Consider the following 230,686-nt stretch of genomic DNA (forward strand, 5'->3'; position numbering starts at 1 on the left):
CCCAGGGTGCCAAGCTGACGCCGCTGCCGTTCATGATCAAGGCGTGCGCCTATGCGCTGCGCAAGTTCCCGCAGTTCAACGCAAGCCTGCATCCGGACGGCGACAAGCTGATCATCAAGCACTACGTGCATATCGGCGTGGCGGTCGATACGCCGGATGGCCTGATGGTGCCGGTGATCCGCGATGCCGACAAGAAATCCTTGATCGATCTGGCCAAGGAGTCGGTCGAGCTGGCCAAGAAGGCGCAGAACAAGAAGCTGTCCCGCGACGAGATGAGCGGTGCCAGCTTCACCATCTCGAGCCTCGGTTCCATCGGTGGTACGGCCTTCACGCCGATCGTCAATACTCCGGAAGTGGCCATTCTGGGTATTTCCAAGTCGTCGATGAAGCCGGTCTGGAATGGTAGCGAGTTCGCACCGCGGTTGATGTTGCCGCTGTCGCTCTCCTATGACCACCGGGCAGTCAACGGTGCCGATGCGGCGCGCTTCACCGCCTTCCTGGCGCAGGTGCTGACCGATATCCGTCGTATGCTGGTCTGATCCGACGGTCGATGCGATCGACGCCAACGGCCTCTACGGAGGCCGTTGGCGTTTTCGTCTCTACCACGCCAGCGTGGTAGAAACGAAAGGCCGGATCCCGCGGCGGCGTTAGCCCAAGCGAGTCTTGTGCGCTACCGGATCGGCAGGTATCGTCTTGAGCCATTGACGGTGTCTTCTGCATCCTGTTTTCCATGTCACCGACCATTCCAAGAACCGACATCATTCTTCAAGGAGCCGTATCGATGCGTTTGATCCTCTTGGGCGCCCCCGGCGCTGGCAAGGGTACCCAAGCCCAGTTCATCTGCGAGCATTTCCATATCCCGCAGATTTCCACCGGCGACATGCTGCGTGCCGCGGTAAAGGACGGTAGCGAGCTGGGAGTCAAGGTCAAGGAGACCATGAACAGTGGCGCTCTGGTATCGGACGATCTGATCATTGCGCTGGTCAAGGAGCGCATTGCGCAGCCCGACTGCGCCAACGGGTTCCTGTTCGACGGTTTTCCGCGCACGCTGCCGCAGGCGGATGCGATGAAGGAAGCCGGCATCAAGCTCGATCATGTGGTGGAAATAGCCGTCGACGACGAAGAGATCGTCAATCGACTTTCCGGACGTCGCGTGCATCCGGATTCCGGGCGCATCTATCACGTCGATTACAAGCCGCCCCAGGAAGAGGGCAAGGACGACGTCACCGGTGAGCCGCTGATTCATCGTGACGATGATAGCGAGAAGACCGTACGCCATCGTCTTTCTGTCTACCACGATCAGACCGAGCCGTTGGTCAGCTACTATCAGCAGTGGGCGGCGGAGGATGCCGACGCAGCGCCGGCGTACCACCGTATTGCCGGTATCGGCAGCGTCGACGAGATTCGCGAACAGGTTCTCGCCGCACTTGAGGCCTGAGCATCCGATTCCTTGCCAGTCCGACTCTTCGCTAGCCTAAAACGCCGCTAGCCCGAAACACCGATAGCCCGAAAAGTCGTCTCGAAATAGGCTCCGCCTCTTGGCGGAGCGTTCGTTTTGGCGTCACGATGGCGCTATACTCGCCCCCTTCTTTTTGCCGCCATTCCCCGGGACACCGATGCCGACGTTGCTGGCGCTGGACGCCTCCTCTACCGCCTGTTCCTGTGCGCTGATTCAGGATCAATCCATCGTTCAGCGCTTCGAGATCGCCCCGCGCGAACATACCCGCCTGCTGCTGCCGATGATCGACGAGGTTCTGGCCGAGGCCGGTGTATCACTGGAGCAGCTCGATGCGATTGCCTACGGGCAAGGTCCCGGATCGTTTACCGGCTTGCGAATCGCGGCCGGGGTCGCCCAGGGGCTGGCCTATGGCGCCGATCTGCCGTTGATGGGGATCTCGACGCTGGACGCTCTGGCGCTGGCTGCCCATCGCCAATGGCACGCGCGATATGTGATCGCGGCACTCGACGCGCGCATGGACGAGATCTATGTCGCCGCCTATCGCTGCCATGAGGGGATGCTGACTGCCCTCCTGGAGGAGCGGGTCATGCCGCCCTCGAAACTCTCGCTGCCGCAAGGCGATGACGAACTCGAGTGGCTGGGGATCGGCAGCGGCTGGCAACTTTTATCTGCCATGCCTGTCGATGTACAGGCTGCATTGGTGCAGACCCTCCCCGATGAACTCCCGGCGGCTGAGGATATTGCACGTCTGGCCGCTGCTTCGTGGCAGCGTGGCGCCCGCGGTGGCTCCCCCCATGAGGTCATCCCTGTCTATCTGCGTGACGAGGTGGCATGGCGTAAGACGTGAAAGGTCAAGGCTAACGATGGCGACCTCTTTGGAAACACTGCATAAATGTCTGCGCGGGCAAATCGCTTCGTTGTGCGGTGCGCGAAATCCTCACCTATACGCCATAGGCTCCGGTTCCTGTGCTCCGTACGCCTTGCGCTTTACTCCGCTCGTCAATTTATTCAGCGCTTCCCTTTGCATAAGGATAGTGAACGATAATGGATGCTTTTCAGCTGGCCGCGCTCGCCATCATCCAGGGCTTGACGGAATTTCTGCCCATCTCTTCTTCCGCGCATCTGATTCTACCTTCGCAGCTGTTTGGCTGGTCCGACCAGGGGCTGGCCTTCGATGTCGCCGTCCATATCGGCTCGCTGGGGGCCGTGCTGTTCGCGTTTCGCCACGAAGTCTGGCGCATCCTTCACGCCTGGTTTACCCAGTTCGGCGAGCGCGGGCCGACCCCGGAAAGCCGTCTGGGGTGGGCGATCATCATCGCCACCATCCCGGCGGTGATCCTCGGTCTGTTGATCGAAGGCTGGGTCGAGAGTGCGGGGCGCTCGGTGCTCGTCATTGCCACGACGACGATCCTGTTCGGGGTGCTTCTGGGCGTGGCCGACAAGCGCGGTAGTCGGGTCAAGCCGCTCGAAACCCTGAGCCTGAAGAGCGCGCTGCTGATCGGCCTGGCCCAAGCCATTGCCCTGATTCCGGGCACTTCGCGCTCGGGCATTACCATGACGGCGGCTTTGATGCTCGGCTTTACCCGGCAGGCCTCGGCGCGTTTCTCTTTCCTGCTGTCGATTCCGCTGATTCTGGCGGCAGGGTCGTTGAAAGGATTCGAGCTGGTTCAGTCGGGTACCGCAGCCCAGTGGCACGAGATTCTGCTGGGCGTGGCGCTGTCGTTCGTGGCGGCCTGGATCTGCATCAAGCTGTTTCTGGCAGCACTGGACAAGATCGGCATGATGCCGTTCGTGATCTATCGTCTGCTGCTGGGCGTGGCGCTGTTCGTATGGGCGACGTGAATTCCCACTCTCCGATGGCAGCCAGCGAGCCGCTGACCGTGGTCGGCGACTCCCTGATCGATCTCGCCGCGCGCTATGGATTGCCCTGGGCTTCGTCGGCGCCCGCTGGCGGGCTCGTCTTGCAATGTGGCGAGAACGGACTGGAAATCGGCGGTGACGTCAGACTCTACGGTCATCCGATACGCGCGGATTTCGTGACCGGAGCCGCGGCGCATCGCCGGCGTTACGGCGGCGGGCGCGGGCAGCTCGTCGCCAGAGCCTGCGGCTTCGGTAAGGGTGTGGTGCCGCAGATCGTCGATGCCACCGCAGGCCTGGGTCGGGACGCTTTCGTGCTGGCCTCTCTGGGGGCCGAGGTGTTGATGGTCGAACGCGTGGCGGCGGTCCACGCGTTGCTGCAGGCGGCTCTGCGGCAGGCGTCGAGCGACGACGAGGTGGCACAGATCGTCGAACGGCTTTCACTGAGACACGCCGACAGCGCCACGGCACTGGCGCAAGCGGTCGGCGACTGGCCGCACCAGCCCCAGGTCGTGCATCTCGATCCGATGTTTCCGCATCGGGAGAAGTCCGCCATGGTCAAGAAGGAGATGCGGCTTTTCCGCGAGCTCGCGGGCGATGATATCGATGCCCCGAGCCTGCTGTCGGCGGCGCTGGATGTCGCCACGCACCGCGTCGTGGTCAAGCGCCCACGCAAGGCGCCGCCTATCGAGGGCCCCGCGCCCAAGCACGTTCTGGAAGGCAAGACCAGCCGATACGATCTGTATGTGCATCGTTCGCTGAAGACTTGAGCGCTTTAAACGAGCGAACCGGGCATGAGCCCGGTTCGTCGGTTGGTCCTGGCTGAACTTACTGACGTTTCAACGTCATGTCGGCGCCGGACTGGATCGTCTGCATGTGAGTATCGAGGACTTCGAGATCGCCGTTGTCGAGGGGGCGTAGATAGTAGATCGTATTGCCGCCGGCGCCTTTGAGCTCGTAGATCGTCGGAATCTGCTGCGGTCCGGCATCCTTGAGCACCAGGAAATTGCCCTTGGTGGTCATCGGCTCATCGCTCCGTCCCTGGTAGAGGCTGTTGAGCGAATAGGCGCCACCGGTGTCATCCATGTTCATCATTTCCAGATCGACCTGGATGCCCGAGCAGTCCGCGCAGGGCAGGACGCCTTCGTATTCACCGGCCGCCTTCTCGTATGGGGACGGCGGCGCCCCGGCACAACCTGCGAGTGTCAGAGTCAAACCCAGCAGCCCTGCACCCATCAAACCTGAAGTACGCATTGCTTATTCCTTTTTTAGCAGAATGCGTTTCTCAGTATAGTTCGAAAATCCGGAGGCGGGAGATTCGCTGATGCGCTCGCTGCCGTTCGGTGGATGATGTTCTGCCGGCGACGTCCGCTCGCCAAGGATCTGTTGCCGCTGTTCCGTCACCAACGAGCTATCACCAACGAGCTATCACCAACGAGCTATCACCAAAGAGCTATCGCTGGCGCCTGAACAGAATCAGCCATAGGGCTCCCGCGATCAGCAGTCCGCCGACAGCGTGCGCCCAGGTGACCCGCTCGCCGAGGAACAGCGCGCCCCACAGCACGCCGAACAGGGGGACCAGCATGGTGACCGTCAGCGGTTTGATCGGACCGAGATCCTCGACCAAGCGGAAGTAGAAGAGGTAGGCCACCGAGGTGCAGGCAAGGCCCAGTGCAAGCATTGCCCACCAGACACCGAGGTCGTTCCATACCAGCGCGTTTGGCGCGAGTGCGACCTGTCCTAGCATGAAAGGCGCGAGTAACAAGGTTGCCCCCACCTGTGAGCCCATTGCGATCAGCCGCGAATCGAGCCCGCCGCGCTCGGCTATCCAGCGTCTGACGGCGAAGCCGCTCAATCCATAGCAGCCAGCGGCGACCAGGCAGGCGCCGGCACCGATCAGCAGACCCCGGCTTAACGCGACAGGGCCGGTCCCCACCAGCACGCTGACGCCCAGTACGCCCAGCGCCACGCCGATCAGGCGGTCCCGCGTAAGTCGTTCCTGGAAGAACGTGGCGCCGATCACCACGCCCATCAGTGGCGTCGAGGCGTTGAGCATGGCGGAGTAGCCGGCAGGCAGATACTGGGCCGCGATACAGAACATCGCGAACGGAATGCCGGAGTTGACCATGCCGATCGCCAGTGACGTCTTGAACTTGCCATCGAACTGCCAACGCACGCCCAGTACGGCGAGAATCGCCACCAGCCCCAACGCGCCGAACAGCACGCGGAAAAATGCGGTGGGAAACGCCCCCAGTGCCGGAGTGGCAATTCGCATGAACAGGAAGCTGGCTCCCCAAAGCGCGGATAGCAGAAGCAGACGGAGCAGCGACGGTAGCGGCATGGCATTTATCCTTGGTCATGATCGCCACGCAGCGTAAACCGGTTCGGCGGCGATGTCCGGCAGTTTTCGGCGTTCGAGCTCGACCGAGATACGCGAATTTTGTCGAGAACGCGCAAGCCAACTATGCTCAAGGGCCAGTGGAGTGATTCTGCTGTAAAGTCAGTCATCAAGGAGATCGACATGTACGAAGATCAAGTGAAAGGACGCACCGAGGAACTCAAGGGTCGCACTCAGGAAGCCGTTGGCGCTTTCACCGAAGACGACGATCTGCGCAGCGAAGGCAAAGCGCGTCAGACAGTAGGCAAGGTGCAGGCCAATTACGGCGAGAAGCTCGACGAAGTCCGTGAGGCAACGGTCAAGAATCCGATCAGCGCGCTGGCGATTGCAGGCGGTGTTGGCGTGTTTCTGGGTATTATTCTCGGCCGTCGTTGAAGTTCGTTCGAACTTCTCGGCCAAGAGCGTTTCTCGATCCCGGCTTCAGGCCGGGGTCGTCGTTTTGGCTCGTGGAGACGTCTTGGTCGGTAGCGTTGGAATGGCGCCTGTCAGGTGAGGCGATACCGCCGGATCCTACGGTTTTAGACAGGCCCACATCTTGTTGACCCCCCTTATCTACCTCGCCGCCGCGCTAGCAGAAATCGCCGGTTGCTTCGCATTCTGGGCGTGGTGGCGACTGGACAAGTCTGCACTGTGGCTGGGCCCGGGCGTCGTCAGCCTGATGCTGTTCGCCTGGCTTCTGACGCTGGTCGACAGCGATTACGCAGGGCGTGCCTACGCGGCCTACGGCGGCGTCTACATCGTCACGTCGGTGGTATGGCTATGGCTGGTCGAGCAGCGCCTGCCGGATCGGTGGGACGTGATTGGCGCGACGATCTGTCTGATCGGCGCCGGTGTCATTCTGTTCGGGCCTCGGGGTTGAAGGGCGGCGAGCGAGGGCAAGACACTGGAGGGCGATGTTTAGTCGGATGGTAACGAATCTATCCTAAAATCGGCCGGAATTTGACGCGAAAAAGTCTTGAGGCCAGTCTCAGACGAGGTCATTATCTGCGGCCTCTCGCCGGTTCCCGGGTCGGTGCGAGACCAAGACCGGGGTGGCATCGGGTCGGGACGCGCTGAATCTTCTGAGAAGTTAGTTGCACACTCATTCGACAAGCCCTTGACCACTGATTTGACTCGCCTTGGCCACTAGCGATAAGACCTTATCACTGTTGACTTTTCCCGATCTGGAAGCGAATTCATGAGCAAAGTCCTGATTGTTGGCGCCGGTGGCGTCGGTGGTGTCGTTACTCACAAGTGCGCCCAGCATCCCGAGGTATTCAGCGAGATCTGTCTCGCCAGCCGTAACGAAGCCAAATGCAAGGCGATCGCCGAGCAGTTGCCGCGTCCGATCCAGACCGCCCAGGTCGATGCCGACAGCGTCGAGGCGCTGGTCGCGCTGATCGAGTCGTTCAAACCGGATATCCTGATCCATGTGGCACTGCCATATCAGGATCTGACCATCATGGAAGCCTGCCTGCAGACCGGCGTGCCGTATCTCGACACCGCCAACTACGAGCACCCCGACGAAGCCAAGTTCGAGTACAAGGAACAGTGGGCGTTTCAAGATCGCTACGCAAAGGCCGGCGCGATGGCCACGCTGGGCTGTGGTTTCGATCCGGGCATGACCAATATCTACTGCGCCTATGGCCAGAAGAATCTGTTCGACGAGATTCACCGCATCGATATCCTCGATGCCAATGGCGGCGACCACGGCTATCCGTTTGCGACCAATTTCAATCCGGAAATCAACATTCGCGAGATCACTGCGAACGGTCGTTACTGGGAGAAGGGTGAGTGGGTCGAGACACCGCCCCTGGCCGAGAAGCGCAAGTTCGATTTCGACGGCATCGGCGAGAAAGATCTCTATCTGCTCTATCACGAAGAGCTGGAATCGCTGTCCCAGAACATCAAGGGGCTCGAGCGCATCCGTTTCTGGATGACCTTCTCCGAAAAGTACATCACCCACCTGAAGGTGCTCGAGAACGTGGGCATGACCCGCATCGATCCGATTCAGGTCAACGGCGTCGACATCTCGCCGCTACAGTTCCTCAAGCAGGTGCTGCCGGATCCGGCGTCACTCGGTCCGCGCACCAAGGGCAAGACCAACATCGGCGTCATCCTCGATGGCATCAAGGATGGCAAGCGTCGCAAGGTGTACATCTACAACATCTGCGATCATGAGAAGTGCTACGAGGAAGTCCAATCCCAGGCGATCTCCTACACCACTGGCGTGCCGGCGGTGACCGGGGCGATGCTGATGCTGGAAGGCATCTGGAAGGGCGAGGGCGTCTACAACGTCGAGCAGCTCGATCCTAACCCGTTCATGGAGCGCATCGGCGAGATGGGCCTGCCGTGGCAGATGGTCGAGCTCGACCCCGATCAAGACCCGCTGGCCTGAGCAGGAGATGACGACTATCGCCTCTCCCATTGCCGACTATCCCTTCGACGTTCGGGCCTGTCCGTCGCCGGCCTACGTGGTCGACGACGCGCTGCTCAGGCGCAATCTGGAACTGCTGGGCAAGGTGCAGGCCGACAGCGGCGCGAGAATTCTGCTGGCGCTGAAAGGGTTCGCCATGTGGAATACCTTCCCGCTGGTTAGCCAGTATCTGGTTGGAACCACCGCCAGCGGTCAGGATGAAGCGCGTCTGGGTGCCGAGACCTTCGGTGGCGAGGTGCACGTCTACTCGCCGGCGTTCACCGCGCCGGAGATGGACGTGGTGCTGCGCTATGCGGACCACCTGAGCTTCAATTCGCCGCGGCAGTGGCGGCACTTTCGCGACACCGTGAAAGCGTCGCCGCGTGAAGTCTCCTGCGGGCTACGCGTCAACCCCGAGCACTCCACCGGCGAAGTCCCACTCTATGACCCCTGCGCGCCGGGTTCGCGGCTTGGCACCCGGGCTGCGGATCTGGCGCCGGCGGATCTCGAGGGGCTGGAGGGGCTGCACTTTCACGCGCTCTGCGAGCAGAACAGCGACGCGCTGGAAGCGACTCTGGGTGCCTTCGAGCGGAAGTTCGGCCAGTATCTGGCCAGCCTGCGCTGGGTCAACTTCGGCGGCGGGCACCACATCACGCGGGCCGACTACGATGTCGAACGGCTGGTGCGAGTGATCCGTGACTTCCGGTCGCGCCACCCGCATCTCGAGGTCTATCTCGAACCCGGCGAGGCGATTGCGCTGAATACCGGTTATCTCGTCTGCAGCGTGCTGGATATCGTCGAAAACGATGGCCCGATCGCGATTCTGGACACGTCCGCCACGGCGCACATGCCCGATGTACTGGAGATGCCGTATCGTCCGGAGATTCTCGGCGGCGCCAGACCCGGCGAGAAGGCGTACACCTATCGACTGGGCGGCACGACGTGTCTGGCCGGTGACGTGATCGGCGATTACGCCTTCGATCGTCCGCTCGAGATCGGTGACCGTCTGGTGTTCACCGACATGGCGCACTACACCATGGTCAAGACCACCACCTTCAACGGCATCCGTCTGCCGTCGATCTGTCGGATCGACGAGACGAGCCGCGAAGTGCGCACGGTCAAGACCTTCGGCTACGAGGACTACGCTCAGCGCTTGAGTTGAGCCCGAGTTGGCAATAACCGAAACGATTACGCCCTGCCATACGGGGCGTTTTTCATGGCGAAGCCGGTTCGTGGCGCTCCAGCGAGGGGCTCCGAGACGTCTGATGCTGGGTGATGATATCCAGCAGCTCCTGGCCAAAAGCGGGGAGGACATGATCTTCGCGGATCAGCACGCTGCGTTCCCGATATGCCCAGGCGTCGCTCAAATGGCGCACGCTCAACCGCATGTGATTCTGATAGCGCAAGGCGCAGGACTCCGGCAGGATGCCCACGCCGACGCCGGCTTCGATCATCCGACACGCCGATTCGAAACCGAAAACCTGAATTCTGACCGGCAATGGCTTGCCGAACTCCAGCGCCTTGCGCTCCAGGTAGTGAAAGAGGGTGCTGCCTTCGTGAAGCGTCACGTGGGGATAATCCAGCGCATCTTCGTAGGTGATCTCTTCGCGTTCGGTCAGCGGATGATCGAGTGGCGTGGCCAGGACCAGCCTGTCCTGACTGAATGGCAGCGTTTTCAGTCGTGAAGGCACCTCGACGCCCACCATGATGCCGAGAATTCCCATATCGGCGGTGCCATCGAGAACGCCGCGAATGATATCGCTGGTCAGCCGCTCCTGAAGATCCACCGTGATGCCGGGCCGCGTCGCGAGGAAGTCGGCCAGTACCTCGGGCATGAACTCGATGACGGCGGTGGTGTTGGCGAATATCCGCAAATGGCCGATGGCGTCACTGGCGTAACCGGAGAATTCATTCTTGACCCGCTCGACCTGGCGCAGGATGAGGCGTGCGTGCTGCAGCAGGCGCTCGCCGGCCGGCGTCAGCTCGACGCCCTGACTGCTACGGTAGAACAGCCGACTTTCCAGTTGCGCTTCGAGAGACTTGATTCGGCCGCTGACCGCGGCGGTGGAAAGATGCGCGCGCTGAGCCCCGGCTGTCAGGCTGCTCTCTTCGGCGACATGGACAAAGATGCGCAAGTCCGCGAGATCGAAATGCATGAGACCGGACTCCTTCAGCGCTCGGCAGGCTGTGACGACGCCATGATTCTAGCATTACCGGGCGCCGATGCCCGGCGCGGGATGACCGCCAATGGAGTGCGCTGGGGCGTATTCGCCGCTAGCGCAGTTGGCTATCCTTGCTACCGCGACGGTTGTAGTTGGCGCGATGGGTTTGATGACGATCCGCTTCCGCCTGACACGCGATACACAGGCGCACGCCGGGAACGGCCTGTCGCCGCGCCTCGGGAATCGGCGCCTCGCACTCTTCACAGATCGTCAGGCTAGGGCCCTGATTCCGAAGCCGTTGGCGTGCTTCCTCGATACCGTCTTGGACCGTACTGTCGATCTGTTCCTGCACTGCGCCATCTTTTGCCCAACCGCTGGCCATGATCTTTCTCCTCGAGACTTTGCCTCTCGGCACTGTTTTAACATGGTGGCGATCCACCAGCCTTGCAAGGCGTGGGCTGGCTGCCGGGTACAGGGGTGGCCGCATCAATACACGTCGATGAACTCGTGAGGCGCCTGGGTTGCATGCCGATGCGGGGTCTCGTGTACGCAGATAACACGACAGTTGGCGACATGGGTCACCTTGTGCGACACGCTGCCGATCATCAGCCCTTTGAATTGCCCCATGCCACGACTGCCCATCACGATGGCATCGACGCCCAGCCGCTCGGCCTCGGAGACGATCATGCGTGCCGGCGAACCCTGCTTGACGAGCGTATCGAACTCCCCGTTATAACCGGGGAAGGAAGGTAGCGTATCAAGCGCGGCATCGAGAATGGCGTGACCCTCGTGATCGGCGGTATCCACCGAAGCCGCCTTGATCGCCGCTTCGACACTGAGCAATTCGCCTTTATGCAGTTGTGGGTAAGGGTCGCGAACGTTGAGCAGATACAGCTTGCCCTGAACCGGTGCTGCCAACTGACAGGCAACGTTGAGCGCGATATGGGAGTCCTCGGAACCATCGATCGGGATTAGCAGAGACTTGAACATAAACACCTCGCCACCGTGAAAGCATCGAACGGAAGCGCTCGGGTACCGCCTGGTTGCTGATTACCTGTCGCTGCGGCGAGCCGAGTCGCCTTGCGACTCTCAACATAGGTTACCCGCGAGGAATGTCATAGCGGATAAATGTCGCACAGTGTGACGCACCCCAGGCTGAGCGGGGATGCATGCCGACGTTAGCGGTCCGTGCCGGGATGGAGCAGCGTCATGACATCATCGAGCCAGGTACGGGGGCCAACGCTATCGATCACCCGGATGGACTCACCACTATTTTCCGCGGTGAGATGGGCATCGGTTGCGACCAGCACGGTGCCGGGTTCCAGCAGGGGCAGCACCTTCCGCTTGAAACCATCGGGTACGACCACCTGATTGACCAGGTTGGTCGAGACCAGTTGGCCGGCAGTGCTTTCGTAACCGGGTACGCCAATTGCGATCCAGGTCGGCATGGAAAGAGTACGCAGGGGCACTTCATCGCTCTCTCTAGCCGGCGGTGGATGGAAATGGCCTTCGACGATATAGGCGCGCGTACCCGTCACCCTGTCGGGGCTGCCGATCTCGACGCGTGAACGGCCAATTTCGACGCCATTGCGATAGACCACGATCAGGCGATCGCTACGGCTGAGAACCATCGAGACCGGGCCTTCGGAAGGAGGGTCCATGGCCCAGCGCCAGCTGCTGCCACTGGCCAACAGAGGAATCTCGACACCACTGCCAGTATGGGCATCGATGGGGCTCAATGGTCCCGGGTGAACCACGGAGATCGGCGCCTGGCCCGCCTCCGCCACGACCACCGTCATGCCCAGGTTGGATGCATCGAACAACAGACGAGCGAATTCGGTCGGCAAGTGGACGCAGCCGTGGGATTCCGGGTAACCGGGCAGCCCGCCGGCATGCAGCGCCACACCGTCCCAGGTCAGGCGTTGCTGATACGGCATCGGTGCATTGCCGTAGAGGTTGGAGTAGTGGTCCTTGTCCTTCTGGAGCACGGTAAAGACGCCGGTCGGCGTCTCGTAGCCCTCGCGACCGGTACTGATGCTCGTCACGCCAATGAGGATCCCGTTGCGATAGACGTAGGCGCGCTGCTCGGTGAGGCTGACGACGACGGCCATCGGGCCGGCGTGCCTGTCATCGCCACCCCAGATCCAGGCGCCGGGAGGAAGCTGGTCGATCGGCGTATCGACAGGGCTTGACTGTTTCTCGCCCCAGTAGGGCACGGCGAAGCTCGCTGGCGAAACCAGCAGGGTGACGATCAATAGCAGCAGTGTAATTCCCGTACGTGACATGCTGACTCCCTCGAACGACGCGCCGAAGAACGACGCATTCTCGATTCACGTCGTGCGCACTACCGGGATCGGTGACTGCTGTGGGTGGGGCGGCCGCCAATGATGGGATGACCGCCATGAACAGGGTACTCGCTATCGACGTCGTGCGCGCCCCCGCCTGCACTCGATAAAGGCGATGCTTGATCAGCGTGTGCCGAGGAAATACTCGCCGGTGTCCTGTTGCTCGACGCGGGCCTGAGCGCACTGCGCCAGCGCCGAATTCATCAGCCATTCCCGTTCGGGATAGTAGGAGAAGATGAACTGGCCTTCCTTGAGCACGTCGATGACATCCCCAGCGACGCCGGGACGCAGAGCGGGGCATCCCCAGCTACGTCCGAGTCGTCCCTGACGCTCGGCAATGCCAGGATCGACGTAATCGGCGCCGTGCATCACGATCGCGCGGCTCATGGCGGCATCGTTGAAGCCGGGCTCGAGCCCATCCATACGCAACGAGTAGCCGTTCTTGCCCTCGTAGGTCTGGCGCGTCACGAACAGACCCAGGCTCGAGGCGTGTGAGCCTTCCTGGTTGGAAAATCGATCGGGAACGTCACCCCCGGAACCTTGACCATGGGCCACGACTTCACGGTACAGCAGCTTGTTCCGGGGGAGATCGAAGACCCACAGGCGTGGTGTCAGCGAGGAGCGGCTGTAATCGATGATCGCCAGGCGCTGCGCAGCTTCGCCCACGCCGTGGCGCTGGGCGCACTGCATGGTGGCAAGACCCAGGGCGATGACGTCGGGATCGGCGTCCGGGGCGAGGTGCTCGAGGGATGTCACGGTGGGTTGATACACCACATCGGCACGAGCCAGAAGATCGTGAGAGTGCGGTGGTGTCGACGCGACCGCGGCAGAGATCGACATCGACAACACGATGGCAGCCGTTACGGCTCTCGAAGTCAGGGAGTCGATAAAAGGCGCTGAGAGTAAGGACGCATAGGTCTTGATCATCGAAGCAGGCTACCCGAGGTGACGGGAAAGGCGTCAGCATGCGGGACAAGGCGAGACCCGGCAAGCGCCTCGGCGCCGAGTCCGCCACTAAAGTCTAAATGTAATTATTTGACCTTGTTCGTAAATTGGCGCGGATAACCATACTGCGACCGCCGTTGGCCCGCCAACATCCCTATCAAGGTACCTGCCGGATGCTCACAAGGCATTCTCTTCGCTTCAGGGGCACTAAATGATTACATTCATTGGATCGATCCTGCTATTGATAGCGGGCTACTTCACGTACGGAAAGTTCGTGGAGCGAGTGTTCGTCACCGATCGCAAGCGGCGTACGCCCGCTTTCACCATGCGCGACAACATCGATTACGTGCCGATGAACACCACGCGTAACTCGCTGATCCAACTTCTCAATATTGCCGGCGTCGGACCCATCTTCGGGCCGATCCTGGGTGCGCTGTATGGTCCGGTGGCATTCGTCTGGATCGTGGTCGGCTGCATCTTTGCGGGCGCGGTACATGATTATCTCACCGGCATGATCTCGATCCGTAACCACGGTGCGCACCTGCCGCAGCTGGCGGGCAAGTTCCTGGGCAAGGCGATGAAGCACATCGTCAACGGCTTCGCCATCCTGCTGCTGCTGCTGGTCGGCACCGTTTTCGTCACCTCGCCGGCGGCGCTGCTGGCCAACATGACGCCGCTGTCGATCACGCTGATCACGATGGTAATCTTCGCCTACTATCTGCTGGCGACGCTGCTACCGATCGACAAGGTCATCGGCCGAATCTACCCCTATTTCGGTGCACTGCTGGTGTTCAGCGCGCTGGGTATCGGTCTCGGCATGATCTTCACCGGTGCCCCGATCCCGGAGCTCTCGTTCCAGAACATGCATCCGCAGGGCGCACCGATCTTCCCGCTACTGTTCCTGACTATCTCCTGTGGCGCGCTCTCCGGCTTTCACGCCACACAGACGCCGATCATTTCGCGCACCACCGAGAACGAAGGCAACGGCCGCAAGATTTTCTACGGCATGATGATCACCGAGGGCGTCATCGCGATGATCTGGGCCGCTGCGGCGATGAGTCTGTTCCATGGCGACCACACGCTGTCCGACGTTCTGGCTGCCGGCGGCCCGGCCGCGGTCGTCAGTGAAGTGTCGACCACCATGCTCGGCGCCATTGGCGGTACGCTGGCGATTCTCGGCGTGATCGTGTTGCCGATCACCTCCGGCGATACGGCTTTCCGCAGTGCGCGCATGATCATTGCCGACTATCTGAAGATCGATCAGCGGCCCATCGTCAAGCGTCTGCTCATCGCCGCGCCGCTGTTCGTGATCTCCTACGCGTTGACCCACATGGACTTCACGCTGCTGTGGCGCTACTTCTCCTGGGCCAACCAGACCACGGCGGTCATCGCTCTCTGGGTTGCGACGATGTATCTGGTGCTGGCGCGCAAGCCGCATCTGATCACTTCGATTCCGGCGGTATTCATGACCATGGCGACCTTTACCTATCTGGCCTACGCGCCGATCGGCTTCGGTCTGTCGCTGCAGATGAGCTACGTGGTGGCGGCAATCGGCACGCTGATCTGCATCGCGCTGTTCATGAAGCGCGTCCGCCGACTGAGCGGCGGCATCTTTGCCGTCGACGAGCCGGAAGTACCGGTCTTCAAGAATGGTAAGGCAACCGGATTACTGGCAACGAGCCTATTGTCGATATCGCGTTTCTGGTAACGCCTACCCGCCCAAGCAAACGGGCCCGTGCATTGGCACGGGCCCGTTTCTTTTTGGCTCCGTCGTTGCCGAAGCAGGACGGAAGAAGGGATACCGGCTCGGTAGCCCGAGCCGGTCGCCGATCAGGACGCCTGGTAGAGCTTGTTCAGCGCTGCATTCAGCGTTTTGCTGGGACGCATGGCGTCACTCACCCGCTCGCGATCGGGATGGAAATAGCCCTTGATGTCCACCGGCTTGCCTTGCGCGGCATTGAGCTCGTCGACAATGGCCTTCTCGTTGTCGCCGAGGGTCTTGGCGATCTCCTCGAACAGCGACTTGAGTTCGCCGTCTTCGGTCTGAGCGGCCAGCTCTTTCGCCCAGTAGAGGGCCAGGTAGAAGTGGCTACCGCGGTTGTCGAGCTCGCCCACCTTACGCTTGGGCGACTTGTCGGCGTCAAGGAATTCGCCGTTGGCGCGGTCCAGCGTGGACGCCAGGATCTTGGCGCGAGCGTTGTCGAAGGTACTGCCCAGATGCTCGAGAGAGGCGGCCAAGGCGAGAAATTCACCCAACGAATCCCAGCGCAGGTGGTTCTCTTCCAGCAGCTGCTGAACGTGCTTGGGTGCGCTGCCGCCGGCACCGGTCTCGAACAGGCCACCACCGTTCATCAGCGGCACGATCGAGAGCATCTTGGCGCTGGTGCCGAGCTCCATGATCGGAAACAGATCGGTCAGGTAGTCACGTAACACGTTGCCGGTGACCGAGATGGTGTCCTCGCCCTTGCGGATACGCTCGAGCGAGACTTTCATCGCTTCCACCGGCGCCAGGATGCGGATATCCAGGCCGTCGGTATCATGCTCCTTGAGATAGGTCTCGACCTTCTCGATCAGCTTGGCGTCGTGGGCACGGTTGGCGTCGAGCCAGAAGATCGCCGGGGCGCCGCTTTCACGGGCGCGAGTGACGGCCAGCTTGACCCAATCCTTGATCGGCGCGTCCTTGGTCTGGCACATGCGCCAGATATCACCGGCTTCGACGTCGTGGCTGAACAGCGTCTGACCATTCTCGTCGGTGACGATCACGGTGCCGTCCGCCGGGATATGGAAAGTCTTGTCGTGGGAACCATACTCTTCGGCTTTCTGCGCCATCAGACCGACGTTGGGCACGCTACCCATGGTGGTCGGATCAAAGGCGCCGTGCTTCTTGCAGTCCTCGATCACGGTCTGATAGATCGTCGCGTAGCAGCGATCGGGGATCACCGCCTTGGTGTCGTGCAGTGCGTCGTCGGTGCCCCACATCTTGCCGGAGTCACGGATCATCGCCGGCATCGAGGCGTCGATGATCACATCACTCGGCACGTGCAGGTTGGTGATGCCCTTGTGCGAGTCGACCATCGCCATCGGCGGACGCTCTTTGTAGAGCGCGTCGATATCGCTCTTGATCGCATCCTGCTGTTCGCTGGGCAGCGATTCGATCGAGCTGTAGAGATCGCCGATGCCGCTGTTGGCGTTGAAGCCCGCGAGCTTGAGCGCCTCGGCATGCTTCTCGAGCACCTCCTTGTAGAACTCCTCGACCACGATACCGAACATGATCGGGTCGGAGACCTTCATCATGGTCGCCTTCAAGTGCAGCGAGAACAGCACGTTGCGCTTCTTGGCATCCTTGATTTCGCTGTCGATGAAGTTGCGCAGGCGACGGCTGCTCATGCGCGAAGCGTCGACGACTTCGCCTTCCTTGACCGCGAGGCCGTCCTTCAGGGCGATGTGGGTGCCATCTTTCTGCTGCAGTTCGATCTTGAGCTTGCCGGCCTTGGCGATCACGGCGGACTGTTCGCTGCCGTAGAAGTCGCCTTCGCTCATGTGGGCGACGTGGGACTGCGAATCGCCGCTCCATTCGCCCATGCGATGCGGGTATTTGCGGACGTAGTTCTTGACCGATTTCGGCGCGCGACGGTCGGAGTTGCCTTCGCGCAACACCGGATTGACCGCGCTGCCCTTGGCCTTGTCGTAACTCGCCTTGATGGCTTTCTCTTCGTCGCTCGAAGGTTCGTCCGGGTAGTTCGGCAGGGGATAGCCCTGGCCCTGCAGCTCCTTGATCGTCGCCTTGAGCTGCGGACCGGAAGCGCTGATGTTGGGCAGCTTGATGATGTTGGCTTCCGGCGTCGTCGCCAGCTGGCCAAGTTCGGCCAGGTCATCGCTGACGCGTTGCTCGTCGTTCAGTCGGTCCGGAAACTGGGAAAGCACGCGGGCGGCCAGCGAAATATCGCGAGTCTCGACCGTGATACCGGCCGTACCGGTAAACGCCTCGATGATCGGCAGCAGAGAGTAGGTGGCCAGTGCAGGCGCTTCGTCAGTCAGGGTGTAGATGATCTTCGGGGTATTGGACATGTCTATTCGTTAACCTCTCTTTGGCAATGGCACGAGTGTCGAGCGCTGGCAGAGACTCGAATGCGCGTCGCGCCTGTGGTGCGATGAATACGCTGGCGATCGATACGTCGGACGGGCGTCGCCGGCTGACGTCGTCTTTCCATCACCGGTTCGCCCGCAGGACGCCATGCATCACGGCGCCGGCTCCCCCTTGACTGAAGCAACGGTGGGGTAACCGGCAGCGTGGTCTTGAAATCGGCCGCGGCGACTGTGCATCGAAGTTGTCGACAACCTGCGGTCGCGACAGAGTATACCAGCGCCACGTGACCAACGCATTCACGCGGCGCGCCGGTGAAAACGTCTCGGCTAGCCGAACGACACGATTTCCACCCAGTTGGTCTTGCTGCCGACCGGGGCGTCGCTGACGTGGGTCAGCTCACCGCTGGCAGGTTCGATGCGGTAGAGCGACAGGTGATCGCTCAGTTCGCCGGCGGCGACCAGATAGCGCCCGGCGGGATCGATCTCGAAACCGCGGGGTTGCTTCACGGTGGGCTGATTGGCGACGTACTGCAGCTTGCCACTCTCCGGATCGGCACGCAGCGTACTCAGCGTGCTGCTGGTGCGCTCGGAAAGGTAAAGATAATGGCCGTCCGGGGTGATGTGCAGATCGGCGGCCCAGATGCGGGGGGTGTCATCGCCGGCCGGGATCTCCTCGCGGGGCATGCCTGGCGCCAGTTCCAGCGTGTCCGGCAGGCCCTGACACACGCTGACCTGGGTCAATGTGCCGTCGTCGGCATTCAGTGCAAAGGTCGTTACCGTCGCGTCGAACTCGCCCAGCACATAGACGACGCGCCCGTCGGGTGAGAACACGAAGTGACGCGGGCCGGCCCCGGCGGCGGTCTCGGCGGCGGGCGGATCGTTGGGTGCGAGCGCGCCGTCGGCGAAGTAGAACTGGGCCAGACGGTCGTCACCCAGATTGGTCGCAAGGACGTGGCGGTTGTCCGGCGTCGTCAGGATCGCATGGGCGCGGCTGCCGGTTTCCAGGGTCTGGGTGGCGTCACCGGCCACCCCGTTGCCGTCGATGGGGCTGACGCTGACCAGGTTGCCGCCATAGGAGGCCGCGAGCAGATAACGTCCGGATCGATCGGTGGCGATATAGGCCATGCTGCCATAGAGTGCGCCGCTGCCCAGTGGCGTCAATTCACCGCTGTTCGAGTCGATGCGATAGCTCAGCACCCGTAGCGGATCACTGCGAATGGCGGCGTAAAGGAACTGCTTGTCCGGGCTGATGGCCAACGGCATGACGTTCTCTGCCGCCTCCGTGGTGGCTAGCGGGATCAGCTTTTCGCTCTGACGGTCCAGGCGATAGCTGCCAATGGTCCCATCTCCTGAGCTGGCGACGTAGACGACAGTATCGATGGAGGGCTCGGCTGGGTTCATGCGCTTTCCTTGGCGGTGGGAGGAACGGGTCGGGAATCCACCGCCGCGACCTTAGACATGGCGCGGCGGAGCATTCGGCGCGGTCGATGGATAAACCTCCTTTTTAGCATTGGCCGTCTGGTGGAGTCGATTGCCGATAGGTCGATAGCCCGCATCGGTCGCTCAGGGCAATAGCTCGTGGAGACGGATCGCTCGATGGCGGTTCCTGTCCATCGACAAGGCGTCAGCTCGCCGACTCCAACCGGCTTCTCAGCAGCCTGAGGATGGCGCGCTCGTCCGGGCCGGTCAGCTTGTCGTCCGCCTCCAGCTCGGTCTCGACCAGTTTGCGGAAGTGATCCAGTGTGCGGCCGTCCAGGTAGCTCTCCACGATTCGCGGGTCGATATAGCTCGCCTTGGCGATACTCGGCGTATTGCCCAGCGTCTTGGCGACGCGTTCGACCGCCTGGCGAACGTTGCTTTGGCTCATCTTGTCGTTTTCGCCCGGGCCGAGCTCTTCCAGCGCCAGTGCAGCAATCGACGTGCCGGCCCAGGTACGGAAATCCTTGGCACTGAAGCGTTCGCCCATCACTTCATGGATGTAGTCGTTGAGATCGTGACTGTCGACTCTCACCTTACGGCCGTCGTCGTCGAAATACTTGAAGATCTCGTAGCCGGGAATGTCGTCGAGCTCGCCCACGATCCTGGCCAGGCGCTGATCTTCGACCACGCGATGCTGATGCTGGCCACTCTTGCCCTGGTAGTCGAATATCAGCTCGTCGCCGTCGATGGTCAGGTGTTTCGAACGCATGGTGGTCAAGCCGTAGGACTCGTTCTCCTCCCGGTAGCGCTCGCTCCCCGGTCGAAAGTAGGCGCTGTCGATCAGCCGCACCATGCAGGCGAGCACCTTCTGCCGGGGCATTCCTTCGAGCGTGAGATGCTGGCCGGTGACGCGACGCATGGGCGTCAGCCGCAGGGCGAATTCGACGATGCGGTCGAATTTCAGCACCTCGCGCTTCTCGCGCCACTCGGCATTGTAGACGTACTGCTTGCGCCCGGCGCTGTCGCGGCCGGTAGCGTGGATGTGGTGATGCTTGTCGAGCACGATCTCGACCTCATCCCAGGCCGGCGGGATCGCCAGCGACTGGATCCAGCCGCGCCACGCCTTGTCGTTCAGCGTCTTGCCGCTGGGCGTGCGATAGGTGAAGCCCTTGCCACAGCGATGGCGGGTCACCCGCGTTGCGGGGGTCTTGGTCATGGCAAGCTCCTTTTGCCCAAACCGATGGTCGCTTGTTTTACCCCGAGATGGGGTCGATTCCGTCGCCGTCATTGGCAACCGGGTGTCTAGATCCAACCCGCTCGATCAAAGAATAGCCCAGCATCGGCAAAAGGCTCGTCGACAGCCCGTTTGGCGTAGACTGAGCGTGATTCAATCCAGGGATGGGAACCGTATGTTAATGGGGCGCTTTCAATGGGTGTGGCGTCAGCTACGCCGCTCTCTGTGGTACCGCGCGACGCTCTTTTCGTTGGGCGGCGTGGTCACGGCACTGATCGCCTGGCTGGTGACGCCCTGGCTGGACGTGCCATCGGTGGTCAGCATCGGGGCTCGCGCAGTAGACAGCATTCTCAATATCATCGCCTCGAGCATGCTGGCGGTGACCACATTCTCGCTCGGCGCGATGGTGACTGCCTACGGTTCGGCGACCAGTAACGTCAGTCCGCGAGCCAACCTTCTGCTGATCGAGGACCGCGTGACACAGAACACGCTGGCAACCTTCATCGGCGCGTTCCTGTTCAGTCTGGTCGGGATCATTGCGCTGGCTGCCGGCATCTACGACGAGGATGGCCGGACACTGCTGTTCGCGGCGACGCTCGTCGTCATCGTGATGACGGTCTACCAGTTGATCAAGTGGGCCGGATATCTGACTCGGCTGGGTCGGGTGCGAGACACCATAGACAAAGTGGAAACGGCGGCCAGGAAAGCGCTCGAAGGGCGCATGGATCAGCCCTATCTGGGTGGCCAGGCGATGCCTTCCACGGTGCCGGAAGGGCTCGAGCCGGTTCGCGCCGGCAAGGTGGGTTATCTTCAGCACATCGACATGCCGCTGCTGGATTCGCTGGCCGAGGATCTGGGCCATGCCATCTACGTGCAGGCATTGCCGGGGACGTTCCTCGACATGACCAGAGTGCTGGCGTCGACGCCCACGCTTGATGAAGCGCGTGCCGAGAAGATTGCCGAGGCCTTCACGATCAGCCCGTCGCGGCGTTTCGAGGAGGATCCGCGATTCGGCATCATCGTGCTGGCGGAGGTGGCGTCGAGAGCGTTGTCGCCGGGAATCAACGACCCCGGTACGGCAATCGACGTGATCGGCTGCGGCGTTCGGGTGCTGACGCCATGGGTACGTCATGCCGAGGGCGGTATCGACGAGTCGGACCAGCCGGTCCGGCATGTGTATGTCGAGGCGTTACAGACGAAAGACCTGTTCGAGGACTTCTTCACTCCCATCGCTCGCGACGGCGCCGCGACGGTAGAGGTCGGCATTCGCTTGCAGAAGGCATTGAGTGCGTTAGGCGCAATCGGAGACAACCGCGTCAAGCGCCTCGTCGACGAACATCGCGAACGGCTTATCAATCGCTTCGATATCGGACTGACGCTGGAAGAGGATCGTCAGCGTGTGAAAGCGGCGCGGCGGGCATGAACCGATTCCGAAGCGATGTCGGGAAGCCTTCGACTCGCGGCGCCGAACGAACAAGGCCGGCGATCAGCCGGCCTGTTGAAGAAGTGCGTTTCGCCCCGTCAAGACGCCTACTTCGGGCTTCGGCACGTGGTCACCTGATGATTCAGTTCAAGCCGAGCACCCCGCGCAGCGTCGACAGATCCTCGGCGAGAACGGTGACCGGGCCGGTCAGCGCGCGGCGATCGGCATCGCTGACCTCGTCGTAGGATTCGAAGCCGGCATCCGGGTCGTCGGCGTCCAGGCGATAGTCGGCCAGGGTGGCTTCCACGTCGTCGAAATTGTCCTGCACTCGAGCGACGAAGTCGGCGTCCTCCTTGGCGGCCAGCGGCTTGAACAGATCGAAAATTTCGCGGGCGCCGTCGACATTGCCCTGGAAGTCCCACAGGTCGGTGCGGCTGTAGCGGTCCTCTTCGCCGGAAACCTTGGTTGCCGCAACCTCTTCCATCAGCGCCGCGGCGCCGCCGACCACCGTCTCCGGCGGGAAGGTCAGACCCTGGACGCGGCTGTCGAGGTCGTCGACGTCGTCCATCAGCCCTTGGGCGTATGTCTTCATGCCTTCGGTGCTGGCATTGTGGAATAGTGCATACTCCAGACGATGGAAACCGGTGAAGTCGGGATCCTCGACGCCTTTTTCGTAATCGTCCTCGCGCGCGTCGATGCTGGCGTCGAGATCGGCGAAAAGCTCGGCGATGGGTTCGATGCGCTCGTAGTAGACCCGCGTCGGCGCGTAGAGCGTCTGGGCCTTGTCCACGTCACCGGCCTGGATGGCAGCGGTGAATTCCTCGGTATGCGTGACCAGTTGCTCCAGGTTGTCGAGCACATAGAGTTTGTAGTCGGCGACCGGGCCAACCAGCGCCTCCGGCGCGACATCGGCGTGAGCGGTGGTGGTCAGCGTCATGGTTGACGAGACAAGGCCGAGTGCACCGGCGGCGAGCCACGTCTTGGGTATGATCGAGGTCTTCATTGTGTGTCTCCATTGAATGATCCGGGTGCCAGTCGGCGGTCATGAATCATCGGCTCGTCGTCGCGAGCGCGGTTGTTTTTTCAGTCGACTCTCGTTGTCCGGCTCTGGTTGCCCGGCTCTGGTTGCCTGACTCTCGCAGCCTGAACCGAACCGGCTCATGCGGACGCGGCCAGCAGGCCACGACCCAGAAAATCGGTATCGTCTTGCGCACCGGGCAGAACGAAAAAGTAGCCGCCGCCCACCGGCTTGATGTACTCCTCCAGCGGTTCGCCGTCGAGACGCTGCTGAACGGTGATGAAACCGGCCTCCAGATCGGCCTGAAAGCAGAGGAACAGCAGCCCCATATCGAGTTGGCCATTGGTCTCGACGCCGTTGGAGTAGTTGAACGGCCGGCGCAGAATGCGATTTCCCTCCGTTTCCGGCGTGCGCGGATTGGCCAGGCGGATATGGGCATCGAGCGGCGTGATCTCGCCCTCGGGGTCCCGGGCGTAGTCGGGAACGTCCTGCTCCTTTCCCTCCGGGCCGTCGTCGGAAAGCGGCGCGCCGCTCATCTTGCGACGACCGAAGATCATCTCCTGCTCGTGCAGGGGGGTACGGTCCCAGCGTTCGACGAAGTTGCGAATGATGCGCGCCGCCAGATAGCTGCCGCCGCTTGCCCAGACCGGCTCGTCGTGGCGCTTGCCGACCCACACCAGTTCGTCCATTAGCGCTTCGTCGTCGCCCTCGGGATTGGCGGAACCATCGCGAAAGCCGAGGAAGTTGCGGGCGCTGCCATCGATATCGCCCGGCGCGGGCGGCAGCAGTGGCACGGTGCCTTCCTGCTTCCAGCGGACCATCAAAAGCCCCGGCGTGTTCTTGATGATGTCGCGCAGGGCGTGGTAGCCGGTATCCAGCGTGTTGGCGCAGATCTGCAGTGCCAGGTCGCCATGACAGCGCGCGGCCTCCAGCGCGTCGTTGGGAAAGCCCTGCATACGCTGCAAATGTCTGGGCCTCACGTCACCCAGCCCATAGCGGTCATCGAACAGCGAGTCGCCCACCGCCAGCGTGACGGTCAGCCCGTCGGGGGCGATTTCTGGCCCTAGAATGCCGGAATCCGGCGGCGGGAACAGCGGATCGCGCTCAGGGATCCTGCCGCCCTGGGTGAGAAAGGCGATGCGCTCGGTGAGGATCTTCAGCAATGTCTCCAGATCATCCCGATCCCGCGCCAGCACGTCGAAGGCGACCAGCATCCCGCTGGCCGGGCGGGGCGTGACGACTCCCTGCTGATGGAGGCCGTGGAACGGGTAGCGCAGCTGCGAATCCTGTTGCTGCGGTGCGCTGGTCACGTCCTGACCATGGCCGGTGGCGGCCAGCGCCCGGGCGGGACAGGCGCTGCCCAGCGCGAGACCGCCGAGTGCGACGCCAAGCCCGGACATCCCCGCACCTTTGAGAAACCGGCGGCGTTCGAGTTTCATCGAGACGTCGATTGCCTTCGATTCAGAAGCCTCGGCTCCGCGAGGCTCGTTCTCGCGAGGCTTGTTCTCACGAGGCTTGTTCTCACGAGAGGGGGGCTTGAGTGAAAAAGGGCAGCGTGATGAACGATCGGACTGACTCATAAGCGATAAACCGGGTCGTTAACCTTCCAGAGTGAGTACAGGGTTGATGCCGGTAAGTGACCTGGCCAGCGCCCGGGTTGCCTGCAGCAGGTCGGCATCGTCGGCGGCGCTTCGGGACGCGGACGAATCGGCATCCGCCTGAAGGTCGCGCTGCAGGGCGGCGAGATTGGCCTCGAGTGTATGGAGAGTTGCCGGAGACTGGCTTTCCAGTAGCGGCGACAGCAGCGAGACGATCTTGTCGGCGCCTTCTGTCAGGGCGACCAGATCGGCGAGATCGCGCTGCCCGATGGCGTCGTCGTCGCGATGATGATCGAGCCATGTCTCGAGAACACGTGAGCTGCCGTTGGCCAGCTGCGCGGGTGGAATCGAGGCGCTCTTGAGCCGGGCGGTCAGCGTATCCACGTCCGCCACCAGCTGTTCGGCCGCGCCGTTCAGACCGGCCGTGCTCTGCTGCTCGAACAGGCCGCCGGCGAGGCGCTGGAAACCGACGAAAGCGGGGTCGTTCTCGCGCTGTTCGAAATCGGCGGCATGGGCGTTGAGACGCTGGTCGAGATCACTGAACAGACCGATCGGCATGGCCAGATGCAGATCGACACGACGCGCGTCCCGATAGGCCTGCTGCGCCGTCTCGAGATCGCCGGCAGCGATGGCGTCACGGAGTTCCGCGGCGCTGCGGTGGAGCTTTCGCAGCTGCAGAGTGGTATAGACACGATACTCGGCCAGCGGCCCGACGAAGGCCGTGGTGGAGAGCGCGGGCGTCTCGGCATCGGATTCGCCGGCGACGACGTGCAGGGTGCCGTGGGGATTGCTCAGTAGACCGCAGGTCATCGCATAGTCGCCGGCTTTGAGCGTGGCGGTCAGCGGCTGGCGCAGGCCGGGGGCGATGTTCTCGCGCTCCGCGAGCACCATGACGCCGTCGACGATCTCCCACTCGATGGCTCGATCCGATCGATTGACCACGGTGAAGGTTCGTTGACCGGCGGGGACTTCCAGACGATTCGGTTCACAGCCACTGGCGGTGACGTCGACCCGATAACCATCGTCGTTCGGCGGTCTGACCGCCTCGAGCGACAGGATGAATACGCCCAGGGCAAACAGCATCAGCAAAAACGACATGACGAGCCCGAGGCGCATCGCGCGAGGTGACGGCGGGACGAGTTCAGCGTTGCGAGTCATGGGGTCACGCTCGCTCTGGCCGGGCGTGCGCTGCCGGCGTCACACGGGAGGACGGACGCGGCCGCAACAGCCATAGCGCAATGAGCAGATAGCCGACATAGGCCGTCACTTCACTGACCGTGGGGGCCGGCTGGTAGCCGAAGATTCCCGAGAACAGCGAGCCCAAAGGGGTGTCCAGCGGCAATAGGTCACTGAGGTCGAAGACCACCTGCTGGGCATGATTCCACAGCCCGGCTTCATGTAGCGCACGCACCGAACCGGCAAACAGGCCGGCGGCTACTAGCAGGATGAACAATCCGGTAGCCCGGAAGAAGTGGCCCAGCGGCAAGCGCAGGCTACCGCGATAGAGTGCCAGCCCCAGAACGACGGCCACGCCCAGCCCCAGTAGTGCCCCCAGTGGCGCATGGGCATCCCGGCTCTGCTGAAAGACTGCCAGCAGAAAGAAGATCGATTCCAGCCCTTCTCGGGCCACGGCGAGAAACACCATCGCGATCAGCGCGTAGGTGTGCCGCCGACCAGCGCGGAACGCCTGGTCGAGCGCCTGATTCAGCTCGTGGCGCATGCCGCGGGCGGCACGACGCATCCATAGCACCATCCAGGTCAACACGCCGACGGCGAGAAAGCCAACCACGGCCTCGAACAGCTCCTGTTGACGCTGCGGAAATTCCGCGCTGGCAAATTGCAGACCTGCGCCAAGCAACAGGGCGAGAGCGGCAGCGAGAAAAATGCCGATCCAGACGGCGGGCATCCACGCGCCACGCCCGGTCTGACGAAGATAACTGGCGATGATGCCGACGATGAGGGCCGCTTCCAGGCCTTCCCGCAGCATGATGAGAAACGGTACCAACATGGCAGAAATCCAGTGACGAGTCGCGATGACCGATGAAGAGTCGTAGAAAGGTTAAGGATTGGCGTGAATGATACTTGTTATCAACTGCAGCGGGTAATATTTTTCGCCCTTTCGATGCCAACGTGTAAAGCACGCCATTGAGGACGTCACTGGGAAGGGCGGCAGCGGGGCTAAACAGGCCGATCTGTTCTGAAAACGACACTGAGCTATCCAGAGACGGTGTCGCTGTCGCTGAGAGATAAAAACGCATGCGTCGTGTCGTCACAGGGATTACAGTCGAATCAGGTCGTCAAGGCACTGGAAAAGTCGCCTGACGGTCGCTGTCACGAGTCGTCCGACGCCGATGAAATCGCCATGGATCGAGACCGACAGACGCCAGGGAACCCCGATAACAATAATCGTCCTATATCCTTGGAGGAGACGTGAAATGGCAATCCACCCCGTGCGGGGCCCCGGCCGCGCCAATGCCGTCCCGGAGCCGCAGACACTCGGTTTTCTGCTGCTGGAAGACTTCACCCTGATCTCGCTGGCGTCGGCGATCGAGCCGCTGCGCATGGCCAATCAACTAGCCGGTCGCGAGCTGTACCGCTGGTACGTGATGACCATGGACGGTGCCCCCGTGCGGGCCAGCGACGGCATGCAGGTGACGCCGGACGCCAGCGCCTACTCGCCGCTACGACTCGATTGGCTGGTGGTCTGCGGTGGCGTAGCACCGCAGCGTTCCGTCACGCCGGCGTTGCTGACCTGGCTACAGAGCCGCCACCGCCAGTTGAGGCGAGTCGGTTCGGTCTGCACCGGCAGCTGGGCGCTGGCCCAGGCGGGGCTGCTGAACGGATACGACGCCAGCATTCACTGGGAGTGTCTGGCCGCGATTCAGGAAGCCTATCCACGCACGGCCTGGAGCACCCGGCTGTTCTCGATCGATCGCGACCGCTTTACCGCTTCCGGCGGCACCGCGCCGCTGGACATGATGCTCAACCTAATCGGCCGCGATCATGGCCGCGAGCTGTCGGCGGCCATTTCCGAAATGTTCATCTACGAACGGGTTCGCGGCGAAGAGGATCAGCAGCGAGTGCCGCTCAAGCACGTGCTGGGGACCACGCAGCCGAAGCTTCTCGAGATCGTGGCGTTGATGGAAGCCAATATCGAGGAGCCGATCGAGCTCGATGAACTGGCAAGCTACGTCGACGTCTCCCGGCGCCAGCTCGAGCGACTGTTCCAGCGTCATCTTCACTGTTCGCCGTCGCGTTACTATCTCAAGCTGCGCCTGACGCGGGCGCGGCAGCTGCTCAAGCAGACCCCGTTGCCAATCATCGAGATCGCCTCCGCCTGTGGCTTCGTCTCCACTCCCCACTTCTCGAAGTGCTACCGCGAGTTCTTCGGTACGCCGCCGCGGGAAGATCGCGGCGAGACGTTGAAGATTCAGCGTCTGGAGCCGGCATTCGTGCCGCTGGCGGGAAGCGACCCGTTGATGCAGTCCAGCAGCGCGACCGTCGCATTGAGTCACGCTCGCGGAGAACCGACCTACGCCAGTATCGCGCTGGGCTGAACTGAACGGAGAGTGACGGTTTTCATCCCTGGATCGGGCGGCCTCGCGCCGCCCGATGTCGTTTTGCCGCCTGCTGCTGCGCCGCTCGCCATCTTTTGGAATCTTGACGCCGACGGCTACAGGACGACTCTGGCCAGAATCACCACGGCCCCGAAAGTGGCGACACCGGCAACGACCGGCCAACCCAATGAGCGAGTACGACGCCAGACGACGAGCGTCACCCCCAGACCGATAATCGTCGCCAGCCAGCCGGCGATGTCGGGCGTGCGCGGCACCAGCGATACGCCCAGTACCGCGGCGATCATCATCGGCCCCAGAATCACCAGCCATTTGGGCAGGGCATCGACGGCCCCGTTCGGATCGCTGCGTTTCAGCCGCTTCTGCATCCATAGCAGCGGCAGCAGCCGCATCAGATACGTCCCCAGCGCGGCGATCACCATGCCTATCCACAGTTCGACACTCATGGGTGACCTCCTTTTCTCGGGGCGATCGTCTCCGGCAGGCGGACGAGATAAAAGCAGAGCGCCCCGCAGGCGGCGGCCAGCGGAATGCCGATATTGGTCAATCCGGTCAACGTGCAGAGCAGGGCGATCGCGATACTGACACCCAGCGCTGCAGCCCAGCGCCGCGACGTGAAGCGCGGCACGATCAGCACCACGAACAGCGCCGGTAGCGCGAAAGGCATGACCTCGCCCAGCAGCGGCCAGCGGCTCGTCAGCCACTCTCCCCCCACCGCGCCCAGCAACGAACCCGCGATCCAGCTGAACCAGGCCAGTAACGCCGCGCCCAGGAACCAACCGACACGCTGGTGCTCGGGCAGCTGCGGCAGCCGGCTATGGGCGAGAGCAAAGACCTGATCGGTGAGGCCGTGCATCAACCACGGCCACCAGCGGCTTTTCGGCAGCCACGACGCAATGTTGGGCGCGTAGACGACATGGCGCACGTTGATCAGCAGGGTCATCGCCACGGTCAGCCATAGCGGCGAGCCGCTGGCGATCATGCCGACGAATAAAAACTGCGAAGCGCCGGCATAGATCAGGGTCGAGATCGCCAGCGTTTCGATCGTGCTGAAGCCGGCCTGGGCGGAGATCAGACCGAACGAGATCGCCACCGGGATATAGCCGCCCAGCAGGGGAATCGCTTCACGCATTCCTGTCAGCCAACCGTGGGGCCGACGTGATATCCCGATGTCAGACATTCGATACCGCTTCCTTGGCTCGACGAGACCTTCATGAAGAGAGTGACCGGCGGCGGTGCTGCCATGTCGCGCAGACGATAGTCCTGAGCCGGATCGACTGTTCTATCCAACGCGGTCTCGCGCGTCAATCGCGTCTCGCGTGATCGCCACCGTTGGATCCCACCGTCGCAGGCAGACAAACGGGCGTGACGCTATCGGAACACTGGAATTCGCTTTCGGTCGCCGGGGCGCGCGGGCGCAGGGATATGCTGCCCCGAACGCTCGTCTTCGGGAATTCGACGATGTACCCCGACGCCGCAACGGCCCTGAAAGACGCACCAACCCAGGAGGACTTTCCCATGCCGACGTCATCTCTGCACGACGACGCCATCATCATCGACGGCCTGATCATCGCCAAGTGGGATCGCGCGCTGTTCGAGGATATGCGCAAGGGCGGCCTGACTGCCGCTAACTGCACGGTATCGGTGTGGGAGGACTTCGAGGCGACCGTCGATAATATCGTCGGCGTCAGCCAGCTGATGCGCGACAACGCTGAGCTGGTGCGGCCGGTGCTGACCACGCGCGACATCACCCGGGCCAAGGAAGAGGGCAAGACGGGAATCATCCTGGGTTTTCAGAACGCCTACGCCTTCGAAGACAACCTGGGCTACGTCGAGGTGTTCAAGAAGCTGGGCGTCGGGATTACCCAGATGTGCTACAACACCCAGAATCTGGTCGGCACCGGCTGCTACGAGCGCGACGGGGGCCTCTCCGGCTACGGGCGCGAGGTGATCGCCGAAATGAACCGCGTCGGCATGATGTGCGATCTCTCCCATGTCGGCTCCAAGACCTCGGAGGAGGTCATCCTCGAATCGCAAAAGCCGGTCTGCTACTCCCACTGCCTGCCCACCGGGCTCAAGGAACACCCTCGCAACAAGGCCGACGATGAGCTCAAGTTCATTGCCGATCACGGCGGCTTCGTCGGCGTCACCATGTTCACGCCGTTCCTGCGGGCCGGTGTCAACGCCACCATCGAGGATTACGTCGAAGCGATCGTCTACATCATGAATATCGTCGGCGAAGACGCCATCGGCATCGGCACCGACTTCACCCAAGGCCAGGACGAGGCCTTCTTCGAGTGGCTGACCCACGACAAGGGTTACGCCCGCCGCCTGACCCGCTTTGGCGAGATCATCAATCCCAAGGGAATCCGCACTATCGGCGAGTTCCCCAACCTGACTCAGGCGCTGCTGGATCACGGCCTTGCCGAACCGGTCGTCAGGAAAATCATGGGGGAGAACTGGGTGCGGACCTTGAAGGACGTCTGGGGCGAATAAAGCTCGAAGCTCAAAGAACAAATTCAGAGGTAACCGATATGACCCTGATGGCCCCCGAACTGCCGATCGACGTGGACAGCGACACCGGCGTCTGGACCACCGATGCGCTACCGATGCTCTACGTGCCGCGCCACTTTTTCATCAACAACCATACGGCCATCGAGCAAGCGCTGGGCGTCGAGGCCTACGCAAAGATTCTCTACGACGCCGGCTACAAGTCGGCCTGGTTCTGGTGCGAGAAGGAAGCCGAGCTGCACGGCATCGAAGGTGCGGCGGTATTCGAGCACTACATGAACCGGCTGTCACAGCGGGGGTGGGGGAAGTTCGTCACCGAGGCGATCGATCTCGACGCCGGCACGGCCAAGGTGCGCCTGGAACACTCCTGCTTCGTCTACCAGCTCGGCAAGACCGGCAAGCGCGAGGAGTACATGTTCACCGGCTGGTTTGCCGGCGCCATGGATCAGATTATCGAAGCGCGCGGCAGCGACGTGCGGACTCGCGCCGAGCAGACCCAGAGCGGCGCCGAAGATGGCTGTGACGTCGGCTACTTCGAGGTCCAGCCGCGCTGATCACGCCTTTTGGCATTTCGCAATTCTGTGTACCAGAACGCTCGAAGCGGCACATTTTTCACAACGATGCCGTCCGGGTCCGAGGAGATGACTGGCAATGGCCCACGAAGCCCTGTTCAAGCCGATCCAGATCGGCAAGCTGACGATCCGTAATCGGGTGGTCAGCACGGCGCATGCCGAGGTCTACGCCACCGATGGCGGCATGACCACGGATCGCTACGTGAAGTACTACGAAGAGAAGTCGAAGGGCGGCTGTGGGCTCTGCATCTGTGGGGGGTCGTCGCCGGTCTCCATCGACAGCCCCCAGCAGTGGTGGAGTTCGGTCAACGTTGCCACCGATCGCATCATTCCGCATTTCCAGAATCTTGCCGATGCCGTTCACAAGCATGGCGGCAAGATCATGATCCAGATCACCCACATGGGTCGCCGCTCGCGCTGGGACGGCCATCACTGGTCGACACTGATGTCGCCGTCCGGCATCCGCGAGCCGGTCCACCGCGCCACCTGCAAGACCATCGAGGAAGAGGAGATATGGCGCGTCATAGGCGACTTCGCCCAGGGCGCGCGGCGGGTGAAAGAGGGCGGCCTCGACGGCTGCGAGCTCTCCGCGGTCCATCAGCATCTGATCGACCAGTTCTGGAGCCCGCGCGTCAACAAGCGCACCGATCAGTGGGGCGGCAGCTTCGAGAATCGCATGCGCTTCGGCATGGAAGTGCTCAAGGCCGTTCGGGCCGAGGTCGGCGAGGACTTCTGCGTCGGCATGCGCATCTGCGGCGACGAGTTCCATCCCGATGGCCTGTCTCAGGACGACATGAAGCAGATCGCCGCCTACTACGATGCCACCAGCATGGTCGATTTCTTCGGCGTGGTCGGTTCCGGCTGCGATACCCACGATACGCTGGCCAACGTGATTCCCAACATGTCCTATCCGCCGGAGCCGTTTCTGCATCTGGCGGCGGGCATCAAGGAGGTGGTCTCGGTGCCGGTCATCCATGCCCAGAACATCAAGGACCCGACCCAGGCCGAACGTATTCTGGAAGGCGGCTACGTCGATCTGGTGGGGATGACTCGTGCGCATATCGCCGATCCCCACATCATCGCCAAGATCAAGGCGGGGCAGACCGATCAGATCCGCCAGTGCGTCGGTGCCAACTACTGCATCGACCGCCAGTACCAGGGCCTCGACGTGCTCTGCATCCAGAACGCGGCGACCTCGCGGGAGTACATGGGGCTGCCACACATCATCGAGAAGAGCAGCGGACCCAAGCGCCGCGTGGTGGTGGTCGGCGGTGGCCCCGGTGGAATGGAAGCCGCCCGCGTGGCGGCGGAGCGCGGCCACGACGTCACCCTGTTCGAAGCCCAGCCCCAGCTCGGCGGCCAGATCACGCTTGCGGCCAAGGCGCCGCAGCGCGACCAGATCGCCGGCATCACCCGCTGGTACGAGATGGAACTCGCGCGCCTTGGCGTGGAGATCAAACTCGAGAGTCGCGCCGACGACTCGACGATCCGCGATCTGCAGCCGGACGTCGTGGTGCTCGCCAACGGTGGCCATCCGTTCCTCGAACAGGTGCCGGAGTGGGGCGCTGAAGACGGCCTGGTGATCAGCAGCTGGGACATCCTTTCCGGCAAGGTCGAGCCGGGCAAGAACGTACTCATTTACGACACGATGTGCGAGTTCAGCGGCATGTCGACGGCAGATTACTGCGCCAGCAAGGGTGCAACGGTGGAGATCGTAACCGACGACACCAAGCCCGGCGTGGCGATCGGCGGTACCACCTTCCCGACCTACTACCGCAGCCTCTATCAGAAGGCGGTGGTGATGACCGGCGATCTGGCCCTGCACAAGGTCTATCGCGAGGGCGACAAGCGGGTAGCGCTGCTCGAGAACGAATATACCGGCGAGCAGGAAGAGCGGGTGGTCGATCAGGTGATCGTCGAGAACGGCGTGCGCCCGGACGAGTCACTTTACTATGCCCTCAAGGAGCGTTCGCGCAACCGCGGGCAGATCGATATTGAGGCGCTCTATGCGGTTCAGCCGCAGCCGACGCTTTCCGAGAGTGGCGAATTCGCGCTGTTCCGGTTGGGCGACTGCGTGGCGCCGAGGAATACGCATGCGGCGATTTACGATGCGCTTCGCCTCTGCATGCACTTCTGAGCCACGAGCCACGAGCCACGAGCCACGAGCCACGAGCCACGAGCCACGAGCCACGAGCCACGAGCACTGCTCTAGCGCCGACTGCGGTGATTAGTTGCTAAAAAACAGAGCAATGAGTTCGCAGAATCAGTGGGGATTGCGCGGCCCAGCCGCGTTCACAATCTGAGCTCGAAGCTCGAAGCTCGAAGCTCGAAGCTCGAAGCTCGAAGCTCGAAGCCTGCGGCCAAACCAAGGAGCGAACCATGCTCAATTCTTTACTGCCGCTGTTGATCTTCGCGGCGCTGGCGGTGGGCGTAATCGGCGCGCTGCGTCGCGCACGGCTATGGCGTCAGGGGCGGCAAACTCCGGTCGTGTGGGCCCACCTTTTTCTGATGCCGAAGCGCTATCTCAACGATCTGCATCATGTTGTCGCCCGCGACAAGGCGATGGCGCACACCCACGTGGCAACCGCCGGGGGCTTCGTCGCCGCCATGGCGCTGGCGCTGGTGGTCCACGGCTTCGGCTGGCGCAACCCGATTCTCGGTGGGCTACTGCTGGCGGCAAGTGCCGTGATGTTCCTCGGTGCGCTGGCGGTCAATCACCGCCGTCTCAATCCCCCGGCAAAACTATCCAGTGGGCCTTGGCAGCGGCTGTCGAAGAGCCTGTTGGCGTACTCGGTCGGGATGTTTTTGATCAGCTTGCCACTGGTTGGCATCGCACCAACGTTGTTCGGCGGCGGCGTATTGGCCCTGATACTGTCAATCGGGCTGATTGCGCTGGTCGGGTGGGGGCTGCTGGAGATGATCGTGGGTATGGGCTGGGGCGGGCCGATGAAACACGCTTTCGCCGGCTCGCTGCATCTGGCGTTTCACCGTCGCCCCGAACGTTTCGACGATCAGCATCGTGATCCGAATTCGAGCGAGCGTCATGACGCTCATCGAGGCAGCCGTTCCACCGCGCTGTTTCCGCTCGATCTGACCGCGAAGGTGCTGGGCGTGGAGAAGCCCGCTGATTTCCAATGGCAGCAACTGCTCGGGTTCGATGCCTGCGTACAGTGCGGCCGCTGTCAGTCGGTGTGCCCGGCCTACGCCGCCGGCCAGCCGCTCAACCCCAAAAAGCTGATCCAGGACATGGTCGTGGGCATGGCCGGCGGTTCGGACGCTCGTTACGCCGGTAGTGGTCATCCCGGATTGGACGTCGGTCGCCATCATGGTGCGTCGAATCAGGCCATCGTGCCGCGGCTGGTCGAGGCCGAGACGCTATGGGCCTGCACGACGTGCCGCGCCTGCGTCGAGGAGTGCCCGATGATGATCGAGCACGTCGACGCCATCGTCGACATGCGGCGTTTCCTGACGCTGGAACGCGGCGAGACGCCGGAGAAAGGTGCCGCGGCGATCGACAACCTGATCGCTACGGACAATCCCGGCGGGCTCGACAACGCGTCGCGGCTCGACTGGGCGGCGGATCTGGAGATCCCGCGTATTCAGGATCGGCCCGCAGGCGTCGACGTGCTGTTGTGGCTGGGTGATGGCGCCTTCGACATGCGCAACCAGCGCACCTTGCGCGCGCTGGTCAAGATCCTGCGGGCTGGCGGCGTCGATTTCGCCGTGCTCGGCGAGGAAGAGCGCGACAGCGGCGACGTGGCCCGACGGCTGGGGGATGAAGCGACCTTCCAGCGTCTGGCCGAGCGCAATATCGCCACGCTCTCTCGCTATCGCTTTCAGCGCATCGTCACCGCCGACCCGCACAGCTTCCACGTGCTGGGCCGCGAATACGGCGACTTTGGCGGGAATTATCACGTGCTCCACCACTCGACCTTTATCGCCGAGCTGTTCGACGCCGGGCGCCTGTCGGTCAAGGCCGCGCAGCCGGGGGTGACGCGCGAGACGATCACCTACCACGATCCCTGTTACCTGGGCCGTTACAACGGCGAGTTCGCCGCGCCGCGTCAGGTGCTCGCCGCGCTGGGATTCGAGATCATGGAGATGGCGCGCTCCGGCTACCGTTCACGCTGCTGTGGCGGCGGCGGCGGGGCGGCGCTCTCCGACGTGCCCGCCGATTTACCCGGTCGCGCGCGCATCCCCGACATGCGCATGGAGGACGTGCGCGAGACCGGCGCGACCACGGTCGCGGTAGCCTGTCCGCAATGCACCGCGATGCTCGAGGGCGTGGTCGAGCCGCGCCCGCGGATCAAGGATCTGGCCGAGCTGGTTGCCGACGCGCTGGTGGAGCCCGTTAGGGCGACGAACGCTACCAGCGCGCCAAGCCAAAGTCGCGAGGAGGAACCGGCATGAGCGTCAAACGCATCGACCCCCACGCCGAACGCGCTCGGCGCAACCGGCTGCATCCGCGTCATCTCGAATTTGCCCGCCCGGCGTGGCGCTGGGTCAGTCGTGAAGGCGTCGTCCGCATCGATCCGCATGCCCTCGGCGCGACCGGGCCCAACGGACTCAAGCGCATCGATCGCAGCGGCGCTGCGGTGGAGGCGAGCCCGGCGGCGGCTGCCTCGACGAGCGCGGAGCCGGCGCGGCGCCAGGTCGTCATCGATCAGCCGCTGGGCCATGTCGTGGTGGTCCCGGAGCTGCCGGAAGGGCGGCTCAACGATCACGACCGCGACCTGTTCGGCCTCGCCCGTCAGCTCGCCGACGGACGCGATCTGGCGGTGACCGCGGTGGTCTTCCGGGGCGGTGCCGCCGGATTCGAGGACGCCGGTGCGGACCGCGTTGTCGATCTCTCCGCCAAGGTCGGCGACGGCTACGACCCGGTGTCGCGCCTGGCCGCACTCGTCGATGTAGAAGCGGCGCTCTCGCCCCAACACTGGATCTTCGCCGATTCGTTGCCGGATGGCGGCGATCTCGGGCGGCGGCTGGCCGCGCGTCTCTCTCTTCAAAACGCGAGTCAGAGCGCGAGTCAGGACGCGAGCGGTAGCGTGGGCGATGCCCGTCCGGCGACGCGGGTCTGGCAGCTCAGTGATGGCCAGACGCTCTCCCGCGCGGGGGACCGCCAGGACATTTTGCGTGACGTGCCTCGGGTGATGCTGGCGCTGCCGGAGTGCGCCGAACCGGTCAGCGAAACATGCCACGAGGCGCGGGTCATCGAGCTGGCGACGATGGGTGGGGAGATCTCGTTGGCAGCAAACCAAGCGTCGGCGTCCGGGGTCATCGACCGCGGCCGCGTCGCCGTCGATCCCCAGGAGATCCCGCTGGCCCAGGCGCCGTTCATTCTCTCTGCCGGACGGGGCATTCGCGACTGGGAGGGCTATCATTACGCCGCCCGCGTGCTGGGAGCCAGCGAGGGCGCCTCGCGGGTTGCCGTGGATGACGGCAACATGCCACGCGCCCGGCAGGTCGGTGCGACGGGCACGTTCGTTTCCGCCAGTTGTTATATCGCCGTGGGGATCTCCGGCGCGGTTCAGCACTTGCAGGGCATCGCCAGGTGTCAGCGGGTCATCGCGATCAACAACGACCCGAGCTGCGACATGGTCAAGCGTGCCGACCTGGCGCTGATCGCCGACGGCGACGCGGTGCTGGCTGCGGTCTGCGAGCGTCTCGGCCAGCCGCGAGACCAGACCGGTTCGGACGGGTCTTGGAAGGACGAGGAGTCGCAACATGCCGCAGCCTGAACCCCAAGCCACAGCGAAAAGGCCTCATGGCGTGAAGACCGCGGCACTGGTATCGAGCGGCCGCCACCCGGTCTCCGGACGCGCCGGGCGCGCGCGGGAGGATGCCCGAGCCGTCGAGATGGGCCTGGCGCTGGTCGGCGCCGATCTTTCGCTGGTGCACGCAGGCGACCCGGATCAGGCTTCGCTGCGGGAGTCTCTCGAAGGATATCTGGGGATGTATCACGGCCTCGACGGCGAACGTCCTGGTGATGAACGCGACGGGCAGGTGTCGCTCCTGCCGCTGCGTGCCGGCGAGGATGCGGTAGCGCTGCTGGCGGCATGGCTCGAGCAGCGCGGTGTACGGCTAGCCCTCACCGGCCAGCGCGCCGAGTGCGGCGAGGGTTCGGGCATGGTGGGGTATCTGCTCGCCGAGCGGCTGGGCTGGTCGATCGCCACCGGGGTTGCCGCTATCGAACGCTGCGACGAGGAGAGCGTGACGGTGCTGCAGGCGCTGCCTCAGGGCCAGCGTCGGCGACTCGAAATCCGCCTGCCGTGTCTGATCGCGGTGGACGCTGTCGCCGAGGCGCCACGTCAGAGCGCCTTTGGCCCGGCGCGACGCGGACGCATCGAGACCGTCGACGATCTGCTGCCCGCGGACGAATCGCGCCTCGACACCGGCAGCGCCGACTGGCGCTGGCAGCCGGCGCGGGCACGGCCCAAGCGTCTCAAGGTGGTCAAGTCCACCAATGCGCGAGATCGTTTCAAGGCCGCCGCGGCCAAGTCCTCCGCGACCGGTGGTCAGGTGCTGACCGATCTCTCGCCGGAGGAGGCCGCCGAGAAGCTGATCGATTATCTGCGGGCGGAAAAGCTCCTCGCGCAGGACGATCAGTAATCCATCAGCTTCGGCAGCCGTTCCGATAACCGCTGGCCGCCGAGCACGATGCGCGCCGGATCGACGGGGTGAAACGCGCCGTCGCGGTAGATTCGGGCCTTTTCCCGGTCGAACGTCACGATCGGCGCCAGATCGGTGCGGCGCGATTCCGGCAGCATCATCAGGGTCAGATTATCCAGAATCAGATGGCTGCCGTCGTCTCGCCGATAACGCAGCACGGCATGGTAGGTCGGTGTCAGCTTGTCATCGGCGGCGAGAAAATCGAGCCGATCCGCCGGCGTGCCGGCATCGATCAGGATCTGGTATTTGGCGATGGCGAAATCCTCGCAGTCGCCATATTGATCTTTGGCTAACCGGTCGAAACCCTTCCAGGTATCGATCTTCTCGAACTGCTGGCGAGCGGCGTTATTGACCACGCGATTGACGTAAGCGAGCCTCGCCTCACCCCGATAAGCGCGTGCCTTGTCGACGAACTGCGTCCGGGTGAGCGTGACGGCCGAAGCCGTGGGGTCGTCCCAGTAGACGAAACTCGCCGAGTGCGCCGCCGCGGCATGCAGCCCGATCAGGCACAGTGCCAAGACGCGAACCAGTTCGCGAGGTACGCAACGTAATGAGTGCGACGAAGACATGGCGCTCCATGAGTGACTTCCATTATCTCGAAACCGACAGATCGACGATTCGCGTATCGACGTCGTCCCACCGTTTGAGATAAAGATTGGCGTTGCGAGGCTTATTTTAGCGGTGTGATGCGTGGTGAACGCCAACAACGTCGAACGGGAGGTGGAATATGATGATCGTCGATCTCATCGATGGCGAGGATTTTCGTCAACGACTGGTGTCTCTAGGCGTACGCATTCCGGAGGAGGCCTGCCCGGAGACCTGCGCGCGGTTGGCCGCGGGCTGCCATCGCGCCAGAGGGGTCGAGGGGCTGGAACCGGCCATTCGCGAGCTGATGCAGAAAACTGACGTGATGCTGCCATCCGTCCGGGAGGCGATAGAGCGCCATCTGCTGCCGGTCTTTAGCGCTGCCTGATCATCGGATCCTAAACTATCCGGCTAGGCTTTGTACGAAAAGTCGGCGAGCGATGACTAGACAAGGAAAAAATCAACGAAAAAGCGGAGTTTACGGGTTGTAAATGAGCATTTTGAGGCGATTTTTAACGCCGTATTGTCGAGCGCAGGCAGTTTTCGTACAAAGCCTAGAGGCGGCGCAATCCCCACATGAAATAGACGCCGCCGATCAGCGCGGCGATCAGGCCTGCCGGCAACTGATAGGGGAAGAACAGGTTCCTGCCCAGCCAGTCGGCGGTGACCATCACCAGCATGCCCAATAGCCCCGCGCCGATCAGCTGATGGCGCGCGCCGTGGAAGCCCATCAGCCGGGCCATGTGCGGGGCCATCAGGCCGATGAACGAGAGCGGGCCGATCACCAGCGTTGCGGCGACGGTCAGTAGTGCCACCAGCGCGAGCAGCAGCAGGCGGCTACGATCCACGTCTACCCCCAGCGCTTTGGCGGTGGGAGCACCCAGCGGCAGCAGCGTCAGCCAGCGCTGCAGCGGCAGCGTCAACAGGGTGAGCACCAGCGCGATCACCACGATCCAGGCGGTCGAGGTCAGGCTGGCGTAATAGGTCGAGCCGCCCAGCCACGAAAGCAGCTGCTGTGCGCGGGGATCTTCGCTGGCCAGGACGATGGCGCGCATCGCATCCAGCAGCGACGAGATGGCGATGCCGGTCAACAGCAGACGCTCTGGCGCGAAACCGCTGCGACGATTGCAGACGATCAACACTAGTAAGGCGACCACCGCGCCGCTGAATCCCATCACCGAGCCGCTGAGCGGGGCGATGCCCAGCGGCAGCAGCATCAGCGCGATCACCCCGATCGCCACGCCGGCGCTGATCCCCAGCACTTCCGGGCTGGCCATCGGGTTGCCGGTCATCCGCTGCAGCAGCGTGCCGGCCAGGGCCAGCATCAACCCGGCAGCCGCAGCGGTGGCCACTCTCGGCAGACGCCAATCGGCGATCAGTGTCAGATCGTCGAGCCCCGCCAGGCTGGGAACTTTCGCATGGGCGTCGAGCCTGAAGCCGACGACGAGTGCCAGCACACAGGCGACGATCGTCAATCCTGCCAGAATCCATAGCCGCCGCTGCGGGCGCGATTCGCGAGGCAGGGTCAACCCCGTGCTGGGTGTCGGTCGCGTGCCGCCGACTTTCAGCCGTGGCAGCAGCCACAGCAATAGCGGCGCCCCCAGCGCCGCCGTCATGGCGCCCGTCGGCAGCAGTGAAGCGGTGAATGGCGCCAGTTGCTGCACGGCCAGATCCGTCACCAGCAGCAGCAGAGCCCCCACGATCATCGACCAGACCAGGCGCTGGGGTAGCGTACGCGCGCCGGAAAGCCGCGCGATGGCAGGAGCGGCCAGACCAATGAAGCCGATCAGGCCGATAGCGCTGACCACGCAGGCGGTCATGAAAACGCCGAGCCCCAGACCGGCGAAACGTAGCTTGCGCAGCGAAATCCCCAGGCTCCTGGCACCGTCCTCCTCGAGATCGAGAAGTGACAGCGGGCGTAACAGCAGCAGCGCCAATACCACCACGATGGCCAGACGCAGGATCAGAAACCGGGTGTCATCCCAGTTGTCCTGGGAAAGCGCGCCGGAGCCCCAGATGAACAGTCCCGACAGGCTCTCCTGGTGGAACAGCAGTAGCGCACTGTTGATGGCACTGAAATAAAGACTGACCACCATCCCGGAGAGCACCACTACCATCGGCGCCAGACGTCGCTTCCAGGAGAGCGCGAAGACCAGCAGCGTCGCGACGATGCCACCCAGCAGCGCGATCCATTCCTTGCCGGCCAGCATCCAGCTGGGCGCCCACAGTGTGGCGATCACCAGCGCCAGCTGGGCACCGCTGGTCACGCCCAAGGTGGCCGGCGACGCCAGGGGGTTGCGCAGTACCTGCTGCATCAGACACCCGGCCAGCGCCAGTGCCGCCCCGCCCAACATCGCTACCAATAGCCTTGGAACGAAGGTGTAGTGCATCACGATCTGGCGAATCTGCCCGTCGTCTGGAGCGACGATGGCTTGCCACCAGTGCCCCGAGAGATCGGCGAACTGGGTCTCGAGAGTGATATAGCCGAGGATCAGCGCCAGCAGGGCCAAGCAGGCCGCGAACCAGACCGGCGTTCTCGCTCGCAGCATCATGGGCGGCCTTCCGTCGCCGCGGGGCTCGGAGTGCTGACCGCAACCAGCGAACGAGCCAACCGTTGCAACGAGATCAATCCGCCGTAGGGCCAGACGGGGTCGATGTAGCTCACGCGGCCCTCGCGCACGGCCGGCAGGTGCTGCCAGATCTGGTTGTTGTCGAGCTCGTGACCGACGCCGCGCGGGTAGGGTTTGATGATGACGATGCGCGCCTCGGGGTGCTCCGCGAGCCGATCGATCGGAATGCTGGCATAGCCCCAGGCGTTGGTCGGGCCGGTCCAGGCATTGGTCAGGGCCGTGCGCGAGAAAAGGGTTCCAATCATGTTGCCCTGGCCGAAGACGCGAACGTGCTGGGCATCGCTGAACTGGACGATATAGAGAGGCGTCGCTGCATCCTCCAGGTCATGCGCCGCCTGCTCCAGAACCTGGTTCGTCTCGGCGATCAGGGCTTCTGCCTGGGGTTGGCGACCGGTCAAGCTGGCGACCTCGCGGGTCATCGCCAGGGTCGCCTCGTAATAGGGCTGATCGGTATAGAAGTTGTCGATCACCTTGACCGGCATCAGCCGCTCGAGACGCGCGTTGTCGCGAGAAAACAGCGCGCTGGTCATCAGCAGGTCCGGCGGGTTCTGGGCCAGTAGCTCGAGATTGGGCTCGTTGCGCAGCCCCATGTCCAGCGTCGATTCGGGGATCGCAGGCGACTTGACCCATTCGTCGTAATTGGGAATGTCGGAGACGGCATACGGCTCGACGCCGAGCGCAACCAGCGTCTCTGCCACGGTCCAGTTGGAGGCGGCGATTCGTCCTGACGATGAGTCGTCTCCAGCTTGCGCACCCATCGACACGAAGGCCAATCCCGACATCAGAATCAGAATGAGCGTGGAGAGAACGGTGGAAGGGCGGGCACGCGACAAAGCGACGAATTCCTGATGACGGACGGTAAAGACTCGGGCGCCCTCCGATTCGAAACGCGGGCGGCGGAAGTCGCTGCGGGCGATGATGGTAGATCGAATGACAATCGTTATCAATCAGCGCTGGCGATCGCACGCTAATCGTTAATACACATAAGACTGATTGTCATTTAGAATTACCCTCAGAACAATATCCGGCAGCTCGCTGCCGACTCCTACAACGTCATACAACGGGCATTCGATCCGATGAAACCAGGGAACACTCTAGCCGCCATGAGCGGTGCGTTGCTGTCTGTCTATGCGGCGGCGGCCACGGCGCAGGATGCCAGCGTGACCAATGACACGGTAGTGGTCACGGGAACGGCACTCAAGGTCGATACGCCACTGCTGGAGACGCCGCGTGCCACTTCCGTCGTCAATGACACGGAGCTGGAAAAGCGGGCGGTCAATCGATACGACCATGTGTTGCGTTACCGCGCCGGTGCGCTATCGGCGCCGTATGGCAATGATGCCAAGGCGGACTGGTTTTTCTTTCGAGGGTTCTCGGGTGAGGATTCGACCTATCAGGATGGCTTGCGCCTGTTTCGCGAGGCGGGTTACCTGTGGTGGAAAACCGAGCCTTTCGGTCTAGAACGGGTCGATTTCCTGAAAGGGCCGGCGTCGATTCTCTACGGTGAGGCGCCTCCCGGTGGCATCATCAACGCCGTCAGCAAGCGCCCGACCGAAGACACTCAGGGGTTGTTCGAGATTCAGGCCGGCAACAAGGACCATCGCCAGGTCGGCATCGACACGTCTGGGCCTGTCACCGACAGCGGTGACGTGCGCTATCGTTTCGTCGGTCTATTCCGGGACCAGGATGGCGAGCTCGACGGCACCGATAACGAACGGGTCTACTTCGCGCCGAGCCTGGCGGTGGATCTTTCCGATCGAACGACGCTGACGCTGCTCGCCAGCTACCAACGCGATCACGGCACGCCCGCCAACGTGTTCTATCTCCCTTACGGTTCCGTCGACGATACGCCGTTCGGCAAGGTGGACCGTGATACCGACCTGGGCGACAACGACAACGACCGGCTCGAGCATGAGCAGATTGCCGTCGGTTATGAGCTCGAGCACACCATCGACGATACCTGGAAATTTCAGCAGAACGCACGGTTCGCGTCCCTGGATCTGTTTCTGCGTACGGCTTATCCCTCGTACATGCTCGATGATCGTAACGCTCAGCGGGGTCTGACCTACCGCGACGGCAGCTATGACGCTTTCACCGTCGATAACCGCATGATCGGCACCTGGTACACCGACAACACCGAGAACACGCTGTTGGTGGGGCTGGATTATCAGCACCTGGATGCCGACTATCTCAGTCGTGATAACTTTGCCTACGACCAGATCGATATCTTTGATCCACGGGATAGCGGCGCGGGTGTACCTGGCAATTCGGCCTACTACGATCAGGGCAAGGAGCAGATCGGCGTTTACGTCCAGGATCAGTTGCGCCTGTACGATCGCTGGATTCTGCTGGCGGGTGCGCGCCATGATAGCGTCGACGTCACCAACAAGCAGGATGGTGGCGAAGATCAGAGCTACGACGACACTCAAATGTCCTATACCGGCGGCGTCATGTACCTCGGTGATTACGGCCTCTCGCCGTACCTGAGCTACAGCGAATCGTTCACACCCAATATCGGCAACGATCTCGACGGAGATGCTTACCAGCCCAGCGAAGGCAAACAGTGGGAGCTAGGGCTGAAGTACGCGCCGAATTGGCTGGATGGATACGTGACGGCCGCTGTTTTCGACTTGAAAGAGAGCGACACGCTCTTTCCCAGCGGCGGTGCTTCCAGTAACCAAGGTGGAGAGCGCCATTCGCGCGGTTTCGAGCTGGAAGGCGTGGGTTACGTGACCGACAATCTCCAGGTCACCGCAGCGTACACCTACACCGATGTGACGGTGGATGTCAGCGATACCCAGAAGGAACTTCGGGCCGGGCTGATACCGCGTCATCAGGCGTCGCTATGGCTGGACTATGATTTCACGCGGGGTGCGCTGGATGGACTGGGCCTGGGTGCCGGGGCGCGTTACATCGGTACCAGTGTGGACTCGCCTCAGTACAGCGACACAAAAGTGGCGGCCTATACCGTTTATGACGCGATGGCGAGCTACGACATCGATTCGCACTGGACCGCGCAGGTCAACGTCACCAATCTGACGGATAAAGAGTACGTCAGCGGTTGTGACTACTGGTGCTATTACGGCGAGTCCCGTAGCGTCATCGGCAGTCTGAAATACCGCTGGTAAACAATTTCTGCACTGAACCTCTGCCATGAACAGGAGCCCGGCCAATGCCGGGCTTTTTGTTGGGCGACGCCTGGCTTGCGACATCTGGCGTCATGCGCATTTCAATAATGATTCTCGTTTCTATTCATATTGATCTCGGGACGCTATAGAATGGGCCCGCTTTTTTACTACGCCCGCCCCATATCGATAGGTCCAAGGCTAATGAACTCAGGTATCGCGTCTCCCGAGAACAGACGTCTCTTCGGCAGGTTGGCTTTTGTTGCGGTGACGATGGGCGCGCCGCCTTTCATCAATGCGAGCTGGGCGCAGAGCGCCTCCGGCGAGAGCCAGTCTCTCGAGACGGTCACGGTCACGAGCCAGGCGATTCTCACGCAAGGCGATACACCGCCGCCGGCTTATGCGGGCGGGCAGGTCGCTGCTGGCGGACGGATCGGCGTTCTGGGCGAGCAGGACACGATGGATGTGCCGTTCAACGTCATCAGCTATACCCGCGATCTGATCGAGAATCAGCAGGCCGATACGCTGGGGGACGTGCTGCAAAACGATGCCTCGGTGACGGTCGGCAGGGGCTTCGGCAACTACTCGGAATCGTTCAAGGTTCGTGGCTTCGATCTCTACGGTGACGATATTTCCTACGGCGGGCTCTACGGGGTACTGCCGCGCCAGTTGATCAACACCAGCATGATGGGGCGCGTCGAGCTGTTCAAAGGGTCGAGTGCCTTCGCCAACGGCGTGCCGGCGGGGGGAACCGGTGTCGGGGGCGCGGTCAACATCGAACCCAAGCGGGCGACCGACGAGCCGATCACGCGGGTCGGCACCGGGTATCGCTCGGACAGCTACGGCGAGACGCAGCTCGATGTCGGACGACGCTTCGGCGCCCAGAATGAGTACGGGGTGCGGGCCAGCGTCAATCGCGGTCGTGGGGACACGGCTATCGATGACGAGAGTCGCAAGAATACCTCGGCGGTCGTTGGGCTGGACTATCGCGGCGATCGCGCTCGGGCATCGCTGGATGTCGGTCACCAGAAATCGGTCATCGATGGCGGGCGGCTGAACGTGAACCTGACCAACTACACGGGTGATTCCGTGCCCTCGGTGCCCGATGCCGACAGCAATTACACGCCGAGCTGGAATCGCGCGAGCCTGGAAACCAATTTCGCCATGCTGCGCGGTGAGTATGACTTCAGCGACGCCTGGACCGGCTATGCGGCCATCGGCGGTAATCGCACGCATGAACGGAGTCTGGCCGGGTCACCGAGCGTCATTAACGACGACGGCGATGCCACGGTTTCACAGCTCGATACGGCTTATCAGTCGGAGACCTTCGCCAGTCAGGTCGGGCTGCGCGGGCAACTGGATACCGGCCCCGTTTCGCATCAGCTGAATCTGGGTTATTCCAGCGTCTACTTCCGGAAAGACGTGGCGTTCGATGGCATCTTCACCGGGGCGCCGACCAATATCTACGACCCGGCCGATGTTCCCGTGCGTGAGCCCAACTACCCCAGCGGCGATTTGAGCGACCCTACGACGACCGGGCGTACCTATAACAACGGCGTTTCTCTGTCGGACACGCTAGGTTTCTTCGATGATCGTGTGTTGCTGACGCTGGGCGGGCGATATCAGGAGATCGAGGTCAACAACTACGACGGCAACACGGGGGCCCGCGATAGCCGTTTTAGCGAGTCGCGCGTGACACCTGTCTACGGGATCGTCTACCAGCCGACCGCCGCCATTTCGCTTTACGCCAATCATACCGAGGCCCTTCAGCAGGGCGAGTCGGCGCCAGCGCAAATCGGGGGGGCGCTGGCCAGCAACGCGGGCGAAATTCTCGGCATCGTGCGCTCCAAGCAGGACGAGATCGGCGCCAAGTTCGATTACGGCAAGCTCGGCGGCGGCATCAGCCTGTTCCAGATCGAACAGCCGCAGGTCAGCATCCAGGACAATACCGCCGGCTACAACGGCGAGCAGCGCAACCGCGGCATCGAATTGAGTGGCTACGGCGTGCCGCTGGATGGCGTGCGCGTATTGGCGAGTGCGACCTTCATGGACCCGGAACTCCGCAATACCACCAATGGTGAAAACGATGGCAACGACGCGCCGGGCGTGCCGACCTATCGCTATGTGCTGGGCGGTGAGTGGGATATCCCGCACATGGACCGGCTGACGGCGACCGGCAGAATCATTCGGACCGGCTCGCAGTACGTCGATGACGCCAACAACCTTGAAGTCGATCCCTGGAATCGTCTCGATCTGGGTTTCCGCTACACCATGCCGCTCAACGAGGCCAGCCTGATCTGGCGCGCGGGTGTGGATAACGTTACCGACGAGGATTACTGGGAGTCTGCCGCAACGACGGGCAACCAGACACTGGTTCAAGGCGAGCCACGGACGCTCAAGCTGTCGGCGACTGTCGAGTTCTGAGACGCAGAAATATGGGCCGAAACAGGAAAAGGCGCTCCCGAAGCGGGGCGCCTTTTTCGTTATCGCTGATCGGATGGCTCGTCGGCCGGAGGACGATTACCGCATGAGTGTTACCGGGCGGCGACCTGCAGCGTTGCGGGCTGATCGACCCCGAGGTTGGCTCGCAGCGTCTCGCTGTACCAGTCGACGAAGTCGATCACGCCGAATTCGTAGGTCGTCGAGTAGGGGCCGGGCTGGTAGGCGAGCGAGTTGATGCCGAGCTGGTTCTCCTCGGCCAGACGACGGTCCTGGTCATTGGTGGCATCCCAGACCTGGCGCAACCGCGCGGGATCGTAGTCGACACCTTCGACGGCATCCTTGTGGACCAGCCATTTGGTGGTGACCAGCGTCTCCTGCGGGCCTAGCGGCAGCACGCGAAAGACCACGGCGTGGTCGCCCATGAAGTGGTTCCACGAATTGGGCAGATGCAGGATGCGCAGCGAGCCCATGTCGGCATTGGGCATGTGGCCCATCAGCTTGTTGCAGCCGGGCTTGCCGTCCATGGTCATGGAGACGATGCCGTCGATCAGCGGCGTGCGGGTGAGTCGGTTGCGCTTGCCGAAGCGGGCCAGCTGCCACGGCACTTCGCAGGCGGTCCAGTCGGCCTGCTTGCGCGCGACCAGATCGCGATATTCGCCGGTGGAGCGCGGATCGTCGGTATCGTCGAATTCGATCAGCGAGTTGAGCAGTTCGGGGTGGGCGCCGTTGCAGTGATAGCACTCGCGGTTGTTCTCGATCACCAGCTTCCAGTTGGCGCGCTCGACGATGTGCGACTCCACCGCGACCTTGACGTTGTCCATCTCGTAGGGCGAGAGATAGTGCTCGAGCGAGACCAGGAAGTCGTCGATCGGCTCCGGGTCGTCGCTCAGGTTGATGAACACGAAACCTCCGGCGCTCTTCACTGCCACCGGCTTGAGGCCGTAGGCGCTCATGTCGAACTCGGTGCCCATATCGCTGCCGGCAAACAGCAGTCGCCCGTCCAGCTCGTAGGTCCACTGGTGATAGGGGCAGACCAGCTTGGCGACCTTGCCCTTTTCCTTGAGACACAATCGCGAACCGCGATGACGGCAGACATTGTGGAACGCCTGAATGCGATTTTCGGCACCGCGGACGACGATGATCGAGTTGCTGCCGATTTCGACCTTGAAGAAGTTGCCCTTGGCAGGAATCTCGCAGCTCATGCCGGCGAACAGCCACTGCTTTTCGAACACGTGCTGCATGTCCAATGCGAACAGACGCGAATCATTGTAGAACGGCTGTGGCAGCGAGAAGTGGGGGTTTCGCTGGTCTAGCATGTCGGCCACGGCTTGACGGGTATCGGCGAGCGAATCCTCCAGGCTGTCGCGTGGAAGTGCAGACATGAACGCATCCTCATCGGGGTGTAGCGTCGCCTCCGCATGGCGGCGGGAGCGACCGGATCATTGACGTGTGACAGTGGCGGCGACTTCATCCTTCGAGCTGTCCTTCGAGAGAAGTGTCGCCCAGGCGTTGGCGAGGAAATTGTCCGCCTGCGACATTCGTCGCGTCGAGGGCGACCGACAGGTAAAAATCGCGGGCATCGCTCTGAAAATCGACGAAGGAACCGGCGAGTGAAGCGCGCGCCATCGGGAGATCGTCAGCGCAGCAGATAAGCGGGTGCGCGCCGACCGATTATCATCGCTATGGGTACGGTTGGCATGCCCGTGTCGTTGACGGGCAAGTCGATCAGCGCGGGCGTGTCCAGAATCCGCTCATGAGAGTCATTCACTGGAAACGGCGGCGCGGGGCGATATCAGTTCGCCGAAGCCATTTCCCTGATCGAGCGCGGTGGCGATGGAATTCTTCAATCCGGTCAATACGCAAACCTGGACCAACGGCCGGCATCAGGTGCGATGCGTCAAGGTCATTCAGGAAACCTGGAACGTGCGGACGTTCTGTTTCATGGCCGACCAGCCGGTGATGTTCTTCTTCAAGCCGGGGCAGTTCGTCACGCTGGAGCTGGAGATCGCCGGGCAGCCGGTGATGCGGTCCTATACGATCTCGAGCTCGCCGTCGATTCCCTACAGTTTCTCGATCACCGTCAAACGCCTGCCCGGCGGCCGGGTCTCCAACTGGCTCCACGACAACCTCAAGGTCGGTGAGCCGATGGTCGTGCATGGGCCGGTGGGCGATTTCAACGTCATCGATCATCCGGCGGAAAAGGTGCTGATGCTCTCGGGCGGCGTCGGTATCACGCCGCTGATGTCGATGACGCGCTGGTTCTTCGATACCAACGCGGCCGTTGACCTGGAGTTCATCCACTGCGCCCAGGCGCCCAACGACATCATCTATCACCGCGAGCTGGTGCACATGTTCTCGCGGCTGCCGGAGTTCCGGCTGCATATCGTCTGCGAGCGCAGTGACGAGCTCAGCCAGGCCTGGTCCGGGTTCCGCGGCTACCTGACACGTCAGATGCTGACGCTGATGGCAGCCGACTACCTGGATCGAGAAGTGTTCTGCTGCGGCCCCGCGCCCTTCATGAACGCGATCCGTCAGGTGCTGTTGGAAGACGGTTTCGACATGTCGCGCTATCACCAGGAGTCCTTCGGGGCGACGCCGTTGAGCGTTCAGGAGGATGTGCTGGAACTCGCCGAGCAGGCCGAAGCCGATGCCGAAGAGGTGGATACCGCCGACCTGGTACCGGTCGAGTTCACCGGGAGCGGCAAGAGTATCCGCGTCAGCGAGAATGACACCATTCATTCGGCCGCCGCCAAACTTGGCCTGCATATTCCCAAGGCCTGCGGGATGGGGATCTGCGGCACCTGCCGGGTGATGAAGCTGGAAGGCGAGGTCGAGATGGAGCACAACGGCGGCATCACCGAAGAGGACGAAGCCGAAGGTTTCATCCTGTCGTGCTGTTCGAAGCCGCGGGGTAAAGTCGTCATCGATTTCTGAGCTACGAGCTACGAGCTACGAGCTACGAGCTACGAGCTACGAGCAAAGAGCAAAGAGCAAAGAGCAAAGAGCAAAGAGCAAAGAGCAAAGAGCAAAGAGCAAAGAGCAAAGAGCAAAGAGCTGCAAGTGTTAGACCTTTGGACCTGGCGGCTGTCGTCGCAGCGTCATTCGGTGGCGTGACGAGACCGTTCCACCGTCGAGGTAACTCCTAGTCTGGTTTCGCGCCTTCATTCGATGTCGTCGCGAGAGCGGCACGACACAAGGCATTCCGAGATCAGCCCCAGGAGTTCACGCCATGTCTTCACCCGCCAACCGAGGCGTCGTTTTTCGCGGTGCCGGCAAGGTCGCCGTCGAAAGCATTCCCTTTCCCGAACTGGCGCTCGGCAGCCGCCAGTGCCATCACGGCGTCATCCTCAAGATTCTGACCACCAATATCTGCGGCAGCGATCAGCACATGGTGCGTGGCCGAACCACGGCACCGGAAGGGCTGGTGCTGGGCCACGAGATTACCGGCGAAGTAATCGAGTGCGGCCGTGATGTCGAATTCATCAAGCAGGGCGACATCGTTTCGGTGCCGTTCAACGTTGCCTGCGGGCGCTGCCGCAACTGCAAACGTGGCGACACCCACATCTGCCTGCACGTCAACGGTGATCGCGCCGGCGGCGCCTACGGCTATGTCGACATGGGCGGCTGGGTCGGGGGGCAGGCCGAATACGTGATGGTGCCCTATGCCGACTTCCAGCTGCTGGTCTTCCCCGACAAGGATCAGGCGATGGAGAAAATCCTTGATCTGACCATGCTCTCGGATATCTTCCCCACCGGCTTCCACGGCTGTGTGACTGCCGGTGTCCAGCCGGGTTCGACGGTCTATATCGCCGGCGCGGGCCCGGTGGGGCTGGCAGCAGCAGTTTCCGCCCAGCTGCTGGGCGCGGCCTGCGTGATCGTCGGCGACATGAACGACAAGCGCCTCGACCAGGCTCGCAGCTTCGGCTGCGAAGGCCTCGATCTCAAGCAGGACGCCAGCATGTCGGAGCTGATCGAGTCGGTGCTGGGCGTCCCGGAAGTCGATGCCGCGGTGGACGCGGTGGGCTTCGAGGCCAACTGCCATGGCCACAATCATGCCCACGAGCAACCGGCGACGGTGCTCAACGCCACCATGGAGATCACCCAGGCGGGAGGTCGCGTGGGGATTCCGGGGCTCTATGTCACCGAAGATCCCGGCGCCGAGAGCGAAGACGCCAAGCACGGCAATCTCTCGATGAAGTTCGGTCTCGGCTGGGCCAAGGCGATGTCGTTCCATACCGGCCAGACGCCCGCCATGCGTTATCAGCGACAGCTCATGCAGGCGATTCTCCACGACAAGGTACAGATCGGCCGCGCGGTGAACGTCCAGACCATTGCACTGGACGAGGCCCCACAGGGTTACGCTGCCTTCGATGGCGGTGCAGCACAGAAATTCGTGATCGATCCGCACGGTACGCTTCGCTAGCCACGAGCCACGAGCCACGAGCCACGAGCCACGAGCCACGAGCCACGAGCCACGAGCCACGAGCCACGAGCCACGAGCCACGAGCCACGAGCCACGAGCCACGAGCCACGAGCCACGAATAGCGCCAATTTTGGGGCGCTGAAAGAGCAGCCGGCACCGCTTTCGAGCAGAGCCGGCTCATTAGTATTTGGCGAGCCGGGGGCAGGGCGTCACAATCAGACACGATTTCATGAGAGTGACGAGAGCCGATGATGAGTGAACCGACCCCTGACCTACCGCGCTGCGCCTGGGCTCAGACCCACCCGCTGAATGCCGAGTACCACGACGAGGAGTGGGGCGTTCCGGAGTACGACAGCCGTGCGCTGTGGGAAAAGCTGATCCTGGATGGCTTTCAGGCGGGGCTTTCCTGGCTCACCATCCTCAAGAAACGCGACGCCTTTCGCGACGCCTTCGAGGAGTTCGATCCCGAGCGGATCGCGCAATACGACGAGCACGACGTCGAGCGGCTGATGGGCAACGCCGGCATCATCCGCTCGCGATCCAAGATCGAAGCGACCATCGGCAACGCCCAGGCATACCTCGCCATGCGTGATAACGGTGAAGATTTCTCCGGGTTCCTGTGGGGCATGGTCGGTGGGCGGCCGATCCAGGACTCTATCGGCAGCGACGGTTCGGTTCCCACCCAGACACCGCTCTCTGTAGATATCTCCAAGGCGCTCAAGAAACGCGGCTTCAAGTTCGTCGGTCCGGTCATCGTCTACGCCTGGATGCAGGCAGTGGGCATGGTCAACGACCACGCCGAGACGTGCCATCGCCGCAAGCTGGTGGCGGCGATGGGCTGATCATCGAGTCGCGAATTCGCTGACGCCGCTCGATCTGAGCGGCGTTTTTCGTTGTCACCATGAATCTCTGCGCTGATCGCTCCTGTCGCAAATCGCATCGTCATGTCGCGAACACGCTTGAGCGTGACGTCGCAGAACATCATGCCCCCCTAAGCGGACGATACCATCGCGGAAAATCATCGATCCGTCGGTCGATGCCGCCGTCCGCCGTGGCGTAGAGAGGGGCTCATGCAACGCTATTCCGGTTTCAGTCTGGTCAAACACGCGCTCAGCCATCACGAGAACTGGCAGCGTCATTGGCGTAACCCGGTCCCGAAGAAAGAGTACGACGTGATCATCGTCGGCGGTGGCGGGCATGGGCTGGCCACCGCCTATTACCTGGCCAAGCAGCACGGCATCACCAACGTGGCGGTGATTGAGAAAGGCTGGCTCGGCGGCGGCAACACGGCGCGCAACACCACGATCGTGCGCTCGAACTATCTGTGGGATGAATCCGCCGCACTCTACGAGCATTCGATGAAGTTGTGGGAGGGGCTTTCCCAGGATCTCAACTACAACGTGATGTTCTCCCAGCGCGGCGTGCTCAACCTCGGCCATACCCTGCAGGACATGCGCGACATTCAGCGCCGCGTCCACGCCAATCGTCTCAACGGCATCGATGGCGAGGCGGTCACGCCGGAGCAGATCAAGGAGATCGAGCCGGCGCTGGATACCTCCAAACGCGCGCGCTATCCGATTCTTGGCGCGTCCTGGCAGCCGCGCGGCGGGGTGGCGCGGCACGACGCGGTGGCCTGGGGGTTCGCCCGCGGCGCCGACGCGCGCGGGGTCGACTTGCTCCAGCAGACCGAGGTCACGGGCTTCAAGATCCTCGACGGCAAGGTCGTCGGCGTGCATACCAATCGGGGCGACATCGGCGCCAGAACGGTGGGCTGCGTTACCGCCGGCAACTCCGGCGTGCTGGCGAAGATGGCGGGTTTCCAGCTGCCGGTGGAATCACACCCGTTGCAGGCGCTGGTGTCCGAGCCGCTCAAGCCGATTCTCAATACCGTCACCATGTCGAATCACGTTCACGGCTATATCAGCCAGTCCGACAAGGGCGATCTGGTGATCGGCGCGGGAATCGACGGCTACCTCGGCTATGGTCAGCGCGGCAGCTTCTCGGTGGTCGAGCACACCCTGCAGGCGATCATCGAGATGTTCCCGATGTTCTCCCGGGTGCGCATGAATCGACAGTGGGGCGGCATCGTCGACACCACGCCGGACGCCTGCCCGATCATCTCCAAGACGCCGGTACAGGGGCTCTTTTTCAACTGCGGCTGGGGAACCGGTGGCTTCAAGGCGACGCCGGGTTCCGGCAACGTCTTCGCCTGGACGCTGGCGCACGGGCAGGCACATCCGATCGCCGCACCGTTCTCGATCGATCGGTTCCGAACCGGGGCGCTGATCGACGAACATGGTGCCGCAGGCGTAGCACACTGAGTTCTGCGGACTGCGCCACGCAATGGCGTCGTTGTCCGCTTCTTCGGAGTCCTCATGTACAAACTCGTACATTCCGGCTCCTCGATCAGCGAACGCCTCGCCCTTACGCGACTCGTTGGCGCAGAACACTCATAGAGACATTCTTCCGATGCTCGTCATGACGGTTGGAAATAGGAGATTGGCGATGTTTCATATCTACTGCCCTTACTGCGCCGAATATCGCGAGGAGGAGGAGTTTCATCCCAAAGGGCAGGCGCACATCGCGCGTCCGGCGGATCCGACCGCGACCTCCGATGATGTCTGGGGCGACTACCTTTTCTTCCGCGACAATCCTCGAGGGTTGCACCACGAGCTGTGGGTCCATGCGGTGGGCTGTCGCAAGTTCTTCAACATCACCCGCGATACCCGCAGCTACGCGATCCTGGAGACCTATCGTATGGGCGAGCGGCCGGCGGTGACCGTCGATTCCATGATACTGGCCGAGCGAGATGCCGAGCAGGCGACCACTTCGACCGCGACGATGCAGGGAGTGCCGTCATGAATTCTACCCAATCCTTCCGCCTGGCATTGGATAGTGGCGTCGGCAGCCAAATCGATCGCGACAAGCCACTATCGTTTACCTTCAACGGCAAGTCTTACCAGGGCTATGCCGGCGATACGTTGGCCTCGGCGCTGCTCGCCAACGGCGTCGACGTGATCAATCGCAGCTTCAAGTACTCGCGACCCCGAGGCGTCGTCGCCGCGGGGGCGGAAGAGCCCAATGCCATCGTCCAGCTGGGCGCGAGCGAGGCGGCCCAGGTACCCAACGTGCGGGCCACGCAGCAGTCGCTTTATGAGGGGCTGACCGCGCGCAGCACCAACGGCTGGCCGGATGCCCAGCGGGACATGATGGGATTGATCGGCAAGCTGGGCGGGCCGTTCATGCCGGTGGGGTTCTACTACAAGACCTTCAAGGCACCGGCGTCGATGTGGATGACCTACGAGAAGTATATCCGCAAGGCGGCCGGACTGGGCCGGGCACCGACCGAGAGCGACCCGGATATCTACGATCACATCAACCGGCACTGCGAGGTGCTGGTGATCGGGTCTGGCCCCGCCGGGCTGATGTCGGCGCTGGTTGCGGCCGGCAGTGGCGTCAGGGTGATTCTCTGCGACGAACAGCCGACCTTTGGTGGTTCGCTGCTGGATAGCGGCGAGACGATCGACGGTATGGCCGCCTCGGAGTGGGCCAGGAACGCCGTCGAGCGTCTGGCGGCGATGGATAACGTCACGCTGCTGCCACGCACCACGGCCAACGGTTATTTCGATCACAACTTCGTGACGCTGCACGAGCGACGCACCGAACATCTCGGTGACACGGCGCCCAGAGTCGACGGACGTCGCCAGCCGCGCTCGCGTCTGCACCGGGTGCGGGCGCGGCATGTCGTGTTGGCGAGTGGCGCCCACGAGCGGCCGCTGGTCTACGCCGGCAACGACATGCCGGGCAATCTGGTTGCCGGGGCGCTGTCGACCTATATCCGGCGTTATGCCGTGCGGCCCGGCCGGCGGCTGGTGCTCTCCACGACCAACGATCATGCCTATCGGGCCGCACTGGACTGGCACGAGGCGGGTGGCGAAGTGATCGCGATCGCCGACGCTCGTGCCAACCCGGATGGCGAGCTCGTCGAGCGGGCGAAGGCGGCCGGGATCCGGATCGTGACCGGCAGTGCGGTGATCGAGGCGACCGCTGATCGCAAAGGGCATCGCGTCAGCGGCGCCCGGATTGACGCTATCGACATCGAGGGATTCCGTGTCAACGGTGACGTGGAGACGCTGAACTGCGATACCGTCGCCACGTCCGGCGGCTACAGCCCGGTGGTGCATCTCGCCGCGCATACCGGCGTTCGGCCGGTCTGGCGTGACGATATCCTGGGCTTCGTATCGGGGCAGACGGCATCGAGGGTCGAGGGTTTCAGTGTGGTCGGCGCGGCCGCCGGTCTCTACGCGATCGGCGCGCTGCTCGACGATGTCGTGGCGCAGGTCGCTCGCGCGTTGGCGAGTGACGGCATCGACGCCGAGAGCGTAAAGGTGCCCGAGATCGAGACCCTCCGCGAGGGGGCGGCCGTCGCGCTGTATCAGGTTCCCCACGACAAGCCGACCATGCGCGCACCCAAGCAGTTCGTCGATCTGCAGAACGACGTCACCGCCGCGGCGATCGAGCTGGCGACGAAAGAGGGCTTCGAGTCGATCGAGCACGTCAAGCGTTACACGGCGATGGGCTTCGGCACCGATCAGGGCAAACTGGGCAACATCAACGGCATGGCGATCGCCGCGCGCTGTCTGGGGCAGACCATTCCCCAGACCGGGACTACCGTGTTTCGGCCCAACTACACGCCGGTCAATTTCGGCGCCATCGTCGGCCGCCACTGCCGGGAGCTGTTCGAGCCCGAGCGTTACACCGCCATGCACCAGTGGCATGTCGAATACGGGGCGGCGTTCGAGGACGTCGGGCAGTGGAAGCGACCCTGGTTCTATCCACAAAAACGCCGCGACAACGCCGATGGCGAGTTCGAATCGATGCACGAAGCCGTCATGAGGGAATGCCGGGCGGTGCGCGAGAAGGTCGGCGTACTCGACGCCTCGACGCTAGGCAAGATCGACATTCAGGGGCCGGACGCGCGGGAGTTCCTGGGCCGGATCTATACCAACGGCTGGGAAAAACTGGCGGTGGGCAAGGCGCGCTACGGCCTGATGTGCAAGGACGACGGCATGGTGATGGACGACGGCGTCACCACCTGTCTCGCCGACAACCACTTCCTGATGACCACCACCACCGGCGGAGCCGCGGCGATTCTCGAGTGGCTGGAGATCTGGCATCAGACCGAATGGCCGGAGCTGGAGGTCTACTTCACTTCCGTCACCGACCACTGGGCGACGCTGACACTGACGGGGCCCGAGGCAAGAAACCTGCTTTCCGAACTGACCGATATCGATCTCGATCGTGATAGTTTCAAGTTCATGGAGTGGCGGGAGGGCGTCGTGGCCGGGGTGCCGGCGCGAGTCTACCGGATTTCGTTCACCGGTGAGCTGTCGTTCGAGGTCAACGTGCAAGCCAACTACGCCATGCAGGTCTGGGAGGCACTGTTTGCCCATGGCGAGAAGTACGGGCTGACGCCCTATGGAACCGAGACCATGCACGTGCTGCGGGCGGAGAAGGGTTTCATCATCGTCGGCCAGGATACCGACGGTTCGATGACGCCGGAGGATCTCGGCATGCACTGGTGCGTCGGCTACAACAAGCCCTATCCGTGGATCGGCAAGCGCGCGCTGACCCGCTCCGATACCCGGCGCGAGGACCGCAAGCAACTCGTCGGTCTCAAACCGCTGGACGCGAAGGTGGTGCTGGAAGAGGGCGCCCAGATCGTGCTCGATCCCCAGCAGGCCATTCCGATGCGCATGGTCGGCCATGTGACCTCGAGCTACTACAGTCCGACGCTCGATCATGGTTTCGCCCTGGCGGTGGTCAAGGGCGGACACAAGCGCATGGGGGAGCGAGTCTATCTGCCGATGCCGAACGGCGAGACCCACGTGGCCGAAGTGGTCGGCTCGATCTTCTATGACCCGAAAGGGCAACGTCAGAACATTTGAGGGAAGCGTCAACATGGCTAGAGTCGCTCAGTTCGATCCGCATCCGGTTCAGGGTGCGGCGACCCAATCGCCGCTTCATCATCGCGCTCCCAGCAAGCCTTCCGGCGATAGCCGGGTCACGCTGGCCGAGCATGCCTTTCTCGATCACCTGGTGTTGCGTGGCGAGCCCCAGGTGCTGGCCGCGTCGGTCCAGTCCGTGCTCGACCTCGAGCTGCCGACTGACCCCCAGGCATTGGTGCAGGGCGATGCCGGTTCATTGCAATGGCTATCGCCGGACGAGTGGCTGCTGATCGTTGCCGCTGGCGAGGGCTTTGGTCTTCAGCGTGAACTGCGCGAGGCACTGGGCGACTCCCACTTCAGCATCGTCGATGTCAGCGGCGGTCAGACGCTACTCGAGCTCGGTGGCGAGCGCGCTGTCGACGTGCTGATGAAGTCCACCGTCTATGATGTCGATCCCCGGACTTTCCCGATAGGCAAGGGGGTCACCAGCGTCTTCGCCAAGGCGACGGCGGTGATCCGGCGTGTCGGCGAGGAGCGGTGGGAACTGGTCGTGCGGCGAAGCTTCGCCGACTACTGCCTGCGCTGGTTGCTGGATGCCGGCGAGGAGTATGGCATCGACTATCGTCCCGCCAAGGTGGCGGCCACGACACCGCGGGCTGCGGTAGCCGACACGGAGACGGTATCGTGAGCGGCGCCCGAGACGTATGGGTGCTGGCGGCTCAGTGCCCCAGTCGGCTGGGAACGGTGGATGTCGTCACCCGTTTTCTGAAAGAGCAGAGCTGCTATATCACCGAGCTGCATTCGTTCGACGACTATCAGGGTGGCCAGTTCTTCATCCGCGCGGCGTTCCGTCCGGAACTCGCCGAGTTTTCCGAATCCACTTTCCGGGATCGCTTCGCGGCCCGTGCCGCCGAGTTCGGCATGTCCTTCGAACTGATGACGCCGGATTATCGGCTGCCGGTGGTGATCATGGTCTCGAAGGCGGACCACTGCCTGAACGATCTATTGTATCGCTATCGCACCGGGCAACTCTCGATCGACGTGCGCGCGATCGTCTCCAACCATCCGGACCTGGAACCGTTGGCCAGCTGGCACGGGTTGCCATATCACTGCCTGCCGATCACGCCGGAGACGAAGCTGGAACAGGAGGCCGCCGTTCGGCGCGTGGTGCAGGAGAGCGGTGCGGAGCTGGTGATTCTGGCGCGCTATATGCAGGTGCTGTCGCCAGCGTTGTGCCATGAGTTCGCCGGGCGCGCGATCAATATCCACCATTCGCTGCTGCCGGGATTCAAGGGCGCCAAACCCTATCACCAGGCCTACGAGAAGGGCGTCAAGCTGGTCGGCGCGACCGCGCACTACATCAACGACGACCTCGACGAAGGACCGATCATCGCGCAGGGGGTCGAATCCGTGGATCACAGCCACTATCCCGAGGATCTGGTGGCCCGGGGGCGCGACATCGAGTGCCTGACGCTGGCCCGCGCCGTGCGTTTTCACCAGGAAAAGCGGGTGTTTCTACATGGCGGACGCACGGTGGTCCTGACGGGTTGACGCGAGGCCGTCGGTCGCTCGTGAAGTTTGCGTCCACGCCGGTTTCCCCGCTTGCTTACACCCTGACTTCAGGACACAATGCGGCCAGCACGGAAGGGGAGTATCCCACGGGCAGGATCGGTCAATATCCGCCCCGGCGATAGCGTCGTCAGCACGGGCCATATGCCCCGGCGTTATCGGTTGCCCTGACAGTCAGCAGATGACGGTCAGGGCGACGGGAGAGACTTTCGGTGACGTTCACCGTCTACCGGAGGTTCTCCTATGCACGTACCCGTCTGGGTCTGGCTGGCGACTGTCGCTGGCATCGCAGCACTCTTCATCTTCGACTTCTACGCCCATGTGCGTAAGCCTCACGATCCTACCTTCAAGGAAGCGGCCTGGTGGTCGGTCTTCTTCATTGCTCTGGCTGCCATCTTCGGTGGTGGTCTGTGGTGGGTCTGGGGCGCGCAACATGGCGCCGAGTACTTCGCGGGCTTCATCACCGAAAAGAGCCTGTCGGTCGATAACCTGTTCGTCTTCCTGATCATCATGTCCAAGTTCGCGGTGCCGCGTGCCTATCAACAGAAGGCGTTGCTGATCGGCATCGTGATCGCGTTGATCCTGCGCGGCATCTTCATCGCCGTCGGCGCGGCGGCCATCGCCCAGTTCAGCTGGGTGTTCTATCTGTTCGGGCTGTTCCTGCTCTACACCGCGTTCCAGCTGGTGCGCGAAGGTGCCGGCGGGCATGACGAAAACGAGGAGTACGAGCCCAACGCCATCGTGCGCTGGATCCAGAAGCGCCTGCCGGCGACCGACGAGTTCGACCGCGACCGCCTGCTGACGGTCAAGAACGGCAAGCGTCTGGTGACGCCGCTGTTCATGGTGGTGGTGGCGTTGGGGATGACCGACGTGCTGTTCGCGCTGGATTCGATCCCCGCGATCTACGGGCTGACCAAGGAGCCCTACATCGTCTTCACCACCAATGCCTTCGCCTTGTTGGGCTTGCTCCAGCTCTACTTCCTGCTGGGTGGCCTGCTGACCCGTCTGGTCTATCTCAGCCTAGGGCTGTCGTTCATCCTGGCCTTCATCGGCGTCAAGCTGATCATCGAGGCGATGCATACCAACAGCCTGCCGTTCATCAACGACGGCCAGCCGCTGCATCTGGTCCCGGAGATTCCGATCTGGCTGTCGATGACGATCATCCTCGGCACGCTGGTGATCACCACCGTGGCCAGCCTGATCAAGAGCCGGAACCTGAAGTCGTCGCCGTCACATCAGGAGTGACGGCACCGTAAATCTGGTGGAGCAGGCCGCGCATCGCCTGCATGGGAATCGCGGCTTCCGGCCCGGGCGGGAACATGCCGGGCCGGAAGCCGTGATCGATGAAGCCCTCGAGCAGCGCCGGGTCGTCGCTGATGACATGCATCGGCACGTCCCTGCCGGGCTTGCTGCCGATGATGGCCGGCGCGGCCTGGTGGTCGCCGAGGATCATCATCAGCGTGTGATCGCCGCGATCGCCTTTGTCGGAATCGTTTTTTCCCGGAGCCTTTTTTCCCAGAGCCTCTTTTCCCAGATAGCGCCGGGCGAAGCCGCTGGCCGCTTGCAGTGAATAGTCTATCGCCGGCGCGTAGTTCCGCCGCATCGCTTCGGTGTCGTGCCATAGCGACGCGTAATCCTCCCCGGCACCCTGCCAACGATCGAAGACCTGACCATCACCGATGGTCGACCAGTCGTCGATCATGCCGATGACCGGCGACCACGGGGCATGGCTCGATAGCGTGGCCAGTTCGGTGAAGGTCGGGCCAGGATGGCGCGACAGCACGTAGTCTTCCACCCGCTGCCAGGTGAACTGGTCCGGCATGCTGGCCCAGCCCATCGAAGGACCGTTATAGCCCATGCTGCCGGAGGTATGGATCTCGTCGTAGCCGTAAAGACTGCCTTCCGGCCACTCCCGCGTGATACCCGGCATGATGGCGGCGGTGTCGTGGCCGGTCGCCTTGAAATCGTCGATCAGGGTCGAGTGCGGGCTGTCGATCATCAGTTCGAAGCGCAGCTCAGACGTGACCGGCAGGCCGCTGGCGAAAGTGGCGTGGTTGAGCCAGGACTGGCCGCCCAGCGTGGCCGCGGTGACGCGTCCGGTGACGACCGATAGCCCGGCGGCGGCGAGCTGGTTCTCGATCGTCTCGAGGCGCGGCTGGATTTCGGCCTTGAACGGCTCGCGCTCGATGGCCGCGACGCCGTAGGACTCGATGAAGCCCAGAATCACATTGGTATGCGCCAACCCCGGCAGCGGCTGGCCGCCGGGAGTCGCGTAGGCGTGATCATCGGCGTAGAGCTGACGGCCGAACGTTGCCATGGCCTGGCGCGTTTCCTGCGCCCGCTGCCATTCGAACGTCACGAAATTGACCGCGGGGTGGCCGATCTTGGCTACCCATGACGAGGTTTCGTCGCGATGCATGTCGTCGAGTCGAGCCAGACCGACACCGCCGATCAGAACCAGCAGCAGCGCCAATCCACGCGACGTATTGCGAGCGTGAAAGCCTTGCAGCAGCCTGGCCAGGACCAGCCCCACGGCGAACAGGCCCAGGCCGATGGCCACCAGCCCGCCGATCGCCAGTGGCAGCCCGAGATTGGTCGCGATCAGCTCGATCAGAATCGGTACCAGCTTGATATCGGTGTAGAGGTTCAGCGACCGCCCCTGCATGGTCTGGGTCAAGGCGTCGCCCGCGGCACCGAGGACGACGGTGAGGACCAGGATGGCGACCAGGCCGGCTACCCAGCGGCGCCAGCGCGCGGGGGGCAGCAGGGCCATCAATCCGATAATCAGCGGCGCCTCGAGCGCGATCCAGTGTCTGGGTGGAAATCCGGCCCAGGGCAGTTCCGGCGTCAGCAGCAGAACATTGAGTAACACCAGCGCCAGCAGCAGGTAGCCGCGAGGCGTCCGAAGATGGGAGAACATCATGGCTCTTCCTTGAGTGCCTCCGGCGTTGCGGAGTCAGCACGCTGCTGACCTGGCGCCGTCGGACGAGTGAATGTCGGATCCGTTTATCAACCTACGCAGCGGGCAAGCTCGCGGATGGCACGTTAGACTGGGCGGCGATAATTTCCAATCCAGACCGGGCCGCCCGGGTGACGAGGACGATCTCACATGGCATCTGCGCAAGAATTGATCATTGAACCGACGAATGGGCGAAAGGCCGATGCCTGCGTCATTCTGCTCCATGGACTGGGCGCGGATGGCCACGACTTCGAGCCGCTGGTGCCGGCGCTCGGATTACCGGACTCGCTGGCGGTGAGGTTCGTGCTGCCCCATGCGCCGCAGCTGCCGGTCACCGTCAATGGTGGCATGACGATGTCGGCATGGTACGACATTCTGGAGATGAATCTCGGGCGCCGGGTCGATGTCGATCAGCTGCGCGCGTCTGGCGAACGCATCCACGCCCTGATCGACGACCAGATCGCCGCCGGCATCGACAGCCGTCGCATCGTGATTGCCGGTTTCTCCCAGGGTGGTGCGGTGGCCTACGAGGCGGCGCTCTCTTATCCACAGCGATTGGGCGGTCTGCTGGCGCTGTCGACTTATTTCGCCACCGCCGACAGCATCGACCTCGCCGAAGCCAACCGGCGTCTGCCGATCGAAGTGCATCATGGCTCCGCGGATCCGGTGGTGCCCGAGTCGCTGGGTCGTGAAGGCGCCGAGCGGGTCGAGTCGCTGGGTTATCCTGTCAATTATCGTACCTACGAGATGGGTCACAGCCTGTGCCCGGAACAGGCCCAGGATATCGCAGCCTGGCTGACCGCCACGCTCGAATGAGCCCAGCCCCTCGTGAGCCCAGTATCTCATGAGCCAAGTCCCTCGTGAGCCCAGTTCCTTGTAAGCGAAGTCCCTCGTGAACGAACTCCTTCATGAACGGAGCCCTTGATGAACAGCATGGATAGTCTTGAGCACGGAGACGACCGACGCCTGTCCAGTCCGGCGGCCCAGCGCAACCGCGAGCCGATTCTGGCGGTACTCCGATCGGTATTGCCAAAGACGGGGCGGGTGCTGGAAATCGCCAGCGGCAGCGGCGAACACGCGGTCTATTTTGCTCGCCAGCTTGCACCGCTTTGCTGGCAGCCGACGGATCCCAGCGAGACGGCGCTGGCGTCGATCGCCGCCTGGCGCGACCAGGAAGCGTTGGAGAACCTCGCGGCACCGGTTCGCCTGGACGTCACCGGGGAGTGGCCGACATTGCCGGATCTCGCGGCTATCGTGTGTATCAACATGCTGCATATTTCGCCCTGGGCAGCGAGCGAGGCGCTGTTCGCTGCGGCCGGTCGCCAGCTTCCCGTGGGCGGCGTACTCGTCGTCTACGGTCCTTTCCGTCGCCACGGCGGGCACACCGCGCCCAGCAACGCGACCTTCGACGAAGACCTACGCTTGCGGGATCCGCGGTGGGGAATTCGCGATCTCGAAGCTGCCCAGGCGTTGGCCAGCGACCAGGGATTGACCTGCGAGGCGGTCAACGAGCTCCCTGCGAACAATCTCTGCGTCGTCTGGCGACGCTGAGCACGCCGGCCGCATTGCGGCATCACCGAATGACGTCGTGGCCTATAACTCGACTACACTCAACCCAGAACGTCCAATGCACATTGATCGATGTTCAGCGATCAGTGTTCAGCGATTACCGTTTATCGGTCAGCAAGGAGTGATGACATCGTGTCAGATTTTTCCGAAGAATTTCGCATGCCCAAGGGTTGCCCCAACTGCGGCAATCATATGATGAAGGTTTCACAGGCCAAGTCGCCGGACGATCAGGTGTTTTGTACGTCCTGCAACGAGGAAGTCTGTGCATGGGAAGAGGCCGAGCGGATCATGGCAGAGACGCCCCGCAGCGAGTCCGAACAGCTGATCGAGGACGTCATGAACAACAAGAAGCCGTCCGAGGACGACGACCGATAGCGGCGATCGGAACCCGTCGACGAAAACGCCCAGGCCAAGGCCTGGGCGTTTTGCGGTCGGTAGTCGGTTGGCGAACGGAGCTACAGCAAACAGGGCTCCAGCAAAGGCTACAGCAAAGGCTACAGCAACTCTTCGGCGGCCAGCGCGAGTCTCGATCTCTCGACGCTTTTCAGGGTGATGTGGCCGGCATGCGGCCAGTCACGGAAACGTTCCACGACCGCTGCCATGCCGCAGCTGTTGGCCGTGAGATAAGGGGTGTCGATCTGCCCCACGTTGCCCAGACAGACGATCTTGGTGTTGCGTCCGGCGCGGGTGATCAACGATTTGAGCTGCTTGGGCGTGAAGTTCTGGGCCTCGTCGATGATCAGGAAAGTGTCGTTGAGCGTACGTCCGCGCATGAAGGTGGGGGAGCGGATCTGCACGCGTGAGCCGATCAGCTGCCGCGTTGCGCCATCGTTCCAGCTCGACGAGCCCTCGCGCTCGTCGCGTAGCAGATTGTCCATGTTGTCGTGGAAGGCGCCCATCCATGGCGACATCTTCTCTTCCTCGGTGCCCGGTAGAAAGCCGATGTCTTCGCCCATCGGGATCGGCGCCCGGGTAAAAACGATCCGCTCGAACTGCTTGCCGTCCAGCGTCTGCTGCAGGGCGGCTGCCAGGGTCATGAAGGTCTTGCCGGTACCGGCGCTGCCGGCGAGGGTGAGGAAGTCGATGGACGGGTCCATCAACAGATTGAGGGCAAAATTCTGACGGCTGTCGTGCGCATGCACGCCCCAGACACCCCCGTGATGACGATAGTTGGTCAGTAGTTGCAGGGTTGCCTTGCGCGGCCCGTGGCCACGCACGATCGCTTCGAACTCCGCGCCGTTGTCGCTATCGGAGACGAGCATTCCCACATGCCAGTCTTCGGGAATGCGACCTTCAAGGTGATAGAAAGTGTGGCCATCGGTGCGCTCGACCATGACCTCGACGTCCAGCGATTCCCACAGACTGCGGCCGTCACGGCCGGCATCGGCGTAGACCTTGGCGCCTTCGATCATGGCGTCGAGATCGTCGAACGCCTTGTCGTTGAGATAGTCTTCGACCGGCACGTTGAGCGCCGTGGCCTTGACCCGCAGGTTGATGTCCTTGGTTACCAGCGTGACCGAGGCATCGGGGCGTTCATCGCGTAACCGACAGGTTTCGGCAAGAATGCGGTTGTCCGGGGAGTTCTCCAACGTCTCCAGCGGCGCCAGATCCTGGTAGCAGAGGAAGCGCAGCCGGCCGGCCGGGCCACCGGTAATACGGGGGATGGGAATGCCTTGCTGGATTTCCTGCGGAGTCACGTGGGCGGTGAGGTCGGATAGGGTGCGGCTGATCTGTCTTGCCGTGCGCGCGATCTCGCGCATACCGTTTTTGTGCTTATCGAGCTCCTCGAGCACCGTCATGGGAATGACGACATCGTGCTCCTCGAAATGGTAAAGGGCTGCTGGGTCGTGAATCAGGACATTGGTGTCCAGTACGTAGAGCCTGTTAGCTTTCTTGTCGATTCGTACCATCGGCAAAAGCACTCCTGTGAGTTCAAGGCTTCTCGACCCTGACAGAGTGCGATGACAGATTAATATCATCCGGCTTGCTCCGTCAGTGCCACGCTCGTTCGAACGTAAAAACCGTGTCGGCCTTACCTCTCTGACGGATGAAGTCGATATCAGAATGGCGCGATGCGACGCAAAGCGCTACCCCCTTTTGCCCCTGAATATCGAAAATAATTGCGGGTCGACAGCGCCGGGTAGGCCGGTGAATTATACCGGTCCGGTTGGAATCGACTTGCGGCACCGCAATAATGGGTTTTCATCCCGAGGAGCCGACTCATGGATCGACACATTGCGCCGATCAACCGCTTCGATGCCGACGATGTCGAGCGAATCGAGGATCAGCCGCTGTATTCGGGTTTCTTCGGCCTGGAGAAGCGCCGCCTGCGTCACCGCCAGTTCAACGGCGAGTGGAGCGAGACGATCGATCGCGAGGTTCACGTTCGCCGCGATGCGGTGGGCGTACTACTCTACGATCCAGCCTGCGACAAGGTCGTGCTGGTCGAGCAGATTCGCGCCGGTGCCCTGGACGATGACGTCTCACCGTGGAAGCTGGAGCCGGTCGCCGGACTGGTGGAGCCCGGCGAGACCCTCGCGGAGGTTGCGCGCCGGGAAGCGCAGGAGGAGGCAGGCTGCGACATCGTCGAGCTGATCGAGCTCCATCGTTACTACCCAAGCCCGGGTGCCTGTACCGAACAGGTCACGCTGTTCTGTGGTCTGATCGACAGTGCCGGAGTGGGTGGGGTACACGGTGTAGAAGACGAACACGAGGATATTCTGGTTCACGTCATGTCGTTCCCCGAGGCCTGGGACCGACTGATGGCGGGACAATTGGACAATGCCATGGCGTTGATTGGCTTCCACTGGCTGGCGCGTGAGCGTGCCACGCTGAGAGCCAAGGTCTAGCGCGAGCGGTCGGCGTTGCTGCAAAACGCCGCCAATAGTCCGCTCGATATTTGGGCTACGCAAAGGCCGTCAGACGCCGGGAGAACTTGATGAGAAAGACTGCTTACGTGACCGACCTCAAGACACTCCAGGCGGAGTGCAGCAGCAATTATCTGCGGCTTCGTCGTCTGGTCATGAACATGGTGGCGGGGGAAGTCAGGGAGGTGCCGCTCGCCGGTGAACGTGCCCGCTTCGGCACGCTGTGGCTGGAGGTGCTCGAGCAGGCTCCTTACACGACCGTCGCCCGAGTGTCCCAGACCGGCGTGCTGGACGGCTTCGTCGATTCACCGCGGATGACGGTGCATCTTTATCACGACGCCAATATGGCGGAAGTCACCGATTTTCAGCGTCAGCGCCATTTCCAGGGGCGCTACCGTTATCCCAACCCACAGATGCATCAGCCGGACGAGAAGCTGCAGATCAATCGATTTCTGGGGGAATGGCTACAGCACGGTCTGGCCCATGGCCATGCTGCCGAAGTGCCGGAAACGCCCTGATGCGACTGGTTCAGATCAGCGATTGTCATCTGTTGGCCGATCCGAAGGGTGCTTCGCGCAAGGGGTTCCCGCTGCGTCAACTGCACGCCGTGGTCGAACGGGCGCGAGCGCTTCGTCCCGATGTGCTGCTGGTGACCGGAGACATCGCCCAGGATGAAACTTCCGTGGCCTATCGGCATGCCAACGAGGCCTTTGCGACGCTGGAATGCCCCTGGTTCTGGATTCCCGGCAATCATGACCAGCCGGAGCTGATGGCCGAGTGCCAGCCGTTCCACGAAGAGATCGATCTCGGTGAGTGGCGGGTGCTGTTGCTGGACTCCCGTATCAGCGGTCAACCCGGGGGCGAGCTGGGGCAGCGTCAGCTGCAGCGTCTGGCCAGCCAGCTGGAAGCGGACGATCGACCGGTGCTGGTGGCGCTGCATCATCCGCCGCTGGATGTCGGCTCGGTATGGATGGACGCCATCGGGCTGAAGGACCGGGATGCGCTGTGGCAGACGCTCTCGCCCTATCCGCAGGTCAAGGCGCTGATCTGTGGTCATATTCATCAGGCGTTCGCCGCCTGGCAGGGCATGGTGGCCGTCTATGGCTGCCCGGCGACCTCGGATCAGTTTCTGGCGAAAAGTCACGAGTTCGCGACCGATGAAGCGGCTCGCCCCGGCCTGCGCGTGATCGATCTACGCGGTGAAGCGTTATCGACCTGGGTCGAACGAGTCGACATCTGATTTTTTATAACTAAAAACGATTTTTGAATGATCTTTGATTCTTTGACGTTATTACCAATGTCTCGCTAGGGTGAGCGTCCTAGGTAAGCATTCCTTACGTTCATATTCTGTTTTTGCCGTCTGGTATCAGGTGGCGACAGTGAGACATCGACCATGACAGCTCCTATCGTCAGCGCTCAGCGCCAGACTCATCTCAAGCAGCTCGAAGCCGAGTCCATTCATATCATCCGTGAAGTCGCGGCCGAGTTCGGCAACCCGGTGATGCTCTATTCCATCGGCAAGGACTCCTCGGTGATGCTGCATCTGGCACGCAAGGCGTTCTATCCCGGGCCGCCGCCGTTCCCGCTGATGCACGTCAACACCACCTGGAAGTTCAAGGAGATGATCGAGTTTCGCGACCGAATGGCCGCGGACGTCGGCATGGAGTTGATCGAGCATATCAACGAGGAAGGGCGTGCCGCCGGTATCAATCCGTTCGATCACGGCAGCGCCAAGTACACCGATATCATGAAGACCCAGTCGCTCAAGCAGGCGCTGGACAAGTACGGTTTCGATGCTGCGTTCGGGGGCGCCCGCCGCGACGAAGAGGCCTCGCGCGCCAAGGAACGGGTCTACTCGTTCCGCGACAAGCACCACCGCTGGGATCCCAAGAACCAGCGTCCCGAGCTGTGGAATCTGTATAACGGCAAGGTCAACAAGGGCGAGTCGATCCGGGTGTTTCCGCTCTCAAACTGGACCGAGCTGGATATCTGGCAGTACATCTATCTCGAATCGATTCCCATCGTGCCGCTGTATTTCTCCGCGCCCCGCCCGGTGGTCGAGCGTGACGGCATGCAGATCATGGTCGACGACGAGCGTCTGCCGCTGGAACCCGGCGAGGTGCCCGAGGAAAAGTGGGTGCGTTTCCGTACGCTCGGCTGCTACCCGTTGACCGGCGCCGTGGAATCGCGAGCCGCGACACTGCCCGAGATCATTCAGGAAATGCTGCTTACCCGCACTTCCGAGCGCTCGGGCCGGGCCATCGACCGCGATCAGGTGGGTTCGATGGAAAAGAAAAAACGCGAGGGGTACTTCTAAATGTCTCACCAATCTACTCTGATCGCCGACGACATCGGACAGTATCTCAAAGAGCACGAGCAGAAAGATCTGCTGCGCTTCATTACCTGCGGTAGCGTCGACGACGGCAAGTCGACCCTGATCGGGCGACTGCTGCACGACTCCAAGATGATCTACGAAGATCAGCTCGCCGCGATCACCGCGGCGTCGAAGACCAGCGGCACCACCGGCGACAAGGTCGACCTGGCGCTGCTGGTCGATGGTCTGCAGTCGGAGCGTGAGCAGGGCATCACCATCGATGTCGCTTACCGCTTCTTCTCTACCGACAAGCGCAAGTTCATCATCGCCGATACGCCGGGGCACGAGCAGTACACCCGCAACATGGCCACCGGCGCCTCCACCGCGAGTCTGGCGGTGATCCTGATCGACGCCCGTTACGGGGTGCAGGTGCAGACCCGTCGTCACAGCTTCATCGCCGATCTGCTGGGAATCCAGCATCTGGTGATCGCGGTCAACAAGATGGACCTGGTCGATTACTCCCAGGCGCGCTTCGACGAGATCGTCGCCGACTATCGCGAATTCGCCGAAAAGCTCGACGCCAGCGATATTCGCTTCGTGCCGCTGTCGGCGCTGGACGGCGACAACGTCGTCAATCGCAGCGAGCACATGCCCTGGTACCGCGTCGGCGGCGCGCCCGGCCCGGCGATGCTCGAACTGCTCGAGAGCGTCGAGGTCATTCACGACAGCAACCTCTCCGATCTGCGCCTGCCGGTACAGTACGTCAACCGACCCAATCTCGATTTTCGCGGCTACTGTGGAACGCTCGAGGCGGGCATCCTGCGCCCAGGGCAGGCGGTCAAGGCGCTGCCGTCGGGCAAGCTTTCCACCATTGATCGCATCGTTACCTTCGACGGTGATCTGGAAGAGGCCTATCCCGGTCAGGCAATTACCGTCACCCTGACGGACGAGATCGACATTTCCCGCGGCGACTGGCTGGTGGCGGCCGATGCCGAGGTCGCCCAGTCCAGCGCTCTGGCTGCCGATATCGTGTGGATGCATGATGCCGCTCTGGAGCCAGGCCGGCTCTACGATTTCAAGATCGGTACCCAGGAGATCGCCGGCAGGATCGCGGCGATCGACTATCAGATCGACGTCAATACACTCGAGCATCATGATGCCGCGAGCTTGCCGCTCAATGCGATTGGCCGTTGCCGCGTCGAACTGACCGCCAGCGTGCCGCTGGACGATTACCGCAAGAGCCCCGGCACCGGGAGTTTCGTGGTCATCGACCGGCTGAGCAACATCACGGTGGGTGCCGGTCTGATTCGAGGCGCTGTCGACAGCGCGACGCAGGCATCGCCGGCCGGCGACGTCGACTGGCAGGCGTTCGAAATCGAATTCAATGCGCTGATCCGCAAACACTTCCCGCATTGGGAAGCCAAGGATATGGGTGAGCTGTTGAAAGGCGTTTCACGCGCGGCTCGCTAAGCGGCAAGCGGCGAGCGAAAGAATACGCAGGCAAAGACGCGCCGGGTTCTTGGCGATTGCGACGGCAAGCCGGCGCCGCGGTAACGTTTGGCCCGGGCGCCGCCAGGTGTATCATGTCGCTCCGGCCCGACGCTTGCGTCCGCGATTGAAAGGAAACTTCCATGCAACACGTCAACTGGCAGCTCGACGGTATCGTCTCCCAGCTGCGTGCCACCCGTGAACAGTGGCGCGCTCAGAACGGCCGGGAAAAAGAGAAGGGCTGTCGCGAGTTGCCGTCGCGGCATCGCATCAGGGAAACGCTGGAGTCGCTGAGCGGCGCCATCTTCCCGATGCGTCTGGGGCCATCCGATCTGCGCAAGGAGAGCGAGGACTTCTACGTCGGCCACACGCTGGACCGTGCGCTCAATGCGCTGCACGAGGAAGTGCTGCTCGAGCTGCGCTACATGGCCCGGCTCAACGGCGACAAGGCTTCCGAGCATCAGGCGGTGGCGACGCAGATCATTCAGGGTTTCGCGGATAGCCTGCCCAGTCTGCGTCGGCGCCTCGACGACGATGTGATGGCCGCGTTCTATGGCGATCCGGCGGCACGTAGCGTCGACGAGGTGCTGCTCTGCTACCCCGGCGTCCACGCCGTGATCTACCATCGTATTGCCCACTATTTTTATCAGGCGGGCGCCGGGCTGGTGGCGCGGATCATCGCCGAGCTGGCCCACTCCGATACCGGCATCGACATTCATCCCGGTGCCCGGATCGGCGAAGGCTTCTTCATCGATCACGGCACCGGGGTGGTGATCGGCGAGACAGCGATCATCGGCAACCGCGTGCGGCTCTATCAGGCCGTCACGCTCGGCGCCAAGCGCTTCCCGGCGGACGAGAAAGGCCATCTCGAGAAAGGCCTGCCGCGTCACCCCATCGTCGAGGACGACGTGGTGATCTACGCGGGTGCGACCATCCTGGGGCGTATCACGGTGGGTCAGGGGTCGATCATCGGCGGCAATGTCTGGCTGACCTGCAGCGTACCCGCCGAGAGCAACATCACTCAGGCCAATATCCAGAGCGGACCGTGCCCCTGACGCCAGGCAAGCGATGAGGTTCCACGACGCGCGGCTCATGCCGCGCGTTTTCGTGTACGGGGCGTCTGCCGCTTTCCGCGAGTCCGCCAAGACATCGTCAGCGTCGACCGGGGCCGGTATAGTGTGCCCGCCTATCCGGTCGAGATGACATATGCCCAACGAACCCATGACGACGACGCGCTGGCAGCACTGGCGTGAAATGAACCGCCAGCTCTGGCGGTTGGGTCTCATCGCGGTCGTCACGCTGGCCCTGATGCGCTTCGCGTTGTGGCAACTCGAGGCGCCGCCTTCGCTGGATGTACCGGCCAGCGAGATCGCCAGGGCGTTCTGGATGGGTTTGCGCTTCGATGCCAAGATCATGGCGACGCTGCTCGGCCCCTGGCTGCTGGTGGCGACGGCGCTACTGCCGTTGCCGCGGGTCGTCATCGCCAGCTGGCGTCGCCTGTGGCTGGTCTGGGCCATCGTGATCATGGTGCTGGTCAATCTGCTGGCATTGATCAACCATTTCTACTTCAGCTTTTATCAGGGCCCGATCAACTCGCTGATCTTCGGCCTGTTCGAGGACGATACCCGAGCGGTACTGCAGACCATCTGGAGTGACTATCCGTTTATCCCCCTGGTGATCGCGCTGATCGGCATGACGGGGACGCAGATCGTGTTGATGCGCCATGGCCACCGACGTTCGCGGCGCGGACTCGGCTGGCGACGGACGGGTCTCCTCGCTGTGGTTTCCATCGTCGCCCTGGTAGGCCTGGGGCGGGGCAGTCTGGGCGCATTCCCGTTACGCGAGATGCATATGGCGGTCTCGTCGAATGCGTTCGTCAATGATCTGGTCCCCAGCGGGCCGCAGGCGTTCTACCTGGCCTGGGGCGAGCGCGAGGTGAGTCAGATCGATGACGATCCGCGTTCGGGATTGAAGCGTTATGGTTTCGCCACACCCATGGAAGCGGCAGCGGCGCTTGGCTGGTCCGGGGCAGAGACCCCCCAGGCGGTATCCGACCACATGAGCGACAAGACGCCGGCGGTCACCGCGGCCGAGCGCCGACCACCGCACGTCGTGGTCAGCCTGATGGAGAGCTGGGGCCGTCCCCCGCTGGATTTCGATGACCCCGAACGCAACGACCTGCTGGGCCGGCTGCGACCGTGGCTGGAAAAGAAAGCCGACTACTTTCCCCACTCCCTGTCCTCGGGTAACGGCACGCATCCCAGCCTGGAGGGATTGCTGTTCGACACGCCCATCACGCCGCTGACCCAGGGACGCTACGGCTATCGCCAGTACTCCACCTCGGTGGTGGCGCCTTACGAACGGGCGGGTTACCACACCGTCTTCCTGACCGCCGGTTCGGCGCATTGGCGCAATCTCGATGGCGCGCTCAAGCGTCAGGGCTTCGACGAGGTGCTTGGCGAGAACGCGATCCGGGAACGATTCCCCGAGGCGCAAGGCAGTACCTGGGGGCTCTTCGATGAGTGGATGTTCCGCTACGGCGAGGCGCTGCTGAAGGAGGCCGATGCCAAGGGCGAGAAAGTGCTGCTGGTGATGCTGTCGATCACCAACCACCCGCCTTACGAGATTCCCGAGAGTTACGAGCCCGGGCCGCTGGATGTCTCGAGCCTGGGCGATGCGCTTGCCGTCTCGTCCGAGCTCGGCAGCTCGATCCTCGAAACCTACCAGTACGCCAACGACAGCATGGGCGGTTTCCTCGACGATCTCGAGGCGGCGGGCCTGATGGACCATACCCTGTTCGCGGCCACCGGCGATCACAATACCCGTTCGTTGATGAGCTATCCCGACGCCGAGAATCTGTTCGACCAGTTCGGTGTGCCGATCCTGATGTGGGTGCCGCCAGCCTATCGGCAGGGCGATGAAGCGCAGATCGACGATTGGACCAGCCATCGCGACATCTTCCCCACGCTCTGGGCGCATTCGCTGTCGGAATCGCGGATACCCTGGGTCGGGCGTGATCTCTACACGCCGATGACGTCACCCGCGGCGCTGACCTTCAACGATCAGGATGGCGGGGAAGGCGTGATGGTGAGCAAGGCTGGTGCGGTGACGAATCTCGCCGACCCGACCTACTATCGCTGGTCGAATGGGCTATTGGAGTCCGAAGCGACGCCCTCCGACGCGCTGCGCGAACAGGCACGCCGCGCGCAAGCTCGCGTGGGCCTGGAAGATTGGCGAATTCGGCGCGAGGCGGTTGCCCCGAAAGAGTCGCCCAAGCCCTGAGCTGGCCGATCCATTATCCGGGCTTGCGGGCGATCAATGTCGCCCGGCGCGGCGCGGGATAACCCTCGATCGTCTTCGTACGGTCGACGGGGTCCAGGAAATCGGCCAGTGAATGGAACGTCATCCACTCGGTCGAACGCTGCTCTTCGAGGGTGGTGATCGTCTCATCGACGCAACGAATGGCTTCGAAGCCGCAGCGCTCGAGCCAATGTGCCAGCGCGCTCGAAGAGGGCAGGAAATAGACGTTGGGCATGCTGGCATAGCGCTCGCCGGGCATGAAGACCGTCTGTGCTTCACCCTCGACCACCAGGGTTTCCAATACCAGCTCGCCACCGGGTACCAGCGCGTCTTTCAACTGCAGCAGATGCTCCAGCGGTGAAGGCCGATGATAGAGCACGCCCATCGAGAACACGGTGTCGAAGGCGGCGAGCCTGTCCGGGACATCTTCGATGCCGACCGGCAGAAAGTGGGTGCGGCCGTCATCGGCGTCTCCGACGAAGTGACGCACGGCGTGGAACTGGTAGTAGAAGCGCGGCGAGGGGTCGATCACCAGCACGAAAGCCGCGCCGGCCCCCGCCATACGCCAGGCGTGATAGCCGTTGCCGCCGCCGACATCCAGAATTCGCCGGCCGTCGAGTGACGAAAGGTGTGGCGCGACACGTTGCCACTTCCAGTCCGAACGCCACTCGGTATCGATGTCGATGTCGCCGAGCCGATAAGGGCCCTTGCGCCACGGCATCAGGATCTTCAGCAGGTTCTCGCAGCGTCGGCGCTCGGCATCGCTCAGTGCGAGTTCCACCGTGACGCTGTCAGCCTGCAGGTCGACCTGGCGTATGGCCGGCAACGCCGGCAGCTTGGCCACCGCCTTCTCCCACGCCGGCAGATCGCCGTGGCGGCGGCGATCGAGCCCACGTGCCAGCTGCTCGGGCAGCAGCGCCAGCCAGCGAGTCAATCCGATTTCCAGAAAAGCGAGATAGAGTCGGCGTTCGGCGTCCTCGAGCGTGGTCGTCGGGGTGTCAGGCATCCTTGTCCTTGAAAGCAATGAGGGACGCAAAGTTAAGGTACTGAAACCAGGTGGTGACCCGGGAGAAACCGGCCTGAGTCAGGCGCTGGTGGTGCGCGGCCAGCGAGTCCGGTACCAGCACGTTCTCCAGGGCGGTACGTTTCTGACTGATCTCCATGTCGCTGTAGCCGTTGGCGCGCTTGAAATCGTGGTAGCGCTCGACCAGCCAGGCGTTCTCCTGCTCGTCCTCGGCAACAATCTTTTCCGACAGCACCAGGATGCCGCCGGGCTCCAGTGCCGCGTACAGCCGGGCGATCACGGCGTCACGGTCCGCTGGCGGCAGGAACTGCAACGTGAAGTTGAGCACGATCATCCCGCTGGAGCAGTAGTCGACGTGGCGAATGTCGCCTTCGACAAACGTGATCGGGTGATCGGGGCACTCTGTCGCGGCGATCTCGCGAGCTCGCGCGATCATCGTCGGGGAAAGATCGACGCCGGTCAGTGCGAAGGCGTCAGCGGGCAGACGCCCCGCCAGCGCCAGCCCAACGGCACCCAGCGAACAGCCGAGATCGTAGACATGCGCGCCGTGGCGCAGGTGGCGCTCGGCGATGACGCCGAACATGCCGAGTATCTGGCCGTAGCCGGGAATCGAACGCCGGACCATATCCGGAAAGCAGGCCACCACCCGTTCGTCGAACGAGAAGCTCGCCACGCGATCGAGGGGTGTCGAAAAGATGGCGTCACGGTAAGATGCGTCAATCATTGCCGAAAGATATTCTTAATTGGGAGAGCGTGAAGCGAACGGAACGCGTGGGATACGCCCGCTGAGGCGACAGTGTACGTTTTGCGTCTCTTCGCTGCACGTGACAAGGAGAGCCATAGATGTCGATTCGTGAAACCCAGGCATGGAAAGCGCTCGAGCAGCAGCTCGACGGGGGCATGCGGGATGTCCATCTGAAGACCCTGTTCCAGCAGGCGCCGCGCTTCGACGAGTTCCATCTCGAGGCCGCGGGCATTCAGATGGATCTGTCCAAGCAGCGGTGGACGACGGAGGTCCGGGAGCAGTTGCAGTCGCTGGCGCGAGAGGCTGACGTACCTGACGCCATCCAGAGGCTGCTGTCGGGAGAGCGGGTCAATCGCACCGAAGATCGCCCGGCACTCCACACCGCCCTGCGCCTGCCGCGTGATGCCGAACTCGAGGTCGAAGGCGTCGAAGTGGTCAGCGACGTCCACGCCACCCTCGACAAGATGGAAACGCTGGTCGAGAAGCTGTTGAACGGCCAATGGCGCGGTGCGACCGGCAAGCCGATCACCGACGTGGTCAATCTCGGCGTCGGCGGCTCGGATCTGGGGCCGCTGATGGTGACGTCGGCGCTGACCGATTTCGAGCCCGACGACGTCTTCGAGGTGTCGACGCACTTCGCCTCGACCATGGACGGCTCGCAGCTGGCAGATTTCCTGAGCTGGCTCAATCCCGAGACAACGCTGTTCATTCTCTCGTCGAAGTCCTTCGGCACCATCGATACGCTATCGAATGCCTCGACCGCGCTCGACTGGATCGCGACCCGTCTAGGCTGCGGCGAGTCGTTGATCAAGCGCTTTCACTTCGTCGGCGTCTCCACCAAGCCGGAAAAGATGACCGAGTGGGGCATCGATCCCGCCAATCAGCTGCTGTTCTGGGACTGGGTCGGCGGTCGCTATTCGTTCTGGAGCGCGATCGGGCTGCCGATCGCGATCCGTGTGGGTATGGACAACTTCCGCCAGCTGCTGGCGGGCGCCCATGCCATGGACGAGCACTTCCGTACCGCCGATCTGGCGGAAAACCTGCCGGTACAGCTGGCGTTGATCGGTATCTGGAACGTCAACTTTCTCGATATTCGCTCCCATGCGGTGCTGCCCTACGATGGGCGTCTCAAGCACCTGCCCGGGTATTTCCAGCAACTGGAGATGGAGTCCAACGGCAAGTCGGTGACCAACGACGACGCCGTGGTCGATTATTCCACCTGCCCGGTGATCTGGGGCGAGATCGGCCCCAACGGTCAGCACGCGTTCTATCAGCTGCTGCACCAGGGTACCCAGCCGGTGGCCTGCGATTTCATCGCCCCGGTCAACCGCTACAACGACGTCGAGGACGAGCGCTTCCGTGATGATCTGATGGCTCAGCATCGCCTGGCGCTAGCCAACTGCTTTGCGCAATCCCGGGTCCTGATGCTCGGCGACGATGCGGTGAAGACCGAGGGCACGCCGCCCAGCTACAAGCGGTATCGCGGCAACCAGCCCTCGTCGACGCTGATGTTCGACAGCCTCAATCCGGCCACGTTGGGGGCGTTGATCGCACTCTACGAGCACAAGGTATTCGTGCAGGGCGTGATCTGGGATATCGATTCCTTCGATCAGTGGGGCGTCGAACTGGGCAAGCAGATCGCTACCGAAACCGAAGAGATCATCGCGACCCAGAATGGGTTGGACTCGCTGGACGATTCCAGTCGTGGCTTGATCGAGGCGATCTGGCAGGGACAGAAGGCCCGGTGACGGACGAAAGCGACGGAGCGACCAATGCCGAATGATCCGCAGGCTGGCGTTCGGCCGGCCAGGGCGCTGCTGTATCTGCACGGCTTCAACAGCAGCAGCGCTTCGCCCAAGGCGCAGCTGGTCAAGCGCGCCTGCGAAGCGTTGGCGCGGCACGAAGGGCGTCCGTTCGAGTGTCTGATCCCGGATCTGTCACATCGCCCGAATGTGGCGTGGCAGCAGGCGGAAGCGGCCCTCGAACAGCTGGGGCATGACGATACGCTGCTGGTCGGAAGCTCCATGGGGGGCTTCCTGGCGACGATTCTGGCGGAGCGTCACGGCCTTCGCGCCGTGCTGATCAACCCCGCGGTTCAGCCCGCCCGGTTCGTGGCCGATTATATGGGGCAGACGCTGGTCAACGACGACTCCGGTGAGCGTTTCACGATCGACAATAGCTATTTCGACCAATTGACCGCGCTGCAATGGGACCGCATCGTGCACCCGGCACGCTATCTGCTGCTGCTGGGCGGCGCGGACGAAACGCTGGACTGTCGGGACGCGCTGCGCGCCTATGCCGGCAGTCGAACGCTGATTCATCCGGGCGGCGATCACAGCTTCAATGTTCTGCCCGACTACCTGCCCGCGCTTTTCGCCCACGGCGGCTGGCACGTGCCGGATTCCCTCGAGTTCTCTTGAGGGAGCTCTGCTGATCTCCGGCGGCAAAACCATTACTGTATGCCTGTCCAGTAATGTATCATCGTCGCCAATCCTGCTCGGGGTAGAGAAATCTTGATATCGGTTGTTGTTCGATCATCACGCCTTGCCGGTGTCAGGGCTGCCGCGACGATTTGATGGCGCGGCGATTTCGATCCAGTGACTTTGACGCGGCAACTTTGACCCAGTGACTTTGACCCAGTGATTCTGACCTTACAAACGTGGCGAGACCCTGCATGACACAATACAGTGCCAGCTCCATCGAGGTGCTTTCCGGCCTCGATCCGGTCCGCAAGCGGCCGGGCATGTATACCGACACGACCCGCCCCAACCATATGGTGCAGGAAGTCATCGACAACAGCGTCGATGAGGCGCTGGCCGGACACGCCCGGACGGTTCGTGTCGTCCTGCTCGACGACGGCGGCATCGAGGTCTCCGACGACGGCCGCGGCATGCCGATCGATATCCATCCGGAACATGGCGTCACCGGGGTGGAGCTGATCCTCACCCGGCTGCACGCCGGCGGCAAGTTCTCCCAGTCGAGCTATCGCTTTTCCGGCGGTCTGCACGGGGTCGGCGTCTCGGTGGTCAACGCGCTGTCGACGCGCCTCGAGGTCGAGGTGTGTCGCGAGGGCAATCGCTACGGCATCGCGTTCGAGAAGGGCGAGAAGGTCGAGGAGCTGTCGATCATCGGCAGCTGCGCCAAGCGGGCGACCGGCACCGTGGTGCGCTTCTGGCCGGAAGCCGACTATTTCGACAGCGCCAAGCTCTCTCTGCCACGGTTGAAGCATCTGATGCGCGCCAAGGCGGTGCTGTGCCCTGGGCTCACGGTCGTGCTCAAGGAGACCGACGGCGCCGAAAACGTGTGGCAGTACGAAGACGGTCTGCGTGACTACCTCGCCCAGGCGACGGATGGCTTCGAGGTGCTGCCGCCGTCACCTTTCACCGGCCATTTCGAGGACGAGGAACAGGGCGTCGACTGGGCCATCCAGTGGCTGCCGGAGGGCGGCGAGCCGGTGCTCGAGTCCTACGTCAACCTGATCCCGACGCCGCTCGGTGGAACCCACGTCAACGGCTTCCGCAGCGGTCTGCTCGAGGCGGTGCGGGAGTTCTGCGAATACCGCAGTCTGCTGCCGCGCGGCGTCAAGCTGTCACCGGAGGACCTGTGGGAGAAGGTGTCGTTCGTGCTCTCGATCAAGATGCTCGATCCGCAATTCGCCGGCCAGACCAAGGAGCGGCTGTCGTCGCGCACGGTGGCGGGCTTCGTCTCCGGCGTGGTCAAGGATGCCTTCTCGCTGTGGCTCAATCACCACGTTGACCAGGCCGAACAGCTGGCCGAACTGGTGATCAACGCCGCCCAGCGGCGCCAGAAGAGCGCCAAGAAGGTGGCGCGCAAGAAGATCACCTCCGGGCCGGCACTGCCCGGCAAGCTGGCCGACTGCTCCGGCCAGGATCCGGTCTCGAGTGAGCTGTTCCTGGTCGAGGGGGACTCCGCCGGCGGCAGCGCCAAGCAGGCGCGCAATCGCGAGACCCAGGCAATCCTGCCGTTGCGCGGCAAGATCCTCAACACCTGGGAAGTCGAATCCGCCGATATCTACAGCTCGCAGGAAGTCCACGACATCGCCGTGGCGATCGGCCTCGATCCGGGCAGCGACGATCTCTCCAAGCTTCGCTACCACAAGGTCTGCATTCTCGCCGATGCCGACTCCGACGGCCTGCACATCGCCACACTCCTGTGCGCGCTGTTCGTGCGCCACTTCCCGGCGCTGGTCGATGCCGGTCACGCCTTCGTCGCCATGCCGCCGCTCTACCGCATCGATCTGGGCAAGGAAGTCTTCTATGCGCTCGACGAAAGCGAAAAGGCGGCCACGCTCAAACGCCTCGAAGGCAAGCGCGGCACGCCCAACGTTCAGCGCTTCAAGGGCCTGGGCGAGATGAGTCCGCTACAGCTGCGCGAGACCACCATGGCCGTCGACACCCGGCGGCTGGTCCAGCTGACCCGTGAGCGCGACGACGGCACGCTGGAAATGATGGATATGCTGCTGGCGCGCAAGCGGGCGGGCGACAGGAAAAGTTGGCTGGAAGACTACGGCAACATGGCCGAGATCGAAGTCTGAGCCTTTCTGCGCTCGAATGGGCTCCGCGACGTGATTGAGCGGCAAAAAAAGACTCGCCATTACAGTGTTGCTCGTAGCTCGTAGCTCGTAGCTCGAAGCTTGAAGCTCGAAGCTCGCGGCCCGTAGCTCGCGGCGGCTAACAGGTTTAACGAGGGCGCTGCCCTCAACGATTCCACAATCGTGAACAAGGTCAAAATCGTATGACCATGGATATTCAGATAGCGGAAGGCGACGTCGAACGCCTTTCGCTCAAGGAGTACACCGAAAAGGCGTATCTCGATTATTCGATGTACGTGATTCTCGACCGCGCGTTGCCGCATATCGGCGACGGCATGAAGCCGGTGCAGCGCCGTATCGTCTACGCCATGCGCGAGCTGGCATTGACCGCCAACGCCAAGTACAAGAAGTCGGCGCGTACCGTCGGCGACGTGCTGGGTAAATTCCACCCCCACGGCGATAGCGCCTGCTACGAAGCGATGGTGCTGATGGCGCAGCCGTTCAGCTATCGCTATCCGCTGGTCGACGGTCAGGGCAACTGGGGTAGCCCGGACGATCCCAAGTCTTTCGCCGCCATGCGCTATACCGAGGCGCGGCTGTCGCGTTTCTCCGAGACGCTGCTGGCGGAGCTGGGGCAGGGCACCGTCGACTGGACGCCCAACTTCGACGGCACCATGAACGAGCCGGCCGTGCTGCCGTCGCGCCTGCCGCACGTGCTGCTCAACGGTGGCACCGGCATCGCCGTGGGGATGGCCACCGATATTCCGCCGCATAACGTGGTGGAAGTGGTCGAGGCGACCTGCCATCTGTTGCGCCAGCCCGAGGCCAGCGTCGCGGATCTGATGCAGTATCTGCCGGCGCCGGATTTCCCCACCGACGCCGAGATCATTTCGCCGCCGGCCGACCTGCGCAAGCTCTACGAGACCGGTCGCGGCTCGGTCAAGCTGCGCGCCCGCTACGAGCGTGAAGACGGCAACATCGTGATCACCGCGGTGCCGTATCAGGTCAGCGGGGCCAAGGTACTCGAACAGATCGCGGCCCAGATGCAGGCCAAGAAGCTGCCGATGGTGGCGGATCTGCGCGACGAGTCGACCCACGAGACGCCGACGCGGCTGGTGATCGAGCCGCGCTCCAATCGCATCGACGCCGACGGACTGATGGCGCACCTATTCGCCACCACCGATCTCGAGAAAAGCATCCGCGTCAATCTCAACGTGATCGCGCTCGACGGCCGGCCTCGGGTCCTGGCACTGAACGCCATGCTCGGCGAGTGGCTGACGTTCCGCCGCACCACGGTGCGTCGTCGCCTGGAGCATCGCCTCGGCAAGGTCGAGGATCGTCTGCACCTGCTCGAAGGGTTGCTGATCGCGTATCTCAACATCGACGAAGTGATCCGTATCATTCGCGAGGAGGACGAGCCCAAGCCGGCGCTGATGAGCGCGTTCGGCATCACCGAGCGTCAGGCGGAAGCGATCCTGGAACTGCGTCTGCGTCACCTCGCCAAGCTCGAGGAGATGAAGATTCGCGGCGAGCAGGACGAGCTCGAGGCTGAACGCAAACGTCTCAACAAGCTGCTCGGGTCCGAGTCGGCGATGACCGACCTGGTCGAGAAGGAGCTGCGGGAAGCGGCCGAGGCCTACGGCGATCCTCGCCGTTCGCCGCTGGTCGAACGCAGCGAGGCCAGAGCGCTCTCCGAGGTGGAACTGGTAGGCGCCGATCCGGTCACAGTAGTGCTGTCCGATAAAGGCTGGATTCGTGCGGCGCGGGGTCACGATATCGATCCCGCGGGACTTTCCTACAAGGCCGGCGACAGTTTTCATCTGGCGGCACGAGGCAAGACCAACCAGCCGCTGGTGCTGCTCGACGATAGCGGGCGCAGCTATACGCTGAGCGCGCACAACCTGCCCTCGGCACGCGGTCAGGGCGAGCCGGTGACCGGGCGGATCAATCCCCCGGCCGGGGCGACCATGACCGGGCTGATGCTCGACGTGCCCAGCGCCCGCTATCTGCTGGCGTCCGACGGCGGCTACGGTTTCGTGGTCAGGCTCGAAGACCTGCTGGGCAAGAACAAGGCCGGCAAATCGGTGCTTTCGGTGCCCAAGGGTTGCAATGTCATGCCGCCCAAGGCGATACCGGCGGGCGACGGGGTAAGGGTCGCCGCGGTTTCCAATGAGGGGCGGCTGCTGGTCTTTGCGCTGTCCCAGTTGCCGGAGATGTCGAAAGGCAAGGGCAACAAGATGATCGACATCCCAGGCGCCAAAGCGGCGAGACGTGAAGAGTTCGTCCGCGATCTGGTGTTGCTGCCGGAGGGCGCTTCGCTGATCGTGCATGCCGGCAAGCGCAAGCAGACCCTGAAGACGGCAGACCTCGAGTACTACACCGGCGAGCGCGGCCGCCGCGGCAGCAAGCTGGCGCGGGGATTCCAGAAAGTCGACCGACTGGAGATCGAGTCCTGAAAGCACGAGTTGATGATGAATATCTGGTAACGAGTATTTGATAACGAGCATTTGATAAAGAGAGAAAGCGCATTGCGGCGCTTCGTGGGGAAAAGATGTCACAACGTTTTGTGGTGCGAGCCACCGGGCCTGCACGGCCCGGTCAGACGGCTGCACTGGGTACGGCACTGGTCAGCGCCAACTGCCGTCTGCTGGACCTGAGCCAGCACGTCGCCTTCGGTGAAGTCACGCTGGAAGCGCTGGTCGAGACCGCCGATGATCTCGGCGCGATGCTGCCGACGGCCGGTGACGTGTTCGGTCTGGATTGTCGAGTCGAAGCGGTGTCCGCCAAAAGCGAAACGCTATGGGCGGATGTTGCCAAGGATCCTGTCTGGGTACTGACCTTGATGGCACCCGCGCTGTCGGCGGAGGTCATGGCGGAAGTCGGTGCGCTGACGGCCGAGCAGGGATTGACCATCCAGCAGGTCAGACGTCTTTCCGCCGAGAGCCGGCTCGATGCGGCCAACTCGCCGGGCGATGCAGGTGCCTGTCTGGAGTGGCGGCTCAGTGGTGCGGTACGTGACTCGACGCTGCTGCGCGAAAAGATCCTCGCCCTGAGCGAGCGTTTCGCCGTCGATCTGGCATTGCAGCCTGCCGATCTCTGGCGACGGCATCGCCGACTGATCTGCTTCGACATGGATTCGACGCTGATTCAGGCCGAGGTCATCGATGAATTGGCCCGACGCCACGGTGTCTACGACGAAGTCGCTGCCATAACCGAGCGCGCGATGCGGGGCGAACTCGACTTTCAGCAGAGCTTTCGCGAACGCATGAGCAAGCTCGAGGGCCTCGATGAGTCGGTACTGGCCGACATCGCCGAGTCGTTACCGCTGATGCCGGGGCTCGAGCGGCTGATGGGCTATCTCAAGCGGCTGGGTTATCGCACGGCGATTCTGTCCGGCGGTTTCACCTATTTTGCCCGCTATCTGCAGGCGAGGCTGGGTTTCGACGAGATCCATGCCAACGAACTGGTGATTCGCGATGGTAGGGTGACCGGCGAGGTACAGGAGCCGATCATCGACGCCGAGCGCAAGGCGATGATGCTCAAGCAGATCGTCGAACGCGAAGGCTGGGATCCGGGCCAGGCCGTGGCCGTGGGCGACGGCGCCAACGATCTCGAGATGCTGGCGGCCGCCGGCCTGGGCGTGGCCTTTCACGCCAAGCCGCTGGTGCGTCGACAGGCTGCGCTTTCCGTTTCGGTCATGGGGCTCGACGGGCTGCTTTATCTACTGGGCTACTCCGCCTCGGATCTGGCAACGCTCTCTCCAGAGCACTGAGGACATCACTGTACGCGGATCGGAGACGGAGAGCGGCTCAGGATCAAGAAGGTTTCGAAACGGTCGATAACGAATTGTTACATAATATCGGGAAACGGCGGTAAACTCGTCTCCTGAACCGTTCTTCGCGATCGCGCCACGTGTTTTCGGAGCCCTCATGTCCGACTCTGCCTCCACGGATATCTATCAAGCCCCTGCCCTGCGGGAGTGGCTGGAGCCGCTCTGTCTTCAGGGCAGCGTCAACCTGGCATTCGATGCCGCCGGTAGCGCCTTCTGGCCGGTGCTGCTGGACGACGTTCTCCATCCTCAGTCGCTGGTCGTGGATGTGACGACGGCGCCGGCTCTGGCCGAGCCGCTAACCCGGGGCGATCCGTTTCACCTCATCGGTCATGTCAGGGGCGCGTTGGTTCGCACCTCGGCGCTGACGATGATCCAACGCCTGGATGACACGCCGCGGATAAAATTTCTCTGCAGCTATCCGGAGTTCGTCAGCACGCTTCACCGGCGCGGTACATTTCGCGCCCCGCTACGTCCTGAGATGGGGGTCGAGACGCGTTTGACCCTGGCGGCCGACCTGCCCGTCATCGAGGCAGACGTTCGCAATTTGTCGTTGGGCGGATGTCTGCTGGCCATGCGGCTGGTGGACGCCGTCAAGCTGGCTCCCTCGCAGGCGTTTTCCGTCCTCGAGCTGATCTTTCCCAATCAACGGTATCTCGAGCTCAAGGGCCGGGTGCGGCATATCCGGACCGATGACGACTGGACCATGGCGCTGGTTGGCTGCGAGTTCGATGAGTTGTCGATCGATAGCGAGCGATTTCTGTGGTACTGCGTCAAGGAGATCGAGCGTGAGGGCGTGCGCAGGGCATCGGCCAGCGATCAGCCGCTGGAGCCTTCAGCGCTGTTTCGGTTTCCGAAGGGGCGTCGGCCATCATCGGCCAGATCGGCCGTCACCGCCGATAACGTCGCCGCGGGCGATGCCGGCGCGATCGTCCGGCGTCTGCGGAAAATCGCCGACTATCTCAATGCCCAGAGTCTACAGCTGCAAAATGGCACTGTGATCGCACCATCGCTGCTATCACGGCACGCCGATACGCTGCTGACGCTGGGCAGCCAGAGTCGGGAGTCATTGCTCTACGCGCTGGGTTATCTCGAATCCGAGCCCGCTGCCGTGCGACACGCGCTGTCGGTAGCGGTGCGCGCCGCCGATATGGCGCGCAGTCAGGGATATGATAACGACTCGCTGAAAGCGATCGTGGCCAGCGCGCTGGTGCACGATCTGGGCAAGGCGTCGTTGCCGAGCAGCCTGCTCGAGAGTCGCGCGCCCCTGAGCGATTCGCAGCGGGCACTGCTGCCGGGGCATGTCACGCAGATCAGCGAACGACTGGCCGAATGCCGCTGGTTATCGCCGGCCATCGCCTCGCCAGTGATCGAACAGGTCAACGAGCGCCTCGACGGCAGTGGTTATCCCCACGGGCTTCGCGGTGACGCTATCGACGATCTAGGCAGAATGCTCGCGGTGGTCGATGTCATCGATGCACTGACGCGCCCGCGCGCTGACCGCAAGGCCTGGCCGCTGGTCGATGCGTATCGGCATCTGCTGAGTCAGCCAGAGGTATTCGACAATGTGTGGGTACAACGCTACGTGCGTCTGTTCGGCATCGCCCCCGTAGGCTCATTGGTGCGATACGCCAGCGGAGCGCTGGCCTGGGTGCAGCGATTGGACGCCCAGGGCCGACCCTCGCAGGTCCATCTGGTTCTCAATGCCCACAGCCGCCAGGGCCGCCTTGATCGGATCCTGGCCGGCCAGGATCTCGAGCAGCTCGGCCGGCTGTCAGGCGTGGTAGAACCCACGGACTATGGCTTGTCGAGAGTGGCGGCTTGACTCGCTGGACTTTGGCTGAAAACTGCCTGCCCTCGGCCATACGTCGTTAAAAATTGGCTCAAAGTCCTCATTTACACCCCGTAAACTGGGACACCAGCCCGGTCCCTCTTCGCCGATTTTTGCCTTGTCCGACATTCGCTCGACGACTTTTCAGACAAACCCTAGGCTCTTGCGGGGAAGCGACCTTCAGTTCATTTCCTGACAAAACGGAACAATGACGCGGCAGCGACGGCCCGAAGATTGGACCACACTGTGAGCATTCACTCTGGCTCACAGGAGGTGATCGAATGGCAGGAACCACTGATTCCACCCGGTTTGCAGGCATCATGCCGCCTCATGTTCTCGAACGCATCATGTCTCACGGCAATGCGCGACTGCAGCAGTGTGCGCGGGCGACGCTGCAGACCGATGCCCAGTTTCGATTGCGTAACGCCACGGCGATCCAGGCGCGGCCCGCCGATAGCGGCAAACCCGGCGAGGCCGCGCGTTACATCTACTCCGCGAACAACCAGCAGACGCTGCCGGGCAATCTGGTTCGGGAAGAGGGTGATCCCGATAGCGGTGACGTGGCCGTCGATGAAGCGTATCGATGGCTTGGCGCCACGCATGTCTTCTACTGGCAGGTGTTCGAGCGCGCTTCCATCGATGGCGAAGGCATGGCCCTGCTGGGGACCGTCCACTATGGCGAAGACTACGACAACGCCTTCTGGAACGGCGCCCAGATGGTCTTCGGGGACGGTGACGGTGAACTGTTCAATCGTTTCACGGCGGCGCTCGATGTCGTTGCCCACGAATTGACCCACGGCGTCATCGAGCGTGAAGCCGGACTCGTCTATGCCGATCAGTCCGGAGCGCTCAACGAGTCGCTGGCGGATGTCTTCGGCGCCATGGTCAAGCAGCATCATTTCGAGCAGAGCGTCGATGAGGCCGACTGGCTGATCGGCGAGGGGCTACTCACCGATCGCGTCAATGGGCGCGCCCTGCGTTCAATGGCCAATCCTGGCAGCGCCTACGACGATCCGGTGCTGGGCAAGGATCCGCAACCCGGTCACATGGACGATTTCGTGCGGACTTCTTCGGACAACGGCGGCGTGCACATCAATTCGGGCATTCCCAATCGCGCGTTCTATCTGGCGGCAAAAGCGTTCGGCGGCTTTGCCTGGGAGCAGGCCGGTCCGGTCTGGTTCGACGCGTTGACCGACCCGCGACTGCAGCGCGACGGCAATTTCGCCGAGTTCGCTCGGCTGACCGTCGACTGTGCGGCCAAGCGGTTCGGCGCCGACAGCGATGCCACGCGCATCGTTCAGCGTGCCTGGGCGGATGTGGGCGTGCTGTCATGAACAGCAAGGGCCCCTTCTGGCTGGAGTCGACCAGCGTATTGCTGGTTAGCCGAGAGGGTGGTTTCGTGGTGACTCCCGGCCTGTCGGCACCCAGGCGAATCGACTGTCAGGAATTGAGCGAGCCGCAGCGCAACAAGCTGCAGCGGGTGCTGGAAGAGCTCGATCGGCAGGGTTCGATCCATCAAAGCGCTGACGCTAACGGCCCTGCCGATTCGCCATCGGACTCCCAGGGCGATGCTCGCCGAAACTCGGGTGCCGCTCCGGCCGGGGCCGACGGACGCTGGTTTCGCGTCACGCTGGAGATTTCGTCGAGTCTTCCTTCACGCGAATGGGAACTGGATGAACGCGCGGCGCCCAGCTCGTTGATTGGCCTGTGGAAACGGGGAGTCCAGATACTCGATGAGAGTGACGATTAACCCGGGAGGCGAGAGTTTACGGGTTTTTTTTCATCCAGCCGGAACTCTTTCGACAGTTCGTCCTCAGAGTAGGTAGCCCAGGACGGGCACACAGCGTAGGCCGAACCTCAATTGGGTTCGGCCTTTTTTTGTGCGTCTGTACGGCCGATTTCGACATCGGGCCAGTGCCGACCAATACAGCGTCGGCGAATATAGTGTCGGCGAATATAGCGTCGGCGAATATAGTATCCACGAAGATAATGTCGGCGAATTTGGTCGAGGGCGTGAGTCGTCGTTGTCGATTGGACGTCGAAGCGACGTAAAATCGAATCGACGTAAATCCAGGCGATCGAAAAGCGAGTTGGCATGCGACAAAGCGGTTTCAGGCGTTATCGATGGGTGCTGGTCGGGCTGTTGGTTCTGGCTGCGGTGGCGCCGCTGGTCAAGCAGCTGGGCGGGTCCGGAGGCCTATTTCCGTCGTCCGTGCCTGGCTCCGATACCGGTGATGGCGTTGCCTCCCAGAGCCGCGCCGAGACGACGCTCAAGCATGCGTTCGAGACGCACCGCGAGGCGTTCTCGATCGAAGCGGCGGGAAGGGTCGAGCGTGTCTTGCCGGATGACCGAGAGGGGAGTCGTCACCAGCGTATCATCGTCGCGCTCGCGACCGGGCAGACGCTGCTGATTGCGCACAACATCGACGTGGCGCCGCGCCTGGAGTCGATTGCGCCGGGCGATCGCTTACGTTTTCGCGGGGAGTATGTCTGGAATGCGCAGGGTGGCGTGATCCACTGGACTCATCATGACCCGGGCGGCGAACACCCTGGAGGCTGGCTGGAACTCGACGGGCGACGCTACCGTTAGCGTCGCTATCGTCGGCTGCGCCATCGTCAAAGGCGCTATCTTTAAAGGCACTTTCGTCGGAAGCCATTGCCCTCAGCGCGCGTAAACACGAACCCGGGGTTTGCCCGGCGTGCGCTGGGCGTGCCAGCGTCGGGAAAGCCACCACATGCCCATCCAGTCCCTAGCGTATCCCGCCACTCGCGCGGGCATCGACCAGTGTGAAGACCGCGGCATCGACGACACCTGACGCCGATTGACGCGGTAGCTGCCGATACGACCGCCGCTGCGGCGAATCAGCAACGGCAGGAAACGGTGCAGGCTTTCCACCGATGGCAGAGAGGTCAGCACCTCGCGCTGAATCAGGCGAAGGCCACAGCGTTCGCTGTCGGCCAGCTCGATACCGAGGATTCTCGCCACGCGAAACAGCGGCTTTCTCCACCGGCAGCGCGGGTCGAGAGGAATCCCTTCGACCAAGGTTAGCCCCTGATGCCGGGCCTCGCAGAGCATGTCGGGAATATCGTGCGGATCATCTCTGCCGTGAGCATCGAGCGTGACGATCCACTCTCCGCGTGCCAGGCTGCCGGCTTGCCACAGGGCGGCGTCCGCGCCAAGGGTGGCCGGCTGACGATAGAGCCGGATCCGGCTATCGGTGTCCGCTAGTTGCCTCAGGATGCCACGGTTGTTTCTGTCATCGCTCTCGCCCGAGCCGGCATCGATGACGATGAATTCGAGACTCGTCGCATGACGTAGCGCCTGGGAAGCCTCGTCGACAACGTTGCCGACGCGGTGCATGGCGTCCTGGACGATGATCACGAGTGATAGAGTGGGTAGTTCGAGCATGATGAAATCCTGTTGGTTTCCAAAGCGTCGACTTAGCTCGTCCCGTTCGGAACACTCACTATGACAGCCTAATCTTAAAATCGGCTTACACTCGCCGCCGGGTCTGTTGCCGATTGTCGGACGAATCCATGACGATGCCATGGCAGAAATGCCGCGACGGCTACGGTATCGCCACCGGCCGGGATCATTGCATGCCGCCATGGTAGTGAGGGGCCCAGATCGAAGAATGCGTGGTACCGAAAGAGTGCGTGGTACTGGAAGCGTGCACGGTGCTGGAAGCGTGGCGTGGTATTGAAAGGGTACGGGTGCTGGCCCGGGGCAGTGGACTGGGACAGTGGAATGGATAGTGCAATGAATCGGCGATCGAGTGGTCTGAACGATATCAATGACTTCGAAATTCCAGTTTCGCCCACGCTGGCGACCGTACGAAAACGATGGCGACAGTAAGAGAGAATGCCATGAGGGTAATGCTAGTTGAAGACGACCCGTTGTTGGGAGAGGGGGTCGTCGATGTACTGCGGCGTGAACAGATGGTGCCGGAGTGGCTGATGGAGGGTCGCGGGGTCTGCGAAGCGCTCGACGACTCCACTTTCGACGCATTGATACTGGACCTGGGACTGCCGGATATCGACGGTTTCGAGGTGCTGAAACAGCTGCGGGAGTCCCGCAGTCAGATTCCCGTACTGGTACTGACCGCCAGGGACGATGTCGTCAACCGAATTCGCGGGCTCGACAGTGGCGCCGACGACTATCTGATCAAGCCGTTCGACAATGGCGAACTGCTGGCGAGGCTGCGGGCGTTGGTACGTCGAAGCGCGGGGCGTGCTTCACCCACGGTAAACTGTGGTCGCCTGACGCTGGACCCGGCAGCCCATGAGATACGCTTCGATCACGCTGTGGTCGCGCTTGGGCGCCGCGAGCACGACCTGCTGGCCTACCTGATGACACATCCCGGCCAGGTCTTCACCCGGGATCAACTGGTCGAGGTGCTTTACGGCTGGGATGCCGAGGTCGAAAGTAACGTCATCGAGGTTCACGTTCATCACCTGCGACGGAAGTTCGGCAGCGATGTGGTGGCGACCGTGCGTAACGTCGGCTACCGGCTGGGAGCGACGGATTGATCTCGATTCGTCGCTATCTTCGCCGTGTTCTGCTGATTTCGGTGACGCTGATCACCTCGATCGCGGCACTCTGGAGCTATCACGACACCCGCGATCAGATCAACGAGCTGTTCGACGCCGAGCTGGCGCAGACCACGCGAACGATGGTGGCGCTCTACTTCGAGTATCGTGGCGATGGCGGCCGCGAGCCTCAGCAGATGATCCGCGATCTTCAACTGCAACCGGTCCTGGTGCCTGACAGCGCCACCGATGCGCCGACGCCGCTGGGCCATCCGTACGAGAAAAAACTGGGGTTCCAGATCTGGGACACCGACGGCCATGCGCTGCTGGGCATGAAAGCCCCCGGGCTGCTAGACACGCTGATACCCGCGCCGGGATATGCGCATGCCGAAGGTGGCGGTCACGACTGGCGCACTTTCACGCTCTACGATGAGGTCCACGGTGTCTGGGCCAGCGCCGCCCAACGGGATGACGTGCGCGACGAACTGACCTGGCAGATCGCGCTGCGCAATCTGATGCCGCCGGTCATCGGGGTGCTGTTGATCGCTCTGCTGATCCCCTTCGCCATCGCGCGCGGGTTCTTGCCGCTGCTGCGCGTCAGCCGCCAGATCACGGCGCGCCAACCGAGCTTTCTCGAGCCCATCGATGGCAGCCAAGTGCCGGAAGAGATCCGCGGCATGGTCAGCGCACTCAACGGGTTGTTCGGTCGGCTGGCCGAGACGCTGGAAAAGGAGCGGCGCTTCACCGCCAATGCCGCGCACGAGCTGCGCACGCCGCTGGCCGCCATCAAGGTGCACGCCCAGAACCTGCTGAACGATACCGTCGAGGAGCGCGCTCAACGCGGTGCTCGCTCGATCATCTACGGCGTCGATCGGATGACTCGCGTGGTCGAACAGCTGTTGACGCTATCGCGACTGGAGAGCGAGGGGGGCCTGAATCGCCAGAGGATCGATCTGACGCGACTGGGGCGAGAACTGCAGCGCGACATTCAGCCGCTGATCGAGAGCCGGGCGATTCGATTCACTCAGGACATCCCCGGGGCTCTGAGTGTGCTCAGTTACGAGAACGGGCTCTACGTGCTGCTGCGCAACCTGCTCGACAACGCCGTGCGCTATACGCCGGAGGGCGGCGTGGTGCGCCTGCGAATGTGGCAGGCCGAGATGCGATTGCATATCGAGATTGCCGACAGCGGGCCGGGCATCCCGGTCGCCGAGCGGGAGCGCGTGTTCGAACGCTTCGTGCGCCTGGCCGGGCAGCGCACCAGCGGATCGGGGCTCGGGCTGTCGATCGTTCAGGAGTTGGCCGAGCGGCTCGGGGGAGATATCCGTCTGGACGAGACTTCCTTGCCGGCCGCCAGTGGCCTGAGCGTTCAGGTGACGCTGCCGCTATCCTGAGTTCTTATAAAGCCTGTCAAACGGACTGCCACACAGGATGTTGCCGATGTTGCGTTTTCTCGTACCTCTGATGACGCTGATCGTGTTCATGGGATACACGATCTTCGCGATCACCACCAGCGACCAGACGCTGGGCCAATTCGCCAGCGGCTTGATGAGTCGTCCAACGACCGCAATGGTAGTGTTCGATGTCTACCTGGCGTTGATCATGATCGCGGTATGGATGTTCTTCGACGCACGCCGACGCGGCCACGGTATCGGCTATCTACTGGTGTTTTACGTCATCACCTTCTGCTTTGGCTCTGCCGGGCCGCTCGCCTATCTGACCCTGCGCGGCTGGCGAGACTATCGACATCTCTCCTCGTGACGGAACCGGGTTGAGTTCCTCATAGCGGTGTCTTGCTCAGCTCACCGGGTACTTCGCGTACCAGGCGCGGCATCAGGAAACCGGCGAGACGCTGGCGTAGCGCTTCTATCAACTGACGGGCCTCGTGATCGGGCACGTCGAAGTGAGCCGCTCCCGATACCGGATCGAGCACATGCAGGTAGTAGGGCAGGATGCCGGCCTCGAATAGGCGCTCCGAGAGTGCAGCCAGCGTGTCGACATCATCGTTGACCCTGCGCAGGAGCACACTCTGATTGAGCAGAGTGACACCGGCGGCCTTGAGCCGGGCGCAGGCGGCGATGACGGCTTCGTCGATCTCCTGAGCGTGATTGATATGCAGCACCATCACGGTCTGCAGTCGAGTCTTGCGCAACCAGTCGAGCAGCGCATCGTCGACCCGGTCGGGAATCACCACCGGCAGGCGGGTGTGGATGCGCAGCCGCTTGAGGTGCGGGATCGCATCCAGCCGCTCGACCAGCGTCGCCAGGCGACGGTCCGGGGAGGCGAGTGGATCGCCGCCGGAAAGGATCGCTTCCAGGATCGAGGCATCCTCGCGCAGGTAATCGAGCGTCTGCTCCCACTCGCGCATCGAGGGCGCGTTGTCGGCGTAAGGGAAATGCCGGCGAAAACAGTAACGGCAGTTGATGGCGCAGGTCGGGCTGGCGATCAGCAACGCCCGGCCGGGATACTTGTGGATCAAGGCCGGCTTGGGAGTGTGATCGCGCTCTTCCAGCGGGTCATCGACGAAGCCCTGCACGGCATCGCTTTCGACGTCCAGCGGCAGTACCTGGCGCAGCAGCGGATCATCGGGGTCGCCACGACGTATTCGGGAGAGATAGGCCTGCGGTACCCGCACGGGGAACAGTTCGTGGCCCGTCCGTGCGCCCAATACCCAGTTGGGGTCCAGGGCCAGGTGCTGACATAGCGCCACGGGATCGCGAACGACATCACGCAGCTGTTGCTGCCAGTCGCCAGCCGGGGTGTCGGATACGGGCGCCGTGTGTACGACCTCTTCGCAATGCACAGCGATCGGGGTTCGGGTTATCATGCTGACCACTTAAAATCAGAGCGCATGCCGCAGGGCATAGCGCGGAATTGGGATTTGTCGTCGCGGATGGCCCGCGATCGTTCATTTGTGAGGAATCATGGCGAACTATTCTACCAACGAATTCAAGGGCGGCCTGAAGGTGATGCTGGATGGCGACCCGTGCAACATTCTCGAGAACGAATTCGTCAAGCCGGGTAAAGGCCAGGCTTTCAGTCGCGTCAAGCTGCGCAACCTGAACACCGGGCGGGTCTGGGAGCGCACGTTCAAATCCGGCGAATCGCTGGAAGGCGCCGACGTCATGGATCTGGACATGGAGTATGTCTACTCCGATGGCGACATGTGGCACTTCATGAAGACCGACGGCTCTTTCGAGCAGTATGCGGTCGACAAGAAAGCCATTGGCGACGTCGAGAAGTGGCTCAAGGAACAGGCGGTCTACACCGTGACGCTGTGGAACGATAACGCGATTGCCGTCTCTCCGCCCAACTTCCTCGAGCTCGAAGTGGTCGAGACCGACCCCGGCCTCAAGGGCGACACCGCCCAGGGTGGTTCCAAGCCGGCGAAACTCTCCTCGGGGGCGACGGTGCGCGTGCCGCTGTTTATCAACCAGGGCGAAATTCTCAAGATCGATACGCGCAGCGGCGAGTACGTCTCCCGAGCTTGAAAAGTTCTTCCTGCGAGCGCTCGGAGAGCACACGGCGTTCGCGGAAGAAACTTGATATTGATCCTTCGAAAGCCACGCCTGCGCGTGGCTTTCGTCGTTAGGGCGACCTCTGGCTGGCCGGCGGGACATCGACTGCCGTTCGCCGATCGCATTATGCTTGCCAGAGTGTTTGCCGAATAGCGCCGGACAGTGGGTGAGGAGACATGAGATGGCCAGACTAGCGGGGCGCAAGGCGTTGATCACCGGCGGTGCCAGCGGTATCGGCCTGGCAACGGCGGAACGGTTTCTCGCCGAAGGGGCCGATGTCGTCGTGCTGGATCGCGATACGGTTGCTCTCGAGCGCGAATCGACAAGGCTCGCTGCCCGCTTTGCCTCGCGCTGTGTGGGGGTCGAGGCCGACGTCGCCGATGTCGACAGCATTGCTGCCGGCGTCGAGCAGGCACTCTCGACGACGGGGCGCATCGATATCCTGGTCAACGCCGCCGGCGTCAACGTCTTCGGCGATCCGCTCGAACTCGATCGGGAAACCTGGCGGCGCTGCCTGGCGATCAATCTGGAGGGCGCCTGGCACATGATTCAGGCACTGTTGCCGGGCATGCTGGCGGCGCGATACGGCCATATCGTCAATATCGCTTCGGTTCACGGCCACAAGATCGTTCCCGGTGCCTTTCCGTATCCCGTTGCCAAGCACGGACTGATCGGGCTGACCCGGTCGCTGGGGATCGAGTACGCGGATCGCGGAATTCGGGTCAACTCGATCTCGCCGGGGCTGATCCGCACGCCCGCCGCCGAGGCCTGGCTGGCGCAGTGCGACGAGCAGGAGCGTCAGCGCCAGGTCGAGCTGCTGCCCTGCAAACGGCTGGGCGAAGCCGACGAAGTCGCCAATACGGCGCTATTCCTGGCCAGTGACGAAGCCCGTTTCATCAACGCCACCGATATTCTGATCGACGGTGGCCGCAGTCAGGTCTACCACCTGTGACGGATATTCGCGGCGCCGATGACTGGCAGCCCACGGCCACGATCGAGACGCTGCGCGCGCGGGCGCAGCTGATGGCGAAAATCCGGGCGTTCTTCGCGGCGCGGGACGTGCTGGAAGTGGAAACGCCGATTCTCGGTCATGGCGGCAGCACCGATCCGCATCTCGACTCGCTGGCGCTCGAAGCGATCACGCCGGATGGCCATGAACGCCTGTGGCTGCAGACGTCTCCCGAATTCCACATGAAGCGGCTGCTGGCCGTCGGCAGCGGTCCGATCTTCCAGCTGGCGCGCAGTTTTCGCGACGGCGAGGTCGGGCGGCGCCATAACATCGAGTTCACCATGCTCGAGTGGTATCGCCCGGGTCTGTCGCTGGCGGGGCTGATCGACGAGTGCGAGGCGCTGATTCGCCACGTACTGCCGATCGACCCGGGCCCGCTGCGTCAGCGGCGCTACCGTGATCTTTTCCGCGAGACGCTCGATGTCGATCCGTTCACCACGTCGCTCGCGATCTTGCGCCAGCGTGGTGCCGAGATCGGCGGGTTGTCTATGACCGACGCCGATCGTGACGGCTGTCTCGACCTGCTGATGAGCTTCGCTATTGAGCCGCTGCTGGGCCGAGAGGGGATCGATGTCGTCGTCGACTATCCGGCCAGCCAGGCGGCGCTGGCGCGTAAGCATCGAGATCCGGAGGACGGCGCGGAAGTGGCCTCGCGATTCGAGATCTATCTTCACGGCATCGAGCTCGCCAACGGGTACGACGAGTTGACCGATGCCGCGGAGCAGGCCGTGCGCTTCGCCGATGACAACCGCCAGCGCCAGGCGCTTGGCAAGCCAACGGTCGATATCGATCATCGTTTGGTGGCAGCGCTCGAATCCGGCATGCCGCCCGCCAGCGGCGTGGCACTCGGCGTCGATCGCCTGATTCAGCTGGCGTTGATGAAAGATTCGATCGCCGAGGTCATGGCGTTTCCCACGCCGCGGTGTTGAACCGCGCCTACCAATCGACCCGCTCGCGTTCACCGAATGGCCAGAGGTCGACGATCTCCCTCAGCAGCTGCTTGGCGGCCGGCGATAGCGGACGCTGACGACGCACGATGACGTGCGCTTCTGCTTCTTGAAAGACCGGATGATCGATCTCCAGCGCGACCAGTTGGCCGCGCCGCAGCTCGTGCAGCAGAGCCACGCGGCCGATGAAGGTCACGCCGTCGCCGGAACTCACGTACTGCTTCAGCGTAGCCAGTGAGTTGCTGACCAGGCTGGCATGGAAATGACGCTTGCTGATGACTGCCGCGGCGTCGATCAACTGCCGGATACCATAACCATGACCCACCAGACCCAGCGGCCATTCGAGGGTGGCATCCAGTGCGAGCGGTTGGGGCAGTCGAGTCAGCGGATGTCTCGGGTGAACGATAGCGCAGAGCGGCTGATGGACTGAGACGACCGACTCGATACCGGGAGTCAGCCTGGGCGCATAGGCGATGCCGATATGGGCCTGGCCCTCGTAGACCTGACGCACCACGTCGTTGACGTTGGCCAGGTTCATTTCGACGGTCAGTTGTGGATGACGAGCGCAGAAATCGTTCATCACACCACTCATCAAGCGGTCGCTGTACCCCTCGCTGATCGCCAGACTGATATGACCGCGTTGCAGCCCATCCAGTTCGGCTAGCTGTCCGAGCAGCGTCTGCTCGGCGACATCTCGCTCTCGATAGAAGTCGAGCAGAATGCCGCCAGCTTCGGTGGCGCGCACGCCGCGACCATGGCGTTCTACCAGCGTCATGCCGAGCGCCTGCTCGAGCTGTCGAATCTGGCGACTGATGACGGAGGGTTCGACATCGAGGCGGTCCGAAGCGGTGCGGATCGAGCCGGCGTCGAGCGCCTGCGAGAAATAGTGAAGCCAGCGGCTGTTCAGGTGGGCCGGGAACGGTTCTTTGTCATGGGCCACGGGGCGCGTCCGAATAGAAGGAGTTCCAAGAATGCTTCGGATGTTGCTTTTTAAGCAACACTAACCTGTCGACGAAAGTATTGTTTTCTTCACTGCGGGATCTACTCTCGGGGAAGAGCGACATGGGCCGGGCGGTCCTGCCAACGGCAGGAACAATAACAATCGCGTCCGTCCTTATCGTTAACGACAACCATAAGATCGACAACGAGGTTTCTCATGGCGACTCCTTTCTCGCGTCGTTTTTCCGTTGCACGCCGCCGTCTACTGGTCGGTATGACAATGGTGGCATTCCTCTCCACTTGCGGCGCGATTTCATCGCTTGCCGCTGCGCCGGCCGAGGCCAATACCCTTCGCGCGGTCATGCACTCCGGACTGCGCGTACTCGACCCGATCACCACGACCGCTCACATCACCCGCGACCATGGCTACATGATCTGGGACACGCTGCTGGGCATGGACGATAAATTTCAGCCGCAACCGCAGATGGCGGAATGGTCGGTTTCCGACGATGGCATGACCTACACCTTCACCCTGCGCGATGGACTGTCGTGGCACGATGGGGGAGAAGTGACCGCCAAGGACGTGGTGGCGTCGTTCAAACGCTGGACTGCTCGCGATGGCGGCGGTCAGATGCTGATGGATCATGTCGAAAGCGTCGAAGCGACGGATGCCCGCAACATGACGCTGACGCTATCATCGCCATTCGCCTATGTCCTCGAGCTGATGGCGAAGCCTTCATCGGTGCCGCTATTCGTGATGCCGGAGCGTATCGCCAGCAAATCGCCCGACGAAACGCTGACGGTCGAGGATCAAATCGGCTCAGGCCCCTTCACTTTTGTCGCCGACGAGTACGATCCCGGTAACCGGGTCGTCTATGAGAAATTCGAAGACTACGTGCCACGTAAGGAGCCGGCCAGCTGGACCGCCGGCGGCAAGGTGGTCAACGTCGATCGAGTCGAATGGATCAACATGAGTGACGCGCAGACCGCGCTCAATGCCCTCAACTCCGGCGAGATCGACTTTCTCGAATCGCCCTCCGTCGATCTGCTGCCAGTGCTGCAGGCCAATCCTGACCTGACTATCGAGAAGATCAACGAGCTGGGTAGCCAGACCATCGGTCGCTTCAATTTCCTCTACCCTCCTTTCGACGATCCCAAGATCCGGCAAGCGGCTCTGATGGCCATGGATCAGGAAGATGTCCTGGCTTCGCTGGTCGGCAATCCGGAGTTCTATTCCACCTGTGACTCGATGTATGGCTGTCAGACGCCGCTGGCGACGGATGCCGGCGCGCCGGATTCGCTGGCGACCGGTGGCGGGACCGAGGCGGCCAAGAAGCTGCTGGAGGAGGCTGGCTACGACGGTACGCCTGTCGTGATGATGCAGCCGACCGATGCGCCCACGGTCAGCCCGCAGCCGGTGATCGCCGCGCAGTTGCTGCGCCAGGCCGGGTTCACTGTCGATCTGCAGCCGATGGACTGGCAGACGCTGGTGACGCGCCGCGCCAGCCAGCAGCCACCGTCGGAAGGCGGCTGGAACATGTTCTTTACCAACTGGTATATCCCCGAGGTATGGAATCCGCTGGTCAACCCGATGCTCAACGGCCGCGGTAAGGACGGCGGCTGGTTCGGCTGGCCGGACGACGCCGAACTCGAGTCGATGCGCAACGAGTTCGCCAAGGCCACCAGTGACGATGACCGCAAGGCGATTGCCGAGCGCATTCAGCAGCATGCCTTCGAACAGGTGACCTATATCCCGCTGGGCGAGTACTCGATCCCCGCAGCCTGGAATAACGATCTCTCCGGCATTCTGCATTCGCCGGTGCCGGTGTTCTGGAACATCACCAAGTCCGAGTGATCGAGGAGGGGCGCGGCTGTCGTCGCGTCCCGTTCCTGCTGTGAACTGCAACGGAGTACGCTCATGTTCAGCTACTGTCTGCGTCGGACATTGGCGGCAGTACCGGTGATGGTAGTGGTTGCGCTGTTCGTCTTTCTGCTGCTGCGACTCTCGCCGGGTGACCCCGCCGCGATCATTGCCGGCGATATGGCCACGCCGGAGCAACTGGATCGCATCCGCGAAACCCTGGGGCTGAATCAGCCCATCTATATTCAGTTTTTCCACTGGTCCGGCGAGCTGTTGCGCGGCGATTTCGGCACGTCGTTGATGTCGAATCTTCCGGTGACGCAATTGATGGCGCAGCGTCTCGAGCCGACCGTCAGCCTGGCCCTATTGAGCATCGCGCTGTCGGTAGTCGTGGCAGTGCCGATGGGCGTCATCGCGGCCTGGAAACACGGCAGCCTGATCGATAACGCCATCATGTCGATGTCGGTGCTGGGGTTCTCGGTACCGGTGTTCGTGATCGGCTACATCCTGATCAAGATCTTTGCCATCGACCTCGGCTGGTTGCCGGTGCAGGGCTTCAAGCGAATTTCCCAGGATGGCTTCGGACCTTTCATCCAGCATGCGATTCTCCCGGCGCTGATGCTGTCGACGATCTATATTGCGCTGATTGCGCGCATGACCCGCGCCAGCATGCTCGACGTGCTGGGTGAAGACTACATCCGCACCGCGCACGCCAAGGGCGCCAGCGAGAAACGGGTCCTGTTCAAGCACGCGCTGCGCAACGCCGGCGTGCCGATACTCGAGGTGATCGGTACCGGCTTCGCGCTGATGATCACCGGTGTGGTCGTGACCGAGAGCGTATTCAACATTCCCGGACTCGGTCGTCTGACCGTCGATGCCATTCTCTCCCGCGATTATCCCGTCATTCAGGGCTTGATTCTGGTCACCAGCGGGGTCTACGTGCTGATCAATCTCGCTATCGATCTCTCCTATGCGCTGCTCGACCCGAGGATTCGTTACCAATGAGTCTATCAACGCCCGAATCCGTTGCCGCTGAGCGCTCCGAGGCCATGCCACCCCGACGGCGACTGCGATTGTGGCCACGTCGACGCCCCGGATGGACCGTCATCCTGGCCGCGATCTGTCTGACCCTGATCGTCGTCGTGGCCATCCTGGCACCCTGGCTGGCGCCTCACGATCCGCTCAACATGTCGCCGGCAAACCGCCTGAAGCCGGCTGACGACACCTACTGGCTGGGAACCGACGCCTACGGTCGAGACCTGCTGTCACGAGTGCTCTACGGGGCTCGAGTCTCGCTGACCGTGGGGATCGGCAGTGCCCTGATCAGCGTTGTCATCGGCCTGCCGCTGGGTATTCTTGCCGGCTTCTTTCGCGGTCTCGACGCGGTGATCATGCGCGTCATGGATGGTTTGATGGCGATTCCCAGCGTACTGCTGGCCATCGCCATCGTCTCCCTGATCAGTGCCAATCTGTGGACGGTCATGGCGGCGATCACCATCCCCGAAATTCCTCGGATCGTGCGCCTGGTCCGTTCGGTGGTGCTGTCCGCGCGGGAAGAGCCTTACGTCGAGGCAGCCGTGGCGCTGGGCAGCAGTCTTTTCACCATCATGTGGCGCCATCTGATGCCCAACACGCTGGCGCCGCTGATCGTGATGAGCACTTATATCTGTGCCTCGGCAATTCTGACCGAGGCCATTCTCTCCTTCCTGGGCGCTGGCCTCGGTACCGAGACGCCGACCTGGGGCAATATCATGGCGGAGGGCCGAACCTACTTCCTGATCAAGCCATCGCTGATTTTCTGGCCGGGCATCATGCTGTCGATCTGCATACTGTCGATCAATCTGCTCGGCGACGCCGCCCGTGACCGCCTCGATCCCCGATTGCAGAAACGTGGAGGTGCGCAATGACCCATGACGCCATCCATCCCGTGCGGGTGCCGGACCCGGTGCTGATTATCGAGGGGCTGAGGGTCGCGCCGCAATCAACGCCGACCAAGCCGATCCTCAAGGGCATCGACTTCACGATTGCCGCGGGCGAAACGCTCTGCCTGGTCGGCGAATCCGGATCCGGCAAGTCGGTCACCTCGCTGGCGGTCATGGGGCTTTTGCCCAAGGGCATTCTCAAGGCAACCGGGGGACGTATCGACCTGGAGGGGGATTCCCTGCTCGAGGCTTCGAGGGGGCGGCTGCGAGACCTTCGCGCCAGTCGCATGTCGATGATCTTCCAGGAGCCGATGACCGCGCTCAATCCGCTGATGCGGGTCGGCGAGCAGATCGAAGAGGTGCTGATCATGCACCAGAAGGGGCTCTCTTCGAAGCAGCGCCAGGACCGCGTGCTGGAGATGCTCGACCAGGTCCAGCTGCCGGACATCGCGCGCGTCTACGCCAGCTGGCCGCATCAGCTCTCGGGCGGCCAGCGCCAGCGAATCATGATCGCGATGGCGTTGATCCTCGAGCCCAAGCTGTTGATTGCCGACGAACCCACCACCGCGCTGGATGTCACCACGCAGAAGCAGATCCTCAAGTTGATCAAGGAACTGCAGAAGCGCCATGGCACCTCCGTGCTGTTCATCACGCACGACATGGGGGTGGTGGCCGACATTGCAGATCGTGTCTGCGTGATGCGTGACGGTGAAGTGGTAGAGACGCAGCCGATCGAGGATCTGCTGCGCTGGCCCAAGACGGAGTACACCCGCCAACTGCTGACGGCGGTGCCGAGTCTGCGGCCGAGAGCGGCACGCGCCGTGACCGACCGCGAAATCGTGCTGGAGGCGATCGAACTCGAGAAACGTTATGGCGAACGTTCGGCCTGGGCGCGCTGGACCGGTAAGGCGGCATTGCAGACGCCGGCGGCCAGCGACATCAACTTCGCGCTGACGCGCGGGCGGACGCTGGGCATCGTCGGTGAGAGCGGCTCCGGCAAGTCTACCGTCGCCCGCTGCGTGATGCGCATGATCGAACCGACCGGTGGCGGCGTGCGGGTCATGGGCAAGGATATTGCCAGCCTGGGGAGAGCAGCGCTGAAGCCCCATCGCAAGCGTATCCAGATGATCTTTCAGGATCCCTTCCGCTCGCTCAACCCGCGGCTGAAGATCGCCACCAGTCTGGTAGAAGGTCCGGTCAATTACGGTACGTCTCGGGAAGAGGCGCTGGCGAAAGCCGCCGAACTGCTGGCGCTGGTGGGGTTGCCGAAGGATGCGCTGGATCGCTATCCCCATCAGTTCTCCGGTGGACAGCGCCAGCGTATCGCCATTGCGCGGGCGCTGGCGATGGAGCCCGACGTGCTGGTCGCCGACGAAGCGGTCTCGGCGCTGGATGTCTCGGTCCAGGCCCAGGTGCTCGAGCTGCTCGACGAGCTTCAGCGACGGCTCGGCATCGCCGTGCTGTTCATTACCCACGATCTACGTGTCGCCGCCCAGATCTGTGACGAGGTGATGGTGATGCAGAAAGGCGTGGTCGTGGAATATGGACCGGCCGAGCGCGTACTGGGCTCGCCGGAACATCCCTACACGCGCTCGCTGATGCTGGCGGCGCCCGGACGGCACTGGGACTTTTCGGAATTCCGGCCTCTCGATCGCGTCTTCGAAGAGACTCCGACGGCCACATCGACCGCCAGCGTCTATCAGTGAACGGCCGGGGGCCACATGGCCGAGTCGCCGATTCTTCATGATCTACTGGATTCAAGGAATGCTTCATGTCACACCTCCGGATTGCCGTCGGTGGTTTTCTCCACGAAACCAATACTTTTGCGCCTAGTCAGGCGACCTATGAAGACTTCCTGCGCGGTGGTGGCGCGCCACCGCTGAGCGAGGGCGAAGCGGTCTTCGACGCGGTGGCCGCCAGTAATATTGGTCTGTGCGGTTTCATCGATGCCCCCGAAGCCCGGGCATGGCGCCTGATCCCTACGCTCTGGGCGGCGGCGAGTCCGTCGGCTCATGTCACGCAGGACGCCTTCGAGCGCATTGCCGCGCGGCTGTTGGCGGCCATCGACGAGGCGATGCCCCTCGATGGCGTCTATCTCGATCTGCACGGTGCCATGGTCACCCAACACTTCGATGACGGCGAAGGCGAGTTGCTGCGTCGCGTCAGGGCCCTGGTGGGTGAAGACGTACCGATCGTCGCCACGCTGGATCTGCACGGCAACGTCACGCCGACGATGGTCGAGCAGGCCGATATGCTGATTGCTTACCGTACATATCCGCACATCGACATGGCGGAAACCGGCGCCCGCTGCGCCACTGCCGTGGCGAGGCTGCTGTCGGGCAACAGCCGGCCGGCGAAGGCGTTTCGTCAGCTCGATTACCTGATGCCGATCGCCTGGCAGTGCACGGCGGAAGAACCATGCCGCTCGCTCTATGCCGAGGTGGCGGCGATGGAGAGCGAATCGCTACCCTCGGTATCATTCCTGACCGGCTTTCCGGCCGCCGATTTTCCCGACTGCGGCCCTTGCATCGTGGTGTACGGAACCGATCCGGATAGCGCGGATCAGGCCGCCGACCGGCTGGCGGCGAGGATAGCGGCGCAGGAGCCGGCGTTCGCGGGGCGAGTGTTCGAGCCGGAAGCGGGCGTGCGGGAGGCGATGCGGCTGGCGGAAAGTGCGACAAGGCCAGTGGTGATCGCCGATACCCAGGACAATCCGGGGGCGGGCGGGAATTCCGACACCATGGGCATGCTGAAAGCGCTCATCGCTTGCGGGGCGGAGCGCGCTGCGATCGGCAACGTGTTCGACTCGGCAGCGGCCAGGGCCGCGCACGAGGCGGGCGTCGGCGCGGTGGTCCGGCTGGCGCTCGGCGGGCATTCCGGCGTGGAAGGGGACTCGCCGCTGGAGGCTGAGTTCACGGTCGAAGCGCTCTCGGACGGTCGCTTTGTCGCGCCCGGCCCCTATTACGGCGGTGGGCGTCTCGACATGGGCCCATCCGCCTGCCTGCGAATCGGCGACGTACGTGTCGTGGTGGTCAGCCGCAAGGCGCAGATGGCGGATCAGGCGATGTACCGTTCGGTGGGTATCGAACCATTGGAGCAGGCCATTCTGGTCAACAAGAGTTCGGTGCATTTCCGCGCCGATTTCGCGCCGATCGCGGAGACGATTCTGGTCTGCGCCGCTCCGGGGCCAATGGCGGTGGATCCCGCCATGCTGCCCTGGAAACGGTTACGCGCCGGCCTTCGCACCGCCCCGTTGGGGCAGCCGTTCGTACCGGTTGCCGATCCTGCCTAAGAGACCATTCGCGAGCCGTTTCGCCACTGTCACTGCAAGGAGTTTTCATGACGACGTTACCCCGCATCGATGCCTTCACCGCTGAGCTGATCGAGATTCGTCACGACATTCACGCCCATCCGGAAATCGGTTTCGAAGAGCAGCGTACCTCCGCGATCGTCGCCGCCTATCTGCAAGCGCTGGGACTCGAGGTTCACACCGGCATCGGCAAGACCGGCGTCATCGGCCTGATCGACGGCCAGCGAGGGCCGGGCAAGACCGTAGGGCTGCGTGCCGATATGGATGCGCTGCCCATGAATGAAGAGACGGGGCTACCGTTTGCGTCGACAAATCCCGGCCGTTTTCATGGCTGTGGTCATGACGGTCACACCACGATGCTGCTGGGCGCGGCGCGCTATCTTGCCGAGACCCGGGACTTCGCCGGTCGCGCGATCCTCATCTTTCAACCGGCGGAGGAGGGGCTGGGCGGGGCGCGGCGGATGATCGCCGAAAAGCTGTTCGCGCGTTTTCCCTGTGACGAAATCTATGCGCTGCACAATGCGCCGCACCTCGATCACGGTCAGATTCGGGTGATGAGCGGCAAGGCGATGGCGGGCGCGGAATTCTTCGATATCGTCATTCGCGGCCGAGGCAGCCATGGTGCGCAGCCCAATAACGCACGGGATCCGATCGTGGTGGCGACCCAGCTTTCACAGGCCATGCAGAGCATCGTCAGCCGCAATACCGACCCGCTGGACGCTGCCGTGGTCTCGATCACGCAGTTGCACTCGGGCTCCGCCTACAACGTGATTCCGCAGTCGGCCACGCTCTCCGGCACCATTCGCACCTTCGATGACACCGTCGCCGCGCTGATCCACGGACGCATCCGTGAGCTGGCCACCGGGCTTGCGGACGCCTACGGCGTCGAGATCGATGTCGATATCCGCAACATCTTCTCGGTACTGGAGAACCATGCCGAGCAGACCGAGGCGCTGGAAGCGGCAGCCAGGGATATCGTCGGCGAGGCCAACGTGGGCGATCTCGGGCGTCCGGTGATGGGCAGCGAGGATTTCGCCGACATGCTCAGGATCGTGCCGGGCTCCTACTGCTGGGTGGGTCATGCCGGCGATATTCCGGTCCATAATCCGGCTTTCGTGCTCGATGACGGCATTCTGCCGGTCGGTGCGAGCCTGCTGGCACGGGTTGCCGAGCGCCGCCTCAACGAGCTGGCGGACCTGACCGAGTCCCGGGCGGTAAGCGCATGAGTCTTGCCCCGAGTCTCGTAAAGCTCGAATTCGATATCGATGACATGCTGGCCGGGCTACAGCGCTGGGTCGAATGCGAAAGCCCGACCTTCGATGTCGATGCCGTCAATCGCATGATGACGCTGGCGGCGGAGGACCTGCTCGAGCTGGGCGCTGAGGTCGAGCGCATTCCCGGCCCGACCGGGCTCGGCGACTGCCTCAAGGCGAGCTTTCCGCATCCTGCCAGCGAGGAGGGCGGTATCTTGATCATGGCGCATCTCGATACGGTGCATCCCGTCGGGACGCTGGAAACCTTGCCGTTCAGGCACGAGGGCGGTCGCTGTTACGGTCCCGGTATCTGCGACATGAAAGGCGGCACGTTCGCTGCGCTTCATGCCGTGGCCGCGCTGCGGAAAGCGGGCGTCGACACCGCTCTGCCGATTCATGTGCTGCTGACCTGCGACGAGGAGATCGGCAGCCCCGGTACCCGCGAACTGATCGAGCGCGAGGCGGCAAAGCATCACTACATTCTGGTGCCGGAACCGGCACGCGCGGGCAATGGTGTCGTCACCGGGCGCTACGCGATCGCGCGTTTCGATCTGCTGGCTCACGGTCGGCCTAGTCATGCCGGGGCGGCGTTGGCCGATGGCCACTCGGCGATTCGCGAGATGGTTGCGCGAATTCCCGAGATCGAGTCGATGACCGGCGATGATTGCACCTTCAGTGTCGGCGTGGTGCAGGGCGGCCAGTGGGTCAACTGCGTCTCGACGAGCTGCCGTGGCGAAGCGCTGAGCATGGCCAAGCGCCAGGCAGATCTCGATCGCGGCATCGAGCGCATGCTGGCGCTAAACCAGCGTGATGCCGACGGCGTCGGCTTCGAGGTCAAGCTCGGCGTTGTCCGGCCGGTGTGGGAAGCGGATGAGGCGACGCTATCGCTATATGCGCAGGCCAGGTTGATAGCTAATGCGCTGCAAATGCCGCTACCCCATGCCAGCAGTGGCGGCGGCTCCGATGGGAATTTCACGGGTGCGATGGGGTTACCGACGCTCGACGGATTAGGCGTTCGCGGTGCGGGCATTCATACCCTGAACGAGCATATCGAGATCAATAGCCTGGTGGATCGCGCCCGGTTGATGGCGGGATTGATGGCGACGCTGCCGGCCTGACATGATCGCGTTGGTGACGCCACGGCGCTGCGTGATGCGTAGTCGCCGTTGTTTGATACATAGTTGCCGTTGCGTCCTGCACAACGATGATATTCAGATTGGGGCGATTATCTCGAATCTGAACAGTGATAGTTTGATTCTCGTGCCTGGTTCATCGATCACGGAGCGAGAATCCCATGACCCTTCATATTCGCATTGCCTCTGATTTCATCTGCCCCTGGTGCTTTATCGGCGAGCGCCGCCTGATGGCAGCACTGCGCGATCTGCCGGAATCGACCGATGTCTCGATCGAGTGGCTACCGTTCGAACTCAACCCCGACATGCAGCCGGAAGGCATCGATCGCAAGATCTATCGTTCGCTGAAGTTCGGCAGCTGGGAGCGCAGCCAATTGCTCGACCAGCAGACCGAAGCGGCGGCGGACGGTGACGACCTCGCGTTCGACTACCCGGCGATCACCAAGACTCCGAATACCTTTCTTGCTCATCGGCTGATGCAGTTCGCGCAGCGCCGTGGTGGCGGTACCGCGCTCGCCAATGCGCTGTTCTCAGCTTACTTCGAGCGGGGCCAGGATATCGGCGACAGGGAGACCTTAATCTTATTGGCGGTGGGTGCCGGCCTGGGGCGTGCTGAAGTGGAAGCCTTTCTCGCCAGCGACGAGGGTATCGATGAATTGCGGGCGATTGAGCTGCAGCTGCGCAGCGGCGGTGTGCGTGGCGTGCCGAATTTTGAATTCGAAGGTCAAGTCGTCAGCGGTGCCCAGCCAATCGAGGTGCTGTCAGAGGCATTGAAGAATGCTGCCGCCCGCATTCGTCAGGAGGCGTGATCATGGCCACTCAAGTTAGCGGACGGAGCCAGCGTGCCATCGTCATCGGCGGCTCTTTAGGCGGGTTGTTTGCCGGCAACATGCTGCGCAAGGCGGGTTGGGAGGTCGATATTTTCGAGCGCTCCGAACAGGATCTCGATAGCCGTGGCGGTGGCATCGTGCTGCAACCGGAGGTGGTTGAGGTGTTCGAAGCGGCGGGCGTCGATCCGAGCAAGATAGACCTCGGCGTGCACTCCCGCTATCGCACGGTGTTTCGATCCGATGGAAGCGTGCTCAGTAAGCAACTTTCCCCCCAGACTCAGACGTCATGGTCACTGATCTACACCACCATGCGGCGGCAGTTCGGCGAAGCCCATTATCATCAGGGTAAACGGCTGATCGAGATCGCTCAGGACGAGGCTGCAGGAACGGTGACGGCGCGCTTCGAGGATGGCAGCGAGGTGACGGGTGATCTGCTGATCGGAGCCGATGGTAACGGGTCGACCGTTCGCCAGCTGCTATGGCCGGATAACCAGCCAAGCTATGCGGGCTATCTGGCGTGGCGTGGGCTGGTGCCGGAGAATGACATGCCGCCGACGGCGAAGGAATGGCTGCATGGCGATTTCGGCTTCGCCAATAGCGCGGGCTCTCACATGCTGGGATATCTGGTGCCGGGCGAAGGCAGCGACACCCGCGAGGGCCATCGTCTGTACAACTTCGTGTGGTATCGCGTTGCCGATGACGACATGTTGCGCGACATCATGACCGATCGCGACGGACGTGAGCGTGGCTTTTCCATGCCGGAAGGCAAACTGGCTGAACGCTGGATAGCGCATGTTCATGATGATGCTCGTCGTTTATTGCCACCGCCGTTCCGGGATTTGGTACTGGCCACCCAGGCGCCGTTTGCGCAGGCGATCCGGGATCTCACTGTCGACTCCATGGTCAAGGGCCGCGTAGCGCTGCTGGGTGATGCAGCCTTTATCCCGCGTCCGCATACCGCGGCGAGTACGTCCAAGGCGGCCGCCAATGCAATGTCGCTGAGTGAGGCTCTGCGCCGCTGGCCGGACGATATCGACCAGGCGCTCGCGAAATGGGAACCCGGACAGATCATGCTCGGCCGAAGTCTTTACTATCAGGGTACTCGTGCCGGTAACCATCTCATGTTCACAACCGCGCCCAGCCGGGTGGGCTAATAGCTGTGTGAGTTGAAAGCTACGTACGTTGAGAGCTACGTGATTTGATAGCCGTGTGGACTGATAACCGAATGGGCTGATGACCGGGAGGTGATGGAATGTCGGAACGAACAGTGGGCGAAGACGTAGCGGTGACGCTCTATGGTCTGGCGGGCAATGCCGAAGGTTATGACATTCGCGACTATCTGAGCCGTACGCTGGTACCGTTTGAGTGGGTCCGGCTCAGTAGCGAAGCCGAATGTGTCGAGCGGTTAGGGTTGTCCAATGTGGGTGAACTGCGCTTCCCCATCGTCGATATCGCCGGGCAAGAGAGGCTGTTCGCGCCTGATTTGAAGGCAATCGCCGCCGGCCTGGGACGAATCACTCTGCCGCGCTACCGCGAGTATGATGTCTCGATCTATGGCGCCGGGCCGGCCGGGTTGAGCGCTGCGGTTTATGCAGCGTCAGAAGGTCTCAGAACGGTGCTCATTGAGCGCCACGCCGCTGGTGGGCAGGCCGGCACGAGCTAGATGATTGAGAATTACCTGGGTTTTCCCGATGGTACCTCCGGCGCGGATCTTGCGGATCGCGCTCGGCAGCAGGCGGTTAAGTTCGGCGCTGAGCTGGTCATGATGAGCGAGGGCGTCAAGGCGCACTTCGATAACGATCACATCCACGTTCGGCTTGCCGATGGCGAGTCTCTAACGGCGAAATCGAACATCTGTGCGACCGGTGTCGAGTATCGGCGGCTGGGGGTTGCCGATGAAGCGCGCTATCTCGGTCGCGGGCTCTTCTACGGTGCCGGGGCGGCGGAGGCGCCTTACTGCTCGAACGAGCATGTATTCGTCGTCGGCGCGGGGAATTCGGCAGGGCAGGCGGTGATGCATTTTGCCAACTACGCCAGCCGCGTCACCATGCTGGTACGCGGCAGCCAGTTATCGGCAACGCTCTCGCAATATCTCGTCGAGCGCATCGAAGCGCGGGATAACGTGGATGTTATCTATGACACCGAGGTATCGGCGCTACACGGGGCATCGGCGCATCAATCGCCGGTGCTTCAGGGGCTGACGTTGTGCAACCGCAAGGACGGAAGCGAGCATCGACAGTCAGCGAGCCGGCTTTTCGTCTGTATCGGTGGAGAGCCCAACACCGACTGGGCGATGGACACCTCAATCGTGCGCGATGCGTCCAACTATCTGGTGACGGGGCCGGATCTACTGACCCATGGCCAGCCGCCGGCCGGCTGGCCACTCAAGCGCCAGCCTTTCTATCTGGAAACGAGCGTGCCAGGATCCTTCGCGGCCGGAGACGTTCGGCACGGCTCGATCAAGCGCGTGGCGTCGGCGGTCGGAGAGGGTGCCATGGCGGTATCCTTCGTTCATCGCTACCTGCAGGAGCATCACTGAAAGTAGCGTATCGCGCCGGTCATCACTCATCAGGGGTGATTTTGTACTGATATCGAACGAACCCACGTAAGGACAGCATGGATACGTTTGCAGCCTTGAAGGCATTCGTCGCGGTGGTCGACGCCGGTGGTTTCGCGCCGGCAGGGCGTCGTATGAACGTTGCCACCTCCTCGGTGACGCGACAGGTCGATGCGCTGGAAAGCAGTCTCGCGACACCGCTGCTGAACCGCTCGACGCGGCAAGTCACGCTGACAGGTGCCGGCGAGGCGTATTATGACCATGTCACGCGCATTCTCAGCGATCTGGAAAACGCCAATCTGGAAGTCAGCGAGCGTTCCGGACCGCCGCGAGGACAGCTGCGCCTTAGTCTGCCGGTGGCTTTTGGACGCCTGCATGTCGCACCGTTCGTGTCCGAGTTCACGCGTCGCTATCCGGATATCAGCCTGCAACTGATGCTCTCCGACGAAGTTGCCGATCTGGTCGGTCAGCGTCTGGATCTGGCGATTCGGCTCGGTCATGTCGAGGCGCCGAGCGTAGTCGCTCGGCGGATTTCGCCTCATCACCGCATGCTATGCGCGAGCCCGGATTATCTTGGCGAGCGCGGCGAACCTCGTGCCCCGGCGGATCTGTCGGCGCATAACTGTCTGACGTTCGCCTACGGTGCTGGCGGGCGTACCTGGTACTTCTCGGGGCCCAGCGAGACGAGTATCTGCGTCGATGGCAGTCTGCAGGCCAACAGCTCCGAGGTGTTGCGCGAAGCCGCCGTCGGCGGGCTGGGCATGATCCTAATGCCGTGCTGGCTGATCGGCGCCGATATCGAAGCCGGACGCTTGCGCTCAGTGCTGCCAGCCTGGAAGGCCGATGTGTCCGAGGTAGGGCAGGAGGGCGGCATCTACGCCGTCTATCACCCGACTCGGCGATCGTCGAGAAAGGTCCGTGTCTTTATCGATTTCCTGGTCGAGTGCTTTGGGTCGCCGCCCTACTGGGATCGCGACAGCGGCTTGTGAACGCCTCTCGTGAGGCTACGAAAACGGCCCACCTGGGCCGCTTCTATGGGGTTGGTGTTCAGCACGCCTGCCGAGTTCAGCGTCGAATAAACTCGAGCACGTCCTGATTGAACCGCTCCGCCTCGAGTTGGGCCAGGCCGTGGCTACCTCCCGGATACACCTTTAGCTCCGCATCGGCCACGATCTTGGCGGTTTTCTCGCCGGATGCGGCAATCGGCACGATCTGATCGCTGTCGCCGTGGATCACCAGCGTTGGCTTATCGATTCGCTCTAAGTCTTCGGTGTAGTCGATCTCAGAAAACTCGCGAATGCAGTCGTATTCGGCCTTGATGCCGCCTTGCATACCCATGCGCCAGAACGATTCGCGCAGGCCTTCGTTGGTTTCCACGCCGTCCTGATTGAATCCGTAGAAGGCCAGGGTGAGATCCTTGAAAAACTGGGAGCGATTGAGGGCGGTGCCCTGGCGAATGTCGTCGAAAACTTCCAGCGGAGTGCCTTCAGGGTTGCTATCCGTCTTCAGCATCAACGGCGGCACAGCGCCGACCAGCACGACCTTGGCAACGCGTCTGGAACCATGCCGACCGATGTAGTGGGCCACTTCACCGCCGCCGGTCGAGTGGCCGATCATGATCATCTCCTGCAGGTCGAGCTGGTCGATCAGTTCCGCCAGATCATCGGCGTACTGATCCATGTCGTTACCTTGCCATGGCTGATCCGAGAACCCATGGCCGCGTCGGTCGTGGGCGATGACACGGTAACCGTTGTGACCGAAGAACAGCATCTGGGCATCCCAGGCGTCTCCGGCGAGCGGCCAGCCGTGCGAGAAAACGATGGGTTGGCCCTCGCCCCAATCCTTGTAGGCGATGCGGGTGCCGTCTTGGGTGGTGATGAAACTCATGACCGTTCTCCTCTCTGGAATTCATGATGAAAAATTCAGCGGAACACACGCGACGAGCCGAGCTCGACACTTATCAAGATAGGCCAATCGAGTGGGAGCGATAATCCACGGTGAAGGAGGATCACCATTGCGCCGAGCGCAACGCTCAAGCGTCAACTCTCGGAAGACGGCGTTGGGACGGCAATGTTTTGGAAGAATTTGTTGGGAAGGAAACGTTGGGAAGTAATGCTCGGAAGGAGGAGGTTCTGAGCGGAGTGGAGCAGTGAACCGAGTACATCAGATGAAGCCAGTATCGACTGGCTTCTATCAGCCCACCGGCTCAATCATCCACGCGGCCACGCAGACGCTTTTTCTGACCCTGGCGGGTCTTGCTATCGGCGCGCTTGCGTTTGGCGTTACGGCTGGGCTTGGTTGCCTGCCGCGGCTTGTCGCCGTAGAGCACGGGTTTGATCAGCTGCTTGAGCCGGACCAGCGCGGCATCCCGGTTGAGCTCCTGGGTACGGTGCTCCTGTGACTTGATCACGACGACGCCGTCGCGGGTGATACGTCGGTCACTGAGCGCCAGCAGTTTTTCCTTGAAGCCGGGATGTAGACTCGAGGCACGGATGTCGAAGCGCAGGTGAATCGCCGAGGAGACCTTGTTGACGTTCTGGCCCCCGGCGCCTTGCGCGCGAACCGCGATGAGCTCGATCTCGTTGTCGGGGATCGACACGTTGCGGGAGATTTCCAGTGGCATTGCATGCTCCCTGAAGTGTCCATAGATTGAATGGGTGTTTTAGATGGCGCCGGGCAGTGCGCCCATCGTCTGGCCCATGCTGATCGGGTTGCCCTCGGGGTCGAAATTCCCAAACGCGGTTTCGCGGCCCAGGCACATCACTACGGTGGAGCCGAGCTTGAAGCGGCCCATCTCCTCGCCTTTCTCGATCACGATCGGCTCATCGAAACGGGTGGTCTGGACGCGTCCGCTCAACGGGGTGACCTGGCCGGCCCACGTCGTCTCGATCGCGGCGACGATCATCGCGCCGACCAGCACCATGGCCAACGGCCCGTGTTCGGTATCGAAGATACACACCAGCCGCTCGTTACGAGCGAACAGTCCGGGAACATGGTTGGCGGTGGCGCTGTTGACCGAAAACAGCCGTCCCGGCACGTAGGTCATCTCGCGCAGGGTGCCGGTCATCGGCATGTGGACGCGGTGATAGTCCTTCGGCGCGAGGTAGACCGTGGCGAAGCTGCCCTGACGGAACGGCGCCGCGCGCGAGACATCGCCGCCGAGCAGTGCGCTAAGCGAGTAGGTCTGGCCCTTGGCCTGGATCAGGGTGCCGTGTTCGATACGCCCGTAGCGCGAAAGCACGCCGTCGGCCGGCGATACCAGCCCTTCGCCGATGGGGCGAGCGTCGGGTTTGAGGGCGCGGGTGAAGAAATCGTTGAAGCAGGCGTAGCGGGTCGGATCCGGCTCCAAGGCCTGGCTCATGTCAACGCCGTAGGTGTCGATGAAGCGGCGAATGAACAGGTCCTTGACCGCGGCGATCCGGCAATCGGCGAGCTGGCCGATCAGTCGCGAGATCGCATGCTGGGGCAGCGGGTACTGAATTCTGGCGAAGAGTTCCTGGCGATCCACGATGACGACCCCGATATTGGAAGAGAGACCCGCTTGAAGACGGATAAGCTGAAAGGCGGACAAGGTAGCGAGAGTCCCCGGTCCGCGCAATAGACTGAGCTACGAGCTACGAGCTACGAGCTACGAGCTACGAGCGACTCGTACTATTTCTCGACGGGGGTATCGTCGCGATTGCCCCATTCCTTCCACGAGCCGGGGTAGGCGCGAACGTTGTCATAACCGAGCGCCTTGGCGGCGAGCCAGGTTAGCCCGCTGCGGTGATGGGTCTGACAGTGGGTGACGATCTCCTTGGCCTGGGTCAGGCCGCGAGCTTCCAGTTCGGTGACAAGCTCCGCATAGTCGCGAAGACGCAGGTCGCGATCTTTATCCATCACGTCCAGCCAGTCGAAATTGACCGCGCCGGGAATATGCCCAAGCTTACGATTATCGCCCTTCATGCCCCGGTACTCTTCATCGGAACGGGCGTCCCAGATCGCGAGATCTGGGTCGTCGAGACGCTCGATCAGCTCCTCGCGCCGGATCTGGGCTCGAGGGTTGAGATAGGCCGCTTCGTATTCGCTGGCGGTGGGTGTTGCCGGCGTCGTGGCAACCGGCTGACCGTCGGCACGCCAGGCGTGAATGCCGCCGTTGAGATACGAGTAACGACGATGCCCGATCAGTTCCAGCGTCCAGAGTAGACGCCCGGCCCAGCCGCCGCCCTCGTCGTCATAGGCGACGACATGGGTCTCCGGGGTCAGCCCAAGTTCGGAAAACAGCGCGCTCAGGGCGGCTTCGGAAGGCACATCGTTGGGCACTTCGCCCGAGCCGGCCAGTAGGCGACGGGACTCGAGGAAGATCGCACCCGGCACGTGACCCGATTCGTAGCTTTCGGCCTTGAGCGGAACATCGATGATCAGCAGGTGTGGATCTTCGAGATGTTGCGCAAGCGTGGCCGGATCCACAATCAGCGGCAACTGAGGAATTTCCGAGCTCATGAGCGGTGACTCCTGTCGTGATCGTTTGTGTCGTGATCGTCATGCGGCGATGGCTACGATGATGGCACACACGCTCCCTCCTCGGGTAGCGACCCGATAGCAGGCGGGTGGCGGCAACGGAAGGATTCGTTATACTGCGCGCCGCTCGATAGTGGTGCCAATACGCCGGTCCGGTTGGCCGTAAAATCGGGCGGGATGTATTTTTGAACGGAATGGCTCCCGGACCTTTTTATTGGAACCAGTTTCGTATACAAAATTTACCGACGCGACTCGCGTTACCAATAACAATCATGATTGCCAGGAGATTGCTGCGTGCTTGAAAAAATGTTCTCTCTGCGCTCGCTGGGAACGACGGTCAAAACCGAGGTGCTGGCGGGCATCGCGACCTTCCTGGCGGCGATGTACATCATCGTGGTCAACCCCTCGATCCTTTCCAGTGCGGGTGTACCGTTCGCCGGCGCGCTGACCGCCACCGTGCTGATCAGTTTCTTCGGCAGCGTGATGATGGGTCTCTATGCGCGCAACCCGATCCTGGTCGCACCGGGCATGGGCATCAATGCGCTGTTCACCTACACCATGGTGCTGGGCGCGGGTATCGAATGGCAGACGGCGCTGGGCTGCGTGTTCTGGTCCGGGGTGCTGTTCGGGATTCTGGCGCTGTTCAACGTGCGTCGCTACGTGGTCGATGCGATCCCGGCGACCCTGCGCCACGCCATCGCCTGCGGTATCGGGCTGTTCATCACCGTGATCGGGCTGGTCAATGCCGGCATGCTGGTCTCCAACCCGGCCACGGTGGTCGGCCTCGGCGAGATGACGCCGACCCTGGTCACCTTTCTGATCGGTCTCGGCATCACCGCGGTACTGGTGGCAAAACGCCTGCAGGGTGCGCTGATTCTGGGTATCGTCGTCACCACGATCATCGCCATTCCCATCGGTCGTCTGTGGGGCGACGCCAGCGCCATGTCGCCCACCGGTTCGCCGACACTGGTCAACTTCCACGGCATCTTCGCCTGGCCCGATTTCGGCGCCATGGGGCAGGTCGATTTCCTCGGCGCGCTGTCGATCGCCTACTGGCCGTTCATCTTCGTGATTCTGTTCACCACCTTCTTCGATGCGATGTCGACCTTCATCGGCGTGTGTCAGGCGGGCAACCTGCTCGACGCTGACGGCGAGCCGCGCAACATTCGCCGCTCGATGATGGTGGACGCGGCCTCGGCATTGATCTCCGCGCCGCTAGGCACCAGCCCGGCCAATGCCTACGTCGAATCCGCCGCGGGTATCAGCCAGGGCGGGCGTTCAGGCTTGGTCGCCGTAGTCGCGGGACTACTGTTCCTGCCGTTTTTGTTTCTGTCACCGTTGCTGGCGCTGGTTCCGGCCATCGCTACCGCGCCGGCGCTGATCATGGTCGGCGTATTCATGCTGTCACCGATCCGGACCATCGACTGGCAGCAGTACGACGATGCCATTCCGGCCTTCGTGGCGATGATGTTGATCCCGCTGACCTATTCGATCACCCACGGGGTGGTGTTCGGCTTTCTGACCTTCGTGGTGGTCAAGGTCGGCGTGGGCAAGTCGAAGGAAGTGCGCCCGGCGATGTGGGTGCTGTTCTTCCTGTCCATTTTGATGTTGTTCGAGGGCTGATCCAGACGGCCTGCGCTCAGGCCGCTCTTAAGCAATCGCCGCGTCTCAGGGCGCGGCGTTGCATTTATGAGCCTAGTTGATTTGCTCGAAGTCTCGCACCCTAGACGCCTTCCAGAACGGCGCTGAACGCAGAGCGTCGAGCCGGGTCTCGCGTCATGGATGACGCGAGAGGCGCGTTGGGCAGGATGCCCTTTCGCGCCGACCCGAGCGCAGACGCTCTAGCGTTCGGAGTCCGCCGTTCTGTGGCGTCAAAAAGGGGAGTTTGAGGGGCTTGCCCCTCAAGAGTAACGTGCAGGAGGACGGTAGCGGCTTCGTCAGTGGTGACCTGGTACTGTTTGAATGAGTCAGCTCAGGCATTTATGGATGATCAGATATCGCCGCGTCTCAGGACGCGGCGATGTCGTCTCTGATGCGCTGAAAACTGGCGAAACGTTGAGGATGGATATCGCCACGTTCGACGGCACCCAGCAGGGCGCAACCGGGTTCCTGCCGATGGCGGCAGTCACGGAATCGGCAGTGGCCGAGATAGGGTCGGAATTCGATAAAGCCTTCGGCCAGTTCGCGCTCGTCGAGATGCCACAGGCCGAACTCGCGGATCCCGGGGGAGTCGATCAGATCGCCTCGTCGACTGCCTTCGGCTTCGGTTACGTCGAGATTCTCCGCAGGAGGTAACGGATAGAGCCGGGCGGTGGTGGTGGTGTGCTTGCCCTTGCGGGTGTCCGTCGACAGCTCGCCGATCCGCAGCGTCTCCTCGGGAAGCAGCTTGTCGATCAACGACGATTTGCCGACGCCGCTCTGGCCGACGAATACCGAAGTGCGATTTGCCAGTTGACCGTGCAGGGCGTCGAGGCCGTGCTCGCCGCGTGCCGAGGCTTCGATCAGCGGGTAGCCCAGCGCATCGTAGCGTCTCAGCCAGTCGCGCAGCGCGCCGCCCTCGTCGGGTAGCAGGTCGCTCTTGTTGAGCACCAGCACCGGCGGAATGCCGGTGCTCTCGGCGGCGACCAGATAACGATCGATCAGGTTGGGATGCGGTTCCGGTTCGACCGCGACGACGATCAGGATCTGATCGATATTGGCGGCAACCGGGCGCAACTGGCCGTGGGTGTCGGGGCGCTCGAGCACGCTGTGGCGCTCGCCCCGGGCAACTACCACGCCGCTGCCATCGTTGGCCTGACGCCAGATCACCTGGTCGCCGGTCACCATCCCTTCGAGATTGGCGCGCAGGTGGCAGCGGTGGAGGCGAATCTGATCGTCTTCGACGGATTCGACCTCCAGCGAACGGCCGAAGTGCGCGGCGACCCGGCCGGGGCGCTCGCTGCCGTATTCGCCGGCATCGAGGCGGCCGCTGTCGCGCTCGTCCTTTTTTGACGCTCGTTCGCTGCGTTCTGCCTGGATCTTCTCCACACGCCAGCGCTGTTGGCGGGTCAGTTTGCGGCGGCTCATGGCTTATGATGACTCATGGTTGTCGTTGTCTGGCGGATGGGTTTGCTCTCCCGTTGTGCCCTGGGGGTAGAATGGCGGGCATTGTAGCCTTTACCGTCTTGCCGTGTCCGCCCGCGTTCCTTGCCGGGCGACACCAACCTGGAGTCGTTCATGTCTGACCCATCCACTTCAAGCGCCCGCCGTGACCTGCTGGTCTGGATCGATCTGGAAATGACCGGTCTCGATCCCGATCGAGAGCGCATCATCGAGGTGGCAACGTTGATCACCGATGGCGACCTGAACCTGATCGCCGAGGGGCCGGTACTGGCCGTGCACCAGCCGGCGTCGCTGCTCGAAGGCATGGATGCCTGGAACCAGAAGACCCACGGCGAATCCGGCCTGATCCAACGAGTTGGTGAAAGCACCGTCGATACCTCGGAAGCGGAGCGCCGTACGCTGGAATTTCTGGCGACCTACGTCGAGCCCGGCAGCTCGCCGGTATGCGGCAACAGCGTGCATCAGGATCGCCGCTTCATGGAGAGGGAGATGCCGGCGCTCAACAATTTCTTTCATTACCGCAATCTGGATGTTTCGACGTTGAAGGAGCTGGCCAAGCGCTGGAACCCGGCGGCGGCGAGCAGCTTCACCAAGCAGAACACGCATCAGGCGCTGGATGACATTCGCGAATCGTTGGCGGAACTCAAGCACTATCGCGAGACTTTCCTCAAGTTGCCGAGCTGAACGCTGGCCCCGGCATCGTCGCAAGACATCAGGCGCTGGCGATCCGTGCCTCGCGCTTGGTGCGTTGCTCTTCCAGCGCCCAGCGCACATGTTCGCGCACCAGATCGGACGGGTAGGCGAGACGCGCCCGGAGCGCGCTCTCGACGCGCTCGCTCCAGGGCGCATTACCCAGCCCGATGGCGAGATTGCGCAGCCAGCGCTGATAGCCGATGCGTCGGATCGGACTACCTTGGGTGCGCTTGAGAAATTCGATCTCACTCCAGGCGAACAGGTCGATCAGCTCGGCCCGGTCGAGGTCGTGGCGCGGGGCGAAATCCGGCTCGGTGCTGGCGCGGGTGAAGCGGGTGAAAGGACAGAACAGCTGGCAGTCGTCGCAGCCGTAGACACGATTGCCCATGGCCCGGCGAAACTCGGTGGGGATGCTGCCGTGGAGCTCGATGGTCAGATACGAGATGCAGCGACGGGCGTCGATCACTTTGTCGTCGATGATGGCGTTCGTCGGGCAGGCCGTCTGACAGCTGGAGCAGGAACCGCAGTGATCGCGTTCGAAGGGCGGGTCCACCGGTAGCGGCAGATCGGTATACAGCTCGCCGAGAAAGAACAGCGAACCTGCCTGGGGGTTGAGCAGCATGGCGTTCTTGCCGAACCAGCCGAGCCCGGCCTTTTGGGCCAAAGCGCGCTCCATCACCGGCGCCGAGTCGACAAAGGCGCGGTAGCCGATCTCGCCGACTTTGTCCTCGATTCTGCGGGCCAGTTGATCGAGACGCTTGCGGATCAGTTTGTGATAGTCGCGGCCGAGGGCGTAGCGTGAAACATACGCTTTCTGCGGTTGTCCGAGTATCTTGGTGGTTTCGACCTCGGGCGGCAGATAATCCATGCGCGCGCTGATCACGCGTAACGTTCCGGGCACGAGCTCCTGAGGCCGCGTGCGTTTGTTGCCGTGCTTGGCCATGTAGTGCATCTCGCCGTGATGCCCGGCTTCCAGCCAGCGCTGCAGGTAGCGCTCATGGTTCGACAGATCGGTATCCGTGATACCGGTCGCCTGGAAGCCGAGTTCTCGTCCCCACTGCTTGATGCGTGAGGCGAGCTCATTGAGATCGATGCTGGGTGGCTGTGACATACCGCCGAAACGCTGATGGGGATGGGGCGCTACCCTACACCACTCTTCAGTTTGACGTCAGCCGAACGTCGTCCGCATTGGCGTTCGGCAGCACCGTTCATCACGGGTTGCGTTTATCCATGGCCTCCGGGGTCATCTGCAATTTTTGGAAGACGACAGGAGTCACGATGTCCGCCTCTTTCTCTCAGCGCCCGCTTTATCTTGCCGATCAGGTGCGCGAACTGGATCGCCGAGCCCTCGAAGCCGAGGGCGACAGCTTCGCGTTGATGCGGCGTGCCGGTGAATCGGCCTACGACACGCTGCGCGCCCGATGGCCTCAGCTACGTTGTCTCTGCGTGCTGTGCGGCGGTGGCAACAATGGTGGCGACGGTTATGTCATCGCGGCGCTGGCCGTCGCCGATGGTCTGATGGTCGATCTGGTGGCTCTCAAGCCGGTTGCCGAGCTCGAGGGCAGCGCGCGGAAAGCGGCAGCGCTGGCAGCAGAGGCCGGTGTCGTGCCGGTAGCGTGGGAAAATGGGCTGACCCTCGACGGCGAGCTGATGATCGACGCGATGCTGGGTACCGGCGCTCAAGGCGCTCCTCGCGAGCCCTATGCCGCCGCGATCGTCGAGGTTAATGCCAGCGGCTGCCCGGTGCTGGCCATCGATGTGCCGTCCGGCGTCGATGTCGATACCGGCCATGTCGAAGCCGAGGCGATCAAGGCGACGCTGACGATCACCTTCATCGGCGACAAGTTCGGGCTGCATACCGGCGCGGCGCTCGACGTGGTCGGGGAGGTCATCCATGCCACGCTCGGCGTGGATCCGCTGCGGCATGGCGATATCGTGCCGGTCGCCTGGCGGCAGAATCGCCAGGATCTGGTCGCAGCGTTGCCACCGCGATCACCCAATAGCCACAAGGGCAGTCACGGCCACGTGCTGGTGGTAGCCGGGGCGCCGGGCATGGGCGGCGCCGCGCTGATGACCAGCGAGATGGCGGCGCGGGTCGGAGCGGGCAAGGTCAGCCTGGCCACCGATGCCGCGCATGTCTCGGCCAGCCTGACCCGGTTTCCCGAAATCATGGCGCGAGGCGTGCGCGGTGCGCCGGACCTCGAACCGCTGGTCGAGGGCGCTGATATTCTCGCCGTTGGCCCGGGAATCGGCAGCGATGCCTGGGGCCAAGCGGCGCTGCAGAGCGTGCTCGCGGCAGGCAAACCTTGCGTGGTCGACGCCGACGCGCTCAATCTGCTGGCGCGCGATGCGACCCAGCGCCGCCGCGACGACTGGATCCTGACGCCGCATCCCGGCGAGGCAGGGCGGCTGTTGGGGATTTCCACCGCCGAGGTTCAGCAGGATCGGCGTCGCGTCGTCGTTGCCCTGCAGCGGCGATGGGGCGGGACGATCGTACTCAAGGGCGCGGGCACGCTGGTCTACGACGGCGAACGGCTCACGCTTTGCCCGTTCGGCAACCCCGGCATGGCCAGTGGTGGCATGGGCGATGCGCTGACCGGCATCATTGCCGGGCTCGTTGTTCAGCTCTCCTCGCTCGGCGAGGCGGCGAGGGTCGGGGTGCTGCTGCATGCGTTGGCGGCCGACGCTGCCGCCCTGGATGGCGGCGAGCGTGGTTTGCTGGCGACCGATCTGGCATCCTATGCGCGAACTTTGGCCAACCCTCAACCATTTCCGAGTCATGCCGATCATTCTCAACGATGAAGCCGCCCAGGTAGCCTTGGGAGAATCCCTGGGCCGGGCGCTGGCCGGTCGCGGCCAGGTTCACCTGATCGGTGATCTCGGCGCCGGCAAGACCACGCTGGCGCGGGGCATACTGCGTGCCTGTGGTCATGCCGGCGCCGTCAAGAGCCCGACCTATACACTCGTCGAGCCCTACGAGACCGCCACAGGCTGCGTCTACCATTTCGATCTCTATCGCCTGGGCGATCCCGAGGAGCTGGAGTTCATCGGTGCGCGCGACATGCTTGGCGGCGACGCGTTGTGTCTGATCGAATGGCCCAGCCGCGGCGCTGGCTGGTTGCCGGTGCCGGACCTGGAGCTCCATCTCGAGGTGGTGGCTGGTGGCCGCCAAGCGCTGGCAAGGGCGCGGAGCCCGCGTGGGCACGCCGTGCTGGCCAGCCTGCCGGTGGATTTGCGCGATTCGATGAGCGGTGAAGTACCCGTCAGTCACAAGGAAGATGAATGCTGAAAGATGTTCGAGAGATATCGCCCACGACCGCGACTTTCCCGTGCGATGTCTCGACGCGATACCGTGTTGGCGTTTTGAGGGCGCTGCTGCCACTGACGCTGCTGCTGGTGACCTGCGTGACGGGGTGGATTCGACGCGGCGGCGATCGGATCAGGAATTTCGAAATCGGTCGTCGGTTGATGGTCGCACTGGCCTCGCTGTGCTGTCTTGGGGTTGTCGGCCAGGCCCAGGCGGTCAACGTGGATAACCTGCGCTTGTGGTCGGCACCGGATCACGTGAGGCTGGTGTTCGACATGTCGGGGCCGGTCAACGCCAATGTCTTTACTCTCGATAATCCCGATCGAGTCGTCATCGATCTCGACCGCACCGATCTGAACTTCGACATCGACAAGCTCGAGCTGGACGACAGCGCCATTTCCAAGGTGCGCACCGGCGTGCGCGAAAGTGGCGGGTTGCGTGTCGTCCTCGATGTCGACCGCGCCGTCGTTCCCAAGAGTTTCACCCTGCCGCCCAACGAGCAGTACAGCGATCGCCTGGTGGTCGATCTCGATTATCCTGGCGCCAGCGCGGTCAAGGATCCCATCGATCCCATCGAGGCGATGATCCGCGATCAGGAGATTGCCGCGAAGCGGGCACAGACCGAAGCGGTTGCCGAGGGTAACCCGCAGAAGGCCGAAGCGGTGGCATCGACCGCCGAAGCGCAGCCCCACCCCAAGCGCGACATCATCGTTGCCGTCGATCCCGGTCATGGGGGCGAGGATCCCGGCGCCTCGGGGCCGGACGGTACGCACGAGAAAGATATCGTGCTGCAGATCGCCCGCAAGGTTAAGCAGCGCTTCGACCAGACGCCGGGGTTCAAGGCGTTTCTGACCCGGGACAGTGACTATTACGTTGGCTTGCGTCAGCGCACTCTGATCGCCCGCCAGCAGAAAGCGGATTTCTTCGTCTCGATTCACGCCGACGCGGTGCGCAGCAGGCAGCCTTATGGCAGCTCGGTCTATGCCCTGTCTCAAGGTGGCGCGACCTCGGAGAACGCGCGTTGGCTGGCGGCCAGCGAGAACCAGTCCGACTTGATCGGCGGCGTCGACGGCAGTCTCAGCCTCGATGACAAGGACGAGGTGCTACGCGGCGTGCTGCTCGACCTGACCATGACCGCGACGATGAACGACTCGCTGGCGACGGGCGGTCAGGTGCTCGACCAGCTCGGGCGAATCAACAAGCTGCACAAGTCCAGCGTCGAGCAGGCGGGCTTCGTGGTGCTGAAATCGCCGGATATTCCGTCACTGCTGGTCGAAACCGGCTTCATCTCCAATCCGCGCGAAGAGGCACAGCTCAAGTCGTCGGCGCACCAGGCCAAGCTGGCCCAGGCCATCTACGAGGGTATCGTGGCGCACTTCAAGCAGCATCCGCCGCCCTCGAGCCTGCTGGCGTGGCAGCGCGATCAGGGTCGCGGCAGCGCCAGTAACGAGTATCGCGTCAAGGGCGGCGATACGCTGTCCCAGGTGGCGTCCAGTCATCGCATCAGCATGAAGGCGCTGAAGCAGGCCAACGGGCTGGACAGCGATATTCTTCGGGTGGGTCAGGTGTTGACCATTCCATGAGGCCGAGTTCTGCTCGGGAGCGTAGTAACGGACGGGAGTTTGCCGATGGCTGAGTCATCACGCATCCGCATTCTCGATCCCCGGCTGGCCAACCAGATTGCCGCCGGGGAGGTGGTCGAGCGGCCGGCCTCGGTGGTCAAGGAGATCGTCGAGAACGCCATCGACGCCGGTAGCCGACGCATCGAGGTCGAGCTCGAGGCGGGCGGTTCGCGATTGATCCGGGTGCGCGACGACGGCATCGGCATCGGCGCGGACGATCTGCCACTGGCGCTATCCCGCCACGCCACCAGCAAGATCGCCTCGCTCGACGATCTGGAAGACGTTGCCAGTCTGGGCTTTCGCGGCGAAGCGCTGGCATCGATCAGCTCGGTATCGCGTCTGGAGTTGATCTCCAATGCTGCCGATGATCCGTCGGGGGGCTGGCGTGTCGTCGCCGAAGGCCGGCAGATGGAGCCCCGGGTCACGCCGGCGCCGCATCCCCGCGGCACCTCGGTACTGATTCGCGACCTGTTTTTCAATACGCCGGCACGGCGCAAGTTCCTGCGTACCGAAAAGACCGAATTCGGCCACGTCGAAGAGGCCTTTCGGCGCCTGGCGCTATCGCGTTTCGACATCACCTGGCTGCTGCGTCACAACCAGAAAGTGGTGCATCAGCTGCCCGGCGTGGCGGTGGATCAGGCCGGACGCGAGCGTCGCATCAGCGCGATGCTGGGCAAACGCTTTCTGAACGAAGCGTTGTTCGTCGACCTGGAAGCGACGGGGCTCCGGCTGTGGGGCTGGGTTGGCCAGCCGACCTATTCGCGGGCGCAGGCCGATCAGCAGTACTTCTTCGTCAACGGCCGTATCGTCAGGGACCGCCTGGTCGCACACGCCATTCGTCAGGCCTATCGTGACGTGATGTTCCATGGGCGCCACCCGGTGTTCGTGCTGTATCTGGAGCTCGACCCGCGGGTGGTGGACGTCAACGTGCATCCGACCAAGCATGAAGTGCGCTTTCGCGATGGCCGTCTGGTTCACGACTTCCTGTTTTCGAGCCTGCATCGCGCCTTGGCTTCGGTAAAGCCCAACGACAGCGAGGCGGGCGCCGGCGACGAGTCGGCGAGCGTCGACCAAGGGCAGGCGAATAGCCCGCTGGTCGGCCCGGATGGCGCTACCCAAGGCAGTTCGGACTGGCAGCAGCAACGCATGTCCCTGGCCGGGCAACACCGAGAAGGGGCGGGAGGGTCGTATTCGTCCGGCTCGGAGGCGCAGCGGGCGGATCGTCCTGCCGCCCAGCGAATCCGCGAATTCATGGCCGGCTACCACGCGCTGCATCCGGATCACGAATCGTCGTTGCTCACTCCACGTGCCGATGGTGCAGGTGCGCCCGGCGGTGAGGCCGCCGATGTGGCGCTCGGGGAGCGGCCGGCAGCGGCGGTGACGACGCTTGCGCAAACCGATGATACCCAGGCACCCCCGCTGGGCTACGCGGTGGCCCAGCTGCACGGCGTGTACATTCTGGCGCAGACCGAGCGGGGTATGGTGATCGTCGATATGCACGCCGCCCACGAGCGCATCGTCTACGAACGCATGAAACAACAGATTCACGCCGGTGCACTCGACGCGCAACCGCTGCTGGTGCCGGTATCGATGGCGGTCAGTGCCGGCGAGGCCGAAGTCGCCGAACAGGAACGCGAGGCGTTTGCCCGGCTGGGAGTGTCGCTCGATGCCGCCGGTCCCGAAACGCTGTTGATCCGCCAGGTGCCGGCGCTGCTGGCAGACGCCGATATCGAACCGCTGATCCGCGACATGCTCGGCGATCTCGAGCGCTATGGCCGCTCTGACCGGCTCGAGACGCGCATCAACGAGCTGCTCAGTACCATGGCCTGCCACGGCAGCGTCCGCGCCAATCGACTGCTGACGCTGCCCGAAATGAACGCGCTGCTGCGCGACATGGAGCGCACCGAGCGCAGCGGTCAGTGCAATCATGGCCGGCCCACCTGGACCGAAATGTCGATGACGCAGCTCGACAAGCTGTTTCTCCGTGGCCAGTGATCTAAGGCGCCCGTGCGCACGAGGATGGTGATCGCGTGAACGACGAGACCCCTGATAATTCGGCGCCAACCGGCTCGGGACGCGATAATCGGCCGCCGGCGATTCTGCTGCTCGGCCCCACGGCCTCCGGCAAGACCGATAACGCGATCGCGCTGCATCAGCGCTTCGGCGCCGAGCTGATCAGCGTCGACTCGGCGATGGTCTATCGCGGCATGGATATCGGTACGGCCAAGCCTTCTGCCGACGAGCTGGCACGAGCGCCACATCGGCTGATCGATATTCGCGATCCTGCCGAGATCTATACGGCCGCGGATTTCCGTGTCGATGCACTTCACGAGATGGAGGCGATAACCGCCTGCGGCAAAATGCCGCTGCTGGTGGGCGGGACGATGATGTACGCCAAGCGCCTGATCGAGGGCGTCGCCGCCATGCCGGGTGCGGATCCGGCGTTGCGCGAGCAGTTGCACCAGCGCGGCGAGCGCGAGGGCTTCGAGGCCCTCCATGAAGAGCTTTCCCGGGTCGATCCCCAGGCGGCGAAGGCCATCCACCCGCGCAATCGTCAGCGCCTGATCCGGGCGCTGGAAGTCTATCTCGTTAGCGGCGTGACGCTGTCCGAGCACTGGCAGCGTCAGCAGCGCGAAAACTTTCCCTGGCGTCTGTTGTCCATAGCTCTCGCACCGGCTGAGCGTCACGTACTGCATGAGCGTATCGCGACGCGCTTCGATGCCATGCTCGCCGATGGTTTTCTCGAGGAAGTGGCTACATTGAAGCAGCGAGGCGATCTTCACGCCGATTTACCGTCGATGCGCAGCGTCGGTTATCGTCAGGCCTGGCAGTATCTGGAAGGTGTTCATGATCGGGACACGCTGCGAGAGCAGGGAATCGCCGCCACTCGTCAGCTGGCTAAGCGGCAACTGACCTGGTTGCGGCGCTGGCCAGAGCTGCACTGGGTCGACAGCTGCGCGTCGGACGTGGGTGAGCAGATTGCGAAAATCGTGCGTGACCAAGGCAGTTAGCGTAAAATGGCGGGCTTCGTCGAGACGGATGCCGGAAGCATGCAATGCGTCCGGCGTGATGCCGAGTCAGAACGAAGCGCCGCGCAACTAAAACAGCACCACCCATAACAGCATTAGGGAGAGCAACATGTCCAAAGGACAGTCCCTTCAGGATCCGTACCTGAATATTCTGCGCAAGGAGCGCATCCCGGTGTCCATTTTTCTGGTCAACGGCATCAAGTTGCAGGGGCAGATCGAGTCTTTCGATCAGTTTGTCATCCTGTTGCGCAACACCGTCAGTCAGATGGTTTACAAACACGCCATTTCGACGGTCGTACCGTCCCGCAATGTCCGGTTGCCGCCGCAGGATCCCGCCGCTGCGCCCGGACTCGATAGCTAATCGAGAGGTAGTGATTGTTTTTCGAACGTCCCGACGCCGGCGAAACGGCGATTCTGGTCCATGTGGACTTCCAGGACGAGCAGGAACGCGAAGACTCGGGTGAACTCCTCGAGTTGGTGCGCTCTGCCGGGGCGGAGTCGGCTTCCCTGATTCAGGGGAGTCGGCGCCGCCCCGACCCTCGTTATTTCATCGGCAGTGGCAAGCTTGAGGAGGTCAAGACCGCTCTCAAGACTCACCAGGCCGAACTGGTCATTTTCAATCATGCCCTGTCTCCCTCCCAGCAGCGTAATATCGAGCGCACGCTCGAATGTCGCGTGCTCGATCGAACGGGGCTGATTCTCGATATCTTCGCGCAACGTGCGCGCACCCATGAAGGCAAGCTTCAGGTCGAACTGGCCCAGCTCGAATACATGTCCACGCGGCTGGTACGCGGCTGGACTCACCTCGAGCGTCAGAAGGGCGGTATCGGCCTGCGCGGCCCCGGTGAAACCCAGCTCGAGACCGACCGCCGGCTGCTGCGCGGCCGGATCAAGTCGATTAACAAGCGTCTCGAGAAGGTTCGCAAGCAGCGCGATCAGAATCGGCGTGCCCGGGCCCGGGCCGAAATACCGAGCGTATCGCTGGTCGGTTATACCAACGCTGGCAAATCGACGCTGTTCAATGCGATCACCTCGGCGGAGGTCTACGCCGCCGATCAGCTGTTCGCGACGCTTGATCCCACGCTGCGGCGCCTGGACGTGCCGGATGTCGGCGATGTCGTGCTGGCGGATACGGTGGGATTCATTCGCCATCTGCCGCACAAGCTGGTCGAGGCCTTCCGCGCCACGCTGCAGGAGGCCACCGAGGCCAGCCTGATCGTGCATGTGATCGATGCCGCCGATCCCGACCGTGAGCTCAATGTCGCCCAGGTCGACAGCGTGCTGTCCGAAATCGATGCCGACGACGTACCGCGGCTGCTGGTGATGAACAAGATCGATCGGCTGGGCTCTTCGCCGCGGATCGAGCGCGACGATCACGGATTTCCGCAGGTGGTCTGGCTGTCGGCGCGCGACGGTGAGGGCCTCGACCTGCTGCGCGAGGCGCTCGGCGAATGGCTGGCCGAGGATATTCTCGATATCCGCTTGACGCTGACGCCCGAGCAAGGTCGACTACGAGCGGCGCTGCACGAATCGCAAGCCGTACAAAACGAAACGTTCGACGAGCACGGCCGCTCGAATCTGGAGATTCGCTTGCCCCGGCGGGAGTTTATGCAGATGATGGCTCGCTTGGATGAACGCGCCGATGATTACTTGCCCGCCTCGGAAAAAACGCCGGTTGCCGATTGGGAACAGGTCTGAGGCGAGGAAAACTACGCGGGGGAGCTTCGTGGTCTGATGATCAGGCCCGAAGATGCAGGCCAAGAGCGATTCGACATCAGTTCGAACTGACCTTTTGCACGCCAGTGCACCGCCACGGCGGCTCCCGATGCCATGCGTAACGCTTTGGCCTGACGCAACGCTTTGACTGCATCATTGGAGACTAGGTATGGCTTGGAATGAGCCTGGTGGTGGCAACAACCAACAGGACCCCTGGGGTGGCGGTGGGGGCCGGCGCCCGAGCGGTAATGATGGCAAAAATGGCGGTGGCAACAACGGCGGAAAAAACCAGGGTCCGCCGGACCTCGATGAGGCCCTGAAAAAATTTCAGGACAAGATCAACCGCCTGCTGGGCGGCCGCGGCAAGCGTTCCGGTTCGGGCGGTGGTTCCGGTGGCGACGGGTCCGATGGCCGCAAGCGCAACCCTTTCATACTGCCGATTCTGGTGCTGATCGTCGCGCTGGTGATCTGGGCCGGATCCGGCTTCCATCTGATCGACCAGTCCGAGCGCGGTGTGGTATTCCGTCTCGGCAAGTACACCGATACTCTGAATCCGGGGCTGCACTGGAATCCGCCGATCATTGATCGCGTGGACAACGTCAACGTGACCAGCATTCGCTCGGCAACGCAGACGGATTCGATGCTGACCAGCGATGAGAACATCGTTCACGTCAGTGTCTCCGCGCAATATGTGGTCAGCGATTCGCATGCGTTTCTGGTCAACGTCAACGAGCCGGAGATGACGCTGCAGAATGCCATGGATTCCGCGTTGCGCCAGGAAGTCGGCAACATGCATCTTCAGGAGATCCTGACCACGGGTCGTGATCGCTTGGGGCAGCGGGTCTTCGAGCGCTTGACGGCCTATATGGAAGCCTACGGCACCGGCCTGCGACTGCAAACGGTCAACGTCGAGTCGACCGCGCCGCCGGATCAGGTTCAGAACGCTTTCGACGATGTCATTCGCGCCCGGGAAGAGCGCCAGCGCTCGATCAACCAGGCCAACGCCTACAGTCAGGCGGTGGTGCTCGAGGCCAAGGGTCAGCAGCGGCGTCTGATCGAGGAAGCCGACGGTTACAAGGCGGCTTCGGTCTCCGATGCCACGGGTCAGACCAATCGCTTCAACTCGTTGCTGGGCGAGTATCAGCAGGCGCCGGATGTGACGCGTGAGCGTCTCTATCTCGAAACCATGAGCCAGGTACTCAGCAAGACACCCAAGGCGCTCGTCGATCTCGGCGACGGCAACGGGGTGACCGTGCTGCCGCTCAACCAGATGCAGGCCGGTGGCAACAGCAGCAAGAGCGATTCCTCGTCGATGAACATGCAACAGCTCGAACAGATATCACGACAGGTAGTCGATCACATGAATAGTGGCTCGCAGCAGCCGACGCGTAGTTCCAGCCTGCGGGAGGGTCGCTAATGTTTAACAATCGCGCCCTGATTGGGGTCATCGTTCTGGCGCTGCTGGCATGGTTTGCCAGTGCCAGCTTCTACGTCGTCAACGAAACCGAGCGTGCCATCAAGCTGCGTTTCGGCGAAGTGATCGAGAACGATATCGGCCCCGGCCTGCACTTCAAGCTGCCGGTGTTCAACACCGTGCGGATCTTCGATGTGCGCGTGCAGACGGTCGACTCCAGCGCGACACGCTATCTGACGGCGGACTCCAAGGCGGTCATCGTCGACTCTTTCGTGAAGTGGAAGATCGCCGATCCGCAGCAGTTCTACGAAGCGACGCGGGGGGATATCCAGGTGGCCGAGAACCTGATCGCGCCGCGAACCGACGAAGCGTTGCGTAACAAGTTCGGCCAGACCGAAATGTCCTCGATCATTCAGGAGCGAATCGCCGCTGAGAGCGACGACACGGAACTGCCGGGCAAGGACAAGGGCCCCGACACTGTCGAGGGCGCCCGGGAAGAGCTGATGGTCGAGCCGGTGCAGCAGCTCGATCAGGCGATGCGTGACGAGCTGGGGGTCCATATCCTCGACATTCGCGTCAAGCGCATCGAGCTCCCGCCCGAGGTGACCCAGGCTGTCTACGAGCGGATGAACTCCGAGCGTGAACAGGCAGCGCGGACCTATCGTGCGGAAGGGTCCCAGCAGGCCGAGGCGATTCGTGCCGATGCCGATCGCCAGCGCCAGGAAATTCTGGCCGACGGTCGTCAGCAGGCGGAAACCACCCGTGGTGAAGGCGATGCACAGGCGGCGAAGATCTACGCCAGTGCCTATCAGCAGGCTCCGGACTTCTTCTCGTTCTATCGCTCCATGCAAGCCTATCGCGACAGCTTCAGCGGCGAAGGCAAGGACCTGCTGGTGCTGAGCCCGGATAGCAATGACTTCTTCCGGTATCTGAAAGACCCTACACCTGCGGCTTCGACTTCGCCTTGAGGGGGGAATTCGGAGTGTAGGAAATCGAACGCCCGCGGGATTTCCCCGCGGGCGTTTCGTGATATCATGATATAGCCGGGTTTCGCCCGGCTTTTTTGTGCGGCATGCATTGGCACGGCGCGCTCCTGGCGGCTTTTTTTGCCGCTCGGGAGCCGGCCGCGCGAGGGCTTGTGCCGCGACTATCATGGCATGGCGGGACGGATATTCACCGTCCAGTCATCCCCGAATTAGCTGGGCAGGATGGGCTCATGACGATCGCTGACCGCTGGTTGCTGCCCGACGGCATGGATGAAGTCCTGCCGCCGCAGGCGACCCGGATGGAGGAGTTGCGTCGGACGCTGCTCGACCTTTACGACCGCTGGGGCTATGACCTGGTCATGCCGCCGCCGGTCGAGTTCCTCGACTCGCTGCTGACCGGTACCGGCACCGATCTCGACTTGCAGACATTCAAGCTGACCGATCAGCTCACCGGCCGAATGATGGGCGCCAGTGCCGACGTGACCCCCCAGGTCTCGCGGATGGACGCGCACTCGCTGAAGCGTCAGGGGCCGGTACGTCTGTGCTACTGCACGACGGTATTGCGGGCTCAGGCTGACAAGCATCAGGGCGGTCGGAGTCCGATGCAGGTCGGTGTCGAACTGTTCGGACACGCCGGGCTGGAAGCCGATATCGAAGTGCTGCGGCTGGCGCTGTCGAGTCTCGAGGCGGCGGGCGCCAGCAAGGTTCATCTGGCGCTGAGCCATATCGCGATCTATCGCGAGCTGGTGCGGGCTGCCGACTGGCGTGCCGATGTCGAGCGGGCGCTGTTCGACGCCATCGAGCGCAAGGCGTTCACCGTCGTCGACGAACTGGTGGCGGCCAACGTCGAGGACGCCAATCTGGCGCGCATGCTCAGCGAGCTGCCGCGTCTTCACGGCGGGGCGGAGATCCTCGAGCACGCCCGCGTGGTACTGGCCGATGCGCCGAGTGCCGTGCAGGAGGCGCTGGAGCAGCTGGTACGGTTGCATCGCGGTGTCGCCGCCGAGCATCCAGAGGTGTCGCTCTACTTCGATCTGGCCGAGCTCAGAGGCTATCAGTATCACACCGGAATGGTGTTCGCCGCTTACGTGCCGGGTTACGGTCAGGCCTTGAGCAAGGGCGGTCGCTATGACGATACCGGGCAGGCTTTCGGCCGGGCCCGACCGGCCACCGGGTTCTCCATGGACCTCAAGCAGCTCGCGACGCTGGCCGAACGGGAGCCGCCGACGGATGGTATCTGGGCGCCCAGTGAGCAGGATGCCGCGCTCAATGACGCGGTCGGCCGTCTGCGGGCCCAGGGCGAGCGGGTCATCCAGGCGCTGCCCGGTCAGCGCACGGGTCCGGAGTCACATCGCTGCAATCGTCACTTGGTGCGCCAAGCGGACGAATGGCGTGTGGCGCCGCTGAACTAGGCTGACGTCGGCAGAGGCCGATGCCGGTACCGAAAACGGATCGCGAGGCATGACGAGTTCGCGACGGGTTGATCGAGAGACGAGAGCAATGGGCAAGAACGTAGTCGTATTGGGTACTCAGTGGGGCGACGAAGGCAAGGGCAAGGTCGTCGATCTGCTGACCGAGTCTGCCAGCGCCGTGGTGCGATTCCAGGGCGGGCACAACGCCGGTCATACCCTGGTGATCGACGGCCACAAGACCGTCCTGCATTTGATTCCCTCCGGCGTGTTGCGCGATGACAATATCTGCGTGATCGGCAATGGCGTGGTGCTGTCGCCGGAAGCGCTGATGGAGGAGATCAAGGAGCTCGAGGCCAAGGGCGTGCCGGTGCGCGAGCGCCTGCGGCTATCGCCGGCTTGTCCATTGATTCTGCCTTACCACGTGCGTCTCGATCAGGCGCGCGAGAAGGCGCGAGGCGTCGCCAAGATCGGCACGACCGGTCGCGGGATCGGCCCTGCCTATGAGGACAAGGTCGCGCGTCGGGGCCTGCGCCTGGGCGACATGCTGCACCGCGAGCGCTTCGCGTCAAAGCTGGGGGAAGTGCTCGATTATCACAATTTCGTGCTGACCCGCTATCACGGGGAGCCGGCCGTCGACTTCCAGGAAGTGCTCGACCAGGCGATGGCGTTTGCCGAAGAGCTGCGGCCGATGGTCTGCGACACGGTCTCGCTGGTCCACGATATACGCAAGGCCGGCGAGAACATCCTGTTCGAAGGCGCCCAGGGTTCGCTGCTGGATATCGATCACGGTACCTATCCTTACGTCACCAGCTCCAATACCACTGCTGGCGGTACGGCTACCGGTTCCGGCGTCGGTCCGCTCTATCTCGATTACGTACTGGGTATCACCAAGGCCTACACCACGCGTGTCGGATCCGGCCCGTTCCCCACCGAACTGTTCGACGAGTTCGGCCGCCATCTGGCCGAGAAAGGTCATGAGTTCGGTGCGACGACCGGGCGTGCGCGTCGCTGTGGCTGGTTCGACGCCGTAGCCCTTCGCCATGCCGTACAGATCAACTCGGTTTCCGGCATCTGTCTGACCAAGCTCGACGTGCTCGACGGTCTCGAGAACATCCGCGTCTGCGTGGGCTATCGCAGCAAGGATGGGGAGACCATCGACAACCCGGTGGACTCCGAAGGCTACGAAGTGATCGAGCCGCTCTATCACGATCTGCCGGGTTGGGCCGAATCGACCATCGGGATACGAAACATCGATGATCTTCCGGCCAACGCGCGCGCCTATATCGCCTTCCTCGAGAAAGAAGTGGGAACGCCGATCGACATCATTTCCACCGGCCCCGACCGTAACGAAACGATCGTGCTGCGCAATCCGTTCGATTGATCGTTCTCCGTGCCCGAACAGACGACCCGCTGCCCATGCAGCGGGTCGTCTCGTTTGGCGGCTGTCACCGAGTCTTGATCGCCGTCATTGACGCGTGCCGTTCGCTCTTCTGGCCCCGGCCGAGGGTTCACAGCGTCTGCAAAGAGGACTAAAATGGTCCTATATGGCGGCTGTCAGGATCGAGAGGGCATCACGGCGTGCTGAAACTATCGAAATTGACGGATTATGCGGCGGTCATCATGGCCCAGATCGCGCGGGACCCGGAGCAGGCACATACCGCCTCTGAGCTGGCAACGAGCGTGAACCTTCCCCAACCGACGGTAGGCAAGACGCTCAAGATGCTGGCCCGAAGCGGGTTGCTCGAGTCCCGCCGGGGTTCTCACGGGGGGTACGTGCTGTCGCGGTCTCCCGCGGAGATTACGGCCAGCGATATCATCGCCGCCATCGAAGGGCCGATCGGCATGACCGAATGCAGTCATGCCGACGGTGATTGCGAGCTGCTGAACACCTGCGGTGTTGCCGACAACTGGCAACGCGTGTCGCAGGCGATACGCACGCTGCTGGACTGTGTGACGTTGGCACACCTCGCGCAATCCAACCCGCTCAAGCTGCCCGTGCAGCTACCGATCCAGAGCGTGACGCTGCCGTCGACGGCGACGTCACGCGAACATTAAGAGGGCGTGGCAAGGGAGCGCCGAACGATGGCAGTGGTTTGCTTGATCGTCTCGGTGCCCGGGATCGCGTCTTCGTCATAAGACTCTCGGTGGAGAGGAGTGAAGACCATGGCTAGCGAAGAGATGGAGCAGTTGGTCCGTCGCGAATACAAGCAGGGATTCGTGACCGACATTGAAAGCGATACCGTGCCGCCTGGCCTGGATGAGAGCACGATCGCTTTCATTTCCCAGAAGAAGGGCGAGCCGGAGTGGATGCTCGAATGGCGCCTCGAGGCCTACCATCAGTGGCTCAAGATGACGCCGCCTTCCTGGGCGCATTTGGAGTATCCACCGATCGACTATCAGGCGATCTCCTATTTCAGTGCGCCGAAAAAGCCCGAGGATCGCCCTCAGAGTCTGGACGAAGTCGATCCCAAGCTGCTGGAGACCTATGAAAAACTGGGTATTCCGCTGCACGAACGGGCGGCGCTGGCCGGTGTCGCGGTCGACGCGGTGTTCGATTCGGTGTCGGTGACGACCACGTTCAAGGACAAGCTCCACGAAGCGGGCGTGATCTTCTGCTCCATTTCCGAAGCGATCCGCGAGTACCCGGAACTGGTTCGTCAATATCTGGGCACGGTCGTGCCGCAGGCGGACAACTACTTCGCGGCACTCAATTCGGCGGTATTCACCGACGGCTCGTTCGTCTATGTGCCGGAGGGCGTGAAATGCCCGATGGAGCTCTCCACCTATTTCCGGATCAACGCCGCCAACACCGGCCAGTTCGAGCGCACGCTGGTCATCTGTGACAAGCGGGCCCAGGTCTCCTACCTCGAAGGTTGCACCGCGCCGCAGCGCGATGAAAATCAGCTGCATGCGGCGGTCGTCGAGCTGGTCGCGTTGGAAGACGCCTACATCAAATACTCGACGGTACAGAACTGGTACCCCGGTGATGAAGACGGCAAGGGCGGTATCTACAACTTCGTCACCAAGCGTGGCGATTGCCGTGGTGACCGCTCGCGGATCAGCTGGACGCAGGTCGAGACCGGCTCGGCGATCACCTGGAAGTATCCTTCCTGCATGCTGCGCGGCAAGGAGAGTGTTGGCGAGTTCTATTCGGTCGCGGTCACCAACGGTCGTCAGCAGGCCGATACCGGCACCAAGATGATCCATATCGGCGAAAACACTCGCTCGACCATCGTCGCCAAGGGTATCGCCGCCGGCCGCAGCGACCAGGCCTATCGCGGTCTGGTCAAGATCGGCCCACGAGCCAAGGGCGCGCGCAACTACACCCAGTGCGATTCATTGCTGATCGGCGATCAGTGCGGGGCGCACACGTTTCCCTATCAGGAAATCGGCAACAGCACCGCGACCGTCGAGCACGAGGCGACGACCTCTAAGATCGCCGACGACCAGCTGTTCTACTGCCGTGCGCGCGGCATCGGTGAAGAAGACGCCGTCAGCATGATCGTCAACGGCTTCTGCAAGGACGTCTTCCAGGAGCTGCCGATGGAGTTTGCGGTCGAAGCGGAAGCGCTGCTCAACGTGACGCTGGAAGGTTCGGTAGGCTGATCCGCCGCCATTGTCGAATTTACACGCCAATCCGGGAGGCTGCGACGGCGGTCTCTCTTGTTTCAAGGGTTACACATGCTCGAAGTCAAAGATCTTCACGTCACCATCGAGGACAAAGTGATCCTCAAGGGTCTGAACCTGACCATCAATGCGGGTGAGGTTCACGCCATCATGGGCCCGAACGGCGCGGGCAAGTCGACGCTGTCGGCCGTGATCGCCGGCAAGGACGGTTACGAGGTCACCCAGGGCACGATTCTGTTCGAAGGCCAGGATGTGCTCGAGATGGAAATCGAGGAGCGTGCTCGCGCCGGCCTGCTGCTGGGCTTCCAGTACCCGATCGAAATCCCCGGGGTCAAGAATATCTACCTGCTCAAGGCCGCGCTCAATGCGCAGCGCGCCGCGCGGGGTGAGGGCGAAATTCCGGCGCCGGAGTTCATGAAGCTGGTGCGCGAGAAAAGCGCCGAGATGAAAATGGATCCCAGTTTTCTGCAGCGCGCGGTCAACGAAGGGTTTTCCGGCGGCGAGAAGAAGCGTAACGAGATTCTGCAGATGCTGATTCTGCAGCCGAAGCTCGCGATGCTCGACGAGATCGACTCCGGGCTCGATATCGATGCGATGAAGGTCGTCGCCGATGGCGTCAACTCGCTGCGCAACGCCGATCGCGCGATCCTGCTGGTGACCCACTATCAGCGTTTGCTCAATCATATCGTGCCGGATCACGTCCACGTGCTGGTCGACGGCCGCATCGTCAAGAGTGGTGGCAAGGAGCTGGCGCTCGAGCTCGAAGATCGGGGCTATGACTGGGTGCTCGAGGAGTCTGTCGCATGAGTGCAGCGGAACGCTTTCTTCAGCGTCTGACCGCACGCCGTGCCGACGATCCGAGCTGGGTCGCGGCACGTCGTCAGGCCGGCGCGGCGCGATTCGAGGCGATGGGCTTTCCGACCCGTCGTGACGAACACTGGAAATATACCGACGTGCGTCGTATCGCCGAGGGTGATTTCGCCCTGGCCACGGACGCCGCGTTCGATACCACCCGCTTCGACGAGCAGCGCCTGGCTATCGACGCCTACCGCCTGGTCCTGGTCGATGGCCGATTCAGCCCGGCGCTTTCCGAGCTCGACGGGCTCCCGGCCGGTGTTTCCATCGAGCCGCTGTCGCAGGCGCTCGAGGCCAATCATGAGGCCGTGGGCGGCTCGCTGGGCCGCCTTGCCGGGGTCGATTTCTCGCCCTTTACCGCGCTCAACACCGCGTTCGCCGACGAGGGTGCCGTCATTCGCCTGGCTCCCGGCACCGTCGTCGACAAGCCGATCTATCTGCTGATGCTGTCACGCGCGGACGCCCAGCCGGTGATGAGTCACCCGCGGGTGCTGATCGAAGCCGGGGCGCGCGCCGAAGCAACGGTCATCGAGCACTATTCGGGCGAGCCGGAAGCGGCGAACTTCACCAATGTGGTGACCGAGGTGCTGCTTGATCGGGGCGCGATCATCGATCATTACAAGCTGCAGGAAGCCGCACTGACGGATCTGCACGTGGCCAGCATTCATGTCGACCAAGGACGCGATAGCCACTTCAACTCGTACAACCTCAATCTCGGTGGGGCGCTGGTGCGCACGGATCTGGTGACCGATCTGAACGCCGAGGGGGCCGAGGCGGCCTACAACGGGCTGTTCTTCGTCCAGGGTCGTCAGCACGTCGATAACCACACGCTGGTCAATCACAATGCGCCGCGTACGTTCTCCAACGAGAACTACAAGGGCGTGCTCGATGATCGTTCTCGAGGTGTCTTCAACGGCAAGGTATTCGTCAAGAAGGACGCACAGCAGATCGAGGCGTATCAGAACAACGCCAACCTGCTGCTGTCCGATCGTGCCGAAGTCGACACCAAGCCGGAGCTGGTGATTTATGCCGACGACGTCAAGTGCTCCCACGGCGCCACTACCGGTCAGCTCGACGAGGAAGCCGTCTATGCGCTGCGGAGTCGGGGTATCGACGAGCCGATGGCGCGGGCATTGCTGACCCTGGCATTCGTCGGCGAGGTCATGGACAAGGTGGGTCTCAACGTCATTGCCGAACGCGTCGAAAGAGCCGTCGCGGGTCGTCTGCCGGAGCGCTTCAATCTGGCGGATCTGGTCGAGACCGCCGAGGCCATTCAGGAGACTTGAAATGACGGCGCTCACTGATTTGAGGCTGGACCTGGCGGCGATTCGTCGGGATTTCCCGATTCTGGAGCGGGAAGTCCACGGCCAACCGCTGATCTATCTCGATAACGCAGCCACCAGCCAGACGCCGGTGGCGGTCATCGACAGCCTCAGCGATTACTATCGCCGTTACAACGCCAATATTCATCGCGGCCTGCACACATTGGCCGACGAGGCGACCGCGGCCTATGAAGGCGTGCGTTCCACTGTCCAGCGGCATATCAACGCGTTTGAGCCGCGCGAGATCGTGTTTACCCGAGGCACCACCGAAGCGATCAATCTGGTGGCGAACAGCTGGGGGCGCGCCAACCTGAAGGCGGGTGACGAAGTGATGGTCTCGCTGATGGAGCATCACTCCAACATCGTGCCGTGGCAGTTGCTCGAGCGCGAGCTGGGCATCGTGATCAGGGTCATCCCCGTCGATTCACGCGGCGTCCTCGATCTCGAGGCCTATCGTGAAATGCTCGGCGAGCGAACCCGGCTGGTCTGCGTCAATCATGTCTCCAATGCCCTGGGGACGATCAATCCGATCGCCGACATCGCCCGTGATGCGCATGCCAACGGCGCATTGATCCTGGTCGATGGCGCCCAGGCGGTGCCGCATCAGGCAGTCGATGTGCAGGCCCTGGATGCCGATTTCTACGCGTTCTCGGGCCACAAGGTTTACGGGCCGATGGGCGCGGGGGCGCTATACGTCAAGGCGTCCATACTCGAGGCGATGCCGCCATGGCAGGGCGGCGGGGAGATGATCTCGCGCGTCTCCTTCGATCGCGGCACCGAATTTGCCGCCATTCCCAACCGCTTCGAGGCGGGTACGCCGGCCGTGGCCGACGTCATCGCCATGGGTGCGGCGCTGGACTGGGTCAACGCGCTCGGTATCGAACGGCTGTCGGCGTGGGAGCATTGGCTGCTGGATCACGCCACCCAGAAGCTCGAACGGATCGATGGCCTGCGGATCATCGGCACGGCGCCGAACAAGGCCGGCGTGATTTCGTTCGTCGTCGACGGTGCCCACTCTCAGGATATCGGGCTGCTGATCGACCAGTTGGGCGTGGCGATTCGCACCGGGCATCATTGTGCCCAGCCGGTATTGAACCATTTCGGTGTCGAGGCGACTTGCCGGGCTTCTCTGGCCGTGTACAACACGCCCGAAGAAGTCGATGCTTTCGTCGAGGCGCTTCAGCGCGTGCTGGGCATGCTGCGCTGAGCCGGTCCCGGTACTGGGCGTGTCCGGGCCGGCCATTCTGTCAGGAGCGACGATGGATTCCCTAAACGAGGTCTACAAGGGCCAGGAAATGCCGCTGCAGCGGGACGTCGAGGTGATCTCGATCCCGTTCGGTAAGACCATCACGCTGTCTGAAGACAGTACGGTCGTGGTCATGCAGGCCAAGGGCAGCTCGATCAGTGTCAGTTTCGAAGGGCGTCTCTATTTGGTCGAAGGGCATGACTTCGACGCGCTGGGGCTCAAGTCACTCGAGCGGCCGACGCTGGATCCCGAGGCGACGGAAGCGGAGATGGAGCGCTTCGTCTGGGATCAGCTGCGGACCTGTTTCGATCCGGAGATACCGGTCAATATCGTCGATTTGGGTCTGGTCTACGGCTGCCGTCTCGAGCGCCTGCTCACTGGTGAACTCATGGTCACCATTCGCATGACGCTGACGGCGCCTGGCTGCGGGATGGGAGACGTCATCGCCGAGGATGCGCGGCGCAAGATACTGGGTGCCTCGCAGTTCTCCAAGGTTCACGTGGAAATCGTTTTCGATCCGCCGTGGAGCCGTGAGATGATGAGCGAAGAGGCACGCCTCGAGCTGGGCATGTTCTAGGCGCTTGGCAAAAAGCGCCTGACTGACCCTCGAACTGCACGAGCCGGTTTCTGGCAGAGCAACGAACGCAATATGTTGATCGATACCCCCACACGCTATTCGATTCCCGATGACGGCCCTCAGCGGCCGCTTTCCGCTCATCACCGTCACGTTGATTCATGCTTCGGTTACTGAAGGGGCTACTCAAGACCTTGGCAGCCTGCGCGCTGTTGCTAACGGTCGGGGTGGTGGTCATCAACCTGTGGATCCTGCAGAAGACCCACGCTCGCATCGAGCATGAGGTACCGCTGTGTGCCGCGCAGCCGGTCGGGCTGGTCTTTGGTACCGCCCAGTGGCTCCGGCAGGGCGGTTCTAACCCTTACTTCAAGGCCCGGATCGAGACCTCGGCGGAGTTGCTGCGACTTCATCGAATCCAGCATCTACTGCTGTCCGGCGACAATCGTACGCGTTATTACAACGAGCCCATCAACATGTGGCGCTCCCTGCGTCATCGCAATGTCGACGATGAATACATGACGCTCGACTATGCCGGTTTCAGTACGTTCGATAGCGTGGTGCGCGCCAAGGAAGTATTTGGCGCGGGTCGCCTGATGCTGATATCGCAGGACTGGCATCTACCGCGGGCCCTGTTCATCGCCGACGCCCTGGGAGTCGAGGCTTCCGGTTGTGCAGTACCCGACGACGGGGTCGAAGGCGAGTGGCGTCTACGGGTGCGTGAGTGGCTCGCCCGTGCCGCCACCTTTGGAGATCTCTACATCTGGGGGAGGGAGCCGTATTTCCTGGGGCCGCTGGAGCCGATCCGGTTATCGCCGCCTTAGGTCCTCGTCTTGCCCACCTGTTGATCGGTCGGGCGGATCGGATCGCCTGTCAGCGTTGGCGCTGCTGCAGCTTGTTGATCTCTCGAATCAGTGCGCGGCAGTTTTTCCAGCAGCGCTCCAGCGTCGGCTCCAGCACTTCCGGTAGCGGATGGGTGAAAGCGTTGCCCAGCGCCTGCATCAACACGCGTTCCTGCTCGAGGAGTTCTCCCAGCAGGACGGCGCTGTCGTTGCCGACGAAGCTCTTGATGCGGCTCCATAGCCACAGATAGTCATCGCGTTCGACGTCGGCATCGCGGGGCAGGATATCGAGATGTTCGCGAACCAGCTGCTGTAGTTCGCGCATGGCGACCCCACGTTCCTCGTAATGGGGTTTCAGGGCATTACGCAACGCCGGTCGCAGGCGATCGAGATTGTCCTGAAAATAATCGAGACTGTCGGCCAGCGCTTCGAGAACGCTGTCCATCGCCACTTGGCGATTGTCGAGAAACATGTGCGGCCACCTCCTGAAGTGACACAAATTGTGCGGCCGGAAACACTGTTTTGCTACCCCTCAAAGCAGAAAATTTAGCATTTTCGGCTATTTGTTCCATTTCTCCTCGATCTAGCCTTTGGGCTTCGGCGGCGCCTTGCGCGGCGTGCTGGCATTTTTCTGCAGATGCTCGATGATCAGGCCCGCAATGTCCTTGCCGGTTGCCGATTCGATGCCCTGCAGGCCGGGCGACGAATTGACTTCCATGATCACCGGGCCGTGGTTGGAACGCAGCAGATCGACGCCGGCGACACCCAGCCCCATCGCCTTGGCCGCGCGAATCGCGGTAGAGCGCTCTTCGGGGGTGATGCGAATGACGCTGGCGGTGCCGCCACGGTGCAGGTTCGAACGAAATTCGCCTTCAGCGGCCTGACGCTTCATCGAGGCAACGACCTTGTCGCCGATCACGAAACAGCGAATGTCGGCCCCCTTGGCTTCCTTGATGTACTCCTGAACCATGATGTTGGCTTTCATGCCCATGAACGCCTGGATCACCGACTCGGCGGCCTGATTGGTTTCCGCCAGCACCACGCCGATACCCTGCGTGCCCTCCAGCAACTTGATCACCAGCGGCGCGCCCTTGACCATGGTGATCAGGTCGGGAATGTCGTCAGGCGAATGGGCGAAGCCGGTAATCGGGAGGCCCAGCCCCTTGCGCGACAGCAGCTGTAGCGAGCGCAGCTTGTCGCGAGAGCGGGTAATGGCGACCGAGTCGTTGAGCACGTAGGTGCTCATCATCTCGAACTGACGCAGTACAGCGCAGCCATAGAACGTCACGGAGGCGCCGATACGCGGCACGATGGCGTCGAACGGCTCGATTTCTTCGCCCTTGTAGTGAATCGACGGCCGGTGTGAGGCGATATTCATGTAGCAGCGCAGCGTATCGACCACGCGGGCGGTGTGTCCGCGCGCTTCGGCAGCCTCGATCAGACGGCGCGTCGAGTAGAGGTTGCGATTGCGTGACAAGATGCCGATGTGCATGCGCGAAAGGCTCCGTAGCGTGGATGAGAGGGCGAAGTGGAAGGGGCGGTCAGGGGTCACCGTGCAGGAAGGCGGCACCCGGGGCAACCAGTAGCCGCCGCATGGCGCGTCTGCCCAGCAGCATGGGGTGACGCATGTCGCTGCGGTCGGTCAAAGTCAGTTCGATGGGAAATTCCAGCTCCCCCAGTATAAGGCGCGTGCGAATGACGTAACGCCATTCCTGATGGCCGTTGGAACTTCTGACTCGGCGGCGATCGTGCAACGGGAGCTGGCATTCGTGTTGCGCAATGGGCTGACCGCTCGAGCGGGTAATGAAGCGAACCCAGGGATGACCGCCTTCCTCGTAGGGTTCGATCTGCTCTGCATGCAGGGCGGACGTACGAGCACCGGTGTCCGCTTTGCAGCAGAGCGTCATGTGAAGATCCGGCAGCGTGACCATCTCGCGTCGGCCGATGATCGCCTGGGCCTGGTACGGCAATGCTTTCATGGATTCAGATGTTCCCTTCTCTGACGAGCCGACCCAGGGAGGAGTCCGCAGGCGCCTGACGCAACATCATCAATATGGGCAGCCGCAGGCGCGGGATCAATGCCAAATCGTGCACGACAGGACGAAAGTTGGCATCCGGGCAGTTCGCCAGCCGCTCGAGGAACCGCGCGAGACGAGATTCATGCTCGAGATGATGCCAGCCGCGTGCGGCGATGGCCGCCAGACAGTCGGCCGCCATGAGATCCTCGTCATCGAGAATGCGATCCAGCCAATCGCCGACTCGGGTATCGTCGCTACCCAGCATCGCTCTCAACAAGGCGCAGAACGTTTCGATATCCTGTCGTTGTCTTGCGTCGCCCATCGCTTCCCATAACGACGGCAGGAGATCGGCGGGCGTGTCGCCATGTTCCATCAGGTAGCACAGCGGGAGAACGACTTCTCTCGGCAGTGTGTCCAGGCGCGAGATCAGCGCGCGGGTAACGGCCGGGTCCTGGGCGACGACCTGATCGGCCAGCCCCTGAAGACCGAGCATCTGCCAGTTGAGCGTGTCGTCTCCCATCAGATAACGGCGTGCCATGTCCGAATGCGATGACGACGGTTGCTCGAACCGGCGAGACAGGCGAGCATGCAGCAGCGCGCGCTGGTGCAGTTCCGGCTCGAACGCCAGCGGGTTGTCCTGCATGAGATTGTCCTGCATCAGATTGCTCTGGGCCAGAATCCCTTGCGTCACATCGCCCGGTGGCTGGGCATCAGTAGATGCCGGTTGGGTGCTCAGCGTCAGCAGCAGGCGATCGAGAAACGCATCGCGTGCAGCAGGCACCAGCAGCCCTTGCTCGTCCAGCGGCAGCGACAGGAACCAGATCGCCGGGTCCCCTTGCAGCGCAGGCCAGTGCAGGGCACAGGCTACCTGGGCATGGCCATTCCAGGGTAACGGCCAGGGTTGGCGTTCCTGTTCGAAGGCGGTGAAAGTGTCACGGCTGATCGGTGTCACACGCCGGCCCAGGGCCGACAGCGCAAGCTCGGCGCGACTGGTCGTGAAAAAATCGCTCAGCGTCTGCATGGTAGAGAGCCGTCATGTCCATCGAGGCGCGCACTGTAACGTGCAGGGGTGACGCTGGATAGGGTATGGCCAAAAATTGAACAGCCTCTTCGATCGCATGTCTCATGCCGGATTGGCACAAGTGTCCCAAGTTTATCCACAGGCTCTTTCAAGGTTTCTGTGCGCAACCCGAAGACGGCGCTCAAGCGCTTTGGCAGCATCAAAGAACGACAGCACTAAAGAAAGACAGTACTAAAGAACGACAGCACCGAAGAACGAAAGCATCAGGAGAAAGCATGACGGTAACGGGAGAAGTGATCTCATCGAATGGCCCCGAGGCTAGCCACGATGAATTGGCGCGCGCGCTGCGCGAGCTGGAGGCCGAGCTGACAAGCGCCGGGCTGTGGGAAGAGCCCTGGCCGGAGCCTTTGGCATTCGAGAGTCAGCAGCCGTTTTGTGTCGATACGATGTCGATGCCGCAGTGGTTGCGCTACGTCTTCATTGCTCGCCTGTGGGCACTGGTCGATGCCCGAGCGGCCTTGCCGGCCAGTTGCGCCGTCGCGCCGGCGATGGAGGTATGGCTCAAGGAGGAGCCAGCAGCGCGGAAGGCGCCGCTGCTCGAGAAGCTCGCCGAAGTCGATCGGATCGTGACCCGAGCGTAATCGTCGCCGCGCAAATCAATGCCCGGCCCTGGACCCGGTTCTCGAGCCACAGACACAAAAAAACCGGGCCATGAAGGCCCGGTTTGACTATCGACTGACGATCGCTTAGAAGCGGCCAGTGACGCCGGCACCAACGGTGACCGGATTGACGTCGACATCTTTGCCGCCACTGATATCAGCGCTGACATCGGTGTACTGGGCGAAAGCGTTAAAGCCGAAGTTGTCGGTTACCATCAAGTCGACACCCAGCTGGCCAGCAGCACCCCATGAGTCGTCGATGCTACCTACGTTGCTCTCGTCGGAGAATGTAGTGTAGTTGACACCGACACCAGCATAAGGCTGAACGCGAGAATCCATGCCGCCGAGCGGGTAGTACTGAGCCATCAGGTTGATCGGAACCTGCTTGAACGAACCGCCTTCGGCGTGAACCTTGGTCTCGGTCATGGAGCTCAGTTCAACACCGATCTTGTCGTGGACCATATAGCCCAGACCCAGATAAGCGCCTTTGTCGTTGTCGCCAACGTAACCATCATCGCTATCGGTCTTGGCAACACCCAGACGGCCGTAGAAATCACCAGCGCCGTATGCGAATGCGGCTTGGGTCCCGAATGCGCAAGCGCCGGCAACTACCATTGCGGAAATCAGTTTGGTCTTGGTCATGATAAGTACTCCCTTTCTTTCATCATGAAGCCGTGTTACCGGCCTTCACATTCTATGAGACAACGTCCCTATGATAGGAAACGGTGTTTTTTATGTCCAGTAAAATTTTGAAACAGCGTTTTTTTACGTCAGGCCAGGCGTTAAGTCTGTTTGTGCGCGTTTCGCTCTGACCCGCTAGGATTACCGTAGTCATTGATCGTTCAGGTTGCCAACATCGCAGGGCCTTGATTCATTTCGTACGAGGAGCGCTCGTGGACAGACGTCGAACAGAGTGGATGTTGTCGCTCGTGGTGCCGGTAATGAACGAGGAGAGCGCCATCGACCGATTTCTCGAAGCGGTCGATGGCGCGCTGGGCGCCAGCGTCCCGCGGCTCGAGATTCTGTTCATAGACGATGGCTCCACCGATGCAACGCTTGTCAAGCTTCGTCAACGGGCTTCGGAGGATCTCCGGGTTCGGGTTCTGTCGCTGACCCGCAATTTTGGCAAGGAGGCCGCCATGAGCGCTGGCCTCGACCACGCTCGAGGTGAAGCGGTGGTACCCATGGATGTCGACTTGCAGGATCCACCCGAGGTTATCCTGGAGTTCATTGGGCTGTGGCAGGACCAGGGCTACGATATGGTTTATGGCATTCGTGGCTCCAGGGATGACGATACCCAGGCGAAACGTACCTCCGCAGAGCTCTTCTATCGCCTCTTCAACCGACTGGCGGAAGCACCGATCCCCAGCAACGCAGGGGACTTTCGGTTGATGGATCGCCGAGTCGTCGAGGCGGTCAAGCGACTGCCCGAACGTAATCGGTTCATGAAGGGGCTGTTCAGCTGGCCAGGGTATCGCTCCATCGGGGTCCACTATGACCGGCCGGCCAGAACGAGCGGCGTTAGCAAGTTCAATTTCTGGAAACTGTGGAATTTCGCCATCGACGGTCTGGTCAGTTTTTCGACCTGGCCTCTGCGCATCTGGATGTATTTTGGCGCCGTCGTTGCGGGGCTCGCGTTTCTCTATATTCTGCTGCTCGTCGGACGTGTCATCGTGGTGGGAAGTGACGTGCCCGGTTACGCGTCGCTGATGACGGCGATTCTGTTCTTTGGCGGCATGCAGCTGCTCTCTATCGGGATCCTGGGAGAGTACGTGGGACGACTGTTCATCGAAGCCAAGCGGCGGCCGCTGTACTTGGTGGCCGAGGATAGCCTGGTGATGAATGTCGAGGGAGAGGCGGCCGGCGCGGCCAGGACCGACACCGCATCCGGGCAGTTCGATGGAGCATCCGGTATTTCATGAAACGGCGACTCAAGCGCGAAGCGAAAACCGCCGCCCGTTTCGGTCTGGTAGGAGGCGTTGCAACGGCGGCCCATCTGTCGGTCGCTGCCATTCTCAGTGCCTTGTGGCCGACGCTATCCGAATTTTTCGTCAATCTCTGCGGTTTTCTGGTCGCCTTTCAGATTTCCCTCATTGGCCACCGGCGCCTGACGTTCCGTCGTCAGGGACGCGCTCGGCGTTTCTTTACCCTGGCGTTGCTGGGTTTTGCCCTCAATAACGGGGTGCTGGCCGCGTTGCTGGCGTCGACAGAGATCTCCGGTTTCTGGGCAATCGGCATCGCCACGCTCACCGTACCGCTGATTACCTACGTTGGTTCGAGGCTGTGGGCGTTTCGAGAGCATCAAGGGTGACAAGCGGGCAGTAGAGGGCACCGCACGTGGCTGGCTTTACGTTTGACTAGCGTTGCGTTTGACTAGCGTTGCGCGTGCCTGGCGTGGTGCGGCTCGGTGTGGCGGGCAACTTCGACCGGGGTCGAGTGTGTATCGGCATCCATGGAAAAGGGCTCCTGCAGGAGCCCTTTGTCGGTTTTGGATCGATTTCGCATTGCAGACGCGCGCGCTTTCAACAGCGCTCTTAACTGGAAATCTGCTTATATTCGCCAGCGTCCTTGGTCATGCTGCTCACCACCAGGATGGCAATGAAGGAAGCGATGAAGCCGGGAATGATCTCGTAGACACCCGGTCCGCCCAGGAACGCATTGCTCCAGCCCAACGAGATCCAGATGATGACGGTGAGGGCGCCCACGACCATGCCCGCGATGGCGCCAGCGCCGTTGGTGCGCGACCACATCAGCGACAGAATGATCAGTGGGCCGAAAGCTGCCCCGAAGCCTGCCCAGGCGTTACTGACCAGCCCCAGAACCTGAGAGTTCGGATCCGATGCGATGACGGCTGCCACCAGACCCACCAGCACGACGCTGATTCGGCCCACGCCGACGGTTTCTTTCTCCGAAGCTTCCTTGCGCAGGAACAGGCGATAAAAATCCTCGGTCAGGGAGGAAGACGCCACCAGCAGCTGACTGGAGATGGTGCTCATGATGGCCGCGAGCAGGGCCGCATAGAGGAAACCGGTGATCAGCGGATGGAACAGCAGGTTCGCCAGAATGATGAAGATCGTTTCCGGATCCTCGACATCCAATCCATTGCGGATCGCATAGGCCCGGCCGAAGATACCCAGAGAGACCGCGCCGATCAGCGAGATGAGCATCCAGCTCATGCCGATGTTACGGGCCACGGGCACGTCCTTCAGCGATCGGATGGCCATGAAGCGCACGATGATGTGCGGCTGGCCGAAATAGCCCAGCCCCCAGGTCACGGCAGACAGCCAACCGATGAAGGTCAGCCCATCCGTCCAGGAAAGCAGCGTGGGGTCGACTTCATTGAGCGTCTGCGAGGCCTGGGAAAACCCGCCACCACCTTCGCCGAAGATCACCACCGCCGGCATGATCACCAGTGCCAGCATCATGATGCAGCCCTGCACGAAGTCGGTCATGCTCACGGCCAGGAAGCCGCCGACCACCGTATAGACCAGTACCACGCCCAACGTGATGATGATGCCGGTGGCGTAATCGCTCAGGCCCCCGATGTTGATCACGCCGGAAAAGGCGCTTTCGAACAGCTTGCCGCCTGCTACCAGGCCCGAGGCCGTGTAGATCGCGAAGAAGACGACGATGACGATGGCGGAGATCGTCCTCAGCGACAGAGCCCGAGTCGGAAACCGGTTTGCCAGAAAGGCGGGAATGGTTATCGCATTGCCATAGTGGACCGTCTGCTCACGCAGGCGCGGGGCGACCAGAACCCAGTTGAAGAATGCACCCACGAACAGGCCGATACCGATCCAGGCCGAACCCAGGCCGGATACGAACATCGCCCCGGGCAGGCCCAGCAGTAGCCAGCCGCTCATGTCCGACGCCCCGGCCGACAGGGCAGCCACTTGCGGGCTGAGAGTCCGGCCACCCAACATGTAATCTTCGGAGGTGGAGGTGGACGTGCGCATGGCATAGAGGCCGATGGCGATCATGAGCACGAAGTAGGCGAAAAGACTGATCCAAACACCGATAGCCATAGAGGCGTCTCCTGTTTCTTAGTTATTAGGCCGGAGTTTGCTCCGACGAGCTTTTACGCACGCGAACCTGAGCGTTGGCGAGGAGTATCCCGCTCGGGAAGAGTACGAACGGGAAGCCCATGTCGGCATTGTTATTGGCCATTGTGAGCCTCCCGTGATCTGCGGTCGTCTATGACGCGTCGTGAATTAGTCGCCCATGGCGAGCAGTGAAGCGTTGCCACCCAGCGCGGCCGTATTGACGGTGCGCGTTTTTTCGGTGGCGAAGCGTAGCAGGTAATGCGGTCCACCGGCCTTCGGGCCCGTGCCCGAGAAGCCCTGGCCACCGAACGGCTGCACGCCGACGACCGCGCCGATGATGTCGCGATTGACGTAGACGTTGCCGACGCGAATGCGGCTGGCTACGTGATTGGTGAAGTTCTCGTTGCGGCTGTGGACGCCGAACGTCAGGCCGTAGCCCTTGGCATTGATGGAATCGATGACGTCTTCGAGCTGGTCGGCTCGATAGCGCGCGATATGCAGCAGCGGTCCGAACTGTTCGGTCTGCATCGATTCGATGCCATCGATACGGAAGGCCATCGGCGCGACGAAGGTGCCATTGTCGGTCTGGGCCGGATCGAGTCTGGCCTCGGCGATCAAACGGCCTTCGGCCTTCATGGTTTCGATATGCTCGAGCAGCCCCTTGCGTGCCTCTTCGTCGATGACCGGGCCGACGTCGGTGCCCAGGTCGCGCGGGTCACCAATACGCAGTTCGTCCATCGCCCCGCGCAGGATCTCGATCACGCGATCGGCGATATCCTCCTGCAGATAGAGCACGCGAAGGGCGGAACAGCGCTGGCCGGCGCTCTGGAAGGCCGAGTGGACGACGTCGGCAACGACTTGCTCGGGCAGGGCGGTGGAGTCGACGATCATCGCGTTCATGCCGCCGGTCTCGGCGATCAGCGTCGGCAGGGCGGCGTTCTCCCTGGCGGCCAGCGCCCGGTTGATGATCTGTGCGGTATCGGTGGAGCCGGTGAAGACGACACCGGTAATCCGGGGATCGCTGCTCAGTACGCTACCCACGGTCGGGCCGTCGCCGGGCAAGAGCTGTACGACATCCCGGGGCATGCCGGCTTCGTACAGCAGCTCGATGACGCGGTTGGCGACCAGCGAGGTCTGCTCGGCGGGCTTGGCGAGCACGGTGTTGCCGGCCACGGCAGCGGCGACCAGCTGGCCGGTGAAGATCGCGACCGGGAAGTTCCACGGGCTGATTGCGGCGAAGACGCCCTTGCCGCTCATCACCAGCTCGTTGGATTCGCCGGTGGGTCCCGGCAGGGCGATGGGCTCGGCGAAGAGCTCACGAGCGCGCGCCGCGTAGTAGCGGCAGAAATCCACCGCCTCGCGAATCTCATCGACGCCGTCGGTGAGCAGCTTGCCGCCCTCGCGGGAGCACAGCGTCATCAGCTCGGCGAGGTGCGTTTCCATCAGCTCGGCGTGTCGCTCGAGGATGGCCGCGCGCTCTTCGACCGGGGTTTCGCTCCAGCGCGGAAAGGCCTGCCAGGCGATGTCCACCGCCTGCTCGGCCTGCTCGTGTGTCGCCCACTGCACGCTACCCACGGGCTGGCGGCGGTCATAGGGGCTGGTGACCCGCTGGCGCTGACTGTCGTCATCGGCGACGTCGACGCCCAGCAGCGGCTTGGCGTGATATTCCCGATCCATGAACGCCGCCATGCAATCGACGAGCGGCTGATACTCACTGTTGATGTTCAAGTTGACGCCTTGGGAGTTCTTGCGTGCCGTACCGTAGATGTCCTTGGGCAGCGGAATCCGGGGATTGGCGAAGGTCGGATAGGGCTTGAGCGTGGCCACCGGATGGACGCAAAGCGACTCCACGGGGATGCGGGGATCGACCAGCTGATGGACGAACGATGAGTTGGCGCCATTCTCCAGCAGTCGTCGAACCAGGTAGGGCAGCAGGTCCTTGTGCGCGCCCACGGGCGCATAGATTCGACAATAGGTCCCCTGTGGCGCCCGCGTCAGTGCCGCATCATAGAGGGCTTCGCCCATGCCGTGCAGGCGCTGGAATTCGAAGGCGCGATCCGCGTGGTTGGCTAGCTCGAGAATATTGGTGATGGTGTGCGCATTGTGGGTCGCGAACTGCGGAAAGATGCGCCCGCGGGTGTTGTCCGATAGCAGGAATTGGGCGCAGACCAAGTAGGCAACGTCGGTACACGCCTTGCGGGTATAGACAGGATAACCGTCGACGCCGAGTTTCTGGGATTCCTTGATCTCGGTATCCCAGTAGGCGCCCTTGACCAGGCGCAGCGGAATTTCGTCGCCCTGCTGATCGGCCAGTCGGTTGATGTAGTGAAGCACCGGCAGGGCGCGTTTGGCATAGGCCTGGACCACCAGGCCGAAGTGGCCCCAGCCGCGGCAGGCGTCGCTCTCGAAAACGGCGCGAAAGACCTCGAGAGAGAGTTCGAGGCGATCGACTTCCTCGGCATCGATGGTCAGCGCAACATGGCGTTCTCGAGCCAGCTTGACGAGCTGCTTGACGGTGCCGACCAGCTCTTCGAGAACCTGGCTGCGGCGGCCGAATTCGTAGCGCGGGTGAAGCGCCGACAGCTTGATCGATACCGATGGGGCCGGGGTTTTGGCATCGAGCTTGACGCTGGTCTCACCGACCTGGCGAATCGCCGAGGCGTAGTCGTCGAAGTAGCGCTGTGCATCCTGACGCGTGCGAGCGGCTTCGCCCAGCATGTCGTAGGAGTAGGTGTAGCCTTTATTGAACAACGGTCTGGAACGCTTGAGCGCTTCGTCGATCGTTCGCCCCAGCACGAACTGCTGGCCCATGACCTTCATCGCCTGATACATCGCGCTGCGGATGACCGGCTCGCCCATGCGATTGACCATCTTGTTGATGAAGTTGGCCGGTTTGCCTTCGCGGGGCTTGTCCATCTGAATCACGTTGCCGGTCATCAGCAGGCCCCAGGTCGAGGCGTTGACGAACCAGGATTCGCTCTGGCCCAGATAGCGCTTCCAGTCGGCGACGCCCAGCTTGTCTTCGATCAGCGCATCGGCGGTGGTCTTGTCGGGGATGCGTAGCAGCGCCTCGGCCAGACACATCAGCAGCACGCCTTCCTGGGTATCGAGGCTGTACTGCTGGAGCAGTTCGTCGATGGAGTCGACGGCCGTGTCCATGGCACGAACGTCGCGCACCAGCTGCGCGGTGTTGTCGCCGATGCGGGCGAAATCGGCCTCGCCGGCACCCAGCAGTTCGCATAACTCGGCGAGATAGGCATCTTCATCGACGATGTAGTGTTCGCTGATCCTCGTGAACAGGGTTTCCAGCGAGGTCCGCCAGGTGGCAGCGTCCAGCATTTGTTCGGCTTTCAGCATCGTTCAGCCCCTTCGGCATGATTGAATCATAGTGATCAGCGTTGGCGTGGACGGCTTCCGCGACGGGATGCCACAGCGACACCGATAAAAGGAAGTGGTAGCTGACTCTAGCGTGAAACAGGGCGCGGGTTCTTGCCAATTATCCGGGGAGATTTGCAAGAAAAGCCGGATTATCTGGCTGAAGAAGGGCGGCGTAGCTGCACGGGAGAATGGCCGTAGCGGCGTCGAAAGGCGTTGCTCAGGGCGCTCTGGTTGGCGAATCCGGTGCGTTCCGCGATGTCGGCGAGCGGCAGGTCGGTCAGATCCGTGAGGTCGCGAGCCGTGGCCAGCCGCAACCGCATCACGAATTGATAGGGCGTGATCCCGGTTTGATCCCGGAAGCGCTCGCTGAAATGGGCCTCGCTGAGACAGACGAGATTGGCCAGATCCGACACGCTCAGGCGTTGATCCAGCCGCTCCAGCACGAACTGCTCGAGGCGCTGGATATCCAGCGATCGGCTGGGGCGTTTGGTCACCGCGGGAGGGCAAAGCGTCGCCCCGAGGCGAGCGTGAAGCGAACTGAGCAGCGTCGTGACCAACAGGTCACCCGGTGCGTGGCGGGCCTGCGCCATTTCCTGTACCAGAAACTGCAGGTAGTGCTGCAACGATTCATCGATCGCGAAATAGCCGGGGCGGTCGAACAGGGCTCTCAGCTGACGGTGAATGCCCGTCAATGCGGCCGCATCGTCCGGGAGGTCGATGATCAGCTGGCGGTTATCGCCGATCCCTTCGTAGTAGTGTTCGATATTGGCCGGTACCAGACAGCCGGAGAGCGGTGCCACGACACCGCCCTGGCCCGCGATTTCGAATTCAGCGTAACCCGACAGACCGATCACGATCTGGTGATAGTCGTGGTGGTGGTGCTGAATCGCGTTGTCGAGCGGCGCGAGCCGTATGATATCGGTCATGGTGATCGTCGCAGCCGGACCGGATCAGGCACGATATTCGCCTCCCTGAAGCGCCTGGTGCGCTGCTAGATGATCGCGCAGTGCCGCCAGCTCTTCACGACCGCTGCGGGAGAAGAGCGATCCTCCCTGGGCGGCCTGCCACGGTCGACCGTAGGCTTCCATCAGATGCTGGCTGCGCCGGCGCAGATTTTCCAGATAGGTATCGTGGCGGATCGGATAGCCGATCAGCGTATGCCAGCGCGCTTCACTGGCGCGATTTTCCAGCACGGCATCGAACAGATCGAGCAGATCCTGCGCCTGGGTACGATAGCGTGGGGTGCGGGACAGCATCAGCGCAGTCACGGTCGCCAGACTGACCAGCAGACAGACGGCGAAAACCAGAAGAAAGAGTGACATCGGAAGGCTCCCCGGCGCGCGGCAACCGACACAGTCTACCATGTCGGTTGCCGTGACTCTCAAGCGGTTGAGATAGGCGGACGAGGCGGTCGGGATAGGTGGACAAGGCGGCCGGGATAGGCGGGCGCCCGTCGCCGTAAGGGCTAGTGCGTCATGCCCAGTTCGGCGCCGATCTCCTGGATATCGCTGATCTGTCTAGCAACGAACTGATTCAGTTCGTCACCGGATTTGTGGAATGGCAGGAGTCCATTCTGGGTCATGATCTGTTGCCACTGCGGGGTGTCGTAGAGCCCGTTCAGGGTCTTTTTCCACCAGGCATAGCTCTCTTCGGAGGCTCCGACGGGGGTGTAGAAACCCCGCCAGTTGGGGGCAACCACGTCGATGCCCTGTTCCTTGGCCGTGGGGATGTCGGCGAACTGCCCGGGCAGCCGTTCATCGGAAAACACGGCCAGAATGCGCAGATCGCCGCTGTCGACGAAACTCTTGGCTTCGCTGATATCACCGGTGAACGCGTCGATGTGGCCGCCCAGCAGCTGGCTAATGGCCACCGAGCCGGAATCGAAAGCGAGGTACTTGATATCGCGAATGGGTTTGACGCCGGCTTTGCGTGCCGCCATCAGCACCTTGATGTGGTCGAAGCCGCCCGCCACATCGCCGCCGGAGAACGTCACGCTACCCGCATCGGCCTTGAGGGCGTCGAGCAGCTGCGTCAGTGACTGATAAGGCGAGTCCTTGGCGACGGCGATCACGCCGTAGTCGGCGCCCAGCGTCGCGACCCAGCGTACCTGGTCGGCACGCCCGCCAGGGTAGTTGCCCAGCGCCAGTTGAGTCGTGGTGGCGGTCGATGCCGCGACGATCAGGTCGTCGTCGCTGGCACGCTTGGCCTGTACATGGCTGAAAGCGACGCCCCCGCTGGCGCCTGGAACGTTGATCGTCTGCATGGCGGCAGGGATCATCGACAGATCCTGCAACGCCCGTGCCACTGAGCGACAGGTGAAATCCCAGCCGCCGCCGGGTTGTGCCGGTGCAATGCAGTCGACCTTGCCTTGTGGCGCGGCATGGGCGGGAACCGCAAGGATCAACGCCAGCAACGGCAGGGCCTGGCAGAGCCGCTTGAGGGAGCGTTTCGGCGAGCAGTGATCGGTAGAGAAACTCATGGTCATGAATCCGTAATAGAGGGAGCGACCGCGCGACAGTAGCGGATTGACCGTGAGTTCGCTATTGCCCTTTGGCAAGGACGAGGCGGGTGGTTAGCGCAGATCTGGCCGGCAGTGACCGATGGGAAAATAGCTGGGTACACGGCTATGGCGCAGGCAAAAAAAACGCCGCGCAGGGCGCGGCGATAACGATCATTGCAGTAAGCTCGAGAAACCGCATAGCGACAGCTGTGTTGAATCTCTTGGCTACTCAGAGCGGCTATCGTTAAAAAAGTTCCTTGACGAAATCCCCAAGGGCTGAAAATAGGCCTGAGCTACAGCATGGCCCTGAGAATCGCTGTGGATTGCGCCGTTTCAGTTTCCATTTGACGACAAGCTGTGAATAATTGCGCTCTACGCAATTAGACTAAAGTTGGAGAGTGTTGTGGCTCACACAGCTGAAACCGGCGCCGCGAAACCGTCGCGGCGGTTTACGTTATTGATCGAATTCGCGTTGGCGGTCGGCGGATTTGCCATCGGCGTGGGCGAGTTCACGATCATGGGCCTGATGCCCAACGTGGCCGAGGCGCTGAACATCACGGAGCCGCAAGTGGGCAACGTGATCAGTGCTTACGCCCTGGGCGTGGTGGTGGGCGCGCCGCTGATTGCGGTGCTGGGGTCACATTTCTATCGGCGCCACCTGCTGCTCATGCTGATGGCCTTTTTCGCGCTCGGGAATATCGCCAGTGCCCTGGCGCCCAATTACCCCACGCTGATGGTCTTTCGATTCATTTCCGGACTGCCTCACGGGGCCTATTTCGGCGTCGCTTCGCTGGTCGCGGCCTCGCTGGTTCCCTCGCACAAGCGTGCCCAGGCGGTCAGTCGAGTCATGTCGGGCCTGACCATTGCGATGCTGGTGGGTAACCCTTTCGCGACCTGGCTGAGCCAGCTATTGAGCTGGCGCTTCGCTTTCGTGCTGGTCGGCGGCATTGCCGTCCTTACCGTGATTCTGGTGTTTCTCTATCTACCGCTCAATCGGCAGGAGGTGCGTAACAGCCCCTCCCAGGAGCTGACAGCGCTCAAGCGGCCTCAGATCTGGCTGACGTTGGGGGTCGGTGCGATTGGCTTTGCCGGCATGTTCTGCGTCTTCAGCTATCTGGCGCCGGTGCTGATCAACGTGACCCAAGTGTCGCCCCATTGGATACCGGTGGCGCAGGCGGCGTTTGGTGCCGGGGCGATTATCGGCAATATCGCCGGCGGTAAACTCTACGATCGGATGCAACTCAAGGGCGTGGGTTGGCTGCTGGTGTGGTGTATCGCGATCCTGCTGCTGTTCCCGCTGGCGGCGCAGTCGCTGTGGTCGATCCTGCTGATCTGCGTGGCCATCGGCACCATGGTGTCGTTATCACCGGCGTTGCAGACACGCCTGATGGATGTGGCGGCAGACGCCCAGACGCTGGCGGCTGCGTCCAATCACGCGGCCTTCAATGTCGCCAACGCTCTGGGGCCGTGGCTGGGTGGCGTGGCGATTGGCGCGGGTTTCGGCTGGACCGCTACCGGCTACGTCGGGGCAGCGACGGCAGTAGGGGGGCTGATCGTGTTCTTCTTCGCCTATCGCCAGCAGCAACGCCACGGTTGAGCGGGCGCAGGCTTAGGTTCTGAGTCAGGCTCGTAGGAAGGTGTGATTCAAAGTGCTCCGTTCCCGCGAGCGGGGCGCTCGAAGAAGCGACGCGTTCCCTCCGGCGCAGCGCCGAGGCCGGCCTCGGCGCTAAGCGCAGGCCGGGGTTGCCCCGGGCTACTGACGGCTCCAGCGGGCACGGAGATAGCCGATGATGCGAAACGGTGGATGACGAACGCTCTCGACGGTCACGCCATGCAGCTGCTCGCCGCTGACCCGCATTCTGCCGGAAGCGAGATGCTCCAGATACTGGATCTGCAGCTTGTCGTCGCGCTCCAGCAGATAGAGACCGTCCTGCTGGAATCTATCGCAAGGTGCGATGGCGGCGATATCCCCCTCGAACAGGAAATCGAAGGACTCGTTGTCCGCGGGCGTGACCAGGTGGCAATCCCGAGTCAGCATCTGCAGCGTGGACATCTCCTCGGCGCCGCCATCCCGCCGCTCCCACGGCGCTGCCAGATGGGCCTGCAAACTGAACACGGCCATGCTCGACGTCCGGGAGGTAGACGCCATCGCGTTCAACGAGTCATCGTCGAGCAGTTGCTTGATCGAACAGTCCAGCGCCGACGTGAGTGCCACCAGGCGTTCGTGTCCGATCTGCTTGATGGTGCCTGACTCCCAATAGGAAATCGTGACGTCAGAGACGCCCACCCGTCTTGCCAGTGCAGCCTTGCTCATGCCTGCCTGGAGGCGGAGCTGTTTGATTCGTGGTCCTAACCCGTCCATCCATGAATCTCGCCTGCGTATTGGTGCTGTGAGGATATCCACTCATTGCCGAAGTATGTTTCGGGTTACAGAGTTGTGAAGTGTTATGGCGATAAATTTTTTTATCGTGCCCAAAGCCTTGGCCTCGGGGTGTCTGCTGTCAAGCGAAAACCCCGGAGCAGTGGTCCCGTGCAGCCGGGGCTGACGGTCGTTATCGACGTCCTGGGCGCCAGCGCGACCCGCCAGAGCCTCGAAGACCCAAACTTGGACATGAGGAGACACTGCAGTCGCGCCCGATGGGGGCGTATAATCTGGCGGCTCGTTCATCAACGGAATGGATTTCATGACGGTACGCACGCGTATTGCGCCTTCGCCCACCGGCGATCCGCACGTCGGCACGGCTTATATCGCTCTCTTCAATCTCTGCTTCGCTCGTCAGCATGGCGGGCAGTTCGTTTTGCGCATCGAGGACACCGACCGTCAGCGCTCCACTGCCGAATCGGAGCAGATGATTCTCGATTCGCTGCGCTGGCTGGGGCTGGATTGGGACGAGGGGCCGGATGTCGGCGGCCCCCACGGCCCTTATCGGCAAAGTGAGCGTGGCGAAATCTATGCCAGACACGCCGAGGAGCTGCTCGAGCGTGGGCACGCTTTCAAATGCTATCGCACCGGTGAAGAGCTCGACGCCCTGCGCGATGAACGCAAGGCGGCGGGGCTGCATCTTGCCCTGAAGCCTCAGGATCTGGCGCTGGACCCGGAAGAGCAGCGACGGCGGGAGGCGGAAGATTATCCCTATGTCATCCGCATGAACGTGCCTTCCGAGGGGGTATGTGAAGTCGACGACATGCTGCGAGGTCGGATCGAGGTCGACTGGGCGCAGGTCGATGCCCAGATATTGATGAAGTCGGACGGCATGCCGACCTACCATCTGGCCAACGTGGTCGACGACCATCTGATGGGTATCACTCATGTCCTGAGGGGTGAGGAGTGGATCAATTCGGCGCCCAAGCACAAGCTGCTCTATGAATATTTCGGCTGGCCAATGCCTGAGCTGTGCCATATGCCGCTGTTGCGCAATCCGGACAAGTCGAAGCTGTCCAAGCGCAAGAACCCGACCTCGATCCACTATTATCGTCGCATGGGATTTCTGCCGCAGGCTGTGACCAACTATCTCGGACGAATGGGATGGTCGATGCCGGATGAGCGAGAAAAGTTCAGTCTCGATGAGATGATGGCTCACTTCGATATCCAGCGCGTTTCACTCGGTGGCCCGGTGTTCGATCTCGATAAGCTGACCTGGCTCAACGGCGTCTATATTCGAGAAGATCTCGATGATGCAGCCTTGCTGAAGGCGCTACGGGACTGGGCGTTCAACGAAGCGTATGTCGGTCAGATCCTGCCGCAGATCCGTCCACGTATCTCGACGCTATCGGATGCCATGCCGCTGGCCGGGCATTTCTTCGCCGGTCTGCCTGATATCGACGAGTCCAGCTTCGAGGATGTCGATCTCGAGAAGGAGACCTTGCTGGCGCTGCTGCAGTTCCTGGTATGGCGGCTGGAAGTCGTGCCGCGTTGGGAGAAAGACGATATGCTCGGCGAGGTCAAGCACCTTGCCGCCTACTTCGAGTTGAAGATGAAGGTGTTCCTGGCGCCGGTGTTCGTTGCCGTAACGGGCAGTACCCATTCGACCTCGGTGCTCGACGCCATGGCGATTCTCGGCTCCGACATGACGCGCGCGCGTCTGCGGCATGCCATCGACGTATTGGGCGGAATTTCCAAGAAGCAGGCGAAGCGGCTGGAAAAGACCTTCCGCGAAGTGTGACGTGGCAGGGTGCCGGCTTATCGAGAAAGTCATTTTTATCGCGATAAAACGTTGACTTATCAGTGGTGTGAACGTATATTTCGCCCCGTTCTTGGGACGGGGCCTTAGCTCAGCTGGGAGAGCGCAACACTGGCAGTGTTGAGGTCAGCGGTTCGATCCCGCTAGGCTCCACCACAAGAACCGGCATCAGCCGTTGTCCGCGTCCCATTCGTCTAGTGGTCCAGGACACCGCCCTTTCACGGCGGTAACAGGGGTTCGAACCCCCTATGGGACGCCACTTTCTCGTCTAAAGTCTCTCCTCTCTTCCCTGTATGTCGTCTTCGATATCCCTGTTCGCGGATTCTTGCGGCTGTTGATAACCCTTCCAGATTCGTCATCTTCAGGCTTGACATCGCGTCGGCTTTTCCACTGCTTGATCCTGTCTCTCCTGCATCGCCGCTAACTTGCTGAAAGTACGCGCAAGAAATTTTTTGCTATTAAAATCAATGCCTTATTGTTGGTCAAAAATTACTCAATTTGCTGGCGGGGCGCCTCTGGAGGCGGTTTGGTGACATTATCGAGTGGTTTTTAACAGGGTTATCCACAGTAAGTGTGGAAATCTTCCGGGCGACCCGTCCGCATAAAAAAACCGCCGACCCAGGGTCGGCGGTTTTGACGGTGCTAGCTATTCGCTGTCCGGATCATCTTACTTGTCGTTCGGGTAGTCGCGCTTGTCGTATCCGGTGTAGAGCTGGCGAGGACGGCTGATGCGATAGCCGTTGGTGATCATCTCGTTCCAGTGGGAAATCCAGCCAACGGTACGCGCCATCGCGAAGATGACGGTAAACATGTTGGTGGGAATGCCGATGGCCTTGAGAATGATCCCCGAGTAGAAGTCGACGTTGGGGTAGAGCTTGCGCTCGATGAAATACTCGTCCTCGAGGGCGATCTGTTCCAGGCGCTTGGCGATCTGCAGCTGGGCATCGTCCCCGACCCCCAGTTCGCCCAGGACCTCGTCGCAGGTTTCCTTCATCACCTTGGCGCGTGGATCAAAGTTGCGATACACACGATGACCGAAGCCCATCAGCTTGAACGGGTCGTCCTTGTCCTTGGCCTTGTCGATGAAGCGCTGGATGTTCTCTTCCGAGTCATCCCCGATCTCGTCGAGCATGGCCAGTACCGCTTCATTGGCACCGCCGTGTGCCGGTCCCCAAAGTGCTGCGATCCCGGCGCTGATGCAGGCGAACGGGTTGGCGCCGGTCGAGCCCGCCAGACGAACGGTGGACGTCGAGGCGTTCTGCTCATGATCGGCATGCAGCATGAAGATGCGATCCATGGCCTTGGCGATGACCGGATTGACCTCATAGCTCTCGCACGGATTGCCGAACATCATGTGCAGGAAATTTTCGGAGTAGTTGAGGTCGTTGCGCGGATACATGAACGGCTGGCCGATGTTGTACTTGTGACACATCGCCGCCAGGGTCGGCATCTTGGCAATCAGGCGTATGGCGCTGACATGGCGCTGATCGGCCTGAGTGATGTCGAGGTTGTCATGATAGAACGCGGCAAGACCGCCAACGACACCGCAGAGGACTGCCATGGGGTGGGCGTCGCGGCGGAAGCCCTTGTAGAAGTTGACGATCTGCTCGTGAACCATGGTGTGGCGAGCGATCGTGCTTCTGAACGTTTCATATTCATCGGAAGAGGGGAGCTCGCCGAACATCAACAGATAGGAGAGCTCGACGTAGTCTGAGTTCTCGGCCAGCTGTTCGATGGGGTAGCCGCGATGAAGCAGGGTGCCGGCAGCGCCATCGATATAGGTGATGCCAGATTCGCACGAAGCAGTAGCGACGAAGCCAGGGTCGTAGGTAAACAGGCCTTCTGCGGTCAGGCTGCGGACGTCGATGACATCGGGGCCGACGGTGCCGGAGTAGACCGGCAGTTCGATGGCATTGTCGACACCATCGACCGATAATTTCGCTTTTCTGTCAGCCATGTAGGCCTCCTTTAACGTGACATAAGCCTTTGTCTTTACTGCCGTGCGGGCGAAAAATCGTTCGCCCACTATAGGTTTCCGCGGGGGATTGTCAATTCGCCAGAGGGGCCCCGGCGCCGCGGTTGCGGCGCCGGTCCCCATGCGCGAGATGATGGCGGGTGCCGGGCTGGTTGGAAGTGTGCCCGTTCCTGTACTGGTCAGAGCACCATCATACCAACTGAAGGGGGCGGGCTGACAATAACGAAAGAATTCGAAATGAGTGTCGACAACCTTAAGTCTTCACCGGAGCTGGAATTTTTCGCTGTTTTGCCGTCAAGGGAACGATGTGGCGATTTGTCATACCGCTACCCAAACCCTATAATCTGCTACCGCACGATTTGGCATCGTCAGCCGGTTTGGGCCGCATCGGAACTGCTCTTGCGACCGTGATCCTGCTTCTAAAAACCACCGCCCCTGAACGGGCATGACCCGTCAGGGTTAAGAGAGTGTTTAAGCGCCGTGAATAGCAAACGTCCAGTAAACCTCGACCTATCCACCATTCATTTTCCACTTCCCGCACTCACTTCCATCGCACATCGCATTACCGGCGTGATTCTCTTCGTCGGCCTGATCTTCGGCTTCTGGGCACTGGATGCGTCACTGTCCTCGCCCGAGGGGTTCGAATCGGTGCGTAATGCGCTGGCTCACAATGTGCTGGCGAAGCTGATTACCTGGGGCCTGCTATCGGCACTCGGTTTTCACTTTGTCGCGGGGATCAAGCACCTGCTCATGGATACCGGCTACGGTGTCGATCTCGAGGGTGGCAATCGCAAGGCGCAGATCACGGTCGTGATCAGTGCTGTCTTGGTGGTTCTGGCGGGAGTCTGGGTATGGTAACCAATATTACGAATCTGGGTCGCAGCGGGCTCTCCGATTGGCTCATCCAGCGGGTGTCGGCCGTCGTTCTGGCGCTTTATGCGCTGTTCGTCGTGGCCTATCTGCTGTTCCATCCCAATCTGGACTATGCCACCTGGAGTGGCCTGTTCGCCCAGACCTGGATGCGCATCTTCTCCTTGCTGGCCTTCATATCCATGGCCGCTCACGCCTGGGTCGGTCTGTGGACGGTTTCCACCGACTATCTCAAACACACCGGTGTTCGCTTCGGTTTCCAGGCCGTGGTGATTCTCGCCATCTTCGTTTTTCTGGTGTGGGGCGTTCAAGTCCTCTGGGGAGCCTGATTCATGTCTACCATGCGTAACCTGTCATTCGACGCCATCATCATCGGTGGTGGCGGTTCTGGCCTGCGAGCGGCGCTCGAACTGGCCAAGTCCGGCAAGAAGACCGCCGTGCTGTCCAAGGTCTTCCCGACCCGCTCCCATACCGTGTCTGCTCAGGGTGGCATCACCTGTGCCATCGCTTCCGCCGATCCCGATGACGATTGGCGCTGGCACATGTACGACACCGTCAAGGGTGGCGACTACATCGCCGATCAGGACGCCGCCGAGTACCTCTGCTCCGAAGGCCCCAAGGCCGTGTTCGAGCTCGAGCACATGGGGTTGCCGTTCTCGCGTTTTGACAACGGCCGTATCTACCAGCGTCCGTTCGGCGGCCAGTCCAAGGACTTCGGCAAGGGCGGCCAGGCGGCGCGTACCTGTGCCGCGGCTGACCGTACCGGCCATGCGCTGCTGCACACGCTCTATCAGAATAACCTGAAGAACAACACCGTCTTCCTGGACGAGTGGTACGCCATCGATCTGGTGAAGAATGCCAATGGCGATGTCGTGGGCTGCATTGCGCTGTGCATCGAGACCGGTGAAATCGTTCACGTCACCTCCAAGGCGACCGTGCTGGCCACCGGCGGGGCGGGACGTATCTTCGCCTCGACCACCAACGCGCTGATCAATACCGGCGACGGTATCGGCATGGCGCTGCGGGCCGGTTTCCCGATGCAGGATATGGAAATGTGGCAGTTCCACCCGACCGGGATCTATGGCGCGGGTACCCTGGTGACGGAAGGCTGTCGTGGCGAGGGCGGCTATCTGATCAACAAGGATGGCGAACGCTTCATGGAGCGCTACGCGCCCAACGCCAAGGATCTGGCCGGCCGCGACGTGGTCGCCCGCTCGATGGTCATGGAAGTGCTGGAAGGTCGCGGCTGCGGCGAGAACGGCGACCACGTGATGCTCAAGCTGGACCACCTCGGCGAAGAGGTGCTGATGAAGCGCCTGCCGGGTATCGTCGAGCTCTCCAAGACCTTCGCCCACGTGGATCCGGTCAAGGAACCGATCCCGGTGACGCCGACCTGCCACTACATGATGGGCGGTATTCCGACCAACGTGCATGGCCAGGCCATCACCCAGGACAGCGATGGCAACGACCACATCATCAACGGCCTGTTCGCCTGCGGTGAAGCGGCCTGCGTGTCGGTTCATGGCGCCAACCGTCTGGGCGGCAACTCGCTGCTCGACCTGGTGGTCTTCGGTCGTGCCGCCGGCATCTACATCGACAAGGCGCTGAGCGAAGGGATCGACTATCTCGATGCGTCCGCTTCCGACATCGAGCGCGCCACCAGCCGTCTGGCGCGCTGGAACGAGTCCAGCGGTGGCGAGTCGGTTTCGGAGCTCAAGACCGAGCTGCAGAACACCATGCAGAATGCTTTCGGCGTGTTCCGTCAGGAAGACAACATGCAGGAAGGCGTCAAGAAGCTGGGCGAGCTGCGCGAGCGTATCGCGCAGGCACATCTTGGCGACAAGTCAGACGTCTTCAATACCGCCCGTGTCGAAGCACTCGAGCTCGACAATCTGCTGGAAGTCGCCGAAGCGACCGCGATCGCGGCGCTGGAGCGTAAGGAAAGCCGCGGCGCTCACTCGCGCTACGACTATCCGGATCGCGACGACGTCAACTGGCTCAAGCACTCGATCTTCAATCCGGGCAACAAGACCGTCACTCAGCGTGACGTCAACTTCACGCCCAAGACGGTCGATACTTTCGAGCCGAAGATCCGTACCTACTAAGGGGGTTGTCAACGATGTCCAGTCTTCAGGTTTCCGTCTATCGCTACAACCCTGAGACCGACTCCGCGCCGTACATGCAGGAGTTCCAGATCGATACTCAAGGTCGCGATCTGATGGTTCTCAACATCCTGACCATGATCAAGGATCAGGATAGCTCGATGGCGTTTCGCCGCAGCTGTCGCGAAGGTGTCTGTGGCTCCGATGGGATGAACATGAACGGTACCAACGGTCTGGCCTGCATTACGCCGCTATCCGGCGTGGTGAAGGACAACAAGCTGGTGCTGCGTCCGTTGCCGGGGCTGCCGGTCATGCGCGACCTGGTGGTCGACATGGGGCTGTTCTACAAGCAGTACGAGCGGATGCAGCCATATCTGCAGAACGATACCGCCGAACCGGCGATCGAGCGTCTGCAGTCGCCGGAAGAGCGCGACAAGCTCGACGGTCTGTACGAGTGCATTCTGTGCGCGTGCTGCTCGACCTCTTGCCCGTCGTTCTGGTGGAATCCGGACAAGTTCGTCGGTCCCGCGGGTCTGCTGCAGGCGTATCGCTTCCTGGCAGACTCTCGTGATAACGCGACCCAGGCCCGTCTGGCCGAACTGGAAGATCCGTTCAGCCTGTTCCGGTGTCGCGGCATCATGAACTGCGTGGCGGTGTGCCCGAAAGGCCTCAATCCGACTCGGGCGATCGGCAAGATTCGCGAAATGTTGCTGTCCAACGCCACCTAACTCGTCGAAGGCGGCATCTACGACTTAAATCGTAGCGCTTGGCTTGTTATCATGTCGCCACGCTGTCGACTGCGGCGCGATGTCGCAGTCGAATTCAGCTCAAGATGTTGGCCGGTGCCTTGTGCATCGGCTTTTAACGATCATGACGTAGCTCTGAAGGCATGTTCGTTGGCCGTCTCGCGACGGTTCCGGAGTGACGCCGAGGCGCAACCGCGACCGGCGCCGACAACACCCCATCAGTGTAGGGTGAACAAGAGATGCAAGAAGGCATAATGGAGTTGATGTGGCGCACTTCTCACATGAGCGGCGGCAACGCTCACTATGTGGAAGCGCTCTACGAGCAGTATCTGAATGACCCCGCGACTGTCCCCGACGAGTGGCGCCAAGCGTTTGATCAGCTACCGCGACTGGAAGGCACTCCCGCCCACGATGTTCCTCTCAGCCCCATTCGAGAGCAGTTCTACCAGCTGGCGCGCGAACGGCGTCCTGCCGCAACGGCCGCCACCGGCAGCAGCGAGAACCGTAAGCAGGTCAAGGTTCTTCAGCTGATCAACGCCTATCGATTCCGTGGCCATCAGCGCGCCGAAATCGACCCGCTCGGTCTGCGCAAGCCGGACACCGTCCCCGATCTCGACCTCTCCTTTCACGACCTGACCCAGGCCGACATGAACACCGCGTTCCAGACCGGCTCGTTCTTTCTGGGCAAGGAAGAGGCACCGCTCAAGGAGATCGTCGAGGCACTGGACCAGACTTACTGCCGTTCGATCGGCTGCGAGTTCATGCACATCGTCAACACCGAAGAGAAGCGCTGGCTGCAGCAGCGGTTCGAATCGGTGCGCTCCAAGCCGAAGTACAGCCAGAGCGAGCGTGAACATCTGCTCGAACGCCTGACGGCGGCCGAGGGGTTGGAAAGCTATCTCGCCTCCAAGTACCCCGGCACCAAGCGTTTCGGTCTGGAGGGCGGCGAGTCGTTCATTCCGATGATGGACGAGATCATCCAGCGCAGCGGCAACTATGGCGTCAAGGAAGTGGTCATCGGCATGGCCCACCGCGGGCGTCTCAACCTGCTGGTCAATATCCTCGGCAAGAGCCCTTCGGAGCTGATCGACGAGTTCGACGGCAAGAAACAGATCGAGCACGGTTCCGGCGACGTCAAGTATCACCAGGGTTTCAGCTCCAACGTGATGACGCCCGGTGGCGAGGTTCATCTGGCGCTGGCGTTCAACCCTTCGCACCTGGAGATCGTTTCGCCGGTGGTCGAGGGTTCGGTTCGCGCCCGCCAGGATCGCCGCCAGGATGACGACGGCAAGCAGGTGCTGCCGGTCGTCGTGCATGGCGACGCGGCGTTCGCCGGTCAGGGCGTGGTGATGGAAACCTTCCAGATGTCGCAGACTCGCGGTTACAAGACCGGCGGTACGCTGCACATCGTGATCAACAATCAGGTCGGTTTCACCACGTCGCGTGCCGACGATGCGCGCTCGACCGAGTACTGCACCGACATCGCCAAGATGGTTCAGGCGCCGATTCTGCACGTCAACGGCGACGATCCGGAAGCGGTGCTGCATGCAACTCAGGTTGCCGTCGACTATCGCAAGGAGTTCCAGCGCGATGTCGTCATCGATCTGGTCTGCTATCGCCGTCGGGGCCACAACGAAGCGGATGAGCCCTCCGGCACCCAGCCGCTGATGTACTCCAAGATCAAGTCGCACAAGTCGACGCGCACGCTCTACGTCGAACAGCTGATCAAGGAAGGCGTGCTGGACGAGGACCAGGCCAAGCAGCTGGGCGAGCAGTATCGTGACGACCTGCTGGCCGGCAATCATGTTGCCAACGCGCTGGTCAAACAGCCCAACACCGGACTGTTCGTCGACTGGACGCCCTATCTCGGCCACGAGTGGAGCGGCGATACCGATACCAGCTGCGACCTCGAACATCTGACGCAGCTGGCGCAGAAGATGAGCGAGATCCCCAACGGTATCGACGTTCAACGTCAGGTATCTCGGGTCTACGAGGAGCGTCGCAAGATGCTCGCCGGCAACCAGCCGCTCAACTGGGGCTTCGCCGAGACGCTGGCCTACGCCACCCTGGTCGACGCCGGTCATCCGGTCCGTCTGACCGGCCAGGACACCGGCCGAGGCACGTTCTCGCATCGTCACGCCGTGGTCCACAATCAGGCCGACGCGTCGACCTATGTGCCGCTTCAGCACATCAAGGACGATCAGCCGGCTTTCGCCATCTACGACTCGTTCCTGTCGGAGGAGGCCGTGCTGGCGTTCGAATATGGCTACGCCACCACGGCGCCCAACTCGCTGATCGTGTGGGAAGCGCAGTTCGGTGACTTCTTCAACGGTGCCCAGGTCGTGGTCGATCAGTTCATCTCGTCGGGTGAGTCGAAGTGGGCGCGATTCTGTGGTCTGACCCTGCTGTTGCCGCACGGCTACGAAGGGCAGGGGCCGGAGCACTCCTCCGCTCGCCTCGAGCGTTTCCTGCAGCTTTGTGCCGAGCACAACATGCAGGTCTGCGTGCCCACCACGCCGGCGCAGATCTTTCACTTGCTGCGCCGCCAGGTGATTCGTCCGCTGCGCAAGCCGTTGATCGTGATGTCGCCGAAGAGTCTGCTGCGTCACAAGGACGCGACTTCGACCATGGAAGAGCTGTCCGATGGCCGCTTCCAGATGGTCATTCCCGATATCGGCGAGCGAGATCCCCAGCAGGTCAAGCGGGCCGTGCTCTGTTCGGGCAAGGTCTACTATGACCTCGCGACGTACCGCTCCGAAAACGAGCGTGACGATACGGCGATCATTCGTGTCGAGCAGCTCTATCCGTTCCCCAAGGACGAGCTGCTGGAAGCGCTGAAGACCTATCCGAATCTGGAGCAGGTCGTCTGGTGTCAGGAAGAACCGCTCAACCAGGGTGCCTGGTATCAGAGCCAACATCATCTGCGCCTGGTGGCAAGCATGGTGCGCGAGGGGCTGGATCACGGCCTCAAGTTCGCCGGTCGTCCGGCGTCTGCCGCCCCGGCCGCAGGCTATATGTCTGTCCATGTGGCCCAACAGAGCCAACTGGTCGACGACGCTTTCAACGCGTAAGGCGCCTTGCCGCTGAGACAGGCGCGAGAGAAAAGAGACTAAGGATACGACATGGCTACTGATATCAAAGCGCCGACTTTTCCCGAATCCGTTGCCGAGGGAACGGTTGCCACCTGGCACAAGAAAGTGGGTGATAGCGTCGAGCGCGATGAACTGATCGTCGAGATCGAGACCGACAAGGTCGTTCTCGAAGTGGTGGCGCCCGAAGCGGGCACGCTCTCCGAAATCAAGATCGAGGAAGGCAACACCTGTGAGTCCGAACAGGTGCTGGGCGTTCTCGGCGCGGCTTCCGAGGGCGGCAAGAGCGAGGACAAGCCCTCAGCCGATGCCAAGGGCGAAGCCGAGTCGGAAGACAAGGGCCAATCGGCGAATGAAGAGAAGCCGGCTGCCAAGGATAAGCCTGCGGCCTCCGGCAAGAGTCATGAGGTCAAGGCGCCGAGCTTCCCTGAATCCGTTCAGGAAGGCACCGTCGCCAGCTGGAACAAGAAGGTCGGCGAAGCGGTCAAGCGCGATGAAGTGCTGGCCGAAATCGAGACCGATAAGGTCGTGCTCGAAGTCGTTGCACCGGCTGACGGCGCGCTCGCCGAGATCAAGGTCGAAGAAGGCGAGGTCGTCGAATCCGAAGCGCTGCTGGCCGTGTTCTCCGAAGGTGCCGGTGGAGAAGGTGCCGGTGGTGACAACGACAGCAGTGCTTCCGCCGAATCCGCCGGCGACCAGGACCAGGCATCAGCCGCCGAAGGCGAGCAGGACGCCAAGGTCGACGGCAAGATTCTGGCCCCGGCCGCGCGCAAGATGGCGGCCGAGAACGATCTCGACGTCAGCAAGCTCGAGGGGACCGGCAAGGGCGGTCGCGTGCTGAAGGAAGACGTGCAGAAGGCGATCGACGACGGCTCGGCGAAGAAATCCGCCAAGCCGGCAGCGTCTGCTCCGAAAGCGGCGGCTGCGCCGGCGGTCGAGGGCGAGCGTCCCGAACAGCGCGTGCCGATGAGCCGTCTGCGCCAGACCATCGCCAAGCGTCTGGTCCAGGCTCAGCAGACCGCCGCCATGCTCACTACCTACAACGAGGTGGACATGAGCGCGGTGATGGCGCTGCGCAGCGAATACAAGGACACCTTCCTCAAGGCGCACGACGTCAAGCTCGGCTTCATGGGCTTTTTCGTCAAGGCGGCGACCGAGGCGCTCAAGCGCTTCCCGGACGTCAACGCCTCCATCGACGGCACCGATATCGTCTATCACGGCTATCAGGATATCGGCGTTGCCGTTTCCACGCCGCGAGGTCTGGTCGTGCCGGTGCTGCGTGACACCGACAGCATGAAGCTGGCCGATGTCGAGAAGGCTATCGGCGATTTCGGTCAGCGTGGCAAGCAAGGCAAGCTCGGCATCGAAGACATGCAGGGTGGCACGTTCACCATCACCAACGGCGGCATCTTCGGTTCGCTGATGTCGACGCCGATCCTGAATCCGCCGCAGACCGCGATCCTGGGCATGCACAAGATCCAGGAACGTCCGATGGTAGTGAACGGCAAGGTCGAGATCCGTCCGATGATGTATCTCGCCGTCTCCTACGATCACCGCATGATCGATGGCAAGGACGCGGTCCAGTTCCTGGTGGCCATCAAGTCGTTGCTGGAAGATCCGGCGCGTCTGCTGCTGGACATCTAAGCGTCTTCGACTCAACCATCCGACTGTCGATTCGCCGGGCTCGCCCGGCGAATGGCAAACGAAGCGAACAGGATATTTTTCATGGCCGATAAATTCGATGTAATCGTCATTGGTGCGGGTCCTGGAGGCTACGTCGCCGCGATCCACGCCGCTCAGCTGGGCCTCAAGACGGCCTGTGTCGAGAAGTGGGTCAACAAGGAAGGCAAGACGGTTCACGGCGGCACCTGTCTGAACGTGGGTTGCATCCCTTCCAAGGCATTGCTCGAAACCTCGCACAAGTTCGTCGAGACGCGCGATCACTATGCCGAGATCGGGATCAACGTCGGCGATGTCTCGACCGATGTAGCCAAGATGATGGAGTTCAAGAACAGCGTCATCGCCAAGAACACCGGCGGTATCAGCATGCTGTTCAAGTCCAATGGCGTCACTGCGCTGGAAGGCACCGGCAAGCTGCTCGATGGTAAGAAGGTCGAAGTGACCGGCCACGACGGCAAGACGGAAACCTATGAAGCCGATAACGTTGTCATCGCCTCCGGTTCCGTACCGGTGAACATTCCGCCGGCACCGATGACCGACGACGTCATCGTCGACTCTGCCGGTGCGCTGGAGTTCACCGAGGCGCCCAAGCGTCTCGGCGTGATCGGCGCCGGCGTCATCGGGCTCGAGCTGGGCAGCGTGTGGAGCCGCCTGGGCAGCGAAGTTACCGTTCTCGAAGCGCTCGATACCTTCCTGCCGATGGTCGACCAGGCGGTTGCCAAGGATGCCCAGAAGCTGTTCAAGAAGCAGGGTCTGGACATCAAGATGGGCGCCCGGGTGACCGGTTCCGACATCAAGGGCAAGGGCAAGTCGCGCGAAGTCGTGGTCAAGTACACCGACGGCGACGGCGAGCAGGAACAGACCTTCGACAAGCTGATCGTCTGTGTCGGGCGCAAGCCGTACACCGACAAGCTGCTCGACGAGTCGGCGGGCATCAAGCTCGATGAGCGCGGATTCGTGTTCGTCGACGACCAGTGCCGTACCAATGTTTCGGGCGTCTACGCCATCGGCGACGTGGTGCGTGGGCCGATGCTGGCGCACAAGGCCTCCGAAGAGGGCGTCATGGTGGCCGACATCATCGCTGGTCAGAAGCCGGAAATGAACTACGATGCCATTCCCAGCGTCATCTACACGGCGCCGGAAGTGGCGTGGGTCGGCATCAACGAGCAGCAGGCCAAGGAACAGGGCATCGAAGTCAAGACCGGTGCTTTCCCGTTCTCGGCCAGTGGACGCGCGCTCGCCAACAACGCGCCGGAAGGTATGGTTAAGGTCATTGCCGACGCCAACACCGACCGTGTTCTCGGCGTTCATATTCTGGGTCAGCACGCCGGCGAATTGATCGCCCAGGGCGTGATCGCGATGGAATTCGGCTCCAGTGCCGAAGACCTGGCGCTGACCTGCTTCGCGCATCCGACGCTGTCGGAAGCGGTACACGAAGCGGCGCTGGCGGTCGATGGGCACGCCATCCACATGGCCAATCGCAAGAAGCGAAAGTAAGTCGTTCTCTCGCGCTTCTTGCACTAGGTGCCATTCCACCGGGATGGCACGGGGGTGACGAGCCGGCTTCCGGCTCGTTGCCATTCGAGTCACATGCAACCTAATGGCATGAATCGATGAACCTTCACGAGTATCAGGGCAAACAGCTGTTTGCCGATTACGGTCTTCCAGTGTCCAAGGGCTTTGCCGTCGACACGCCGGATGAAGCCGCAAAGGCCTGCAAGAAAATCGGTGGCGACAAGTGGGTCGTCAAGGCACAGGTTCACGCAGGCGGTCGCGGCAAGGCCGGTGGCGTCAAGCTGGTCGAAAGTCCGGAAGCCGCCAAGGCGTTCGCCGAGCAGTGGCTGGGCAAGAATCTGGTGACCTACCAGACCGACGAAAAAGGTCAGCCGGTTGCCAAGATTCTGGTCGAGAACTGCACCGATATCGCCAGCGAGCTGTATCTGGGCGCGGTAGTCGATCGCGCCACACGCCGCGTCGTGTTCATGGCCTCCACCGAAGGTGGTGTCGAAATCGAGAAAGTGGCCGAGGAAACGCCCGAGAAGATCCTCAAGGCCGAGATCGATCCGCTGGTCGGCGCACAGCCGTACCAGGCGCGCGAACTGGCGTTCCAGCTGGGCCTGAACAAGGATCAGATCAAGCAGTTCACCAAGATCTTCCTGGGCCTCTCCAAGCTGTTCCTGGACAAGGACCTGGCGCTGCTGGAAGTCAACCCGCTGGTGATCACCGACGAAGGCAACCTTCACTGCCTCGACGCCAAGATCAACCTCGACGCCAACGCCATGTATCGTCATCCCGACCTGCAGGCGATGCGCGATCCGTCGCAGGAAGACGAGCGCGAAGCGCATGCCCAGGAATGGGAGCTCAACTACGTTGCGCTCGACGGTAACATCGGTTGCATGGTCAACGGCGCAGGCCTGGCCATGGGTACCATGGATATCGTCAACCTCAACGGTGGCAGCCCGGCCAACTTCCTCGATGTCGGTGGCGGTGCGACCAAGGAGCGCGTGGCGGAAGCGTTCAAGATCATTCTCTCCGACACCAACGTCAAGGCCGTTCTGGTCAATATCTTCGGCGGCATCGTACGTTGCGACATGATCGCCGAGGGCATCATCGGTGCCGTCGAGCAGGTCGGCGTCAACGTACCGGTCGTGGTGCGTCTGGAAGGTAACAACGCCGAGCTGGGCGCCGAGAAACTGGCTTCCAGCGGACTCAACATCATCGCTGCTACCAGCCTGACTGACGCGGCTCAGCAGGTCGTCAAAGCGGCGGAGGGCAAGTAATGAGTATCCTGATCGACAAGAGCACCAAGGTCATTTGCCAGGGTTTCACTGGCGGCCAGGGCACCTTCCACTCCGAGCAGGCGATTGCCTACGGCACCAACATGGTCGGTGGTGTCACGCCGGGCAAGGGTGGCCAGGAACATCTCGGTCTGCCGGTGTTCAACACCGTCAAGGAAGCGGTCGAGAAGACTGGCGCCGAAGCGTCCGTCATCTACGTGCCGGCGCCGTTCTGCAAGGACTCGATCCTCGAAGCTGCCAATGCTGGCATCAAGCTGATCGTCTGCATTACCGAAGGCATTCCGACGCTGGACATGCTCGACGTCAAGGTCAAGTGCGACGAGCTGGGTGTGCGTCTGATCGGCCCGAACTGCCCGGGCGTGATCACGCCGGGCGAGACCAAGATCGGCATCATGCCGGGTCATATCCACAAGCCGGGCCGCGTCGGTATCGTTTCGCGCTCGGGGACTTTGACCTATGAAGCGGTCAAGCAGACCACCGATCATGGCTTCGGTCAGTCCACCTGCGTGGGCATCGGCGGCGATCCGATCCCGGGCTCGACGTTCATCGACATCCTCGAGATGTTCGAAAAGGATCCGCAGACCGAAGCGATCGTGATGATCGGTGAAATCGGCGGTACCGCCGAAGAGGAAGCGGCAGCCTACATCAAGGCCAACGTGACCAAGCCGGTGGTGTCCTACATCGCGGGTGTCACGGCGCCTCCGGGTAAGCGCATGGGCCATGCCGGTGCGATCATTTCCGGCGGCAAGGGCACTGCGGACGAGAAGTTCGCGGCGCTGGAAGATGCCGGCGTCAAGACCGTGCGTTCACTCGCCGAAATCGGCGATGCACTGAAAGCTGCCACCGGCTGGTAAGTCAGTGATGCGCTAGGCAGTGCGAGACGTCATGTCTCTTCGACGGCCCGCCAGGTTTTCCTGGCGGGCCGTTGTCGTTTTAGGCGGCGTTTTAGGCGTCGCTTTGGACGGCCGTTTCGGGCGGTCATTTCGTGACCTTCGAATGAAGGAGGGGATGTGCCGGAAACGACCATGCGCCGACCGTCGGCACCGGGCTATCGGCACCGGGCTATCGGCAACGAGCTATTGGCAACAACGACCAGGCACGCCGGCTACGCGCGTTTGCGTTTGTTGATCATGCGCAGGAATGCCTTTCCGGCGGTAGCGAGGAAGATCGGGAAGCCGGCCAGCAGGTAGAAATAGTAGGTGACGAAACGCCAGATCAGCACGGCGGCAGCGGCGCTTTGTGCACCGATCAGCGGCGTCAGCAGAGCGGATGACGTTAACTCGGCGCCCCCGGCGCCCCCGGGCAGGAAACTCAACTGCCCGGCGGCCATCGATACCATCTGGACCAGAAAGGTCCAGGCCCAGTCGATGTGCTGCCCTAGCCCTTGAACGACGAGATAGAGAATGCTGTAGCGGATCAGCCAATGAGCGCAGCAGAGCAGGAATACACTCAGCAACAGCCAGCGCGGTAGCCGCAGGGTTTCGATCAGTGAGTTGCGAAAATGTAGAAGCCGGCGGGCGAAGCCGAAGCGCGATCGGCGCTTGACGTTGAGTTTCTCCAGCCAGCGGCCGGTGATATGCATGACGCGGGTGTAATGGGTCAGCGTCAGCCATAATACGACGAGCGCGCTGAGCAGCAGCAGCGTGGGTAAACCCACCAGCCAGCCGAGTTTCAAGTCGACGGCCTCGATCAGAACGTAGAGTGCGACGCCGATCAGGCCCGACAGGAAGAACAGCAGGTCGGTGAGCTGATCGACGGCAAAAATGGCCGATGCCTGAGCCGGTCTGATGCCGCGCCGGGCCAGCAGGCCGAGCAGGGTTAACGGGCCACCGGTGCCGCCCGGTGTCGCGCAGATCGCGAATTCCGTCGCCATCACGATCGAAAAGGCGCGGATCTGGGAGAGTTTCCCCGCCCGTCCGGCCAACAGCAGTCTTAGACGCAGCGCGTTGAGATTCCAGCAGACCACGATCATGCCCATCATCAGCAGCAGTTGCGAAGTCGGGAAGCCTCGCAGTTCGGCAACGATGCCGCCGCCACCGATCAGAATCGGGATCGCCAGCGCCGCTACCAGACCCAGTGCCAGCAGCCACAGAATACGTTTCATGCCGCTGGACGATCCTTGTTCGCTTGTCTGGCGAGATCGTCAGTCGCGAGGTCGGGCGCCTCATGATCGAGCCAGGTCCGTTTGGTCAACGGTTGGCGACCGTTTTCCAGCAAGTGCTCGACCAGCTGCAGCCAGTAGTCGTAGGAGGGCTTGTAGCGCATGTCGACAGGATGCAGCGCCAGCCGCAGCAGCGGCGCGTGCTGGAAGCGACGATACTGAATGGCGCTGACCACACGCGACATGCCGCGTCGCCAGGCGCTGCGCGCGCTCCATACGATGCTCGGCGCTTCCAGCGGGGCGAAGCCGGGTAGGCGATACAGCTGTTGCGGATCGCTGGTGTAGCTGAACGGACGAGCCTGCAGGGCTTGGCGCGTGCCCTGGCTCATCAGCCAGGCGGGCGCCACGAAGCCGCCATGGGGCCAACCGCAGGCGTCGAACTGCGCCAACCCCTCATCGAGCAGGGCGCCCGCCTGGTCACGGTCGAGCGCGTAGAACTCGCCTTCCCAGGTGTAGATCCGGCGCATGTAGTAATCGCGCAGCGAACGCGGCGCCGGCGCATCGTCACGGTGGTAATAGCCATGCAGTGTCAGCTCGTCGCCGAGCGCCAGGCGGGCATCGAGCACTCGGCGCAGGGTATCGCTCTCCCGGCATTCGCCACGGCCATGAAAATTGGGCACGACGAGCCAGGTGATCGGGATGCGTTGCCCCAGTCGTTCGCCCAGACGGTCGATCGCTTCGACGAAACCGCGATAGTCCGGCCAGGTTTCGGGGGCGATATCGTGGAGCACCAGCGAGAAATGCCGTTTATCCATGCTGAGAGCCCTGCTGGGTTTCCCCCGCACCTTCGGTGGCGCTGGTCAGCCGGCGGTAGTGAGAAAGCAGCCCGTCGATGACGACGTCCCAGTCGTGGTTGCGCTCGACGTAACGGCGCGCGCGACGTCCGGCTTGCGGGGCGTCGTGATTGGCGAACAGCTCTTTCACGGCGCGCGCCATGTCCGCCGGCGAGTGCGGCTCGCTCAACAGACCACAGCCCAGCGGCACGTTTTCGGCCAGCGCGCCCGCCCGGGCGGCGACCACGGGAATACCGCTGGCCATGGCTTCCAGAGCGACCAGGCCGAAGGTCTCCTGGGTGCCGGCGTGGACCAGTGCATCGCTGGACGCCAGCCAGCTCGCGACTTCCTCGGTCGGCGTATAGCGATCGATCACGCTGACGTTGTCGGGAACCTGGGTAGGCATGCTGGGGCCGACCAGCAGTAGGTGATAGCCCTTGCCGAGCAGGCGGGCGGTTTCCAGCAGATCGTGCAGATTCTTTTCGCGCGAGCCACGGCCGACGAAGATCAACAGTTTGGTGTCGTCGTCGAGATTCAGTCGCTGGCGCATGGCGGCGTTCTGGCGGCTGGGGTGGAACGTCTCCAGATCGACGCCCAGCGGCTGGATGGCGACTCGCTCGATTCCGAGCCGTGTCAGCCGCTCGGCCATCACACGGCTGGGTGCCAGCACCTGATCGAAGCGACGGTAGAGCTGATAGACGTAGCGCTCCACCAGTTTGTCGGTGCCGCTACCCAGCCGATTGCTGATCAGCCTGGGCAGATCGGAGTGATAGAACCCGACGACCGGTACGTCGAGCTTGCGTCCGGCACGCAGCGCCGCCCAACCGGTCACGTAGGGATCGCCCGCTTCGATGATATCCGGCGACAGGCGAACTAGCTCGCGCTCCCAGCCGCGTCGGCGCAGCGGAAACCGATAGCCCTGGCTGAACGGCAGCGGCGGTGACGGAATTTCGTGAATGCCGTTATGGGTGAAGAGCTGCGAGCCAGGAATCAGCAGGCTGCAGGTGACGCCGGGCAGCTTGGCAAGGCGCCGGTGCTTGGCATCGAGATAGGTACGGACCCCGCCACTGGCGGGGGCATAGAACATCGTGACGTCGGCAATATGCAACGCGCCGCTCCTCTTAAAAACATCCCTGTCGGTACGGCCCATTCGGAGAATGGCGACGACTGATTGAATCGATGACCGGCGATACCAATGACCGACGATATCCATGACCGACTACATTGCAGTATATCGTCTTACCGCTTCAGGGCGTTCACACCATAGTGGTAGTCCGTCCGCGCGGCTGTCGGCAATGCGGACGGACCTGCATACCGCTCAATCGGCAGGCGTTGCCACCAGCGAGCGGGTCGCCTCACGGGCCTCGACGAGCTTGACGCGCGTACTGCCGCCTAGCTGGTAGCGCAACTCGCCGGCGATCTGGATACGGCCTTCCTTGTCGTCGATAGCCACCTGGGTGCGGTCGCTATGAATCATCGGCGCCGGCACGAACGCCGTGGCACCGTTGGCTGTCAGGCGAACGCGCATGCCCCCACGGCGGATGTCGATGATGTCGGCATCGAAAATCTCACCCTGCTCGAGGGTGGCGCCCAGATAGCGCACGTAAAGCCAGTCTTTGACGTCGCGTTCGGCCATTCGGTTCAGTCGGCGGCGCTCGGTCAGTTGTTCGGTCAGTTGCTGGCTGGCCTCGGCGGGAGCCGCTTCCGACTTCAGGAAGCGCTTGATCAGGCGATGGTTGACCATATCGCCGTACTTGCGGATCGGTGATGTCCAGGTCGCGTAGGCGGGCAACCCCAGGCCGAAATGCGGTCCGGGACGAGCCGACATGTTGGTGTAGCCCTGGAAGCGGCGCAGGCGGACGTCCAGCCAGGCGTCTTCGCGAGCATCCAGCGCCCGGCGAAATTCGCGATAGCGGGGGAGTTCGGAAAGCTGCTCGCGCTCTGCCGGGATCTCCTGGGCGGCCAGAAACTCCAGTGCCTGGTCGATTTTCTCCGGCTCGAAGGCGTGATGCACGTTGAAGATGCCGTGGCCGACTTCCTTGGCCAGCAGATCGGCGCAGCAGGCGTTGGCGACGATCATCGCTTCTTCGATCATGCGCTGGGCGATGCGGCGCTCCTCGACCCGGATACCGAGCACGTTACCGGCATCGTCGAGATCGAACGCGTAATCCGGACGATCCTTGAATACCAGCGTGTTGGCCTCGCGCCAGGCGGCGCGGGCGCGGGATAGCTCGGCCAGCACCGTCAACTGCTCGGCGATCGGTGCTGCCGGTGCCTCGGCGTTCGGCTCGCCGTCGATCCAGTCGGAAACCGCGTCGTACACCAGCCTCGCGTGGGAGCGAATCGTGGCGGCGAAGAAGCGATACTCGCCCAGGGTACCGTCGCGACCGACGTGCAGCCGGCAGGCCAGTACCGGACGCTCGACGTCCGGTTTCAGCGAACACAGGTCATCGGCCAACGCTTCCGGCAGCATGGTGATGTTCTGGCCCGGCAGATAGACCGTGAAGGCCCGCGTGCGGGCTTCCTTGTCCGCCGGGTGGGACTCGTCCACGTAGGCGGTGGGATCGGCGATCGCCACCGTCATTGTCCAGCCGTCGTCGGTCGCTTCGACGCGCAGCGCGTCGTCCATGTCGCGAGTCTTCTCGCCATCGATGGTGAAGAACGGCTCGGCGGTGAGGTCTTCGCGGACCAGACCTTCTTCCTGCAGCGGCCAGGTGTCGGCAGCCGGCGGGCACTCCTGTTCGAGCGCGTGGCGTGCCAGCGTGACCCGCCAGGGCACGGAAGGATCCTCACTCTTGACCACCAGCTCGTCGATCTGGGTAAAGAACGCGCGATCGTCCGGGCGCAGCGGATGGCGGATCAGCCGCGCGACAACCCAGTCGCCGTCGGCGATGTCGGATTCTTCCAGCGAGCGCTTGAGACGCGCCTTGAGTGAAAGATTGATCGAAGGATGATCGGGAACCACGGCCAGCCGGCCGTCGCGTTTCTGAACGCGTGCCACGAAGCGGTCCAGCGAGGCTTCGATCAAGCTTTCCGGATCGGCCTGTTTCTTGTCGCCATCCTCCTTGATCACCGCTTCGATGCGATCACCATGGACGACCTGCTTCATGGCGGGAGGCGGAATGAAATAGGACGTGCCATCTTCGGCTTCGAGGAAACCGAATCCCTTGTCGGTGGCCTTGACGGTGCCCTGGACACGGGGAGTGTTGGCCCGGATATTTTGCTTCAGCTGGGCTAGAAGAGAGTTGTTCTGCAGCATCGGATCGGATCGAATCGGTCGGTGGACGAGAGCGACACTATACGGATTCCTCCCGAGCCACGCCAATCGTCCCCGCCGGGAGCGCTCGCCGACGTCGGGCAAGCGAGAGGTTCGCCGAATTCGACCAAAGTTGGCGGCTGAAAGTCTGGCAGATTGGTATGCGACTGGTTATGTTGGTGGTATTGAAGTGGTATTCATCACGATGCCCCTAAAACGGATCCGCCATGCAACCGACGCTGTCCCGTCTCAAGCTCGATGCCGCCCAGTCGACACCGCTCTATCGCCAGTTGGCCCAACAGCTGGTCGAGGCGATCGAAGCGGGTGACTGGGAGACCGGCGAGGCGCTGCCCTCGGAGCGGGTGCTTGCGGAATCGCTCAATGTTTCCCGTATCACCGCCCGCAAGGCGCTGGACCGGCTGGTGGCACTGGGGCTGATTCAGCGCACTCACGGCTCCGGTACCTTTATCGCGCCGCGGCTCAATCAGTCGCTGACCCGGCTGACCAGCTTCACCGAGTTGCTGGTCCAGCGCGGCCATCGCCCCAGTTCGCGCTGGTTGAGTCGCCAGCTCGGCACGCCGACGGTGGAAGAGAGCCTGCGGCTCGGGGTGAGCGCGGACCATCAGGTCTCGAGGCTCAAGCGGCTGCGGCTGGCCGACGACGTGGTGGTCGCCGTCGAGGAGAGCTGCCTGCCTCATCGCGTCCTCCCCGATCCCGAGGCCGTCACCCATTCGCTCTATCGCCACCTCGAAAGCCTGGGAACGCCCATCGTTCGTGCCCTGCAGCATGTCTCGGCGGTCAATGCCGATGCCGAACTGGCGCGGCTGGCGCAGGTGCCGGAATCCCAGGCGCTGCTGATGATGACCCGGCTCGGCTATCTTGCGGACGGCCGCCCCGGGGAGCTCACGGTGACTTACTGTCGCACCGACTACTACGACTTCATGGTGGAACTGACTCAATGATGAGGCGCAATTGACTGCCATCGCCCACGCAGGAGACGAGATGCTGTACGGCAATATTCTGACTGCCGAGGGCTGGCGGCTTGGCACGCTCGAATGGCGCGACGGACGAATCGTCGCCACCGAGGGCGAGCCGGTCGATCCCGATGCCAACGATCATCCTCGGCTGTTGCCGGGCTTCGTCGATCTGCACGTGCATGGCGGCGGCGGGGCGGATGCCATGGAAGGGGGCGATGCCGCCGCGACCATGGCCCGAACCCACGTGCGTTTCGGTACCACCAGTCTGCTGGTGACCACCATGACGGCGCCCATGGCCGACATTCGCCAGGCATTACAGGATATCGCCCGGTTGATGAAGGTCCCGCTGCCTCAGGCATCGCGGCTGCTGGGCGTGCATCTTGAAGGGCCTTATCTCAACCCTGGCAAGCTGGGCGCCCAGCCGCCGCATGCCCGCCCCGGCGTGGCCGAGGAGGTCGATGCGCTGCTGGCGCTCGCCCCGATCCGGCTGTTGACGCTGGCACCGGAGCTCTCGGGACATGCCGAGCTCATCGGTCAACTGCGCGAGCGCGGTGTGCGGGTGCAGATGGGCCATACCCTGGGCAGCTACGAAGAGGGCGTGGCCGGGCTCGAACACGGTGCCCACGGCTTCACCCATCTGTTCAACGCCATGACAGGGTTGCACCACCGCAAGCCGGGCATGGTCGGCGCAGCGCTGGCGCATGCTGACTACGCCGAGATCATCCCCGACCTGCTCCATGTTCATCCCGGCGCCATTCTGACGGCGCTGCGCTGCATTCCTCATCTCTATGGCGTGACCGATTCCACCGCCGCCGCCGGCATGCCCGACGGGGAGTATCGTCTCGGCGAGCAGCATGTCACCAAATGCCTGGGCGGCGTGCGGCTGGCCGACGGCACGCTGGCCGGCAGTACGCTGACCATGGATCAGGCGCTGCGTAACCTGGTCCGGATCGGTCTCGATCTCGATGATGCCAGCCGGCGGCTATCGCAGTATCCCGCCGATTTTCTCGGTGAGAGCGACATTGGTCGGCTCGAGATCGGCTGCCGGGCCGACATCGTGGTGATGAATGAGCGACTCGAGATCGATGCCGTCTACGTGGGCGGCGAACTGGCCCATCACGTCTCGTCGGCTGGGCAGGGACATACGGCCGCGCAACAACGGACGACACCACAGGCGGCCGGCGCGCCGCGGGAGACCCACTGATGTCACTGATGCTGGAAGAAGCCCGGAGCGCGCCTGCCTGTCTGCGGACGCAATGGCGGGCCAATCGGGAAGCAATGGCCGAGTTCGGCAAGGCACTGCGAGCGGCCGACCTGCACGGGGCACTGACGGTGGCGCGCGGCAGCTCCGACCATGCCGCGGCCTATTTCGCCTATCTGGGGATGAAACATCTCGGCTTGCCGATGGCCTCGGTGCCGCCGTCATTGACCACCGTTGCCGATACGCCGTGGCGGGTTCGGGGCCAGCTGACGGTGGCCATCTCGCAGTCCGGCGCCAGCCCCGATCTGGTGGCAACGCAAAAGGCGCTGGCCGCCGGCGGGGCGCGCAGCGTGGCGCTGGTCAATACGCCCGATTCACCGCTGGGGCGCGTCTCGGAGCGCGAGATCGCGCTGCACGCCGGCGTCGAGAAGAGCGTCGCGGCGACCAAGAGCTATCTTGCCACCTTGGCCGCCTGCGCTCATCTGATCGGCGCCTGGGCCGAAGACGAAGCGCTGCTGGCCGCTCTGGAAGCGCTGCCGCCGAAACTCGAGGCGGCAGCGCAGCAGGAGTGGCAACAGGCGGTGGATGCGCTGGTCGACGTCGATAGGCTGCTGGTGATCGGGCGCGGCGTCGGGCTCGCCATCGCCCAGGAAGTCGCGCTCAAGTTCAAGGAAACCTGCGCCATCCAGGCCGAACCATTCAGTGCCGCTGAGGTTCGTCATGGGCCGATGGCGCTGATCGAACCGGGCTACCCGGTGCTGGTACTGGCGCCGCCGGGACCGGATCAGGCCGGGCTGCTGGAACTGGCTGAATGGTTGGAGAGCATCGGTGCCAAGGTGCTGCTGGCCGCCGATGACAGTGTTCCCGCACGCCAGTTGCCGTTGATCGATGCCGGTCACGACGATCTGCAGCCGCTATCGGTGGTCCAGAGTTTTTACGTCATGGCGGCCAGACTCGCGGTCGCTCGCGGTGGCGATCCGGATCGGCCGCGCCATCTGCAGAAGGTGACTCGAACGCTCTGAGCGCGAACCACGAGCCACGAGCCACGAGCCACGAGCCGCCTCAGACGATGTGACGGGACGCCGCCAGGTCCAGATCTTCAAAACTGGCGCGCCGAATGAAACAGGATCGAAACAACAACAAGTTGGGAGTCTTCATGTCATCCACATCACGATTTCTCAGAGCCCCGATGCGCGGGGTGGTGGTTCCGCTGGCGGAAGTGCCCGATCCGGTCTTTGCCGAAGGCACCATGGGGCCCGGTATTGCCATCGATCCGTTGGGGGAGACCCTGCATGCGCCCTGCAACTGCGAGATCATCCATTGCGCGCGAACCGCACACGCCATCACGCTGCGCGACGACGGCGGCCATGAATGGCTTTTGCATATCGGGCTCGACACCGTCGATCTGGACGGTGACGGGCTCGAGCTGCTGGTCGCGACCGGCGAGCGTGTCTCCGCCGGTGATCCGCTGTGTCGGTTCGACGCCGATCGTCTGGCGCAGCGAGTCAAGGCGCTGGTGACCCCCGTCGTGCTGACCAACGGCCCCGATACCGACCTGGAAACGCTGATCGCGCCAGGCACGATCGTCGAGATGGGCGAGAATCTGCTGCAGTGGCAGGCCGCGGCGGATCGTCGCGACGAAGCCGGCCGAGCAGACTCGGCTCCGGATGCCAGCGCCAGCAGAGACGCCACCATCGCGGCGGCCAGCGGCCTCCATGCGCGTCCTGCGGCGCGGCTGCGGGCCATCGCTCGAGAGCACGCGGTCGAGCTGACGCTGACACGAATCGGCGAGAAGGCCGGCGGCAGCCGCGATGCCGCCACCGCGAACGTCGCCAGTCTGAGCGCGCTGCTGAATCTGGGCCTGGTTCAGGGCGGCCGGGTCACTGTCTCGGCGCATGGCGCCGGGGCGCAGGCCGCGATCGAGGCGGCAACGACATTGCTCGAAACGCCCGAGCCGGGGGCTGACCGGCCCCGCGAAACGCCGCCCGAGGCGCAGGCGAGCGGGCTGCCCTTAGCGTCACGGATGCCCGCTGCCGAGCCCGGCCGGTTGAACGGTCTGGCGGCAAGTCCGGGATTGGCGGTGGGGTCGCTGGTTCGCTACGAAGTGGCGTTGCCCAGTGTTGCCGACACCGCGAGCGATCCCGAGCAGGAGAAGCGGGCCTTGGCAGCCGCCATCGCCGAGGTCGATGCCGAGCTGGAACGATCGACTCAGGCGGCGAAAGCGCGCGGCCAGCAGGCCGAGGCGGACATCTTCGAAGCCCATCGGGCGTGGTTGGACGACCCCGATCTTCGTGCGGCGGCCGAGACGGAAATTGCCGCCGGGCGTAGCGCCGGGCGTGGCTGGTACCTGGCGCTGGAGCGCGAGATTCAACGTCTGCGTGGCGGGGGCAATACGCTGCTGGCGGCGCGGGCGGACGATCTGCGCGATCTGCAGCGCCAGGTGATGCAGCCTTTCGCGGTTGAGGCGGCAGCGACCCTCTCAGGGCTCGACGGGGCAATACTGATCGCGCAGGAACTCACACCCTCGCAGTTCGTCGAGGTGGCGGATCGAGTTGCCGGGCTATGTCTGGCCGCCGGCGGGCTGACCTCGCATGTCTCGATTCTGGCGCGAGCGCGGGGGTTGCCGTGTCTGGTGGCCATGGGCGATGCGCTGATGGAAGCCGCCAGTGACAAGGCGTGTCTCGATATCGGCCCGGACGAGCCTTACGGGGCGCTGGAGCTGGCACCCGACGATCGACGCCTGACGAGGATCGACGAAGAAAGGACGCGACGGCATCGGCAGGCGGTGGCGGAGCATGCGCAAGCCCAGAATCCCGCAGTGACCCGAGACGGTCATCATCTCCACGTCGGGGCCAACATCGCCTCGAGCGCAGAGGCACGGGCGGCTGCCCAAGCGGGCGCCGACGGCGTCGGGCTGATGCGCAGTGAATTCCTGTTTCTGGAGCGACAGTCGGCGCCATCGCTCGACGAACAGCAGGCCGAGTATCGTGCCGCGGTCGAAGCGATGGGGGGCAAGCCGGTCATCGTCCGTCTACTGGATATCGGTGGCGACAAGCAGCTTCCCTATCTATCGCTACCGGCATCGCCCAACCCGGCGCTGGGGGAGCGCGGCGTGAGGTTGTGGCAGACGCACCCGGCGCTTTTTGAAACGCAGCTCGATGCGCTGCTCGAAGCGGGCCGCGAGCTGCCGCTCGGCGAAGACGGCCTGTCGACGTTGCGGCTGATGGTGCCGATGGTCGCCGATGTCGGCGAGTTGCGCTGGGTGCGGGAGCGGCTCGAGGCGCGCGCTGGCGCGCTGGGTATCGAGCGGCTGCCGGCGCTGGGGGTGATGATCGAGGTGCCGACGGCGGCGGTGTGTGTCGACAGCCTCGCTCGCGAGGCCGATTTTCTCTCCATCGGCACCAACGATCTGACCCAGTACGCTCTGGCCATGGACCGTGAAGTGGCGTCGCTGGCGTTGCGCAGCGACGTGCTCCATCCCGGCGTGCTGCGGCTCATCGCCGCCTGTCTCCAGGGGGCTGCCGGTCACTGTCCGGTGGCCGTCTGTGGCGCGGCGGCGGGGGATCCGCTGGCCGGGGCCCTGTTCGCGGCCATGGGCGTCGACGAACTTTCCGTCGAATCCGGACGTATCGCCGCCGTCAAGGCGGGCCTGCGTCGGCTTGATGCCGGGGCGCTTGCGGCGCAGTTGCCATCGCTGCTGGCGCTGTCCGACGGCGCCGCCGTGAGGCAGGCCCTGAAGACAATGCTGGAACCTGAACGTGGACATGAACCCGGCGTGGCGGACTCGAGCGCAGAAGGCATCGAGCAAGCCGTCGAGCTAGACATCGAGAGAGGCATCGAGCTAGACATCGAGAGAGGCATCGAGCAAGACATCGGGAAAGGCGCCGATACCCTCGGCCGCACGACTTCGGGTCCCTCCAATACGACAACAAGATCTTGAGGAGCGTGTCATGACCACGACCTTCGGTTCCCGGCTCATGGCCGGTATTCAGAAACTCGGGCGCTCACTGATGCTGCCCATTGCGGTACTGCCGGTCGCAGGCCTGTTGCTGCGGCTGGGCCAGCCGGATCTGCTCGATATCGCCTTCATCGCCAATGCCGGCAACGCGGTCTTTTCCAACCTGGCATTGATCTTCGCCATTGGCGTGGCGGTCGGTTTCGCCGATGACGACAACGGCGCTGCCGGTTTGGCCGGGGTGATCGGCTATCTCGTGCTCACCGCGGTACTGGAGACGTTGAATCCCGACATCAATATGGGGGTACTGGCGGGCATCATCATCGGCAGCGTGGCCGGGATACTCTACAACCGTTATAAATCGATCAAGCTGCCGGACTATCTGGCCTTCTTCGGCGGGCGCCGCTTCATCCCCATCGTCACCGGGCTCTCCGCGGTGGTACTTGGCGGTATTTTCGGGCTGATCTGGCCACCGGTCCAGCAGGGCATCGACCAGTTGGGGCAGTGGCTGATCGACGCCGGTGATCTCGGCCTGTTCGTCTATGGCGTGCTCAATCGGATTCTGATCGTGACCGGGCTGCACCACGTGCTCAACAGTTTCGTATGGTTCGTATTCGGCACCTACGACGGCGCCACCGGCGATCTCAATCGCTTCTTCGCCGGCGATCCGTCGGCTGGCTCGTTCATGGCCGGCTTCTTCCCGGTGATGATGTTCGGGCTGCCGGCAGCGGCGTTGGCGATGTATCGCGCCGCGCCGCCGTCACGTCGTGCCCAGGTCGGCGGCCTGTTGCTGTCGCTGGCGCTGACTGCGTTTCTGACCGGCGTCACCGAGCCGATCGAGTTCACGTTCATGTTCCTGGCACCGGCGCTGTATGCCGTTCACGCGGTGCTCACCGGCATCTCGATGGCGGTGATGAACATGCTCGGCGTCAAGCTTGGGTTCACCTTCTCCGCCGGCGCATTCGACTACGCGCTCTCCTACGGTCTCTCGACCAATGGCTGGATGATGATCCCGGTAGGGCTCTGCTACTTCGTGCTCTACTACGGCATCTTTCGCTGGGCGATCGTGCGCTTCGACCTGCCGACGCCGGGCCGCGAACCGGAAGTGGCAGCGCCAAACGTCAATCGCGATCCCGGTGAACGGGGGCCTGCCTTCGTGACCGCCCTGGGTGGCGTGGCCAATCTGGTCAGCGTCGGTGCCTGTACCACGCGCTTGCGTCTGGTGATGAACGATGACACGGCGATCGACGAGCCGTCGCTCAAGGCGCTCGGGGCCCGTGGGATCCTGCATCTGCGCGGCGGCGGCCTGCAGGTGATCGTGGGGCCGATCGCCGACGCGGTGGCCGACGACATTCGGGTGGCGGTGCGCGATCACGGCAAGACGCTGGAAGTACCGGTAGCGGTCGAGAGCGATGCGGCCCTGAGCGATGCCTCACTAGCTAATGCCAGGCTCGACGATGAATCCCGTCAGGCGTGGCTGGCGGCGTTGGGCGGTGCCGACAACATTCGCACCCTCGCTGCCGTGGCGGCGACCCGGCTGCGCGTGGAGCTGGGCGATCGCGGCCGGGTCGATGAATCCGCACTTCAGGCGCTGGGCGCTGCCGGCATTCAGGACTTGGGCGACAGGGTCGTTCACCTGGTCGTCGGGCGCCAGGCCGGCGCGGTGGCCAACAGTCTCGAAGCCTGAGCGTTGGCTCCTGAGGCAGGAGCTAGCCATAGGCCACTGATGACGAGCGCAGGATCCGGTGCGGAGAAGCGGGCGATTGACGCCCGCGGGTCCCCGCCCGACACTGTCTACTTCTAAACAAGCTCTTTGAAACAAGCTCTTTGAAACAAGCTCTTTGAAACAAGCTCGTCGAAACAAGCCGTCCAGCTAATCCCCTCGAAGCAAGCCGTCCAGCCAAGGTGACTCCATGCCCCAGTATCTGATTGCCAGCGATCTCGACAGCACTCTGCTGAATGCCGAGCATCGTGTCGACGCCTTGACCCGCGAAACGCTGCGGACGTTGTCTGGCCAGGGGCATGTGATCGTGCTGGCCTCCGGGCGGCACTATCACGACATCGCGGCCATTCGTCGACAATTGGAGATTCCAGCCTGGATCATCAGCAGCAATGGGGCCCACGTTCACGATCCCGACGATCGGCTCGTCAGTGAAACATTGGTACCGACCGATCAGGTTCAGGCACTGGTCGCGTTGCCGCGCCCGGCTTCGGTAAGACTCAATATCTATACTCATGACCGCTGGCTGATCGATGCCGAAGCGCCCGAGCTGTTGCCGCTGCATGCGATGAGCGGCTTCGCCTATCAGGTCGACGACATGCGCGATCTCGAGAGTGAACGCGTCGGAAAAGTGCTCTACATCGGCGAACCGGCGCTGCTCGAACCGCTGGAGCGAACCCTGCGGGAGCACCATGGCGATGCGCTGCATATCACCTACTCGGCGGCCAACTCGCTGGAGCTCATGCAGCGCGGTGTGAACAAGGGCACCGCGCTGAGTCGCGCGCTCAAGGCGCTCGATCTCCCCATCGAGCGGGCGCTGGCATTCGGCGACAACTTCAATGACGTCGAGATGCTGACGCTGGCGGGCAACGCCTACGTGGTCTCCAACGCTCACCCGGAAGTCATCGAGCAGCTGCCCCGCGCCAACAGGATCGGCGCTCATCACGAATCGGCCGTAGCGCATACGCTGCGAACGTTCTTCGCGCTCGATTAATCTCGGCGCGGCCTCATTCGAGCTACGGTGGTACGGTTCACGCCAAGACGGATTCTATTTCACTGAGTCTGTTCCGCTGACTCAGTCTTGCTGAGCCTGTACTGATGACGCAATCTTGAGAGCGCTCAGCGCTTTTCCGCGGAATCGTCCAGCCTGCGCAGCTGCTGCCAGACTTCGCGGCGCAGGTCGGCGAGCTTGGGCTGTTCGTCGCGTTCGAAGGCCACCGGCCGGGTGGTGCGCATGGCACGCAGCCCCAGGCGAGCCGTCAGCAGTCCGGCGCCCAGGCCCTGTCCGGCGCGAGTCGACAACTTGGCGGCCAGGTTCATCGACAGCAGGTCCATGCCCGCGTCGCTGACCATTTCGCTGGCGCCGGCGAACGCCATGTTGCGCAACACTTCCCGAAACAGGCGCAGGCGACTGGCATAGCCGAGCTGCAGACCATAAAGCGCGGCGATGCGATCGAGCATGGCGATGTTGCGCCACGCCATCAGTGCCATGTCGACCAGCGTCAACGGGCTGACAGCGACCATGACCGCGGTTTCTCCCGACATCCGCGTGACCAGCCGACGGGCGGCCTGGTCGCGCGGGTGTAGAAGATAGTGCGCGATCAGCTCGCGGGTCTCCTGCGCGGTGTGATGCGTCTGATGGGCGTGGAGAAAGGACTGCCAGTGCGGATGATCCTTGGAGAGTCCCATCTGGCTGCGCAGCTCATCGGCCAGGGTCATCGGGTTCGAGTCCATTGCGGCTTCGCCACCGATCCATTCGTCATCGAGCTGCTGACGCAGTCGCGCGTGACGTCGCAGCTTTCTCAGTCGCCATAGCTCTCGGCACAGCGCCTTGGCGCCCAGGCCGACGGCAAGCAGCCCGACCAGGCTCCAGGCACCGGCGAGCCAGTCGCCGCCGAGCGTGGAGGTATAAAGCGACTGTGCCGCCTCGATCGTTCCCAGGCCCAGCGTGCCGCCCAGGACCGCCATCAGCCCCCAGCGGCGCTTGCGCGGCGGTTTGATCGCGGCGTCGAGCGCCGGCGAGTCGTGATCGTCGGCGGCGGTGTAGGGATCGCTGGCCTGGGTCGGCAGATAGGCCCGTGCTGCCTGTAGCGAAGCATCCTCAGCGGGCGTGGGCGGTTCATCGAACGTGAAACGTTGTCCGGGGCGAGGGTCGCTCATCGAAGTTTGTCTCCCATCAGCCACTCCAGTGCGGCGTCCATGCGGATGTGGGGTAGCGCCGCCGGGCCTGCGGGTGCCGGTCGGAAAGGCGTGAAGGCGAAGCCCTGGCGTCGCCAGAACCCGGGTTCCGGCAGCTTGGCCGGTACGTCGCCGGGATAGACCAGCAGTGGCTCACCGTCGAGACCGTGACCCCGCAGGGCGGCCTGGCGCTTGCCATCACTTTCGACCTCGCGCGGTTCGGTCGCTCGAATCGATGCCAACGAGAAGGCACGTACCGGAACGTTGGCAAAGCGCAGATCCTTGATCGGTTCGGCCAGTAGCGACTCCAGCAGGGTCACCAGGTTGGCGTGCTGATCCGGGGTGACGTGATCGGCCTTGGTGGCGGCGATCGCCAGACGATCGATGCGTGGCGAAAACAGCCGATTCATCAGGCTCCGTTTGCCGTAGTCGAAGCTCCTCATCAACGTGGCGAGGGCCTGAGACAGATCCTCGAAGCGTTCGGGACCGGCGTTGAGCGCACCGAGCACATCGACCAGTACGATCTGCCGATCGAAGCGGCGGAAATACTCGCGGTAGAAGGGTTTGACCACGTGCTGCTGATAGAAGCGAAAGCGCTTCTTGAGCACCTGATAGAGGCTCGAGGCAGGCAGCGCTTCCAGCGCTTGGCGGTCGTCTTCGCCGACGCCGGGTAGCGGAAAGAACTGCAGGACCGGCGCGCCCTGAAGTTCGCCGGGCAACAGGAATCGGCCCGGCTGCAGATGAGAGAATCCGGCTTCCCGCGCCTGGCGCAGAGAGTCGGCGTAGAGCTCCGCGAGTTCGGCCAGCCGAGATTCTTCCACCGTCTCGTCGGCTGAATGCTTGGCGACGGCGTCCTGCCAGGCCTGGGCGTACTGCTGGCGTGCCGGCCCCATGCCTTTGAGCTGGTTTTCGCTCCAGCTGAGGAAATCATGTTCGAGCAAGGGCAAATCCAGCAGCCACTCGCCGGGATAGTCGATCAGATCCAGCGTCAGTGTGGCGGTATCGCCCAGCAGACCACGAGCACGGCGTGTCTTGTAACGCAGCTGCAGGCGCAGTTCGCTGATGCCGCGTGTCGGCTCCGGCCACTGGGGCGGTGACGCCTCGAGCGAGGTCATCGCCTCGTCGTAAGGAAACCGCGGGATGCCGAGGTCGGGCTGGGAGACGCGCTGTGCGCCGAGCAGGCGCTCTTCGCGGGCGGACTTGAGCAGATCCAGGCGCGCATCGATGCCGGCGTGTCGCAGCTGATTGACCAGCGAGGTCAGAAACGCCGTCTTGCCGGCGCGGGAAAGCCCGGTGACGGCCAGGCGTAGCTGGCGATCCCGGCCGCGATCGATCAGATTCTGGAATTCATGAGTCAGTTGTCGGCGCATCGCCTCTTTTCCGAAGAAAGCCTACGCGCATGGTAAACGATATGAGCGGGTGTGAGGGCGGTGAGACAGCGCGCGAGCGTTAAAAGGGAGGGGTCGAGAAACGAAGACGCCTCGCACGGTGGCGAGGCGTCGTCAGGGTCGCGTCGAGTCGCGTCGTTCTCGATGAGTGATGCTGTGGTCGACTCAGCCTCAGCCCGCGAAGGCGAAGTAGATCGCGAAGACCAGGATCAGCAGCACGATACCCACCGGCACGGCACCTTTCCACGGCGTCAGGTCGACCGCCTTGACGTCTTCGTGGACCCAGGCTTCGCGGCGCGGCGCGATCTTGCCGATCAGCAGCATGACCACCACGAGCAGCACGAACACGCCGGCAACGAAGTGATACTGGTTGGTGATTTCCAGAATACCGTTGAACGGCGGTACGAAGTAGCCGGCAGCGATCAGCACGATCCCACCGACAAGACCGAAGATGGCGGCCGATTCCGGCACCCGCTTGGTCAACAGGCCGACGATTACCACCGCCAGGATCGGGATGAAGTAGATCGCGTTCATGGTCTGGAGGTAGTCGAACAGGCTGTCCTGGCCGGCCAGCAGCGGGGCGATCGTCATGGCTGCCACCGCCATGATCCAGCCGAAGATCTTGCCGGCGTTGACGACCTGCTGCTCGCTGGCCTCCTTTTTGAATATGCCTTTGTAGATGCCCAGGCTGAAGAGCGTCGTGGTGCTGTTCAGTGCCGAGTTGAAGGACGAGAGGATCGCGCCGACCATGACGGCGGCGAAGAAGCCGGTCAGCCACGGCGGCAGCAGATGGAATACCAGATAGCCGTAGGCCTGGTCGCCGGCAATGCCGTCATCGGCATAGAGCTGATAGGCGATGATGCCCGGCAGTACCAGGTAAAGCGGCCCCAGCAGTTTCAGGAAGCCGGTCAGAAGCACGCCTTTCTGGCCTTCGGAGAGGCTCTTGGCGGCGAAAGTACGCTGGATGATCTGCTGATTGGTAGACCAGTAGAACAGATTGATCAGGAACACGCCGGTGAACAGCGCCGGCCACGGCACTTGCTGATCCGGACGGCCCAGCGAGTTGAGGCGATCGGGTTGCGCTTCCTGAATGGCATGCCAGCCGGCAGCCATGCCGTTGCCGTCACCTACGGCATCGAGCCCCAGGTAGACGATCAGGAAACCACCGACCAACAGGCCGATGGCGTTGATGGTATCGGACACGGCGACCGTGCGCAGACCGCCGAACAGGGCGTAGATAGCGCCGATGATGCCGACGATCCACACCGTCATCCACAGCAGCGTGGTGCTGGATTCGATCCCCGTGAGCACGGGCAGGTCGAGCATGCCCTGAAGCCCCACGGCGCCGGAGTAGAGAATGATCGGCAGCAGGATGACGGCGTAGGCGACCAGGAAGATGACGTTGCAGATCAGCTGGGTGGTCGGGCCGAAGCGTTCCTGCAGCAGCTGCGGCACGGTGGCGATACCGCTGCGCAAAAATCGCGGCAGAAAGAACAGCGCCAGCAGCACCAGAGCGACGACGGCAACGACTTCCCAGGCCATGACGCTCAAGCCGTCGGAGAAGGCTGCGCCATTCAGCCCGACCATCTGTTCCGTCGAGAGGTTGGTCATCAGCAGAGAGCCCGCGATCAGCGGGAAACTGAGGCTGCGCCCGGCGAGAAAGTAGCCGCGAGTGTTGCTGAGATCGTCACGATGGGTAATGCGCCAGGTGATCAAGGCGACCAACCCCGTGAAGAACAGAAACGAGATTAGAGTCCATGCATGCATAGAGAGTGTCCTAGTTGAATGCATCCCAGTGGCGGCCACTGTGTGGGGTTGCGCCACATTACCCGCGCAGTTTCAGACAACTCGGATCAAACCGCTATTCGCCATTTGTCTGACATAGCTAAACCAATGTGTAGGCGTTTGGACAATGTCGACGCCGATCGGCAGTTCAAAAACGGACAAATAGCCCCGGATGGCGCACCGGCGGCGTTTCAGTCGTCTATCGGAAGTTCGCTCGCGGTCAGGCCGCGATGGCACTCGGCGTTGAACGAGGCAACGTAGTTCCCCTCGAACGCGTAGAGCGTGTACCAGGCGTGGCGGGCCAAAGGCTGGAGCTGTCGGCACCGAGCCTTGAATCGTTGGCGCAGCCTTGGATCGTCGTTGAGCTCGAAGGCCGACGACAGCCCCTGGCGATAGAGGTCCTGATAACCCCACCAATAGCCGTTGTCGAGATAGGGCGAGATCAGTTCACCGATAAAAGGATGGATGGCAATCGCGTTGCGGGTGGGTCGGGAGTAGGGAAGGGCGCCATCGATCATCAACGGTGCGGCGATCGGTTGGGTGGCGAGATCGTCGATCAGCGTCATGGAGACGTTATCGGTTAGCAGTGCCTGCTGACGCTGGGCGTTGCCGTAGGCGTAGGCCAGGCTCAATGGTGTGCCGAGCGCCACGGCGATCAGCGGCCAACTGAAGCAGCGCCTGCCGATTGGCGAAAGAGGCAGCCGCCCCAGCCCGGTTAGGGCGCAGAACAGCAGGCCGGCGTACAGCGCGCCGAATCCCGTCATGACTCGGGGTTGCCAGATCGGATTCGCCAGCGCGGACAGAAACCCCAGCCCGCTCATCGGCAGGCAGAGCAGTATCACGATCATCAGAGCCAGCCCCGCGGGATTGCGCTGACGGCAGGCTGCGACCGTCAGCCCGACCGGCGTCACCACCGCCAGCCCGATCACGAGCCACCAGGTCGGCTTGTCCAGGTTCGCTGCCGCGTAATGCCAGAATTGTCTCGTCTGTTCGATCAAGTGGCCGGGCAACTGGTCCAGCGGGGCCAGGCTGCTGTGCTGCATGCTGTAGGCGCCATCGATCAACCCGGAAGAGACGATCTTCGATATCACCAGCGCCAGACTCCCGATCGCCAGCGCCCCCAGGTGGAGGGGCCAGTTCGGGCGTCCGCGGTGCGCTATGCTCAAGGCGACGTGAAAGGCAAGCAGCACGAAGTAGACGTTGGCGGCCGGCTGGTAGAAAAACAGCGAAGCCAGCATCGCTCCGCCACCCGCCAGCCAGCGAAATCCGGTTTGCCACCGGTGGTTTTCACGTGGATCCAGCGCGCAGGCAATACCGGTGACGGCGCAGGCCAGCGCCAGACTCATGGGCAGGGCATCGAAATGATAGGAGAGGTTCTGTAGGAAAAACGGCTGTACGACCAGAATCAGCATCGCCAACCAGGCGTAACCCGGGTCGAATGGCCGCAGGCGACGCCGCCATGGCAGAAGCGAGAACGCGATGGCGGCGAGGCCCAACCATAATGGCAGTGGCGAGAGATCGGCCAGGCGCGGGCCGCCGTTGACGAGCAGAACGAGCAGACTGGAGAGCGGACGACCGTTGGAAACCCAGCCCATTTCTCCGTGAAAGGCTCGCCAGATATCGTCGCGATACAGCTGGTCGGCCTGGACCAGGGGGTAGCTGAAAATCGCCAGATACGCCATTATGCCCAGCCAACGGGGCAAGTCGGCTGGCATGATCATCCGATCGGGGTGCGATTCGATACGCATTCATCGGCCTCATCCAACGATGATTCAGATGGCAAGCGTCGATACGGCGCGGGCCGGCCAGGAGGACTTTCCGTGCCTCAGTGTAGCGTATGCTAGACTTACGGAGTACGAAGCATGGAGGCTTCGCTATCCCGTCATTATTCATCGCAAGTTGTGTCGTTGCGCCGTCATACGGTGGCGCTTTTTCAGCTTGGCTTGGCTTACCGTTTACAGTATGGCGTGCATGGCCTTGAACGATTCGGGCCCTTGGTTATTGGGCAAGATAGCTATGACAGGAGTATGAGTGTGAGTGCATTGATCCGGCGGAGTAACCTTGAAAAACGCAAGGCGCTTCTTCCGGTGGTAGCCCTGACCGGGCTGCTACTCAGCGGTATCGCCCAAAATGTGTTGGCTTTTGGTTTCGATGATGTCGCGAAGAAAGCCGAAGACCTTTCAAAGCAGGGTTACAGCGAACCTGAGAGAAATTTGCCGGAGGCGCTGCGCAATCTGGATTATGGTCAGTACGAGCAGATCCAGTACAAGCGTGACCGTGATGTCTGGAGTGGAGATGAAGGAGTCCCTTTCACTCTCAGCTTCTTCCATGAAGGCATGCATTACGACAGCGCGATTCAGCTGCATAGCGTCGACGACCAAGGCGTCCACGATTTCGCGTTCAACGCCGACGATTTCACCTATGGCAATCTGGATCTGGCGGATGACGTCAAGAACAACGATGGCCTGGGCATCGCCGGGTTCAAGGTCAATTACGCGCTCAATCAGTCCGATCGCAAGGACGAAACTATGGTCTTCCTCGGGGCGAGCTACTTTCGCGTCATTGGTAAAGATCAGGTTTACGGCGTTTCCGGCCGTGGTCTCGCGGTGGATACCGGCTTGCCCTCCGGCGAAGAGTTCCCCCGCTTCAAGGAGTTCTGGATCGTCAAGCCAAGCAAGGCGAGTCAGTATCTGACGATCTTTGCCCTGCTGGATTCGCCCAGCCTCACGGGCGCCTACCGTTTCGTGCTGCGTCCGGGCGATGACACTGTGGTTGACGTCAAATCGAGCTTGTTCCTGCGCCGCCCTGTCGAGAAGCTGGGTGTGGCACCGCTGACCAGCATGTACCTGTACGGCCCGGAACAGCCGTCTTCGACGCTGAACTATCGGCCGGCTATCCACGATTCCAACGGCTTGCTGATCAGTGATTCTCAGAACGGCTGGACCTGGCGGCCGCTGGCCAACCCGGCGAAGTTGATGATGAACGAGCAGGCCACGCCGCGACTACGGGGCTACGGTCTGATGCAGCGCGATCATGATTTCGACAACTACCAGGACATCGATAGTCGTTATGACTTACGTCCCAGCGCCTGGATCGAACCCCAGAACGAATGGGGCGCGGGCAAGGTAGAGCTGATCCAGATTCCGACTCCCAACGAGACCAACGACAATATCGTCTCCATGTGGTTGCCGGAAACTGCGCCCGAACCCCAGCCCGACAAGACGTTGGACTACGACTACCGACTCACCGTAACCAAGGACGAGAGCCGCTACCTCGATTCCTCGCTCGCCTGGGTCGATCAGACGCGGCGTTCGCGCGGGGAAGTTCGCAAGGACGACCTGGTTCGGGAAGCCGACGGCTCGACGGCCTTCGTGCTGGACTTCGTCGGACCTTCGCTATCCGGTCTGGGCGACGATGCCAACATCAGTGTTCAAGCCAGTGTCGGTGACAACGGTGAACTGGTGGACAGTCATGCCGAACGTAACCCGGCGACCGGCGGCTGGCGCGTGTTCGTCAAGATCAAGCGCAGCGACAAGAATCAGCCGCTGGATATTCGCGCCCATCTGAACCAGGGCGACAAGCGAGTCTCCGAGACCTGGTATTACCGGCTGCCGGCCAATGGCTGAAGCGACGTCCACTTCCAGGATGACGTCAGCCGATCACTACCTGGAACGGCTGGCGCTCGAGACCCAGGATCGCGAGGAGCGGCGCAGGCTGCTGGCCAGTGATCTGGACACGCATGACATGGCATCTCTGCATGCCGCGCTGGGCGGCGGCGAGGTCGAAGGCGACGACCCGGCGGCCAGTTCGGTGGGCCGTCGCCTGGCCCTGGCATATGCCCAGCCGCCGTTGGCGCCGCCCGAGTTTCTGAGCAGCGACGAGCGCGGTGTCACGCGACTGCGGACCGCGCCGCCGATGCAGCGTACGGCGCTGGCCCCCGAGCAGTGGTCGACCAATCCTTTCGTGCGTTACGGGCAACGCTTCAAGAACTGGGCGGGTCGCGGTTTCCGCCGCAGGCGGCGGGAAACCAGGCCGGCGCCGCGATGGCAGCGGGTGGCGTCCGTTCGCCGCTGGGTGCTGCTGGTGCTGATCTTCGGTCAGAGCTTCGTTGCGGCCAACCAGATGCGCACGGTATTGCCTTATCAGGGGCAGCAGTGGCTGGAAATCGCCATTCTCGCGCTGTTCGTGCTGTTGTTCGCGTGGGTGTCGGCTGGTTTCTGGACCGCCTTGATGGGGTTCTTCCAGCTGCTACGGGGCAAGGATCGTTACGCCATCGATTCCGAGGTGGGTGACGAACCGATTCCGGACGACGCGCGCACCGCGCTGCTGGTGCCGATCTGCAACGAGGATGTGCCACGGGTTTTCGCCGGCGTGCGGGCAACGATCGAATCGCTGCGCCAGAGCGGTAACGATCGTCATTTCGACGTTTTCATCCTGAGTGATACCTTCGATCCCGATATCGCGATCGAGGAAACCCACGCGTGGTTGGCGCTGTGTCGGGATCTCGATGTCTTCGGCCAGGTCTTCTATCGCCGTCGTCAGCGACGCGTCAAGCGCAAGAGCGGCAATCTCGACGACTTCTGTCGACGCTGGGGAGCGCTTTACCGCTACATGCTCGTGCTCGATGCCGATAGCGTGATGACGGGGAGCTGCCTGACTCGCCTGGTTCAGATGATGGAAGCGCATTCGGAGGCCGGCATCGTGCAAACGGCGCCGCGGGCTTCCGGGCGCCTGAACCTCTACGCGCGTATGCAGCAGTTCGCCACGCGCGTCTACGGTCCACTGTTTACCGCCGGGCTGCACTTCTGGCAGTTGGGGGAGTCGCATTACTGGGGGCACAACGCCATCATCCGCATGGCGCCGTTCATGCGCCACTGCATGCTGGCGCCGCTACCCGGCAAGGGATCGATGTCCGGCGAGATCCTGTCCCACGATTTCGTCGAGGCCGCGTTGATGCGCCGCGCTGGTTGGGGTGTATGGATCGCCTACGAGCTGGAAGGCAGCTACGAGGAAATGCCGCCCAACCTGCTGGAAGAGCTCGGTCGCGACCGGCGCTGGTGTCACGGCAACCTGATGAACTTCCGGCTGTTCTTGTCCAAAGGGATCCACCCGGTACACCGGGCCGTGTTCCTGACCGGGCTGATGTCCTACATCTCGGCGCCGCTCTGGTTCCTCTTCCTGGTGTTGTCGACCGCGCTACTGGCGGTGCACACCCTGAGTACGCCCAATTACTTCCCCGAACCGGGAATGATGTTTCCGGTATGGCCCCAGTGGAACCCGACGCTTGCCGTGGGTCTGTTCGGCGCCACGGCGACACTGCTGTTTCTGCCCAAGGTATTGAGCGTGATCCTGGTATGGGTTCAGGGCAGTCGTCAGTTCGGCGGGCCGCTCAAGGTGCTGCTGAGCATGGTGCTGGAGTCACTTTTCTCGATGGCGCTGGCGCCGGTGCGCATGCTGTTCCACACGCGTTTCGTGTTGACGTCGGTCATGGGCTGGGCAATTCAATGGCGATCGCCATCGCGTGAGAACAGCGATACCACTTGGGGAGATGCGGTCCGCAACCACTGGAGTCAGACGCTGATCGGTGCTGTCTGGGCAGTGGGGGTCTATCGCATGGAGCCGACTTTCCTGTGGTGGCTGTCGCCGATCGTGGGGGCCATGATGATATCGATTCCGGTGTCGACGCTATCGAGTCGGGTCTCGCTCGGCAGAGCCTGCTTCCGGGCGCGCCTGTTCCGGATCCCCGAAGAGACGCATCCACCACGAGTGCTGCGTCGGATGGTGCGTCATCTGGGCCGGATGAACGCCGCGGCGCCCGCGCCGACTTTCGTCCAGGTGGTTCTGGATCCGGTTTCCAATGCATTGGCGACGGCACTGGGTACCTCGCGCCATGCTCGCGCCGAGCCGCTCGAGCGCCGCCGCCACGAGCGGGTGACCCAGGCCGTCAGGCAGGGGCCGTCATCAATGAGTAACCTGGAGCGATTAGCGTTTCTGGACGATCCGGTGATGTTGTCCCAGCTGCATTGGCGAGTCTGGGAAGAAGCTGATGCCCATGCGGCGTGGCATCAGCACGGGTTGCCGACCAGGGCCTCTTTCCGAGTACCGGCATTCGCCTGATCGAGGCGGCAGGTCGGCCCGCGATAAAAACTTGCCACGATGGACGTCGTTCACGTGTTCGGGGGCTTCGAAGATTGTTCGATTGGAGTCTATGCTTAGAGGGGGATGACGATACGTTATCCCCGCGCTATCCATGCAGAAGGGAATCAAGGAGTAACACTATGGGCTTTATCTTGTGGCTGATCATTGGCGGGATCGCTGGCTGGATCGCCGGGAAGGTCATGCGCGGCGGCGGTTTCGGCGTTCTGGGAAATATCGTAGTCGGTATCATCGGTGCCGTGCTCGGCGGCTTCCTCTTCAGCCTGCTGGGGCTGTCCTCCAACGGATTTATCGGTTCACTGGTCGTTGCGACCATTGGCGCGATTATCCTGTTGTGGATCGTTGCCAAGGTCAAGAAAGCCTAGGCGCGTCTCGTGGCGCCAGGTTCTGAAACGGAAAGCCGCGCTGATGCGCGGCTTTCCTGTATGGGGCTTTGACAAGCAAGCCCTCAAAACGGATCCCAGAAAAGTAAGCCGCCGAAAAGAATGTCGTAAAAAGCGAGGCCGCTGGGTGCCGAGTCTCGGAGAAGCCGTTTTTGGGAAACAGCGCGCGAATAAGACGGCGGCAAGCGAGAATATTGCGGGCAAGAATCGGGTACACTAGCGCCTTTTGACGGCCAGAGATCTGCAACGGATGCCTGATTCAACGACCGCCATGCGCAAAGAACGCTTTATCGGGCTCGAGTGGTTACGTTTCCTGCTCGGCCTGTACATCGTCATTTTCCACACGCTGCATAACTACCCGTCGATTCGTGACTGGTCGCACTATGTGACCGATATCGGATTCTTCTCGACCAGCGCCTTCTTCGCGTTATCGGGCTTTTTGCTGACGCACGTCTACCTCGATGCGTCACATCAGATGCGCGAGCCACCCCGAAGCTTCTGGCTCAAACGCTTCTCCAATCTCTATCCCATTCACATCGGTTCGCTGGTTCTCGCCATGGCGGTGTCGGCTCTGGTCGGCTATCTCGCGATAGCGCCGGGGGACAGCGATATCTCGCTGCAGTTCGTGGTCTACGACGTCAACAACGATGTCGGACAGCTGGACTGGGAGAGTTTGAACCACACCATGGGGTCAGTGGAGACGGGCATCAATTTGCTGCTCAATCTGACATTGCTGCACGCCTGGAACCCGCTTTATCTGACGTTCAATCCGCCGTCCTGGTCGATTTCCGCGCTATTCTTCTTCTACCTGACGTTCCCGTGGCTGGCGCCGCGATTACGTCGCGTATTGCACCCGCGTCGCGCGATCCTGCTGGTCAATATCCTCTATCTGATTCCACCGCTCTACGTCATTCTGACCACTGACTATGGCGTGCCGGAAACCGGTATCCTGCATCGCAATCCGCTCATCCGCTTACCGGAGTTCGCCTCCGGGATCCTGCTGTATGTCTTCTATGCCCAGCGCAAGGCTCAGGGACGATTGATGTCGCTTCCTCAATGCTGCCTGACGCTATTGATCGTGGCGCTCAGCGTGGTTGTCGCGGTCTATCTGCTGGGGTTGGGGCACGCCTGGTACTACGCGCTGCACAACGGTTTGCTGCTCTGGGCGCAGCTGGCACTGATCTATGTCGCCGCGCATTGGGGTGAGCCTCGGAGCCCTCGGTTGATGCGGTGGGCGACCAGGCTAGGGGGCGCGTCGTTGCCGATGTTCGCTTTGCACGTGCCGCTATACGCCGTGTTCTCGCGGATCGAACGAGTATTGTCCGGCGATCCCGGTCTGTGTTCCACGAACTTCAAGGGCTGTCTGGCCGCGGCGGGCGAGCTGCATCTGTGGCTATATCCGCTGTTTCTGACCATGACCGTGCTCCTCTGCGTTCTGTTCCAGGAACAGTTCGTGGTCCGAGTCAGAAAATTCCTGCTGCGCCATCTGCTGGGGCAAGCCACGCGCTCCCACACCGAGAAATTGAGCTAGCCTCGGTTCGATCGGTTGTCTCTCGCCGGGGCGGTCGGTCCTCGGGCCATCGGCGTGAGGTCGGCTTTCCGGTATACTGTGCCGCCGCGTCTGCTGTCTGCGGCGCGATTCAAGCCGACCGGCGCTAGCCGCTTCCGTGTCACGAGGTCTTTCTTGAGCGAACTTCTTTTCCCGTGGTGGGCCCAGCAACTGACGCTCCGAGGTTGGCCCTTTGCCAGCGACGCTCGTCAGGCGCTCGGCGCGGACGAGGTATTTGTGCGCCTGCAGTCCCTGGGGATCGGTGATCGGGATGAGTTCGCGTGGCGACTCTGGGACAGTGCGACTAATATCCAAGAGGTGGCATCGTCGCGTCTCGAGGCCCTGGAGCTGCTGGCACTCGGCAGTCGAGCCGGGTGGACCGATCCCCAGTCCGATGACACCTGGCTGTGCTTGCTGGCTCGCGACATCGTGACGACTTTTCCGACGCTCAGAGGCTGGGTGACGGCATTGGCGCGCGCGGGTGAGCCGATTCCGGACGAGGCGGGCCGCGAACTGTTGAGCCGCGAGCGCCAGCAGCGGGGCGTTTCCTGGTCCCGGCTTCGACATGACCTGCGACCGATCGAGTCGTCCACGCCGTCGGGGTCGGAAAATTTCTGGTCGGCTGGGCCTTGGCGGGCGAGAGCCGCGATTGCGCCAGTGCTGGCATGGCCTTTCGAGTGCTCCGCCGATGAACGTCGTCAGCGCCAGGCGCTGCTGCGTGAGCAGGGCGAGGTCGGGGGGCGCGATGAGCTGCTCTCGCTGCTGTTCTGGCTTGCCGGTCAAGGACATCGATATGGATGGGACATGGATGCGACCCGGGTTGGCCGTCAGGGGCCGGCGGCGCAGGTCGAGTGGCTTGAGTCACTCAATGATCAGCGGGATTACGGTCAGGTTCTGCTGCGCTTGCTGGCTGACGGCGAGCCGCTGGAATGGGCGGCGTGGGACTGGTTGCGGCTTGTCGACCAAGCCTTTCTCGGCTATTGCGCCGGTTGGCTTTCGGCATCCGAGGCGGAGACTTTCGCCGCCCACGCCGTCGATCTTCTGCAGCAGCGCTACGCGGACTGGCGGGAGGTCGCCCAGGCCTATCAGCGAGGGCGCAGCCTCTATGAGGGCAGGGATCTTCGCGACTCGTTCGAGGACGATTGGGAACCTCTGCTGGCTGGCAGCGCGAGTCCGTGGCAGGTATCGCTCCGAGATACGCTCGAGCCGCCTCAGCGTGACTCGGCACGAGCGTTCGTCCAGCAACACCGGGCCGCGGCCGATAGCTGGGTGTTGGCCATAGCCGCGATCCGGGATCCGGATCTGGTTCACCGTCGACATCTTGCCGAACCGATAGGCCAATCCAGGCTCGAAGACGCGGAACGCTATCTCAGCGAGGTGCTGGGGCTCCATCGGGAAGAGGGCGTCGCCGGGCTGTCGCGCTTCTGGATGCCCGCCCAGGTTCATCACCTCAACCAGTTGGCGGCGGATGCCCGTCATTCGTCGAGCCGCCGAGCCGCCGGACGCTCCAGGCGTCAGCTGGCCGCTTGTGCGGAGCATGCGGCGACGATCACGATGGCGGAGAAGTATGCCTTCTATCTCGTTATGGCGGCGGACAGCGGTCGTTATCCGCCGGCAGAGATCGAGGCGCTGGCGCGCTCGCTGTGCGATGTTCTGAGCCGCTTTTACAGTAGCCCGCTGAGGCTGCTGGCCGCCTGGCATGCCTGGGAAACGGTCTTGAGCCAGGATGAGGCGCCGGAGGAAGTATCACTGGCCGATGACATCGCCTGGCACCTTGCCGACCCCGGTTCGCCATTCCGCTGGTTGTCGCCTTCACGGTCAATCACCTGGCGAGAGCCTGGCGTCAGGCCGACATTGACGCGTTTCACCGCGATGTCGCTGGCGGGGCCGCTCAATGAAGCGTTGTGGCAGGCGCCGCAGCCGTTGTCGCCGCAGGATCGGGCCGATCTGGGTGAGTGGGTAGAACACCAGTATGCGCTGCAGGGCGCTGCCGGACTTGTGGATTTTCTCGATTTTCTGGTCGGGTCGGGCGATCGACAGGACTATCTGATCAACTACGCGCCCTACACGCTCAATCGAGCAAGACTCGATGCCGAGATCGCGATCCTCGAATCGGGCGACTGCGCCGACGAGGAGCGAATTCATCTCCTGCGGCTGAAACACGTTCGGGATAATGCCTGCCATTGCAACGATCAGGACATGACCGCCTGGGACGTCGCGCAACTGGTCGATCTGGCGCTGGCCGGGCGTCAGCTCGACTGGCTGGATGAAAACCGACTCTCGTACTATCTCGACGCCGCGCTGCGTCTGGCCGAACGTCACTACAGTAGTTGGCAGGATTATGCCGAGGGGCTGTACAGTGGCTTCGGATTTTTCATGGACGATACGCCGGAGCGAGACGCGTTTCTGGCTCGCTTCCGGCAGGCGCTCGACGCCTGGCTCGAGGCCTCGCCGCTGCTGGCCGGCGCCTGGGCAAGCCTCGATTTCCCCGGTAGCGCCATGGGTCATTGGACCTCGCTTCACATCGATATACTTCCCGGTGAGCCGCAGCATTTACATTAACGCTGTTCAATAACACGATGGGCTCGCCAAACACTATTCGATGACATATGATCTCCGCTGTGCTACGCCGGCCGTTGGGACGGGCGTGGCTTTTTTCTGTCCATCTAGTCGATAATTCGAGCCGAAAACTGGCCGTTATGGCGGTGACACCTTAAGTCGGTAGTGTCACCACCACAGCGACTCATTTCGCCGGGCGACCGCAGTTTCGTCGTCGGGAGAGGCGTGCCCGTGATGGCTCACAGGCGAAAGAGGTTGCGCTGAATGCTAAGACGCACGGCCATGGGGCTGGCACTGGTAATGGCCATATCCGGCTGTACCGCCCCCGTAAAACAACAACAGGTTAACGCGCAGTATTCACTTCCACTGGTCAATTCGCGTTCCGTGGCAGTCGATATTCCTCGGAACGCGCCCCCGGCCCCGCAGACCATCCGCGATTTCAAGCCGCTGCCCGTGTCGCCGACGGTGATTCGCCGGGCGCTGCTGAACGAGCACCAACGTTGGGTGGGAACGCCCTACGTGCTGGGCGGGACTACGCATCACGGTATCGATTGCTCGGCGTTGATGCAGCACGTATACGGGGAAGCCTTTGCTCTCGAGCTCCCGCGCACGACCGAAGAACAGGTGCTGGAGGGAAACCGGGTTGACGAGTCGAATCTCAAGGCCGGAGATCTGGTCTTCTTTCGCCCGCCCGGCCCGTACAACCATGTCGGTGTCTATGTGGGAGAAGGTTATTTCCTGCATGCCTCGTCGTCTCAGGGCGTGAAACTGTCGCGTCTGGATAACGTCTTCTGGAAGCGATACTACTGGCAGGCGCGCAGGCCCGTCGAGCGCACCCAGCTTGCCCAGCGGGTGATGCTGGCGAGCGAGGGTTGAAGGTAGCCGAAATCGAGCCGGAACCGCTGATGGGAGCTTGATGCTGCTTGCAGACTTTTCAGTATCGACAGCGTCGAGGCTGTGAAGCGAGGGGCAGAGTCAGTCCATTGATGATGGGTCGTGGGACCAACAAGTGGTACTGAGAGTGGCACTAAAAAGTGGCACTGAAAAGTGGCACTGAAAAGTGGCACTGAAAATGGTACAAAAAAGGGCAGCCGAGAGGCTGCCCTTTTTGCGTATCGACGAACGATCTCGCCGGACAAGGCCCGGAGATCAGTGCTCGTGACCGCCTTCGCCGTGGACATGACCGTGAGAGACTTCTTCTTCGGTCGCTTCGCGAACTTCAGCGATTTCGACGTCGAAATTCAGCTTCTCGCCAGCCAGCGGATGGTTGCCGTCTACGGTCACGGTATCACCTTCGACCTTGGTGATCGTGACCATGAGCGGTCCTTCCTGAGTCTGGGCCTGGAACTGCATGCCGGGCTGCACTTCGTCGACACCCTGAAAGGCGTCCCGGGGCACTTCCTGCACCAGTGCCGGCTGCACTTCACCGTAACCTTCTTCCGGAGCGACCGCGACCTGGAGCTTGTCTCCGCTACCGTGACCCTCGAGCTCTTTCTCGAGACCCGGGATGATGTTGCCCGAACCGTGTAGATAGGTCAGGGGATCCCGACCTTCTGAACTGTCCAGTACCTCTCCCGCATCATTGGTCAATGTATAGTGGAACGCGACCACGGAGTTCTGGGCAATTTGCATCTCGAAACCTTTGCGTTTGTGCATGTCTCCCATATCCTAACGTGCCAAGACGATTCTGTCAGGTCGCAATGCGGCAGAAGTTCGACTGACACGAGGTTATCTGCTGCCGGAAACGCCGGGTGCGGCGGTTGCGAAGCCCTTCGGGTGTGGTTAACCTTCCTTGAGGATAACCCCTCTTTTCTGCGGTTGAGGAGAAGTTCGTCATGACCGTTTTTATCGTTTGGCTGATTGCCTTTATCGTCTTGTCGTTTCTGGCGCTCAAGGCCTGGGATGGCGCGCTCGGCGGCGCGATCATGCGTTGGCTGCCGGTCCAGCTGCGCGGTGATCCCGCTCAGGATCGCTGGGTGATGGCCGTTGCCCTGGGCGTATTGGGCGCCACTTTCATCATCAACCCGGTTTCCATGCTGCTGACGCTCATTCTGCTGGCGCTGGGGGTGTGGGTCGGCAAGCGCCTTGCCTGCTGGGGTATGCGCAAAGCCAAGCTGCACTGAAGGTAGTGCTGGGCCCTCGCGGTTAGCTCGATACGGCAGCGGGCGGTGCTTCAGGCACCGCCCGCTGCTGTTTTCATGGCCTCGATCATTCGATTCGGAATGAAGGAGACGGCCGACGAAGTGTCAGAGCCAGGTCGAGAGGGTGAGAGAACCGAACTGATCGCCGTTGTCCTGGCTTTCGAACTCATGGGTGCGCCAGACCGAGCTGTAGGTCAGCTGCCAGCGGTTCCAGGATAGCGCCAGGCCGAGCTGAGCGTCCCCCACCCAAGGACGGCGATCGACCGAATGGCTGTCTTCGAACGTATTGCCATCGAGCAGCATGTTGTAAGCCATGAGGCGCCCTTCGACGTTGGCGAAGAGATACCAGTTGAAGCCGCTGTTCTTCTCGAAAAAGATCCGACTGCCTTGGGAGGGCGCCACCGCAGGGATGCCGAAACTCTTGTCGAGTCCCTGGCCCAGGCGCAGACCGAGCCCCGTTGCACCGTAGGTATAGAGGTTACCGACCGCGACACCGACGGAAGGGCCGTACTCCGCTTCCAGAGCGCCCAACTGACCCTGCTTCCACCATGCCGTCTGATAGGCGACATTCACGAATGGCTCGTTGCGAAGCTGATTGTGCCAGCCTTTGGGCTCGTCGCTGTCGATCAAGTGATGGAAATTCTGCTGCACCGTATGACCGCCGGCACCCGGGCCGACGAGACCCACGTCGAAGAAAAGTCCACTGGTTCGTCTCCATCCCGTCAGCTGCTGATCGTCGAACAGCGATAGCCCTGCGTAGAGTACGCCGGCATAGGGGCGATCATCCTCGATCAGACCACGCTCACTGATGTCTTCCGGCGTGTAGATCTGCTGGCCTACGCGGTAGGCGGCTCCGTCGAGCGCGGATGCGCTCCATCCGGGAATGACGCCGGCCAGCTCCCGTGTCCAGTGATCAGGGCCAGGTCTGAAAGACCAGTCTCCCTCGAAGCCGTTGGTGTAATGGCCGTCGTCACCGCTGGCGAATATGTCGTTTTCCGATTTCAGGGTCAGAATGCCGTCTGCCCAGACAGAGCTGGAGATCGCGGCCATGACAATGGCCAACCCGGTGTGCGTCCAAAGGTTCCCTTTCATGAATCGTTCTGTTCCCTTAAACGAATGATGTGACACTTGAAACATACAATAACGTACGTAAAGTGTCGATGCATCCGAAATTGGTAACGCGCTAACAAAAAAACGGCGCCCGATGGGCGCCGTTCGAAGGTGATACCGTTGCAGTGACTCTGGGATCGTCATTTCCGTCGCCGTGTCGCAGCTCCGGAAACGTCGCAGCCGACTCAGTAAGGCGCGACGCTGACGCTGGAGCCGCTCGCGACCAGCTTGACGCGCTGGCCCACCTGCCAGTTGCGATCGGCCTTCTGAACCACGACCACGCTCTGACCACTGTCCTGACGAATCTCCAGCTCGTAGCCATCGACGCGATCGGTAGCCTGCTGAACCTTGCTGCCCGCGATAGTGCCGCCGAGGGCGCCAGCGGCCGTGGCGATGGTGCGTCCGGAGCCGCCACCGACCTGATTGCCCAGCAGACCACCGATAACGGCGCCGCCCAGGCTGCCCAGAACGCTCTCACCGTTACCGCCCTGAATTTGTACCGGGCGCACCGACTGGATCGTGCCGTAGCTGACGGATTGCGCGGTGCCAGCCTGATCCCCGCGATAGACATCTCCTGAGTACGTGGAGGTGTTGGTACAACCGGCCAGGGCCAGCAGGCTCATGACGAGTGCGGGGGCAACGAGTCTTTTCATCATCGAATTCTCCTTAACATCCAGGTAGGCGTTGATAGCCAGCATACTAAAACGGTGTTTTAAAACCAATCCAGCGTTTTTGGCTCATCGGGAACGGAATCACGTCCGGTTATCTTGCCCGTCTAGAGTGTAGGGGGCGCCGGCAGATTTTGCTTTACCATCCCGCGAGTCATTCCTCGTCATCGATGCCGCTCAGGCTGCCGCTGTCGAGAAGTGCGGCGAGCACGCGCTCGCTGTCGGGATAATCCAGCACGTCGGCATCGATGAGAGACTTCGCCGCCAGATACCGGGCCAGCGCTGGATCGCAGACGACCGCGTCGCCGTCGACGAACAGCGTGGCCCGGGCGTCGTCCTGGCGCCGCCAGGCGAAGCGCGAGCCCGGGCTGCGAACCAGCTGCTCACCGCGTTCGAGCGAAGCGCGCAAAGCCTCCGGCGTCGTCGCGGACTCCGCCGGTACGACCTGATCCAGATACTTGGGCTGAGTCATCGCGCGGCCGAACCACTGGGCCATCTGCTCCGGACGATCAATGGCGCTAAGCAGCAGATCTCGGACTCGTGCGATGGCCTGATCGTCCAGTTCGCCGACATCGAGGGGCGGCTGCAGATCGGCGTCGCCGTAGCGCTGACTATCGCCGAGCTGCTCCCCGATATAGTCCGCGTAAGAGGTTACGACCTCGTCGGCGGACGGAGCGCGAAAGCCGATGGAGAAGGTCATGCAGTCTTCGGATTCGCTGACGCCGTGATGGGCGACGCCGGGGGGGAGATAGAGCATATCTCCCGGTTCCAGCACCCACTCCTGACCGGCTTCGACACTGAAGTTTTCCAGGATACGCAGATCGATTCCGGGGATCAGGCTGGCCTCGTCGCCGGGGCTCCCCCCTAGCTGCCAACGGCGCTTGCCGCTGACCTGCAGTAGAAAGACATCGTATTGATCGACGTGGGCACCGACGCTGCCGCCGGGCGGCGCGTAACTGACCATGACGTCATCGAGCCGCCAGCTCGGCACGAAATCGAAAGCTTCCAGCAGTTCGGCGACTTCCGGGACATAGTGATCCACCGCCTGCACCAGCAACGACCAGCCGCTGGTGGGCAGGCGCGAGAACGTCTCGTCGTCGAACGGGCCATGGCTGACCTGCCACGCCTTATCCGGGCCGTTCTCTTCCACCAGTCTGGCCTCGATCCCTTCCTCGCAGGCCAGCCCGGCGAGATCGTCCGGCTCCAGCGGCGAGCTGAAATCGGGGAGGGCACCGCGAATCAACAGCGGTGATTTCTGCCAGTGCTGGCTGAGAAACTGGGCGGGCGTGAGGCCGCCGAGCAGCGTGCGGGGCGTATTGGCCGACGTCATGTCCGTTCTCCTGCCTGGAAGGTTCGTGTAAGAGGAATCAGAGCGCCCTGGCCTGATCGACGGCGTTGCCGATGTAGGTGGCCGGGGTCAGCGTCTTGAGTTCGGCCTTGACCTCGTCCGGCAGCGCCAGGGTCTCGATGAAGGCGGCAAAGCCGGCCTGATCGACGCGCTTGCCGCGGGTCAGCTCCTTGAGCTTCTCGTAGGGCTTTTCGATGCCGTAACGCCGCATCACGGTCTGAATCGGCTCGGCCAGCACTTCCCAGTTCTGATCCAGATCGTCGGCGAGGCGCTGCGGGTTGGCCTCCAGCTTGCCGATGCCCTTGAGTGCGGCTTCATAGGCGATCAGGCCGTACGCCAGACCGACGCCCAGATTGCGCAGTACGGTGGAATCGGTCAGGTCGCGTTGCCAGCGAGAGATCGGCAGCTTGCGCGCCAGATGATCCAGCAGCGCATTGGCCAGCCCCAGGTTGCCCTCGGAGTTCTCGAAATCGATCGGGTTGACCTTGTGCGGCATCGTGGAGGAGCCGATCTCGCCCGCGACGGTGCGCTGCTTGAAGTAGCCCAGCGAGATATAGCCCCACACATCGCGGTCGAAGTCGATCAGGATGGTGTTGAAGCGGCTGATCGCATCGAACAGCTCGGCGACATAGTCGTGAGGTTCGATCTGGGTAGTATAAGGATTGAAGGTGAGCCCCAGGGATTCGACGAACACCGCGGCGTTTTCGGCCCAGTCGATTTCCGGGTAGGTAGCGAGATGCGCGTTGTAGTTACCCACGGCGCCGTTTATCTTGCCCAGCAGTTCGACCGATTCGATCTGCTTCAACTGACGCTGCAGGCGATAAGCGACGTTGGCCATCTCCTTGCCCAGCGTGGTGGGGCTGGCGGTCTGGCCGTGAGTTCGCGACAGCATCGGCTGTTCGGCATGCTCGTGGGCCAGCCTGGAAACGGCGTCATGCACCTGGCGCATCGTTGGCAGCAGGGTGGTCAGGCCGTCGCGCATCATCAGCGCGTAGGAAAGGTTATTGATGTCTTCGCTGGTGCAGGCGAAGTGCACGAATTCGGTGATGGCGTGCAGCTCGGGTTGATCGGCGATCGCTTCCTTGATGAAGTACTCGACCGCCTTGACGTCATGGTTGGTGGTGCGCTCGATGGTCTTGATCCGCTCGGCGTCGGCGATCGAGAAATCCTTGACCAGCGCATCCAGAAACGCCTGCGACGACGCGGAGAGCGGCGGCACTTCGGCGATGCCCGGGTGAGCCGCCAGCCGTTCCAGCCAGCGCACCTCAACGGTCACACGGGCGCGGATCAGGCCGAACTCGCTGAAATGTTCACGCAGCGGCGCGGCTTTGGCGGCATAGCGACCGTCAACGGGTGAGAGGGCGGTCAGTGCAGAGAGTTCGATCATCGTGGGTTCCCGAAACGTCGCGCGAGCAGAGAGTTCGCGGTGAAGAAAGTCGTGCGGCTCGAAGTCAATGGGTGTCGAGCTGGCGAAGGGTGCGCTTGATCGCGCCGCGCTGGAATATCAGCCGCCAGCGGCGGCCACCTTGCTGGTGCCACAGCAGCGCGAAGCGAACCCCGGCGAGCAGCGCGGTGCGGATACGTTCCGGCATGCCGGGGCTCTGCAGCAGGCTCGGTTCGCCCTGCACCACGATCCGGTAGCGGAAAGTGGAAAGGGTCTCCTGATAGAGCTCGCCCAGGCTGGCGATGACGTTCTCGTGGCTTTCGCCGAAATGTTCGGCCTGGCCCTGCACGCGGCCGAGGCGCTGCCCGAGGGTACTCATCATGGCATCGTCCTGGCGCAGTTTCTGCATCAGCAGAACCATCGAGAAGCCGTAGCGCATTACCGCCGGTTGGGCATTCTGTCGTGACATCACCGTCAACAGAGTGTCGATGCCCTGTCGCAGGTTGTTGTGATGACCGCCATAGATCGACTCGAAGCTAGGTGGATCGGTATCCAGCGTGGCATGGATCAAGGTGCTCCAGGCGCGTTCGTCGCAGTGTCCCGTACGGGCGAGCTGATCGACCACAGCAGCGGCCTGGAAAACGCCGGCCAGGGCAAGTGCCTGGCGACTGGTGCTGTCGAGCGGTGCCGATTGGATGGGCGTCGGGTTCATGCCGGGCGCTGGCTCCCTGTCGTTGCGGTCGTCGCTGCGCTAGCCGTAGTGGCAAATGAAGTGGCAAAGGAAGCGACAAAGGTGGACGTGCCGGTCAGCTCGGCAACGGCCGCCGTGTCGGCCGTGGTCGTGGCACGTATGACCGCGCCGCCAAGACAGACCTCACCATCGTAGAGCACCAGTGATTGCCCCGGGGTGACGGCGCGCTGCGGGTCGTCGAAGCGAACTTCGAGTTCGCCGTCGTCCAGCAGCGTTACTTCGCAAGCGACATCCTGCTGGCGATAACGGGTCTTGGCGCTCAGGCGGCGCTTCGCTGGCGCTTCGCCGGCAATCCAGGCCGCCGGTTCGCAGTAGACGACATCGCTGTAGAGCAGCGGATGCTCACCCTGAACCACGATCAGCACGTTGCGTTCGAGATCCTTGGCGGCAACGAACCAGGGATCCTCGCTGTGATCCTTGAGGCCGCCGATGCCCAGCCCACGGCGTTGCCCCAGGGTGTAGTACATCAGCCCCATGTGCTCGCCGACCACGTCGCCTTCCGGGGTTTCGATGCGGCCGGGTTGCGCCGGCAGATACTGGCGCAGGAAATCACTGAAGCGGCGCTCGCCGATGAAGCAGATCCCCGTGGAGTCTTTCTTGCGCGCCGTGGCCAGACCGTGACGCTCGGCCAGCGCCCTGACGGCCGGCTTTTCCAGCTCGCCCACGGGGAAAAGCGTACGGGCGATCGCGGTTCCCGGGACGGCGTGCAGGAAGTAGCTCTGATCCTTGTTGCCATCGAGCCCCTTGAGCAGCCGAGCCTGGCCATTGCCGTCGTCGTCCTTGCGAACGTAATGTCCTGTCGCGATGAGGTCCGCGCCGAGCATCTCGGCGTAATCGAGGAAGACCTTGAACTTGATTTCGCGGTTGCACAGGATGTCCGGATTGGGCGTCCGACCTGCCTGGTACTCGGCCAGAAAATGTTCGAAGACGTTGTCCCAGTATTCGGCGGCGAAGTTGGCCGTATGCAGTTTGATGCCGAGCGTGGCGCAGACTGCTTCGGCGTCTGCCAGATCGGCCATCGCGGTACAGTAGTCGGTGCCGTCGTCCTCGTCCCAGTTCTTCATGAACAGGCCTTCGACGTGATAGCCCTGCTGGATCAGCAGTAACGCCGTTACGGAGGAGTCGACGCCGCCCGACATGCCGACGATGACTTTTCGGGCGTCCTGGCAGGGAGCCGGCGACGCAGAGCCTTCGCTGGGTAAGCGCACGGTATCGCTGGATGAGCTGGCTGTGGTCATGGCACTTCCCCGACGACAATGAGCAGGCAGCGCCGGAATCGGCGCCCGGCGCATTTCTGCTGCCTGAATAAATGACCGGCGATTATAGCCGAAAGCGGGCTGTCGCATCGAGTCCATCCGATGGAGTGCGACGAGCCAATTGGTGGGAGCGGTCTGCCCGGACGACATCGCCGTTCTCAGCGCTCGCGAATGACCTCGAGGGGATAGCGGCGGCCATCGCGGGCATCGCGCAACCGCTGCATCACGACGGGAGTGCGCAGCCGGCGGCCGCGGTCGAGATCGTCGATCTCGTCGAAGGTCAGCCAGTGTGCGCTGATGATGCCTTTGTCGAGGGTGTTGCCCAGATGAGCCAGCGGCAGGCTGAGAAAGGCGTGGCTGTGAAAGGTGAGCCCATCGGGCGTCTGGTGAACATACAGGCCCAGGTAGTCGGTGATGGCGACCTGCCAGGCCGACTCTTCGCGGACCTCTCGTTCGGCAGCCGCGATCAGGCGCTCTCCGCGCTCCAGGTGTCCGGCAGGCTGGTTGAACAGACTGAACGGCCCGCCGCGATCCTCTTCCACCATCAGGTAACGACCGGCCCGTTCCACGACCACGGCGACGGTCACGCGGGGTGTCCAGCGATTCATGTGATTTCTCCCAACTCGGTACGCCCAACTCGATACGCGGCCCTCGACACCGGGCCGCGGGGCTCACGCCGATCATACCCGGTCTGCGCCAATTCGAAAGTCCGCCAGCGGATATGCCGTTGCCGGATCGAATATGATCAGCGTCTTCGACCCGGCCTCGAGCGTCCGGTCGGGGGCTGACGTGGCGAGCTCCGAGGAACGTTGACGGTTTCCCAGCGCGACTCACCGGGCTGCAGGCCGTCCAGACGCCATGGGCCGATCGCGACACGAATCAGACGCAGCGTAGGGTGCCCCACGTGGGCCGTCATCCGGCGAACCTGACGATTGCGCCCCTCGCGTAGCTCGATCGCCAGCCAGGTGGTGGGGATCGATTCACGATAACGTACCGGCGGATCGCGCGGTGCCGGCTCCGGCTCGGCCAGGCGCCTGACTCGGGCAGGCCGGGTCGGGCCATCCTTCAGAGTGACGCCCTCGCGCAGTGCCTTGAGGGCGGCCTCGTCCGGCTCGCCCTCGACCTGGATCCAGTAATGTTTCGGCAACTTGTGGCGCGGATCGCTGATGCGGTGTATCAGGGCGCCGTCATCGGTCAGCAGCAACAGGCCTTCGGAATCGTAATCGAGGCGTCCGGCGGGATAGACGTCTCGCACATCCAGATGGTCGGCCAGGGTGGGGCGGCCCTGGCCGTCAGTGAACTGACAGAGAACGTGATAGGGCTTGTGCAGTAGATAAATTCGACTCATGCCGGTCGCCGACGCGCCTCTGAGCGGATGGGTTAATGACTTTCGACAGAGCGACATCGTGGCGGTCGAGGGCTGTCGTGACTATTTTGAACAAGGACTTGTTTGAACGAGGGCTTGCATACGAACCCCGCCGGCCGCATCTTCAAGGAACCTCCGGGCTCCGATGGTATCCAATACCTGACCTCAGTCCCAACTCGTACCCGAGCCGATGCATCCAGGGCTTCATCCAGATTGTGCCAAGAACCGTATGTCAGAGATCGTAGAAAAACTATCGTCCTATCCGTTTCGGAGGTCATCGATTATGGGTATGACGCGGCCCCCTGATCCCGACCATCAGGAGCAGGGCGACGTCGCCGAGCAGGTTTCCGACCCGCAGCTGGCGCCACCGCCCATGTACAAGGTCGTGCTTTATAACGACGACTACACACCCATGGAGTTCGTGGTCGAGATCCTGCAGCGATTCTTCGTCATGGACAGCGAGAAAGCGGTGCAGATCATGCTTGCCGTTCACACCCAGGGCAAGGCGACCTGCGGCATCTTCACCCGCGACATCGCGGAGACCAAGTGTCATCAGGTCAACGAATATGCCAGAGAGTGTGAGCATCCCCTCATGTGTGATGTGGATGCCGCAGAGTAGAGAAACCGATAGCGGTCACATATCGTCGACGCATTTGTCCCAGAGGACTTGCGAAACCGCCCATTGTGCCCGATTGTGAAAGTGCCGACCGACGCCCTCAGTGGCTAAAAGGGGACTGCCATGTTGAGTAAAGAACTTGAACTCACCCTGAACACGGCCTTCACCGTGGCGCGCTCGAAGCGACACGAGTTTATGACCGTGGAGCACCTGTTGCTGGCGCTTCTCGATAATGCCTCGGCAGCCGATGTGCTGAACGCCTGCGGCGCGAACCTGGAAAAGCTTCGTGCCGATCTGCAGGACTTCATCAATTCCACGACCCCGCTGATTCCCGAAGAGCAGGAAGATCGGGAAACGCAGCCGACGCTGGGCTTCCAGCGTGTGCTTCAGCGTGCGGTCTTTCATGTGCAATCCTCCGGCAAGAGCGAAGTGACCGGTGCCAATGTGCTGGTGGCGATCTTCTCCGAGCAGGAGAGCCAGGCGGTCTATTTCCTCAAGCAGCAGAGCGTGGCGCGCGTGGATGCGGTGAACTACATCGCCCACGGCATCTCCAAGGTGGCCGGCCATGGCCAGTCACAGCAGCCGTCGCCGGAGTCCGAAGAGGGCGAGGAAGCGGCCGGCGAGAACGGTCAGAGCCCGCTCTCCAACTACGCCACCAATCTCAATGATCAGGCGCGCTTGGGCAAGATCGATCCGCTGATCGGCCGCGATCACGAGCTCGAGCGAGTGGTGCAGATCCTGGCGCGGCGACGCAAGAACAACCCGTTGCTGGTAGGTGAGGCCGGCGTCGGCAAGACCGCCATCGCCGAAGGTCTGGCTAAGCGCATCGTCGAGGAAGACGTACCGGACGTTATCGCCGACGCAGTGGTCTACTCGCTCGATATGGGCGCATTGCTCGCCGGCACCAAGTATCGCGGCGATTTCGAGAAGCGGCTCAAGGGTTTGCTTGCCGATCTGCGTAAGCAGGACAACTCGATTCTGTTCATCGACGAAATCCACACGGTGATCGGCGCCGGCGCCGCTTCCGGCGGAGTCATGGACGCCTCGAATCTGCTCAAGCCGTTGCTCTCCTCGGGTGAGCTGCGCTGTATCGGTTCGACCACGTTCCAGGAATTCCGCGGCATCTTCGAGAAGGACCGCGCGTTGGCACGGCGTTTTCAGAAGGTGGACGTGCCGGAGCCGACCGTCGAGGACACTATCCATATTCTCAAGGGGCTACGCGGGCGCTTCGAGGAGCACCACCAGCTGAAGTACACCGATGCGGCGCTGGAGAGCGCCGCGCGGCTGGCGGATCGCTACATCAACGATCGCCATCTGCCCGACAAGGCGATCGACGTCATCGACGAGGCCGGTGCGCACCAGCGTCTGCTGCCGCCGGAAGCGCGCATTGCCACGATCGATGTCGATCAGGTCGAGGCCGTGGTGGCCTCCATCGCGCGCATTCCACCGAAGAGCGTCTCCAGCTCGGATCGCAAACTGCTCTCCAATCTGGAGCGCGATCTGAAAATGCTGGTGTTCGGTCAAGACGAGGCGATCACCAGTCTTTCCGCCGCGATCAAGCTGTCACGCGCCGGGCTCAAGTCTCCGGACAAGCCGGTGGGCAGCTTCCTGTTCTCCGGCCCGACCGGCGTCGGCAAGACCGAAGTGGCGCGGCAGCTGTCGCTGCTGATGGGCATCGAGCTGGTGCGGTTCGACATGTCGGAATACATGGAGCGCCACACGGTATCGCGGCTGATCGGTGCGCCTCCGGGCTATGTCGGCTACGACCAGGGCGGGCTGTTGACCGAGGCGATCACCAAGCAGCCTCACTGCGTACTGCTACTGGACGAAATCGAGAAGGCGCATCCGGAAGTCTTCAACCTGCTGCTGCAGGTAATGGACCATGGTCGTCTGACCGACAACAACGGCCGTGAAGCGGATTTCCGTCACGTGATCGTGATCATGACGTCGAACGCCGGGGCCGAGCAGATCTCGCGTCGCTCGATCGGTTTCCAGACTCAGGATCATTCGACCGATGGCATGGAAGTGATCCGTCGCACGTTCACGCCGGAGTTCCGCAACCGTCTCGACGGGATCATTCAGTTCCATGGTCTCGAGCCGTCCATCGTGCGCAATGTCGTCGACAAGTTCCTGGTCGAACTGCAGGCGCAGCTGGACGAGAAGCGGGTGCAGCTGGATGTCGACGACGACGCTCGTGCCTGGCTTGCCGAGAAGGGCTATGACCCGGAGATGGGGGCGCGTCCGATGGCCCGCGTCATCCAGGAGAAGCTCAAGAAGCCGCTGGCCGAGATGATCCTGTTCGGCGAGCTGGCCGAGAACGGCGGCCTGGTGCATGTGCGCGTCGAAAACGACGAGCTGCAGCTCGAGACCGAAGCCGAAATCGCCTGACGCAGCAGCGGCAAACGACAACGCCTCGCCATGGTCGACATGGCGAGGCGTTTTTGATTCTGTCGTCGTTTGCGTCGCCTGCCTGACGTGGAACCAGCGTGTCAGATGCGTTCAGGGAGGCGAGCGGCCGCTGGCGCGATGGGCCGAGCGAGTCGCGATATCAGCGAGAGCGGTAGACGATGCGGCCTTTGGAGAGGTCGTAAGGAGTCAGTTCCACTTTGACCTTGTCACCGGTCAGTATACGAATGTAGTTCTTGCGCATCTTGCCGGAAATATGGGCGGTCACGACATGACCGTTTTCCAGTTCGACGCGGAACATGGTGTTGGGAAGCGTGTCGACGACGACGCCTTCCATTTCGATGTGATCTTCTCGTGCCATATAGGCGATCCCTCTTGACGTTTTGAGCTAGGGCTTGGTGAGGGCCTGGCATGGCGCCTCGCGGTCGGCAATCGACGTAATATGACGCGAACAGCAGTGTCGCCGTCCACGTTATCATCGTGCCAGCCCGCCATTGGGCCTCTGAAGTGCGCGATATTATGGGCCATCTCGCCGGGGAAGGCAAAAATACGCTTGAAATCGAGCCGGAAGTCCCTGGCGAATGCCAGACCGGACCGCTTTTTCATCATGGCCGAGCCCGGTTTCGCTGGGGCGCTTTTGATAGGAGAGCGCTACTGTCGGATCAGGAGAGCGCTGCTGTCGGAACCATGCGCTGCCAGCGTCCGCCGTTGAGGTACTCGAGCGGCTGGTAATCCTGCTTGTAACGCATTTTCTGGCTCTCCCGGATCCAATAGCCCAGGTAGACGTGGGGCAGATGGCGTTCACGCGCGAGTTCGAGCTGGCTGAGGATGGCGAAGCTACCCAGCGAGCGTCGTTCGAATATCGGATCGGGGTCGAAGAAAGTATAGATCGCCGAAAGTCCATGACTCAAGATATCGGTGGCGGCCACCGCCATCAGATGACCGCCGAGTCGAAACTCCAGCAGCTTGGCGAACGGATGCGCCTGGGTCAGAAACATCCGGTACTGCTCCCGACTGGGCGGGAACATATCGCCATCGGCATGGCGGGCGCCGATATAGCGGGCGTAGAGCGCGTAGTGCTGCTCGTCGAACTCGGTCGGCCGCAGTCTCAGCGTCAGGTCCCGGTTGCGGTTGATCAGCTTGCGCTGCGTTCGAGACGGGGCGAAGTCATCCACCGGTATCCTGACCGACGTGCAGGCGCTGCAGGCCTCACAGTGGGGGCGGTAGAGATTGCTACCGCTGCGCCGGAAGCCCAGCAGGGTGAGCGCGTCGTAGACTTCCGGGGCTACGGTCTCCTGGGGATCGAGAAACAGCGTCGTTGCCTCTCGTCCCGGCAGATAACTGCAGGGATGTGGCACCGTCAGGAAGAAACGAAGGTCACGTGTCTGATGCTGCGGGCCATTCGCGTTGTCGCTGCTCACGTTGGCTCCGTTGGCCAGAGATCGGCCGGGTTGGGTGCGTTGACGTTTTTCTCAAGATAGTTGATGAACGTGTCGCGGGCGATGTCTCTCGCCCCCATGCTGGCCAGGTGCGGCGTGTGCATCTGGCAGTCGATCAACGCGAAGTCGCGCTGATGGAGTTCGTGTGCCAGATGAACCAGCGCGATCTTCGAGGCATCGGCGGCGCGGCTGAACATCGATTCACCGAAGAAGATCCGACCGATCGACAGCCCGTAGAGCCCACCGACCAGCGCCTCTTCTTGCCAGACTTCCACGCTATGCGCGTGTCCCAGCCGGTGCAGGTCCTCGTAGGCTCGACGCATGGCATCGTCGATCCAGGTGCCACCGGCGTCGGCGCGAGTCTCGGCGCAGGCGGCGATGACGCGTTCGAAGGCGCCGTCGAACGTCACGCTGAAACCCACGTTGCGTAGCCGCTTGGATAGACTTCTCCGGATCCGAATCTCTTCGGGGAACAGCACCATGCGCGGATTGGGCGACCACCACAAAATCGGCTGGCCTTCGGCGTACCAGGGGAAGATGCCATGACGGTAGGCGTTCAGCAGCCACTCGGGCGTCAACGCGCCGCCGACGGCGAGCAGCCCATCGGGATCATCGAGAGCGTGAGTGACCGGAGGAAAAGCGACGATATGGGGCGGTAGCCAGGGGAGCATGCATCACGACCGAATGAGAAAGCGGCTGAAAACGCCGGCCAGCATATCAATGCTGGTCGCATCTTGCGCGATGCGGATTTTTTCTCGTGGGCATTATCAAGATTGTCATTGTCGCCGCCGATAGATTGTCCGACTACTCAACTCGCGGAAAGACTCATGGCTGCACTCCGACAGCGTCTTCGCCATGCCAGTATCGGTATCAAGCTGGCTTCCATCGTTGCCTTGTTACAGGTCGCCGTGCTGATGGGGCTGGCTTTCGCCATGGCCCAGTCAAGCACGACGCAGCTGCGTGCGGCCACCCAGCACGAACTGCAGACCCAGCAGGACTCCATCACCGACATGCTGTCGCTGTTCGATTACAGCCTGCAGCAGCAGGCCGATCGCTTCCTGAATATCTTTTCCGATCAGTATTCGGGCCGGTTCTCGTTGAGTCCGGATCAGCAGGTGGAGGTCTCCGGACGCCAGACTCCGACGTTGAAAGATGGGCTGGAGGTGCTCAACGACAACACCTGGAAGCTCGATCGCTTTACCGCCCAGACCGGGACGCCGGCGACGATCTTCGCCCGCGACGGGGACGATTTCGTGCGGATCTCCACCTCTCTTAAGAATGAGGCGGGCGAGAGGGCGATGGGAACGTTGCTCAAGCGTGACTCGAAGAGCTACGCCAAACTGATGGCGAATGAGCCCTATATCGGCCTGGCTAATCTATTCGGGACCTCCTACATCACCAAGTACCAGCCGATTCAGGACAGCGATGGCAACGTAGTCGGGGCGCTTTTCGTCGGGGTCGATGTCAGCGCAGAGATGGCACAGGTGCAGAATCGCATTCGCGAAATGGGCATCGGCGATGCCGGCTACACCATGCTGATCTCGGCCGTAGACGATGCGCGGGGCCAGGTCATCGCCGGTGGGCCTTACGAGGGGCAGAATCTGCTGGACGGCGAGCTGGCCGATACCTATGCGCCGCTCTTCGACCAGACAACCGGTGAGATCGACTACCAGGCCAGCGACGGTGACGAGCGCCTGGTCTCCTACTCCCGCTATCCGGAGTGGCAGTGGATCGTGGCCGGCTCGGTCTCGGTGGACGAGATCCAGGCCGGGGTCATTGCCGCGCGGGATCGCTTCCTGTTGATCGCGCTGGGCTTGGCCGCGGCGCTGGGTCTGACGCTCTACTGGATCGTCAAGCAGCTGGTGACCCGACCGATGAACCGTGCGGTGGGTCTGGCACAGGCGCTGGCGCAGGGGGACCTGTCGCAGCGTATCGATACGCGCCGACGTGACGAGATCGGCCAACTGATCGCCGCCATGAACGGCATCGGCGACGGGCTCGAACGTATCGTTGGCCAGGTGCGCGGTGCGGTCGCCTTGACGGAAAATCATACTCGGGAACTGGCATCCGGGAATGCCGAACTGGCATCGCGCACCGAATCCCAGGCGGCCAGCCTCGAAGAGACCGCGGCCAGTACCGAAGAGATCAATGCCACGGTGCGCCAGAACGCGCAGCGAGCGCAGGAAAGTGACGAGCAGGCGCGACGCACGGCGCAGGCTGCCGGCGAGGCGCAGAGTACGGTCGAGGCCACGGCCGACGCCATGCAGCGTATCGTCGCCATGGCTCGTCAGATCTCCGAGGTCGTCGGAGTGATCGATGGCATCGCGTTTCAGACCAATCTGCTGGCTTTGAACGCTTCCGTCGAGGCCGCTCGGGCCGGCGAGCAGGGCAGAGGATTTGCCGTGGTTGCCCAGGAGGTGCGGAGTCTGGCGGAGCGTTGCGCGACCTCGGCGCAGGAGATCAAGGCGCTGATCGGCCGCACCGTCGACGAGGTCGATAGCGGCAATCTGCGAGCCGTCGAAGCAGGCGAGCGTGTCGCCGAAATCGTCTCCCAGGTGGAGCGCATCAGTACGCTGATCTCGGAAATCCGTCTGGCCTCCGATGAGCAGTCCCACGGCATCGAGCAGATCAACGTGGCGATTTCACAGATCGACGAGAGTACGCAGAGTAACGCGGCGCTGGTGCGCCAGTCCCACGCCTCGACCCAGCAGCTTAGCGAGCAGAGTCGCGGGCTGGCCGATACCGTCGCCCTGTTTCGTCTGCGTCACGCGCCTCAGGTCGGTTCCGACGAATCCGAGACGGCTCCGCGGGTATCCGGCACCGGGCAGCGAACGGTGGTCGAGGATTCGCTGCCGGCCTGAATCGATAGGTTGCGAGATAGGGTTACGAGATAAGGCTGCAAGATAGGGCGACAATCGTAACGCCGCGAGCTAGCGGCGCCCCCTGTGATGTCGGCCCCGCCCCCGGTATGATGGCGAATCGAAAGAGCCGGACCCGCCAGTGGGTTCGGCCGCTGATCGCCAATGCCGCGAGCGGAATGGAATGCCGCCAGCGGCGTGGCAGTTGATTGTGCTACGCCACGCCAGATCTGGCGCGAGGGGGTTGATCATTTGAGTGCCAAGAGTTCGGCTAAGAAGAGCCGTCGTTCATCAACGCAAGCGCAAGCCAGGGAGCAGGCCCGCCACGTGATCATGCGCCTCCAGGGTGTGACTCGCGAGGGCGCGGTGATCCTGCTGCTCGCCATCTGCGTCTTTTTGCTGTTGGCGCTGTTCAGCTACACGCCGACGGATCCGGGGTGGTCGCACAGCGGACCGGATCAATCCGTCTCCAACTGGATGGGCCCGATCGGCGCCTGGCTATCCGACGTTCTCTACTCCCTGTTCGGTGCCAGCGCGCTGTGGTGGCCGGGCATGTTCGGCCTCGGCGCATGGCGCCTGATGCGTCAGGCGCAGGTTCAGATCGCCTGGGATCCGGTCGCCCTAGCCGTTCACACCGGCGGTCTGCTGCTGCTGTTGATGAGCACCACGACGCTTGGCGATCTGCACTTCTACAGTGCGGCCAGCGAACTCCCCAATCAGGCCGGCGGTATTCTGGGCCGGGGTATCGCCGGTTCTCTCACATCGCTGGTGGGGGTGAGAGGGACCACGCTGATCGCCATTGCTGCTTTCATGTCGGGCTTCACGCTGTTTTCCGGGATGTCCTGGTTGACGGTGATGGACGAACTCGGCAGTTCGCTCAGCCGCCTGTTCCATTGGTCGAAAGCGCGCGCTGGCGAGCGACGTGAGGTTCGCGAGACCCGCCGGATCGACAGGGCCGAGGCGCGTCGCGAAGCGTCCATCGAGCCTGCGGGGGTCGAACGTGACGATGAGGAAGATTCGGTCAGCGAAGATGACACGCCACGTAAGACGGCGTGGTGGGCGCGCTGGTTGCCCTGGCACTGGTTATCCTGGAACAGGGCGCCGGATCTGGAGCAGTGGGACGACGACGCCGGCTATGCCCGGCAGAGCCGTCAGGAACCCGCCTGGGAAAACGCCGTCGGCGCGACCGACGGCGGCGAGCGTCGTGAATCCTCCCTTTGGCGCAACGACGGTCGCACGGACATTCCGTGGGACATTCCGGCGCGCACGCCGTCGGCCAAACGGCCGGAAGCGTCCTATACCGCTCGCCAGCAGCGCGACGAGAGCCGTGAGCCGACCCTGGGCTCCGTACCGCTGGATGCCACCCCGGCGCAAGATGGCGAGCCGACGCCGCGGCGCGCTTCGGCGGCAACGCGTCCGGTCACTGACGCTGGCGTACGTTCGTCCGGTGTCGAGCCGGCGTCGAGTCGCATCTCCGCCCACGATCCGGTTCCAGGTATTGCTGCGAGTTCGGTGAAAACGGCAGGCGCCAGGAACGAAGCCGATGCCAACGATAAAGCGTCGTCCGAGCCTCAGTCGGACAGTTCAGCATTCCGTGCCGACGTTACACGGCGACGTATTCCGGACGCCTTTCAGGCTCCTGCTGGTGCGCCTTCTGGCTTTGCCGGCAGAGTCGATCCTGAGATTTCCTCGCAAGGCGACGATAGTCGCGGTGTCGATGAGAAGAATGTCGATGAGAGGAATGTCGATGGCAGGAGCATCGATAAAAGGGGCGTTGATGAAAGGGGCGTTGATGAAAGGCAAGGCGCTGAAGCGACCTTCGACACGACTTCAGGTATCGACAGACGCTCTGACACCGACCGGCATCCGGCGCCTGAAGCAGGCCGCAGTTCGGTAGCGACGTCGTGGCCGTCTCGGGATGACGAGCGCCAGGCATCACCGGCAGACGAACCGCACCTCTCCGGCCTCGCGGCAGACGATGACGACGCACCCACGCAGCAGTGGGGCATTAGCGCCGATCGGCACGAGCCCGCGTCGACCTGGCAGCCAGAGGACGACGCCGATGACGAATCGGTCGCCGGCCCCCTCGAGACGTCGCCTTCCCGGCAGCAGGATGCTTCGCGAGATCGTTCCGGCATCGATTGGCGCAAGGCCGAAGCCGAGGGTGGCGATATACCGGCGGATCCGACGCTTTCGGCCTTCCCGGATAACGAGCCGGTCGATGAGCCGGTTCGACCCACCGTCGAAGCCCCGACCCGACGTCAGGAGCCGCGTTTCGATATCGAGGATGACGCCGAGGCTGTGGACGACAACGATAGCGAGCTCGCCGGAGGGGCGCGACCGTTTCAGCATGCGCCGGCACCTCAGCATTCGCCATCAGCGTCAGAATCGGCATCCGTGCCCAACGTGGCCACCGCCGCGCAGGCAAGGGCCGCGGCCGGCGACCAGCCGACGCTGTGGACGGTCGAACATCTGCAGAGCCAGCGCCCGGTGATGGACGACATGCCGGAGCCGAGTGGCAATCTGCCGTCGATTCGTCTGACTACGCCCGCCGATCCCGAGCAGCCCAACTACACCCCCGAGCAACTGGAGGACATGGCGGAACTGCTCGAGATGCGTCTGCGTGAATATGGCGTCAAGGCGGAAGTGGTCGAGACCTGGCCCGGCCCGGTCATCACCCGCTTCGAGATCCGTCCGGCGGCGGGCGTGAAAGTCTCCAAGATCAGCAACCTGGCCAAGGATCTGGCGCGTTCGTTGATGGTCAAGAGCGTCCGTGTGGTCGAGATCATTCCCGGCAAGCCCACGGTGGGCATCGAAATTCCCAATCCCAACCGGGCGATGATTCGCATTCGCCAGGTGCTGGATTCCGACGTCTATCAGAACGCTGAGTCTCCGGTCACCTTGGCTCTGGGCCAGGATATCGGCGGCAACCCGGTGGTCGCCAATCTCAACAAGATGCCTCATCTCCTGGTGGCCGGCACCACCGGCTCGGGCAAGTCGGTGGGTATCAACACCATGCTGGTGTCGATGTTGCTCAAGGCGACGCCGGACGAAGTTCGCATGATCATGGTCGATCCCAAGATGCTCGAGCTCTCCGTCTACGACGGCATTCCGCATCTGTTGGCGCCGGTCGTCACCGACATGAAAGAAGCGGCCAACGCGCTGCGCTGGTGTGTCGCCGAGATGGAGCGGCGCTACAAGCTGATGGCGGCGATGGGCGTGCGCAACATTGCCGGCTTCAACGCCAAGCTCGATGAAGCCGAGAGCCACGGGGCGCAGGTTCAGGACCCGATGTGGGAACCGCAGCCGTGGGAGATGCACCAGCCGCCGCCGACGCTTGCGAAGCTGCCCTACATCGTGGTGGTGATCGACGAATTCGCCGACATGTTCATGATCGTCGGCAAGAAGGTCGAAGAGCTGATCGCGCGTCTGGCCCAGAAGGCGCGAGCGGCGGGTATCCACCTGATCCTGGCGACCCAGCGGCCTTCGGTCGACGTGGTCACCGGCTTGATCAAGGCCAACATTCCCACGCGCATGGCGTTTCAGGTCTCGTCCAAGATCGATTCGCGCACGATCCTCGATCAGGGGGGCGCCGAGAACCTGCTGGGCCACGGTGACATGCTCTATCTGCCGGCCGGTGCCGGCATGCCGCAGCGGGTCCACGGTGCGTTCGTCGACGACGATGAAGTGCATCGTATCGTCGAGGACTGGAAACGCCGCGGCGAGCCGGAGTATATCGAGGAGATTCTGTCGGGCGGCGTTTCCGCCGACGCACTGGCAGGGCTCGAAGCCGACGGCGGCGATGGCGACGATGCCGAGCAGGATGCGCTCTACGACGAGGCCGTGCAGTTCGTCACCGAGACGCGGCGGGCCTCGATTTCCGCCGTGCAGCGTCGTTTCAAGATCGGCTACAACCGCGCCGCGCGACTGGTCGAGGCGATGGAACAGGCCGGCGTCGTGACCTCGATGGGTAACAACGGCTCACGCGAAGTGCTGGCCCCGCCCCCCGTCGGCCATTGAACGATCGCTTACGGCCACGGGGCAGCGTTAAACCCCGTGGCCGTTTTGCTGTCCAACGCTTCAACACGCCGAATGAAAGCTACTGGGAATGAAGGCCACTGGTAGATGATCGTCGGCCGAGATTCGCCAATTCACGACTCATCGTTTCAAGACTCGCCGTTCGAGGCTCGTCGTTTCAAGACTCGCTGTTTCAAGAAAGGAATATCCATGCGCAAGATGAAGACGTTGGCTATCGCCGGAGCCGTGTTGCTGGCGCCGGCATTGATGACCCAGGCGGCAGTGGCCGATCAGGCCTCTGCGGATCGCCTGACACATCTGCTGGAGCCGCTGAAGACTTATTCGGCGGATTTCGAGCAGCAGATTCTGGATGCGTCGGGGTCGAGCCTGCAGGACACCAGCGGACACATGTGGCTGTCGCGGCCGGGGCATTTCCGTTGGGAAGTGAACGAGCCCTATCGCCAGCTGGTCGTTTCCGACGGCGATGAAGTCTCGCTGTACGATCCGGATCTGGAGCAGGTCACCATCCAGCCGCTGGATGACCGCGTCACGCACACGCCGGCACTACTGTTGTCGGGAAGCGCTTCGGAGCTGGCCGATAACTACGACGTGTCACGCCAGCAGCAGGGCGCCAGCGAAACCTTCACCCTGGTGCCACAGGCTAATGACACCCTGTTCGAGCAGCTCAAGCTGACCTTCTACAGCGAGCAGCTCGACGCGCTGCAGATGACCGACAGCACCGGGCAGCGCACGGCGATCGACTTCGACAATGCCGAGACCAATACCGATATCGATCCGGCGCAGTTCCAGTTCCAGCCTCCCGAAGGCGCCGACGTGATCCGCGAGCAGTCGCCCGCGACACCGTAAGCGGTTCGTTCGTCGATTGATTCGCCCCCGCCGTGGTTCTCACGTCGGGGGCGATTTTTTTCTGCAGCGGCAGCGGGCTCGGCCGAGCGGGCCGAGGGAGTTGGTTCCGCCAGGCAAGGGCGTCAATCAGAGTTCGGTAACCGGAACTCGTTGATTAGGGCCGGCGATCAGGCCTCGCCATCGGCCTGTCGATCCAGCTCCTCGCGCCACTCTTGCATCTGCTGGAAACGCTTTTCGTGGCCGAACTCGCTGGCGGCGTAGAAGTACGTTCTGGGCAGGTTCGGTGGCCAGCAGTCGTGGGCACTACCGGCCGGATAGCCGTTGGGCTCGCCATGAGCGTAGCGGTAGCCGTCACCATAGCCCAGCGACGCCATCAGCTTGGTAGGGGCGTTGCGCAGGTAGACCGGCACTTCGAGGTTGGGGTGTTCGGCGACGAACGCCTTGGCCTGGCTCCAGGCCTGATCGATGCGGTTGCTCTTCGGCGCGATCGCCAGGTGGATCGCGGCGTGGGCAATGGCGCGCTGGCCTTCGTAATCGCCGAGTCGCAGGTAGGCATCCCACGCCGCTATCACCAGCGGCAACGCGCGCGGGTCGGCATTGCCCACGTCTTCCGAGGCGATCGCCGCCAGACGTCTGACGACATCCAGCGGGTCGCCGCCACCGCTGATGAACTGGGCCATGTACAGAAGGGCGGCGTCGGGGCGCGAGGAGCGAATCGATTTGTGGATGGCCGACAGCAGGTCGTAATAGTGCTCCCCCTGCTTGTCGAAGGCGGCGGCCTGGTGGCCGATGACTTCGATCACCGCGTCGCGATCGAGATGCTCGCCGTGTTCGTCGGTCTTGACGAAATCGCAGGCGGTTTCGAGCAGGCCCAGGGCGCGCCGGGCGTCGCCGGAGGCCGCTCGCGCCAGGATCGAGAGCGTCTCGTCGCTGGCGCGGATGTTGCGCTGTCCAAGGCCCAGCGTCTCGTTGGCGAGGGCGCGCTTCAGCACCGTGATCAGCTCGTTGTCGTCGAGCGTCTTGAGCACGTAGACCCGTGCGCGGGAGAGCAGCGCCGAGTTGACCTCGAAGGAGGGATTTTCGGTGGTCGCGCCGATCAGCGTCAGCAAGCCCGATTCGACGTGCGGCAGCAGGGCGTCCTGCTGGCTCTTGTTGAGACGGTGAATCTCGTCGAGAAAGAGCAGGGTCTGGCGCTCGCGCATCTGTCCTTCTCGGGCGCGTTCGACCGCCGCGCGGATATCCTTGACCCCGGCCATGACAGCGGAGAGCTGCTCGAGCCGGGCGCCGGAGGCCTCGGCGAGGATTTCGGCCAGCGTCGTCTTGCCGACACCCGGCGGCCCCCACAGGATCATAGAGCGAACGCTCGCCGTCTCGGCCATGCGGCGTAGCGGTTTGCCGGGGCCGACCAGGGCCTGCTGGCCGACGTAGTCCTCCAGTCGGCGCGGTCGCATGCGGTAGGCGAGAGGCGCGCTATCCGGCTGGTTGTCGCCTCGCGAGGCATCGTCGGTGAAGAGATCCATGGCATCATCCAGGCTGGCTGAGGGCAACGAAACCGTACATTTCGCTACAGCGATTCAGACGTTAGGCGTAGAGCGTTTATTCGGAAAACCGCTAGGGTAGGAAATTCTAGCGTGCCGTTGGCGATAGGCCCAATGGCCCGTCGATCGAATTCGTTTCACGTGGGCTCCATGGCGCCGCCACGCTACTCTAGTCTGATATCTGGTTATTCTGGTATCACGCTATTGTTCTGACACCCAACGAGTCTGGAACTACACTTGGCTGGCAGTACGCTATTCTGGCATTGCGCCAACCTGGTGTTACATCAGGCTGACAAGGCAGCGTGATCAAGATCGCGCTTCCCGGACAGGAGTCTCACCATGCCCATGCTGACCCAATTGCGTCAGGACCATGCCAACATGGCGCGCCTGCTGCATGTGTTGCAACTCAAACACAAGACACTGGCCGCTGGAGATCGTCCCGATTTTCGGCTGATTCGGGAAGTGGTCGATTACATCCTCGACTACATGAATGGATTCACGATTCCCCTGGAGCGCATCTGCAGCGAACAGCTGGTGGCCAAGGAGTCGCACATCCATGAGCTGAGCAGTCGGCTGGCCGATGACTACCAGCATCTCCATCAGCAGTTGATGCAGCTGTCTCAGGATATCGACATGATCCTGATGGATGGCGTCATGCCGATGGACAAGTTTGCCGAAGATCTCCGCTCCTATCTCGAGGCGCATCGCGCCTATCTGCGCGCCGAACGCGAAGAGCTGTTCCCGCTGATCCGTGAGCACTTCGACGAGGAAGACCTGGCGCGCCTGGCCGAGGAGATGCCTGCCCAGGCCGGTGCCGAACTGGCGCGGCTGCAGGAGGCCTATCCGGAGCTGTACACCGAATTTCGCGAGGCTCCCTCTCCGCTGTAGTCGTTTTCGCTCCAGTCGTTTTCGCTTCAGTCGTGTTCGTTATAGTTGTTTTGGCTACAGTCGTTTTCGATGCTGCGCCCCGGGGTGGCAATCGCCCCGGCCGTCTGCCAGCACGAACGCACGATCTCCAGCCTCTCCTCACGACGACGATCGCCACTGCGCGATCGTCGTCGTTTGCGTAGAATATGGCGCTGATTCGACGCGCGAGGGCGGAATGGATCGATCGCATGAGACGCCGATTTCCCCGGCGATGGACAGGATTGATGCACTGATCTTCGACTCGGGCGTCGGCGGTATCTCCGTCAGCGCCGAGATTCGCCGACATCTGCCGCAGCTCTCGCTCGGCTACGTTTGTGACAACGCGGCGCTGCCGTACGGTACCCGTGAAGACGCCTGGCTGGTGGCGCGAATCGTCAGCGTCTGCGAACGCGCCTGCGAACATGCCCGGCCGCGCGCGCTGGTCATCGCCTGCAACACGGCCAGTACGCTGGCGCTGGACGCACTTCGCCAACGCCTGTCGATTCCGGTGATCGGTACCGTGCCGGCGATCAAGCCGGCCGCTGCAATGAGCGAGCATCGGATCATCGGATTACTGGCCACCAGCGCTACCGTTCATCGGCCTTATCTTGATCGGCTGATCGAGGAGTTCGCCGGCGATTGCCAGGTCGTGCGCGTGGCGGCGGACCCGCTGGTAATCGAGGCGGAGCGTCTGCTGCGGGGGCTGCCCATCGACGCCTCGGCACTGGCGGCCGCGATCGCGCCTTTGAGGGCCGAGGTGGGTCTCGACGTAGTGGTGCTGGGGTGCACCCATTTTCCGCTGTTGCGCGAGCCGCTCGAGGCTCTGTTGCCGAGGGGCGTTCGCTGGATCGACTCGGGCCAGGCCATTGCCAGACGCCTGAGTGCGGTGCTGTACGAACCTGGCGTCGCGGGCGATCGTGGCGGACTCCCGTGGCCCCCGGAGGTCTCAGGGCTCCCGGAGGCATCCGTCGCCGAGCCATCCGTCGCCGAGCCCGCGTCGGCCAGCTGGGCCACGGCTGCTTCGGCGGCGGGATTGGCCTTGGCGTTGGCACGATTCGGCTACGCGCCGCCGACGATGCTCGAGGTCGATTCACCGCCGTCAGGGTAGATTGCTCCAGATTTCATGTCTCGGTTTAGGCGCTCGTCTTTTCCGATACTGGGTTCGGGAATCGATTTTCGAGGGTTTCAAAGGCTTCTTTTTAAGAACGTATTTCCAAGAGCTTATTTTCAAGGACCTATCTTCAAGGACCTATCTTCCAAGGACTTATGGTGTGGTGATTTTCGATATAGACCCTTCCCGCTACGAGGCACAGCTCGAAGCCAAGCGCGAGCGAATCGAACGGCAGTTCGCCCGGTTCTCGCCGCCGACTCTGGAAGTCTTCGCGTCGCCGCCATCGCACTATCGCATGCGCGCCGAGTTTCGGATCTGGCACGAGGGAGATGATCTCTACTACGCCATGTTCGAGGCCGACCCCGATGCGCCCTTGCAGCGAGGCCGGGTCGCCCAGCGCGTCGTGCGGGTCGATCGCTTCCCGGTCGCCAGCGAGCGGATCAACGCCCTGATGCCGCAACTGCTGGACGCGATTCGCGACGAGCCGCTGATGCGTCGCAAGCTGTTCCAGGTCGAATTTCTCACCACGCTGAGCGGCGAGGCGCTGGTCACCATGATCTACCACAAGCCGCTGACCGAGAAGTGGGAGGCGCGCGCCCGCGAACTGCAGGCCCAGCTCGGCGTGTCGTTGATCGGGCGTTCCCGCAAGCAGCGTCTGGTGCTGGATCGGGACCACGTCTGGGAGCGACTGGAGGTGGATGGTCGCGAGTTTCGCTATCAGCAGGTCGAGAACAGCTTCACCCAGCCCAATGCCGAGATCTGCCGTTCGATGCTGCACTGGGCGCGAGACGTGACTCGTGAAGTGACACAGGAAAGCCAGGGCGATCTGGTCGAGCTCTACTGTGGCAACGGCAACTTCACGGTGGCGCTTGCAGAGAACTTTCGCCGCGTGGTCGCCACCGAAATTTCGCGGACCTCGGTCGCCTCCGCCCAGGCGAACCTCGAGGCCAATGCGATCGACAACGTGCACGTCGCCCGGATGCCGGCAGAGGAGTTCGCCCAGGCGCTGAGCGGGGAAAAGCAGGGTCGCCGAGTCACCGCCATGCAGCTCGACGAATGCCATTTCTCCACCGTGCTGGTCGACCCGCCGCGGGCCGGGCTTGACGCCGAAAGCTGCGAGCCGCTGATGCGTTATCAGCGTATCGTCTATATTTCCTGTAATCCCGATACACTGGCCGCCAATCTCGAACAGCTGAGCCAGACCCATCGCGTGACGCGAATGGCACTGTTTGACCAATTCCCGTGGACGGACCACTGTGAGTGCGGGGTGCTGCTCGAGCGTCGATAGCCGCCAAACCCGGCAATCAAACCTCGACGGCCGATATTGTCAATCGTTAGTGCTGTCGAGCAGGGTCGCCGCCGATGCATAACCGACATGCGTCATGACGAAGCTTCAATTGAGTGGGGCGCCGTGTGACGCTGACGTAAGCTCCCATCCTATTGAATGCGGCCGCCATATTGACGGTCGATGCCAGCCGAGGTGATAGATGCAACACGTCGCGATCGAGGGAAAAACGGAATTTCTGGAACAGCTGAAAGAAAAGCTGTCCAAGCGCCTCCCTGAAGACAAGGTCAAGCGGATCACGGCGTTCGCCGAGGATCTCTACGCCACTGCGCCCTTCGAGGAGGCCGCGGATCGGCAGCTCGATGACATCTACGGCGCCACACTGGCAGCCTGGCACTTCATGCGTACCTTCGATCCCGACGAGGCCAAGGTGCGGGTCTTCAACCCCAATTTCGAAGCGCATGGCTGGCAGTCGCCACACACCGTCGTCGCCGTGCTTCATCGCGACATGCCGTTTTTGGTCGACTCGGTGCGCATGGAGCTCAACCGCCGCGGGCTGACCCTGCACGCGATCCATAACGCGGTGCTGGCGGTCGAACGAGACGCGCGCCACCACGCCACGCGGATTACCGGCACTCGGGCTGAAAAGGCGCCGGAAGCGCGCGAGTCGATCATCCTGATCGAAGTCGACCGCCATACCGACAGCGATACGCTGATCGATCTGGAGCAGGGCCTGCGCGACGTGCTGCTCGACGTACGCACGGCCGTCGTCGACTTCGATCCGATGCGCGACAAGGCTCGCGAGATCATCGCCGAGCTGGAAAAACAGCGTTCGGAAAGGGTTGCCGAGGACGATCAGCAGGAGACCGTGGCGTTTCTCAAGTGGCTGCTGGACGAACACTTCACCTTTCTGGGCTATGCCGAGAGCCGTCAGGTCGGCAGTGGCAAGAAGGCCCATGGCGAGCGTGTCAGCGGTAGCGAGCTGGGTGTGCTGAAGCTCGACCAGCCGCGCTACCGGGAGCCGGTGCGCTTCGAGCAGGACAAGGGTTCCGCGCTGCTGCACTTCGCCAAGAGCGCCTATCATGCGCGCGTCCATCGTCCGACCTACCCGGACTACATTGCCATCACCCGGCATGACGCCAAGGGCAAGGCGATCGGCGAATGGCGTTTCTTCGGTCTCTTCACCTCGCTGGTCTACAACGAGTCGCCGCGCACGGTTCCGGTTCTGCGACGCAAGGTACAAGCGGTGATCGACGCCGCTGGCGTCAATCCCAAGGGCCACAACGGCAAGCTGCTGCTGCAGGTGCTGGAAGTGCACCCGCGCGACGACCTGTTCCAGAGCTCCACCGAGGAGCTCAGCCGGACCGCATTCGGCATCCTCAATATTCGTGAGCGCCGCCGCGTGCGTCTGTTCGTCCGCGAAGATCGTGCCGGTCAGTTCTACTCCTGCCTGGTCTTCGTGCCGCGTGATATCTTTTCCACCGATCTGCGCCTGCGCATTCAGAATCTGCTGTGCGAAGAGCTCGACGCGACCTTCGCCGACTTCAACCCGTACCTCTCCGAGTCGATTCTGGCGCGGATCCAGTTCACGTTGCGCTTCAATGGCGACAAGCCTGTGGCCTTCGACGGCCGCGCGCTGGAGAAAAAGATCATCAATCTGGCGCGCAACTGGCGCGAGGAGCTGCACGGCGCGCTGATCGAAAGCCTCGGCGAGGAGGCCGGCAACCGCCGGGTCCAGACCTTCCGTGACGCCTTCCCCGGCAGCTATCGCGACGACTTCGCGGCACGCACCGCCGCCAATGACATCCGTCATCTCGAGGCGCTCGACGACGGCGCGCCGATCGGCGTCAGCCTCTATCATCTGGCCGAGAGTGCGGCGGAGAGCGTCAATCTCAAGCTCTACCATCTCGAGACGCCGATTCCGCTCTCGGACATGCTGCCGGTGCTCGAGAATCTGGGGCTGCGCGTCATCAGCGAGCGGCCCTATCGCATCGCCACCGAACACCAGACCTACTGGATCCACGATTTCACCTTTGAATATCGTGGCGTGGGCGAGGTCGATCTGCGCGACATGCGCGACAACTTCATCGATGCGTTCACCCGGATCTGGGTCGGCGATGCCGAGAACGATCGTTACAACCGGCTGATCATCGGCGCCGATCTGGACTGGCGCCAGGTGGCGGTGCTGCGCGCCTATGCGCACTACATGAAGCAGCTGCGGATCGGGCTGTCGCAGGCCTACATCGCCAGCACGCTGGCTGCCCATGCCGATATCACCCGGGGTCTGACGCGGCTGTTCTCGCTGCGGTTCTCGCCGGAAACGACCAAGCAGCGCGACGAACAGTGCCAGGCCTGCATCGACGAGCTCAACGCGATGCTCGATCAGGTGGCCAGCCTCAACGACGACCTGCTGCTGCGCCGCTACGTCGATCTGATCCAGGCGACCGTGCGGACCAACTTCTTCCAGCCGGGCGAAGACGGCAGTACCAAGGCCTACATCTCGTTCAAGCTGGAGCCGAGCAAGGTGCCGGGCATGCCCAAGCCGCGGCCGATGTTCGAAGTCTTCGTCTACTCGCCGCGGATGGAAGGCGTACACCTGCGCGGCGGCAAGGTCGCTCGCGGGGGCTTGCGCTGGTCGGATCGCAACGAGGATTTCCGCACCGAGATTCTGGGGCTGATGAAAGCGCAGCAGGTCAAGAACTCGGTCATCGTTCCGGTCGGCGCCAAGGGTGGGTTCATCTGCAAGCGGATGCCGGAAAATGCCGACCGCGATGCTATCCAGGCCGAAGGAATCGAATGCTACCGGACGCTGATCCGGGGCCTACTGGATCTCACCGACAATCTCGACGGCACCACCGTGGTACCGCCGCTTAGCGTCGTCCGTCACGATCCGGATGACCCGTATCTGGTGGTGGCGGCCGACAAGGGCACGGCGACGTTTTCCGACTATGCCAACGCGATCTCGATCGAGTATGACTTCTGGCTGCGCGACGCCTTCGCCTCCGGCGGGGCCCAGGGTTATGACCACAAGGGCATGGCGATCACCGCGCGCGGTGCCTGGGAGTCGGTCAAGCGCCATTTCCGGGAGATGGGCCTGAACACCCAGGAAGATACCTTCAGCGTACTGGGTATCGGCGACATGGCCGGCGATGTCTTCGGTAACGGCATGCTGCTGTCCGACAAGATTCAGCTGGTCGGGGCCTTCAACCACCGCCATATCTTCGTCGACCCCAAGCCGGATGCCGCCAAGTCCTTTGCCGAGCGCAAGCGCCTGTTCGCATTGCCGCGGTCGAGCTGGTCGGATTACGACGACAAGACGATCTCCGAAGGTGGCGGCATCTTCTCCCGCGATGCCAAGTCGATTCCTGTCTCCGCGGCAATGAAAAAGGTCTTCGGCATCAAGGCCGACAAGCTGTCGCCGAACGATCTGATCAACGCGATGCTCAAGTCGAAGGTCGACCTGGTCTGGAACGGCGGCATCGGCACCTACGTCAAGGCAGCCAGCGAGAGCCATGCGGATGTCGGCGACAAGGCCAACGACGGGTTGCGGATCGATGGCCGGGATCTCAACTGCCGTGTGGTCGGCGAGGGTGGCAACC

The 230,686-nt window shown here is 62.4% G+C and carries 190 protein-coding genes and 2 tRNA genes (2 of these 192 cut by a window edge); 125 read left to right on the plus strand and 67 right to left on the minus strand.

Annotation, left to right across the window (positions count from 1 at the left end; genetic code table 11):
- The 5 genes from aceF to ACUN9V_RS08285 all read left to right on the plus strand — a co-directional run.
- On the plus strand, nucleotides 1-539 hold the end of the coding sequence (gene aceF / locus ACUN9V_RS08265) for a dihydrolipoyllysine-residue acetyltransferase (protein WP_445511048.1). Its footprint begins 1,627 nt before the window's first position; the window shows 539 of its 2,166 coding nt (coding positions 1,628-2,166); the start codon falls outside the window, past its left edge; its stop codon occupies nucleotides 537-539.
- 242 nt (nucleotides 540-781) lie between these two features.
- On the plus strand, nucleotides 782-1,438 hold the full coding sequence (gene adk, locus ACUN9V_RS08270; protein ID WP_445511049.1) for an adenylate kinase: 657 nt from the start codon (nucleotides 782-784) through the stop codon (nucleotides 1,436-1,438).
- Between the two features lie 178 nt (nucleotides 1,439-1,616).
- A complete protein-coding gene (tsaB, locus tag ACUN9V_RS08275) occupies nucleotides 1,617-2,306 on the plus strand; it encodes a tRNA (adenosine(37)-N6)-threonylcarbamoyltransferase complex dimerization subunit type 1 TsaB (protein ID WP_445511050.1) in 690 nt (229 codons plus the stop codon).
- A 197-nt stretch (nucleotides 2,307-2,503) separates the two neighbouring features.
- Nucleotides 2,504-3,301, plus strand: a complete 798-nt coding sequence (locus ACUN9V_RS08280; RefSeq protein WP_445511051.1) for an undecaprenyl-diphosphate phosphatase — start codon at nucleotides 2,504-2,506, stop codon at nucleotides 3,299-3,301.
- A 14-nt stretch (nucleotides 3,302-3,315) separates the two neighbouring features.
- Nucleotides 3,316-4,086 (plus strand): class I SAM-dependent methyltransferase, encoded by a 771-nt coding sequence (locus tag ACUN9V_RS08285; protein WP_445511189.1) that lies wholly within the window; start codon nucleotides 3,316-3,318, stop codon nucleotides 4,084-4,086.
- Between the two features lie 58 nt (nucleotides 4,087-4,144).
- Here ACUN9V_RS08285 and ACUN9V_RS08290 read toward each other — a convergent pair whose 3' ends face one another.
- Together ACUN9V_RS08290 and ACUN9V_RS08295 are read right to left on the minus strand one after the other, a co-directional pair.
- Nucleotides 4,145-4,570: a copper resistance protein NlpE gene (locus ACUN9V_RS08290; protein WP_110692260.1), complete on the minus strand. Its 426-nt coding sequence runs from the start codon at nucleotides 4,568-4,570 to the stop codon at nucleotides 4,145-4,147.
- A gap of 199 nt (nucleotides 4,571-4,769) precedes the next feature.
- A complete protein-coding gene (locus ACUN9V_RS08295; protein WP_110692259.1) occupies nucleotides 4,770-5,657 on the minus strand; it encodes a DMT family transporter in 888 nt (295 codons plus the stop codon).
- 180 nt (nucleotides 5,658-5,837) lie between these two features.
- On the opposite strand from ACUN9V_RS08295, the gene ACUN9V_RS08300 reads away from it, so the two are divergent.
- From ACUN9V_RS08300 to nspC, 4 genes are all read left to right on the plus strand, one after another.
- Nucleotides 5,838-6,089: a CsbD family protein gene (locus tag ACUN9V_RS08300; RefSeq protein ID WP_075563281.1), complete on the plus strand. Its 252-nt coding sequence runs from the start codon at nucleotides 5,838-5,840 to the stop codon at nucleotides 6,087-6,089.
- A gap of 160 nt (nucleotides 6,090-6,249) precedes the next feature.
- On the plus strand, nucleotides 6,250-6,573 hold the full coding sequence (locus tag ACUN9V_RS08305) for a YnfA family protein (RefSeq protein ID WP_223162143.1): 324 nt from the start codon (nucleotides 6,250-6,252) through the stop codon (nucleotides 6,571-6,573).
- Nucleotides 6,574-6,891: 318 nt separating this feature from the next.
- On the plus strand, nucleotides 6,892-8,091 hold the full coding sequence (locus tag ACUN9V_RS08310; protein WP_075563280.1) for a saccharopine dehydrogenase family protein: 1,200 nt from the start codon (nucleotides 6,892-6,894) through the stop codon (nucleotides 8,089-8,091).
- 7 nt (nucleotides 8,092-8,098) lie between these two features.
- On the plus strand, nucleotides 8,099-9,271 hold the full coding sequence (nspC, locus tag ACUN9V_RS08315) for a carboxynorspermidine decarboxylase (protein WP_445511052.1): 1,173 nt from the start codon (nucleotides 8,099-8,101) through the stop codon (nucleotides 9,269-9,271).
- A 52-nt stretch (nucleotides 9,272-9,323) separates the two neighbouring features.
- On the opposite strand, the gene ACUN9V_RS08320 is transcribed toward nspC, so the two are convergent.
- The 5 genes from ACUN9V_RS08320 to ACUN9V_RS08340 all read right to left on the minus strand — a co-directional run bounded on the left by ACUN9V_RS08320 (nucleotide 9,324) and on the right by ACUN9V_RS08340 (nucleotide 13,456).
- Nucleotides 9,324-10,265 carry a LysR family transcriptional regulator gene (locus ACUN9V_RS08320; RefSeq protein WP_075563278.1) on the minus strand — a complete coding sequence of 314 codons (942 nt, stop codon included), beginning with the start codon at nucleotides 10,263-10,265 and terminating at the stop codon, nucleotides 9,324-9,326.
- A gap of 118 nt (nucleotides 10,266-10,383) precedes the next feature.
- A complete protein-coding gene (locus ACUN9V_RS08325; protein ID WP_445511053.1) occupies nucleotides 10,384-10,653 on the minus strand; it encodes a DksA/TraR family C4-type zinc finger protein in 270 nt (89 codons plus the stop codon).
- Between the two features lie 104 nt (nucleotides 10,654-10,757).
- On the minus strand, nucleotides 10,758-11,261 hold the full coding sequence (locus ACUN9V_RS08330) for a universal stress protein (protein ID WP_445511054.1): 504 nt from the start codon (nucleotides 11,259-11,261) through the stop codon (nucleotides 10,758-10,760).
- Nucleotides 11,262-11,449: 188 nt separating this feature from the next.
- Nucleotides 11,450-12,556: a L,D-transpeptidase gene (locus ACUN9V_RS08335; protein WP_075563275.1), complete on the minus strand. Its 1,107-nt coding sequence runs from the start codon at nucleotides 12,554-12,556 to the stop codon at nucleotides 11,450-11,452.
- 183 nt (nucleotides 12,557-12,739) lie between these two features.
- The gene (locus tag ACUN9V_RS08340) at nucleotides 12,740-13,456 is read right to left on the minus strand and encodes a murein L,D-transpeptidase catalytic domain family protein (RefSeq protein WP_445511055.1); all 717 of its coding nucleotides are present in this window, start codon (nucleotides 13,454-13,456) and stop codon (nucleotides 12,740-12,742) included.
- Nucleotides 13,457-13,772: 316 nt separating this feature from the next.
- Between ACUN9V_RS08340 and ACUN9V_RS08345 the strand changes: the two genes are divergently transcribed.
- The gene (locus ACUN9V_RS08345) at nucleotides 13,773-15,269 is read left to right on the plus strand and encodes a carbon starvation CstA family protein (protein ID WP_075563274.1); all 1,497 of its coding nucleotides are present in this window, start codon (nucleotides 13,773-13,775) and stop codon (nucleotides 15,267-15,269) included.
- A gap of 122 nt (nucleotides 15,270-15,391) precedes the next feature.
- On the opposite strand, the gene ACUN9V_RS08350 is transcribed toward ACUN9V_RS08345, so the two are convergent.
- From ACUN9V_RS08350 to ACUN9V_RS08360, 3 genes are all read right to left on the minus strand, one after another.
- Nucleotides 15,392-17,629: an NADP-dependent isocitrate dehydrogenase gene (locus ACUN9V_RS08350; RefSeq protein WP_445511056.1), complete on the minus strand. Its 2,238-nt coding sequence runs from the start codon at nucleotides 17,627-17,629 to the stop codon at nucleotides 15,392-15,394.
- 345 nt (nucleotides 17,630-17,974) lie between these two features.
- On the minus strand, nucleotides 17,975-19,048 hold the full coding sequence (locus tag ACUN9V_RS08355; protein WP_445511057.1) for a lactonase family protein: 1,074 nt from the start codon (nucleotides 19,046-19,048) through the stop codon (nucleotides 17,975-17,977).
- A 223-nt stretch (nucleotides 19,049-19,271) separates the two neighbouring features.
- Nucleotides 19,272-20,282, minus strand: coding sequence for a DNA topoisomerase IB (locus ACUN9V_RS08360; protein ID WP_445511058.1), 1,011 nt, complete (start codon nucleotides 20,280-20,282; stop codon nucleotides 19,272-19,274).
- A gap of 199 nt (nucleotides 20,283-20,481) precedes the next feature.
- Here ACUN9V_RS08360 and ACUN9V_RS08365 point away from each other — a divergent pair, with 199 nt between their 5' ends.
- On the plus strand, nucleotides 20,482-21,723 hold the full coding sequence (locus ACUN9V_RS08365; protein WP_445511059.1) for a DUF2254 domain-containing protein: 1,242 nt from the start codon (nucleotides 20,482-20,484) through the stop codon (nucleotides 21,721-21,723).
- Nucleotides 21,724-21,865: 142 nt separating this feature from the next.
- Here the strand turns inward: ACUN9V_RS08365 and efeO (ACUN9V_RS08370) are convergent, their stop codons facing one another.
- From efeO (ACUN9V_RS08370) to efeU, 4 genes are all read right to left on the minus strand, one after another.
- The gene (efeO, locus tag ACUN9V_RS08370; RefSeq protein WP_445511060.1) at nucleotides 21,866-22,726 is read right to left on the minus strand and encodes an iron uptake system protein EfeO; all 861 of its coding nucleotides are present in this window, start codon (nucleotides 22,724-22,726) and stop codon (nucleotides 21,866-21,868) included.
- A 155-nt stretch (nucleotides 22,727-22,881) separates the two neighbouring features.
- Nucleotides 22,882-24,180, minus strand: a complete 1,299-nt coding sequence (gene efeB / locus ACUN9V_RS08375) for an iron uptake transporter deferrochelatase/peroxidase subunit (protein WP_445511061.1) — start codon at nucleotides 24,178-24,180, stop codon at nucleotides 22,882-22,884.
- A gap of 159 nt (nucleotides 24,181-24,339) precedes the next feature.
- The gene (gene efeO / locus ACUN9V_RS08380; protein WP_445511062.1) at nucleotides 24,340-25,497 is read right to left on the minus strand and encodes an iron uptake system protein EfeO; all 1,158 of its coding nucleotides are present in this window, start codon (nucleotides 25,495-25,497) and stop codon (nucleotides 24,340-24,342) included.
- Nucleotides 25,498-25,501: 4 nt separating this feature from the next.
- On the minus strand, nucleotides 25,502-26,347 hold the full coding sequence (efeU, locus tag ACUN9V_RS08385; RefSeq protein WP_445511063.1) for an iron uptake transporter permease EfeU: 846 nt from the start codon (nucleotides 26,345-26,347) through the stop codon (nucleotides 25,502-25,504).
- A 427-nt stretch (nucleotides 26,348-26,774) separates the two neighbouring features.
- On the opposite strand from efeU, the gene ACUN9V_RS08390 reads away from it, so the two are divergent.
- Nucleotides 26,775-27,896 (plus strand): choline metabolism transcriptional regulator GbdR, encoded by a 1,122-nt coding sequence (locus ACUN9V_RS08390; RefSeq protein WP_110692245.1) that lies wholly within the window; start codon nucleotides 26,775-26,777, stop codon nucleotides 27,894-27,896.
- A 116-nt stretch (nucleotides 27,897-28,012) separates the two neighbouring features.
- On the opposite strand, the gene ACUN9V_RS08395 is transcribed toward ACUN9V_RS08390, so the two are convergent.
- Genes ACUN9V_RS08395 through ACUN9V_RS08405 form a run of 3 tightly spaced genes read right to left on the minus strand, consistent with a single transcriptional unit; the run spans nucleotide 28,013 to nucleotide 29,204 of the window.
- Entirely contained in the window at nucleotides 28,013-28,360 is a 348-nt protein-coding gene (locus tag ACUN9V_RS08395; protein WP_445511064.1) for an AzlD domain-containing protein, read from the minus strand.
- Nucleotides 28,357-29,046, minus strand: coding sequence for an AzlC family ABC transporter permease (locus ACUN9V_RS08400; RefSeq protein ID WP_445511065.1), 690 nt, complete (start codon nucleotides 29,044-29,046; stop codon nucleotides 28,357-28,359). The genes ACUN9V_RS08395 and ACUN9V_RS08400 overlap by 4 nt, the downstream gene beginning before the upstream one ends.
- Before the next feature lie 5 nt (nucleotides 29,047-29,051).
- A complete protein-coding gene (locus ACUN9V_RS08405) occupies nucleotides 29,052-29,204 on the minus strand; it encodes a hypothetical protein (RefSeq protein WP_445511066.1) in 153 nt (50 codons plus the stop codon).
- 228 nt (nucleotides 29,205-29,432) lie between these two features.
- Between ACUN9V_RS08405 and ACUN9V_RS08410 the strand changes: the two genes are divergently transcribed.
- The 6 genes from ACUN9V_RS08410 (at nucleotide 29,433) to ACUN9V_RS08435 (ending at nucleotide 37,606) form a co-directional block, all read left to right on the plus strand.
- Nucleotides 29,433-30,410, plus strand: coding sequence for a dipeptidase (locus tag ACUN9V_RS08410; RefSeq protein ID WP_445511067.1), 978 nt, complete (start codon nucleotides 29,433-29,435; stop codon nucleotides 30,408-30,410).
- Between the two features lie 38 nt (nucleotides 30,411-30,448).
- Entirely contained in the window at nucleotides 30,449-30,979 is a 531-nt protein-coding gene (locus ACUN9V_RS08415; RefSeq protein WP_445511068.1) for a DUF5943 domain-containing protein, read from the plus strand.
- Between the two features lie 97 nt (nucleotides 30,980-31,076).
- Nucleotides 31,077-33,134, plus strand: a complete 2,058-nt coding sequence (gene dgcA, locus ACUN9V_RS08420) for a dimethylglycine demethylation protein DgcA (RefSeq protein WP_445511069.1) — start codon at nucleotides 31,077-31,079, stop codon at nucleotides 33,132-33,134.
- A gap of 242 nt (nucleotides 33,135-33,376) precedes the next feature.
- On the plus strand, nucleotides 33,377-35,407 hold the full coding sequence (locus ACUN9V_RS08425; RefSeq protein WP_445511070.1) for a (Fe-S)-binding protein: 2,031 nt from the start codon (nucleotides 33,377-33,379) through the stop codon (nucleotides 35,405-35,407).
- Complete coding sequence (locus ACUN9V_RS08430) at nucleotides 35,404-36,735, plus strand: electron transfer flavoprotein subunit alpha/FixB family protein (protein ID WP_445511071.1); 1,332 nt, start codon at nucleotides 35,404-35,406, stop codon at nucleotides 36,733-36,735. The genes ACUN9V_RS08425 and ACUN9V_RS08430 overlap by 4 nt, the downstream gene beginning before the upstream one ends.
- Entirely contained in the window at nucleotides 36,722-37,606 is an 885-nt protein-coding gene (locus ACUN9V_RS08435) for an electron transfer flavoprotein subunit beta (RefSeq protein ID WP_445511072.1), read from the plus strand. The genes ACUN9V_RS08430 and ACUN9V_RS08435 overlap by 14 nt, the downstream gene beginning before the upstream one ends.
- Here the strand turns inward: ACUN9V_RS08435 and ACUN9V_RS08440 are convergent.
- Complete coding sequence (locus ACUN9V_RS08440) at nucleotides 37,600-38,235, minus strand: transglutaminase-like cysteine peptidase (RefSeq protein ID WP_445511073.1); 636 nt, start codon at nucleotides 38,233-38,235, stop codon at nucleotides 37,600-37,602. The genes ACUN9V_RS08435 and ACUN9V_RS08440 overlap by 7 nt on opposite strands.
- 158 nt (nucleotides 38,236-38,393) lie before the next feature.
- On the opposite strand from ACUN9V_RS08440, the gene ACUN9V_RS08445 reads away from it, so the two are divergent.
- Complete coding sequence (locus ACUN9V_RS08445; RefSeq protein WP_445511074.1) at nucleotides 38,394-38,639, plus strand: hypothetical protein; 246 nt, start codon at nucleotides 38,394-38,396, stop codon at nucleotides 38,637-38,639.
- Nucleotides 38,640-38,805: 166 nt separating this feature from the next.
- On the opposite strand, the gene fhuB is transcribed toward ACUN9V_RS08445, so the two are convergent.
- Together fhuB and ACUN9V_RS08455 are read right to left on the minus strand one after the other, a co-directional pair.
- Nucleotides 38,806-40,803: a Fe(3+)-hydroxamate ABC transporter permease FhuB gene (fhuB, locus tag ACUN9V_RS08450; protein WP_445511075.1), complete on the minus strand. Its 1,998-nt coding sequence runs from the start codon at nucleotides 40,801-40,803 to the stop codon at nucleotides 38,806-38,808.
- Nucleotides 40,800-41,714: an ABC transporter substrate-binding protein gene (locus ACUN9V_RS08455; RefSeq protein WP_445511076.1), complete on the minus strand. Its 915-nt coding sequence runs from the start codon at nucleotides 41,712-41,714 to the stop codon at nucleotides 40,800-40,802. Before ACUN9V_RS08455 ends, fhuB begins: the two co-directional genes overlap by 4 nt.
- Nucleotides 41,715-41,984: 270 nt before the next feature.
- Here ACUN9V_RS08455 and ACUN9V_RS08460 point away from each other — a divergent pair, with 270 nt between their 5' ends.
- Both ACUN9V_RS08460 and ACUN9V_RS08465 read left to right on the plus strand, forming a co-directional pair.
- A complete protein-coding gene (locus ACUN9V_RS08460) occupies nucleotides 41,985-44,009 on the plus strand; it encodes a TonB-dependent siderophore receptor (protein ID WP_445511077.1) in 2,025 nt (674 codons plus the stop codon).
- Nucleotides 44,010-44,210: 201 nt separating this feature from the next.
- Complete coding sequence (locus ACUN9V_RS08465; protein ID WP_445511078.1) at nucleotides 44,211-46,430, plus strand: TonB-dependent receptor; 2,220 nt, start codon at nucleotides 44,211-44,213, stop codon at nucleotides 46,428-46,430.
- Between the two features lie 110 nt (nucleotides 46,431-46,540).
- Here ACUN9V_RS08465 and ACUN9V_RS08470 read toward each other — a convergent pair whose 3' ends face one another.
- Complete coding sequence (locus ACUN9V_RS08470; RefSeq protein ID WP_445511079.1) at nucleotides 46,541-47,830, minus strand: aromatic ring-hydroxylating oxygenase subunit alpha; 1,290 nt, start codon at nucleotides 47,828-47,830, stop codon at nucleotides 46,541-46,543.
- A gap of 451 nt (nucleotides 47,831-48,281) precedes the next feature.
- On the opposite strand from ACUN9V_RS08470, the gene ACUN9V_RS08475 reads away from it, so the two are divergent.
- The 9 genes from ACUN9V_RS08475 (at nucleotide 48,282) to ACUN9V_RS08515 (ending at nucleotide 59,633) form a co-directional block, all read left to right on the plus strand.
- Nucleotides 48,282-49,382: an FAD-binding oxidoreductase gene (locus tag ACUN9V_RS08475; protein WP_425353388.1), complete on the plus strand. Its 1,101-nt coding sequence runs from the start codon at nucleotides 48,282-48,284 to the stop codon at nucleotides 49,380-49,382.
- 295 nt (nucleotides 49,383-49,677) lie between these two features.
- A complete protein-coding gene (fdhA, locus tag ACUN9V_RS08480; protein ID WP_445511080.1) occupies nucleotides 49,678-50,871 on the plus strand; it encodes a formaldehyde dehydrogenase, glutathione-independent in 1,194 nt (397 codons plus the stop codon).
- Between the two features lie 251 nt (nucleotides 50,872-51,122).
- Complete coding sequence (locus tag ACUN9V_RS08485; protein WP_445511081.1) at nucleotides 51,123-51,713, plus strand: DNA-3-methyladenine glycosylase I; 591 nt, start codon at nucleotides 51,123-51,125, stop codon at nucleotides 51,711-51,713.
- A gap of 228 nt (nucleotides 51,714-51,941) precedes the next feature.
- Nucleotides 51,942-53,192 carry a sarcosine oxidase subunit beta family protein gene (locus ACUN9V_RS08490; protein WP_445511082.1) on the plus strand — a complete coding sequence of 417 codons (1,251 nt, stop codon included), beginning with the start codon at nucleotides 51,942-51,944 and terminating at the stop codon, nucleotides 53,190-53,192.
- 184 nt (nucleotides 53,193-53,376) lie between these two features.
- The gene (locus ACUN9V_RS08495; protein ID WP_445511083.1) at nucleotides 53,377-53,733 is read left to right on the plus strand and encodes a sarcosine oxidase subunit delta; all 357 of its coding nucleotides are present in this window, start codon (nucleotides 53,377-53,379) and stop codon (nucleotides 53,731-53,733) included.
- A complete protein-coding gene (locus ACUN9V_RS08500) occupies nucleotides 53,730-56,819 on the plus strand; it encodes a sarcosine oxidase subunit alpha family protein (protein WP_445511084.1) in 3,090 nt (1,029 codons plus the stop codon). The genes ACUN9V_RS08495 and ACUN9V_RS08500 overlap by 4 nt, the downstream gene beginning before the upstream one ends.
- Nucleotides 56,820-56,832: 13 nt before the next feature.
- On the plus strand, nucleotides 56,833-57,507 hold the full coding sequence (locus ACUN9V_RS08505; protein WP_445511085.1) for a sarcosine oxidase subunit gamma: 675 nt from the start codon (nucleotides 56,833-56,835) through the stop codon (nucleotides 57,505-57,507).
- Entirely contained in the window at nucleotides 57,504-58,370 is an 867-nt protein-coding gene (gene purU / locus ACUN9V_RS08510) for a formyltetrahydrofolate deformylase (RefSeq protein WP_445511086.1), read from the plus strand. Before ACUN9V_RS08505 ends, purU begins: the two co-directional genes overlap by 4 nt.
- 261 nt (nucleotides 58,371-58,631) lie before the next feature.
- Nucleotides 58,632-59,633 (plus strand): TerC family protein, encoded by a 1,002-nt coding sequence (locus ACUN9V_RS08515; protein ID WP_075563852.1) that lies wholly within the window; start codon nucleotides 58,632-58,634, stop codon nucleotides 59,631-59,633.
- Here the strand turns inward: ACUN9V_RS08515 and ACUN9V_RS08520 are convergent.
- A complete protein-coding gene (locus tag ACUN9V_RS08520; RefSeq protein ID WP_075563853.1) occupies nucleotides 59,590-61,311 on the minus strand; it encodes a hypothetical protein in 1,722 nt (573 codons plus the stop codon). The genes ACUN9V_RS08515 and ACUN9V_RS08520 overlap by 44 nt on opposite strands.
- Nucleotides 61,312-61,497: 186 nt before the next feature.
- On the opposite strand from ACUN9V_RS08520, the gene ACUN9V_RS08525 reads away from it, so the two are divergent.
- From ACUN9V_RS08525 to ACUN9V_RS08535, 3 genes are all read left to right on the plus strand, one after another.
- Complete coding sequence (locus ACUN9V_RS08525; protein ID WP_445511087.1) at nucleotides 61,498-62,163, plus strand: alpha/beta hydrolase; 666 nt, start codon at nucleotides 61,498-61,500, stop codon at nucleotides 62,161-62,163.
- Nucleotides 62,164-62,271: 108 nt separating this feature from the next.
- Nucleotides 62,272-62,898: a DUF938 domain-containing protein gene (locus tag ACUN9V_RS08530; protein WP_445511088.1), complete on the plus strand. Its 627-nt coding sequence runs from the start codon at nucleotides 62,272-62,274 to the stop codon at nucleotides 62,896-62,898.
- Nucleotides 62,899-63,048: 150 nt separating this feature from the next.
- Nucleotides 63,049-63,291 (plus strand): hypothetical protein, encoded by a 243-nt coding sequence (locus ACUN9V_RS08535; RefSeq protein ID WP_075563856.1) that lies wholly within the window; start codon nucleotides 63,049-63,051, stop codon nucleotides 63,289-63,291.
- A gap of 119 nt (nucleotides 63,292-63,410) precedes the next feature.
- On the opposite strand, the gene ACUN9V_RS08540 is transcribed toward ACUN9V_RS08535, so the two are convergent.
- Nucleotides 63,411-64,826: a PhoH family protein gene (locus tag ACUN9V_RS08540; RefSeq protein ID WP_075563857.1), complete on the minus strand. Its 1,416-nt coding sequence runs from the start codon at nucleotides 64,824-64,826 to the stop codon at nucleotides 63,411-63,413.
- 312 nt (nucleotides 64,827-65,138) lie between these two features.
- Between ACUN9V_RS08540 and ACUN9V_RS08545 the strand changes: the two genes are divergently transcribed.
- The 7 genes from ACUN9V_RS08545 (at nucleotide 65,139) to ACUN9V_RS08575 (ending at nucleotide 72,867) form a co-directional block, all read left to right on the plus strand.
- The gene (locus ACUN9V_RS08545) at nucleotides 65,139-65,765 is read left to right on the plus strand and encodes an NUDIX domain-containing protein (RefSeq protein ID WP_445511089.1); all 627 of its coding nucleotides are present in this window, start codon (nucleotides 65,139-65,141) and stop codon (nucleotides 65,763-65,765) included.
- An 89-nt stretch (nucleotides 65,766-65,854) separates the two neighbouring features.
- Nucleotides 65,855-66,301: a DUF1249 domain-containing protein gene (locus ACUN9V_RS08550; RefSeq protein WP_075563859.1), complete on the plus strand. Its 447-nt coding sequence runs from the start codon at nucleotides 65,855-65,857 to the stop codon at nucleotides 66,299-66,301.
- Nucleotides 66,301-67,023: a phosphodiesterase gene (locus ACUN9V_RS08555; RefSeq protein ID WP_445511090.1), complete on the plus strand. Its 723-nt coding sequence runs from the start codon at nucleotides 66,301-66,303 to the stop codon at nucleotides 67,021-67,023. The genes ACUN9V_RS08550 and ACUN9V_RS08555 overlap by 1 nt, the downstream gene beginning before the upstream one ends.
- A gap of 153 nt (nucleotides 67,024-67,176) precedes the next feature.
- Nucleotides 67,177-68,100, plus strand: coding sequence for a sulfate adenylyltransferase subunit CysD (cysD, locus tag ACUN9V_RS08560; protein WP_445511091.1), 924 nt, complete (start codon nucleotides 67,177-67,179; stop codon nucleotides 68,098-68,100).
- The gene (cysN, locus tag ACUN9V_RS08565) at nucleotides 68,101-69,567 is read left to right on the plus strand and encodes a sulfate adenylyltransferase subunit CysN (RefSeq protein WP_445511092.1); all 1,467 of its coding nucleotides are present in this window, start codon (nucleotides 68,101-68,103) and stop codon (nucleotides 69,565-69,567) included. It abuts the gene before it with no gap.
- Nucleotides 69,568-69,728: 161 nt separating this feature from the next.
- On the plus strand, nucleotides 69,729-70,640 hold the full coding sequence (epsC, locus tag ACUN9V_RS08570) for a serine O-acetyltransferase EpsC (protein ID WP_445511093.1): 912 nt from the start codon (nucleotides 69,729-69,731) through the stop codon (nucleotides 70,638-70,640).
- Nucleotides 70,641-70,791: 151 nt separating this feature from the next.
- Nucleotides 70,792-72,867, plus strand: a complete 2,076-nt coding sequence (locus ACUN9V_RS08575) for an LTA synthase family protein (protein WP_445511094.1) — start codon at nucleotides 70,792-70,794, stop codon at nucleotides 72,865-72,867.
- A gap of 13 nt (nucleotides 72,868-72,880) precedes the next feature.
- Here ACUN9V_RS08575 and cmoB read toward each other — a convergent pair whose 3' ends face one another.
- A complete protein-coding gene (gene cmoB, locus ACUN9V_RS08580; RefSeq protein ID WP_445511095.1) occupies nucleotides 72,881-73,891 on the minus strand; it encodes a tRNA 5-methoxyuridine(34)/uridine 5-oxyacetic acid(34) synthase CmoB in 1,011 nt (336 codons plus the stop codon).
- Entirely contained in the window at nucleotides 73,884-74,633 is a 750-nt protein-coding gene (gene cmoA, locus ACUN9V_RS08585) for a carboxy-S-adenosyl-L-methionine synthase CmoA (protein ID WP_075563866.1), read from the minus strand. The genes cmoB and cmoA overlap by 8 nt, the downstream gene beginning before the upstream one ends.
- Before the next feature lie 119 nt (nucleotides 74,634-74,752).
- Here cmoA and pgi point away from each other — a divergent pair, with 119 nt between their 5' ends.
- The 9 genes from pgi (at nucleotide 74,753) to ACUN9V_RS08630 (ending at nucleotide 87,456) form a co-directional block, all read left to right on the plus strand.
- A complete protein-coding gene (gene pgi / locus ACUN9V_RS08590; protein WP_445511096.1) occupies nucleotides 74,753-76,402 on the plus strand; it encodes a glucose-6-phosphate isomerase in 1,650 nt (549 codons plus the stop codon).
- A 24-nt stretch (nucleotides 76,403-76,426) separates the two neighbouring features.
- The gene (locus ACUN9V_RS08595; protein ID WP_445511097.1) at nucleotides 76,427-77,074 is read left to right on the plus strand and encodes a YqiA/YcfP family alpha/beta fold hydrolase; all 648 of its coding nucleotides are present in this window, start codon (nucleotides 76,427-76,429) and stop codon (nucleotides 77,072-77,074) included.
- Nucleotides 77,075-77,328: 254 nt separating this feature from the next.
- The gene (parE, locus tag ACUN9V_RS08600) at nucleotides 77,329-79,209 is read left to right on the plus strand and encodes a DNA topoisomerase IV subunit B (RefSeq protein ID WP_075563869.1); all 1,881 of its coding nucleotides are present in this window, start codon (nucleotides 77,329-77,331) and stop codon (nucleotides 79,207-79,209) included.
- A gap of 200 nt (nucleotides 79,210-79,409) precedes the next feature.
- Complete coding sequence (gene parC / locus ACUN9V_RS08605; protein ID WP_445511098.1) at nucleotides 79,410-81,662, plus strand: DNA topoisomerase IV subunit A; 2,253 nt, start codon at nucleotides 79,410-79,412, stop codon at nucleotides 81,660-81,662.
- Nucleotides 81,663-81,757: 95 nt separating this feature from the next.
- Entirely contained in the window at nucleotides 81,758-82,978 is a 1,221-nt protein-coding gene (gene serB / locus ACUN9V_RS08610; RefSeq protein WP_445511099.1) for a phosphoserine phosphatase SerB, read from the plus strand.
- 157 nt (nucleotides 82,979-83,135) lie between these two features.
- The gene (locus ACUN9V_RS08615) at nucleotides 83,136-84,860 is read left to right on the plus strand and encodes an HD domain-containing phosphohydrolase (RefSeq protein WP_445511100.1); all 1,725 of its coding nucleotides are present in this window, start codon (nucleotides 83,136-83,138) and stop codon (nucleotides 84,858-84,860) included.
- A 287-nt stretch (nucleotides 84,861-85,147) separates the two neighbouring features.
- The gene (locus tag ACUN9V_RS08620) at nucleotides 85,148-86,200 is read left to right on the plus strand and encodes a M4 family metallopeptidase (RefSeq protein WP_075563873.1); all 1,053 of its coding nucleotides are present in this window, start codon (nucleotides 85,148-85,150) and stop codon (nucleotides 86,198-86,200) included.
- Nucleotides 86,197-86,616 (plus strand): protealysin inhibitor emfourin, encoded by a 420-nt coding sequence (locus tag ACUN9V_RS08625; RefSeq protein WP_445511101.1) that lies wholly within the window; start codon nucleotides 86,197-86,199, stop codon nucleotides 86,614-86,616. Before ACUN9V_RS08620 ends, ACUN9V_RS08625 begins: the two co-directional genes overlap by 4 nt.
- 345 nt (nucleotides 86,617-86,961) lie before the next feature.
- Nucleotides 86,962-87,456, plus strand: a complete 495-nt coding sequence (locus ACUN9V_RS08630) for a DUF3465 domain-containing protein (RefSeq protein ID WP_445511102.1) — start codon at nucleotides 86,962-86,964, stop codon at nucleotides 87,454-87,456.
- 72 nt (nucleotides 87,457-87,528) lie between these two features.
- Here the strand turns inward: ACUN9V_RS08630 and ACUN9V_RS08635 are convergent, their stop codons facing one another.
- A complete protein-coding gene (locus ACUN9V_RS08635; RefSeq protein WP_445511103.1) occupies nucleotides 87,529-88,275 on the minus strand; it encodes a glycosyltransferase in 747 nt (248 codons plus the stop codon).
- A gap of 458 nt (nucleotides 88,276-88,733) precedes the next feature.
- Between ACUN9V_RS08635 and ACUN9V_RS08640 the strand changes: the two genes are divergently transcribed.
- From ACUN9V_RS08640 to ACUN9V_RS08650, 3 genes are read left to right on the plus strand one after another with little or no spacing between them, the layout of a single operon-like run.
- Nucleotides 88,734-89,396, plus strand: coding sequence for a response regulator transcription factor (locus ACUN9V_RS08640; protein ID WP_445511104.1), 663 nt, complete (start codon nucleotides 88,734-88,736; stop codon nucleotides 89,394-89,396).
- Nucleotides 89,393-90,790, plus strand: a complete 1,398-nt coding sequence (locus ACUN9V_RS08645; RefSeq protein WP_445511105.1) for an ATP-binding protein — start codon at nucleotides 89,393-89,395, stop codon at nucleotides 90,788-90,790. The genes ACUN9V_RS08640 and ACUN9V_RS08645 overlap by 4 nt, the downstream gene beginning before the upstream one ends.
- Nucleotides 90,791-90,836: 46 nt before the next feature.
- Nucleotides 90,837-91,157, plus strand: coding sequence for a DUF2834 domain-containing protein (locus ACUN9V_RS08650; protein WP_075563879.1), 321 nt, complete (start codon nucleotides 90,837-90,839; stop codon nucleotides 91,155-91,157).
- 19 nt (nucleotides 91,158-91,176) lie between these two features.
- Here ACUN9V_RS08650 and epmB read toward each other — a convergent pair whose 3' ends face one another.
- The gene (gene epmB, locus ACUN9V_RS08655) at nucleotides 91,177-92,223 is read right to left on the minus strand and encodes an EF-P beta-lysylation protein EpmB (RefSeq protein ID WP_075563888.1); all 1,047 of its coding nucleotides are present in this window, start codon (nucleotides 92,221-92,223) and stop codon (nucleotides 91,177-91,179) included.
- A 97-nt stretch (nucleotides 92,224-92,320) separates the two neighbouring features.
- Between epmB and efp the strand changes: the two genes are divergently transcribed.
- The 3 genes from efp to epmA all read left to right on the plus strand — a co-directional run bounded on the left by efp (nucleotide 92,321) and on the right by epmA (nucleotide 94,852).
- Nucleotides 92,321-92,887, plus strand: a complete 567-nt coding sequence (efp, locus tag ACUN9V_RS08660) for an elongation factor P (RefSeq protein WP_075563880.1) — start codon at nucleotides 92,321-92,323, stop codon at nucleotides 92,885-92,887.
- 208 nt (nucleotides 92,888-93,095) lie between these two features.
- Complete coding sequence (locus ACUN9V_RS08665) at nucleotides 93,096-93,866, plus strand: SDR family oxidoreductase (RefSeq protein WP_445511106.1); 771 nt, start codon at nucleotides 93,096-93,098, stop codon at nucleotides 93,864-93,866.
- Entirely contained in the window at nucleotides 93,863-94,852 is a 990-nt protein-coding gene (epmA, locus tag ACUN9V_RS08670) for an EF-P lysine aminoacylase EpmA (protein WP_281492066.1), read from the plus strand. The genes ACUN9V_RS08665 and epmA overlap by 4 nt, the downstream gene beginning before the upstream one ends.
- A 7-nt stretch (nucleotides 94,853-94,859) precedes the next feature.
- Here the strand turns inward: epmA and ACUN9V_RS08675 are convergent, their stop codons facing one another.
- Nucleotides 94,860-95,810, minus strand: coding sequence for a LysR family transcriptional regulator (locus ACUN9V_RS08675; RefSeq protein WP_445511107.1), 951 nt, complete (start codon nucleotides 95,808-95,810; stop codon nucleotides 94,860-94,862).
- Nucleotides 95,811-96,026: 216 nt separating this feature from the next.
- Between ACUN9V_RS08675 and ACUN9V_RS08680 the strand changes: the two genes are divergently transcribed.
- The 12 genes from ACUN9V_RS08680 (at nucleotide 96,027) to ACUN9V_RS08735 (ending at nucleotide 109,664) form a co-directional block, all read left to right on the plus strand.
- The gene (locus tag ACUN9V_RS08680) at nucleotides 96,027-97,664 is read left to right on the plus strand and encodes an ABC transporter substrate-binding protein (protein ID WP_210403274.1); all 1,638 of its coding nucleotides are present in this window, start codon (nucleotides 96,027-96,029) and stop codon (nucleotides 97,662-97,664) included.
- A gap of 63 nt (nucleotides 97,665-97,727) precedes the next feature.
- On the plus strand, nucleotides 97,728-98,675 hold the full coding sequence (locus ACUN9V_RS08685; protein WP_075563882.1) for an ABC transporter permease: 948 nt from the start codon (nucleotides 97,728-97,730) through the stop codon (nucleotides 98,673-98,675).
- Entirely contained in the window at nucleotides 98,672-99,577 is a 906-nt protein-coding gene (locus tag ACUN9V_RS08690) for an ABC transporter permease (protein WP_445511108.1), read from the plus strand. Before ACUN9V_RS08685 ends, ACUN9V_RS08690 begins: the two co-directional genes overlap by 4 nt.
- A complete protein-coding gene (locus ACUN9V_RS08695; protein WP_445511109.1) occupies nucleotides 99,574-101,298 on the plus strand; it encodes an ABC transporter ATP-binding protein in 1,725 nt (574 codons plus the stop codon). The genes ACUN9V_RS08690 and ACUN9V_RS08695 overlap by 4 nt, the downstream gene beginning before the upstream one ends.
- A gap of 65 nt (nucleotides 101,299-101,363) precedes the next feature.
- On the plus strand, nucleotides 101,364-102,884 hold the full coding sequence (locus ACUN9V_RS08700; protein WP_075563884.1) for a M81 family metallopeptidase: 1,521 nt from the start codon (nucleotides 101,364-101,366) through the stop codon (nucleotides 102,882-102,884).
- A 47-nt stretch (nucleotides 102,885-102,931) separates the two neighbouring features.
- Entirely contained in the window at nucleotides 102,932-104,128 is a 1,197-nt protein-coding gene (locus ACUN9V_RS08705) for a M20 aminoacylase family protein (protein WP_445511110.1), read from the plus strand.
- Nucleotides 104,125-105,273: a M20/M25/M40 family metallo-hydrolase gene (locus ACUN9V_RS08710; protein ID WP_445511111.1), complete on the plus strand. Its 1,149-nt coding sequence runs from the start codon at nucleotides 104,125-104,127 to the stop codon at nucleotides 105,271-105,273. The genes ACUN9V_RS08705 and ACUN9V_RS08710 overlap by 4 nt, the downstream gene beginning before the upstream one ends.
- A gap of 176 nt (nucleotides 105,274-105,449) precedes the next feature.
- Nucleotides 105,450-106,097, plus strand: coding sequence for a DsbA family oxidoreductase (locus ACUN9V_RS08715; protein WP_445511112.1), 648 nt, complete (start codon nucleotides 105,450-105,452; stop codon nucleotides 106,095-106,097).
- A gap of 2 nt (nucleotides 106,098-106,099) precedes the next feature.
- Nucleotides 106,100-107,272: an FAD binding domain-containing protein gene (locus tag ACUN9V_RS08720; protein WP_445511113.1), complete on the plus strand. Its 1,173-nt coding sequence runs from the start codon at nucleotides 106,100-106,102 to the stop codon at nucleotides 107,270-107,272.
- A 98-nt stretch (nucleotides 107,273-107,370) separates the two neighbouring features.
- Complete coding sequence (locus ACUN9V_RS08725) at nucleotides 107,371-107,781, plus strand: FAD-dependent oxidoreductase (RefSeq protein ID WP_445511114.1); 411 nt, start codon at nucleotides 107,371-107,373, stop codon at nucleotides 107,779-107,781.
- Complete coding sequence (locus tag ACUN9V_RS08730) at nucleotides 107,782-108,657, plus strand: NAD(P)/FAD-dependent oxidoreductase (protein WP_445511115.1); 876 nt, start codon at nucleotides 107,782-107,784, stop codon at nucleotides 108,655-108,657.
- A gap of 77 nt (nucleotides 108,658-108,734) precedes the next feature.
- Complete coding sequence (locus ACUN9V_RS08735) at nucleotides 108,735-109,664, plus strand: LysR family transcriptional regulator (RefSeq protein ID WP_445511116.1); 930 nt, start codon at nucleotides 108,735-108,737, stop codon at nucleotides 109,662-109,664.
- A 76-nt stretch (nucleotides 109,665-109,740) separates the two neighbouring features.
- On the opposite strand, the gene ACUN9V_RS08740 is transcribed toward ACUN9V_RS08735, so the two are convergent.
- From ACUN9V_RS08740 to ACUN9V_RS08755, 4 genes are all read right to left on the minus strand, one after another.
- Nucleotides 109,741-110,562 (minus strand): alpha/beta fold hydrolase, encoded by an 822-nt coding sequence (locus tag ACUN9V_RS08740; protein WP_445511117.1) that lies wholly within the window; start codon nucleotides 110,560-110,562, stop codon nucleotides 109,741-109,743.
- Between the two features lie 319 nt (nucleotides 110,563-110,881).
- On the minus strand, nucleotides 110,882-111,298 hold the full coding sequence (arfB, locus tag ACUN9V_RS08745) for an alternative ribosome rescue aminoacyl-tRNA hydrolase ArfB (RefSeq protein WP_445511118.1): 417 nt from the start codon (nucleotides 111,296-111,298) through the stop codon (nucleotides 110,882-110,884).
- Nucleotides 111,299-111,337: 39 nt separating this feature from the next.
- Nucleotides 111,338-112,183: an archaetidylserine decarboxylase gene (gene asd, locus ACUN9V_RS08750; protein ID WP_445511190.1), complete on the minus strand. Its 846-nt coding sequence runs from the start codon at nucleotides 112,181-112,183 to the stop codon at nucleotides 111,338-111,340.
- Between the two features lie 143 nt (nucleotides 112,184-112,326).
- A complete protein-coding gene (locus ACUN9V_RS08755) occupies nucleotides 112,327-113,157 on the minus strand; it encodes a sulfurtransferase (protein WP_445511119.1) in 831 nt (276 codons plus the stop codon).
- A 324-nt stretch (nucleotides 113,158-113,481) separates the two neighbouring features.
- Here ACUN9V_RS08755 and ACUN9V_RS08760 point away from each other — a divergent pair, with 324 nt between their 5' ends.
- The gene (locus tag ACUN9V_RS08760; RefSeq protein WP_075562622.1) at nucleotides 113,482-114,798 is read left to right on the plus strand and encodes an NCS2 family permease; all 1,317 of its coding nucleotides are present in this window, start codon (nucleotides 113,482-113,484) and stop codon (nucleotides 114,796-114,798) included.
- 384 nt (nucleotides 114,799-115,182) lie between these two features.
- On the opposite strand, the gene rsgA is transcribed toward ACUN9V_RS08760, so the two are convergent.
- Nucleotides 115,183-116,241: a small ribosomal subunit biogenesis GTPase RsgA gene (gene rsgA / locus ACUN9V_RS08765; RefSeq protein ID WP_445511120.1), complete on the minus strand. Its 1,059-nt coding sequence runs from the start codon at nucleotides 116,239-116,241 to the stop codon at nucleotides 115,183-115,185.
- A 150-nt stretch (nucleotides 116,242-116,391) separates the two neighbouring features.
- Between rsgA and orn the strand changes: the two genes are divergently transcribed.
- Nucleotides 116,392-116,961, plus strand: coding sequence for an oligoribonuclease (gene orn / locus ACUN9V_RS08770; RefSeq protein ID WP_445511121.1), 570 nt, complete (start codon nucleotides 116,392-116,394; stop codon nucleotides 116,959-116,961).
- Nucleotides 116,962-116,989: 28 nt separating this feature from the next.
- Here the strand turns inward: orn and queG are convergent, their stop codons facing one another.
- A complete protein-coding gene (gene queG, locus ACUN9V_RS08775; RefSeq protein ID WP_445511122.1) occupies nucleotides 116,990-118,081 on the minus strand; it encodes a tRNA epoxyqueuosine(34) reductase QueG in 1,092 nt (363 codons plus the stop codon).
- Nucleotides 118,082-118,248: 167 nt separating this feature from the next.
- Here queG and ACUN9V_RS08780 point away from each other — a divergent pair, with 167 nt between their 5' ends.
- The 18 genes from ACUN9V_RS08780 (at nucleotide 118,249) to ACUN9V_RS08865 (ending at nucleotide 138,901) form a co-directional block, all read left to right on the plus strand.
- Nucleotides 118,249-119,772, plus strand: coding sequence for an NAD(P)H-hydrate dehydratase (locus ACUN9V_RS08780; protein ID WP_445511123.1), 1,524 nt, complete (start codon nucleotides 118,249-118,251; stop codon nucleotides 119,770-119,772).
- Entirely contained in the window at nucleotides 119,750-120,259 is a 510-nt protein-coding gene (gene tsaE / locus ACUN9V_RS08785) for a tRNA (adenosine(37)-N6)-threonylcarbamoyltransferase complex ATPase subunit type 1 TsaE (RefSeq protein WP_445511124.1), read from the plus strand. Before ACUN9V_RS08780 ends, tsaE begins: the two co-directional genes overlap by 23 nt.
- Before the next feature lie 179 nt (nucleotides 120,260-120,438).
- On the plus strand, nucleotides 120,439-121,860 hold the full coding sequence (locus tag ACUN9V_RS08790) for an N-acetylmuramoyl-L-alanine amidase (RefSeq protein ID WP_075562631.1): 1,422 nt from the start codon (nucleotides 120,439-120,441) through the stop codon (nucleotides 121,858-121,860).
- Nucleotides 121,861-121,905: 45 nt separating this feature from the next.
- Nucleotides 121,906-123,894 carry a DNA mismatch repair endonuclease MutL gene (mutL, locus tag ACUN9V_RS08795; RefSeq protein WP_445511125.1) on the plus strand — a complete coding sequence of 663 codons (1,989 nt, stop codon included), beginning with the start codon at nucleotides 121,906-121,908 and terminating at the stop codon, nucleotides 123,892-123,894.
- Nucleotides 123,895-123,929: 35 nt separating this feature from the next.
- The gene (gene miaA, locus ACUN9V_RS08800; protein ID WP_445511126.1) at nucleotides 123,930-124,910 is read left to right on the plus strand and encodes a tRNA (adenosine(37)-N6)-dimethylallyltransferase MiaA; all 981 of its coding nucleotides are present in this window, start codon (nucleotides 123,930-123,932) and stop codon (nucleotides 124,908-124,910) included.
- Between the two features lie 127 nt (nucleotides 124,911-125,037).
- A complete protein-coding gene (hfq, locus tag ACUN9V_RS08805; protein ID WP_075562615.1) occupies nucleotides 125,038-125,289 on the plus strand; it encodes an RNA chaperone Hfq in 252 nt (83 codons plus the stop codon).
- A gap of 14 nt (nucleotides 125,290-125,303) precedes the next feature.
- Nucleotides 125,304-126,626 (plus strand): ribosome rescue GTPase HflX, encoded by a 1,323-nt coding sequence (gene hflX, locus ACUN9V_RS08810; RefSeq protein WP_075562614.1) that lies wholly within the window; start codon nucleotides 125,304-125,306, stop codon nucleotides 126,624-126,626.
- A gap of 187 nt (nucleotides 126,627-126,813) precedes the next feature.
- Nucleotides 126,814-128,061, plus strand: a complete 1,248-nt coding sequence (hflK, locus tag ACUN9V_RS08815; RefSeq protein WP_445511127.1) for an FtsH protease activity modulator HflK — start codon at nucleotides 126,814-126,816, stop codon at nucleotides 128,059-128,061.
- Nucleotides 128,061-129,026: a protease modulator HflC gene (gene hflC, locus ACUN9V_RS08820; RefSeq protein ID WP_439284244.1), complete on the plus strand. Its 966-nt coding sequence runs from the start codon at nucleotides 128,061-128,063 to the stop codon at nucleotides 129,024-129,026. Before hflK ends, hflC begins: the two co-directional genes overlap by 1 nt.
- A gap of 248 nt (nucleotides 129,027-129,274) precedes the next feature.
- Nucleotides 129,275-130,456, plus strand: a complete 1,182-nt coding sequence (locus ACUN9V_RS08825) for an ATP phosphoribosyltransferase regulatory subunit (RefSeq protein WP_445511128.1) — start codon at nucleotides 129,275-129,277, stop codon at nucleotides 130,454-130,456.
- 88 nt (nucleotides 130,457-130,544) lie between these two features.
- Nucleotides 130,545-131,837, plus strand: a complete 1,293-nt coding sequence (locus ACUN9V_RS08830; protein WP_445511129.1) for an adenylosuccinate synthase — start codon at nucleotides 130,545-130,547, stop codon at nucleotides 131,835-131,837.
- A 197-nt stretch (nucleotides 131,838-132,034) separates the two neighbouring features.
- The gene (locus ACUN9V_RS08835; RefSeq protein ID WP_445511130.1) at nucleotides 132,035-132,511 is read left to right on the plus strand and encodes an SUF system Fe-S cluster assembly regulator; all 477 of its coding nucleotides are present in this window, start codon (nucleotides 132,035-132,037) and stop codon (nucleotides 132,509-132,511) included.
- Between the two features lie 108 nt (nucleotides 132,512-132,619).
- Nucleotides 132,620-134,062: a Fe-S cluster assembly protein SufB gene (sufB, locus tag ACUN9V_RS08840; protein ID WP_445511131.1), complete on the plus strand. Its 1,443-nt coding sequence runs from the start codon at nucleotides 132,620-132,622 to the stop codon at nucleotides 134,060-134,062.
- A 75-nt stretch (nucleotides 134,063-134,137) separates the two neighbouring features.
- Nucleotides 134,138-134,890 carry a Fe-S cluster assembly ATPase SufC gene (gene sufC / locus ACUN9V_RS08845; RefSeq protein ID WP_075562607.1) on the plus strand — a complete coding sequence of 251 codons (753 nt, stop codon included), beginning with the start codon at nucleotides 134,138-134,140 and terminating at the stop codon, nucleotides 134,888-134,890.
- The gene (gene sufD / locus ACUN9V_RS08850; RefSeq protein WP_445511132.1) at nucleotides 134,887-136,224 is read left to right on the plus strand and encodes a Fe-S cluster assembly protein SufD; all 1,338 of its coding nucleotides are present in this window, start codon (nucleotides 134,887-134,889) and stop codon (nucleotides 136,222-136,224) included. Before sufC ends, sufD begins: the two co-directional genes overlap by 4 nt.
- Nucleotide 136,225: 1 nt before the next feature.
- Nucleotides 136,226-137,467, plus strand: coding sequence for a SufS family cysteine desulfurase (locus ACUN9V_RS08855; protein WP_445511133.1), 1,242 nt, complete (start codon nucleotides 136,226-136,228; stop codon nucleotides 137,465-137,467).
- A gap of 52 nt (nucleotides 137,468-137,519) precedes the next feature.
- Nucleotides 137,520-138,083, plus strand: coding sequence for a putative Fe-S cluster assembly protein SufT (gene sufT / locus ACUN9V_RS08860; RefSeq protein WP_445511134.1), 564 nt, complete (start codon nucleotides 137,520-137,522; stop codon nucleotides 138,081-138,083).
- 158 nt (nucleotides 138,084-138,241) lie between these two features.
- Nucleotides 138,242-138,901 (plus strand): SanA/YdcF family protein, encoded by a 660-nt coding sequence (locus ACUN9V_RS08865; protein WP_445511135.1) that lies wholly within the window; start codon nucleotides 138,242-138,244, stop codon nucleotides 138,899-138,901.
- A gap of 49 nt (nucleotides 138,902-138,950) precedes the next feature.
- Here the strand turns inward: ACUN9V_RS08865 and ACUN9V_RS08870 are convergent, their stop codons facing one another.
- The 4 genes from ACUN9V_RS08870 to ACUN9V_RS08885 form a co-directional block, all read right to left on the minus strand.
- The gene (locus ACUN9V_RS08870) at nucleotides 138,951-139,391 is read right to left on the minus strand and encodes a hypothetical protein (protein WP_075562602.1); all 441 of its coding nucleotides are present in this window, start codon (nucleotides 139,389-139,391) and stop codon (nucleotides 138,951-138,953) included.
- A 111-nt stretch (nucleotides 139,392-139,502) separates the two neighbouring features.
- Complete coding sequence (gene rimK, locus ACUN9V_RS08875) at nucleotides 139,503-140,411, minus strand: 30S ribosomal protein S6--L-glutamate ligase (protein WP_075562601.1); 909 nt, start codon at nucleotides 140,409-140,411, stop codon at nucleotides 139,503-139,505.
- Between the two features lie 49 nt (nucleotides 140,412-140,460).
- The gene (locus ACUN9V_RS08880; RefSeq protein ID WP_075562600.1) at nucleotides 140,461-140,898 is read right to left on the minus strand and encodes an ATP-dependent zinc protease family protein; all 438 of its coding nucleotides are present in this window, start codon (nucleotides 140,896-140,898) and stop codon (nucleotides 140,461-140,463) included.
- Nucleotides 140,899-140,902: 4 nt separating this feature from the next.
- On the minus strand, nucleotides 140,903-141,958 hold the full coding sequence (locus ACUN9V_RS08885; protein ID WP_445511136.1) for a DUF3549 family protein: 1,056 nt from the start codon (nucleotides 141,956-141,958) through the stop codon (nucleotides 140,903-140,905).
- Between the two features lie 275 nt (nucleotides 141,959-142,233).
- Between ACUN9V_RS08885 and ACUN9V_RS08890 the strand changes: the two genes are divergently transcribed.
- Complete coding sequence (locus tag ACUN9V_RS08890; protein ID WP_445511137.1) at nucleotides 142,234-142,599, plus strand: YqcC family protein; 366 nt, start codon at nucleotides 142,234-142,236, stop codon at nucleotides 142,597-142,599.
- A 105-nt stretch (nucleotides 142,600-142,704) separates the two neighbouring features.
- Here ACUN9V_RS08890 and ACUN9V_RS08895 read toward each other — a convergent pair whose 3' ends face one another.
- Nucleotides 142,705-143,259: an OmpW/AlkL family protein gene (locus ACUN9V_RS08895; RefSeq protein WP_445511138.1), complete on the minus strand. Its 555-nt coding sequence runs from the start codon at nucleotides 143,257-143,259 to the stop codon at nucleotides 142,705-142,707.
- A 251-nt stretch (nucleotides 143,260-143,510) separates the two neighbouring features.
- Here ACUN9V_RS08895 and ACUN9V_RS08900 point away from each other — a divergent pair, with 251 nt between their 5' ends.
- Together ACUN9V_RS08900 and ACUN9V_RS08905 are read left to right on the plus strand one after the other, a co-directional pair.
- A complete protein-coding gene (locus ACUN9V_RS08900; RefSeq protein ID WP_445511139.1) occupies nucleotides 143,511-144,539 on the plus strand; it encodes a glycosyltransferase family 2 protein in 1,029 nt (342 codons plus the stop codon).
- Entirely contained in the window at nucleotides 144,536-144,928 is a 393-nt protein-coding gene (locus ACUN9V_RS08905; protein ID WP_445511140.1) for a GtrA family protein, read from the plus strand. The genes ACUN9V_RS08900 and ACUN9V_RS08905 overlap by 4 nt, the downstream gene beginning before the upstream one ends.
- 223 nt (nucleotides 144,929-145,151) lie before the next feature.
- On the opposite strand, the gene putP is transcribed toward ACUN9V_RS08905, so the two are convergent.
- From putP to ACUN9V_RS08930, 5 genes are all read right to left on the minus strand, one after another.
- A complete protein-coding gene (putP, locus tag ACUN9V_RS08910) occupies nucleotides 145,152-146,642 on the minus strand; it encodes a sodium/proline symporter PutP (RefSeq protein ID WP_445511141.1) in 1,491 nt (496 codons plus the stop codon).
- A gap of 186 nt (nucleotides 146,643-146,828) precedes the next feature.
- A complete protein-coding gene (gene putA, locus ACUN9V_RS08915; protein ID WP_445511142.1) occupies nucleotides 146,829-150,017 on the minus strand; it encodes a bifunctional proline dehydrogenase/L-glutamate gamma-semialdehyde dehydrogenase PutA in 3,189 nt (1,062 codons plus the stop codon).
- Between the two features lie 170 nt (nucleotides 150,018-150,187).
- Complete coding sequence (locus ACUN9V_RS08920) at nucleotides 150,188-150,964, minus strand: helix-turn-helix domain-containing protein (RefSeq protein ID WP_445511143.1); 777 nt, start codon at nucleotides 150,962-150,964, stop codon at nucleotides 150,188-150,190.
- A gap of 24 nt (nucleotides 150,965-150,988) precedes the next feature.
- On the minus strand, nucleotides 150,989-151,360 hold the full coding sequence (locus tag ACUN9V_RS08925; protein ID WP_445511144.1) for a hypothetical protein: 372 nt from the start codon (nucleotides 151,358-151,360) through the stop codon (nucleotides 150,989-150,991).
- Between the two features lie 143 nt (nucleotides 151,361-151,503).
- Nucleotides 151,504-152,517 carry a Bug family tripartite tricarboxylate transporter substrate binding protein gene (locus ACUN9V_RS08930; RefSeq protein WP_445511145.1) on the minus strand — a complete coding sequence of 338 codons (1,014 nt, stop codon included), beginning with the start codon at nucleotides 152,515-152,517 and terminating at the stop codon, nucleotides 151,504-151,506.
- A 424-nt stretch (nucleotides 152,518-152,941) separates the two neighbouring features.
- On the opposite strand from ACUN9V_RS08930, the gene ACUN9V_RS08935 reads away from it, so the two are divergent.
- Nucleotides 152,942-154,135: an MFS transporter gene (locus ACUN9V_RS08935; protein ID WP_445511146.1), complete on the plus strand. Its 1,194-nt coding sequence runs from the start codon at nucleotides 152,942-152,944 to the stop codon at nucleotides 154,133-154,135.
- Nucleotides 154,136-154,291: 156 nt separating this feature from the next.
- Here the strand turns inward: ACUN9V_RS08935 and ACUN9V_RS08940 are convergent, their stop codons facing one another.
- Nucleotides 154,292-154,900 (minus strand): helix-turn-helix domain-containing protein, encoded by a 609-nt coding sequence (locus ACUN9V_RS08940; protein WP_445511147.1) that lies wholly within the window; start codon nucleotides 154,898-154,900, stop codon nucleotides 154,292-154,294.
- Nucleotides 154,901-155,222: 322 nt separating this feature from the next.
- Between ACUN9V_RS08940 and gltX the strand changes: the two genes are divergently transcribed.
- The 3 genes from gltX to ACUN9V_RS08955 all read left to right on the plus strand — a co-directional run bounded on the left by gltX (nucleotide 155,223) and on the right by ACUN9V_RS08955 (nucleotide 156,978).
- Nucleotides 155,223-156,701: a glutamate--tRNA ligase gene (gltX, locus tag ACUN9V_RS08945; protein ID WP_445511148.1), complete on the plus strand. Its 1,479-nt coding sequence runs from the start codon at nucleotides 155,223-155,225 to the stop codon at nucleotides 156,699-156,701.
- A gap of 98 nt (nucleotides 156,702-156,799) precedes the next feature.
- A tRNA-Ala gene (locus tag ACUN9V_RS08950) sits at nucleotides 156,800-156,875 on the plus strand.
- 27 nt (nucleotides 156,876-156,902) lie between these two features.
- Nucleotides 156,903-156,978 (plus strand) — tRNA-Glu (locus ACUN9V_RS08955).
- Between the two features lie 408 nt (nucleotides 156,979-157,386).
- On the opposite strand, the gene gltA is transcribed toward ACUN9V_RS08955, so the two are convergent.
- Nucleotides 157,387-158,676: a citrate synthase gene (gltA, locus tag ACUN9V_RS08960; RefSeq protein ID WP_110692172.1), complete on the minus strand. Its 1,290-nt coding sequence runs from the start codon at nucleotides 158,674-158,676 to the stop codon at nucleotides 157,387-157,389.
- A gap of 498 nt (nucleotides 158,677-159,174) precedes the next feature.
- On the opposite strand from gltA, the gene sdhC reads away from it, so the two are divergent.
- The 9 genes from sdhC (at nucleotide 159,175) to sucD (ending at nucleotide 170,833) form a co-directional block, all read left to right on the plus strand.
- On the plus strand, nucleotides 159,175-159,552 hold the full coding sequence (gene sdhC / locus ACUN9V_RS08965; RefSeq protein ID WP_075562586.1) for a succinate dehydrogenase, cytochrome b556 subunit: 378 nt from the start codon (nucleotides 159,175-159,177) through the stop codon (nucleotides 159,550-159,552).
- Nucleotides 159,546-159,893: a succinate dehydrogenase, hydrophobic membrane anchor protein gene (sdhD, locus tag ACUN9V_RS08970; RefSeq protein ID WP_075562585.1), complete on the plus strand. Its 348-nt coding sequence runs from the start codon at nucleotides 159,546-159,548 to the stop codon at nucleotides 159,891-159,893. Before sdhC ends, sdhD begins: the two co-directional genes overlap by 7 nt.
- Before the next feature lie 3 nt (nucleotides 159,894-159,896).
- Entirely contained in the window at nucleotides 159,897-161,669 is a 1,773-nt protein-coding gene (sdhA, locus tag ACUN9V_RS08975; protein ID WP_075562584.1) for a succinate dehydrogenase flavoprotein subunit, read from the plus strand.
- Nucleotides 161,670-161,683: 14 nt separating this feature from the next.
- Nucleotides 161,684-162,394, plus strand: a complete 711-nt coding sequence (locus ACUN9V_RS08980; RefSeq protein WP_075562583.1) for a succinate dehydrogenase iron-sulfur subunit — start codon at nucleotides 161,684-161,686, stop codon at nucleotides 162,392-162,394.
- A 257-nt stretch (nucleotides 162,395-162,651) separates the two neighbouring features.
- Nucleotides 162,652-165,483, plus strand: a complete 2,832-nt coding sequence (locus ACUN9V_RS08985) for a 2-oxoglutarate dehydrogenase E1 component (RefSeq protein ID WP_445511149.1) — start codon at nucleotides 162,652-162,654, stop codon at nucleotides 165,481-165,483.
- Nucleotides 165,484-165,534: 51 nt separating this feature from the next.
- Nucleotides 165,535-167,145, plus strand: a complete 1,611-nt coding sequence (gene odhB / locus ACUN9V_RS08990; RefSeq protein WP_445511150.1) for a 2-oxoglutarate dehydrogenase complex dihydrolipoyllysine-residue succinyltransferase — start codon at nucleotides 165,535-165,537, stop codon at nucleotides 167,143-167,145.
- Nucleotides 167,146-167,226: 81 nt separating this feature from the next.
- A complete protein-coding gene (gene lpdA / locus ACUN9V_RS08995; protein ID WP_445511151.1) occupies nucleotides 167,227-168,678 on the plus strand; it encodes a dihydrolipoyl dehydrogenase in 1,452 nt (483 codons plus the stop codon).
- Nucleotides 168,679-168,794: 116 nt separating this feature from the next.
- Entirely contained in the window at nucleotides 168,795-169,961 is a 1,167-nt protein-coding gene (sucC, locus tag ACUN9V_RS09000; protein WP_075562579.1) for an ADP-forming succinate--CoA ligase subunit beta, read from the plus strand.
- Entirely contained in the window at nucleotides 169,961-170,833 is an 873-nt protein-coding gene (sucD, locus tag ACUN9V_RS09005) for a succinate--CoA ligase subunit alpha (RefSeq protein WP_075562578.1), read from the plus strand. The genes sucC and sucD overlap by 1 nt, the downstream gene beginning before the upstream one ends.
- A 251-nt stretch (nucleotides 170,834-171,084) precedes the next feature.
- Here the strand turns inward: sucD and ACUN9V_RS09010 are convergent, their stop codons facing one another.
- The 4 genes from ACUN9V_RS09010 to ACUN9V_RS09025 form a co-directional block, all read right to left on the minus strand.
- Nucleotides 171,085-172,083 carry a lysylphosphatidylglycerol synthase transmembrane domain-containing protein gene (locus tag ACUN9V_RS09010; protein ID WP_075562577.1) on the minus strand — a complete coding sequence of 333 codons (999 nt, stop codon included), beginning with the start codon at nucleotides 172,081-172,083 and terminating at the stop codon, nucleotides 171,085-171,087.
- Nucleotides 172,080-172,895, minus strand: coding sequence for a DUF2334 domain-containing protein (locus ACUN9V_RS09015; RefSeq protein ID WP_445511152.1), 816 nt, complete (start codon nucleotides 172,893-172,895; stop codon nucleotides 172,080-172,082). The genes ACUN9V_RS09010 and ACUN9V_RS09015 overlap by 4 nt, the downstream gene beginning before the upstream one ends.
- Entirely contained in the window at nucleotides 172,888-174,021 is a 1,134-nt protein-coding gene (locus ACUN9V_RS09020; RefSeq protein WP_110692167.1) for a glycosyltransferase family 4 protein, read from the minus strand. The genes ACUN9V_RS09015 and ACUN9V_RS09020 overlap by 8 nt, the downstream gene beginning before the upstream one ends.
- A gap of 210 nt (nucleotides 174,022-174,231) precedes the next feature.
- Nucleotides 174,232-176,172, minus strand: coding sequence for an exoribonuclease II (locus ACUN9V_RS09025; RefSeq protein WP_445511153.1), 1,941 nt, complete (start codon nucleotides 176,170-176,172; stop codon nucleotides 174,232-174,234).
- Nucleotides 176,173-176,396: 224 nt separating this feature from the next.
- Here ACUN9V_RS09025 and ACUN9V_RS09030 point away from each other — a divergent pair, with 224 nt between their 5' ends.
- The 6 genes from ACUN9V_RS09030 to ACUN9V_RS09055 all read left to right on the plus strand — a co-directional run bounded on the left by ACUN9V_RS09030 (nucleotide 176,397) and on the right by ACUN9V_RS09055 (nucleotide 185,016).
- The gene (locus ACUN9V_RS09030) at nucleotides 176,397-177,131 is read left to right on the plus strand and encodes a GntR family transcriptional regulator (RefSeq protein ID WP_075562573.1); all 735 of its coding nucleotides are present in this window, start codon (nucleotides 176,397-176,399) and stop codon (nucleotides 177,129-177,131) included.
- Nucleotides 177,132-177,171: 40 nt separating this feature from the next.
- Nucleotides 177,172-178,350 carry an N-acetylglucosamine-6-phosphate deacetylase gene (gene nagA / locus ACUN9V_RS09035; RefSeq protein WP_445511154.1) on the plus strand — a complete coding sequence of 393 codons (1,179 nt, stop codon included), beginning with the start codon at nucleotides 177,172-177,174 and terminating at the stop codon, nucleotides 178,348-178,350.
- On the plus strand, nucleotides 178,350-179,369 hold the full coding sequence (locus ACUN9V_RS09040; RefSeq protein WP_445511155.1) for an SIS domain-containing protein: 1,020 nt from the start codon (nucleotides 178,350-178,352) through the stop codon (nucleotides 179,367-179,369). The genes nagA and ACUN9V_RS09040 overlap by 1 nt, the downstream gene beginning before the upstream one ends.
- A 134-nt stretch (nucleotides 179,370-179,503) precedes the next feature.
- A complete protein-coding gene (locus ACUN9V_RS09045; protein ID WP_445511156.1) occupies nucleotides 179,504-182,287 on the plus strand; it encodes a glucose PTS transporter subunit IIA in 2,784 nt (927 codons plus the stop codon).
- A 10-nt stretch (nucleotides 182,288-182,297) separates the two neighbouring features.
- Nucleotides 182,298-183,989, plus strand: coding sequence for an N-acetylglucosamine-specific PTS transporter subunit IIBC (nagE, locus tag ACUN9V_RS09050; protein WP_445511157.1), 1,692 nt, complete (start codon nucleotides 182,298-182,300; stop codon nucleotides 183,987-183,989).
- Nucleotides 183,990-184,215: 226 nt separating this feature from the next.
- Entirely contained in the window at nucleotides 184,216-185,016 is an 801-nt protein-coding gene (locus tag ACUN9V_RS09055; protein WP_445511158.1) for a Cof-type HAD-IIB family hydrolase, read from the plus strand.
- 125 nt (nucleotides 185,017-185,141) lie between these two features.
- Here ACUN9V_RS09055 and ACUN9V_RS09060 read toward each other — a convergent pair whose 3' ends face one another.
- The 4 genes from ACUN9V_RS09060 to ACUN9V_RS09075 all read right to left on the minus strand — a co-directional run bounded on the left by ACUN9V_RS09060 (nucleotide 185,142) and on the right by ACUN9V_RS09075 (nucleotide 191,121).
- The gene (locus ACUN9V_RS09060) at nucleotides 185,142-186,182 is read right to left on the minus strand and encodes a YcjF family protein (RefSeq protein ID WP_445511159.1); all 1,041 of its coding nucleotides are present in this window, start codon (nucleotides 186,180-186,182) and stop codon (nucleotides 185,142-185,144) included.
- On the minus strand, nucleotides 186,179-187,570 hold the full coding sequence (locus tag ACUN9V_RS09065) for a YcjX family protein (protein WP_445511160.1): 1,392 nt from the start codon (nucleotides 187,568-187,570) through the stop codon (nucleotides 186,179-186,181). The genes ACUN9V_RS09060 and ACUN9V_RS09065 overlap by 4 nt, the downstream gene beginning before the upstream one ends.
- A 189-nt stretch (nucleotides 187,571-187,759) precedes the next feature.
- Nucleotides 187,760-189,355, minus strand: coding sequence for a solute:sodium symporter family transporter (locus tag ACUN9V_RS09070; protein ID WP_075562566.1), 1,596 nt, complete (start codon nucleotides 189,353-189,355; stop codon nucleotides 187,760-187,762).
- 209 nt (nucleotides 189,356-189,564) lie between these two features.
- On the minus strand, nucleotides 189,565-191,121 hold the full coding sequence (locus ACUN9V_RS09075; protein ID WP_445511161.1) for a glucosyltransferase domain-containing protein: 1,557 nt from the start codon (nucleotides 191,119-191,121) through the stop codon (nucleotides 189,565-189,567).
- A gap of 285 nt (nucleotides 191,122-191,406) precedes the next feature.
- Here ACUN9V_RS09075 and ACUN9V_RS09080 point away from each other — a divergent pair, with 285 nt between their 5' ends.
- The 6 genes from ACUN9V_RS09080 (at nucleotide 191,407) to ACUN9V_RS09105 (ending at nucleotide 200,896) form a co-directional block, all read left to right on the plus strand.
- Complete coding sequence (locus ACUN9V_RS09080; RefSeq protein WP_439304491.1) at nucleotides 191,407-192,999, plus strand: glucan biosynthesis protein G; 1,593 nt, start codon at nucleotides 191,407-191,409, stop codon at nucleotides 192,997-192,999.
- A gap of 19 nt (nucleotides 193,000-193,018) precedes the next feature.
- A complete protein-coding gene (mdoH, locus tag ACUN9V_RS09085; protein WP_445511162.1) occupies nucleotides 193,019-195,490 on the plus strand; it encodes a glucans biosynthesis glucosyltransferase MdoH in 2,472 nt (823 codons plus the stop codon).
- A 161-nt stretch (nucleotides 195,491-195,651) separates the two neighbouring features.
- Nucleotides 195,652-195,894 carry a GlsB/YeaQ/YmgE family stress response membrane protein gene (locus tag ACUN9V_RS09090; protein WP_110655685.1) on the plus strand — a complete coding sequence of 81 codons (243 nt, stop codon included), beginning with the start codon at nucleotides 195,652-195,654 and terminating at the stop codon, nucleotides 195,892-195,894.
- Nucleotides 195,895-196,162: 268 nt separating this feature from the next.
- Nucleotides 196,163-197,443, plus strand: coding sequence for an acyltransferase family protein (locus ACUN9V_RS09095; RefSeq protein WP_075562561.1), 1,281 nt, complete (start codon nucleotides 196,163-196,165; stop codon nucleotides 197,441-197,443).
- A 153-nt stretch (nucleotides 197,444-197,596) separates the two neighbouring features.
- On the plus strand, nucleotides 197,597-200,023 hold the full coding sequence (locus ACUN9V_RS09100; RefSeq protein WP_075562560.1) for a DUF1266 domain-containing protein: 2,427 nt from the start codon (nucleotides 197,597-197,599) through the stop codon (nucleotides 200,021-200,023).
- 261 nt (nucleotides 200,024-200,284) lie between these two features.
- Complete coding sequence (locus ACUN9V_RS09105; RefSeq protein WP_075562559.1) at nucleotides 200,285-200,896, plus strand: C40 family peptidase; 612 nt, start codon at nucleotides 200,285-200,287, stop codon at nucleotides 200,894-200,896.
- A 273-nt stretch (nucleotides 200,897-201,169) separates the two neighbouring features.
- On the opposite strand, the gene slyD is transcribed toward ACUN9V_RS09105, so the two are convergent.
- Complete coding sequence (gene slyD / locus ACUN9V_RS09110) at nucleotides 201,170-201,652, minus strand: peptidylprolyl isomerase (RefSeq protein WP_075562628.1); 483 nt, start codon at nucleotides 201,650-201,652, stop codon at nucleotides 201,170-201,172.
- A gap of 203 nt (nucleotides 201,653-201,855) precedes the next feature.
- Between slyD and ACUN9V_RS09115 the strand changes: the two genes are divergently transcribed.
- Nucleotides 201,856-202,143 carry a hypothetical protein gene (locus ACUN9V_RS09115; RefSeq protein ID WP_075562558.1) on the plus strand — a complete coding sequence of 96 codons (288 nt, stop codon included), beginning with the start codon at nucleotides 201,856-201,858 and terminating at the stop codon, nucleotides 202,141-202,143.
- A gap of 123 nt (nucleotides 202,144-202,266) precedes the next feature.
- On the opposite strand, the gene ACUN9V_RS09120 is transcribed toward ACUN9V_RS09115, so the two are convergent.
- From ACUN9V_RS09120 to ACUN9V_RS09155, 8 genes are all read right to left on the minus strand, one after another.
- Nucleotides 202,267-203,253: a lipid A deacylase LpxR family protein gene (locus ACUN9V_RS09120; RefSeq protein ID WP_075562557.1), complete on the minus strand. Its 987-nt coding sequence runs from the start codon at nucleotides 203,251-203,253 to the stop codon at nucleotides 202,267-202,269.
- Nucleotides 203,254-203,456: 203 nt separating this feature from the next.
- Complete coding sequence (locus ACUN9V_RS09125; protein WP_439304589.1) at nucleotides 203,457-203,924, minus strand: glycine zipper 2TM domain-containing protein; 468 nt, start codon at nucleotides 203,922-203,924, stop codon at nucleotides 203,457-203,459.
- 169 nt (nucleotides 203,925-204,093) lie between these two features.
- Complete coding sequence (locus ACUN9V_RS09130) at nucleotides 204,094-205,269, minus strand: JmjC domain-containing protein (protein ID WP_445511163.1); 1,176 nt, start codon at nucleotides 205,267-205,269, stop codon at nucleotides 204,094-204,096.
- 37 nt (nucleotides 205,270-205,306) lie between these two features.
- Entirely contained in the window at nucleotides 205,307-206,671 is a 1,365-nt protein-coding gene (purB, locus tag ACUN9V_RS09135) for an adenylosuccinate lyase (RefSeq protein ID WP_445511191.1), read from the minus strand.
- Between the two features lie 67 nt (nucleotides 206,672-206,738).
- Nucleotides 206,739-207,383: a high frequency lysogenization protein HflD gene (hflD, locus tag ACUN9V_RS09140; protein ID WP_075562555.1), complete on the minus strand. Its 645-nt coding sequence runs from the start codon at nucleotides 207,381-207,383 to the stop codon at nucleotides 206,739-206,741.
- Nucleotides 207,380-208,660 carry a tRNA 2-thiouridine(34) synthase MnmA gene (gene mnmA, locus ACUN9V_RS09145; protein ID WP_445511164.1) on the minus strand — a complete coding sequence of 427 codons (1,281 nt, stop codon included), beginning with the start codon at nucleotides 208,658-208,660 and terminating at the stop codon, nucleotides 207,380-207,382. The genes hflD and mnmA overlap by 4 nt, the downstream gene beginning before the upstream one ends.
- A 176-nt stretch (nucleotides 208,661-208,836) precedes the next feature.
- Nucleotides 208,837-209,286: an NUDIX domain-containing protein gene (locus tag ACUN9V_RS09150; RefSeq protein WP_075562554.1), complete on the minus strand. Its 450-nt coding sequence runs from the start codon at nucleotides 209,284-209,286 to the stop codon at nucleotides 208,837-208,839.
- A gap of 137 nt (nucleotides 209,287-209,423) precedes the next feature.
- Nucleotides 209,424-210,026, minus strand: coding sequence for a pseudouridine synthase (locus ACUN9V_RS09155; protein ID WP_445511165.1), 603 nt, complete (start codon nucleotides 210,024-210,026; stop codon nucleotides 209,424-209,426).
- 307 nt (nucleotides 210,027-210,333) lie between these two features.
- On the opposite strand from ACUN9V_RS09155, the gene clpS reads away from it, so the two are divergent.
- Entirely contained in the window at nucleotides 210,334-210,663 is a 330-nt protein-coding gene (gene clpS, locus ACUN9V_RS09160) for an ATP-dependent Clp protease adapter ClpS (RefSeq protein WP_425353387.1), read from the plus strand.
- Between the two features lie 120 nt (nucleotides 210,664-210,783).
- Nucleotides 210,784-213,048, plus strand: coding sequence for an ATP-dependent Clp protease ATP-binding subunit ClpA (gene clpA, locus ACUN9V_RS09165; RefSeq protein ID WP_439284339.1), 2,265 nt, complete (start codon nucleotides 210,784-210,786; stop codon nucleotides 213,046-213,048).
- Nucleotides 213,049-213,208: 160 nt separating this feature from the next.
- Here clpA and infA read toward each other — a convergent pair whose 3' ends face one another.
- The 3 genes from infA to aat all read right to left on the minus strand — a co-directional run bounded on the left by infA (nucleotide 213,209) and on the right by aat (nucleotide 215,176).
- Nucleotides 213,209-213,427, minus strand: coding sequence for a translation initiation factor IF-1 (infA, locus tag ACUN9V_RS09170; protein ID WP_013332816.1), 219 nt, complete (start codon nucleotides 213,425-213,427; stop codon nucleotides 213,209-213,211).
- A 301-nt stretch (nucleotides 213,428-213,728) separates the two neighbouring features.
- Complete coding sequence (locus ACUN9V_RS09175; RefSeq protein WP_445511166.1) at nucleotides 213,729-214,487, minus strand: arginyltransferase; 759 nt, start codon at nucleotides 214,485-214,487, stop codon at nucleotides 213,729-213,731.
- A complete protein-coding gene (gene aat / locus ACUN9V_RS09180; protein ID WP_445511167.1) occupies nucleotides 214,484-215,176 on the minus strand; it encodes a leucyl/phenylalanyl-tRNA--protein transferase in 693 nt (230 codons plus the stop codon). Before aat ends, ACUN9V_RS09175 begins: the two co-directional genes overlap by 4 nt.
- 156 nt (nucleotides 215,177-215,332) lie before the next feature.
- On the opposite strand from aat, the gene ACUN9V_RS09185 reads away from it, so the two are divergent.
- The 3 genes from ACUN9V_RS09185 to lolA all read left to right on the plus strand — a co-directional run bounded on the left by ACUN9V_RS09185 (nucleotide 215,333) and on the right by lolA (nucleotide 222,247).
- Nucleotides 215,333-217,366, plus strand: a complete 2,034-nt coding sequence (locus tag ACUN9V_RS09185) for a methyl-accepting chemotaxis protein (RefSeq protein ID WP_445511168.1) — start codon at nucleotides 215,333-215,335, stop codon at nucleotides 217,364-217,366.
- Nucleotides 217,367-217,690: 324 nt separating this feature from the next.
- The gene (locus ACUN9V_RS09190) at nucleotides 217,691-221,383 is read left to right on the plus strand and encodes a DNA translocase FtsK 4TM domain-containing protein (RefSeq protein WP_445511169.1); all 3,693 of its coding nucleotides are present in this window, start codon (nucleotides 217,691-217,693) and stop codon (nucleotides 221,381-221,383) included.
- Between the two features lie 207 nt (nucleotides 221,384-221,590).
- Nucleotides 221,591-222,247: an outer membrane lipoprotein chaperone LolA gene (gene lolA / locus ACUN9V_RS09195; protein WP_075562547.1), complete on the plus strand. Its 657-nt coding sequence runs from the start codon at nucleotides 221,591-221,593 to the stop codon at nucleotides 222,245-222,247.
- Between the two features lie 167 nt (nucleotides 222,248-222,414).
- Here lolA and ACUN9V_RS09200 read toward each other — a convergent pair whose 3' ends face one another.
- Complete coding sequence (locus ACUN9V_RS09200; protein WP_445511170.1) at nucleotides 222,415-223,767, minus strand: replication-associated recombination protein A; 1,353 nt, start codon at nucleotides 223,765-223,767, stop codon at nucleotides 222,415-222,417.
- A gap of 363 nt (nucleotides 223,768-224,130) precedes the next feature.
- Between ACUN9V_RS09200 and ACUN9V_RS09205 the strand changes: the two genes are divergently transcribed.
- The 4 genes from ACUN9V_RS09205 to ACUN9V_RS09220 form a co-directional block, all read left to right on the plus strand.
- Complete coding sequence (locus ACUN9V_RS09205; RefSeq protein WP_075562625.1) at nucleotides 224,131-224,673, plus strand: hemerythrin domain-containing protein; 543 nt, start codon at nucleotides 224,131-224,133, stop codon at nucleotides 224,671-224,673.
- A gap of 214 nt (nucleotides 224,674-224,887) precedes the next feature.
- Nucleotides 224,888-225,799, plus strand: a complete 912-nt coding sequence (gene murI, locus ACUN9V_RS09210; protein ID WP_445511171.1) for a glutamate racemase — start codon at nucleotides 224,888-224,890, stop codon at nucleotides 225,797-225,799.
- A 163-nt stretch (nucleotides 225,800-225,962) separates the two neighbouring features.
- Nucleotides 225,963-227,090, plus strand: coding sequence for a tRNA (uridine(54)-C5)-methyltransferase TrmA (gene trmA, locus ACUN9V_RS09215; RefSeq protein ID WP_445511172.1), 1,128 nt, complete (start codon nucleotides 225,963-225,965; stop codon nucleotides 227,088-227,090).
- Nucleotides 227,091-227,289: 199 nt separating this feature from the next.
- Nucleotides 227,290-230,686 carry the 5' portion of an NAD-glutamate dehydrogenase gene (locus tag ACUN9V_RS09220; protein WP_445511173.1) on the plus strand. It continues 1,424 nt past the right edge of the window, so 3,397 of the gene's 4,821 nt are visible here — the first part of the coding sequence; the start codon lies at nucleotides 227,290-227,292; the stop codon falls past the right edge of the window.

The organism is Salinicola sp. V024, assembly GCF_052645315.1.

Bases quoted from the DNA above. Each gene is read 5' to 3' on its own strand.
- adk (WP_445511049.1), top strand. From the start codon at position 782: ATGCGTTTGATCCTCTTGGGCGCCCCCGGCGCTGGCAAGGGTACCCAA.
- tsaB (WP_445511050.1), top strand. From the start codon at position 1,617: ATGCCGACGTTGCTGGCGCTGGACGCCTCCTCTACCGCCTGTTCCTGT.
- ACUN9V_RS08280 (WP_445511051.1), top strand. From the start codon at position 2,504: ATGGATGCTTTTCAGCTGGCCGCGCTCGCCATCATCCAGGGCTTGACG.
- ACUN9V_RS08285 (WP_445511189.1), top strand. From the start codon at position 3,316: ATGGCAGCCAGCGAGCCGCTGACCGTGGTCGGCGACTCCCTGATCGAT.
- ACUN9V_RS08290 (WP_110692260.1), bottom strand. From the start codon at position 4,570: ATGCGTACTTCAGGTTTGATGGGTGCAGGGCTGCTGGGTTTGACTCTG.
- ACUN9V_RS08295 (WP_110692259.1), bottom strand. From the start codon at position 5,657: ATGCCGCTACCGTCGCTGCTCCGTCTGCTTCTGCTATCCGCGCTTTGG.
- ACUN9V_RS08300 (WP_075563281.1), top strand. From the start codon at position 5,838: ATGTACGAAGATCAAGTGAAAGGACGCACCGAGGAACTCAAGGGTCGC.
- ACUN9V_RS08310 (WP_075563280.1), top strand. From the start codon at position 6,892: ATGAGCAAAGTCCTGATTGTTGGCGCCGGTGGCGTCGGTGGTGTCGTT.
- nspC (WP_445511052.1), top strand. From the start codon at position 8,099: ATGACGACTATCGCCTCTCCCATTGCCGACTATCCCTTCGACGTTCGG.
- ACUN9V_RS08320 (WP_075563278.1), bottom strand. From the start codon at position 10,265: ATGCATTTCGATCTCGCGGACTTGCGCATCTTTGTCCATGTCGCCGAA.
- ACUN9V_RS08325 (WP_445511053.1), bottom strand. From the start codon at position 10,653: ATGGCCAGCGGTTGGGCAAAAGATGGCGCAGTGCAGGAACAGATCGAC.
- ACUN9V_RS08330 (WP_445511054.1), bottom strand. From the start codon at position 11,261: ATGTTCAAGTCTCTGCTAATCCCGATCGATGGTTCCGAGGACTCCCAT.
- ACUN9V_RS08335 (WP_075563275.1), bottom strand. From the start codon at position 12,556: ATGTCACGTACGGGAATTACACTGCTGCTATTGATCGTCACCCTGCTG.
- ACUN9V_RS08340 (WP_445511055.1), bottom strand. From the start codon at position 13,456: ATGTCGATCTCTGCCGCGGTCGCGTCGACACCACCGCACTCTCACGAT.
- ACUN9V_RS08345 (WP_075563274.1), top strand. From the start codon at position 13,773: ATGATTACATTCATTGGATCGATCCTGCTATTGATAGCGGGCTACTTC.
- ACUN9V_RS08350 (WP_445511056.1), bottom strand. From the start codon at position 17,629: ATGTCCAATACCCCGAAGATCATCTACACCCTGACTGACGAAGCGCCT.
- ACUN9V_RS08355 (WP_445511057.1), bottom strand. From the start codon at position 19,048: ATGAACCCAGCCGAGCCCTCCATCGATACTGTCGTCTACGTCGCCAGC.
- ACUN9V_RS08360 (WP_445511058.1), bottom strand. From the start codon at position 20,282: ATGACCAAGACCCCCGCAACGCGGGTGACCCGCCATCGCTGTGGCAAG.
- ACUN9V_RS08365 (WP_445511059.1), top strand. From the start codon at position 20,482: ATGGGGCGCTTTCAATGGGTGTGGCGTCAGCTACGCCGCTCTCTGTGG.
- efeO (WP_445511060.1), bottom strand. From the start codon at position 22,726: ATGAAGACCTCGATCATACCCAAGACGTGGCTCGCCGCCGGTGCACTC.
- efeB (WP_445511061.1), bottom strand. From the start codon at position 24,180: ATGAAACTCGAACGCCGCCGGTTTCTCAAAGGTGCGGGGATGTCCGGG.
- efeO (WP_445511062.1), bottom strand. From the start codon at position 25,497: ATGACTCGCAACGCTGAACTCGTCCCGCCGTCACCTCGCGCGATGCGC.
- efeU (WP_445511063.1), bottom strand. From the start codon at position 26,347: ATGTTGGTACCGTTTCTCATCATGCTGCGGGAAGGCCTGGAAGCGGCC.
- ACUN9V_RS08390 (WP_110692245.1), top strand. From the start codon at position 26,775: ATGGCAATCCACCCCGTGCGGGGCCCCGGCCGCGCCAATGCCGTCCCG.
- ACUN9V_RS08395 (WP_445511064.1), bottom strand. From the start codon at position 28,360: ATGAGTGTCGAACTGTGGATAGGCATGGTGATCGCCGCGCTGGGGACG.
- ACUN9V_RS08400 (WP_445511065.1), bottom strand. From the start codon at position 29,046: ATGCGTGAAGCGATTCCCCTGCTGGGCGGCTATATCCCGGTGGCGATC.
- ACUN9V_RS08410 (WP_445511067.1), top strand. From the start codon at position 29,433: ATGCCGACGTCATCTCTGCACGACGACGCCATCATCATCGACGGCCTG.
- ACUN9V_RS08415 (WP_445511068.1), top strand. From the start codon at position 30,449: ATGACCCTGATGGCCCCCGAACTGCCGATCGACGTGGACAGCGACACC.
- dgcA (WP_445511069.1), top strand. From the start codon at position 31,077: ATGGCCCACGAAGCCCTGTTCAAGCCGATCCAGATCGGCAAGCTGACG.
- ACUN9V_RS08425 (WP_445511070.1), top strand. From the start codon at position 33,377: ATGCTCAATTCTTTACTGCCGCTGTTGATCTTCGCGGCGCTGGCGGTG.
- ACUN9V_RS08430 (WP_445511071.1), top strand. From the start codon at position 35,404: ATGAGCGTCAAACGCATCGACCCCCACGCCGAACGCGCTCGGCGCAAC.
- ACUN9V_RS08435 (WP_445511072.1), top strand. From the start codon at position 36,722: ATGCCGCAGCCTGAACCCCAAGCCACAGCGAAAAGGCCTCATGGCGTG.
- ACUN9V_RS08440 (WP_445511073.1), bottom strand. From the start codon at position 38,235: ATGTCTTCGTCGCACTCATTACGTTGCGTACCTCGCGAACTGGTTCGC.
- ACUN9V_RS08445 (WP_445511074.1), top strand. From the start codon at position 38,394: ATGATGATCGTCGATCTCATCGATGGCGAGGATTTTCGTCAACGACTG.
- fhuB (WP_445511075.1), bottom strand. From the start codon at position 40,803: ATGATGCTGCGAGCGAGAACGCCGGTCTGGTTCGCGGCCTGCTTGGCC.
- ACUN9V_RS08460 (WP_445511077.1), top strand. From the start codon at position 41,985: ATGAGCGGTGCGTTGCTGTCTGTCTATGCGGCGGCGGCCACGGCGCAG.
- ACUN9V_RS08465 (WP_445511078.1), top strand. From the start codon at position 44,211: ATGAACTCAGGTATCGCGTCTCCCGAGAACAGACGTCTCTTCGGCAGG.
- ACUN9V_RS08470 (WP_445511079.1), bottom strand. From the start codon at position 47,830: ATGTCTGCACTTCCACGCGACAGCCTGGAGGATTCGCTCGCCGATACC.
- ACUN9V_RS08475 (WP_425353388.1), top strand. From the start codon at position 48,282: ATGGAATTCTTCAATCCGGTCAATACGCAAACCTGGACCAACGGCCGG.
- fdhA (WP_445511080.1), top strand. From the start codon at position 49,678: ATGTCTTCACCCGCCAACCGAGGCGTCGTTTTTCGCGGTGCCGGCAAG.
- ACUN9V_RS08485 (WP_445511081.1), top strand. From the start codon at position 51,123: ATGAGTGAACCGACCCCTGACCTACCGCGCTGCGCCTGGGCTCAGACC.
- ACUN9V_RS08490 (WP_445511082.1), top strand. From the start codon at position 51,942: ATGCAACGCTATTCCGGTTTCAGTCTGGTCAAACACGCGCTCAGCCAT.
- ACUN9V_RS08495 (WP_445511083.1), top strand. From the start codon at position 53,377: ATGTTTCATATCTACTGCCCTTACTGCGCCGAATATCGCGAGGAGGAG.
- ACUN9V_RS08500 (WP_445511084.1), top strand. From the start codon at position 53,730: ATGAATTCTACCCAATCCTTCCGCCTGGCATTGGATAGTGGCGTCGGC.
- ACUN9V_RS08505 (WP_445511085.1), top strand. From the start codon at position 56,833: ATGGCTAGAGTCGCTCAGTTCGATCCGCATCCGGTTCAGGGTGCGGCG.
- ACUN9V_RS08515 (WP_075563852.1), top strand. From the start codon at position 58,632: ATGCACGTACCCGTCTGGGTCTGGCTGGCGACTGTCGCTGGCATCGCA.
- ACUN9V_RS08520 (WP_075563853.1), bottom strand. From the start codon at position 61,311: ATGATGTTCTCCCATCTTCGGACGCCTCGCGGCTACCTGCTGCTGGCG.
- ACUN9V_RS08525 (WP_445511087.1), top strand. From the start codon at position 61,498: ATGGCATCTGCGCAAGAATTGATCATTGAACCGACGAATGGGCGAAAG.
- ACUN9V_RS08530 (WP_445511088.1), top strand. From the start codon at position 62,272: ATGAACAGCATGGATAGTCTTGAGCACGGAGACGACCGACGCCTGTCC.
- ACUN9V_RS08540 (WP_075563857.1), bottom strand. From the start codon at position 64,826: ATGGTACGAATCGACAAGAAAGCTAACAGGCTCTACGTACTGGACACC.
- ACUN9V_RS08545 (WP_445511089.1), top strand. From the start codon at position 65,139: ATGGATCGACACATTGCGCCGATCAACCGCTTCGATGCCGACGATGTC.
- ACUN9V_RS08550 (WP_075563859.1), top strand. From the start codon at position 65,855: ATGAGAAAGACTGCTTACGTGACCGACCTCAAGACACTCCAGGCGGAG.
- ACUN9V_RS08555 (WP_445511090.1), top strand. From the start codon at position 66,301: ATGCGACTGGTTCAGATCAGCGATTGTCATCTGTTGGCCGATCCGAAG.
- cysD (WP_445511091.1), top strand. From the start codon at position 67,177: ATGACAGCTCCTATCGTCAGCGCTCAGCGCCAGACTCATCTCAAGCAG.
- cysN (WP_445511092.1), top strand. From the start codon at position 68,101: ATGTCTCACCAATCTACTCTGATCGCCGACGACATCGGACAGTATCTC.
- epsC (WP_445511093.1), top strand. From the start codon at position 69,729: ATGCAACACGTCAACTGGCAGCTCGACGGTATCGTCTCCCAGCTGCGT.
- ACUN9V_RS08575 (WP_445511094.1), top strand. From the start codon at position 70,792: ATGCCCAACGAACCCATGACGACGACGCGCTGGCAGCACTGGCGTGAA.
- cmoB (WP_445511095.1), bottom strand. From the start codon at position 73,891: ATGCCTGACACCCCGACGACCACGCTCGAGGACGCCGAACGCCGACTC.
- cmoA (WP_075563866.1), bottom strand. From the start codon at position 74,633: ATGATTGACGCATCTTACCGTGACGCCATCTTTTCGACACCCCTCGAT.
- pgi (WP_445511096.1), top strand. From the start codon at position 74,753: ATGTCGATTCGTGAAACCCAGGCATGGAAAGCGCTCGAGCAGCAGCTC.
- ACUN9V_RS08595 (WP_445511097.1), top strand. From the start codon at position 76,427: ATGCCGAATGATCCGCAGGCTGGCGTTCGGCCGGCCAGGGCGCTGCTG.
- parE (WP_075563869.1), top strand. From the start codon at position 77,329: ATGACACAATACAGTGCCAGCTCCATCGAGGTGCTTTCCGGCCTCGAT.
- parC (WP_445511098.1), top strand. From the start codon at position 79,410: ATGACCATGGATATTCAGATAGCGGAAGGCGACGTCGAACGCCTTTCG.
- serB (WP_445511099.1), top strand. From the start codon at position 81,758: ATGTCACAACGTTTTGTGGTGCGAGCCACCGGGCCTGCACGGCCCGGT.
- ACUN9V_RS08615 (WP_445511100.1), top strand. From the start codon at position 83,136: ATGTCCGACTCTGCCTCCACGGATATCTATCAAGCCCCTGCCCTGCGG.
- ACUN9V_RS08620 (WP_075563873.1), top strand. From the start codon at position 85,148: ATGGCAGGAACCACTGATTCCACCCGGTTTGCAGGCATCATGCCGCCT.
- ACUN9V_RS08625 (WP_445511101.1), top strand. From the start codon at position 86,197: ATGAACAGCAAGGGCCCCTTCTGGCTGGAGTCGACCAGCGTATTGCTG.
- ACUN9V_RS08630 (WP_445511102.1), top strand. From the start codon at position 86,962: ATGCGACAAAGCGGTTTCAGGCGTTATCGATGGGTGCTGGTCGGGCTG.
- ACUN9V_RS08635 (WP_445511103.1), bottom strand. From the start codon at position 88,275: ATGCTCGAACTACCCACTCTATCACTCGTGATCATCGTCCAGGACGCC.
- ACUN9V_RS08640 (WP_445511104.1), top strand. From the start codon at position 88,734: ATGAGGGTAATGCTAGTTGAAGACGACCCGTTGTTGGGAGAGGGGGTC.
- ACUN9V_RS08650 (WP_075563879.1), top strand. From the start codon at position 90,837: ATGTTGCGTTTTCTCGTACCTCTGATGACGCTGATCGTGTTCATGGGA.
- epmB (WP_075563888.1), bottom strand. From the start codon at position 92,223: ATGATAACCCGAACCCCGATCGCTGTGCATTGCGAAGAGGTCGTACAC.
- efp (WP_075563880.1), top strand. From the start codon at position 92,321: ATGGCGAACTATTCTACCAACGAATTCAAGGGCGGCCTGAAGGTGATG.
- ACUN9V_RS08665 (WP_445511106.1), top strand. From the start codon at position 93,096: ATGGCCAGACTAGCGGGGCGCAAGGCGTTGATCACCGGCGGTGCCAGC.
- ACUN9V_RS08680 (WP_210403274.1), top strand. From the start codon at position 96,027: ATGGCGACTCCTTTCTCGCGTCGTTTTTCCGTTGCACGCCGCCGTCTA.
- ACUN9V_RS08685 (WP_075563882.1), top strand. From the start codon at position 97,728: ATGTTCAGCTACTGTCTGCGTCGGACATTGGCGGCAGTACCGGTGATG.
- ACUN9V_RS08690 (WP_445511108.1), top strand. From the start codon at position 98,672: ATGAGTCTATCAACGCCCGAATCCGTTGCCGCTGAGCGCTCCGAGGCC.
- ACUN9V_RS08695 (WP_445511109.1), top strand. From the start codon at position 99,574: ATGACCCATGACGCCATCCATCCCGTGCGGGTGCCGGACCCGGTGCTG.
- ACUN9V_RS08700 (WP_075563884.1), top strand. From the start codon at position 101,364: ATGTCACACCTCCGGATTGCCGTCGGTGGTTTTCTCCACGAAACCAAT.
- ACUN9V_RS08705 (WP_445511110.1), top strand. From the start codon at position 102,932: ATGACGACGTTACCCCGCATCGATGCCTTCACCGCTGAGCTGATCGAG.
- ACUN9V_RS08710 (WP_445511111.1), top strand. From the start codon at position 104,125: ATGAGTCTTGCCCCGAGTCTCGTAAAGCTCGAATTCGATATCGATGAC.
- ACUN9V_RS08715 (WP_445511112.1), top strand. From the start codon at position 105,450: ATGACCCTTCATATTCGCATTGCCTCTGATTTCATCTGCCCCTGGTGC.
- ACUN9V_RS08720 (WP_445511113.1), top strand. From the start codon at position 106,100: ATGGCCACTCAAGTTAGCGGACGGAGCCAGCGTGCCATCGTCATCGGC.
- ACUN9V_RS08725 (WP_445511114.1), top strand. From the start codon at position 107,371: ATGTCGGAACGAACAGTGGGCGAAGACGTAGCGGTGACGCTCTATGGT.
- ACUN9V_RS08730 (WP_445511115.1), top strand. From the start codon at position 107,782: ATGATTGAGAATTACCTGGGTTTTCCCGATGGTACCTCCGGCGCGGAT.
- ACUN9V_RS08735 (WP_445511116.1), top strand. From the start codon at position 108,735: ATGGATACGTTTGCAGCCTTGAAGGCATTCGTCGCGGTGGTCGACGCC.
- ACUN9V_RS08740 (WP_445511117.1), bottom strand. From the start codon at position 110,562: ATGAGTTTCATCACCACCCAAGACGGCACCCGCATCGCCTACAAGGAT.
- arfB (WP_445511118.1), bottom strand. From the start codon at position 111,298: ATGCCACTGGAAATCTCCCGCAACGTGTCGATCCCCGACAACGAGATC.
- ACUN9V_RS08755 (WP_445511119.1), bottom strand. From the start codon at position 113,157: ATGAGCTCGGAAATTCCTCAGTTGCCGCTGATTGTGGATCCGGCCACG.
- ACUN9V_RS08760 (WP_075562622.1), top strand. From the start codon at position 113,482: ATGTTCTCTCTGCGCTCGCTGGGAACGACGGTCAAAACCGAGGTGCTG.
- rsgA (WP_445511120.1), bottom strand. From the start codon at position 116,241: ATGAGCCGCCGCAAACTGACCCGCCAACAGCGCTGGCGTGTGGAGAAG.
- orn (WP_445511121.1), top strand. From the start codon at position 116,392: ATGTCTGACCCATCCACTTCAAGCGCCCGCCGTGACCTGCTGGTCTGG.
- queG (WP_445511122.1), bottom strand. From the start codon at position 118,081: ATGTCACAGCCACCCAGCATCGATCTCAATGAGCTCGCCTCACGCATC.
- ACUN9V_RS08780 (WP_445511123.1), top strand. From the start codon at position 118,249: ATGTCCGCCTCTTTCTCTCAGCGCCCGCTTTATCTTGCCGATCAGGTG.
- tsaE (WP_445511124.1), top strand. From the start codon at position 119,750: ATGCCGATCATTCTCAACGATGAAGCCGCCCAGGTAGCCTTGGGAGAA.
- ACUN9V_RS08790 (WP_075562631.1), top strand. From the start codon at position 120,439: ATGGTCGCACTGGCCTCGCTGTGCTGTCTTGGGGTTGTCGGCCAGGCC.
- mutL (WP_445511125.1), top strand. From the start codon at position 121,906: ATGGCTGAGTCATCACGCATCCGCATTCTCGATCCCCGGCTGGCCAAC.
- hfq (WP_075562615.1), top strand. From the start codon at position 125,038: ATGTCCAAAGGACAGTCCCTTCAGGATCCGTACCTGAATATTCTGCGC.
- hflK (WP_445511127.1), top strand. From the start codon at position 126,814: ATGGCTTGGAATGAGCCTGGTGGTGGCAACAACCAACAGGACCCCTGG.
- hflC (WP_439284244.1), top strand. From the start codon at position 128,061: ATGTTTAACAATCGCGCCCTGATTGGGGTCATCGTTCTGGCGCTGCTG.
- ACUN9V_RS08825 (WP_445511128.1), top strand. From the start codon at position 129,275: ATGACGATCGCTGACCGCTGGTTGCTGCCCGACGGCATGGATGAAGTC.
- ACUN9V_RS08830 (WP_445511129.1), top strand. From the start codon at position 130,545: ATGGGCAAGAACGTAGTCGTATTGGGTACTCAGTGGGGCGACGAAGGC.
- sufB (WP_445511131.1), top strand. From the start codon at position 132,620: ATGGCTAGCGAAGAGATGGAGCAGTTGGTCCGTCGCGAATACAAGCAG.
- sufC (WP_075562607.1), top strand. From the start codon at position 134,138: ATGCTCGAAGTCAAAGATCTTCACGTCACCATCGAGGACAAAGTGATC.
- sufD (WP_445511132.1), top strand. From the start codon at position 134,887: ATGAGTGCAGCGGAACGCTTTCTTCAGCGTCTGACCGCACGCCGTGCC.
- ACUN9V_RS08855 (WP_445511133.1), top strand. From the start codon at position 136,226: ATGACGGCGCTCACTGATTTGAGGCTGGACCTGGCGGCGATTCGTCGG.
- sufT (WP_445511134.1), top strand. From the start codon at position 137,520: ATGGATTCCCTAAACGAGGTCTACAAGGGCCAGGAAATGCCGCTGCAG.
- ACUN9V_RS08865 (WP_445511135.1), top strand. From the start codon at position 138,242: ATGCTTCGGTTACTGAAGGGGCTACTCAAGACCTTGGCAGCCTGCGCG.
- ACUN9V_RS08870 (WP_075562602.1), bottom strand. From the start codon at position 139,391: ATGTTTCTCGACAATCGCCAAGTGGCGATGGACAGCGTTCTCGAAGCG.
- rimK (WP_075562601.1), bottom strand. From the start codon at position 140,411: ATGCACATCGGCATCTTGTCACGCAATCGCAACCTCTACTCGACGCGC.
- ACUN9V_RS08880 (WP_075562600.1), bottom strand. From the start codon at position 140,898: ATGAAAGCATTGCCGTACCAGGCCCAGGCGATCATCGGCCGACGCGAG.
- ACUN9V_RS08885 (WP_445511136.1), bottom strand. From the start codon at position 141,958: ATGCAGACGCTGAGCGATTTTTTCACGACCAGTCGCGCCGAGCTTGCG.
- ACUN9V_RS08890 (WP_445511137.1), top strand. From the start codon at position 142,234: ATGACGGTAACGGGAGAAGTGATCTCATCGAATGGCCCCGAGGCTAGC.
- ACUN9V_RS08895 (WP_445511138.1), bottom strand. From the start codon at position 143,259: ATGACCAAGACCAAACTGATTTCCGCAATGGTAGTTGCCGGCGCTTGC.
- ACUN9V_RS08905 (WP_445511140.1), top strand. From the start codon at position 144,536: ATGAAACGGCGACTCAAGCGCGAAGCGAAAACCGCCGCCCGTTTCGGT.
- putP (WP_445511141.1), bottom strand. From the start codon at position 146,642: ATGGCTATCGGTGTTTGGATCAGTCTTTTCGCCTACTTCGTGCTCATG.
- putA (WP_445511142.1), bottom strand. From the start codon at position 150,017: ATGCTGAAAGCCGAACAAATGCTGGACGCTGCCACCTGGCGGACCTCG.
- ACUN9V_RS08920 (WP_445511143.1), bottom strand. From the start codon at position 150,964: ATGACCGATATCATACGGCTCGCGCCGCTCGACAACGCGATTCAGCAC.
- ACUN9V_RS08925 (WP_445511144.1), bottom strand. From the start codon at position 151,360: ATGTCACTCTTTCTTCTGGTTTTCGCCGTCTGTCTGCTGGTCAGTCTG.
- ACUN9V_RS08930 (WP_445511145.1), bottom strand. From the start codon at position 152,517: ATGAGTTTCTCTACCGATCACTGCTCGCCGAAACGCTCCCTCAAGCGG.
- ACUN9V_RS08940 (WP_445511147.1), bottom strand. From the start codon at position 154,900: ATGGACGGGTTAGGACCACGAATCAAACAGCTCCGCCTCCAGGCAGGC.
- gltX (WP_445511148.1), top strand. From the start codon at position 155,223: ATGACGGTACGCACGCGTATTGCGCCTTCGCCCACCGGCGATCCGCAC.
- gltA (WP_110692172.1), bottom strand. From the start codon at position 158,676: ATGGCTGACAGAAAAGCGAAATTATCGGTCGATGGTGTCGACAATGCC.
- sdhD (WP_075562585.1), top strand. From the start codon at position 159,546: ATGGTAACCAATATTACGAATCTGGGTCGCAGCGGGCTCTCCGATTGG.
- sdhA (WP_075562584.1), top strand. From the start codon at position 159,897: ATGTCTACCATGCGTAACCTGTCATTCGACGCCATCATCATCGGTGGT.
- ACUN9V_RS08980 (WP_075562583.1), top strand. From the start codon at position 161,684: ATGTCCAGTCTTCAGGTTTCCGTCTATCGCTACAACCCTGAGACCGAC.
- ACUN9V_RS08985 (WP_445511149.1), top strand. From the start codon at position 162,652: ATGCAAGAAGGCATAATGGAGTTGATGTGGCGCACTTCTCACATGAGC.
- odhB (WP_445511150.1), top strand. From the start codon at position 165,535: ATGGCTACTGATATCAAAGCGCCGACTTTTCCCGAATCCGTTGCCGAG.
- lpdA (WP_445511151.1), top strand. From the start codon at position 167,227: ATGGCCGATAAATTCGATGTAATCGTCATTGGTGCGGGTCCTGGAGGC.
- sucC (WP_075562579.1), top strand. From the start codon at position 168,795: ATGAACCTTCACGAGTATCAGGGCAAACAGCTGTTTGCCGATTACGGT.
- sucD (WP_075562578.1), top strand. From the start codon at position 169,961: ATGAGTATCCTGATCGACAAGAGCACCAAGGTCATTTGCCAGGGTTTC.
- ACUN9V_RS09010 (WP_075562577.1), bottom strand. From the start codon at position 172,083: ATGAAACGTATTCTGTGGCTGCTGGCACTGGGTCTGGTAGCGGCGCTG.
- ACUN9V_RS09015 (WP_445511152.1), bottom strand. From the start codon at position 172,895: ATGGATAAACGGCATTTCTCGCTGGTGCTCCACGATATCGCCCCCGAA.
- ACUN9V_RS09025 (WP_445511153.1), bottom strand. From the start codon at position 176,172: ATGCTGCAGAACAACTCTCTTCTAGCCCAGCTGAAGCAAAATATCCGG.
- ACUN9V_RS09030 (WP_075562573.1), top strand. From the start codon at position 176,397: ATGCAACCGACGCTGTCCCGTCTCAAGCTCGATGCCGCCCAGTCGACA.
- nagA (WP_445511154.1), top strand. From the start codon at position 177,172: ATGCTGTACGGCAATATTCTGACTGCCGAGGGCTGGCGGCTTGGCACG.
- ACUN9V_RS09040 (WP_445511155.1), top strand. From the start codon at position 178,350: ATGTCACTGATGCTGGAAGAAGCCCGGAGCGCGCCTGCCTGTCTGCGG.
- ACUN9V_RS09045 (WP_445511156.1), top strand. From the start codon at position 179,504: ATGTCATCCACATCACGATTTCTCAGAGCCCCGATGCGCGGGGTGGTG.
- nagE (WP_445511157.1), top strand. From the start codon at position 182,298: ATGACCACGACCTTCGGTTCCCGGCTCATGGCCGGTATTCAGAAACTC.
- ACUN9V_RS09055 (WP_445511158.1), top strand. From the start codon at position 184,216: ATGCCCCAGTATCTGATTGCCAGCGATCTCGACAGCACTCTGCTGAAT.
- ACUN9V_RS09060 (WP_445511159.1), bottom strand. From the start codon at position 186,182: ATGAGCGACCCTCGCCCCGGACAACGTTTCACGTTCGATGAACCGCCC.
- ACUN9V_RS09065 (WP_445511160.1), bottom strand. From the start codon at position 187,570: ATGCGCCGACAACTGACTCATGAATTCCAGAATCTGATCGATCGCGGC.
- ACUN9V_RS09070 (WP_075562566.1), bottom strand. From the start codon at position 189,355: ATGCATGCATGGACTCTAATCTCGTTTCTGTTCTTCACGGGGTTGGTC.
- ACUN9V_RS09075 (WP_445511161.1), bottom strand. From the start codon at position 191,121: ATGCGTATCGAATCGCACCCCGATCGGATGATCATGCCAGCCGACTTG.
- mdoH (WP_445511162.1), top strand. From the start codon at position 193,019: ATGACGTCAGCCGATCACTACCTGGAACGGCTGGCGCTCGAGACCCAG.
- ACUN9V_RS09090 (WP_110655685.1), top strand. From the start codon at position 195,652: ATGGGCTTTATCTTGTGGCTGATCATTGGCGGGATCGCTGGCTGGATC.
- ACUN9V_RS09095 (WP_075562561.1), top strand. From the start codon at position 196,163: ATGCCTGATTCAACGACCGCCATGCGCAAAGAACGCTTTATCGGGCTC.
- ACUN9V_RS09105 (WP_075562559.1), top strand. From the start codon at position 200,285: ATGCTAAGACGCACGGCCATGGGGCTGGCACTGGTAATGGCCATATCC.
- slyD (WP_075562628.1), bottom strand. From the start codon at position 201,652: ATGCAAATTGCCCAGAACTCCGTGGTCGCGTTCCACTATACATTGACC.
- ACUN9V_RS09115 (WP_075562558.1), top strand. From the start codon at position 201,856: ATGACCGTTTTTATCGTTTGGCTGATTGCCTTTATCGTCTTGTCGTTT.
- ACUN9V_RS09120 (WP_075562557.1), bottom strand. From the start codon at position 203,253: ATGAAAGGGAACCTTTGGACGCACACCGGGTTGGCCATTGTCATGGCC.
- ACUN9V_RS09125 (WP_439304589.1), bottom strand. From the start codon at position 203,924: ATGAAAAGACTCGTTGCCCCCGCACTCGTCATGAGCCTGCTGGCCCTG.
- ACUN9V_RS09130 (WP_445511163.1), bottom strand. From the start codon at position 205,269: ATGACGTCGGCCAATACGCCCCGCACGCTGCTCGGCGGCCTCACGCCC.
- hflD (WP_075562555.1), bottom strand. From the start codon at position 207,383: ATGAACCCGACGCCCATCCAATCGGCACCGCTCGACAGCACCAGTCGC.
- mnmA (WP_445511164.1), bottom strand. From the start codon at position 208,660: ATGACCACAGCCAGCTCATCCAGCGATACCGTGCGCTTACCCAGCGAA.
- ACUN9V_RS09150 (WP_075562554.1), bottom strand. From the start codon at position 209,286: ATGAATCGCTGGACACCCCGCGTGACCGTCGCCGTGGTCGTGGAACGG.
- ACUN9V_RS09155 (WP_445511165.1), bottom strand. From the start codon at position 210,026: ATGAGTCGAATTTATCTACTGCACAAGCCCTATCACGTTCTCTGTCAG.
- clpS (WP_425353387.1), top strand. From the start codon at position 210,334: ATGACGCGGCCCCCTGATCCCGACCATCAGGAGCAGGGCGACGTCGCC.
- clpA (WP_439284339.1), top strand. From the start codon at position 210,784: ATGTTGAGTAAAGAACTTGAACTCACCCTGAACACGGCCTTCACCGTG.
- infA (WP_013332816.1), bottom strand. From the start codon at position 213,427: ATGGCACGAGAAGATCACATCGAAATGGAAGGCGTCGTCGTCGACACG.
- aat (WP_445511167.1), bottom strand. From the start codon at position 215,176: ATGCTCCCCTGGCTACCGCCCCATATCGTCGCTTTTCCTCCGGTCACT.
- ACUN9V_RS09185 (WP_445511168.1), top strand. From the start codon at position 215,333: ATGGCTGCACTCCGACAGCGTCTTCGCCATGCCAGTATCGGTATCAAG.
- lolA (WP_075562547.1), top strand. From the start codon at position 221,591: ATGCGCAAGATGAAGACGTTGGCTATCGCCGGAGCCGTGTTGCTGGCG.
- ACUN9V_RS09200 (WP_445511170.1), bottom strand. From the start codon at position 223,767: ATGGATCTCTTCACCGACGATGCCTCGCGAGGCGACAACCAGCCGGAT.
- ACUN9V_RS09205 (WP_075562625.1), top strand. From the start codon at position 224,131: ATGCTGACCCAATTGCGTCAGGACCATGCCAACATGGCGCGCCTGCTG.
- murI (WP_445511171.1), top strand. From the start codon at position 224,888: ATGGATCGATCGCATGAGACGCCGATTTCCCCGGCGATGGACAGGATT.